The 230,686-nt window shown below is 54.8% G+C and carries 202 protein-coding genes, 5 tRNA genes and 3 pseudogenes (2 of these 210 cut by a window edge); 97 read left to right on the forward strand and 113 right to left on the reverse strand.

Annotation, left to right across the window (positions count from 1 at the left end; translation table 11 throughout):
* Positions 1-675, forward strand: partial view of an SIS domain-containing protein gene (locus ACGS9J_RS12885; RefSeq protein WP_442231294.1) — the 3' portion only. Its footprint begins 468 nt before the window's first position; only the last 675 of its 1,143 coding nucleotides appear in the window; the start codon falls outside the window, past its left edge; it ends in the stop codon at positions 673-675.
* Positions 676-907: 232 nt separating this feature from the next.
* On the forward strand, positions 908-1,138 hold the full coding sequence (locus tag ACGS9J_RS12890) for a hypothetical protein (RefSeq protein ID WP_442231295.1): 231 nt from the start codon (positions 908-910) through the stop codon (positions 1,136-1,138).
* 579 nt (positions 1,139-1,717) lie between these two features.
* On the opposite strand, the gene ACGS9J_RS12895 is transcribed toward ACGS9J_RS12890, so the two are convergent.
* Positions 1,718-1,803, reverse strand: a tRNA-Leu gene (locus ACGS9J_RS12895).
* Positions 1,804-1,813: 10 nt separating this feature from the next.
* A tRNA-Cys gene (locus tag ACGS9J_RS12900) sits at positions 1,814-1,887 on the reverse strand.
* A gap of 492 nt (positions 1,888-2,379) precedes the next feature.
* Here ACGS9J_RS12900 and ACGS9J_RS12905 point away from each other — a divergent pair.
* On the forward strand, positions 2,380-3,159 hold the full coding sequence (locus tag ACGS9J_RS12905) for an alpha/beta fold hydrolase (protein ID WP_442231296.1): 780 nt from the start codon (positions 2,380-2,382) through the stop codon (positions 3,157-3,159).
* Between the two features lie 145 nt (positions 3,160-3,304).
* On the opposite strand, the gene ACGS9J_RS12910 is transcribed toward ACGS9J_RS12905, so the two are convergent.
* The 4 genes from ACGS9J_RS12910 to uvrY all read right to left on the reverse strand — a co-directional run bounded on the left by ACGS9J_RS12910 (position 3,305) and on the right by uvrY (position 6,614).
* Positions 3,305-3,380, reverse strand: a tRNA-Gly gene (locus ACGS9J_RS12910).
* A gap of 145 nt (positions 3,381-3,525) precedes the next feature.
* Entirely contained in the window at positions 3,526-4,074 is a 549-nt protein-coding gene (pgsA, locus tag ACGS9J_RS12915; RefSeq protein ID WP_442231297.1) for a CDP-diacylglycerol--glycerol-3-phosphate 3-phosphatidyltransferase, read from the reverse strand.
* A gap of 58 nt (positions 4,075-4,132) precedes the next feature.
* Positions 4,133-5,965 (reverse strand): excinuclease ABC subunit UvrC, encoded by a 1,833-nt coding sequence (uvrC, locus tag ACGS9J_RS12920; protein WP_442231298.1) that lies wholly within the window; start codon positions 5,963-5,965, stop codon positions 4,133-4,135.
* A complete protein-coding gene (uvrY, locus tag ACGS9J_RS12925; RefSeq protein ID WP_442231484.1) occupies positions 5,958-6,614 on the reverse strand; it encodes a UvrY/SirA/GacA family response regulator transcription factor in 657 nt (218 codons plus the stop codon). Before uvrY ends, uvrC begins: the two co-directional genes overlap by 8 nt.
* A 777-nt stretch (positions 6,615-7,391) precedes the next feature.
* Between uvrY and ACGS9J_RS12930 the strand changes: the two genes are divergently transcribed.
* Both ACGS9J_RS12930 and ACGS9J_RS12935 read left to right on the forward strand, forming a co-directional pair.
* Complete coding sequence (locus ACGS9J_RS12930) at positions 7,392-7,616, forward strand: DUF2594 family protein (protein WP_020826235.1); 225 nt, start codon at positions 7,392-7,394, stop codon at positions 7,614-7,616.
* Between the two features lie 116 nt (positions 7,617-7,732).
* Positions 7,733-8,074, forward strand: coding sequence for a GlpM family protein (locus tag ACGS9J_RS12935; RefSeq protein WP_442231299.1), 342 nt, complete (start codon positions 7,733-7,735; stop codon positions 8,072-8,074).
* Positions 8,075-8,089: 15 nt separating this feature from the next.
* Here the strand turns inward: ACGS9J_RS12935 and ACGS9J_RS12940 are convergent, their stop codons facing one another.
* Complete coding sequence (locus ACGS9J_RS12940; RefSeq protein WP_442231300.1) at positions 8,090-8,521, reverse strand: hypothetical protein; 432 nt, start codon at positions 8,519-8,521, stop codon at positions 8,090-8,092.
* A 231-nt stretch (positions 8,522-8,752) separates the two neighbouring features.
* Positions 8,753-9,067 carry a hypothetical protein gene (locus ACGS9J_RS12945; RefSeq protein WP_442231301.1) on the reverse strand — a complete coding sequence of 105 codons (315 nt, stop codon included), beginning with the start codon at positions 9,065-9,067 and terminating at the stop codon, positions 8,753-8,755.
* Positions 9,068-9,529: 462 nt separating this feature from the next.
* On the opposite strand from ACGS9J_RS12945, the gene ACGS9J_RS12950 reads away from it, so the two are divergent.
* Entirely contained in the window at positions 9,530-9,886 is a 357-nt protein-coding gene (locus ACGS9J_RS12950; protein WP_442231302.1) for a hypothetical protein, read from the forward strand.
* A gap of 49 nt (positions 9,887-9,935) precedes the next feature.
* On the opposite strand, the gene ACGS9J_RS12955 is transcribed toward ACGS9J_RS12950, so the two are convergent.
* From ACGS9J_RS12955 to ACGS9J_RS12965, 3 genes are all read right to left on the reverse strand, one after another.
* Positions 9,936-10,091: a hypothetical protein gene (locus tag ACGS9J_RS12955; RefSeq protein WP_442231303.1), complete on the reverse strand. Its 156-nt coding sequence runs from the start codon at positions 10,089-10,091 to the stop codon at positions 9,936-9,938.
* A 203-nt stretch (positions 10,092-10,294) separates the two neighbouring features.
* Positions 10,295-10,723 (reverse strand): universal stress protein, encoded by a 429-nt coding sequence (locus ACGS9J_RS12960; protein ID WP_442231304.1) that lies wholly within the window; start codon positions 10,721-10,723, stop codon positions 10,295-10,297.
* A gap of 177 nt (positions 10,724-10,900) precedes the next feature.
* On the reverse strand, positions 10,901-11,617 hold the full coding sequence (locus ACGS9J_RS12965) for an autoinducer binding domain-containing protein (RefSeq protein WP_442231305.1): 717 nt from the start codon (positions 11,615-11,617) through the stop codon (positions 10,901-10,903).
* A gap of 345 nt (positions 11,618-11,962) precedes the next feature.
* On the opposite strand from ACGS9J_RS12965, the gene ACGS9J_RS12970 reads away from it, so the two are divergent.
* The 4 genes and pseudogenes from ACGS9J_RS12970 to ACGS9J_RS12985 all read left to right on the forward strand — a co-directional run bounded on the left by ACGS9J_RS12970 (position 11,963) and on the right by ACGS9J_RS12985 (position 13,747).
* The gene (locus ACGS9J_RS12970) at positions 11,963-12,124 is read left to right on the forward strand and encodes a 3-hydroxyacyl-CoA dehydrogenase NAD-binding domain-containing protein (RefSeq protein ID WP_442231306.1); all 162 of its coding nucleotides are present in this window, start codon (positions 11,963-11,965) and stop codon (positions 12,122-12,124) included.
* A pseudogene (locus ACGS9J_RS12975) lies at positions 12,061-12,262 on the forward strand (aminotransferase class I/II-fold pyridoxal phosphate-dependent enzyme); the annotation flags it as partial. The gene ACGS9J_RS12970 and the pseudogene ACGS9J_RS12975, both read left to right, overlap by 64 nt.
* Positions 12,259-13,431, forward strand: coding sequence for an MFS transporter (locus ACGS9J_RS12980; RefSeq protein ID WP_442231307.1), 1,173 nt, complete (start codon positions 12,259-12,261; stop codon positions 13,429-13,431). The pseudogene ACGS9J_RS12975 and the gene ACGS9J_RS12980, both read left to right, overlap by 4 nt.
* The gene (locus tag ACGS9J_RS12985; RefSeq protein WP_442231308.1) at positions 13,424-13,747 is read left to right on the forward strand and encodes an enoyl-CoA hydratase-related protein; all 324 of its coding nucleotides are present in this window, start codon (positions 13,424-13,426) and stop codon (positions 13,745-13,747) included. The genes ACGS9J_RS12980 and ACGS9J_RS12985 overlap by 8 nt, the downstream gene beginning before the upstream one ends.
* Before the next feature lie 105 nt (positions 13,748-13,852).
* On the opposite strand, the gene ACGS9J_RS12990 is transcribed toward ACGS9J_RS12985, so the two are convergent.
* A complete protein-coding gene (locus tag ACGS9J_RS12990; protein WP_442231309.1) occupies positions 13,853-14,152 on the reverse strand; it encodes a putative quinol monooxygenase in 300 nt (99 codons plus the stop codon).
* Between the two features lie 157 nt (positions 14,153-14,309).
* On the opposite strand from ACGS9J_RS12990, the gene ACGS9J_RS12995 reads away from it, so the two are divergent.
* Entirely contained in the window at positions 14,310-14,804 is a 495-nt protein-coding gene (locus ACGS9J_RS12995) for a DedA family protein (protein WP_442231310.1), read from the forward strand.
* A 13-nt stretch (positions 14,805-14,817) separates the two neighbouring features.
* On the opposite strand, the gene tolA is transcribed toward ACGS9J_RS12995, so the two are convergent.
* Positions 14,818-15,261, reverse strand: coding sequence for a cell envelope integrity protein TolA (tolA, locus tag ACGS9J_RS13000; protein ID WP_442231311.1), 444 nt, complete (start codon positions 15,259-15,261; stop codon positions 14,818-14,820).
* 355 nt (positions 15,262-15,616) lie between these two features.
* Positions 15,617-15,692 (reverse strand) — tRNA-Lys (locus ACGS9J_RS13005).
* Between the two features lie 349 nt (positions 15,693-16,041).
* Between ACGS9J_RS13005 and cycA the strand changes: the two genes are divergently transcribed.
* On the forward strand, positions 16,042-17,442 hold the full coding sequence (gene cycA, locus ACGS9J_RS13010; RefSeq protein WP_442231312.1) for a D-serine/D-alanine/glycine transporter: 1,401 nt from the start codon (positions 16,042-16,044) through the stop codon (positions 17,440-17,442).
* Between the two features lie 51 nt (positions 17,443-17,493).
* Here cycA and rutR read toward each other — a convergent pair whose 3' ends face one another.
* Positions 17,494-18,168, reverse strand: coding sequence for an HTH-type transcriptional regulator RutR (gene rutR, locus ACGS9J_RS13015; protein WP_442231313.1), 675 nt, complete (start codon positions 18,166-18,168; stop codon positions 17,494-17,496).
* A 295-nt stretch (positions 18,169-18,463) separates the two neighbouring features.
* Between rutR and rutA the strand changes: the two genes are divergently transcribed.
* From rutA to rutG, 6 genes are all read left to right on the forward strand, one after another.
* A complete protein-coding gene (rutA, locus tag ACGS9J_RS13020) occupies positions 18,464-19,564 on the forward strand; it encodes a pyrimidine utilization protein A (protein ID WP_442231314.1) in 1,101 nt (366 codons plus the stop codon).
* Positions 19,564-20,310: a pyrimidine utilization protein B gene (rutB, locus tag ACGS9J_RS13025; RefSeq protein WP_442231485.1), complete on the forward strand. Its 747-nt coding sequence runs from the start codon at positions 19,564-19,566 to the stop codon at positions 20,308-20,310. The genes rutA and rutB overlap by 1 nt, the downstream gene beginning before the upstream one ends.
* Before the next feature lie 46 nt (positions 20,311-20,356).
* Positions 20,357-20,743 (forward strand): pyrimidine utilization protein C, encoded by a 387-nt coding sequence (rutC, locus tag ACGS9J_RS13030; protein ID WP_442231315.1) that lies wholly within the window; start codon positions 20,357-20,359, stop codon positions 20,741-20,743.
* 24 nt (positions 20,744-20,767) lie between these two features.
* Positions 20,768-21,571, forward strand: a complete 804-nt coding sequence (gene rutD, locus ACGS9J_RS13035) for a pyrimidine utilization protein D (RefSeq protein WP_442231316.1) — start codon at positions 20,768-20,770, stop codon at positions 21,569-21,571.
* Between the two features lie 14 nt (positions 21,572-21,585).
* Entirely contained in the window at positions 21,586-22,113 is a 528-nt protein-coding gene (gene rutF, locus ACGS9J_RS13040) for an NADH-dependent FMN reductase RutF (protein WP_442231317.1), read from the forward strand.
* Positions 22,114-22,183: 70 nt separating this feature from the next.
* Positions 22,184-23,503 (forward strand): pyrimidine utilization transport protein G, encoded by a 1,320-nt coding sequence (rutG, locus tag ACGS9J_RS13045; RefSeq protein WP_442231318.1) that lies wholly within the window; start codon positions 22,184-22,186, stop codon positions 23,501-23,503.
* Between the two features lie 25 nt (positions 23,504-23,528).
* Here the strand turns inward: rutG and ACGS9J_RS13050 are convergent, their stop codons facing one another.
* Positions 23,529-24,446: a DMT family transporter gene (locus ACGS9J_RS13050; RefSeq protein WP_442231319.1), complete on the reverse strand. Its 918-nt coding sequence runs from the start codon at positions 24,444-24,446 to the stop codon at positions 23,529-23,531.
* Positions 24,447-24,513: 67 nt separating this feature from the next.
* On the opposite strand from ACGS9J_RS13050, the gene ACGS9J_RS13055 reads away from it, so the two are divergent.
* The 8 genes from ACGS9J_RS13055 to ACGS9J_RS13090 all read left to right on the forward strand — a co-directional run bounded on the left by ACGS9J_RS13055 (position 24,514) and on the right by ACGS9J_RS13090 (position 32,964).
* Positions 24,514-25,089 carry a helix-turn-helix domain-containing protein gene (locus ACGS9J_RS13055; RefSeq protein WP_442231320.1) on the forward strand — a complete coding sequence of 192 codons (576 nt, stop codon included), beginning with the start codon at positions 24,514-24,516 and terminating at the stop codon, positions 25,087-25,089.
* A gap of 103 nt (positions 25,090-25,192) precedes the next feature.
* Positions 25,193-25,792: an NAD(P)H:quinone oxidoreductase gene (gene wrbA / locus ACGS9J_RS13060; RefSeq protein ID WP_442231321.1), complete on the forward strand. Its 600-nt coding sequence runs from the start codon at positions 25,193-25,195 to the stop codon at positions 25,790-25,792.
* Between the two features lie 249 nt (positions 25,793-26,041).
* Positions 26,042-26,353: a hypothetical protein gene (locus tag ACGS9J_RS13065; protein WP_442231322.1), complete on the forward strand. Its 312-nt coding sequence runs from the start codon at positions 26,042-26,044 to the stop codon at positions 26,351-26,353.
* 137 nt (positions 26,354-26,490) lie between these two features.
* Positions 26,491-27,951 carry a TrkH family potassium uptake protein gene (locus tag ACGS9J_RS13070; protein ID WP_442231323.1) on the forward strand — a complete coding sequence of 487 codons (1,461 nt, stop codon included), beginning with the start codon at positions 26,491-26,493 and terminating at the stop codon, positions 27,949-27,951.
* A gap of 169 nt (positions 27,952-28,120) precedes the next feature.
* Positions 28,121-28,918, forward strand: a complete 798-nt coding sequence (locus ACGS9J_RS13075; protein WP_442231324.1) for a DNA/RNA non-specific endonuclease — start codon at positions 28,121-28,123, stop codon at positions 28,916-28,918.
* Between the two features lie 408 nt (positions 28,919-29,326).
* Positions 29,327-29,887, forward strand: a complete 561-nt coding sequence (locus tag ACGS9J_RS13080) for a sorbitol dehydrogenase family protein (RefSeq protein ID WP_442231325.1) — start codon at positions 29,327-29,329, stop codon at positions 29,885-29,887.
* Positions 29,888-29,902: 15 nt separating this feature from the next.
* Complete coding sequence (locus ACGS9J_RS13085) at positions 29,903-31,558, forward strand: GMC family oxidoreductase (protein WP_442231326.1); 1,656 nt, start codon at positions 29,903-29,905, stop codon at positions 31,556-31,558.
* Positions 31,555-32,964: a c-type cytochrome gene (locus tag ACGS9J_RS13090; protein ID WP_442231327.1), complete on the forward strand. Its 1,410-nt coding sequence runs from the start codon at positions 31,555-31,557 to the stop codon at positions 32,962-32,964. Before ACGS9J_RS13085 ends, ACGS9J_RS13090 begins: the two co-directional genes overlap by 4 nt.
* A 94-nt stretch (positions 32,965-33,058) precedes the next feature.
* Here ACGS9J_RS13090 and ACGS9J_RS13095 read toward each other — a convergent pair whose 3' ends face one another.
* Complete coding sequence (locus tag ACGS9J_RS13095; RefSeq protein ID WP_442231328.1) at positions 33,059-33,274, reverse strand: hypothetical protein; 216 nt, start codon at positions 33,272-33,274, stop codon at positions 33,059-33,061.
* A 479-nt stretch (positions 33,275-33,753) separates the two neighbouring features.
* Between ACGS9J_RS13095 and ACGS9J_RS13100 the strand changes: the two genes are divergently transcribed.
* Positions 33,754-35,748, forward strand: a complete 1,995-nt coding sequence (locus ACGS9J_RS13100; protein WP_442231329.1) for a BCCT family transporter — start codon at positions 33,754-33,756, stop codon at positions 35,746-35,748.
* A gap of 236 nt (positions 35,749-35,984) precedes the next feature.
* Here ACGS9J_RS13100 and ACGS9J_RS13105 read toward each other — a convergent pair whose 3' ends face one another.
* The 23 genes from ACGS9J_RS13105 to tssB all read right to left on the reverse strand — a co-directional run bounded on the left by ACGS9J_RS13105 (position 35,985) and on the right by tssB (position 64,660).
* Positions 35,985-37,382, reverse strand: coding sequence for a VasL domain-containing protein (locus tag ACGS9J_RS13105; RefSeq protein ID WP_442231330.1), 1,398 nt, complete (start codon positions 37,380-37,382; stop codon positions 35,985-35,987).
* Positions 37,383-37,444: 62 nt separating this feature from the next.
* The gene (gene tssE, locus ACGS9J_RS13110) at positions 37,445-37,879 is read right to left on the reverse strand and encodes a type VI secretion system baseplate subunit TssE (RefSeq protein ID WP_442231331.1); all 435 of its coding nucleotides are present in this window, start codon (positions 37,877-37,879) and stop codon (positions 37,445-37,447) included.
* Positions 37,872-38,408: a type VI secretion system lipoprotein TssJ gene (gene tssJ, locus ACGS9J_RS13115; protein ID WP_442231332.1), complete on the reverse strand. Its 537-nt coding sequence runs from the start codon at positions 38,406-38,408 to the stop codon at positions 37,872-37,874. Before tssJ ends, tssE begins: the two co-directional genes overlap by 8 nt.
* Entirely contained in the window at positions 38,389-39,492 is a 1,104-nt protein-coding gene (tssG, locus tag ACGS9J_RS13120) for a type VI secretion system baseplate subunit TssG (protein WP_442231333.1), read from the reverse strand. The genes tssJ and tssG overlap by 20 nt, the downstream gene beginning before the upstream one ends.
* The gene (gene tssF, locus ACGS9J_RS13125) at positions 39,447-41,210 is read right to left on the reverse strand and encodes a type VI secretion system baseplate subunit TssF (RefSeq protein WP_442231334.1); all 1,764 of its coding nucleotides are present in this window, start codon (positions 41,208-41,210) and stop codon (positions 39,447-39,449) included. Before tssF ends, tssG begins: the two co-directional genes overlap by 46 nt.
* A 19-nt stretch (positions 41,211-41,229) precedes the next feature.
* A complete protein-coding gene (tssA, locus tag ACGS9J_RS13130; protein WP_442231335.1) occupies positions 41,230-42,825 on the reverse strand; it encodes a type VI secretion system protein TssA in 1,596 nt (531 codons plus the stop codon).
* Complete coding sequence (locus tag ACGS9J_RS13135; RefSeq protein ID WP_442231336.1) at positions 42,825-46,238, reverse strand: ImcF-related family protein; 3,414 nt, start codon at positions 46,236-46,238, stop codon at positions 42,825-42,827. Before ACGS9J_RS13135 ends, tssA begins: the two co-directional genes overlap by 1 nt.
* Positions 46,225-47,379 (reverse strand): hypothetical protein, encoded by a 1,155-nt coding sequence (locus ACGS9J_RS13140; RefSeq protein ID WP_442231337.1) that lies wholly within the window; start codon positions 47,377-47,379, stop codon positions 46,225-46,227. The genes ACGS9J_RS13135 and ACGS9J_RS13140 overlap by 14 nt, the downstream gene beginning before the upstream one ends.
* 3 nt (positions 47,380-47,382) lie before the next feature.
* Positions 47,383-47,649 (reverse strand): PAAR domain-containing protein, encoded by a 267-nt coding sequence (locus tag ACGS9J_RS13145; RefSeq protein WP_442231338.1) that lies wholly within the window; start codon positions 47,647-47,649, stop codon positions 47,383-47,385.
* A 95-nt stretch (positions 47,650-47,744) separates the two neighbouring features.
* Positions 47,745-48,236: a hypothetical protein gene (locus tag ACGS9J_RS13150; protein ID WP_442231339.1), complete on the reverse strand. Its 492-nt coding sequence runs from the start codon at positions 48,234-48,236 to the stop codon at positions 47,745-47,747.
* A gap of 29 nt (positions 48,237-48,265) precedes the next feature.
* Positions 48,266-48,946 (reverse strand): DUF2931 family protein, encoded by a 681-nt coding sequence (locus ACGS9J_RS13155; protein WP_442231340.1) that lies wholly within the window; start codon positions 48,944-48,946, stop codon positions 48,266-48,268.
* A 26-nt stretch (positions 48,947-48,972) separates the two neighbouring features.
* The gene (locus tag ACGS9J_RS13160) at positions 48,973-49,650 is read right to left on the reverse strand and encodes a DUF2931 family protein (RefSeq protein ID WP_442231341.1); all 678 of its coding nucleotides are present in this window, start codon (positions 49,648-49,650) and stop codon (positions 48,973-48,975) included.
* A gap of 44 nt (positions 49,651-49,694) precedes the next feature.
* Entirely contained in the window at positions 49,695-50,372 is a 678-nt protein-coding gene (locus ACGS9J_RS13165; protein WP_442231342.1) for a DUF2931 family protein, read from the reverse strand.
* Between the two features lie 17 nt (positions 50,373-50,389).
* Positions 50,390-52,072, reverse strand: a complete 1,683-nt coding sequence (locus tag ACGS9J_RS13170; RefSeq protein ID WP_442231343.1) for a T6SS phospholipase effector Tle1-like catalytic domain-containing protein — start codon at positions 52,070-52,072, stop codon at positions 50,390-50,392.
* Positions 52,069-54,582, reverse strand: a complete 2,514-nt coding sequence (locus tag ACGS9J_RS13175; protein WP_442231344.1) for a type VI secretion system Vgr family protein — start codon at positions 54,580-54,582, stop codon at positions 52,069-52,071. Before ACGS9J_RS13175 ends, ACGS9J_RS13170 begins: the two co-directional genes overlap by 4 nt.
* A 294-nt stretch (positions 54,583-54,876) precedes the next feature.
* Positions 54,877-55,509: a hypothetical protein gene (locus ACGS9J_RS13180; protein ID WP_442231345.1), complete on the reverse strand. Its 633-nt coding sequence runs from the start codon at positions 55,507-55,509 to the stop codon at positions 54,877-54,879.
* A gap of 11 nt (positions 55,510-55,520) precedes the next feature.
* Positions 55,521-58,163, reverse strand: a complete 2,643-nt coding sequence (tssH, locus tag ACGS9J_RS13185; RefSeq protein ID WP_442231346.1) for a type VI secretion system ATPase TssH — start codon at positions 58,161-58,163, stop codon at positions 55,521-55,523.
* 185 nt (positions 58,164-58,348) lie between these two features.
* Positions 58,349-58,840 carry a type VI secretion system effector Hcp gene (gene hcp / locus ACGS9J_RS13190; RefSeq protein WP_442231347.1) on the reverse strand — a complete coding sequence of 164 codons (492 nt, stop codon included), beginning with the start codon at positions 58,838-58,840 and terminating at the stop codon, positions 58,349-58,351.
* Positions 58,841-58,855: 15 nt separating this feature from the next.
* Positions 58,856-60,571, reverse strand: coding sequence for an OmpA family protein (locus tag ACGS9J_RS13195; RefSeq protein ID WP_442231348.1), 1,716 nt, complete (start codon positions 60,569-60,571; stop codon positions 58,856-58,858).
* Between the two features lie 3 nt (positions 60,572-60,574).
* The gene (gene tssL / locus ACGS9J_RS13200) at positions 60,575-61,228 is read right to left on the reverse strand and encodes a type VI secretion system protein TssL, short form (protein ID WP_442231349.1); all 654 of its coding nucleotides are present in this window, start codon (positions 61,226-61,228) and stop codon (positions 60,575-60,577) included.
* On the reverse strand, positions 61,225-62,562 hold the full coding sequence (gene tssK, locus ACGS9J_RS13205) for a type VI secretion system baseplate subunit TssK (RefSeq protein WP_442231350.1): 1,338 nt from the start codon (positions 62,560-62,562) through the stop codon (positions 61,225-61,227). Before tssK ends, tssL begins: the two co-directional genes overlap by 4 nt.
* An 18-nt stretch (positions 62,563-62,580) precedes the next feature.
* Complete coding sequence (gene tssC / locus ACGS9J_RS13210; protein WP_442231351.1) at positions 62,581-64,128, reverse strand: type VI secretion system contractile sheath large subunit; 1,548 nt, start codon at positions 64,126-64,128, stop codon at positions 62,581-62,583.
* A 34-nt stretch (positions 64,129-64,162) separates the two neighbouring features.
* A complete protein-coding gene (gene tssB, locus ACGS9J_RS13215) occupies positions 64,163-64,660 on the reverse strand; it encodes a type VI secretion system contractile sheath small subunit (protein WP_442231352.1) in 498 nt (165 codons plus the stop codon).
* Positions 64,661-65,336: 676 nt separating this feature from the next.
* Here tssB and ACGS9J_RS13220 point away from each other — a divergent pair.
* Positions 65,337-65,462: pseudogene (locus ACGS9J_RS13220) on the forward strand (putative lipopolysaccharide heptosyltransferase III); the annotation flags it as partial.
* Between the two features lie 170 nt (positions 65,463-65,632).
* Here ACGS9J_RS13220 and ACGS9J_RS13225 read toward each other — a convergent pair.
* A tRNA-Ser gene (locus ACGS9J_RS13225) sits at positions 65,633-65,720 on the reverse strand.
* 229 nt (positions 65,721-65,949) lie between these two features.
* Here ACGS9J_RS13225 and yccA point away from each other — a divergent pair.
* The gene (gene yccA, locus ACGS9J_RS13230) at positions 65,950-66,609 is read left to right on the forward strand and encodes an FtsH protease modulator YccA (RefSeq protein WP_004942825.1); all 660 of its coding nucleotides are present in this window, start codon (positions 65,950-65,952) and stop codon (positions 66,607-66,609) included.
* A gap of 262 nt (positions 66,610-66,871) precedes the next feature.
* Complete coding sequence (tusE, locus tag ACGS9J_RS13235; protein ID WP_442231353.1) at positions 66,872-67,201, forward strand: sulfurtransferase TusE; 330 nt, start codon at positions 66,872-66,874, stop codon at positions 67,199-67,201.
* Positions 67,202-67,205: 4 nt separating this feature from the next.
* On the opposite strand, the gene yccX is transcribed toward tusE, so the two are convergent.
* Positions 67,206-67,484, reverse strand: a complete 279-nt coding sequence (gene yccX, locus ACGS9J_RS13240; RefSeq protein ID WP_020826183.1) for an acylphosphatase — start codon at positions 67,482-67,484, stop codon at positions 67,206-67,208.
* Between the two features lie 723 nt (positions 67,485-68,207).
* Here yccX and ACGS9J_RS13245 point away from each other — a divergent pair.
* The 4 genes from ACGS9J_RS13245 to hspQ all read left to right on the forward strand — a co-directional run bounded on the left by ACGS9J_RS13245 (position 68,208) and on the right by hspQ (position 71,700).
* Positions 68,208-68,675, forward strand: a complete 468-nt coding sequence (locus ACGS9J_RS13245) for a hypothetical protein (protein ID WP_442231354.1) — start codon at positions 68,208-68,210, stop codon at positions 68,673-68,675.
* 145 nt (positions 68,676-68,820) lie between these two features.
* A complete protein-coding gene (locus tag ACGS9J_RS13250; protein WP_442231355.1) occupies positions 68,821-69,660 on the forward strand; it encodes an alpha/beta fold hydrolase in 840 nt (279 codons plus the stop codon).
* A 476-nt stretch (positions 69,661-70,136) separates the two neighbouring features.
* Positions 70,137-71,321, forward strand: coding sequence for a 23S rRNA (cytosine(1962)-C(5))-methyltransferase RlmI (gene rlmI, locus ACGS9J_RS13255; protein WP_442231356.1), 1,185 nt, complete (start codon positions 70,137-70,139; stop codon positions 71,319-71,321).
* 61 nt (positions 71,322-71,382) lie between these two features.
* Positions 71,383-71,700 (forward strand): heat shock protein HspQ, encoded by a 318-nt coding sequence (hspQ, locus tag ACGS9J_RS13260; protein ID WP_020826181.1) that lies wholly within the window; start codon positions 71,383-71,385, stop codon positions 71,698-71,700.
* A 57-nt stretch (positions 71,701-71,757) separates the two neighbouring features.
* Here hspQ and ACGS9J_RS13265 read toward each other — a convergent pair whose 3' ends face one another.
* Entirely contained in the window at positions 71,758-72,171 is a 414-nt protein-coding gene (locus tag ACGS9J_RS13265; protein WP_442231357.1) for a CoA-binding protein, read from the reverse strand.
* Positions 72,172-72,433: 262 nt separating this feature from the next.
* Between ACGS9J_RS13265 and ACGS9J_RS13270 the strand changes: the two genes are divergently transcribed.
* Positions 72,434-73,105, forward strand: a complete 672-nt coding sequence (locus ACGS9J_RS13270) for a DUF2057 family protein (protein ID WP_442231358.1) — start codon at positions 72,434-72,436, stop codon at positions 73,103-73,105.
* A 121-nt stretch (positions 73,106-73,226) separates the two neighbouring features.
* A complete protein-coding gene (locus ACGS9J_RS13275; RefSeq protein ID WP_442231359.1) occupies positions 73,227-73,685 on the forward strand; it encodes a methylglyoxal synthase in 459 nt (152 codons plus the stop codon).
* A 33-nt stretch (positions 73,686-73,718) separates the two neighbouring features.
* Here the strand turns inward: ACGS9J_RS13275 and helD are convergent, their stop codons facing one another.
* Positions 73,719-75,773, reverse strand: coding sequence for a DNA helicase IV (gene helD, locus ACGS9J_RS13280; protein WP_442231360.1), 2,055 nt, complete (start codon positions 75,771-75,773; stop codon positions 73,719-73,721).
* A 166-nt stretch (positions 75,774-75,939) separates the two neighbouring features.
* Between helD and ACGS9J_RS13285 the strand changes: the two genes are divergently transcribed.
* Positions 75,940-76,392 carry a YccF domain-containing protein gene (locus tag ACGS9J_RS13285; protein ID WP_442231361.1) on the forward strand — a complete coding sequence of 151 codons (453 nt, stop codon included), beginning with the start codon at positions 75,940-75,942 and terminating at the stop codon, positions 76,390-76,392.
* Positions 76,393-76,418: 26 nt separating this feature from the next.
* Complete coding sequence (yccS, locus tag ACGS9J_RS13290; protein WP_442231362.1) at positions 76,419-78,554, forward strand: YccS family putative transporter; 2,136 nt, start codon at positions 76,419-76,421, stop codon at positions 78,552-78,554.
* On the opposite strand, the gene ACGS9J_RS13295 is transcribed toward yccS, so the two are convergent.
* The gene (locus ACGS9J_RS13295; RefSeq protein ID WP_442231363.1) at positions 78,555-79,214 is read right to left on the reverse strand and encodes a TfoX/Sxy family DNA transformation protein; all 660 of its coding nucleotides are present in this window, start codon (positions 79,212-79,214) and stop codon (positions 78,555-78,557) included. It abuts the gene before it with no gap.
* 232 nt (positions 79,215-79,446) lie between these two features.
* On the opposite strand from ACGS9J_RS13295, the gene sulA reads away from it, so the two are divergent.
* Both sulA and ompA read left to right on the forward strand, forming a co-directional pair.
* On the forward strand, positions 79,447-79,953 hold the full coding sequence (gene sulA, locus ACGS9J_RS13300; protein WP_442231364.1) for an SOS-induced cell division inhibitor SulA: 507 nt from the start codon (positions 79,447-79,449) through the stop codon (positions 79,951-79,953).
* Positions 79,954-80,311: 358 nt separating this feature from the next.
* Positions 80,312-81,388, forward strand: coding sequence for a porin OmpA (gene ompA / locus ACGS9J_RS13305; RefSeq protein ID WP_442231486.1), 1,077 nt, complete (start codon positions 80,312-80,314; stop codon positions 81,386-81,388).
* Between the two features lie 109 nt (positions 81,389-81,497).
* On the opposite strand, the gene matP is transcribed toward ompA, so the two are convergent.
* A complete protein-coding gene (gene matP / locus ACGS9J_RS13310; RefSeq protein ID WP_442231365.1) occupies positions 81,498-81,956 on the reverse strand; it encodes a macrodomain Ter protein MatP in 459 nt (152 codons plus the stop codon).
* A 209-nt stretch (positions 81,957-82,165) separates the two neighbouring features.
* Between matP and ACGS9J_RS13315 the strand changes: the two genes are divergently transcribed.
* The 4 genes from ACGS9J_RS13315 (at position 82,166) to fabF (ending at position 86,432) form a co-directional block, all read left to right on the forward strand.
* Complete coding sequence (locus ACGS9J_RS13315; RefSeq protein ID WP_442231366.1) at positions 82,166-83,917, forward strand: AAA family ATPase; 1,752 nt, start codon at positions 82,166-82,168, stop codon at positions 83,915-83,917.
* A 68-nt stretch (positions 83,918-83,985) separates the two neighbouring features.
* Positions 83,986-84,504: a bifunctional 3-hydroxydecanoyl-ACP dehydratase/trans-2-decenoyl-ACP isomerase gene (fabA, locus tag ACGS9J_RS13320; protein ID WP_037419266.1), complete on the forward strand. Its 519-nt coding sequence runs from the start codon at positions 83,986-83,988 to the stop codon at positions 84,502-84,504.
* A 129-nt stretch (positions 84,505-84,633) separates the two neighbouring features.
* Positions 84,634-85,161: a winged helix-turn-helix transcriptional regulator gene (locus ACGS9J_RS13325; RefSeq protein ID WP_442231367.1), complete on the forward strand. Its 528-nt coding sequence runs from the start codon at positions 84,634-84,636 to the stop codon at positions 85,159-85,161.
* Entirely contained in the window at positions 85,158-86,432 is a 1,275-nt protein-coding gene (gene fabF, locus ACGS9J_RS13330; RefSeq protein WP_442231368.1) for a beta-ketoacyl-ACP synthase II, read from the forward strand. The genes ACGS9J_RS13325 and fabF overlap by 4 nt, the downstream gene beginning before the upstream one ends.
* Before the next feature lie 65 nt (positions 86,433-86,497).
* Here fabF and rmf read toward each other — a convergent pair whose 3' ends face one another.
* From rmf to rlmKL, 6 genes are all read right to left on the reverse strand, one after another.
* Positions 86,498-86,668, reverse strand: coding sequence for a ribosome modulation factor (gene rmf / locus ACGS9J_RS13335; protein WP_071827009.1), 171 nt, complete (start codon positions 86,666-86,668; stop codon positions 86,498-86,500).
* A gap of 271 nt (positions 86,669-86,939) precedes the next feature.
* A complete protein-coding gene (gene pqiC / locus ACGS9J_RS13340; protein WP_442231369.1) occupies positions 86,940-87,497 on the reverse strand; it encodes a membrane integrity-associated transporter subunit PqiC in 558 nt (185 codons plus the stop codon).
* Positions 87,494-89,137 (reverse strand): intermembrane transport protein PqiB, encoded by a 1,644-nt coding sequence (pqiB, locus tag ACGS9J_RS13345; protein WP_442231370.1) that lies wholly within the window; start codon positions 89,135-89,137, stop codon positions 87,494-87,496. The genes pqiC and pqiB overlap by 4 nt, the downstream gene beginning before the upstream one ends.
* Complete coding sequence (gene pqiA, locus ACGS9J_RS13350) at positions 89,124-90,440, reverse strand: membrane integrity-associated transporter subunit PqiA (RefSeq protein ID WP_442231371.1); 1,317 nt, start codon at positions 90,438-90,440, stop codon at positions 89,124-89,126. The genes pqiB and pqiA overlap by 14 nt, the downstream gene beginning before the upstream one ends.
* A gap of 74 nt (positions 90,441-90,514) precedes the next feature.
* A complete protein-coding gene (locus ACGS9J_RS13355; RefSeq protein ID WP_442231372.1) occupies positions 90,515-92,419 on the reverse strand; it encodes an ABC transporter ATP-binding protein in 1,905 nt (634 codons plus the stop codon).
* A gap of 5 nt (positions 92,420-92,424) precedes the next feature.
* Complete coding sequence (gene rlmKL, locus ACGS9J_RS13360) at positions 92,425-94,545, reverse strand: bifunctional 23S rRNA (guanine(2069)-N(7))-methyltransferase RlmK/23S rRNA (guanine(2445)-N(2))-methyltransferase RlmL (protein ID WP_442231487.1); 2,121 nt, start codon at positions 94,543-94,545, stop codon at positions 92,425-92,427.
* A 103-nt stretch (positions 94,546-94,648) separates the two neighbouring features.
* Between rlmKL and ACGS9J_RS13365 the strand changes: the two genes are divergently transcribed.
* Positions 94,649-95,752, forward strand: coding sequence for a YcbX family protein (locus tag ACGS9J_RS13365; RefSeq protein ID WP_442231373.1), 1,104 nt, complete (start codon positions 94,649-94,651; stop codon positions 95,750-95,752).
* 6 nt (positions 95,753-95,758) lie between these two features.
* On the opposite strand, the gene ACGS9J_RS13370 is transcribed toward ACGS9J_RS13365, so the two are convergent.
* Both ACGS9J_RS13370 and pyrD read right to left on the reverse strand, forming a co-directional pair.
* Positions 95,759-96,307: a cell division protein ZapC gene (locus ACGS9J_RS13370; protein ID WP_442231374.1), complete on the reverse strand. Its 549-nt coding sequence runs from the start codon at positions 96,305-96,307 to the stop codon at positions 95,759-95,761.
* Positions 96,308-96,482: 175 nt separating this feature from the next.
* Complete coding sequence (pyrD, locus tag ACGS9J_RS13375; RefSeq protein ID WP_442231375.1) at positions 96,483-97,493, reverse strand: quinone-dependent dihydroorotate dehydrogenase; 1,011 nt, start codon at positions 97,491-97,493, stop codon at positions 96,483-96,485.
* A gap of 259 nt (positions 97,494-97,752) precedes the next feature.
* On the opposite strand from pyrD, the gene ssuE reads away from it, so the two are divergent.
* From ssuE to ssuB, 5 genes are read left to right on the forward strand one after another with little or no spacing between them, the layout of a single operon-like run.
* Entirely contained in the window at positions 97,753-98,331 is a 579-nt protein-coding gene (ssuE, locus tag ACGS9J_RS13380) for an NADPH-dependent FMN reductase (protein WP_442231376.1), read from the forward strand.
* 24 nt (positions 98,332-98,355) lie between these two features.
* A complete protein-coding gene (locus tag ACGS9J_RS13385; protein WP_442231377.1) occupies positions 98,356-99,321 on the forward strand; it encodes a sulfonate ABC transporter substrate-binding protein in 966 nt (321 codons plus the stop codon).
* A gap of 16 nt (positions 99,322-99,337) precedes the next feature.
* Positions 99,338-100,486 (forward strand): FMNH2-dependent alkanesulfonate monooxygenase, encoded by a 1,149-nt coding sequence (gene ssuD / locus ACGS9J_RS13390; RefSeq protein WP_442231378.1) that lies wholly within the window; start codon positions 99,338-99,340, stop codon positions 100,484-100,486.
* Between the two features lie 11 nt (positions 100,487-100,497).
* Complete coding sequence (gene ssuC / locus ACGS9J_RS13395; RefSeq protein WP_442231379.1) at positions 100,498-101,292, forward strand: aliphatic sulfonate ABC transporter permease SsuC; 795 nt, start codon at positions 100,498-100,500, stop codon at positions 101,290-101,292.
* The gene (gene ssuB, locus ACGS9J_RS13400) at positions 101,289-102,065 is read left to right on the forward strand and encodes an aliphatic sulfonates ABC transporter ATP-binding protein (RefSeq protein ID WP_442231380.1); all 777 of its coding nucleotides are present in this window, start codon (positions 101,289-101,291) and stop codon (positions 102,063-102,065) included. The genes ssuC and ssuB overlap by 4 nt, the downstream gene beginning before the upstream one ends.
* Before the next feature lie 220 nt (positions 102,066-102,285).
* Here ssuB and pepN read toward each other — a convergent pair whose 3' ends face one another.
* The gene (pepN, locus tag ACGS9J_RS13405) at positions 102,286-104,901 is read right to left on the reverse strand and encodes an aminopeptidase N (RefSeq protein ID WP_442231381.1); all 2,616 of its coding nucleotides are present in this window, start codon (positions 104,899-104,901) and stop codon (positions 102,286-102,288) included.
* A gap of 446 nt (positions 104,902-105,347) precedes the next feature.
* Between pepN and ACGS9J_RS13410 the strand changes: the two genes are divergently transcribed.
* The 5 genes from ACGS9J_RS13410 (at position 105,348) to ACGS9J_RS13430 (ending at position 112,985) form a co-directional block, all read left to right on the forward strand.
* Complete coding sequence (locus ACGS9J_RS13410) at positions 105,348-107,048, forward strand: GGDEF domain-containing protein (protein WP_442231382.1); 1,701 nt, start codon at positions 105,348-105,350, stop codon at positions 107,046-107,048.
* A gap of 255 nt (positions 107,049-107,303) precedes the next feature.
* Complete coding sequence (pncB, locus tag ACGS9J_RS13415; RefSeq protein WP_442231383.1) at positions 107,304-108,509, forward strand: nicotinate phosphoribosyltransferase; 1,206 nt, start codon at positions 107,304-107,306, stop codon at positions 108,507-108,509.
* A gap of 226 nt (positions 108,510-108,735) precedes the next feature.
* Positions 108,736-110,136, forward strand: a complete 1,401-nt coding sequence (asnS, locus tag ACGS9J_RS13420; protein WP_442231384.1) for an asparagine--tRNA ligase — start codon at positions 108,736-108,738, stop codon at positions 110,134-110,136.
* Between the two features lie 306 nt (positions 110,137-110,442).
* Complete coding sequence (gene ompC, locus ACGS9J_RS13425) at positions 110,443-111,549, forward strand: porin OmpC (protein WP_442231488.1); 1,107 nt, start codon at positions 110,443-110,445, stop codon at positions 111,547-111,549.
* A gap of 245 nt (positions 111,550-111,794) precedes the next feature.
* Positions 111,795-112,985 (forward strand): amino acid aminotransferase, encoded by a 1,191-nt coding sequence (locus tag ACGS9J_RS13430; RefSeq protein WP_442231385.1) that lies wholly within the window; start codon positions 111,795-111,797, stop codon positions 112,983-112,985.
* Between the two features lie 219 nt (positions 112,986-113,204).
* On the opposite strand, the gene ACGS9J_RS13435 is transcribed toward ACGS9J_RS13430, so the two are convergent.
* The 7 genes from ACGS9J_RS13435 to cmoM form a co-directional block, all read right to left on the reverse strand.
* The gene (locus ACGS9J_RS13435) at positions 113,205-113,852 is read right to left on the reverse strand and encodes an MBL fold metallo-hydrolase (RefSeq protein WP_442231386.1); all 648 of its coding nucleotides are present in this window, start codon (positions 113,850-113,852) and stop codon (positions 113,205-113,207) included.
* Positions 113,853-113,918: 66 nt separating this feature from the next.
* Positions 113,919-114,467, reverse strand: coding sequence for a DUF882 domain-containing protein (locus tag ACGS9J_RS13440; protein ID WP_442231387.1), 549 nt, complete (start codon positions 114,465-114,467; stop codon positions 113,919-113,921).
* A gap of 181 nt (positions 114,468-114,648) precedes the next feature.
* On the reverse strand, positions 114,649-116,490 hold the full coding sequence (gene ldtD, locus ACGS9J_RS13445; protein WP_442231388.1) for a L,D-transpeptidase: 1,842 nt from the start codon (positions 116,488-116,490) through the stop codon (positions 114,649-114,651).
* A gap of 221 nt (positions 116,491-116,711) precedes the next feature.
* A complete protein-coding gene (gene mukB, locus ACGS9J_RS13450; RefSeq protein WP_442231389.1) occupies positions 116,712-121,160 on the reverse strand; it encodes a chromosome partition protein MukB in 4,449 nt (1,482 codons plus the stop codon).
* Positions 121,157-121,885 (reverse strand): chromosome partition protein MukE, encoded by a 729-nt coding sequence (gene mukE, locus ACGS9J_RS13455; protein WP_044549558.1) that lies wholly within the window; start codon positions 121,883-121,885, stop codon positions 121,157-121,159. Before mukE ends, mukB begins: the two co-directional genes overlap by 4 nt.
* Positions 121,866-123,188, reverse strand: a complete 1,323-nt coding sequence (gene mukF, locus ACGS9J_RS13460) for a chromosome partition protein MukF (RefSeq protein ID WP_442231390.1) — start codon at positions 123,186-123,188, stop codon at positions 121,866-121,868. Before mukF ends, mukE begins: the two co-directional genes overlap by 20 nt.
* Positions 123,185-123,970, reverse strand: a complete 786-nt coding sequence (gene cmoM / locus ACGS9J_RS13465) for a tRNA uridine 5-oxyacetic acid(34) methyltransferase CmoM (protein WP_442231391.1) — start codon at positions 123,968-123,970, stop codon at positions 123,185-123,187. Before cmoM ends, mukF begins: the two co-directional genes overlap by 4 nt.
* A 151-nt stretch (positions 123,971-124,121) precedes the next feature.
* On the opposite strand from cmoM, the gene elyC reads away from it, so the two are divergent.
* A complete protein-coding gene (gene elyC, locus ACGS9J_RS13470) occupies positions 124,122-124,895 on the forward strand; it encodes an envelope biogenesis factor ElyC (protein ID WP_442231489.1) in 774 nt (257 codons plus the stop codon).
* Between the two features lie 6 nt (positions 124,896-124,901).
* Here the strand turns inward: elyC and ACGS9J_RS13475 are convergent, their stop codons facing one another.
* The 6 genes from ACGS9J_RS13475 to cspE form a co-directional block, all read right to left on the reverse strand.
* The gene (locus ACGS9J_RS13475) at positions 124,902-125,798 is read right to left on the reverse strand and encodes a YcbJ family phosphotransferase (protein WP_442231392.1); all 897 of its coding nucleotides are present in this window, start codon (positions 125,796-125,798) and stop codon (positions 124,902-124,904) included.
* Between the two features lie 146 nt (positions 125,799-125,944).
* Positions 125,945-126,694, reverse strand: coding sequence for a 3-deoxy-manno-octulosonate cytidylyltransferase (gene kdsB / locus ACGS9J_RS13480; RefSeq protein WP_442231393.1), 750 nt, complete (start codon positions 126,692-126,694; stop codon positions 125,945-125,947).
* Positions 126,691-126,873 (reverse strand): Trm112 family protein, encoded by a 183-nt coding sequence (locus ACGS9J_RS13485; protein ID WP_006320791.1) that lies wholly within the window; start codon positions 126,871-126,873, stop codon positions 126,691-126,693. The genes kdsB and ACGS9J_RS13485 overlap by 4 nt, the downstream gene beginning before the upstream one ends.
* Positions 126,874-127,161: 288 nt before the next feature.
* Positions 127,162-128,388 carry a winged helix-turn-helix domain-containing protein gene (locus tag ACGS9J_RS13490; RefSeq protein WP_442231394.1) on the reverse strand — a complete coding sequence of 409 codons (1,227 nt, stop codon included), beginning with the start codon at positions 128,386-128,388 and terminating at the stop codon, positions 127,162-127,164.
* 109 nt (positions 128,389-128,497) lie between these two features.
* A complete protein-coding gene (locus tag ACGS9J_RS13495) occupies positions 128,498-128,719 on the reverse strand; it encodes a cold-shock protein (RefSeq protein ID WP_006320799.1) in 222 nt (73 codons plus the stop codon).
* A 222-nt stretch (positions 128,720-128,941) separates the two neighbouring features.
* Positions 128,942-129,151: a transcription antiterminator/RNA stability regulator CspE gene (gene cspE, locus ACGS9J_RS13500; protein WP_020826136.1), complete on the reverse strand. Its 210-nt coding sequence runs from the start codon at positions 129,149-129,151 to the stop codon at positions 128,942-128,944.
* Between the two features lie 525 nt (positions 129,152-129,676).
* On the opposite strand from cspE, the gene hglS reads away from it, so the two are divergent.
* Complete coding sequence (gene hglS, locus ACGS9J_RS13505; protein ID WP_442231395.1) at positions 129,677-131,083, forward strand: 2-oxoadipate dioxygenase/decarboxylase HglS; 1,407 nt, start codon at positions 129,677-129,679, stop codon at positions 131,081-131,083.
* 1 nt (position 131,084) lies between these two features.
* On the opposite strand, the gene lpxK is transcribed toward hglS, so the two are convergent.
* From lpxK to ACGS9J_RS13550, 9 genes and pseudogenes are all read right to left on the reverse strand, one after another.
* Entirely contained in the window at positions 131,085-132,065 is a 981-nt protein-coding gene (gene lpxK, locus ACGS9J_RS13510) for a tetraacyldisaccharide 4'-kinase (protein ID WP_442231396.1), read from the reverse strand.
* Complete coding sequence (gene msbA, locus ACGS9J_RS13515) at positions 132,065-133,813, reverse strand: lipid A ABC transporter ATP-binding protein/permease MsbA (RefSeq protein WP_442231397.1); 1,749 nt, start codon at positions 133,811-133,813, stop codon at positions 132,065-132,067. Before msbA ends, lpxK begins: the two co-directional genes overlap by 1 nt.
* Positions 133,814-133,848: 35 nt before the next feature.
* Positions 133,849-136,062, reverse strand: coding sequence for a ComEC family protein (locus tag ACGS9J_RS13520; RefSeq protein WP_442231490.1), 2,214 nt, complete (start codon positions 136,060-136,062; stop codon positions 133,849-133,851).
* A 339-nt stretch (positions 136,063-136,401) separates the two neighbouring features.
* Positions 136,402-136,686, reverse strand: a complete 285-nt coding sequence (ihfB, locus tag ACGS9J_RS13525; protein WP_004942652.1) for an integration host factor subunit beta — start codon at positions 136,684-136,686, stop codon at positions 136,402-136,404.
* 63 nt (positions 136,687-136,749) lie between these two features.
* Positions 136,750-138,423 (reverse strand): 30S ribosomal protein S1, encoded by a 1,674-nt coding sequence (gene rpsA / locus ACGS9J_RS13530; RefSeq protein ID WP_020826130.1) that lies wholly within the window; start codon positions 138,421-138,423, stop codon positions 136,750-136,752.
* Positions 138,424-138,604: 181 nt separating this feature from the next.
* Positions 138,605-139,294: a (d)CMP kinase gene (cmk, locus tag ACGS9J_RS13535; RefSeq protein ID WP_442231398.1), complete on the reverse strand. Its 690-nt coding sequence runs from the start codon at positions 139,292-139,294 to the stop codon at positions 138,605-138,607.
* 277 nt (positions 139,295-139,571) lie between these two features.
* Complete coding sequence (gene aroA, locus ACGS9J_RS13540) at positions 139,572-140,858, reverse strand: 3-phosphoshikimate 1-carboxyvinyltransferase (protein ID WP_442231399.1); 1,287 nt, start codon at positions 140,856-140,858, stop codon at positions 139,572-139,574.
* Positions 140,859-140,973: 115 nt separating this feature from the next.
* Positions 140,974-142,059, reverse strand: a complete 1,086-nt coding sequence (serC, locus tag ACGS9J_RS13545) for a 3-phosphoserine/phosphohydroxythreonine transaminase (RefSeq protein ID WP_442231400.1) — start codon at positions 142,057-142,059, stop codon at positions 140,974-140,976.
* Positions 142,060-142,341: 282 nt separating this feature from the next.
* Positions 142,342-143,228, reverse strand: a pseudogene (locus tag ACGS9J_RS13550) (asparaginase domain-containing protein).
* 148 nt (positions 143,229-143,376) lie between these two features.
* On the opposite strand from ACGS9J_RS13550, the gene ycaO reads away from it, so the two are divergent.
* The 4 genes from ycaO to pflA all read left to right on the forward strand — a co-directional run bounded on the left by ycaO (position 143,377) and on the right by pflA (position 149,851).
* Positions 143,377-145,140, forward strand: a complete 1,764-nt coding sequence (ycaO, locus tag ACGS9J_RS13555) for a 30S ribosomal protein S12 methylthiotransferase accessory factor YcaO (RefSeq protein WP_442231401.1) — start codon at positions 143,377-143,379, stop codon at positions 145,138-145,140.
* A gap of 468 nt (positions 145,141-145,608) precedes the next feature.
* Positions 145,609-146,469, forward strand: coding sequence for a formate transporter FocA (gene focA, locus ACGS9J_RS13560; protein ID WP_442231402.1), 861 nt, complete (start codon positions 145,609-145,611; stop codon positions 146,467-146,469).
* A gap of 54 nt (positions 146,470-146,523) precedes the next feature.
* On the forward strand, positions 146,524-148,806 hold the full coding sequence (gene pflB / locus ACGS9J_RS13565; protein WP_442231403.1) for a formate C-acetyltransferase: 2,283 nt from the start codon (positions 146,524-146,526) through the stop codon (positions 148,804-148,806).
* Positions 148,807-149,110: 304 nt separating this feature from the next.
* On the forward strand, positions 149,111-149,851 hold the full coding sequence (gene pflA, locus ACGS9J_RS13570) for a pyruvate formate lyase 1-activating protein (protein ID WP_442231404.1): 741 nt from the start codon (positions 149,111-149,113) through the stop codon (positions 149,849-149,851).
* Between the two features lie 52 nt (positions 149,852-149,903).
* Here pflA and ACGS9J_RS13575 read toward each other — a convergent pair whose 3' ends face one another.
* The 10 genes from ACGS9J_RS13575 to lrp form a co-directional block, all read right to left on the reverse strand.
* Positions 149,904-151,049 carry an MFS transporter gene (locus ACGS9J_RS13575; RefSeq protein ID WP_442231405.1) on the reverse strand — a complete coding sequence of 382 codons (1,146 nt, stop codon included), beginning with the start codon at positions 151,047-151,049 and terminating at the stop codon, positions 149,904-149,906.
* A gap of 172 nt (positions 151,050-151,221) precedes the next feature.
* On the reverse strand, positions 151,222-151,839 hold the full coding sequence (gene dmsD / locus ACGS9J_RS13580) for a Tat proofreading chaperone DmsD (RefSeq protein WP_442231406.1): 618 nt from the start codon (positions 151,837-151,839) through the stop codon (positions 151,222-151,224).
* A 50-nt stretch (positions 151,840-151,889) separates the two neighbouring features.
* Positions 151,890-152,750, reverse strand: a complete 861-nt coding sequence (locus ACGS9J_RS13585) for a DmsC/YnfH family molybdoenzyme membrane anchor subunit (protein ID WP_442231407.1) — start codon at positions 152,748-152,750, stop codon at positions 151,890-151,892.
* Position 152,751: 1 nt separating this feature from the next.
* Entirely contained in the window at positions 152,752-153,369 is a 618-nt protein-coding gene (locus ACGS9J_RS13590; protein WP_442231408.1) for a DMSO/selenate family reductase complex B subunit, read from the reverse strand.
* A gap of 10 nt (positions 153,370-153,379) precedes the next feature.
* Positions 153,380-155,833 (reverse strand): selenate/tellurate reductase subunit YnfE, encoded by a 2,454-nt coding sequence (ynfE, locus tag ACGS9J_RS13595; RefSeq protein WP_442231409.1) that lies wholly within the window; start codon positions 155,831-155,833, stop codon positions 153,380-153,382.
* A gap of 269 nt (positions 155,834-156,102) precedes the next feature.
* On the reverse strand, positions 156,103-157,395 hold the full coding sequence (gene serS / locus ACGS9J_RS13600; protein ID WP_442231410.1) for a serine--tRNA ligase: 1,293 nt from the start codon (positions 157,393-157,395) through the stop codon (positions 156,103-156,105).
* Between the two features lie 109 nt (positions 157,396-157,504).
* Positions 157,505-158,848, reverse strand: a complete 1,344-nt coding sequence (locus ACGS9J_RS13605; protein ID WP_442231411.1) for a replication-associated recombination protein A — start codon at positions 158,846-158,848, stop codon at positions 157,505-157,507.
* Positions 158,849-158,855: 7 nt separating this feature from the next.
* Positions 158,856-159,467, reverse strand: a complete 612-nt coding sequence (lolA, locus tag ACGS9J_RS13610) for an outer membrane lipoprotein chaperone LolA (RefSeq protein ID WP_044549499.1) — start codon at positions 159,465-159,467, stop codon at positions 158,856-158,858.
* A gap of 348 nt (positions 159,468-159,815) precedes the next feature.
* A complete protein-coding gene (locus tag ACGS9J_RS13615) occupies positions 159,816-163,394 on the reverse strand; it encodes a DNA translocase FtsK 4TM domain-containing protein (RefSeq protein ID WP_442231412.1) in 3,579 nt (1,192 codons plus the stop codon).
* A gap of 120 nt (positions 163,395-163,514) precedes the next feature.
* The gene (lrp, locus tag ACGS9J_RS13620; protein WP_004928318.1) at positions 163,515-164,009 is read right to left on the reverse strand and encodes a leucine-responsive transcriptional regulator Lrp; all 495 of its coding nucleotides are present in this window, start codon (positions 164,007-164,009) and stop codon (positions 163,515-163,517) included.
* Between the two features lie 669 nt (positions 164,010-164,678).
* Here lrp and trxB point away from each other — a divergent pair.
* The 5 genes from trxB to infA all read left to right on the forward strand — a co-directional run bounded on the left by trxB (position 164,679) and on the right by infA (position 170,577).
* Positions 164,679-165,650: a thioredoxin-disulfide reductase gene (trxB, locus tag ACGS9J_RS13625; RefSeq protein ID WP_442231413.1), complete on the forward strand. Its 972-nt coding sequence runs from the start codon at positions 164,679-164,681 to the stop codon at positions 165,648-165,650.
* Between the two features lie 340 nt (positions 165,651-165,990).
* Positions 165,991-167,757, forward strand: a complete 1,767-nt coding sequence (gene cydD, locus ACGS9J_RS13630) for a heme ABC transporter permease/ATP-binding protein CydD (RefSeq protein WP_442231414.1) — start codon at positions 165,991-165,993, stop codon at positions 167,755-167,757.
* Between the two features lie 2 nt (positions 167,758-167,759).
* Positions 167,760-169,496 (forward strand): heme ABC transporter ATP-binding protein/permease CydC, encoded by a 1,737-nt coding sequence (gene cydC, locus ACGS9J_RS13635; protein ID WP_442231415.1) that lies wholly within the window; start codon positions 167,760-167,762, stop codon positions 169,494-169,496.
* Between the two features lie 30 nt (positions 169,497-169,526).
* Positions 169,527-170,252, forward strand: coding sequence for a leucyl/phenylalanyl-tRNA--protein transferase (aat, locus tag ACGS9J_RS13640; protein WP_442231416.1), 726 nt, complete (start codon positions 169,527-169,529; stop codon positions 170,250-170,252).
* Between the two features lie 106 nt (positions 170,253-170,358).
* Positions 170,359-170,577, forward strand: coding sequence for a translation initiation factor IF-1 (gene infA, locus ACGS9J_RS13645; RefSeq protein WP_002211347.1), 219 nt, complete (start codon positions 170,359-170,361; stop codon positions 170,575-170,577).
* Between the two features lie 202 nt (positions 170,578-170,779).
* Here the strand turns inward: infA and clpA are convergent, their stop codons facing one another.
* Both clpA and clpS read right to left on the reverse strand, forming a co-directional pair.
* Positions 170,780-173,059, reverse strand: a complete 2,280-nt coding sequence (gene clpA, locus ACGS9J_RS13650) for an ATP-dependent Clp protease ATP-binding subunit ClpA (RefSeq protein WP_442231417.1) — start codon at positions 173,057-173,059, stop codon at positions 170,780-170,782.
* 27 nt (positions 173,060-173,086) lie between these two features.
* Positions 173,087-173,407, reverse strand: coding sequence for an ATP-dependent Clp protease adapter ClpS (clpS, locus tag ACGS9J_RS13655; protein ID WP_015671738.1), 321 nt, complete (start codon positions 173,405-173,407; stop codon positions 173,087-173,089).
* Between the two features lie 360 nt (positions 173,408-173,767).
* Between clpS and cspD the strand changes: the two genes are divergently transcribed.
* Positions 173,768-173,989: a cold shock-like protein CspD gene (gene cspD / locus ACGS9J_RS13660; RefSeq protein WP_004942590.1), complete on the forward strand. Its 222-nt coding sequence runs from the start codon at positions 173,768-173,770 to the stop codon at positions 173,987-173,989.
* Positions 173,990-174,066: 77 nt separating this feature from the next.
* On the opposite strand, the gene macB is transcribed toward cspD, so the two are convergent.
* Entirely contained in the window at positions 174,067-176,013 is a 1,947-nt protein-coding gene (gene macB / locus ACGS9J_RS13665) for a macrolide ABC transporter ATP-binding protein/permease MacB (protein WP_442231418.1), read from the reverse strand.
* Positions 176,013-177,128, reverse strand: coding sequence for a macrolide transporter subunit MacA (gene macA / locus ACGS9J_RS13670; RefSeq protein ID WP_442231419.1), 1,116 nt, complete (start codon positions 177,126-177,128; stop codon positions 176,013-176,015). The genes macB and macA overlap by 1 nt, the downstream gene beginning before the upstream one ends.
* Before the next feature lie 192 nt (positions 177,129-177,320).
* On the opposite strand from macA, the gene ACGS9J_RS13675 reads away from it, so the two are divergent.
* Positions 177,321-178,262 carry a VirK/YbjX family protein gene (locus ACGS9J_RS13675; RefSeq protein ID WP_442231420.1) on the forward strand — a complete coding sequence of 314 codons (942 nt, stop codon included), beginning with the start codon at positions 177,321-177,323 and terminating at the stop codon, positions 178,260-178,262.
* Positions 178,263-178,275: 13 nt separating this feature from the next.
* Here the strand turns inward: ACGS9J_RS13675 and ACGS9J_RS13680 are convergent, their stop codons facing one another.
* Positions 178,276-179,940 (reverse strand): ATP-dependent endonuclease, encoded by a 1,665-nt coding sequence (locus ACGS9J_RS13680; RefSeq protein ID WP_442231421.1) that lies wholly within the window; start codon positions 179,938-179,940, stop codon positions 178,276-178,278.
* A 192-nt stretch (positions 179,941-180,132) separates the two neighbouring features.
* Between ACGS9J_RS13680 and ACGS9J_RS13685 the strand changes: the two genes are divergently transcribed.
* From ACGS9J_RS13685 to ltaE, 5 genes are all read left to right on the forward strand, one after another.
* Positions 180,133-181,029 carry a lysine exporter LysO family protein gene (locus ACGS9J_RS13685; protein ID WP_442231422.1) on the forward strand — a complete coding sequence of 299 codons (897 nt, stop codon included), beginning with the start codon at positions 180,133-180,135 and terminating at the stop codon, positions 181,027-181,029.
* A gap of 172 nt (positions 181,030-181,201) precedes the next feature.
* Positions 181,202-182,851: a hydroxylamine reductase gene (gene hcp, locus ACGS9J_RS13690; protein ID WP_442231423.1), complete on the forward strand. Its 1,650-nt coding sequence runs from the start codon at positions 181,202-181,204 to the stop codon at positions 182,849-182,851.
* A 54-nt stretch (positions 182,852-182,905) separates the two neighbouring features.
* Positions 182,906-183,910 carry an NADH oxidoreductase gene (gene hcr / locus ACGS9J_RS13695; protein ID WP_442231424.1) on the forward strand — a complete coding sequence of 335 codons (1,005 nt, stop codon included), beginning with the start codon at positions 182,906-182,908 and terminating at the stop codon, positions 183,908-183,910.
* Positions 183,911-184,094: 184 nt separating this feature from the next.
* The gene (gene poxB, locus ACGS9J_RS13700; RefSeq protein ID WP_442231425.1) at positions 184,095-185,816 is read left to right on the forward strand and encodes a ubiquinone-dependent pyruvate dehydrogenase; all 1,722 of its coding nucleotides are present in this window, start codon (positions 184,095-184,097) and stop codon (positions 185,814-185,816) included.
* Between the two features lie 106 nt (positions 185,817-185,922).
* Positions 185,923-186,939, forward strand: coding sequence for a low-specificity L-threonine aldolase (ltaE, locus tag ACGS9J_RS13705; RefSeq protein WP_442231426.1), 1,017 nt, complete (start codon positions 185,923-185,925; stop codon positions 186,937-186,939).
* Between the two features lie 36 nt (positions 186,940-186,975).
* Here ltaE and ACGS9J_RS13710 read toward each other — a convergent pair whose 3' ends face one another.
* Complete coding sequence (locus ACGS9J_RS13710; RefSeq protein WP_442231427.1) at positions 186,976-187,671, reverse strand: N-acetylmannosamine-6-phosphate 2-epimerase; 696 nt, start codon at positions 187,669-187,671, stop codon at positions 186,976-186,978.
* The gene (locus ACGS9J_RS13715; protein WP_442231428.1) at positions 187,668-189,224 is read right to left on the reverse strand and encodes a PTS transporter subunit EIIC; all 1,557 of its coding nucleotides are present in this window, start codon (positions 189,222-189,224) and stop codon (positions 187,668-187,670) included. The genes ACGS9J_RS13710 and ACGS9J_RS13715 overlap by 4 nt, the downstream gene beginning before the upstream one ends.
* 167 nt (positions 189,225-189,391) lie before the next feature.
* On the opposite strand from ACGS9J_RS13715, the gene ACGS9J_RS13720 reads away from it, so the two are divergent.
* Positions 189,392-190,219 (forward strand): MurR/RpiR family transcriptional regulator, encoded by an 828-nt coding sequence (locus ACGS9J_RS13720; protein ID WP_442231429.1) that lies wholly within the window; start codon positions 189,392-189,394, stop codon positions 190,217-190,219.
* Position 190,220: 1 nt separating this feature from the next.
* On the opposite strand, the gene ACGS9J_RS13725 is transcribed toward ACGS9J_RS13720, so the two are convergent.
* A complete protein-coding gene (locus ACGS9J_RS13725; RefSeq protein WP_442231430.1) occupies positions 190,221-190,568 on the reverse strand; it encodes a DUF1294 domain-containing protein in 348 nt (115 codons plus the stop codon).
* 144 nt (positions 190,569-190,712) lie between these two features.
* Here ACGS9J_RS13725 and ACGS9J_RS13730 point away from each other — a divergent pair, with 144 nt between their 5' ends.
* Both ACGS9J_RS13730 and ACGS9J_RS13735 read left to right on the forward strand, forming a co-directional pair.
* Positions 190,713-192,152, forward strand: a complete 1,440-nt coding sequence (locus tag ACGS9J_RS13730; protein ID WP_442231431.1) for a DUF2867 domain-containing protein — start codon at positions 190,713-190,715, stop codon at positions 192,150-192,152.
* A gap of 157 nt (positions 192,153-192,309) precedes the next feature.
* Complete coding sequence (locus ACGS9J_RS13735) at positions 192,310-193,320, forward strand: NAD-dependent epimerase/dehydratase family protein (RefSeq protein ID WP_442231432.1); 1,011 nt, start codon at positions 192,310-192,312, stop codon at positions 193,318-193,320.
* Here ACGS9J_RS13735 and ACGS9J_RS13740 read toward each other — a convergent pair whose 3' ends face one another.
* Complete coding sequence (locus tag ACGS9J_RS13740; RefSeq protein WP_442231433.1) at positions 193,321-194,157, reverse strand: N-acetylmuramoyl-L-alanine amidase; 837 nt, start codon at positions 194,155-194,157, stop codon at positions 193,321-193,323. It lies immediately after the preceding gene.
* Between the two features lie 276 nt (positions 194,158-194,433).
* Positions 194,434-194,757: a heavy metal-binding domain-containing protein gene (locus tag ACGS9J_RS13745; protein ID WP_442231434.1), complete on the reverse strand. Its 324-nt coding sequence runs from the start codon at positions 194,755-194,757 to the stop codon at positions 194,434-194,436.
* Positions 194,758-194,918: 161 nt separating this feature from the next.
* Here ACGS9J_RS13745 and ACGS9J_RS13750 point away from each other — a divergent pair, with 161 nt between their 5' ends.
* From ACGS9J_RS13750 to ACGS9J_RS13785, 8 genes are all read left to right on the forward strand, one after another.
* Positions 194,919-195,467 (forward strand): lipoprotein, encoded by a 549-nt coding sequence (locus ACGS9J_RS13750; RefSeq protein WP_442231435.1) that lies wholly within the window; start codon positions 194,919-194,921, stop codon positions 195,465-195,467.
* Positions 195,468-195,729: 262 nt separating this feature from the next.
* A complete protein-coding gene (gene artP, locus ACGS9J_RS13755) occupies positions 195,730-196,458 on the forward strand; it encodes an arginine ABC transporter ATP-binding protein ArtP (RefSeq protein ID WP_442231436.1) in 729 nt (242 codons plus the stop codon).
* A 33-nt stretch (positions 196,459-196,491) separates the two neighbouring features.
* On the forward strand, positions 196,492-197,223 hold the full coding sequence (gene artJ / locus ACGS9J_RS13760; RefSeq protein WP_442231437.1) for an arginine ABC transporter substrate-binding protein: 732 nt from the start codon (positions 196,492-196,494) through the stop codon (positions 197,221-197,223).
* Between the two features lie 9 nt (positions 197,224-197,232).
* The gene (artQ, locus tag ACGS9J_RS13765) at positions 197,233-197,949 is read left to right on the forward strand and encodes an arginine ABC transporter permease ArtQ (RefSeq protein ID WP_442231438.1); all 717 of its coding nucleotides are present in this window, start codon (positions 197,233-197,235) and stop codon (positions 197,947-197,949) included.
* Positions 197,949-198,617 (forward strand): arginine ABC transporter permease ArtM, encoded by a 669-nt coding sequence (artM, locus tag ACGS9J_RS13770; RefSeq protein ID WP_442231439.1) that lies wholly within the window; start codon positions 197,949-197,951, stop codon positions 198,615-198,617. Before artQ ends, artM begins: the two co-directional genes overlap by 1 nt.
* Positions 198,618-198,824: 207 nt before the next feature.
* Positions 198,825-199,559 carry an arginine ABC transporter substrate-binding protein gene (gene artJ / locus ACGS9J_RS13775; protein WP_442231440.1) on the forward strand — a complete coding sequence of 245 codons (735 nt, stop codon included), beginning with the start codon at positions 198,825-198,827 and terminating at the stop codon, positions 199,557-199,559.
* Between the two features lie 107 nt (positions 199,560-199,666).
* The gene (locus tag ACGS9J_RS13780) at positions 199,667-199,918 is read left to right on the forward strand and encodes a type II toxin-antitoxin system Phd/YefM family antitoxin (protein WP_442231441.1); all 252 of its coding nucleotides are present in this window, start codon (positions 199,667-199,669) and stop codon (positions 199,916-199,918) included.
* A complete protein-coding gene (locus ACGS9J_RS13785) occupies positions 199,908-200,192 on the forward strand; it encodes a type II toxin-antitoxin system RelE family toxin (RefSeq protein ID WP_442231442.1) in 285 nt (94 codons plus the stop codon). The genes ACGS9J_RS13780 and ACGS9J_RS13785 overlap by 11 nt, the downstream gene beginning before the upstream one ends.
* Here the strand turns inward: ACGS9J_RS13785 and rlmC are convergent.
* From rlmC to ACGS9J_RS13830, 9 genes are all read right to left on the reverse strand, one after another.
* Entirely contained in the window at positions 200,189-201,316 is a 1,128-nt protein-coding gene (gene rlmC, locus ACGS9J_RS13790) for a 23S rRNA (uracil(747)-C(5))-methyltransferase RlmC (protein WP_442231443.1), read from the reverse strand. The two genes, ACGS9J_RS13785 and rlmC, sit on opposite strands and share 4 nt — an antisense overlap.
* A 68-nt stretch (positions 201,317-201,384) precedes the next feature.
* Positions 201,385-201,864 carry a YbjO family protein gene (locus ACGS9J_RS13795; protein WP_442231444.1) on the reverse strand — a complete coding sequence of 160 codons (480 nt, stop codon included), beginning with the start codon at positions 201,862-201,864 and terminating at the stop codon, positions 201,385-201,387.
* A 103-nt stretch (positions 201,865-201,967) separates the two neighbouring features.
* Positions 201,968-202,813, reverse strand: a complete 846-nt coding sequence (gene potI, locus ACGS9J_RS13800; RefSeq protein ID WP_442231445.1) for a putrescine ABC transporter permease PotI — start codon at positions 202,811-202,813, stop codon at positions 201,968-201,970.
* Positions 202,810-203,775 carry a putrescine ABC transporter permease PotH gene (gene potH, locus ACGS9J_RS13805; RefSeq protein ID WP_442231446.1) on the reverse strand — a complete coding sequence of 322 codons (966 nt, stop codon included), beginning with the start codon at positions 203,773-203,775 and terminating at the stop codon, positions 202,810-202,812. Before potH ends, potI begins: the two co-directional genes overlap by 4 nt.
* Positions 203,776-203,800: 25 nt before the next feature.
* Positions 203,801-204,934: a putrescine ABC transporter ATP-binding subunit PotG gene (gene potG / locus ACGS9J_RS13810; protein ID WP_442231447.1), complete on the reverse strand. Its 1,134-nt coding sequence runs from the start codon at positions 204,932-204,934 to the stop codon at positions 203,801-203,803.
* 137 nt (positions 204,935-205,071) lie between these two features.
* On the reverse strand, positions 205,072-206,181 hold the full coding sequence (gene potF, locus ACGS9J_RS13815) for a spermidine/putrescine ABC transporter substrate-binding protein PotF (protein ID WP_442231448.1): 1,110 nt from the start codon (positions 206,179-206,181) through the stop codon (positions 205,072-205,074).
* A gap of 407 nt (positions 206,182-206,588) precedes the next feature.
* On the reverse strand, positions 206,589-207,068 hold the full coding sequence (locus ACGS9J_RS13820; RefSeq protein ID WP_442231449.1) for a YbjN domain-containing protein: 480 nt from the start codon (positions 207,066-207,068) through the stop codon (positions 206,589-206,591).
* Between the two features lie 161 nt (positions 207,069-207,229).
* Positions 207,230-208,132 (reverse strand): 30S ribosomal protein S6--L-glutamate ligase, encoded by a 903-nt coding sequence (rimK, locus tag ACGS9J_RS13825; protein ID WP_442231450.1) that lies wholly within the window; start codon positions 208,130-208,132, stop codon positions 207,230-207,232.
* A gap of 55 nt (positions 208,133-208,187) precedes the next feature.
* Positions 208,188-208,493, reverse strand: coding sequence for a YbjC family protein (locus ACGS9J_RS13830; RefSeq protein WP_442231451.1), 306 nt, complete (start codon positions 208,491-208,493; stop codon positions 208,188-208,190).
* Positions 208,494-208,736: 243 nt separating this feature from the next.
* On the opposite strand from ACGS9J_RS13830, the gene ACGS9J_RS13835 reads away from it, so the two are divergent.
* The gene (locus tag ACGS9J_RS13835; protein ID WP_012006074.1) at positions 208,737-209,000 is read left to right on the forward strand and encodes a GrxA family glutaredoxin; all 264 of its coding nucleotides are present in this window, start codon (positions 208,737-208,739) and stop codon (positions 208,998-209,000) included.
* A 190-nt stretch (positions 209,001-209,190) separates the two neighbouring features.
* On the opposite strand, the gene ACGS9J_RS13840 is transcribed toward ACGS9J_RS13835, so the two are convergent.
* A complete protein-coding gene (locus ACGS9J_RS13840) occupies positions 209,191-209,580 on the reverse strand; it encodes an inner membrane protein YbjM (RefSeq protein ID WP_442231452.1) in 390 nt (129 codons plus the stop codon).
* A gap of 427 nt (positions 209,581-210,007) precedes the next feature.
* Between ACGS9J_RS13840 and ACGS9J_RS13845 the strand changes: the two genes are divergently transcribed.
* Positions 210,008-211,696, forward strand: a complete 1,689-nt coding sequence (locus ACGS9J_RS13845; protein WP_442231453.1) for an aspartate:alanine antiporter — start codon at positions 210,008-210,010, stop codon at positions 211,694-211,696.
* A 47-nt stretch (positions 211,697-211,743) separates the two neighbouring features.
* Here the strand turns inward: ACGS9J_RS13845 and ACGS9J_RS13850 are convergent, their stop codons facing one another.
* The gene (locus tag ACGS9J_RS13850; RefSeq protein WP_442231454.1) at positions 211,744-212,199 is read right to left on the reverse strand and encodes a hypothetical protein; all 456 of its coding nucleotides are present in this window, start codon (positions 212,197-212,199) and stop codon (positions 211,744-211,746) included.
* Positions 212,200-212,538: 339 nt separating this feature from the next.
* Between ACGS9J_RS13850 and ACGS9J_RS13855 the strand changes: the two genes are divergently transcribed.
* The gene (locus tag ACGS9J_RS13855) at positions 212,539-213,378 is read left to right on the forward strand and encodes an SDR family oxidoreductase (protein ID WP_442231455.1); all 840 of its coding nucleotides are present in this window, start codon (positions 212,539-212,541) and stop codon (positions 213,376-213,378) included.
* A complete protein-coding gene (locus ACGS9J_RS13860; protein WP_442231456.1) occupies positions 213,375-214,826 on the forward strand; it encodes a pyridoxal phosphate-dependent decarboxylase family protein in 1,452 nt (483 codons plus the stop codon). The genes ACGS9J_RS13855 and ACGS9J_RS13860 overlap by 4 nt, the downstream gene beginning before the upstream one ends.
* Positions 214,827-215,001: 175 nt before the next feature.
* Here ACGS9J_RS13860 and ACGS9J_RS13865 read toward each other — a convergent pair whose 3' ends face one another.
* Together ACGS9J_RS13865 and eco are read right to left on the reverse strand one after the other, a co-directional pair.
* Entirely contained in the window at positions 215,002-215,970 is a 969-nt protein-coding gene (locus ACGS9J_RS13865) for a threonine ammonia-lyase (RefSeq protein WP_442231457.1), read from the reverse strand.
* 205 nt (positions 215,971-216,175) lie between these two features.
* A complete protein-coding gene (gene eco / locus ACGS9J_RS13870; RefSeq protein ID WP_442231458.1) occupies positions 216,176-216,688 on the reverse strand; it encodes a serine protease inhibitor ecotin in 513 nt (170 codons plus the stop codon).
* Positions 216,689-217,019: 331 nt separating this feature from the next.
* Between eco and ACGS9J_RS13875 the strand changes: the two genes are divergently transcribed.
* Both ACGS9J_RS13875 and ybjG read left to right on the forward strand, forming a co-directional pair.
* Positions 217,020-217,766: a phosphatase PAP2 family protein gene (locus ACGS9J_RS13875; protein ID WP_442231459.1), complete on the forward strand. Its 747-nt coding sequence runs from the start codon at positions 217,020-217,022 to the stop codon at positions 217,764-217,766.
* A gap of 5 nt (positions 217,767-217,771) precedes the next feature.
* The gene (ybjG, locus tag ACGS9J_RS13880; protein ID WP_442231491.1) at positions 217,772-218,377 is read left to right on the forward strand and encodes an undecaprenyl-diphosphate phosphatase; all 606 of its coding nucleotides are present in this window, start codon (positions 217,772-217,774) and stop codon (positions 218,375-218,377) included.
* A gap of 34 nt (positions 218,378-218,411) precedes the next feature.
* On the opposite strand, the gene ACGS9J_RS13885 is transcribed toward ybjG, so the two are convergent.
* Positions 218,412-219,254 carry a hypothetical protein gene (locus ACGS9J_RS13885; RefSeq protein WP_442231460.1) on the reverse strand — a complete coding sequence of 281 codons (843 nt, stop codon included), beginning with the start codon at positions 219,252-219,254 and terminating at the stop codon, positions 218,412-218,414.
* 216 nt (positions 219,255-219,470) lie between these two features.
* Between ACGS9J_RS13885 and deoC the strand changes: the two genes are divergently transcribed.
* The 4 genes from deoC to ACGS9J_RS13905 all read left to right on the forward strand — a co-directional run bounded on the left by deoC (position 219,471) and on the right by ACGS9J_RS13905 (position 224,779).
* The gene (gene deoC, locus ACGS9J_RS13890; protein ID WP_012006065.1) at positions 219,471-220,151 is read left to right on the forward strand and encodes a deoxyribose-phosphate aldolase; all 681 of its coding nucleotides are present in this window, start codon (positions 219,471-219,473) and stop codon (positions 220,149-220,151) included.
* A gap of 141 nt (positions 220,152-220,292) precedes the next feature.
* On the forward strand, positions 220,293-221,057 hold the full coding sequence (deoR, locus tag ACGS9J_RS13895) for a DNA-binding transcriptional repressor DeoR (RefSeq protein ID WP_442231461.1): 765 nt from the start codon (positions 220,293-220,295) through the stop codon (positions 221,055-221,057).
* 968 nt (positions 221,058-222,025) lie between these two features.
* Complete coding sequence (locus ACGS9J_RS13900) at positions 222,026-223,321, forward strand: HAAAP family serine/threonine permease (RefSeq protein ID WP_442231462.1); 1,296 nt, start codon at positions 222,026-222,028, stop codon at positions 223,319-223,321.
* A gap of 90 nt (positions 223,322-223,411) precedes the next feature.
* A complete protein-coding gene (locus ACGS9J_RS13905; RefSeq protein ID WP_442231463.1) occupies positions 223,412-224,779 on the forward strand; it encodes an L-serine ammonia-lyase in 1,368 nt (455 codons plus the stop codon).
* A gap of 183 nt (positions 224,780-224,962) precedes the next feature.
* On the opposite strand, the gene ACGS9J_RS13910 is transcribed toward ACGS9J_RS13905, so the two are convergent.
* A complete protein-coding gene (locus ACGS9J_RS13910; RefSeq protein ID WP_442231464.1) occupies positions 224,963-226,168 on the reverse strand; it encodes a serine hydrolase in 1,206 nt (401 codons plus the stop codon).
* Between the two features lie 464 nt (positions 226,169-226,632).
* On the opposite strand from ACGS9J_RS13910, the gene ACGS9J_RS13915 reads away from it, so the two are divergent.
* Positions 226,633-228,000 carry a pyridoxal-phosphate dependent enzyme gene (locus tag ACGS9J_RS13915; protein WP_442231465.1) on the forward strand — a complete coding sequence of 456 codons (1,368 nt, stop codon included), beginning with the start codon at positions 226,633-226,635 and terminating at the stop codon, positions 227,998-228,000.
* A gap of 13 nt (positions 228,001-228,013) precedes the next feature.
* Complete coding sequence (locus tag ACGS9J_RS13920) at positions 228,014-229,159, forward strand: trans-sulfuration enzyme family protein (protein WP_442231466.1); 1,146 nt, start codon at positions 228,014-228,016, stop codon at positions 229,157-229,159.
* Between the two features lie 71 nt (positions 229,160-229,230).
* Here the strand turns inward: ACGS9J_RS13920 and ACGS9J_RS13925 are convergent, their stop codons facing one another.
* Complete coding sequence (locus tag ACGS9J_RS13925) at positions 229,231-230,250, reverse strand: isopenicillin N synthase family dioxygenase (protein WP_442231492.1); 1,020 nt, start codon at positions 230,248-230,250, stop codon at positions 229,231-229,233.
* 292 nt (positions 230,251-230,542) lie between these two features.
* Between ACGS9J_RS13925 and ACGS9J_RS13930 the strand changes: the two genes are divergently transcribed.
* Positions 230,543-230,686 carry the start of an HAD family hydrolase gene (locus ACGS9J_RS13930; RefSeq protein WP_442231467.1) on the forward strand. Its footprint extends 513 nt past the window's final position, so 144 of the gene's 657 nt are visible here — the first part of the coding sequence; the start codon lies at positions 230,543-230,545; its stop codon lies beyond the right edge, outside the window.

Below are 230,686 nucleotides of genomic sequence, written 5' to 3' on the forward strand. Positions count from 1 at the left end.
TCCTCCGCCACCATCGAGCTACTGGCCAGCCAGGCGGGCGTCAGTCCGGCCACCATCACCCGGTTTGCCAAAACCATTGGCTGTGACGATATTCGCGACCTGCGGATGAAACTGGCTCAGGCCAGCGTGAGCGGTTCGCGCTATCTGACCACCCAAACTGCCCCCAACGGGCCGCCACGGCTGTGGTTGCAGCGCGTCAACGACGTGGAAACCACGCTACATCAACAGTTGCAGCAGGTGGATCAGGCGACGTTAATCGATGCCTGCCAGCAGTTGAGCCAGTCAAAAAGCGTGCATATCTTTGGCGTAAACAGCATGGCACTGTACGCCAATGAGCTGCAGCAACGCCTGGTGGGCCTGGGCTACCCGGCCTTTGTCTGTCAGGACGCGGCGCTGATGCGTATGACCGCCTCCACGCTTGGCACGCAACAGTGTGTGGTACTGCTGTCGATGAGCGGAGAAAATGCTGATTTGCTTAACGCTGCCAAACTGGCCGGTGCCACCGGGGCTTATCGTATCGCCCTGACCCCGGCAGGTACTACGCTGGCTGGACTGGCGGATAAGCTACTGCCGCTCAGCGGCGGCAGTACGGCACGTTTTGGATTGATGCTGACCCTCGACCTGCTGCTGGCGCAGCTACTGCCAGAGAGCCTGGGTGCGCAGACGGAGGATTGAAGCTGCATCACTGTGCCGTTCGGTGACCCCGCTAGCCCAACGGCAGCTACCTGAGGTTTTTCCTAATTAGCCATCTGGATGTCGCTTCCTATTGATGGGAATATTCTTATTACGTTATCGTTAACATCCCACTTAGATATCAGCCTAAGTGAAATTTGCACGACTTTATTTTTTTAATGGCTTCTCTGCCAGCTTCGGCTGGCACTTTAAATTTCACCAGCGGTAAAATTTTATGATCGATTACTCCCTTTACGGTCTCAAAGATAAAGATATCGAGACGTACCGTGAACAAATATACAATCTGGTCGGCAAAGGCGTTATTCAGGTGCTTTCCGCGAACAAACCCATCAGCAAGCAGAGCATTCTCTCCTACCTGATCACTGAGATCGAAAGACAACCCGACGAGCACTGCCAAAAACTGCACAGAGCGGCAATCGAAGTTATTGGGGTCAACGGCCGCTAAGGAGCAATATGCGCAAATCGGATCTGTGCGCGATCATATCCATCGCCGTCGTGGTGGCCGTGATGTGGGTGGCGAACTGTAGTGCGGATAAAGTCCCGCTACTGGGGAGTGGGGGTTAAGGTCTAACGCTTGGAACAGACCGTATCCGGCGATCGACACAACGAGTAAACCACCGGATTTGTTCCAAGTGGGCTGTCAGGCCGGTGAGGAACCGGCACTTTTGGCTAACGGCATTCACCGGTGATTGCGTTTTTCCCCTGCGGGCAAACGTCGGAAGTTTGCGGGATAACACCCAAGATTGATCCCAAAGACCCAGAGCATCCAGATAGCATGACAATCGCTAATAAAAATAACCCCCCTCTCATCCCACACTCCTTATTTTTGCCCTATCTGGTTATAGATCACATCTCACCAACCGTCTTTAAAAAACGGCCATGCTTCCGAAAGTAGGATAACAGCGATAGAAGAAGAATATTAGGATGTGATATGACGAAATGGAATTTTTGGCACAAAAAAACCGCCTTCCGGCGGTCACGACATTACTGCATATTGCTTTGATTATTCTGGAATTTATTTTCCTGGTACCCGGGGCGGGACTTGAACCCGCACAGCCATAAGCCGAGGGATTTTAAATCCCTTGTGTCTACCGATTTCACCACCCGGGCTCGGGAAAATTGGAGGCGCGTTCCGGAGTCGAACCGGACTAGACGGATTTGCAATCCGCTACATAACCGCTTTGTTAACGCGCCTTAATTCTGTTGCCTTTTCAAGGCTAAAGCTCGTGAAACACCAGCTTTATCAAATTCTTATCGGGATAACTTAATCCCTGCTTTCTTTATAACTCTTTGATTCAAGGAGGTTTTTGTTACCACCTCAAATCTATGGACTGAATTATGGACTAGTCGCCCAACCTTGGCAACCCCCTTTTATAGCGAAAAGGGCAATTTAGGTTGCGATCGCTCAATTTGCAATCTAAGAGCCTTATTTCCCCTCTTATTCTGTTCAATAAGCCGACACAGGGCCCTCCACCGTACTGTCGGACAGTTTCACCCGCGAGGACGCCAGGCCCTGGAGATGTTCTCTTCCGCCCCAATTGTTGCAAGAAAGTTAAAACGGTGGTTATATCTAATAAATAGATATAGGCCAGTACCTTAACTCCTCTCGACAAACTCACCAGAAACAAATCATCAAAAACGGGTGATTAAATTTAAAAGTCGACAGGCAACATCAGAAGGCAGTCTATGAACAATACCCCATCACATATCGAATACGATGACATCGGCGAAGGCCCGCACCCTCCAGTGGTCTTCATACACGGAATGATGACCGACCGCAGCGTATTTGCAGAACAAGCAAAAAGGCTGAGCAAGGAACGGAGGGTACTCAATATTGACCTTCGCGGTTTCGGGGAGTCAGGCAACCAAGCGTCTTACGAAATGACGGACTTTGTAAACGACATCAGGCACCTGCTTGAGACGCTGAACATCCAAAAGGCGGTATTGATTGGCTGGTCAATGGGCGGAGCGATCGCGCTAGCCGTGGCCGCGGAATATCCCCAAATCATCTCAAAAGTCATTTTAGTGGGTTCGACCCCATGCCTGGTGCAGCGACCTGACTGGTCAACCGGGATCCCCGCGCATGATGCCGCTCAACTGACCCAATTGCTCGCCTCAGATTGGGCTATCGGCGCCGTCGAGTTTTCCGCGATGGTCGTCAATGATGATGAACGGCAAACGGAACGCGAATTCATTAAGCAGGTCTGTTTAAAATCACGACGCTCGGCAAATTTAAGCACCATTGAAACCATAGGCAAAAAAGACCTGCGCTCAACGTTATTCGCCATCACCCGCCCTGTGGATGTCATTTGTGGAACCCATGACCGCATATGCCCCAAAGAGGCCAGTGAGTACATGGCAAGGGTGACTGGAGGCCGTGTGTGTTTGATTGAGGGCGCGGGGCATGCCCCATTTTTGACACGGGCGGATGAATTTGAAACCGCGGCAAAAACGCTGATCAATTAGCCTGCACTGTTTTGAAGCCGGTCAGGCAAAACATCGACGAATATGGGATACGGTTGAGCGTCTTGAGCGGCGGAAACGAAAAAAGGACCCGAAGGTCCTTTTTTCTATCACTGCAGAACTCGCTGGAGATCTACAGTGCCATGTTTGGAGCGGGAAACGAGACTCGAACTCGCGACCCCGACCTTGGCAAGGTCGTGCTCTACCAACTGAGCTATTCCCGCATTAATCAGAACTTACTGATTTTTTTGCTATCTTTCGGCAAATCACTGCTGCCGTCTGATGCGATGCATTCTACTTACCTGACGTAATGAGTCAATAAAATTGTTGGCTCATCAGGTTCGTTTGCCGATTTTTGCAGCGCTTTGATCAGGGTTCCAGCAAATCTTTCCGGGCAGCGTTCAAATATTGGAACATTGACCAGAAAGTCAGCACCGCCGCGATGTACAGCAAACCGAAAGACACGTACTCGACCATGCGGTCCGGGCGCCACAGCAACCCGACCAGCGACATCATTTGCGCCATGGTTTTAACTTTGCCAATCCAGGATACCGCCACGCTGCTGCGCTTACCGATCTCCGCCATCCACTCACGCAGCGACGAGATGATAATTTCACGGGCAATCATGGTCGCCGCAGGCAGGGTAATCCACCAAGTGTGGTAGTGTTCCGCCACCAGCACCAGCGCTACCGCTACCATCACTTTGTCCGCCACCGGGTCGAGGAACGCCCCGAAACGGGTCGTTTGCTTCCAGCGACGAGCCAGGAAGCCATCAAACCAGTCGGTTATGGCAGCAAACACAAAAATGACGGCGCAAACCATCGGAGCCCAGGTGAACGGCAGATAAAATGCCAGAACAAAGAATGGGATCAGAACTACGCGAAACAGAGTAAGCCAAGTCGGTATATTCAATTGCATAATGCTAGGGTAACTATCTGGCTGGAGTGGGAATTAAGAGTATGTTGCTACATTGCCCTCAGTGTTTCAATGCATTGTAGATCTTTTCTGCCAATGCTTGTGAAATACCCGGCACTTTTGCAATTTCCTCAACGCTGGCGTTCAATAATGGTTGAAGTCCGCCCATATACTTCAACAGCACCTGTCGCCGTTTTGGCCCAACGCCGTCGATCAGTTCCAACGCGCTGGTATTTTTTACTTTTGCCCTTCTCTGCCGATGTCCGGTGATCGCATGGTTATGCGAATCATCGCGGATATGCTGGATCACATGCAGTGCCGGTGAATCCGACGGCAAGGCAATACCCTCACCTTCCGGCACAAAGAACAGCGTCTCCAACCCGGCTTTGCGGTCTGCACCTTTGGCGATGCCGATCAGCAAGGGTTTGTTTTTATCCCAGGTCACGTTCAACGAGTTAAACACGTCAATCGCCATACCCAGTTGCCCTTTGCCGCCATCGATAAAGATAACGTCGGGGATTTTTTTCTCTTCCAGAGCCTTGCCATAGCGGCGTTTCAGCACCTGCGCCATCGCGGCATAATCATCCCCGGGCGTAATACCGGTAATATTATAGCGCCGATATTCCGAACGTAGCGGACCATTCGAGTCAAATACCACGCAGGAAGCCACGGTTTGCTCCCCCATGGTATGGCTGATGTCGAAACATTCCATGCGGTTAATTTCGGCAAGATTGAGCACCTTCGCCAATTCTGCCAGCCGTTGATGGATTGTCGACTGCTGGGAAAGCTTGGTGGTCAGCGCCGTCGCTGCGTTGGTACGCGCCAGTTTAAGGTAACGTGCGCGATCCCCTCGCGGTTTGCTCTGGATCTGGATTTTTCGCCCGGCCAACCCTGAGAGCGACTCGGCCAACAGGTCTTTCTCCGGCAGGATAAAGTCCAACAGGATTTCCGCCGGCAAGGTCCGCATCTGGCTGCCCTGCAAATAGAACTGGCCGACGAAGGTTTGCACCACTTCGCTCATGTCGGTGCCGCCCGGCACTTTCGGGAAGTAACTGCGGCTGCCCAACACTTTGCCCTGGCGGATAAACAGCACGTGCAAACAAGCCATCCCGGCTTCGAAGGCCACGCCAATCACATCCAGATCGTCGCTGCTGCCGGAAACGAACTGACGTTCAGTCACCCGACGTACTGCCTGGATCTGATCGCGTATGCGCGCCGCTTCTTCGAAGTTCAATGTCTTGCTGGCGTTTTCCATCCGTTCTATCAACTGGTGCAACACCTGCTGATCTTTGCCGGACAGGAACAGGCGTACATAGTCCACCTGCTGTTGGTATTCATCCTCACTCACCAACCCGGCGACGCAAGGGCCCAGGCAACGGCCGATCTGGTACTGCAGGCAAGGACGCGAGCGGTTGCGGTACACGCTGTTTTCGCACTGGCGTATCGGGAACAGTTTCTGCAGCAGCGCCAGCGTCTCACGCACGGCATAAGAATTGGGGAATGGGCCGAAATACTCCCCTTTGGCGTGTTTGGCGCCGCGATGCACCGCCAGCCGTGGGTGGCTGTCCGCGCTCAGGAAGATCAACGGATAAGATTTATCGTCTCGCAAAAGAACATTATATCGCGGCTGGTAGAGCTTTATGTAGTTATGTTCCAGTAATAGCGCTTCTGTTTCGGTATGCGTAACAGTTACGTCTATTTGGGCGATATTTTTAACCAGCGTCTCGGTTTTACGACTGCCAACCTGCTGGCGGAAGTAACTGGCGAGGCGTTTTTTCAGATCTTTGGCTTTACCGACATAGATAACCGTGCCAGTAGCGTCGTACATACGGTAGACGCCAGGCTGGCTGGTTACGGTACTTAGAAATGCTTTGGCATCAAAACGGTCACTCACTGCTTAACAACGTCTCCGCATTGAACAATCCGTGTCGGATAGCCAGGTGTGTCAATTCGACATCACCGCTGATATTCAGCTTGCTGAACATGCGGTAACGGTAACTGTTCACCGTTTTAGGACTGAGACTCAGCTGTTCTGAAATCTCATTAACTTTTTTGCCTTTGGTGATCATCAGCATAATCTGCAGCTCGCGCTCAGACAGGCAGCTGAACGGGGTTTCCGTCTGCGGCTCCAACTGGCTCAACGCCATCTGCTGGGCGATATCGGACGCGATATAACGCTGCCCCGCCTGCACAGTACGAATGGCAGTAACCACATCCTGCGGTGCCGCACCTTTACTCAGATAACCCGCAGCACCGGCCTGCATGACCTTCGCAGGCAATGGATTTTCAGTGTGTATAGTCAACATGATGACTTTAACGTCGGGTGCATAGCGCACAATTTTGCGCGTGGCTTCCAGCCCGCCAATACCCGGCATGTTCATATCCATAAGAACGATATCTACAGCATTGCCACGGCACCATTTCACGGCATCCTCGCCGCACTGGGCCTCCCCGACAACTTTTATACCTTTGATATCTTCAAGAATGCGTCGAATCCCTGCGCGCACCAGTTCGTGGTCATCAACAAGAAGAACGCTAATCAAGGAAAAATCTCCAAAAAGAAGGGAGTAACGCAATCAGCCTCTGTTATAGCCAGAGATATTACTTGTTTTTCAGCCAAGAATGAACACAGATTAATACTTACTTCCGATTAACTTTGCGCAATAGGCCTGATTTTTGAATTTTAGTCACTCACCCAGCCCGATAAAGCCGTTGTCTGCAGATAAAAAGCGGACGATGTAAATATTACCCCATGTGAACAGAGCCCATGATACTGCGCCAATCCTGTAGCGCGGGTAAAATCAGTGTAAGCAATCGCAACACAGATAATATTAACACTAATACAACAAGATTGTAATCCATTGAAATGAAACAAAATAGCATTTCAGCCGTTCTCTTCCTCAGCAAAATTCATTGCGAAAAGAAATTATTCGGCCCGGACATCAGGTAAGAGGTCAGGGTTGATCATTTAAATAACCCTAACACGTTAACAATAATCCACAGGGCAAATACTTATTAACGCAAAAAAAATAACTTGGCTATTATTCTCCGTCGTCCTGATGACAAACTACCAGCAGTCGATTCAATAATCACTAGTCAGTATGCACTATAAGGTGGAGGTTGATAAACCCGCCATCGCTGTCAGAGTAGACGCTGCGGCACCGACACAGCGCTATCAATGCAGATGGATATCTGCATGCTATGCTATACTCCGCGCCCAGTTAAATACGCATCTGCATGTCAGGTTGAATCAAACCGATGTGGGTGTGCATCAAAAAGCACATTGTTTCAGGCTACGGCCTCAAAAATCAGGAGAGAAAATGAGCAACGTTGATTTTACTACGTCTGCAAACCCGGAAACGCTGGCGACAGAAGTCGCCTGTCTTAAAGCTACGCTGACGCTGATCCTGAAATCGATCGGTCAGGCCGACGCCGGGAAAGTCATTATCAACATGGAACGCTTTATCGCGCAGATTGAAGATCCGACCCAGGCCGAAATCTTTAAAAACAGCATCCAGCAGATTAAGCACGCCTACCGCCAATAAGCTGTCGCCCTTCCGGCCTGCCGTAATCGCGGGCCCGTTTTCCTTGCCGTCTCCCCTAGTGATTGATCCCTTTGGTTATTTCAGGCAATGTATTTTTATTTACGCCAGAGAGACATATGGGCATCGTGGTAAAAGCGCTGATCGGCGCACTGGTGGTAGTATTAATTGGCCTGCTCGCCAAAAGCCGCAGTTACTATATTGCCGGTCTGGTGCCGCTGTTCCCTACCTTCGCACTGATTGCCCATTACATTGTCGGCAGCGAACGTTCGATAGACGCGTTGAGAACCACGCTGATTTTCGGCATGTGGGCCGTTTTGCCCTATCTGGTGTATCTGATCTCGCTGTATTTCTTTATCAACAGCCTGAGATTGTCCTGGGCGCTGGGCGCCGCGGTGTTGTGCTGGATTGCAGCGGCCTGGCTTTTGATTACCCTGTGGGGATGGTGGCAGGGGCGCTGATGGCCCCCACCTGGATTATGGCCTGCCGGCCTGCAGAACAAACCCACGCTGCATATCCCCGGCAACGCGGAAATAGCGGCTCTCACCGGCACGTAACGTCATCGGTAACCGGCCGTTAGTCTCTCGCCAGATACACAGGCTGTTTTCGATCATATCCTGCCCAATGCTGATTTCGTTATTGCCCACCGGCACCCGGAACTCAGCCTTTTCTTTCGCCGCCAGCGAAGCAGCAAACTCTCCGTTGATATAAACCCCGGTTCGGCAGCTTCCCGCCAGCATTCCACTGTCACGCACCACCACTATCGTGGCGAAAGGGGTCTGCGGCACACTCTGATAAAGCAACAGCCGACTAGGGGGCGGCAATTCGGCCTGCTGCAGCGGAACAGACTGTGTGGCGCAGCCAGACAACAGCACGGTGGTAACGAGTAACGCGGCGTAATGCTTCATCCTGAGCTCCTGAAAAAAACCAGTCTTTATAGTAGCAACAGAATGGCCGGCGCCTGTAGCGCCACAGCATCATCAATAGAAAAATAGGATAACTTCCCGTGGTCGGCAGGAAATCATAAAAACAGAGGGCTTACCTTAGCCGGCCGTGATGCTATTGAGGCAAGGCTGCCGGCTGACATAAGAAGATTCCGTGGTTAGTATATTGAAATGAATAAGATTTTTATGATTCCATTAAAACTTGACCATGCGTTTTTGAATATCGTCGCGAAAGGCGCCGCCCACATAGTTAAAACCATCTTCCGTCACATAAACCCGCGAGTAACCGTTTTCTGATAACGTCGTCACCATGTAACCACCGCTGATCATCTCCGGAGAAGGCGCATTCATAAGCGTGAGGAAACCGCGCCCCCGGCACCATTGATAAAAACGAGTACGCCCGTAGCCAAATGAATCCCCCACATCGGAAAGGTTTCTTAACCCATCATAATGGTTTGATAATGAAGATGAATCATCGTTATCTTTAGGTATTTCAGGTTTATTCGCCAAAATAAAACTCCCTTTAAAGTCTTCATCATCATGACAATCCTACTTCAATCCTGAATCTAAAAAATTTACACATGAATTGCAATCGCATTACCGGCAAATTGAATAATAGTTTTTATTTTTATCATTTAGAAGAAGCAATAAATTTATTCGTCCGGAAACTCTGTATTCTCTGAATACCCTTTCCCGCCAATAATAAAAGCCCATCCTTAGGTAAATATCTTAAACAATAAGTCCAATACATCACCACCAAAAGATTAGCCTGTATATTATATACAGTATGTATTATTTCATTATTCAATGGACTTCGACCGCGGGGGTGCGGCGTCCCCTACCTCAACCCCACCTAAACAATAACTATTATCATTTCCAATTTTAACATCAGTTTATTACACTCATGCCCCACCTCGCCTAGGAAGATTCTTAGCGTGTGAATACAGGACGAAAGGAAGAGTTAGGGATACCATGAAGACGTTTAGCTTTTTGATTATTTTGCCATTAATAACATTGACGGCCTGCACCCAATGGGAGAAACCTGGTGCCGGCAATGCGACCCGCGACGCGGAATTTGCTGAATGCAAAGGACGGGGCTACGAGCGTTTTCCCCCTGATGTGGTGAGAGATTTTGAGTTTAGCTACGAAAACCAATACCAGAGCTGCAAGAAAGACAAAAAAGACTGTCCGGCAGGTTATCGCTACGAAAAGCAGCCCTCGTTCAAAACGGTGCAAAATGATCGAAATGAGGACGCCCGTTCGGCGACCATAGAAGCCTGCATGTATGGCAAAGGCTGGCATGAAAAAACTTATTACTGGCCACAGTAGACGTAATGGAAGCGGCGTGATCGACACGCCGCCTCACTCGCTGCAGGGATCACTCATCATCGCCGTTCGGCATCCCGGTTCTGGGCTTGCGCTTGTCCGCTTCCGGTTTTTTATCTTTTGCGGCCGCCAGCGCCCGGCCAATCAGCCATAACAACAGCGGTATCAGCAGCAGGCAAAGACCCAGCGTAATCAGTGCATTTATCATCCGTTATCCGCCCGATTTTTCCGGTTACTTTGCCTGAGTGTAGCAGGCTTATTCGTCAGTCTCGATACCACCCAGCCTCGCAGGGGTCTCTGCCCATGCCGGTGTTAGCCCCACTACGCACCATTCCTATCGAATCAATCCTGCCGCTAACGCTAAATGAGGCAAGGCCCGCAGCTTTATACTGCGGGCCTGATTTGAAAGGATTACCGGACGACCATCACCGAAATATTGGCATGGCGCACAATGGCCGCCGCATTGGATCCCAGCAGATAGGTTTTCACGCTCGGGCGGCGCGAGCCGATGATGATCAGATCGGCTTCGATTTCTTCCGCCAATTCCAGAACCTGATCGCGCGGTGAACCAAAGCTGACGGTGTAATCCAGCCGCTCCAGCGGAATATCGATTTCTGCCATGATCTGCTTGAGCTTATCCACCGCCTTAACTTCCGCCTTGTTCTCAAATTCCTTGATGCCAAAAGAGTAAGCCGTGACGAATGCCGAGGCATCCGGCAGTGCATGGAAGAAATGCACTTTGGCACCGGATATTTTCGCCAAATACACCACATGCTCCAGCGCATGTTCGGTCAACAGATCTTCTTCAATATCTATCGGCACTAATATGGTCTTGTACATATCACATCCCTTCTATGTCACCGTGGTGCCAACAGGGTACTGCCGGGAAGGATAAGGGTGAACCGGTTTATCGCGCTTTTGTGATCGGCGGTAAATACTTATCAGGATAAGTCCTTATTTAACAAAATATAAACACACCCCGTCTAACGGCTAGCCGAATAATTATTTCAAAGCCGGCTAAATCAGCTGCAAATACACCGCCTTTGCCGTGGCAGCGGTTTTATTGGCCACCGACAGTTTTTTAATCGAGTTACCAATGTGGAAATTCACGGTCCGCTCACTCAGCCCCATTAACAAGGCCGTTTCTTCTGAGGTTTTGCCTTCGCTGCACCAACGTAAAATATCCTTCTCTCGCAGCGTCAGCACATCTTTTATCGCTTCGTCGTTCACCGATATTAATGCTTCGCGCAGCGTTTTATGGGCGATCTGCGCCAGCCACAGGAAGAAGGTTTCGTTGCGCGCCCCGGCCTGCGGTGACTGAGTGGGGATATTCTTGCCGGCAAAAGTGAGGATACCCAACCGGCCGTAGCAATCCTTGATCGACTGCGACCACCCTTCACGGATGCCAAACTGCGCCATGCGCCACCACAGCTCCGGCTTATCCCGATAGAACTGCTCGTCCCAATAAAACTGCAGCGTAGAGTGATGAGCCTGCTCGATCATCGGATCCTGCAGGTACACCCGCAGTTTGCGGTAGTCCTCCAGGTAGTGCATGGGGTAATTGCCCTCTATCAGCATTTTGGGTCTGCTGGCCGGATAGCAGGAAAAGACCGTATAAGAGAAATATTCGAAACCCAGCGCCTGCGCACAAGGCTCCAGCCGACGTAAAAAAATCTCGCGATCAGACAGGCTGCTGAGCAGATCATCCATCAAAGGCTGAAAGTGAACGTCCATAAAACAGGTTCTCCAGAGCACAGCGCCGGGCAATCATTAAGTGAATTTAACTATAGTGGAGGGCCAAGGGCAACAACAGCCGTTTCATATAATAAAAAACACCATGGCTATAACAAAACAGCTATTCCCCGCGATTATTAATAAATAACGTCTTTAAATTGCATCAAAGCCACGAATTACGCGAGTAACATAAAGCCTAATTATTGTAAACCTGTCACTTCTACCGTTAGACAGCCACGCCACCGCCAATTACCCTCGCCATAGGCACCCGGTGCTTTTTAAATCCGAATAAAATATAAGCATTTGCGAATTTTGCAAAGCAGAAGAATACTCACGGGGATTTTTATGGCAGAGAATAATTCGGCAATAAATTCGGTCGCCGTTATTGGTGCCGGAACCATGGGCAGAGGCATTGCCTATCTTCTGGCGCTGAACGGTATACGCACCGGAACAAACACATCAGCAAGCAGTTACTCGATGAGTACAACATTTACGTGCAGCCGATGAATTGCCCCCACGGTACCGGCCGGCAGTGAGCGTTTGCGCGTTACGCCGACCTCTGCCCATACTCATGAGGACGTGCAGTATTTCCTGGCTGCGTTAAGCAAAGTCTGGGCCGCCAATACATTACGGAGAGCAGGATGAAGTTGACGGACTATAACGGCCATTTTCTCACGCTGTGCCTGATGGCGGCCGGCACCTTTGCCATCGGTACCGATGCGTTTATCGTCGCCGGCATACTTAACGAGATTTCCGGCACCTTTGCGGTCAGCCCCGCGCAGGCGGGGCAGTTAATCTCAGTGTTCGCCCTGGCCTATATGGTGTTCGCTCCGCTGACCGCCTGGCTGCTGGGCAACCTCAACCGCAAGCATATTTTGCAACTGGCCCTGACGCTATTTATCGCCGGGAACCTGCTCTGTGCCTATGCCGACAGCTTTTTGCAAATTTCTGCCGGGCGAGTGTTGGCAGCGTTGGGGGCGGCTTGCTATACGCCACAGGCCGCCGCCGCGGCAGTCGGGTTGGTATCGGAGAAACGCCGCGGGCTGGCGATTTCCATCGTTTATGGCGGCATGACGCTGGCTATCGCCCTCGGTATCCCCTTCGGCACCTTTCTGGCCAAACTGATCGGCTGGCGGGAGATCTTCCTGCTGATCGCGCTGTTAGGGGCCATTTCGCTGCTGGGGCTTTCGCTGGTACTGAACGCCATCGCTGCGCCGGGTAAACACACGCTAAAAGAACGCTTGGCTCCGCTGCGGCAAAAAGCGGTGTTGACCACACTGTTGATCACCTTCTTCGCCGTCTGTTCCGAGCACATTGTTTACAGCTATGTGAGCGTGTTGCTGAAAAATACGCAGTGGGGTCCGGAGGCAATTTTGCCCATCGCGCTGCTGGTGTTCGGTATTGGGGCGGTCATCGGCAATTTCGTTTCCGGCCTGTTAACCGATACCTTTGGCAGCAAATTTGTACTGCTGTTTTCGGTGTCGATTCAAACCCTGTCGCTGTTCCTGCTGACCTTTTACGTCACCTCACCCTGGTGGGTACTGGCGATATTTTTGGTTTGGGGCATTACCGGCTGGATGTATCTGGTGCCGATCCAGCACCACTTATTGTCGCTGTCCAAGCGCTTTGGCGCGCTGACCGTTTCACTGAACAGTTCGGTATTGTATGCCGGTATCGCGGCAGGCGGCATGCTCGGCGGCCTGACGCTGTATACCCTGCCTGCCTATTACCTGCCGCTGTTTTCCCTGCCGCTGGGCGCGATCGCCCTGCTGCTGACGCTGTTGTTCTTCCAGGGAGAAGAAGCCAATGACTGACCAGGCACCGCCGGTACTGTATGAGCAACAGGACGGCATTGCCGTGATTACCCTGAACCGACCGGAAAAAAAGAACGCCATTAATCTGGCGATGGCACGCCTGATCCAAGGCTATTTGCAACGGGCTGAACAGGATGAAAACGTTCGGGTGATCGTGCTGACCGGTCAGCCACAGGTGTTCTCCGCCGGAATGGACGTCAAAGCATTCCAACAGGGCGAACTGCCAGTGGTCGAGCCGGAAGGCTTTGGCGGCCTGGTACATGCCCGGCTCGCCAGTTGGGTGGATCAGGTCCGGCTGGCGGCGCAATCCTTTTGAGAACATTCTGAGTGAATGTCAATCATCCGAAGTCTAATTTTTAATCATTATAAGACAGTGTTTGAGAAGCCATTAACCCCGCTCAGCGGGGATTTTTTTGCCCGTTCACCCCTTATTTTCGGAAAAAGGCTGCATAAACAGGAAGGTGCAAGGTTTGCTCTGGTGTTGATTGATCAAAGGCACCAATCGCCTGAAATGCTCAGTTTGGCAATGCGTGTCCAGCGCCGCCCGATCGGGCCACTGCTCGACGAAAATAAAATGCCCCGGATCCTGATGGTCAATAAACAGTTCATAAGAGAGGCAAAGCGCCTCCTGGCGGGTTTTCTCTACCAACTCCTGATACAACGGCATCACCGTTTCAATACTATCGTGTTTGATAAAATCTTCAGCTATTACCTTTAACATTGTTAGCTTCCCTGTTTGTTTTACGGAGTGTTGCGCGATGTTCAGTCGCGGCCCCTCAGCATGGTGAACCTATTCAGTTAACGAACCCTAATTGACCATTTATTGAAGTGACGAATGAGACACTGGCCACCTGACGACAAATTTTTCAAGGTGGCCGATGGAACAACTCACACAAATGATCGCCAAATACAGTCCGGAACCTGAATTCCTGTTGTTGATTATCTTCTTATTTTCGCTGGGAAAATCGGTTATTTTCGTTTCCTCGCTGCTGCCACCCGCTTCGGTAACGCTGATGTTGGGCATTGTCGTCGGTAAACCGGTGCTGGCCGATGGTCATGTCTGGGTGGCAATTACTCTGGGCGCCCTGCTTGGTTCGGTTTTATCCTTTCATTGCGGCGCATGGCTTCAACGCCGAGAAAGCGGAAACTGGCTGCCGGCCCGATACCTGGGTGCAATGCACAAGGCGAAATCTGCGCTACAGAAAAACGGGATCCCGCTGTTGTTTATGTCTCGCTTTCTGGCCGTGATGCGCTATACCGTGCCATTGGTTGCCGGCATGATCGCCCTGCCGCGCAAGCAGGTCTATTGCGCCAGTGCACTGTCTGCCGGGGTGTGGGCCGTGGCGCTGATGTCTGTCGGTCAGCTGTTTTGAATGTCGTTGCTGGTTATTGGGGACGGAATTCCAGTGCGGCATTCTTAACAACAGCGTAAACCGCCGGTGTCGGAGGTTTGGGCAAGCTGGCATTTGCGGTTGCCACTATAGCCGCACGGCAAAGTGCGGGGTCACCATCTTCAGCCTGAACATCTATAAGCATTCCATCCGGAGCCAGCTTAATTCTTAAAGAACACTGCTTACCGGCGTAGACGCTGTCATATTGAAAGTGACTTTGAATAGCCGCTGTGATCTGCGTGATATATCGGTTGATCTCATCCCCAGGAGCTGGCGTGGTTTTACCTTCCAAGCCAGTAAAAAGCGCATCGACTTCATCCCCAGACGGCCCAGGTTGACTTGCAGTGCCGGTCTTCGAGCAGCCTGCCAACAGCAGCGTGGCGATAACGAGCAATAATGCCGGCACCCGAGCGCCAAATCCTAAATTAGCGTCCCTCATGATTCCCTTCCTTTTTAAAAGACAAGTCAAAGAATAATCCGCTAACCGCGATAAATTCAAGTGGGGCCAGGTTGCAGCCAAGGCCTTAATCAACGAGCCATTGAGGATTTTTCGTTTTCGCGGCTTAAGTCCCAGAGGGAGAACAGGTTAACCCCGTCAGAAGTTCCATTATCAATTTTGCAGGGGATCAGCGATTGGGCGTCGAGATAAACGAGGGGGAAACAGGTCCAGCTTGCGCCAGATCACTCAACGGAACATTCGCGCTGAGTTGATGCGATTTTTGCGAAGTGCGTCTCAAATCTGCCGACGCGCAAAAAATCAAAAGAGAAAAATCACCGCTAACCACATGATTTGTTGGTGGGTCGTACAGGGTTCGAACCTGTGACCAACTGATTAAGAGTCAGCGGCTCTACCCACTGAGCTAACGACCCAAAGGAGTAAATTATTCTCCTCTGCCCCCGCGATGTCAAACGCTTACACCCATTAGTTTTTCTCATGCGAAACTTTCAACCCCCTGTTATATCAACAAGATAAGTCAGATTAGGGCTGTTAATCTGCTACGGCGAGGAGTAATCTTCCGCCCCCAAGACGTCCGATTTGCCTCCTCGGTGTAAAGAATAATCGACTTTTATCCCTCGCATAAATGTTGTAAACATGTTGCACAAAGGTGGCGTTATTGCACTACCTTACTAAAGCCGGGCCAACCGGATAATCGTATAAAAAAGAGCCACTTCAGAGCTCGCTATTTCACTCATGACAGGTAAAACAGGACATCATCAGATGGTAGATCACTCTAAAATAGCTACGGACGCTGCGCCTGCGTCAGAAGATCATCTCCGGAGAAACCTAACTAACCGACATATTCAACTGATCGCCATCGGTGGCGCCATCGGTACAGGTTTGTTTATGGGTTCCGGCAAAACCATCAGTCTGGCCGGCCCATCCATCATCTTCGTGTACATGATCATCGGCTTTATGCTGTTCTTCGTGATGCGCGCCATGGGCGAGCTGCTGCTCTCCAACCTGGAATACAAATCTTTCAGTGATTTCGCCGCCGATCTGCTCGGCCCCTGGGCCGGTTTCTTTACCGGCTGGACCTACTGGTTTTGCTGGGTGGTCACAGGCATTGCCGACGTGGTGGCGATCACCGCCTATGCCCAATTCTGGTTCCCCGGACTGTCGCAATGGATCGCCTCGCTATTGTGCGTATTGCTGCTGTTGGGCCTTAACCTGGCGACAGTAAAGATGTTTGGCGAGATGGAGTTCTGGTTTGCGATGATCAAAATCGTCGCCATCGTCGGGTTGATCGTCGCCGGGCTGGTGATGATTGCCATGCACTTCCAGTCGCCTACTGGCACCGTAGCGTCGTTCTCGCACCTGTGGAACGACGGCGGCATGTTCCCGAAAGGCATCAGCGGCTTCTTCGCCGGTTTCCAGATAGCGGTGTTCGCCTTTGTCGGCATCGAACTGGTGGGGACCACTGCGGCTGAAACCAAAGATCCGGAAAAAGTGCTGCCTCGCGCGATCAACTCGATTCCGATCCGCATCATCATGTTCTATGTGTTCGCCCTGATCGTGATTATGTCGGTCACCCCCTGGAGCTCCGTGGTCGCCGACAAGAGCCCGTTCGTTGAGTTGTTCGTGCTGATTGGTCTGCCTGCGGCGGCCAGCGTGATCAACTTTGTGGTGCTGACCTCCGCCGCCTCTTCCGCCAACAGCGGGGTGTTTTCCACCAGCCGCATGTTGTTCGGTCTGGCACAGGAAGGCGATGCGCCCAAGTCGTTCGCCAACTTGTCCAAGCGGGCCGTGCCGGCTAACGGCCTGACCTTTTCCTGTATCTGCCTGCTGGGCGGTGTGGTGCTGATTTACCTGATCCCGAACGTCATGACCGTGTTCACGCTGGTGACCACCGTCTCGGCGATCCTGTTCATGTTCGTCTGGACCATCATCCTGTGTTCGTACCTGGTTTACCGTAAGCAACGCCCGGCGCTGCACCAGAAATCGATTTACAAGATGCCGGCCGGCAAGCTGATGTGCTGGGTATGTATGGCATTCTTCGTGTTTGTGCTGGTGTTGCTGACGCTGCGCGACGACACCCGCCAGGCGCTGATCGTCACGCCGCTGTGGTTTGTGATACTGGGCCTGTCTTACGTGTTCCTGCGTAAGAAGAAAACCGCCTAACGCTGCAGGGGGATAGTCCGCTATCCCCCTGAATTTCCCCTCTCCTGGCGCTTAGCGTGGCCGGATCCCGTCGATAATCACCCGCTGCACATTTTCTACCGTCTGCTGAAAAAACGCCTCGTCGTCTAATGTCTTGCCGGTTACCGCCTCCACCTGCACCCAAAAATCGGCGTAATGCTGGGTGGTTGCCCACAGCATGAAAATCAGATGATGCGGCTCTATCGCCGCGATATGCCCTTCGGCAATCCAACGCTCAATCATGGCGGATTTCTCGTCCACCAGCGTCTTCAATCCCCCCTGCAGCTCTTGCTTTAGCAAAGGGGCGCCCTGGATCATCTCCAGACAAAACAGCCGTGAGGCCTGCGGATGATGACGGGATACCTCAAGCTTCAGCCGTATATATTCGCGGATGGCCTGCAGCGGCTCCTGATCGGCACGCAGCGCTTTCAGTGGTGCCAGCCAAACATCGAGAATGTCTTTCAGCACCGCCACGTACAGCTCTTCTTTGGAAGGAAAGTAGTACAACAGGTTGGTTTTGGAGACGTCGGCACGTTCCGCCACCTGATCCAGGCTGGTGCCATGGATGCCGTACAGCGAGAAAAACTCCAGTGCCGCATCCATGATGGTGCTGCGTTTTGCAGCCACCGCACGCGAGCGGCGCGTGGGCGGTTTAACGGCTTGTGGCTTCACTGCGGCTCCTTGGCGCAACCCGATTCGGGCCAGCATAACAAAGCCGCTGAGGGAAACCCACGCTTTTACCTACCCCTTCCGGGGGATTTTCTGCACCTTTAATGAGCATTCACGCCTGTTTTTTGTGCAGCCAATTTTGACCAAATGGTCTGTTTTGGACCATTCACTCAATAATGCAGCACTCAATTAACAATAACAAATTGATAAATAAAACATTTTAAAACATGGCATCAGGTTTGCTTTGACTCAGACAAGCGCCGCGCAATTTGGACCCCGCAGGAAGCATTCAAGCAGCGCGTGATTGTCCTCTTCACAGACCCGAGGTGTTCAAATGAAAATTGGCGTATTTATTCCGATCGGCAACAACGGCTGGCTGATTTCCAGCAATGCCCCACAGTACAAACCGACGTTTGAACTCAACAAAACCATCGTGCAGAAAGCCGAGCACTACAACTTCGATTTCGCCCTGTCGATGATCAAACTGCGCGGTTTCGGCGGTAAAACCGAGTTCTGGGACCACAATCTGGAGTCCTTCACCCTGATGGCCGGGTTGGCCGCCGTGACTTCACGCATCAAGATCTACGCCACCGCGGCCACCCTGACCATGCCACCGGCCATCGTCGCCCGCATGGCCGCCACCATCGATTCTATTTCCGACGGGCGCTTTGGCCTGAACGTGGTAACCGGCTGGCAGAAGCCGGAATACGAGCAGATGGGCATGTGGCCGGGCGACGAATATTTTGGCCGCCGCTACGACTATCTGGCGGAATACGTCAAGGTGCTGCGCGATCTGTGGGGCACCGGCAAATCCGATTTCAAGGGTGATTTCTTCCAGATGGACGACTGTCGCGTCAGCCCGCAACCGCAGGCGGACATCAAAGTCATTTGCGCCGGACAAAGCGACGCTGGCATGGCTTTCTCGGCCAAATACGCCGACTACAACTTCTGCTTCGGCAAAGGCGTCAACACCCCCACCGCCTTCGCACCGACCGCTGCCCGGCTGAAAACCGCCGCCGACGCCGAGAACCGCAGCGTGGCCTGCTACGTGCTGTTTATGATCATCGCGGATGAAACCGACGAGGCCGCCCGCGCCAAATGGGAAAGCTATAAGGCCGGGGCCGATACCGAAGCCCTGGCCTGGCTGACCGAGCAAAGCGGCAAGGATACAAAATCCGGTGCCGACACCAATGTGCGCCAAATGGCGGACCCGACTTCCGCCGTTAACATCAACATGGGCACGCTGGTCGGCTCTTACGCCAACGTGGCGCGCATGATGGATGAAATCGCGACAGTACCCGGAACCGAAGGCGTGCTGCTGACCTTCGATGACTTCGTGAAAGGCGTTGAAGACTTCGGCGAACGCATCCAACCCCTGATGAAAAGCCGGGCCGACGTTTGTCCGCAAACCGCTGCAAGCCGCGAGGTGGCATGATGAAAATTGTTGAAAACCAACCGGTGGTACGCCGCCAGTCACCGCAAGCCGGCGCTACCCTGATCCTGCCCGCCCGCCCGGAGGCCATTGCCTTTGCCCCGCAGGAAACCGCGTTGATCGTGGTCGATATGCAAAACGCTTACGCCTCGCAGGGAGGTTATCTGGATCTTGCCGGGTTTGACGTTTCGGCCACCGCCCCGGTGATCGCCAACATCAAACGCGCCATCAGCGCCGCGCGCGCCGCCGGTGTCAGGGTGATCTTTTTCCAGAACGGCTGGGACAACCAGTACGTCGAAGCCGGCGGCGAAGGCTCACCCAACTGGCATAAATCCAACGCACTGAAAACCATGCGTAAACGCCCGGAGCTGATGGGCAAACTGCTGGCCAAGGGTGACTGGGACTACGACCTGGTGGATGAACTGCAGCCGCAACCGGGCGATATCGTGATCCCGAAACCGCGCTACAGCGGCTTTTTCAACACCCAGCTCGACAGCCTGCTGCGCTCTTATGGCATTCACCATCTGGTGTTTACCGGCATCGCCACCAACGTTTGCGTGGAGTCCACCCTGCGCGATGGCTTTTTCCTCGAGTATTTCGGCATTGTGCTGGCCGACGCCACCCACCAGGCCGGCCCGGCGTTTGCCCAACAGGCGGCGCTGTACAACATCGAAACCTTTTTTGGCTGGGTGTCAGACGTCGACAGTTTCTGTGATGTTCTCGCCGCTCCGCTTAGCCAGACGGCATGAATTTTGCCTGTTTAAACCAACAGGATCCTTTACCAGGAGCACGACAATGCCAAAAACGATTATTACCCCGCCGGGCACCGGCAAACCGCTGGCCCCCTTTGTTCCCGGCACCTTGGCCGACGGCGTGGTTTACGTCTCGGGTACGCTGGCCTTCGATAAAGACAATAACGTTGTCCACGTCGGTGACGCCGCGGCGCAAACACGCCACGTGCTGGAAACCATCAAAAGCGTGATCGAAACCGCCGGTGGCAGCATGGACGACGTGACCTTTAACTCCATCTTCCTCACCGACTGGCAACATTATGCCGCCGTCAATCAGGTGTATGCCGAGTATTTCCCCGGTGACAAACCGGCACGCTACTGCATTCAGTGCGGGTTGGTGAAGCCGGATGCATTGATTGAAATCGCCACCGTGGCCCATATCGGCCGCTGAGCCATTATTCGCAGAGGATCGAGCATGTACTTTGAGATTTTGGGAAAAGACACGCCGCTGGCACCGACGCTGGTGCTTTCCGCAGGACTGGGCGGCGCGGGAAGTTTCTGGCAACCGCAGATTGACGCACTGACCCCGCATTTTCGGGTAGTGGTTTACGATCACCAGGGCACGGCCCGCAGTAAAGGCGTGGTACCGGACGGCTACAGCATGGCCGATATGGCCGATGAAGTGGCGCAGTTGCTGCATTCACTCAGCGTAGAACGCTGTTATTTCGTCGGTCATGCGCTTGGCGGCATGATTGGCCTACAGCTGGCGCTCACCCAGCCGCAGTTGGTGGAAAAACTGGTGGTGGTCAATGGCTGGCCGGCGCTGGACAGCCAGACCCGGCGTTGCTTCAAAGTCCGGCAGGATCTGCTGCTCAACAGCGGTGTCGAAGCCTATGTGCGCGCCCAACCGCTGTTTCTGTTCCCTGCCGATTGGCTGTCGCAGCACGAAGCCTTGCTGGATGAAGAGTTGCGGCACCAGACCGCGCATTTTCAGGGCACCGAAAACCTGCTGCGTCGCCTGAATGCCTTGATGAACACCGATTTCCGCCCGCACCTGACGGATATCACCACGCCGACCCTGGCGTTGTGTTCTCGCGACGATCTGCTGGTGCCCTATCACTGCTCGCATCAGTTGGCGGAAAGCCTGCCGAACGGCGAACTGGCGCAGATGGCGTACGGCGGCCACGCCATGAGCGTGACCGACACCGAGAACTTTAACCGCATCTTGCTGGACTGGCTGCTGAAAGCGCAGAACGTCAACAGCAGCTTCGCCCCCTAGCCCGGAGACTCCTCATGCAAAGCCAAACAATTTTTGCCGATGCGCCGCTACAGACGCCGTTCGTGGAAAAACAAGACTTCCGCGATGCCATGGCGCGCCTCGGGTCGGCCGTCAATATCATCACCACCGACGGCCCCGCAGGCCGGGCCGGTTTTACCGCCTCTGCGGTGTGCAGCGTCACCGATACGCCCCCCACGCTGTTGGTGTGCCTGAACCGCTCGGCGTCGGTGTATTCGGTGTTCAAGCAGAACCAAACGCTGTGCGTCAATACGCTGGCGTCAGAGCACCAGTCGCTGTCGAATCTGTTCGGCGGCAAAACGCCGATGGACATGCGTTTCTCCGCCGCACACTGGTCTACGCTGGCGACCGGCGCCCCCATTTTGCACGGCGCGGTGGCCTCTTTCGACTGCCAGATCAGCCAGATTGTCAGCGTCGGCACCCACGACATTCTGTTCTGTCAGGCGGTGGCGCTGGTACGCAATGACGACAGCCACGGTCTGGCCTATTTCGACCGGCGTTATCACTCGCTGTTGAAACAATGATCGGCGAGTCGCCGCTGCAAACACACGCACCCGCAACCCTAACCTGCACCCCAACATTTTGGAGATGACGATGGCGAATACCTGGTTTCCCCAATGGCGCATGAAGCAAGGCAATCTGGACGGTGTGATTGTTGCGCCCGATGAACGGCTGCCGGTAGCCCAGACGCTGGTGATGGGTTTGCAACATGCGGTGGCGATGTTTGGCGCTACGGTGCTGATGCCACTGCTGATGGGCTTTGACGCCAACCTGGCCATTCTGATGTCCGGCATCGGCACGCTGCTGTTTTTTCTGGTGGTCGGTGGCCGGGTGCCGAGCTATCTCGGCTCGAGCGCGGCCTTTGTCGGGCTGGTGATCACCCTGACCGGCTACAGCGGCCAGGGCGCCAACCCCAATATTGCTCTGGCACTCGGCGGCATCATCGCCTGCGGTTTGGTGTATCTGTTGATCGGCTTTGTGGTGATGAGCGTCGGTACCCGTTGGATAGAACGCCTGATGCCGCCGGTCGTGACCGGCGCGGTGGTGATGGCGATCGGCCTGAACCTGGCGCCTATCGCCGTGCGCAGCGTTTCAGCTTCCCATTTTGACAGCTGGATGGCGGTGGTGACGATCCTGTGTATTGGCTCGGTGGCGGTGTTCACCCGCGGGCTGATGCAACGCCTGCTGATCCTGGTTGGCTTGATCGCCGCCTATTTGATTTACGTGGTGGCGACCAACGGCTTCGGGCTGGGTAAACCGGTAGATTACAGCGCGCTAAGCCAGGCGGCCTGGTTCGGTCTGCCGCAATTCACCGCCCCGGTGTTTAACCTGCACGCCATGCTGCTGATTGCTCCGGTGGCGATCATTTTGGTGGCGGAGAACCTCGGGCATGTGAAGGCGGTAGCGGGCATGACCGGACGAGATCTTGACCCTTATATCGGCCGCGCCTTCGTCGGTGACGGGCTGGCGACGATGCTCTCCGGCTCGGTAGGCGGGACCGGGGTGACGACCTATGCCGAAAATATTGGCGTGATGGCAGTCACCAAAATTTATTCCACGCTGGTGTTTGTCGCCGCAGCGGCGGTGGCCATTGCGCTGGGCTTTTCACCCAAGTTCGGCGCGCTGATCCACACTATTCCTGGCCCGGTGCTGGGCGGTGCCTCGGTCGTGGTGTTCGGTTTAATTGCCGTCGCCGGCGCGCGCATCTGGGTGCAGAACAAGGTGGATTTGGGGGATAACGGCAACCTGATTATGGTGGCGGTGACGCTGGTACTGGGCGCTGGGGATTTTGCGCTGACGCTTGGCAACTTCACCATGGGCGGTATCGGCACCGCCACCTTCGGTGCAATTATCCTCAATGCGCTGCTGCGCAACCGCAAAGTTTTACCGCTGGCAGACAGCACGCCCCGTTAACCCCGATGGCCCGGTTTGCCGGGCCTTATTCAACCAACGCGGCCGCTTTTTGTTTACGCCGAATACGCAGTTCGCTGACCAGCACGCCCAATACGATCAGCGCACAGCCCAAAAGCGCTACCCCCGGTAAACGCTCACCGGCAATCCGCCCCACCAGCCCGGCCCACACCGGCTCACCGGCATAGATGACCGTGGCGCGCGTCGGCGAAACACTGCGCTGCGCCCAGTTCATCGTCACTTGAATGATGGCGCTGGCCAGCCCCAGGCCCACCGCACTGTATAACAGGTAGTTGCTGTAAGGCGGTACCGACTCGCCGGTCGGTACCATCATCAGGAACGCGGCCAGCGACGCCGTAGCCAATTGCACCACCGTCACCCGCTTGACGTTAACCTTGCCCGCATAGGCACCGATCAAAATGATCTCGGCGGCCATGCCCAACGTGCCAATCAACGTCAGGACTTCGCCAAGGCTGAGCGACATATCCGCACTGCTGGGCGCGGCCAATAACATCAGCCCGCTGAACGCCAATAACACTCCAACCCAGGCCATAACGCCGGGAAAACGCCCGAGCACCAACCACTGCAATAACGGCACCATCGGCACATACATGGCGGTGATAAATGCCGACTGGCTGCTGCTGATGGTTTGCAGCCCCACGGTTTGCAGGCCGTAGCCGAACATAATGGCGATGCCGATAAACACGCCCGCCTTCAGCTCATACCAGGTCAACCCGCGTAAGCTGCGCAGGGAGAACAACATCAACACCAGCGTGGCAGCCGCGAAGCGCAAACCGACGAAAAAGAACGGCCCGCTGACCTGCATGGCAAGATGCACCGCCAGAAAGGTGCCGCCCCAGATCATGGTGATGAAAATCAACACCGCTTCCTGCCGCTTTATCGTGGGAATCAAGGTGGAAATAAAGGATTTTTTTACTGCAGACACCGGCTTGCCCTTCCTGCTGGGTGCAATATAATGCACAGATCCTGCCAGTATGAGGTAAAGCCCTGGGATGAGCAATACAGTGAACAACGGTAAACAAGAAACCCCCAAGGTGCTGCAATACCTGAGCAGCAACCTGCGCGGCTATCGCCAACAGACGGGTTTAAGTCAGGTGGCGTTGGCGGAAAAATCCGGCGTCAGCCGCCGCATGCTGGCCGGTATTGAGGCCGGTGACCGCAACGTCAGTCTGGCCGTGTTGGACAAGCTGGCCGACGCGCTGGATATCGCCTTCACCGATCTGATCCAGGCCCCCGAAGCACGCGGTAACCATCTGGTGGGCGAACTGGCCTGGCAGGGCGTACAACCGGCCAGTCAGGCCCTGTTTGCCGCCAGCGTACCTGCACGCCAGCGGGTTGAGCTTTGGGAATGGACTCTGATGCCTGGCGAACACTACGATTCCGTACCGGATGCCGAAGGCTGGAGCGAAATAATCTACGTGATCACCGGTAGCCTGACGCTGGTGCTGGAACAGCGAACCCTGACGCTGGACGCAGGCCAAACCCAAGTGTTCAACAGCGATCAGCACTATGCTTACGCCAACCGTACCGATCACCCATTACGTTTTATCCGTAACGTTACCTTCTAGCCCGCGTAATCGCCGGGATGAAATAAAGCCACAAGGATAAGTTCCGCATTCACTCCTATGCTTAGAGAGCATCTCTTTCATTCACCACAGTGGAGAACGGAACATGACGAAGATTTTGGTCCTGTATTACTCAATGTACGGACATATTGAAACCCTGGCGAAGGCGGTAGCGGAAGGCGCACGCAAGGTCAGTGGCGTTGAAGTCACCCTGAAACGCGTGCCGGAAACCATTCCGGCAGAGGCCTTCGCCAAAGCCGGCGGCAAGCAAGATCAAACAGCCCCCGTCGCCAGTCCGCAAGAGTTGGCCGATTACGACGGCATTATCTTCGGCACCCCAACCCGCTTTGGCAACATGGCCGGGCAAATGCGCACCTTCTTCGATCAAACCGGCGGGCTCTGGGCTTCAAATGCACTGTACGGCAAAGTGGGCAGCGTCTTTTCGTCCACCGGTACCGGCGGTGGCCAGGAGCACACCATCAGCTCCACCTGGACCACGCTGGCGCACCACGGTTTTATTATTGTGCCTATCGGTTACGGCACGCCCGAACTGTTTGACGTCTCCCAGACCCGCGGTGGCACCCCCTACGGTGCAACCACCATTGCCGGTGGCGACGGCTCACGGCAGCCCAGCGCGGAAGAGCTGGCCATTGCCCGCTTCCAGGGCGAACACGTGGCGAAAATCACCGCCAAACTGAAAAGTTAAGCAATTACCTGCAATTACCTGCAATAACCTGCCTGACGGGGCCGTTGATTCCTGCGGCCCCATCTTGTTGCCAACCCCCGGCAAGGTTAAAATGCCGCTCAGCCTGCCATTCACTACCTGAACGTCACGGTCGAAATTCGTTCTGCCCGCCAATCACCGGCCTTCGCCCTGATGACGGGCGTTCTGTTTTTGCGCATAGCGAAGGGAAATAAGTCAGTGTCTAAAGATTTTGATGAACTAATAAGAGACATGGATCTTATTATTGAAAATGTAGACAGTTTCAAGGCTATGGCCCCGCGCGCACCCGAGCCTCCCACAGCACCGCCTGCGGTTCATCACTACGATTCGTTCTGCGAGAATGTGGCACTGAAAGTGGTGCTGAAGGTTCTGCTCTCGTCGGTGGATAAAATCGTCAAGGTGCAGATTGCCAATAAGGTCGAGCAGGAAATTGCTCAGATAGAACAGCAGGTGGTCCGTGCCGGCGGTGGCCCGGTGTCCCCCGAGGATCTGGCGCAAATGACGCAATACGTGCGTCGCACCGTAAACACCCTGTTGGAATAATCGCCATTGCGATTAAAAAACGTGCCAATCCTTTCAGGCGGTATGAATTTTTACGCTTTTTTTATATCGCCTGCCTTATTCTTTATATACTCAAACAATAAATTGACTCATTGCCGTCAGGCAACCCGGGCGCAAGTATGGTCAAGCATAAACAGATATTGGTCGTTGTTCATCTTTGCAGTTTTTTGGTTTTCCTTTACAGCCTGTCAATGATCCCGCCCCTGCTAGTGGCGCTGCTATATAAAGAAAAAAGCGTTTTCTCCTTCTTCTATACGCTGGTGATTGCCGGTGCCTTCGGCGGATTAGGCTGGTTCAGCACCCGTCAGTCCAAAGTGCAATTGCGCACGCAAGACGGTTTTCTGATTATCGTCATGTTCTGGCTGCTGTTTTCCATGATCAGCGCCCTGCCGTTGTGGATGGACGACACGCTGAATATCAGCCTGACGGACGCGATGTTCGAAGGCGTCTCCGGCATTACCACCACCGGTGCTTCGGTACTCAACGATGTCTCCGGCGTGCCTAAATCCTTCCTCTACTATCGCTCTCAGCTCAATTTTATCGGCGGTCTCGGCGTCATTGTGTTAGCGGTCGCGGTGCTGCCGTTGCTGGGCATCGGGGGGGCCAAGCTTTACCAGTCGGAAATGCCCGGGCCGTTCAAGGAAGAGCGACTGACTCCGCGCCTGGCCGATACCTCGAAAAACCTGTGGCTGATCTATCTGGGTCTGGGGCTGGCCTGTACGGTCGCGTTCCGCATTGCCGGCATGCAGTGGTTCGATGCCCTTTGCCATGGGATTTCGACCGTTTCGCTTGGGGGATTTTCCACCCGCAATGAGAGTCTGGGCTATTACGACAGTTCAGCGGTGGAAATGGTCGGCGGCATTTTTTCCATTCTGGCGGCGGTGAATTTCACCCTGTATTTCGTCGCCGTAGGCCGCCGCAGCCTGAAGCCGCTGTATAAAAACCCGGAGCTGCGCTTTTTCCTGCTGGTACTGTCTATTATCGTGGCTATTGTCTGCCTGGAGCTGTACCGCTCCGGCATGTACGGCGCCAAGGACTCCTTCGTGCACGGTTTTTTCCTGACCAGTTCGATGATGACCGACAACGGTTTGGCCACCGCCGACTATGCCAAAATGCCTTCCCACACCATAATGTTGCTGCTGGCGGCGAGCTTTTTCGGCGGCTGCGTTGGCTCAACCTGCGGCGGCATCAAGGCGCTGCGTTTTCTGATCATGTACAAACAGAGCAGGCATGAGATCAACCAGTTGGTTCACCCCAACGCCGTTTACACCATTAAGGTCGGTAATGCGCCCATTCACGATCGGGTGTTGCGTTCGGTCTGGAGCTTTTTCTTCCTCTACGTTTTTTTCAGCTGCTTCTTCATCTGGTTGCTGAACCTGATGGGGTATGATCTGGTGACCTCCTTCGCGACCGTCGCTGCCTGCATCAATAATATGGGGCTGGGATTTGGCGAAACCGCCGCCGGGTTTGGCACGCTCAACGATGCGGCCAAATGGCTGATGTGCGCGGCGATGTTACTTGGCCGACTTGAGATCTACCCGATGCTGATATTGTGCTCACGCGCCTTCTGGCGTTTTTGATGCCTTTGCTGCACGTCTCCTGACGCCGTTTTTTTACTCCGTTTTGCTGTGCCGATGCTGACACATTCGTAACATGAATGTGTTGCATTGTTGTATTCATTTCATTGCGATAAGTTAAAACAACTGTAAATACATACAGTATTTCTTTTAACTTATTGAGGGTATGAATATGCGTTTTAACAAGATGTTAGCTCTGGCAGCCCTGCTGTTTACCGCTCAGGCTTCCGCCGAGACGCTGGAATCCATCGACAACTGCGCGGTCGGTTGTCCAACCGGCGGCAGCAGCAATGTGTCCATCGTTCGCCACGCCTATACGCTGAACAACAACAGCACCACCAAGTTTGCCAACTGGGTGGCTTATCACATCACCAAGGACACTCCTGCCAGCGGCAAAACGCGCAACTGGAAGGCCGATCCGGCGCTGAACCCGGCAGATACATTGGTACCGGCAGATTACACCGGCGCCAACGCAGCACTGAAAGTTGACCGTGGGCATCAGGCACCGCTGGCCTCGCTGGCGGGGGTGTCCGACTGGGAATCACTGAACTACCTTTCCAATATCACCCCGCAGATGGCTGACCTTAATCAGGGCTCCTGGGCACGGTTGGAAGATCAGGAGCGTAAACTGATTGACCGGGCAGACATCAGCTCGGTCTATACCGTGACCGGCCCACTGTACGAACGCGAAATGGGCAAATTGCCGGGCACCCAAAAAGCGCACACCATTCCCAGCGCTTACTGGAAGGTGATTTTTATCAACAATAGCCCGGAAGTGAACCACTATGCGGCGTTTCTGTTTGACCAAAACACCCCGAAAAACGCCGATTTCTGCCAGTACCGCGTCACGGTGAATGAAATCGAGCAACGCACCGGACTGATCATTTGGGCAGGCCTGCCCGAGGACGTACAGGCTTCGCTGAAAGCCAAACCGGGCGTGCTGCCGGAACTGATGGGTTGCAAAAGCTGATATAATGACCAAAAACCCGTTGCGACGGGTTTTTATTGATTTTAGATAATGCCAGCACCGACGGTTTAACTATAAACATTGCTCACCAATACCGCATTTTATTCCCGCCCCCACCCAGAAAGTAACCTTATTTACCGCGATTGTTTTTCGTGCAATAGCCATCACGACACCGTTCATTCCCACACTAAGTTGCCATCTCTCCTGATTTTCTTATTCTTTCCGTGCTTTTTTGTCATGGCGCTGGGTAAGTTTATTGCCGAAAAGTTATCGACAAGTTAATATCCGCCAAATAATTAGAAACAAAACTATAAACACTGGATCTATCCCATTGTTGATTATTTTTTATCTATCTTTACCCACTCTCTTTTGCCTGCTTCGGCACTAACACCTGTTTTGTGAGAAAAACACATGGAAAATTTGTTATCAGACGATGGTGAGCTATCCACCAAAAATGGAACCGGTTTCAGTCGACGAGAAGTCTTGCTGGGCCTGGCCTCAACCCTGCTGGCGACATCACTGCTCAGCTACCCTTTCCTCAGCCAGGCGGAACAACACACTGCGGCGGCCAATCCGTTGCAGTTTGCTCGTTTCTTCAAAATATCCCAGACCTTGACCGAACATGACGATATCGATCAGGGAATGTCGGCGCGTATTTTTACAGCCTTGCATAATCAGAATGCCCAGTTCACTGGACAAGTTGAGCAACTTGGCGGCCTGTTGCAGACGGGCCAAAGCGCACAGCAATTGCAACAGTTGGCCATCCAGGCCGGATTGCAGGCCGTGGTCACCGCGATTATCACCGCGTGGTATACCGGCACCGTTGGCCACGGCCAAACGGCGGAGCTGATTGCCTATAAAGACGCGTTGATGTATCGCCCTGCCGGCGACGCGCTGATCGTTCCCACTTACTGCGGCAATGGCCCGCTGTGGTGGACTGCCGCCCCTCCTGCGGTCAACGTTTCCCTGTGATCTGAGAGTCTTCTGATGAAAAAACCTGAATTTACCGCCGATGGCAACGCATCGGCCGATATCGTGATCGTAGGCTCCGGCATTGTCGGCGGCATGATGGCCGACCAACTCGTCAGCCAAGGGTATTCCGTACTGGTGTTGGAAGCGGGTCTGCGCATCGAGCGCGCCCAGGCCGTCGAGAATTGGCGCAATATGCCTTTTGATAACCGCGCCGGCTCCGATTACCAGGGGCTGTATCCACAATCCGAGTTCGCCACCGCACCGCTCTATTTCCCTGAAAACAACTATGTCGCCCTGAGCGGCCCCAGCGCCGGCAGTTTCAAGCAGGGTTATCTGCGCACCGTCGGCGGCACCACCTGGCACTGGGCCGCATCCTGCTGGCGTCACCTGCCCAGCGATTTCCAAATGAAGACCCTGTACGGCGTTGGCCGCGACTGGCCGATTTCCTATGATGAACTGGAGCCTTACTATTGCCGGGCCGAAGAGGAAATTGGCGTGGCAGGCCCTAACGATCCGCAGCAACAGTCGCCGGTTGAACGCAGCAAGCCTTATCCGATGGACATGGTGCCCTGGGCTCATGGCGATATTCGTTTTGCCGAAGTGGTTAACCCGCACGGCTACCGTTCGGTCCCGATCCCGCAAGGGCGCAGTACCCATCCGTGGAAAGGCCGTCCGACCTGCTGCGGCAATAACAACTGCCAGCCCATTTGCCCGATAGGCGCCATGTACAACGGCATTCATCATGTTGAACGCGCTGAAATGAAAGGAGCAGTGGTACTGGCCGAAGCGGTGGTCTACAAGATCGATACCGATGAGCAGAACCGGGTAACCGCAGTACATTGGCTCGACAGCAAAAAGCAATCTCACCGGGCCACGGCCAAGGCTTTCGCACTGGCCTGTAACGGCATAGAAACCCCGCGTCTGCTGCTGATGGCGGCCAATGAGCGCAACCCGAACGGCATTGCCAACGCTTCCGACCAGGTCGGCCGCAATATGATGGACCACTCGGGCTTTCACTGCACTTTTCTGGCGAAAGAACCGCTGTGGCTGGGGCGTGGCCCGGCGCAGAGCAGTTGTCTGGTCGGCCCGCGTGACGGTGAGTTCCGCAAGGATTACTCAGCCAATAAAATGATCCTCAACAACATCAACCGGGTGGTGCCTGCGACCCAGCAGGCGTTGGAAAAAGGGTTGGTCGGTAAAGCCCTGGATGCCGAAATACGCCGTCGCGCCGCTTATGGCGTCGATTTATCCATCAGCCTGGAACCGTTACCAGACCCCAATAACCGTCTGACGCTGAGCAAAACCCGCAAGGATGCTCACGGCCTGCCCTGCCCGGACATCCACTACGACGTGGGCGACTATGTGCGTAAAGGCGCGGAGGCAGCGCATAAGCAATTGGAACATATCGGCCAACTGTTCGACGCCGATGAATTCAACATCACCACCAGCCTGAATGCCAATAACCACATTATGGGCGGCACCATCATGGGCGATAACCCCAAAGACTCGGTGGTGGACGGTAACTGTCGCACCCATGACCATGCCAACCTTTGGTTGCCGGGCGGTGGGGCAATTCCTTCCGCCAGCGTGGTGAACAGCACCCTGACCATGGCCGCATTGGGCATCAAGGCCGCCGATGACATTGCGCGGGCGCTGGCGGTGAAAGCATGAAAAAACAAGCGAGATTGGCGCTGTTATCCCTGCTGTTGCTCGGCGGTAGCGCGGCGCAGGCGGCGGACAACGGGGATTTAAGCGGTGCGGCGTTGATAAAAAAAGGCGAGCAAATCGCTATTGCCTCTGACTGCCAGGCCTGCCATACCAAACCGGCGGGCGGTACCCCCTTTGCCGGTGGCTATGGGATCAGCTCTCCGATGGGGGTGATTTACGCAACCAACATCACCCCGTCAAGCTCGGATGGCATAGGCCGTTATAGCGAAGAACAGTTTGCTCGTGCGGTGCGGGACGGTATCCGTGCCGATGGCACTCACCTTTATCCTGCCATGCCTTATACCTCTTATAGCCGATTGAGCGATGAGGATCTCAAGGCGCTGTATGCCTACTTTATGCACGGCGTGAAGCCCGCCGATCAGAAAAATACGCTGACCGAGCTGCCCTTCCCGTTCAACCTGCGTTTTAGCATGGCCGCCTGGAATCTGCTGTTTTTGAAAGAGGGGCGTTTTGCGCCTGATAGCACCAAAAGCGAACAATGGAACCGGGGGGCGTACCTGGTCAATGGGCCAGGGCACTGCGACACTTGCCACACCCCACGTAACCTGCTGATGGCTGAAGACAGCAGTCAGGCGCTGGCCGGTGGTATGGTCGGCAGTTGGTACGCGCCCAATATCACCTCAGACCCGGTCAGCGGCATCGGTGGCTGGAGCGAACAGCAATTGGCGCAGTACTTGAAAACCGGTCGCGTGGTCGGCAAGAATCAGGCCGCGGGCGGCATGGCGGAAGCCATCGAAAACAGCCTGCAGTATTTTTCCGATGAGGATTTGGCGGCTATCGCCGTTTACCTGAAAAGCACCACGCCGCTCAGGGACGCCAACGACAGCCAGGCGGCTGACAGCTACGGCAAGCCGTCAAACGTTGAACCTCAGTTGCGCGGGTTACACCCTGCCAATGCCAACCACACCGTCACCGACGGCGCGGCGCTGTTCAGCGGCAACTGCGCCAGTTGCCACCAACCGGACGGCAGCGGCAGTAAAAACCAGGCTTACCCTGCGCTGTTTAACAATACGGCGACCGGCTCGAGCAACCCGGCCAACCTGATCTCGGCCATACTGTTCGGCGTAGAGCGGAAGGTGGGTGATCAACACGTACTGATGCCGAACTTTGGCCCGCAGTCGTACGTTAATCCGCTGAACGACCAGCAGATTGCCGCCATCAGCAATTATGTGCTGCAACAGTATGGCAACCCTGCGGTTAAGGTCAGCGCCGCTGACGTTGCCGTATTGCGGCTGGGCGGTCCAGTCCCCCTGCTGGCACGGTTGCAGCCGTATATGGCGCCGGCCATCGGCATTGCGGTGCTGGCGTTGATCTTCGTGGCATGGCTGTTGGGGAGAAAACGGCGCTAAGTCGATGACTGCAGGCTGGGGAGCTTTCCCTGGCTTGCAGGCAGAGCGGTAATCCCGCAGGGAGAGTTCAAACGCTCATCCCTGAAGGGAGAGCTTAGTGAGTTTGATTTTCCACACGGGTAATACCGTGCTTTTTCATCACTTCTTCCATGGTCAGGTTGTCATCATCCGGCGTTTCGTCAATCACAACATCTTGCGGACGAACGTAAGGCTTGGTTGCACGCTTGAACATCCACCACCAAACGAACACCAGAAACGCACCGGACTTCAGAAAAATCATGGTCCATAATGCTATTTGATACCAGGTCATCTCTATCTCCATGAAAGAGTTAAGCGCGAGCGATGCGACCTATTTTAACCCTTGGCTTGATCTGATCAACAGTAAACGGCCTGTCTCTCCGGGTTCAGGCCACTGTTATAGGGGTTTCTATCATGATCTGCTCTACCTGCCGCTAAAACTCCTTTGAACGGCAGTGGATGCCCTGCCCACCGTCTGCTCCTGCGGGTGGCTCGAATTTTGGCATCATGGAGACAACTTCGAATTTTCCGAGCTGCTTTTTCCCTGAAAAAAGAGCAAATTACCCACACTTAACCCTCTGTTTTTATATAGCCAAAACGTCTAACAAAATCACTTAAAATAGCCTTTTTAACCATAAAAATGTAAATTACCCCGGTTTTTCTATATACTCACCGAGTTAATTTTCTCGGGCAGCCTGTTTGCCCCCCTTTTTTATGGAGTTGTTTTAACGGATTATCCAATTCCCTAACGGACTAGCAAGAAGGTATTCTATGAGCCAAAACGACACTGAAATTGTGGCACGTCGTAGCCATATCAATCCTCCGGTATTTTTTATCTCTGCCGCATTAATCATCGTCCTGGTAGCATTCGCTGCCCTGTATCCTGAGTTGGCCGACCGTAAGTTCAAGGCGCTGCAACAGGGTATTTTCACTAACGCCAGTTGGTTTTACATTCTGGCGGTCGCCCTGATCCTGCTGAGCGTGACCTATCTGGGCTTGTCGCGTTACGGCAATATCAAACTCGGGCCGGATCACGCCCAGCCGGACTTCAGTTATGTTTCATGGTTCGCCATGCTGTTTTCCGCCGGGATGGGCATTGGCCTGATGTTCTTTGGCGTTGCCGAACCGGTGATGCACTACCTTTCTCCCCCGACCGGGACACCGGAAACAGTGGAAGCGGCTAAACAGGCCATGCGCCTAACCTTCTTCCACTGGGGCCTGCATGCCTGGGCGATTTATGCCATCGTGGCGCTGATCCTGGCGTTCTTCAGCTACCGTCATGGCCTGCCCCTGACGCTGCGTTCCGCGCTGTATCCGATTATTGGCGATCGCATTTACGGGCCGATTGGTCACGCGGTAGATATTTTTGCGGTAATAGGTACCGTATTCGGCGTCGCAACCTCGTTGGGTTACGGCGTGTTGCAGGTTAACGCCGGTCTTAACCACCTGTTCGGCTTGCCGATCAATGCAACGGTGCAGGTAGTGCTGATCGTGGTGATCACCGGGCTGGCGACGCTGTCGGTGGTTTCCGGGCTGGATAAGGGCATCCGTATTCTGTCCGAACTGAACCTCGGCCTGGCGGTGTTGCTGCTGGTCCTGGTGGGCACGCTCGGCCCGACCGTCCTGTTGCTGAAATCCTTTGTTGAAAATACCGGCGGTTATCTGTCCGATATCGTCAGTAAAACCTTTAACCTGTACGCCTACGAGCCAAAGTCCAGCAACTGGCTGGGGGGATGGACGCTGCTGTATTGGGGTTGGTGGTTGTCATGGTCACCGTTCGTCGGCATGTTTATCGCCCGCGTTTCGCGCGGCCGTACCATCCGTGAATTCGTCACCGGCGTGCTGTTCGTTCCCGCGGGCTTTACACTGTTGTGGATGACCGTTTTTGGCAACAGCGCCATTAACTTGATCATGAATGAAGGTGCGCGCGATCTGGCCAATACGGTACAAAACGACGTCGCATTGGCGCTGTTCAATTTCCTGGAACACTTCCCGTTCTCTAATATTCTGTCGTTTATCGCCATGGCGATGGTCGTGGTGTTCTTCGTCACCTCAGCGGACTCCGGGGCGATGGTGGTTGATACGCTGGCTTCCGGCGGTTCCGACCAGACCCCCATATGGCAGCGGATATTCTGGGCTTCCATGATGGGCCTGGTGGCGATTGCGTTGCTGATTGCCGGTGGTTTGAGCGCCCTGCAAACCGTGACCATCGCCAGCGCCCTGCCGTTCTCGATGATCCTGCTGGTATCGATATACGGTCTCTTAAAGGCCTTGCGTATCGATGCCCACAAACGCGACAGTCAGACAACGACCACCATTGCTCCCACCGCCGCGCGCAACCCAATCTCGTGGCAACGGCGTTTACGCAACATTGCCTATTTCCCCAAGCGCTCTCAGGTAAAACGCTTTGTCGGTGAAGTGGTTCAGCCGGCGATGGCGCTGGTGGAAGCGGAATTGGCCAAGCAAAACACCACCTCATCGATTGACGATTCGCAAGACGATCGCATCCGTTTCGAAGTCGATTTAGGGGAGGATTTGAACTTTGTCTATGAAGTGCGCCTGCGCGCTTACATTCAACCGGCCTTTGCGCTGGCAGGGTTGAAAGATGAGGAGCGTGATGAGGAACATAAATACTATCGCGGTGAGGTTCACCTGAAGGAAGGGGGGCAGGATTACGATGTGATGGGCTGGACGCAAGAACAGATCATTCACGATATTCTCGACCAGTACGAGAAACACCTGCACTTCCTGCATTTGGTCCGTTAGTTTTCTTTGTCGATTAAACCGCCCCAACCGGGGCGGTTAGCGCTTAGCCCTGAACCGACTTCGGCCCGGAGTGTCCGCAATTCCATGCGTGGGTATGCTGCCCTACGGCTCCTCTACAACTGAAACGCTTTGATTGTCCCGCACGAACTATGGCTTCGGGACTTTGATGTTATCTAGGCGTTTACTTTCCCTGCGCTTTATCCCCTTCTTCTTTTCCAGAAGCGAATGCGTTGCCGCTATTTTACCGCGATACCTCTTTCTTTTTCCTGCATCAGCATATAGGCCTGCGCACGCAGATGCTGTTCAGCTTGCTGGATCTGCTGCAGTCTGACGGGTGAATTCTGCTGTTGAAGACGAATAATCCGAAGCTGCTCTTCTGCCGGCACCGTCTGGCGAAAACGGGTCATCATCTCGAAAACTGCCGATTTCAATTCGCTTACCGTCATGTATTTACCCCGTTGTTCGTCCAGCGCATTCAGCCTGTCTGCCAGTTGCTGAAGCGTTGTCATCCCCTGATGCCAGCCTTCCAGGTTCTCTGCCGGCAGCGCACTGGCATTAAGTTGTTGTTGCCACTGTTGTGTCAGCGATTTGGCCTGCTCCGGCCACAGGGCCTGAGCCTGTTCTACCAACTGATGACTGTAAACAAGCGCCCAGTCAGGCGGTAATTGCCTCAAGCGGGAAAGTTGCTGCTGTGTTTCTGCCATGAGGCTTTGCAGGGGGTGAGATTGTTGACGCAGCGTCTCCCGCTGCGCGGGGGTGAGAATGACGGGTAACGGAGCCAAAGATGCAGCAAGCTGTGCCTGTAACGGGTCTGGTCGTTGTAATACATGCCAACCCCACACCGTTGCTGCACTTACCACCAGCATGGTACACATCCCGGCGGCGAAGGGTTTCCAGTTTTTTACCGGGGCCGCTATTGCCTTCGACACATCCACATTCGGCTGCGGTTCCGGCTGCGCCACATACACCCATTTCACCGCCTCAACCGCTACGCTTTTATCGGTAACCGGCATATCGGATAGGGTATCCGCTGCGGTTCCCGGGTGATTTATTGCAGAAAGCGGCAACGCGATGCCAGGTTGAATAACAGCGCCAGAATTTGACACGCCGTCACTGTTTTCCAGCCTGACAGCGCTGTTATGCATCAAAGTACGCAGCGTATCGAACTGACTCAGGTGTTTGAGCTCCAGGCGTTGCAACACCGCCCCCAGACTGGTCAGTTGCTGTTCCGCATGATAAAGCTGGCTGAGGTCACTGTAGTTCAGGGGGAGCGTGCGCATCAATTGCTGTATACGCTGGTTCAGGCCGCTGAGGATTTCCATCCGCGCATGTACCGGCTGCGGCCAGAGCGTTCCCCATTGATGGCTCATCAGCGCGTTCAGTATCGCCAGCCCTTCATTCAGGCCGAACAGCCCGGCCAGTTGCGTACGGGCAAGCGTGTACCAGGCCGCCGTCTGCAACTCCACGCCGTTTTGTTCAAACAGTGACAAGCAGAGTTTTTCGGCATAGCGCCAGTTGACATCAGGGCGTGCCGGATGGGAAAGCTTCGCTATTTCATCGCGCAGAGCGGCATAATCCGGCAGCGTACGCGGGTCAGTGCCGGTTTTAAGATAACGTTCAGAAAAAGGCGTCATGGCGGTAACTCAGAGAAAGGGAAAATAAACGCCCCACCAGTCAGCACGCTGACGTTAGGGGATCAAAGGTATTGCTGTTGTTTCATATGCCTGATGAGCACCCGCCCTTCCGGCATAAATTCGGTGCCGTAGCGCACCAGACCGAGGCCTTTCAGTTCTGCGTCAATGGCATAACGCAATTCACCGGGCTGAGTCTGTTCCAGTATCACCACGTCAACTTTTTTAAGGCGCGGTTCGTATTTCAGTAACGCCTCTGAGAGCACCCCCATCAGTTGATGTGCAGTACCCGGCATCCCCTGGAGGATTTTCGCCATATCCGGCAGCCCGTAATCGGGTAAATGGGCCAGCGTCCCGGCGCGGCAATTCAGGATGCGCTGCATATTGTCCAGCACCGACATAATGACCTGATTTGCTTCGCTGACCTGATGGAGATCGAGGCCGCCGGTGAAGTTGCCAAAGAGAGCCTCATACAGCGATGGACGTGGAGTCTCATTCATCTTGCAGTGCCTTCAGCGTCAGCCGGTTGTTCCCCGCCTCAATCACCCTCGCCTTGTCCGGATCGAGGTCGTCCCGGCTCAGTACCACGCGCCAGCTATTGTTTACCTGATCCGGTGACATGAACATCCCGGCCACCGCCACATACTGCGCATTTTTGTCCATTGGCATATCGACCATCACGGCTCCACCCGGCTGCAGGCGAATGTCTTTCTCTGCCACCAGGTCCGCGTTGATGGCCTGACTGTCAGCCTTAAACAGTGACGGGTAATCTGTCGTGTCAAAGGTCTGCCTGTCTTTGAGCTGATAGACCCGTACTACTGTGGACAACGCCACGCCACCGGCATTGCTGTTAACGGCCTCACGGGCACGAATATCCAGATGCAGGGTCTTTATCTGCTTATAAAAAATCGATTTGGTCACTGCGACGGTACCGTCCGTGACGCTCTGGGTCAGCCCACAACCTGCCAGCATCAGCGTGATGCCTGCGGTCAGTGCAACCCGGGGGAATTTACCAGCGGTAGTCGCCATCTTCATCGGTCTCCCTTCGGTGAATAGGTTCCTGAACGCGCTCATAGCGGCCCAGATTGATGATTATTGTTTTCGGGTGTGTTGCCGTGTTCGCCGCATTCAGTGGCCGCATCACAGCGGTACGACCCAGTTGTACCGCACCTGCTTTGGGTTGACTGCACATTGTGGCGTCAGGAAGCAGACTGCGATCTACGCACAACTGCAGCCGCACATCGAGACGTGACCCGAGATACACATGCAGCAGTGCCATTAAATCCGTGTGAAGGTCACCCCCAGGCAACCAGCCTTGTACGTCTGCCGGGTCGGTGGTGGTCAGCCTCATCAGCACCTGACTGTTCACATCGGTGGCATAGTTCCCCATCACCGGACGATGGGTCAGGGTGACAGGTTGGCGCACGCTCATCGTCAATGGCTTTTTCAGCGGGACACGACGCTTGTCGTGGTGCCAGATTTTCGCCTGGGTATTGGGGGCCAGCAGACGCACCAGCGAGGCCATTCCTTCCGCAGTACGGCCCGGGAGTAACATCACCGGCAACAGGGCCAGAAAGCGTGAGGCGGGTGCCGCAATACTGTCCGTGCAACCGTCAATCCCGAGTCCCGCAAGCCCCAACAGGTACTGCGATATATTGTCCTTGCCGCCTGCTTCGAAGCTCGCCGGATACGAATATTTCCGCCAGATGCGATAGTACTGAGCAATCAGCCGGTGGTTGAAGATATCGAGAAAATCAGCGGTCGCCTCGTACCCTTCTCGCCGCTGGGTGATGTCATCGATATAGTGCGTCGGCAGCGGTGACTCCACGCCGTAGAGCCCCATAAAAGTGATGCGTACCGTGGGCGGCAGATGCGGATGCTCAGACGGCTCAACCCCTTTGATTTCGGAAGACGGGAACCCCATCCCCGGATGCGGCCGGAAGCGCACCGGCTCATGTTGCACCTGCCAGGTGCTGCCGGTGACCGGTTTATCCGGCTGACTCTGCTCCAGTAACTGGCAGAAACGGTAAAAGTTGATGTACGGCAGCCGGTCGCCCAGCGATGCCATCAACCTGGCAGACGCGGACTGTGATTCTCTTTCCACCGGATGCATTTTCCTTCTGGCTGAACAATGAGCGTGAGCTGGTTAAACTGGTTCATATCGGCATAGAGACCAAAGAACCGGTTGAGCATTTCGCCAAACAGGTGAACATCACCCTCCCCGGTGAAACCGTTACTGTCGAGAGTAACTTCGATATCCAGCCCCCGCAGCAGATACCCCTGCTCAAAACGCTGGAGCCGGTGATGCGTCACATGCAAAATGGCCTCAAGCCGGCGGCTATTGAGTTCATCTTCCTGCCAGTTATACAGTGCCAGCGTGCCGCGCAGCACTTCGGCGGTACTCATCATATTGAGGAAGCCGGAGCCGAGATGGCTCAGCACCCGCCAGTGAAAACGGTCTTCGGCAGGGGGATAAACCGGCAGCGTGGGCTTACAGAGATTTCTCACCGTTAACGGTGTCTGTACCACCTGCTCACAACGGTCAAGCAGCGTGCTCTGGAGCGCCCGACGTGGTAACTGGCCATTGGTGCCGGTGATTTGCAGCGACACGGCTTCACGTTCAACTAACCGGTCATCCTCCCACTGGTGTCCACCCAGAATCAGCCAGGTGTCATACAGCCCGGTCACGCTGCGCTTCACCCGGGTGTGGTAATAACGTGGCGGTGCCTGGCGGCGCATCATTCCCCCCTTGTGGCGGAAGCTGCTGAACGGCACGTATTCGGCATCACTGGTCCGGTTTGAGCCGGTTACCGAATCCACGGCATAAATCTCGGTGTGCCCGTCCTGCAACCTTTTCGGTCGCAGCAGGTATTCGCTTTCAAGCCCGGTGATGGTGAGCGGGTCAGCTTCCAGCGTGAACAGGTTAATCACCGGCACACAGTGGAGGCGCACTGCGTCATCATTCACCGGCAGGTCTGACGGCCAGGGCGTGGTGAAGACCACTTCAATGTCGAAATATTCCGAGCCAGGCGGGGGCGTGATGCCGTCAAGACCATTGAGGTGGACAAACATGAACTTGTCCCGAAAAGTGAAGTATTCCAGCAGCAACTGGTAACCACTGAAGGCGGTATCGCCTTTTGGCCACAGCCCGTCCTCTTCAGCAAATCCGCCCGGGGAAAAATACCCGTCAAGACGAATACGATCAGTCTGCCCGGGTAAACGCATATACAGCGCCGCCTGCCGTTTGGTCAGCATCATGTGCAACTGACTGCTGACCGGTGCATCTGCGCCGAGGTACAGGCTCAGGTGACTCAGGTCGGCATGGGACCAGTCCGCCTGCGTGCTGCAGGCAAAACGGATCCGCAGCAACGAGCGTCCGTCCCGCTCGGTGGTCATGGTGACACCCGAGACACCGAGGGGATTGAGCATCACATCCTGGGTAGTGCGGTAGCGACAGACGGTATTCTTCGGCCCCAGCGGGCGGGAGTACACTTCAAGCCCTGCGGGCATCACTTCCGCCATTTTCACGGACTGAAGCGCAGGCGTAAACGCCACCACCGAGAGCGACGGAATGGTACGCAGATAATGTGGCCAGAGCATACTGACCAGCCCTTCGGTCAGTTCCGGCAGGTCGTCATCAATTTTTTCGCGCAGCCGTCCCATCGAGAAGGCAAAACCTTCGAACAGACGTTCGACGTACGGATCCGGCGTACCCGCTTTATCCAGGTCCAGCATCGCGGCCCGGTCCGGGTGGGTCTGAGCAAATTCTTTGGCGGCTTCACGCAGGTAGCGCAATTCCGCGTCATAATAACGCAGGGTTAAATCGTCCATTTATTCGTATTCCTGTGTTCTAACCGCAGAGTACGGCAGCGCGAGCAGGATCAACCGCTATCAGCCCGGCCAGCAGTTGGTCCATTACCGGCGTGAGACGGGCCTTGTCAGCCTCGCTGCGCCCGGCTTTTATTCGAAGCAATTTCAGGTGTCGGGCTTGTACCTCAAATAACAGCTCAGGTTCCCAGTCGGTGAGCGTGACTTCACTGGCCCGCTCTCCCAGCTCAGCAAACAGGTGCACCGCCAGTTCATTTTTACCGTACTGCTCAGCAATACGTGCCATCAGCAGTCGCAACAGCCACTTCTGACGGTCAGTAGTGATGTCAGGCCGACGCTGCAACCAACCCAGCGCCGCCTCCGGACCTTCACTGTCGGCCAGTGCCACGGCTTCCGGCTCCAGGGCCAGAATGTCATCGTGACCGGCAGCGGTCTGTGCAGGTGGCGTGTCAGTGCTCCACCCGCCCGTCGCATCCAGCACACTCTGCTGGATCCAGTTCAGCGTCACTTCATCCGCAAACGGTGTGCCGTCACTGAAGGCCAGCGTTTCCAGTCCGGCCAGACGGACCAGCAGTCCTTTCAGGTCAGCAGCAACAATGTCAGCCAGCGTCACCTGACCGGATTTCATCAGCGCCTGGTGGATATACCATTGCAGATCCAGCCACAGATGGTTGGCACCACGGGAAAACGTGCTGTCTGCTGTCTCCAGCATTTCAGCCCAGTTCTGTTGCAGGTACAGGCGTTTGAGTAACGCGCGCTGGTCCGCTCTTGGCGGCTCGATGCGCGTGCGACCCTGTGCATCCGGGGCAGGAATAGAATGCAGCGTATCGTGGCGCAGACTCTTCATCAGGTGATGTGCTGACAGCCAGCCATCGGGCTGTTCACGCAGGTATTCGGAGAAGGTGCGCGCCTGCGCCAGTAAATCCTGGCCGGAGGTAATACGCCCCGATACCGGGGCGTCACTGTAACGTGCCGTGGAGTGAGGTTCGTTGTGGCTGGCGTTCTGCGGCACGACGGCATCCACACCTCCGGCTTTTTGCAGCCGACTCTCCAGTGCACCGTACAACACCCTGAGCTCAGGGCGGGTTTCATCGGGCTCGCTATCCGTTAGCTGAGCTATCAGCAACAGCGCGCCGGTGGTATGTACTGCCTCTTCTCTGACCACTTCCGGGTACAGGGAAAGGGAGTCGGTCATGCGCGCCCCCGCCAGCCATTCCAGCGCCGCCTTGCGACTGCGGTCACGTTGCGGATGCAGCTGTGCACCGAAGCGTTCAAGCAATCCGGCCAGCAGCTCCAGCCCGTCAGCCAGCCCGCACTCACCCTCGCGGTGCAGTTTTGCCCAGCAGTACCAGGTCGCCACGCGGATATCTTTCGCCGCGGTGGTTAAAATCTTTTCCGCAAGCTGGCAAATAAGCTCTGTGTTGGCACCAGAAAGCTTATTAATTTCCTCGCGGATCTGCTGGAAGTCATCGTCATAGTCCGGGTCGTCCCCGACAGAGGAAGACGCTGACAGCGGCAGCAGCCAGTTGTCCCACTGCACCATACGTTCACGGGTTTGCTGTAACAGGGCATCTTGTTCGGCCTGGCAGGCACTGAGCAGGGCATTCAATGATGACATCAGTACATCTCCTCAGTGTCAGTCCCCGTCAGGGCAGCCTGCACCTGAGTCGCATCCACACTGAAAATGGTCTCCGGCAGACGGAAATTACGCAGTTTCAGCAGCGCCAGCGGCCCCTCCTGGGCTTCGGTTCGCAGGGTGTAATTCAGGGGGCGTCCGTCCTGCGCTTTCCAGCTCAGGCTGTAGCTGCTGCCGACGCCCGGGTAAGCCTTGACCGTCGCTTTATCGAGCAGGCGTATCCAGCCCCAGGCACCGGGGATATCCGCATACTGACGGGTCCCCGCCTGCGTGCTTATCCAGCTCAGGTTAGCGCCCGGCGCCTCGGTATCCGCAGGCCACGTAAAGCGCTTCCACGCCGGTAGCTGGTTTACGTAGGTCAATTTCTGGCTGTCGATAATGATGTCGGTCTGCATCACGCCGGCGGCGGTCCCCGGACGTAGCTCGAAATGCATTCCGGCATTGCCTTCGGTGAAGGCCACATCCGAGATATGACTCAGGGTATTGATGGCACGGAGGAAAGCCGGATTAAAGGTCAGCCCCTGAGCGTTAATGCTGTCCGGCACCCAGCGGTTACCTTCGCGGTGCAGCACCCCCTTAAGACGGGCCTGCAGGAACTGCGCGATACGCCCGGAATCGGCATTGAGGTATTTTGCGAGCAGCGGCAGGGAAACGTCGCTGCTGGATTGACTGAATGGATAACGACCGCCAAATGCACTGTTCCACTCCGCAACCACCGCCTGCTGCCACTGGGCATTCAGGCTGTCTGCTGCCGGGGTCAGCACCTGCTGCCAGGCCTGCTCCATCGGGTTCACAAATACCGTCTGGCCAAAGCCGCTCCACTCCTGGCCGAGGCCGGCGGCAATCAGGCTACCGTAGTCGCGGGTTTCGGTAAGGTCCACGGCCTTGCCCTGGAATACCGTCTGGGCAAGGGTCTGAGTCATCGCCTGCGGGTCAGCAGCATTGGTCACCTGCTGCAGGCGCAGGCGCACCTGGGTCACCCGGGTCAGGAACGACTGCAGACTGTGTTCCTGTGCGCCAGTGCGGTTCTTGTCCATCAGCGCCAGCACCGGGCCAAAGGTCGCATCCAGCGGCCCCTGAACGCCCGCACTCTGGTCAATCGCATCCTTGTTGTCACCACCGAGCAAATTTTTCGCCGACTTCACCAGCGAGTCAGAAATCGCCCCGCCCGTCTGTCCGGTGCGTCCCTGCACGTTCAGGGTGTTCATCAGGGCCACCAGAGGTGACTGGCGCACGTCGGCCATCAGGGTCAACTGGTCAATCGAGTCCGACAGCGTGCCGGCACGGTGAAGCCGCAGGCTGTTAAGGAATGCCAGCCAGGCCCCGCCAAAGTCCGCGAAGTAGCGGTCCGTCAGGCGTTTTTGCAGCGCTTCCGGGGAGGTTTCATCTTGTGACGTCACCTGACGCTTGCTGTCAGTCAGTACCCAGTCGAGCTCGTCCCGGCGCGCCATCACCACTTTCTCGATGGCAGGCTGCACCGCCTGCTCCCAGGCCTGGCGGGTGAACATCCCCGGCACCACTTCAGTGGTACTGAACAGACGTGCCGCGTCAGTTTCGCCTGCCATGTCATCCAGACGCATATCGGCATACAGGTGCGCGACCTGAGAGAGCATTTTCTGGTACAGGGTCGACTCGCTGTTACGCACGCCCATCAAGCGAACCAGCAAGGCGCGCGACTGGCTGACCATACTCTCATCCGCACGTAGCTTCCACGCCGGATGGGCCGCCAGTTGTGCGCCATAAAACGACAGCAGTGACGGAGCAACGCCCTGCCAGACACCGTCTTTCACGCCTTCACGTTTTGGCCAGTCATGCAACAGCGCGGTACTGAACCAGCCCGCATCCATATGTTCCGGACGGGCCAGCATCAGGTAGAGTTTGAGCTGGTCATAGCTGGCTTTGGCCACCTGCTCGCGCAGCGGGCTGCCCGGCGGTAACGCATTAAAGGCACTGACCTGCTTTTGCAGATGCTCAGCGGCCGCATCGCGCAGCAGCGGCAGCGCGCTGTCCTGATAACGTGGCCAGAGGGCGGCAAGCAGCGCGTCATTCTGGCTCAGCCCGGCCTGTTCATACCACGGCACGCCGTGCTCAGCGCGATACAGCAGACGGGAAAGGGTTTTCTGTAGTTCAGACAACGCATGCAGACGCTGCTCCAGCGGCTGATTGGCCTGAGCGGCAAACGAGGCCTGAGCACTGGCGCCGTCAATCTGGTTACGGTTAGCGACATACGCCATGCCCATCCAGGCTGCCCACCCCACCATCACCAGTGTGGCAAGGGAGGCCATCACCTTACGCCATGGAATGCCCGGCTTGCGCGGCCGCAGTGCAGCAGGCAGCGTACGAACAGAATCAGGCAGGACATCCCAGCGTTTATCCATGCCCCAGTGATGCTGTACGCCGCGCTCAGCGGCGGCTGAAGGCTGGCTGAACACCACACCGGCCAGCGGCAGCGGGCGGTACGGATTGAGCAGCACCGCCAGCGGTGCGGTCACGCTTTGCGGCTCGCGAATGAGCTGGTCGGCCAGAGTCAGTAAGAAGTTATGCCTCACCTCGACGCAGCTCTGCTGCAGGCCCTGAGACGTCAGTACCGGCGTCAGGGCAGACAATTGTTCTGCCAGCCCCTCTGTACGGCAACCGGCAGGTAACAGACAGCCAGTCGCCTGCACAATCCGGCCTTCCGGTTTACCGGCGCGCGGATGCAGGGACCAGACATACAGCGGAAGCTTCCAGCCCAGCACGTCCATGCGATCGCTGATGGCATGCGCCAGCGTATCCATGGTGCTTTCAGAAGGAACCGGCAGTGGTCGCTCCAGCCCGGGCGCTGAAAGCTGGTCAAAGGCCGAGGTGACCCACACCACGCCATCCACCGGACGACGGCGCAGTTTACGCAGCGCGGTCAGCCAGGCACTGTCAACGGGCGTATTGAGGTCCCCACCCCACAACAGCAATGTGCCGCGGTCTTCCTGCCAGTATTGTGTGGTCAGACCGGGTGTTAACTGTTCCACCTCACCTGGGGTGCCGGTGACAAGCAGAATACGGACTTTACGGGGCCAACTACGGCCATAGAGGTTGCGCATGGCTTCGCGAATTTCAGCGACGGTGACGTTGCGCGGTGGGGTTTGTGCGGCGCGGAATTCATCAGTCGGTAATTCATCCTTGCGCGTTGCCTGGAAGCGGTGCCAGCTTTGCTGAACTGCCAGCCCGATGATTTTCCCATGTCGAAGTAACACCAGGAGGATCATGATCCCGGCAAAACCAAGGCATTTCATTGCAGGGGTATTCAGGCCAATTCTGTTCCCATAATGCCAGATGCCCCAGGCTATCGCTGCGGCCATCACCCCCGTCAGACCGTATCCACCCCAGTTCCCTCGCCACACTGAGCTAGCCGTTTTCATTATTTTTCTTCCCTGTTGTCACGGTAGTAATAAAACTTTGTTCTTCGTCAGCAGAAAGCATCAGGCAGTCAGCCTGTTGTAAACGCACTATGTCACTGCTCACTGCGACCATCACCCAGGGGGAAAATGGCCCGCTGATACCGGAAAAGGTTTCCAACCACTGCACCTGTTCTGCTTTCCAGTATCCGCCGGAGGTTTCACTGGCTTTCAGTAGTTCAAAAAAGTTATCTGCCCAGCGCAGTTGATCTCCAGCGATAAACTGCGCGCTGTTCGCCTGGGTCTGCGTGAAAAAATACAATGCCAGTTCTTCTGATAATCGGGATGTATCAAGGCCCATAGGCCGCAGCAACCGGACATCATGTTTAAACTGATATTTGGTCGCAACATCATCAGATACCAGCAGTAGTACAATAAGCGCATCACTGTATTTCTCCCCACCCTGCAGCTGCTGCACCAGAACCAACTCAGCAGATATTTCAGGTGACTTGAGACGCTCATCGAGTATCAGAAGAGAATGGGATTGCAGAATATTGAGTTTCGAAGCCGGACGCTCTGCCGGGATCAGTCCCTTCCAACAGTTATCAAACAGAGCCTGTAGCGATGAGATATCCCGTGAGGAGTCAGTCAGAAATGTGACATTTAGAGGTAAATCAGCCGGAAGCTGCTGCAGAGCGTCGCTTACGTCGCCAAGCAAGATTGTCAGCCCTTCAGCTTCACCCCAAGGTATACGCCGTGTTTGTTGGCCGCACCGCTCAAGTCCTGGTGGTGGCTGTATAAGCTGTGCTGCTGTTAATGAACCGGGCAAGAATGCCACGCTGTGCAACACTGCCAGATAACGCCCGGCCCAGGCAGACCACTGTTGCTGAGCATATTCTGCTTCGTCAGTTTCAAATTTATAGCGATTAAACGCCAGGTTATACAACCAGCCCCGCAGACAGATAAGGGTGAACCAGATAACCAGCGGTGTGGCTGATAATACCCAGATGCTGAACGTCTGAAATGACCCCAGTAGCTGGTTTGCATGAAGCACAAACAACAAAACGCTCACGATCAGCGCCACTATGGCCACACTTAACCATAAAACTAGTGACGGCTCCTCAGGGCGTTTTGAAATTATTGGTATCTTTCGTTCCCAGCCCATGGCTTATCCTATGGCACAATCCGGTGCGCTGGAGATGACCTGACAACCACATTCACAGCGGCAACCGTCCACCACGACTGCTTTACCGTCAGAGATCCATTCAGCCGAACCTTCAATAATGCTGTTAATACCGTGCCCGTCTTTGGGGCAACTGATTTTGTCGCCTATTAAGGCTACTTTTTTTGCATTAACGATCATGGTTGATGATGCAGAAATAACTTCTCCGCCATGCGTGGTGTTATCACCAAGCAATACAAATCCTTTAGACATAAGAACCTTACAAATAAAAAGTATTTATAATGATAAAATAAGCCCATACAACAAATCGCATGCAAATATTCTATACTGGTAGGAATAACCGTTATTTATAGAGTATCGTTCCATTTCATGACGCTATCAACTTCAGACATATCGTTAAATAACGGCTCATTTTTCACTTTATCAAAAGCTTTGTTGATACTCTCTGGAATTTTGTCAGAGTCTTTCTGTAGGCAATAGAATTTTAATCGATTTGCATTTTCAAAAAAAACATAGTTGCAGCCATATTTGTCCCTATCCTTAGTGTAACTCAGTGTTTCTCTTTCAAAAACAATCGAGCACTGAGGGTTTTCCCTAACCATAGGCTGTAATGAATATTTAAAATCCGTGTACTCAACAATGCCATAGAAGCCATTATTTGTCCCATCAATACGTTTAAGGTAAACGGAAATATTCCTACTATCTTTTAGTGCCAAAGGAGAATCAATACGCTGATATTGCCCCTCCATATTAGCACATATGGATTTATCAGACTCGGCAGTACACCCAGACAGAATAATCACAATGGAGAGAACAACCGCCTTACTATTAATACCCACTCTTTTTCTCCTTTTTATTATGCTGAGCATCACCAACTGCCATAGGGGTAGGTTTTACCTTTAATAAAATCAGGTGTATCACCGTAGTAAACATACCCGTTCGGATGTTTAGTCACACCCTTGCACATCTCCATTTTTTCACCCGATACCGTGGTGATTTTGGCATCAGACTGGGGAACCACTGGATCACCTAAATTATCCAACCAGACACTCACCTTACCTCCGGGAGCCAGACCAATTACCATCGTGTCACGGTAATACGTCTCGTCTGGGCGATAACTGTCGGTATACAACGCCGTCATCTGTTCCCAGGTATCTTTTTTAAATATCACCTGCGTTTCATAACTCTTTTTGTCTATCACTGAGTCCCAGCAGAACCGCAGCATCAGAGGAAGCGCCTTGCCCTTATTGTAGTAAGACTGTGTAACGCCCAGATGGTCATTCCAGCGCCCTACGCTAACCTTGCTCGGTCTTGTGGTATCAACGTACTGGTAGGTGGTCTTATAACCAGCTCCGTCCACCATCAGCGCCTGGGTGGCGAGTGCTGGCAGCGCTTTGGGGTAAATAAAGAGAAATTTCCATTCGTCGTAGGGCAGCTTTTTATAGCCCAATTCCGTCTCGCCCGGAGCAGCAGACAACGATTTTTCTGTGGAACACCCCGTCAGGGCAATCAGCGCAAAGACAATAACGGCCTTGTTATTCCTCTCCATCTTTCTGTTTCCGTTCAGATTAACTATTACCAATCACCGTAGGGATAAACTTTCCCTTCGATGAAAGCTTTTGTCCCCTTGGTATATCCATAACCATTAGGGAAATTTGTTACGCCCTTGCACATATTCATCTTTTCACCCGACACGGTGGTGATTTTGGCATCCGACTGGGCTACCACTGGATCACCTAAATTATCCAGCCACACACTCACTTTCCCGCCGGGTGCCAGACCAATCACCATCGTGTCACGGTAATACGTCTCGTCAGGGCGATAACTGTCGGTGTACCGCATAGTCATTTGTTCCCAAGTACCTTGTTTAAATATCACCTGTGTTTCATAACTCTTTTTATCAATCACCGAGTCCCAGCAGAACCGCAGCATCAGCGGCAGCGCTTTGCCTTTGTTATAATAGGACTGTGTCACCCCCAAATGGTCATTCCAGCGTCCCACGCTGACCTGACTCGGCTCGGTATTATCCACATACTGATAAGTAGTCTTATAACCGGCCCCATCTACCATCAGCGCCTGAGTGGCCAGTGCAGGCAAAGCTTTGGGATAAATAAAGAGAAATTTCCATTCGTCGTAAGGCAGTTTTTTATAGCCCAACTCTGTCTCGCCCGGAACAGCAGACAACGATTTTTCTGCGGTACACCCTGCCACTGACACCAACAGAAGTGCAGTAATGATTTTATTCATAGCCATATTGCCATCCTGTAGCGTTAATTACTGGACGCTGATGCTGGCTGTCACCAGTTGCCGTAGGGGTAGGTTTTACCTTCGATAAAAGCTTTTGTCCCTTTGGTATATCCATAACCATTCGGGAAATTAGTCACCCCCTTGCACATTTCCATTTGCTCACCCGATACCGTGGTGATTTTGGCATCCGACTGGGGGACCACCGGATTGCCGCGGTCTCCCAGCCAGACGCTAACCTTACCCTCAGGAGCCAGACCAATAATCATGGTTGAACGATAGTAGGTTTCGTCCCAGCGATTATCCGTATATGGCGTGGTCATCTGTTCCCAGGTACCTTGTTTAAACAACACCAAGGTTTCATAGCTTTTTTTATCGATGACCGAATCCCAACAGAACCTCAGCATCAGCGGCAGCGCTTTGCCTTTGTTGTAATAGGCCTCTACCCCCCCCAGACGATCATTCCAGCGTCCCACGCTGACCTGACTCGGCCTTGTGGTATCAACATACTGGTAGGTGGTCTTATAACCGGCCCCATCCACCATCAGTGCCTGGGTGGCGAGTGCCGGTAACGCTTTGGGATAAATAAAGAGAAATTTCCATTCGTCGTAGGGCAGCTTTTTATAGCCCCATTCGGTCTCGCCCGGAGCAGCAGGCGGAGATTTTTCTGCGGTACACCCTGCCACTGACACCAACAACAGTGCAGTAAAAATGTATTTAACCCTGGTCATATTGCCATCCTGTAGCGTTAATCAGTGGACGTCGTGACGACGTCATTTTTTACTGCGTTATCATTCAGCCGCTGCTGATCGTCCATATACCATACGGAACGCACCCAGTGGTCATTGGGTTTATTCGGGAAGACAAAGGCCTTATCCTCTTTCGGACCAAAGCGATGGATAAATATCTCTCCCGTTTTCGGGTCCACCCATAAATTACGATCGGATTCGATGTTCCATTTGGCGGAGCAGTGGGTATATTTCCCTATAAGCAGCCGCTCTTCCTCGGTAAAGGCTTGAGGCACCTGCCCCAGTCGCACCGATTTTCCCTGCGCGATAGCTTTATCACAAAGAACTTTTAACTCTGGCGGCAATGAATATTTTTCATCATTTTCTTGAATTTCCTCGAACACTACTCCAGCTTCCTTAGCCGCATCCAGCATCACGCGCAGACAGACGCTGGCCCATTCATTAGGAATTGCCATTCGCTCAAAAAACACTGAGGCGCCCACCTGTTTCTGAATACCCCCTGACCGACGTTGATTGCTATTCATCACACCTACGGAGCGGGTTTTGGTGGTTATTTTTCCATGGGGCAACAAGTATTTCAATGCAGGCAGAGACACCAACAATTCTCTGACTTTCTCCGCCTTACGATACACCCGGGTATCGGTTTCTCTGGTATCGTCGCTGACGATTTCAAATTCGGGGCAGCTCAGAAACAAACTTTCATTTTCCTGCATAGGCGAACCCACGGGGTTATAACCCCCACCGATATCTGAATGTGATCCCGGTAAAGCAAGCTCGGGCCACATGCCATTAATGCTGTTCAGGCTGAAGTTATAACGGTACTCATTCATAGCGGTAATCTGAAAGACTTTCTTCGCTACCGAAGGACGCAATTCCAGCTTCACCCTCGGATTGCTGCGGCCGTTAATGTCGAAGAAATTGCTGATCCCGCCAATGGCCGCCACGGTATCGAAAATACCTAGGAATCGGACTTCGCCGGAAGGTTTGCCGTCGTAATAATCTCCCCTGAGACCTTTCGCAATCGCACTGACTATAGCAGGATCCTGTTCCATAACCCGATTAGCAAAGTGCCGCGCCGCAGCCGCCCCACGGCTAAAGCCAAAGACATCAAACTGAATTTTTGCGATGCAAAAATTAGGGTTTAAATTAAATTCCATAAACTCTAATATCGCACTGGTGATCCCCTTTATCGCCGCGTCGGTTTTCGTCACCACACCTTCAAACACATCCAGAATACTGGTGCCCAGTCCCATACCCAGAGCCGAGTCTGATTCGCCTGCCGCTGTGCCTATCCCGGAAATATAGGTCTGGATCTGTGCCCCGGTCTGGTCATCCGATAGGGTCTGGTCTGCTATATAGAGGGAGTTCAGCCAGTGAATATTTGAGTAATATCCGCGATAGCTGCCATTCGAAATGCTGTCTTTGTCGATGGCTTTAAGAAAGTCCTCGCAGCTTTGCGCATCTTTTTGATTCACACCCTGCTGAGGGGCATTGCATTCATTGAATTGCATTAAGCGAGAGGCTGTGTTTTCTCTGTTATTACCCGTACCGTCGAAAAAAACACCGATGGTTAACGTCACGCCTCGTACTGGTTTTTTCTGCGCAACCACCGTTTTCCATTCATTATGAATACTGGTTTTATGGGTGCCGTCGGTTACGTCATAACCCTGATATTTTGTCATTCCGCCTCTCCGTTGGTTTTTACCTTACCGAATTCAGCTTTTACCGATGACGGGATGGAAGTATTGACTGGTGCCGTTTTGCCTTCCTCGTCAGTAATTCCCTGTAGGACATCGCCCTCAGCTGTTGTTATGCGATAAGGCGTTGACGGCTGCGGAATACCTTTATCATCGGTAAGAATAAAACCACCACCAAACCCTCGCGGCATCTCAACTGGCGCGACATCCAAACTAGCTGCCCCCATCTTTTGCGCGTTAGTGCACTTAAACAGGATATTCCCTGGGCAGCCCAGCTCGATATTTCCGCCGCTCAGTTTGATATAAGCCCCGCCACAGGCGAGAATGAGATCCTGTTCGGCAGAGATCGTCACTTTCCCTTCAGAACTTTGAATATCAAGGTTCTGAAGGGCGCTGACAGATAACGCATCACTCTGTGCCTGGATATCAAGCTTGCCTTTTCCCGCCAACAGCTGCATACCCTGGCCGTTCGCCAGCAGGCTGACTGCGTCATCTGCCGCGACGGTAAACGACTGGCCAGCACTGATGTCGGTATTGTGCCCTGACATGATGCCCACGCTCTCACTTCCTGATGCTACCCGCACTGCCCTGGCGCTCACCATGCCAATCCCCTGCGGGGCATGCAACAGCATTCCCGGTGCAGTGAGGTCACTTAAAGACGCATTCAGTCGTTGCTGGCTGCCTACATCCCCTTGGGTAGCCTTCGCAGAGGTTGCTGCTTTCGCCATGCTGCGTGCCAAAGCTAATGCCTGCTCCAGTTGCCGGATAGCGTCATCCATCTCCAGCATCTGCTCTTGTGCCTGGGGCTGTTCATCTGCACTGATAAACACCCCTTTTCCACCACGGATACTCACCCAGTCATCCGTGCGCAGCTCTGCCCCCTCACCGCGAAGCACTCTTTTTACATCAACATTGTGCCCCAGGTTCAGCTGTGTCTTGCCGCCGTACTCGGTACTGAGCTTGATATGCTCCTCACCGCGTTTGTCTTCCATCCGCAGTTTGTTCAGGCCGGCGGTCCGGATGACATTGCGCGTGCTGTTGGCTTCAGTGACGTGGTCCACATGGCGAGAGTCGTGCAGGGCGTGGGCGATATACGGCCGGTCCGGGTCACCTTCGTGGAACGCAATCGCCACCTCGGTGCCCTGTATCAGTGGGAAGTGGAAGCCGTATTTGTCGCCACCGTAGGGTTTGGCAAAGCGCACCGGCATGCTTTCCATACCCTGACGCTTGTCGTCGCGGTCGGCATCGAATTTCACCCGATACATGCCTGCTGCATCCTGCCAGGCGTAGATATCGTTCTCTTTGGCGCTGGTGATGCGGGCCGTCAGCGTACCGCTGACTACCGGACGTTTTTTCGCGGCAGGTCGCCAGCAGCGGTTCTCGTAGTATGGCATCGCCGCCCACGCCACCTTCAGGGCGTTCTGACGGCTGGCGGTGTAACCGGCGCTGATAATGATGAGCCCGTTTTCGGTTTCGCGGGGCAGCGTCGGCGGGATGGCCGTTTCGGTAATGCCCAGCACCTGGGCCGGGCCGAGGGTGTGATCGGTGCTACTGCCGGTCACCGTGGTCTGCCCGGACAGGAAACGTTCATGCTCCAGGCGTGCCCAAAAATTACCGGTTTCCGCTGTCGGGTTAATCTTGTCGCCACGCTCAAGGTGACGCGGGCGGTGGTGATACACCTCACCGTAGGTGATACCCTCCCCGTCGCCCCGGGTCATATCTGCCGGTACCGACGTCAGGATGTTCTGAGCTTCCCGGTGGTTGTAGTCACTGGCCGTGACCGTTCGCTCCACCACGTTATGCCAGACATGCACGTCCCACACGGAATCCACCGCGTTATCATTCGTCCCTGACGGGCTGTTCAGCGGCAGCGTTTTCCCGAACGTCCAGGCACTCTGCTTGTCCGCAAAGTGCACCACTTCGGTCTGGGTGTCAGGCTGCAGGGTGAAGAAATAAAATATCCCCACTTCAGCCAGCAGGCGTTCGATAAATGCGAGGTCATTTTCCTGATACTGGTTAATCTGTTCGCGCTTTGGGTAGTCGGCCTTAAGGGTGAACTCGTATTCCCAGCCTTTCAGGCCATGCTCCGTGAGCACTTCCGCGACCACCTCCGGTACCGATTTGTTGACGAAGAAGCGATGGGTGCGGAACTGGTTACCAAGCAGGGCGAGGAAAGGTTCAATAATGATTTCATACTTGACCTGATCGCGAGAACCCGAAAGACGTCGAAAATTTGTTACTACTCCGTGTACGACTTTACCCACCACCGGATTAAAGAGCTCGCCCACGTCCATATTCAATGTGACGGATTTACTCAACATCATATCGGCAGTGAGATCCGGATGAGGACTGGTGAAACGGATAGTATAATGGTAGAGGACACTCATCTGTTCCAAACCTTCAAAACTCTCTACATCCAGAGGATAAGGACAAGAAGGAATATTTAGACTGTAGCGATTAAGCGTGGCACCTGTTATTTCAGATATATTATTCATTTTTTAATCTTCTGTCAGGTTGAACAATACGGATATTGCAGGGCAGTTAATTAACAACAGATTATCACCTTCAGTAATAATCATCCCATTTTCTTTGGACATGAGGGAATGCACAGCGATAAATTAAATAACCAATACAGATCATTAAAATACCACCACTTCCCCAGTAAAACCTATTATCATCATTTGAAACAAAAAATGACCATGTAGACAAAAAAATGCCAAACAACGTAAACGAAGCTCCTGTTGCACAGATGATATAAGCTACCATGACCACAAAAACTCTCTTTATATTCATAAGCCACCAAAGAAATGCTCACAGATCTTATTAAACTTACCAGGGTCAACCTCATCTATCTCACAGGCTTTTTCAAATGGTTTAACAGTATCTTCAACAAGAAAATAAAGGAGGTCTAAATCACCCATCTTTTTTAATCTATAATAAATAGCAGCATTTCTTTCCTGTAAATATCTGGCAGTGTAGATCGCTCTTGACGATTCAGAACCAATGGAAAGAAATGAGCCTATGATTACGCCTGAAAAAAGCGCTGTTACAGCACGAGTTGATATAATAGCACCTAAATTAACTCCTGTTAATTGAGAAAATAATGTTTTACCGACAACACTTCCACCTACATTTTTAGCGATTAAAGAAATATTAATGCGGGATGAAAAATCATCCATAAATACCTTAATAATTTTTTCAATCACCCCTCTGTTAAAGGTCGTCCTTTTAACCAATTCAGCCAGCCTGAATTTATCATCCTGGTTATCTCTGCGGTGCTCCGTATCAATAAAATCATACCCCAGATAACCAAGGCTAACCGGAAATGAGATTAATCCTTTCGCCACTGCACCAATAAAACCTGAGCTATCAACATTGATGGCCTCCAGCATATCTCTGGCAATATCTTTTGCACTGTCCATACAAGCTTCCTTTAATTTTCGACGGAGCCCCCAAATTCCAGCACGATCCCGTCCTCCTCACGCCAGCCTAACGTCAGCGATACTGGCTTCTGCTTCGCCGCCATATGGGTCAGCAGTTGCTGGCTCAACACCGGCAGAATTTGCTGGTTGAGCAGGCTGTCGACGTTACGCGCCCCGGTATCCGGCAGCAGGCAGGCGGCGGTGAGGGCGTCATACAGGCTCTCGTCGATATGGGTTTTCAGGCCATAGTGCCGGTGCAGGCGTTGGCTCACCTGGGCCAGCTTCATTTGCACGATGCTGCGCATCGCGGTCTCATTCAGCGGCCGGTAAATCACGGTCTGGAAACGGGCCAGCAACGCCGGCTGGAAGTGGTCGCGCAGGATGGGGCGCAGCAGTTCGTGCAGGTCGCCATCGGTGGCGGCTGGTTGTTCGTCCAGCCGTTGCATGATGGGGTCGCTGCCGAGGTTGGCGGTCATCAGAATGACGGTGTTACGGAAGTCGATTTCACGGCCTTCGCCGTCGCGCATAAAGCCGCGGTCAAACACCTGGTAGAACAGATTCATCACGTCGCGGTGCGCTTTTTCCACTTCGTCGAGCAGCACCACGCTGTACGGGCGCTTGCGCACTGCTTCGGTCAGAATACCGCCCTGACCATAACCCACATAGCCCGGCGGTGAGCCCTTCAACTGGCTGACGGTATGCGGTTCCTGGTACTCCGACAGGTTGATGGTGATAAGGGACTTTTCGCCGCCGTACAGCACATCGGCCAGGGTGAGTGCGGTCTCGGTTTTCCCGGTGCCGCTCGGACCGACCAACAGGAATACGCCCTGCGGACCGTTCTCGGACGTGAGCCCGGTTTTGGCCGCACGCAGACGTTGCGCGATGGCGTTGAGTGCCACGTCCTGGCCCACCACGCGTTTGCCGATTTCATCTTCAAGCATCAGCAGTTCGGTTTGTTCGTCTTTCATCAAGGAGGATAGCGGAACGCCGGTCCAGTCGGCAATCACGTTGGCCACCGTACGCGTATCCACATCCAGCTGAATCAGCGCCTCATCCTGTTGCAGGTTTTCCAGTTGCTGCTGCAAATCCAGATGTTCTGCCGTACGGCTACTATCTTGACGTACCGCCAGGAGTTGCTGCGTCAGCTCGCGCTCTTGTTGGTGCTGCGTTGCCAGCTGACATTGACGTTGGTGCAAGCATTGGCACCGATCGCTGATATCCGCCAAACGCGCCGGATGAGCAGCGGCACTGAGCAGGGTATCCTGCTCTATTGCATGTTGTTCCATGGCCAATGCGGTCAGTTCAGCTTTTATCTGTACCAGCTGTTCAGGCTCGGTATCCAGGCTCATGCGCACGCGGGCGCTGGCGGTGTCGAGCAGGTCAACCGCCTTGTCCGGCAGTTGGCGCCCCGTCAGATAACGACGCGACAGGGTAACCGCCGCTTTCACCGCGTCATCGGTAATGTGTACACCATGGTGTTGTGCATAGCGGGATTTCAGGCCGCGCAGCATCAGGCACGCAGTCTCGTCGTCCGGTTCATCGACTTTCACCATCTGAAAACAACGTTCCAGCGCGGCGTCGCGTTCAAAATACTGTTTGTATTCGCTCCAGGTGGTGGCGGCGATAGTGCGCAGTTCGCCACGCGCCAGCGCCGGTTTCAGCAGGTTGGCCGCATCCGCACCGCCCGCCTGATTACCGGCACCAATGATGGTGTGGGCTTCATCGATAAACAGCAAAATCGGCGTCGGTGAGTGCTGTACCGCCTCAATCACGTTTTTCAGGCGCTGTTCAAACTCGCCTTTCACCCCGGCGCCGGCCTGCAACAAACCCAGGTCTAGCGTGCGCAGGCTGACGGTTTTCAGGCTGTCCGGGACATTGCCTTCCGCGATGCGTAGCGCGAGGCCCTCCACCAGCGCGGTTTTACCGACACCCGGCTCACCGACCAGTATCGGGTTGTTTTTACGGCGACGGGAAAGAATATCCACCATCTGACGGATTTCGGTATCACGGCCAAACACCGGGTCGATGTTGCCGGCTTGCGCTTTGGCGGTGACGTCGAGCGTGAATTTGTCGAGAGCCGCCTGCAGCGCATCGCTCAGGTTTTGTCCGGCAACACCGGTATTACGCGGTTTGTCTTCACCCAGCATTGAAGGTTCACGGCTCAGACTTTCTTCCTGCTGCTGTTCCGGACGCTCATCGGACTGCGCGTCCAGCAGAGGACGCAGGCGCTCCAGCTGGCTCTGCCCCAGCGTCAGCAGCGGCCACAGACCGTCACACCGCGCCAGTTTGGGCTTATTCACCAACGCCATCAGCAGATGCACACTGCGGATATGTTCTTCGCCTGCCAGTGACGCCCGCATCCAGGCTTCCTGCATCAACGCCTGAAGGTGGTCAGACAACTGCGGGCGGTCGCGCACAGAACGCGGCAGATTATCCAGCCAACCCAACAGATCCTGCCACAGCCCGTCCATATCCCATTCGTAGCGACGCGCCAGTACGGTCAGGTCACCTTCGCCCTGCTCCAGCAGTTTCAGCAGCCAGTGTTCCGGCAGGATTTCCGCATGGGCGCGGGTCTGGCACAGGGAGGCGGCGCCTTCCAGGGCACGGGCACAGTATGGGTTCAGACGTCGCAGCAGAATGGCTGGATTTTCCATGAGATCCTCTCTTTATAAGTACCCGGGCACGCTACCGCCCATCGCTGTTTCCCGTTGTTCAGGAGACCAAAGCGCACAAGGTCGGGCTGGCAGGCAGATTGTGGTTTTCTTTGCTGAAGGTCCGCATCCGCAGGCGTTCAGCAAAAAAGAAAAAAGCGGACAGAGGAGACTGTCCGCTCACGGGCTTAGGCGGTGGCGCGTTCGTTCCAGGAATCGGAATGAATGATGTTGCCGTCTTTGTAGGTCCAGGTGATTTTTTCGTAGCGCAACTCAAGCTGCTCGAGGTGGTTGTGTTTCTCGAAGGAAGGATTTTTGATGTCGTGCATTTTCGGCGCGACTTTCACCACCTTCACGTTCTCAAGCTTGGTATTGAAGTACTCCACTTCCTGGCCCGCGTCGTTGATTTTGTACCACTTGAACTCGGCAGATTTCAGGGTCTGCCCGGTGGTTACCGCCTTGTACAGATACGGGCTGGAGGAGTCGATTTCCTTGGTGAACAGGAACGGGGTGTGAATGCGGGTCCCGGTCAGTTTGCCGGTGTTGTTATCGGTCGGGATGTACAGGTTATGTTCCTGCGCCACCACTTCGATGCTGCCTTCACGGTCTTTAACGTCTACAGACCCTTTGATGTCCGCACCGCCGTCGTCTTTCAGCCACAGATAAACAGGAATTGCCATGGTTTACTTCTCCATTTAATTATCAGTAACGTCATCATCCTGCGATGACGCTGATGTTACGTCGGGTACCTGACAGGCATCGGCCTGCGGGACCAGACGAATTTCGACACGCCGGTTAAGCGCACGGCCCTCCGGCGTGTCATTGGTGGCAACAGGGCGGCCTGCGCCATAACCCTGCACCGCAAAACAGCTTTCCGGCACATCGCCGGTGTCGCGCATCCAGTTGCGTACCGATTCGGCACGCTCACGGGACAACGGTTGGTTGATCTGCTGACTCCCGGTGTTATCGGTGTAACCCGCCACCACAATCAGCCAGCCCGGCCTGGCTTTGATGCCCACCAGGGAGTTCACCAGCACTTTGGTCGAGCCCGCCTTCAGATCCGCTTTGCCGGAGTCGAACAGCGACATGCTGTCGAGACGGACGATTTTCGGTCCCTGAATGATTTTCTTGATAACCGGTGGAGGTGGTGGCGGTGGCGCCCAGTCACTGACGGCGGCCTCAACGGACGGAACCAGGCGCAGCCCCTGATACAGACCCAGGCGATAACGCAGTGGCTCCCCGCGACGCTGCCAGTCATCCAGCAATGCCCCATCGGCCCTAAGGCGCTGCTGCGCCCGGAGTTTAGGGGCAACGGGCTGACCGCCAAGGTGGTGATACAGGGCAAGATGATCGCCGACATTACGGATAAGACGCTGGTTATTCACCCAGGACGCCAGCATCGCCAGCGCCAGGAAAATCTCCGCCATCAGGCCGGCATAACGCCAGAACACCATCCGGCGACTGACGCCTCGGCGTCGTGGCAGGGCGGACAGCAGCAGCTCCGGTAACGGTAAGGGATCTTCGGACAGAAGAATGTCCGGGGGCAGTGCCGTGAGGCCGGCGATATGCTGTTGCCAGAGGTTGTCGGTAAGCCCCCTGACGGGCGTCATACAGATCCCATGAGCACAGGGTTTCAGGGCAGACAGTTCCCCCTGACGAGTCTGCAAGAGAGGGGCTACGCAAGCCATCTGCCAGCTCAGCAGACTGTCCAGCCACAATCCCTGACTCAGGCGTGACAGGTGCTCATCGGAGTTGTTGTCCCGGGTCCACTCTGCCAGTGACAGATTGCCCTGGCCGGGCTGACAGACCTGAATGCCTGCGCGATTGCTGACGGTGGTAAACCAGACGGGCTCTGCGTCGTGGCTGGCGGCTGACGGTGACACCCAGGTGACTGTCCAAACGGGCGGAATGCTGCCTGTTACGGGACGGCACTGCACCACACCACGCAGCCAGCCCCTGAGCTGCTGGGCAAAATCATCCTCAGAAGTGTGTTTTTCGGGTTGGATGGCCAGCAATACGGAGATCTGTGACACCAGGGCCGGACGGACCTGACTCAGATGCTGCGCAAGTTTTGGCAAATGCTCTGCATCCCTGACCCATAGATACCAGCCCTGCCGGGTTTCCCGGTGCCTGGAGCCGGGCGAAAAGAGCACCGTATTATCCCCGCAGGCCAGAATGACCGCCCCTTGAAAATCTTCCGGCGGCAGACTGTTATCCCCAAGATCCCTGACCGCTGCGGCCAGCGACCGGATGGCCCGTCGCTGGCGCCACAGCATCATGCCGCACACCAGGATAACCAGCAGACTGAGTGCCACACGGCTGGTGACTGACAGTGGCCAGAAGCCCAGGATGAGCCACAGCGCCAGCACCGCGCTCAGCGCCGTTAACAGACTCCGGTAAGCATCACGCATCACTTACCCCGGCCTGACAATCTGGCTCACCAGTTCGGTGAGCGAAGACGAGAGGAAAAACCAGAGCGCGACCAGAACCGCAGCACCAATAACCCAGGATAACCCGTACCCGCGACGACCACCACGCAGGCGGGACGCTCTGGCCACAACCGGTGCATCCTGCGCCAGAGAAAATGCTGGCACCCGTTCGCCGAGCTTACGTACCACATCTTCCCGACGTTCATCATCCCGGGCACGATACTGCCCCACAAACCCCAGTTGCAGCGTGCGGTACAGACAAGTCAGCACTGCGGTGTCCGTCGCGGTTTCTTTCAGCAGGTTACGGATACGCTCCCAGAGTTCTTCCCCGGCATTCAACGTGCCAAAGAAATGTGCCTGCAGCGGGTCCCGATGCCAGACCAGATACCCGTCATCGGTCGTTCCGCGGTTAAGCACGCTCTCATCGAGCAAGGCGCACAGGGCGTACACCATGTGGTCACGGCTGATATCGCTGTATCCCGCGTCGGTCAGCGCAGTACGTGCATCCTGCACCAGACGGCAGGCCCGGCGGTAAAGTTTTTCCCCTTCCCGGACTTCCTGACCACCACGAAGCTGGCTGGCCATCAGCCAGCCGGGATAGAAAATACGTTCAATCTCGCTGATATCGGATTTTGTCATGTACGCAGCACCGCAAAGAGTTCAAGTTTCACATCACCGAGTGAGCCCGGGGTATAGAAGGTACAGCTCCCCGCCTCCAGCATCGCCCGGGCAGCGTCCGTAGACAGATCCAGCGAGAAATACTGGTTTTCCAGACGCAGCGGAATAGCCGCTGGCACATGGGTGAGCGGTTTGATCACCATGCCACTCAGCGCCACGTTCACCACATCGGAGACCTCGTCAAAACTGCCGGCCTTGCACAGCCGCGGGAACCTTACCTGCAGCTCGTGATTGGGCATGGATGAGCGTACAGACAGGTAGAAATCCGCCCCTTCGCGCAGACGCGAATCATGTAGGGAGCCTTTCCAGATCTGATCGTGATGTTCCAACTGAATGCTGACCACCCGCGACGGCAGGCTGGCTTCGAGAAGTTTGTCCAGCAGGGTCAGTAACGGCGGGAACACCTGTTCAGGGGCATCATGCTGATACGCAGGAATATCACCGGCATCCTGTTCTAGCGAGAATGTCAGCAGGCTGCCGGCAAGGCGTGTCAATTCCCGGTACAGCAGTTCCGGATGGCGGGACGGCGTCTGTAACAGCTCCACCAGGACCGGTTCGGCACTGTTCAAGGCATTGAGCAGCCAGAACAGAGACACGTCTGCCACCGCGAAATCGGCCATACGTTCATTGCTCTCACGACGCATGGCCATCAGGCGACGACGACGGGCCTGCAGACGCACCAGGAGGTCACCCAGTTCAGTGATCAGTAACGGACTGGCAGACAGCGAAAGCATGGGCGGGACGAACGATGGATCACGACTCCACTGCCCCTGGGCATTACGCACCAGGCGGGCCACCGGACAGGTCAGGTATGCCGTATTTTCCTGGCTGGATAAGCGCAGCGTGATGGCATTGCGCAAAATGGCCAACTCCCCGCTTTCATGCCCGGCGAGCTCCTGAACCACCACACGCTCGGCTTTCCAGCGGCGGGGGCGTTCGCTGTCCTGCCCGTTATCCAGGTTGCCGCCACTGGCACTCAACAGCGGCAGCGCGGCGACCACCAGGGCGGCATCACTTCCGGCCGCAGAGGACAGGTCACAGACCGGCGGAAGCGTGTCCGCCAGGTCCGTATCCACTATCGTGCCATCCTGAAACCGCAGTACTATACGGGTAGCGTTCAGTCGGGACAGCACGAGGGCTGCATCATCAAACTCAACGGCCACCACGCCCCAGGGATGAGAAATCCCCATCCGGGCCACCGTGTCAGCAATGTGTGCGCTCCAGCGGGCCTGCTGCTGAAACTGTTGCGGGGCCAGTGCGGCCCCGTCCTCCCAGAGTGGGCGATAAATTTTCATCCCTGATATCCCCTCGCCTTACGCTTTGGCTTTTGGCATCTGGGAAACCAGCGACAGATTGACGTCCATGCCTTCTACCTGGAAATGCGGTACCGCATAGAGTTTCACGCGGAAGAAGCCCGGGTTGTCTTCGATATCTTCCACCGTCACTTTCGCATCGCGCAGCGGGTGGGATGCCTGCAGGTCATCGCCCGGATCGGTCATTTCAGTCACCAGGCTACGCACCCAGGTATTGAGCTCCAGTTCCAGCAGGCGGCGATCCTTGGTGGTGCCGATGTTTTCACGCTGAATAAGCTTCAGGTAATGCGCGATACGCGACAGCAGGAAGATGTACGGCAGACGGGCGTTAATGCGGCTGTTGGCTGTCGCATCGGCGGTATCGTACAGCGCCGGTTTCTGGGTGGAGTTGGCCGAGAAGAAGCAGGAATAATCGCGATTTTTGTAGTACGACAGCGGGATAAAGCCCAGATTGGCGAATTCAAACTCACGGGTTTCCGGGATCATCACCTCACTCGGGATTTTCACCTGATTGCCGGTACCCAGATCATACAGGTGGATCGGCAGGTCTTTCACTGCGCCACCCGCCTGCGGACCACGGATTTGTACGCACCAGCCGTTGTTGATAAAACTGCGCACCATATTGGCCGCAAAAGCAAAGGAGGCGTTGGTCCACAAGTATTTGTCGTGATCCGGGCCTTTCACCTCTTCGACATAATTGAAGCTGCGTACCGGCACGGTGTCCGGACCGTACGGCAGGCGACCCAGCACGCGCGGCATCACCAGGCCGATATAACGGGAATCATCCGTTTCGCGGAAGGATTTCCATTTGATGTACTCGGCACGGTCAAAGTAGTTGCCGATATCTTTAATCGCCGCCACGTCTTCCATGTTGTCTTTGAGGAAGAACTTAGGTCCGGCCGAGCCGATAAACGGCATATGCGCAGCAGCGGAGACTTTGGAGATATTACGCAGCAGCGCCACGTCCTGCGCGGAGGCATCAAATTCATACGCGGAAATCAGTGCACCAATCGGCTCACCGCCCGGGGTATCGTACTCATCGATATAGGTATGTTTATACAGCCCGCTCTGAATGATTTCCGGCGCGTCCTCGAAATCCTGACGCAGATCGTCTTTCGACAGGTCAAGCAGTTCGATTTTGACGTTCTGACGGAAGTCAGTTTTATCCACCAAAGATTTGGCACCGCGCCACAGGGACTCAACACGCTGGAAGGCCTCATGATGCATCACCGCATCCAGTTGGCGGCTAATTTGAAAATCCAGCTCCGCGATATGATGGTCAATCAGGGTCTTGTCCAGTTTCTCGACTTTTGAGCCGGCTTTCGTCAGGCATTCCAGAAACACCTGCATGCCCGCCGTTAAACGCTCATCGGCGGTCGCATCCGACATCGCCTGCGCATCCTGCCAACTATCCAGCGCACTCAGTTCGGTCACCGGGTTCAGGTTGATTTTTTCAAACAGGGAAGCATAGACGCTGCCCGCATCTGCATGTTCCAGCACCAGGCTCTCGCCGCCAGCGGCATTTTCATTTTTTACAGACATCAGCATTTTCTCTCGTTAATCCGTTAAACATCGCGTCCGTTTATGGCTGTTTCGGTGCCAGGGCAGACAGTTCACTGCGCAATTCAGCACTGAGCGCCGGATCGAGCAGAATTTTTTCCAGCTCTTTGCGGAATGCCTGGTTGTCTAAAAGATTGGCTTTCAGGTCGCGGAGGAGATTGCGCATGGCAAGCATGGCTTTAAGCTGAGGTATCTGACGAGCAACCTGCTCCGGCTCAAAGTCTTTCATTTCATTGAAGGAAAGGCTGACGTTTTCTTCGCTACCGTCACCGGCCAGCGTGTTTTCAACGGGAATATTCACAGCAGGAGAAAATTCGGCCATTACGCTGTCAAAATTGTTTTTATGGATGCTGATCTTTTCACGCTCAGATACCGGACGCTGTTCAGCGCCGTTGCTGTAATCCCCCACCACCATCAGTTTGAGGGGTAATTCGACTTTCTTCTGTGCGCCACCGGTATGCAGGCTCAACTGAATGTTAACGCGAGCCTTGGGGATCTCGGACTGATAGGAGTTAGACATGGCGGTCCCTGTTCTATGAGATAATAGAAATAGTCAGTGCCACTAAGAAATTAATAAGAAAGGCTTACCTGCCAAACAAATATCCCTGCTCACGCCATGTGGCGCAAATCAAAACGGGGGTTCAAAAGCGAGCGCAATCCATTCTCCAGCAAGCACGACACAATATTTTAGGCTTTATCCGAAAAAGAATTTTTCCGGAAATAACCTATTGCGTGGAGTGTAGAAATATTAGCGTTACGATTGAAGATCAAGGTTTGTAACTAAATGTTACATGAAGGGGATTTAACAATAATAGATCATCAGCATGATTTGTAAGAACTTTCTTAACTTAACCCTGTAGGCCGCATGGAATAAGGCGGTATGAAAAATGATCGCCGCGCTTATTAGTTGAATTACGCATGATATCTACTGGAGCAAGAAAAATCTGATATTTACTTTATTTTGAAAATTGTGACATCGATGGCATTCGTGCTTTCCTTCGATAACCAGGAAGACGTAAACCATTAATGGCAAGAATGGTTTTATTGATTCCTTTAAATGATATTTATCACTCTCACACGCCCCGCAAAACAAGCTAATATTTGCGGTAAGGTATTATTTACATTGCGAGTCGAAAATGCAGTTGCTCGTCCATCGGAAAGCTCTCTGATTTCCAATTATAAGCCACCGAGACACAGTGCAACGCATTCTGGTCATCAAACTGCGCCACTTCGGTGAGGTATTGCTAACAACGCCAGGGCTGAGCACCCTGCGGACCAATTACCCTCACGCCTTGATTGATGTCCTGGTCTATAAGGGCACCCCGTCGTGTTGTGGTAACGCTGTAGTGAGATAAAGGGCAAAAAGTGACGATTCAGGGGGCTCGACGTAACAGGAAGGTAAAGCACAGCAAATGGCACCAGGGCTTATGGCGTGCTGCAAAATCTATAAAACAAAAAACCCCGCGCTCAGAGAGCACGGGGTCATAATTTATGGCGGAGGAGCAGAGATTCGAACTCTGGAACGGTTTCCCGTCGACGGTTTTCAAGACCGTTGCCTTCAGCCACTCGGCCACCCCTCCGCAACGAGCCGAACTATAAACAGAGCTGATCCGCTTGTAAAGCCCAATACCGTTCAACCGAACGAAAAACCAGCACCCAACGCGTGAGCGTTGAAGAAACCGCCAACTCCGGCTCAAGGTTGCAGCAATGATAACTAAGGGTAAAGATTGGTAAACAAACTTTAATCAAACGCTTGCGCTGCCTATCATCGTCACTAATTTTGTGATGACCTGACTAAGAGAGATCATTATGGACCGTATTGTCGTCTCATCCTCCTCGCGCGACTCATTGCTGAGTACGCATAAGGTTTTGCGTAACACCTATTTTCTGCTTTCGCTGACGCTGGCTTTCTCGGCGCTCACCGCAACCGCCAGTACCATGCTGGGGCTGCCGGCACCGGGCCTGTTGCTGATGCTGGTCGGTTTCTATGGGCTGATGTTCCTGACCCACAAACTGGCGAACAGCCCTGCCGGTATTCTGGCGGCATTCGCACTGACCGGTTTTATGGGCTATGCCCTGGGGCCTATCCTCAGTTCGTTCATTAATACCGGAGCCGGCGACCTGATCATGCTGGCGCTGGGTGGCACCGCGGTGGTGTTCTTCTGCTGTTCAGCCTATGTGCTGACCACCCGTAAGGATATGTCGTTCCTGTCCGGAATGATGATGGCTGGGTTTGTGGTGTTGCTGGTAGCGGTTATCGCCAACCTGTTCCTGCAGATCCCTGCTCTTCATCTGGCGATTAGCGCTCTGTTTATCCTGTTCTCCGCCGGTGCAATCCTGTGGGAAACCAGCAATATTATTCACGGCGGCGAGACTAACTATATCCGCGCCACCGTCAGCCTGTACGTGTCGCTGTACAACATGTTCATCAGCCTGTTGAGCATTCTGGGCTTCGCACGCAGCAACTGATTCAACGTTTGAGAAACACCTAAAGCCCCGCTCCGGCGGGGCTTTAGTTTGATGACAAACACCCGAAAAACGTGGTTTTCGGATGTTTGGGGTAAATCAGGGGACAGAATCCTTTGTTTTTATTAGTACGCAAAACATAACTTTTAAGTCCAGAGGACTTTGCCAGCAATCTGAGGCCCCGCTCCGGCGGGGCTTTATTTTTTGCAGCGGTAAAAGTTTGCTAAACTGGCCGCCGTTCTGAATTACCCGTTACCGAGGCAGTATGTTGGAGTATCAAGGTCAGGTTATTGAAACTGACGCACAGGGTTACCTGAAAAACAGTACCGACTGGCATGAGGCCCTCGCGCCGCTGCTGGCCGCACAGGAAGAGATAACGCTAACCGAGGCGCATTGGGAAGTGGTGCGTTTCGTGCGCGACTTTTACCTGGAATTTAACACCTCGCCGGCGATCCGCATGCTGGTCAAAGCTATGGCGCAAAAGTACGGCGAGGAGAAAGGCAACAGCCGCTATCTCTACCGCCTGTTCCCCAAAGGCCCGGCCAAACAGGCCACTAAAATCGCCGGGTTGCCGAAACCGGTAAAATGCATCTGATACGCTAATAGCGAATGCTGAAGCCTTGATAATCGGCCGTGCCGCGCGGTTCCACCAGCACGCGATCGACACGAGCACTGCGCGGGCCGCCACTTTTCAGCCATTCCACCAGCTTATCCACCTGCGGTTGCTCACCGCAGGCCACGACCTCAACGCTGCCGTCATCAAGATTGCGCGCATAGCCGCTTAATCCCAACGCCGTCGCCTGATGCTGGGTGTTATAACGAAACCCCACCCCTTGCACCACGCCATAGACATACGCAGCAATACAAACTTGTGTCATAGTCGACCCCTTATCGAATTTCGTTTATGGCATTTTCTGTGCGTCCGCACGGCAATGTCACTCTTTTTACCTGGCGGGCAACATTCTTAATTATGACCCTACGCCTGTTTCTCGCCAAAACAAGCAATAAGAAACAATTAACTCATACCAATCAATAAATTAACTGAAATTAGCGTCCATATCCTACGCAATCCGCTCGATCACTGCAGTACCCATCTCGTTAGCAATGAATACTGCACGTTGTTCATCAACTTCCATGCCCAGAACTCCAGAGTATGATTTTTAAACCGACTATCACGCCGACCCAATATTGAACCTCCGTTATGTTAGAGCAATGCCAATTAACAAGGAAAAGTGATGGTAGAGGTAAAAAATTTACATTTAGTTTTTAAAACTAATTAATTAGACATTCTCAGAACTTACCACCACCCAGTATTGCAAACACATTTCATTAAAGTAATTTCACTAATAATTGTGCGTATATAGAATTAATCCTAAAAACCACTCATTCCGCCCACCCCAGAAAAACAAGTTAACCATATGAATTAAAATAAAATATACCACCACGCACGCCTAACAACTCTATCCAGCGAAAAACTGAAACTTAATTTAATCTTGATTATAAGCGTGATCGGCATCTAACTTCATAGGTAAGGGATGAACGGATTTTGCTTGGATGCGTACTTTATCACTTCAAAAAAGCTTAATATTCTAGGAGGCTATATGTCAGATGATATCGTGAAAAATGTAGTTGATGACGTTTCCAATTTCGTTGATTCCACCGTTAACAGCGGCACTGAAGCAATCGGCGGCGTAGTAGATGCAGTAACTTCCGGCGAAGGTGGCCTATGGGGGCTATTGAAAGGTGTCGCGGGTAGCGTCGGAGATTTAGCTGGCGATGTGGCTAAATCTGTACTCAACCTGGTGGGGAACGTAAGCGGTACTGTCGGCGATTTAGCCGGTAACATCACCGATTTTGTTACTGGAGTTCTCGACAAAATCGGTGGAGTCACCGATGTGGTTAGCCATGTTACCGACGGTGTCGGCGGTACAGCGACCGATGCGACCGATGCACTGATAGCTGCGCTGCAGCATACTGGCGGTGACATTCCGACAGCAAGTACTCCAGCAGTGCTCGAGGTGAATGGTGTAGCAACCAACACCGATGTAACTGCACACCATATAGCTTAATAACCGGCTTAATAAAATTGCCATGTTAGTTTATGGCTCAATAAAAACAATTGGATAATAATAAATACATCCGCAATTCACCAGGGATTTTCATTGCTTTACTTTATTGTAGGTATCCTTTAATTCTTATTAAATGGGGTGGTAAATGAAACCAGAAACTGAAATTGTTCCTATAGGTGAATGGAAAATATATGTAGAGCGATATATTTATCCTGGCGCCAATGAAACTGTAATATGTGTTAATGGTGCACTATCAACAACCCTGGCATTCCGTAATTGTGTTAAAAATTTCAAAAATCGTGTTAATGTCATTCTCTTTGATTTACCCTTTATAGGAAAATCACGACATCATAATAGACTAGACCGCCCTTTACCAAAATCAGAGGAAGTTATCATCCTTCAGGATTTGATAAATCGCTATCAGCCTGATTATATACTATCCGTTTCTTGGGGCGGATTAGCTGCATTAATGACTTTATCCACTCGCCCGCCATCAATACGCAAAGCCATTATTGCATCATTCTCAACCCGTATCACTCCTGCCATGCACAGTTACATCAATCGCGCAAGAACCCTGCTGGATGAAGGGAAAAATCACGAAGTTGCTACTTTGCTTAATGACGAAGTTGGAAAATTTTTGCCAACTCTTCTGAAACAGGCTAATCACCAGCACATTAAAAATCTTGACCATGACACTTATCGCCAAGCCAGTTTTCATATCAGTCAAATTTCATCATTGTGTCATGAGGATTATGTTGATATTTTCAGAAAAATTGAAACTCCGATTTTATTTATAAACGGTGGAAAGGACGAGTATACTACTGCAGAAGACATTCGCGACATTAGGAATTATATTAATAATAGTGAGTTCATTACCATACCTGAAGCTGGACATTTCTTGGATATGGAAACTCGCACGGCCTCGCAACGAATCAATGAATTACTGAACAGTTATTTTGTTATAGAGAAAGCGATGGCGTCCTGAGTCTTCCAAATATCGCTAATGCCATCCGAATCAGAAAAAACCGGCCATTGGATCTCGTCGGGTTACCTCATAATGGCGCCCAACCGAACTGATAACTCCGTATATCGGTGGATAACCTTCGGTGGATGGCAAGAGAAACATGTTTACCCTCCAACCTTTATGAGCAGTCATAGTCCTTACTCTCAGCTGATAACGGCCGGCAACATACGTTGCCGTTTTTTTGTAGTTTATATCGCTCTCGGGGAATTAGTATGTGAAAGAAAGCCCCCTTCATTGTCTCTGCAACGGCTTTACCCATAACCTTTGTGGCAACCAGCCACGGGTGTGATTCGTCCTGGCTGTAACCCGGCCACCACTGCCCCGTTATCAGGACTCGCGCGGTAGTGAATAGGATGATATTCAGATATGATTATGAACTTATTTCGACTGATAATGACCTTGGTCATTTAACACATTGATTATAAAGAAGTTTAAAAATGCGCTTATTTCTCGCTAAAGGACGTGAAAAGTCCTTACTCCGTCGCCACCCATGGGTCTTCTCCGGTGCTGTTCAACGTATTGAAGGTAAAGTCCTTTCCGGCGAAACCATCGATATTCACGACGCCCAGGGCAAATGGCTGGCGCGCGGCGCCTACTCGCCGGAATCACAAATCCGTGCCCGTGTCTGGACCTTCCAGCAGGACGAAGAAATTAACATCGAATTCTTCATCCGCCGTTTACAGCAGGCACAAAACTGGCGCGATTGGGTTGCTAAACGTGACGGGTTGGACGGTTACCGCCTGATCGCCGGCGAATCCGACGGTATGCCAGGCATCACCATCGATCGCTTCCAGAATTTCCTGGTGTTGCAATTGCTGTCCGCCGGTGCCGAATATCAACGTGCCGCGCTGATTACTGCCTTGCAACATTGCTACCCGGAATGCGCCATCTATGATCGTTCAGATGTAGCGGTGCGTAAAAAAGAAGGCTTGCCGCTGGCTCAAGGGCCGGTCCTGGGCGATCTGCCCCCTGCTCTGCTGCCAATCACCGAACATGGCATGAAGCTGCTGGTGGATATCCAGCAAGGCCATAAAACCGGTTTTTACCTCGATCAGCGCGACAGCCGCCTGGCTGCCCGTAATTATTCAGCCGGCCGCCGCGTGCTCAACTGCTTCTCTTATACCGGCGCATTCGCGGTATCGGCGTTGATGGGCGGTTGCTCGCAGGTGATCAGCGTAGATACGTCGCAGGCGGCCTTGGATATCGCCAAACAGAACGTTGAGCTGAACCAGTTAGATCTGAGCAAAGCCGAGTTTGTACGCGATGACGTGTTCCAACTGCTGCGCACCTACCGCACGCAGGGCGAGAAGTTCGACCTGATCATCATGGATCCGCCGAAGTTCGTCGAAAATAAAAACCAACTGGCCAGTGCTTGCCGCGGTTACAAAGATATCAATATGTTAGCGCTGCAGTTGCTGAACCCGGGCGGCATTTTGCTGAGCTTCTCCTGTTCCGGTCTGATGCCAACCGACTTATTCCAGAAAATTCTGGCCGATGCCGCTGTAGACGCCGGGCGTGATGTACAATTTATAGAGCAGTATCGTCAGGCTGCCGATCACCCGGTTATCGCGACTTATCCTGAAGGGCTGTATTTGAAAGGGTTTGCGTGTCGGGTGATGTAACTTGAAATACGCTGTTTTGCCCTCATATAGAGAGCAAGGCACTGTTTCTCAGGAGGTCATCATGATTGCCAGCAAATTCGGTATCGGACAACAGGTTCGGCATAAGCTGCTAGGGTACTTGGGGGTGGTGATTGATATCGACCCTGAATACTCGATGGAACAGCCTAAAGCTGATGAAATTGCGGCGAATACCGATCTGCGTTTCGCCCCTTGGTACCACGTGGTGATGGAAGACGAAGAAGGCCAACCGGTGCATACCTATCTGGCGGAAGCGCAGCTGGATGGAGAAGCCCAGGACGCCCACCCTGAACAACCCTCACTGGACGAGTTGGCGGAATCTATCCGTCACCAACTCCAAGCCCCGCGCCTGCGCAACTGATTAGCCAGGCCTGAGAAACTCCCGATAAAGGCCTGGCTTAGCCAGGCTTTTTCTTTTTCAGCGCTCCAGCCCAAGACGTGGGATCTCGATTTTAGGGCAACGATCCATCACCACCGTCAATCCCGCCTCGCTCGCCAAAGCCTCCGCTTGTTCATTAATAACGCCGATTTGCAGCCACAATGCCTTGGCGCCTATGGCGATCGCCTCTTGCGCTACCCCATATGCCGCCTCGGAATTACGGAACACATCGACCATATCCACCGGATGCGGAATGTCTTTCAGCGTGGCATAGGCCTGTTGACCCAGCAGCGTTTGCCCTGACAGCTTTGGGCTGACCGGCGTAACCTGATACCCCTGAGACAGCAGATAAGCCATCACACCATAGCTGGGCCGCGCCGGATTATCGCTGGCACCCACCAGTGCAATGGTTTTCACCCGCTGCAACAGGTCGGCAATCTCATTATCTTGCATATTCCGCTCCCAATGTTCGACGGGGAATTTCCCTGTTCCGAGTGTAAACCATTGGCCTTGAATCGGCTAAACGCCGGAGCACGGAAACTCCCGGCTACTTTCGCGGTCTGATGCTGTCACTGCCGGCATGTGGCGGGATTAATAAATGTCAAAATGAATATAAATGTGTACATTTGTAAATCAAACCGCAATGCTGAAAAACTTTGACACAACCTATGGCGTGTTCAACACTAATAGCGATGCCACTTATAAGGAGATAACCATGAAATTTGGTCTGATGGTTGCGGGGCTGCTCAGCATCAGTATCAGCATGCCTGCCGTAGCTACGACCCTGAAACTCTCCCCGGACATCGACCTGCTGGTGGTCGACGGCAAGAAAATGACAGGAGCGTTGTTAAAAGGTGCCGACAGCCTGGAGCTGGATGGCGGGCAACATCAATTGCTGTTTAAAGTGGTCAAGTCTGTACGCTCAGGCCAGCACGAGCAAACTGCCTATACTTCGCCACCGCTGATAGCCACCTTCAGTACGCAGAATGTCAGCTCCGTCGCCATTGAGCTGCCGCGCATTGAAAATGTCCGGGACGGCCAGAGATTCGATAAAACGCTCAACTATCAGGTGATCGATAAAAACGGCAATGCACTGGCCATGAAACACGACGTGCTGCATGCCGATGGCGCTACGCTTAGCGTCGATTTGGAAAAGGTCATGGCGGACTACAACGGTCAAAACCGCCCGGCCTCGGTGCCGGCTTTCACTCAGGTTCGTGCTGCTACGCCCTCCTCCCCACTCGCAAGTGCGGCGTTAAACTCCCCCACGGTAACGTTGAAGGGGGAAAATGTCTCTGAACAGATGCTGCAATACTGGTTCCAACAGGCGGACAAGGAGACGCAGAAACGCTTTCTCCATTGGGCAAATAAACAGGCCGTGCATTGAGATCGCTGGCGCCTTTTATTTAAAGGCGCGCTTTCTTCGCATTTTCAGGTGTAAACGCTAGGCAGTGAAAAACAGTTTCAGTAATCTGTCGCACATCACCTGATTAGCGAAGGATATCGAGATGGAATTTACCACCCGTACTATCGCCGCGCGCAAACACATTGCGCTGGTGGCACACGATCACCGCAAACAAGCCCTGCTTGCCTGGGTTGAAGCCAATAAATCCGTGCTGGAACAACACCAACTGTACGCCACCGGCACTACCGGCAACCTGATCCAACGTGCCAGCGGTATTCCGGTACAAAGTATGCTGAGCGGCCCGATGGGTGGGGATCAACAGGTTGGCGCGCTGATTGCCGAAGGCAAAATCGATATGCTGATCTTCTTTTGGGATCCACTGAATGCGGTTCCACACGATCCGGATGTAAAAGCGCTGCTGCGCCTGGCGACCGTATGGAACATCCCCGTCGCCACCAACCGCTCCACCGCAGATTTCCTGATCGATTCCTCACTGTTTAAAAACGAAGTAGAAATCGCCATTCCAGACTACCAGCGCTATTTGCAGGATCGCCTGAAGTAAGACTCATGGCCTGGTTTCCGCCAGGCCTTGATTTCAAGGTTTCTTCTGCGCCGGAACACCGAGATCTTGCAGATGTTCGACGAATACCGATGGACGTTCGCGATCCTGCAATAGCCATACCTGATGCTTGGCGCGAGTCAGCGCCACATACAGTAACCGCCGTTCCTCCGCATCCGGGAAGTCTTCCGGCTGTGGCAACAAAACATCTTCCAATATCGACTCGCGCGCGACCGCAGGAAAACCGTCGTTGCCTTCGTGCAAACCGGCAATAATCACGTACTCCGCCTGCTGCCCTTTACTGGCATGAATGGTCATAAACTCGATGGTCAATTTTGGCCAACGGGTCGCCGCTTTCGACAGCGCTTGCGGTTTCAGATGATGGTAACGCGCCAGCACCAGAATTCGCTCCTCCGGTTTGGCGTAACCACTCAGCTTGTCCAACAGATTTTCAAGTTGTTCATGCGGTAACAAAACCACCGACTTCTTGTTGCCCTTGCTCAGGCTGTTCAACGGTTTTTTCAGCTGATGCGGGTTCTGTTGCACAAAGCGGTTCGCAACCTCGCCGATGCGATCATTGAAACGGTAGGTGGTGTCGAGCGCACACTGAGCGCCTTCGCCAAAGTTTTCGGCAAAGGCCGTAGTCAGCGTCAGCTCAGCCCCGCTGAAACGGTAAATGGCCTGCCAGTCGTCGCCCACCGCAAACAGGCAAGTTTGTTTATTTTGTTTACGCAGCGCCCCCAGCAATTGTGCGCGCTGCGGTGAGATGTCCTGAAACTCGTCAACCAGGATATGTTTCCAAGGGCTGACAAAACGGCCTTTATCCAAAATATTGACCGCCTGATGGATCAAGCCGGAGAAGTCCACCGCCCCTTCCTCTTTCAACGCCCCTTTCCAGGCTTTGAGCAAAGGTGCCATCAACCGAATGCGTTTTGAAAACAGGTCGCGGACCTCTTCATCCGCCTGCTCAATCATTTCCGCCTGGCTGCCGCCGTGCATACGCATCAGCCCCAACCAGCGTTCCAGCCGGCCGGCCAGCCGATCGGCCAGGCGTTTGTCCTGCCAGAAATCGCCTTCGGGCACTTCCCATTCCAGCTCTTCAATCAACCATTGACGCCACCCTTTGGCCTGCGCTTTTTTCTCGGCGCACTGCTGCTGCCAATGGGCAATCAGCAAGGCCCGTCGAGCCTTGCTGTCGGTTTCCAGCTTACTGATCGCCGGCACTTTGCGGTTGCCCTGCTGGATAATCTGCAACGCCAGCGCGTGGAAGGTTTTAGCCTGAATAGCAACGCTGCCTAACCGTTCCTGAATGCGCTCATTCATCTCTTCTGCCGCCTGTCGACCAAACGCCAGCAGCAATATTTGCCCAGGTTCTGCCTCTTGACGACGCAGTAGCCAACCCGCGCGCGCCACCAGCACCGAGGTTTTGCCGCTGCCGGCACCGGCCAGCACCAATACCGAGTCTTCGCCATTGACCACCGCGCGACTTTGCGAGTCGTTCAGCGGCGAACTTTCTATGGTCTGGAAGAAATCCTGGTGCGTCTCCAGCATACGCTCGGTCCACTGCTGGTTACGCTGCGCCACGCTGTGCAGCCCGTGCTGCAGCCATTGCCGGCAAAGTTGATAATCTTCCCGACAGTTGTCGAACTCCTCCAGCCGCGCAACCGGCATTGGCAAGGCACCGAAAGACTGGTGAATTTGTTGCTGCAATTTGCCCAGTTCGGATTTCTTAAACCACTTATCCTGCTGCTCAATACGCTGGATATGCTCGACCTGTTGCTGTAAAACGCCGGCGCTGACCTCACTCATCTCCGCGCTCCATTGCTGCCAGGCCTGCTGGAGATAATGATAGAAGCGCTGAGTTTCCTGCCATTCAGTCCCGTGCAAACGCACCACTTTTTCATCCGGCAGCTCAAACTCCAGCTCGCCCCAGACGATGCCACGCTTGCATCTGACCTGAATCAACTGATTGAAAGGAATCAGATATTCATGCTTTTCACCGCTCACCTCGACCCCGGCGTGCAGCAACCGCACGCGGTTATAAGGATGCTGAGCCAGGTGTTTCCCCAGCGATGTCGCTTTAAGTTCCATATCTTCGCGCCATGACTATGTTGAGATTAAATAACGGATATCTGCCAGTTTACCTGCGATAAGCAGTGGCACTCTAGCGCTAAAAAAAGGGTAGAATAGATTTTGCGTTTTGATAGCAAACGCAACCGCATCGCGGTTTGGCCATCATTAGAGCAGAATGACGACTATGCGTACTGTACTGAATATTCTTAATTTTGTGTTGGGCGGCTTTTTCACCACCTTGGGCTGGTTGATCGCCACGGTGTTTAGCGTAGTGCTGATCATCACCCTGCCACTGACCCGCTCCTGCTGGGAGATCACCAAGCTGTCGTTGCTGCCGTTCGGTAACGAAGCGATTCACGTTAATGAACTGTACCCGGAAAAAAGCAATGCATTGCTTTCCGCCAGCGGCTCGCTGCTGAATATTGTCTGGCTGATCCTGTTCGGCTGGTGGCTATGCCTGTCGCATATCGCCGCCGGTATTGTGCAGTGCGTGACGATTATTGGCATTCCGGTGGGCATTGCCAATTTCAAAATCGCCGCCATTGCCCTGTGGCCGGTTGGGCGTCGCGTTGTCTCAGTTGAAATGGCGCAACAGGCCAGGACTGAAAATGCCCGACGTCGGTATCAACAGCGTTAATTTTTTCTCCGCCTGAGGAGTTTTTCGTGCTCTCTTTTGCACCAGCAATACGCCGTTATGCCTACAACAGCAACCTGCTTTATGACCTGCGTATTTTTATAGCGCTGGCCGGCGCAGCCGCCGTTCCCTGGTGGCTCACCATTCCCAAGCTCACCATACCCCTGACTCTGGGGGTGGTGGCTGCGGCGTTGACCGATCTGGATGACCGCCTGACTGGCAGGCTGCGCAATTTGCTGATAACGCTGGTGTGCTTTTTCGTTGCTTCCGCCTCCATTGAACTGCTGTTTCCTTATCCCTGGCTGTTCGCTCTCGGTCTGACCACCTCCACCTGTGGCTTTATTCTGCTGGGCGCCCTGGGGCAACGCTATGCCACCATTGCATTTGGTGCCTTGCTGATCGCGGTTTACACCATGCTCGGCGCCTCAATGTATGACGCCTGGTATCAACAACCGATGCTGCTGATCATTGGTGCTCTGTGGTACAACCTGCTGACGTTGATTGGCCATCTGATTTTCCCTATCCGTCCTTTACAGGAAAATCTGGCGCGTTGTTACGACCAGTTGGCAAACTATCTGGATGCCAAAGCCAATCTGTTTGACCCCGACGCCGAACAGGATGCAGACCTGCCGTGGATGGATGTGGCAATGGCCAACAGCACGCTGGTGACGATCCTTAACCAAACCAAAGCTTCATTGCTGACGCGGTTAAAAGGCGATCGCGGCCAGCGAGGTACCCGCCGCACGCTGCATTATTATTTCGTTGCACAAGACATTCATGAACGAGCCAGTTCCGCTCACGTTCAATACCAGGCACTGAGCCGACAATTTCGCCATAGCGATATCCTGTTCCGCTTCCAGCGCTTGCTCAGCATGCAGGCACGCGCTTGCCAACAGTTGGCCCAATCGATTTTGATGCGGCAGAAATACCAGCACAATATTCGCTTTGAACCGGCCTTTGGCCGCATTGATGAAGCTTTGGCTCGCGTAACCCTTACCCCGGAAAACCGCGAGTTGACCAAGGCGCTTTCGCACCTGTTGAAAAATTTGCGCGCGATTGACGCACAGCTGGCAAATATTGAATCCGAACAGGCATTAGCCAACGGCCAGGTGGAAGAGAACAGCCTGTCGGATGATCGCCTCACCGGCTGGAGCGATATCCGTTTGCGCATCAGTCGTCATCTCACGCCGCAATCGGCTTTATTCCGCCACGCCATTCGCATGTCTGTGGTGCTGTGTATCGGTTATGCCTTTATTCAATTTACCGGGATGCAGCATGGTTATTGGATCCTGTTAACCAGCCTGTTTGTCTGCCAACCCAACTACAACGCCACTCGCCGCAGGCTGGCACTGAGGATTATCGGCACCTTGGCCGGTATCTTTGTCGGCCTGCCGATCCTTTATTTTGTGCCCTCGGTTGAAGGCCAACTGGTGCTGATTGTCATCAGTGGCGTGCTGTTTTTTGCTTTCCGCACCGTGCAGTACGCACACGCCACCATGTTTATCACCTTGCTGGTATTGCTGTGCTTTAACCTGCTGGGCGAAGGTTTTGAAGTGGCCGCACCGCGCGTTTACGACACGCTTTTAGGTTGCGCCATCGCTTGGGCTGCGGTCAGTTTTATCTGGCCTGACTGGAAGTTCCGTCAATTGCCGGCGGTGGTCAGTAAAACGCTGAACGCCAACTGCCGTTATCTGGATGCCATTCTGGTGCAATACCATCAGGGGAAAGACAACGGCCTGCCGTATCGTATCGCCCGTCGGGATGCGCATAACAGTGATGCAGAGCTGGCTTCGGTGATCTCAAATATGTCTGCCGATCCCAAAGCCAATAAAGAGGTTCAGGACGCCGCCTTCCGCCTGCTGTGCTTGAATCACACCTTATTGAGCTATATCTCTGCGCTGGGCGCGCACCGTGAGCGACTGAATAACCCTGCAACGCTGGATCTGCTGAATGACGCCGTTTGCTATGTCGATGGCGCCCTGCATCATGAAGAGCAGGACAACCGGCGCATCACTCAGGCATTGGAAAGCCTGGCTGAACGTATTCAACACGCGGCGCCCGAACCGGAAAGTAAGGATCAATTGGTGTTGCAGCAGATTGGGCTGGTAATTGAACTCTTGCCGGAACTGACGATGCTTAATGCGCAAATAGGTAAGTCGGCGTAATCATTCGGGGCCTTTCATCAGGCCCCGAACTCTGGGGTTATGACCATGGCTAAGCAACATCATGGTCCGTTCGAACCAGTGCGTCAGCTCACTGCGCAATTCCGAAGGCAAAGCCGCGTGATGGTAACCAGCAATAGCCCCACCCAATGAAAGCAGCACCCGCAGCCCTAAATTATGTTGCTGCTGCAACAGCCGAAGATAGCTGCGTTTGGCACCGTTGAGCCGTAAATCATAAGCATTGCGAATACCGACCCGCCAAAGCAAACGCTCCATATTGATGTCGATATTGGGTAACGCTTTTAGCCGACACGGGTTGTCAGTTTTGACCTCGAGTTCGCGGCGCGCCTCACGAATGGCCTGCCAGGCCAATCCCACCAGCTCATCCCTGTCCCGCCACATGGCTTCATCAACCCAGTAATAGCGCATGGTGATGGGTACCCCTCGTTTGGAGTAAACCATGTTGACCATCCCCCGGGCGCGAAAGACCGGTTCCAGGCCCTCCGTAGCACGAAGATAGAACTCACCTTCGGCAATGACGGCGAACATGATGCCGTCGGCCAGTATTCCATAACCCCCGAATTGCGAGCGCGTTGTGATACCGCCCAAGGCATAAAAGCAGGCTTTGGCCTGTGCGATCCTTCCCTTTGAAGTCCCTTTCATTACGTTCTCCTGGTGTAGGTTACCGTTCTATCATTTCCCGCATCAATGAAATAAAAGTAACGTGAACAAGTAATTAGAAAAATACGCACTATCCGCAGCCATGCCAATCACAAAAGTCTGCCGTATAAAAAATGATCGCAATTATGAGAGGTGCCACGAAGATTTGGGTTGATCTTAATGAGAACTGGATGTACTGTATAAACATACAGTGACACTACGGGCGGGATACTTTATGCGTACTCAATCACTTTACAAAACCCATTTCAGCCACACCTCTTTTGCGGTGAACAATGCTGCAGAAAACACAGATGCGGGCAACAAGAATGGCCTTATCAGTGAACTTGTTTACAACGAGCATCAGCCCGCAGTGGCGCAATTGTTGCTACCTTTACTCCAGCAGTTGGGTATGCAATCACGCTGGCTGTTATGGCTGACCCCACAGCAAAAGCTGAGTAAATTATGGCTGCAGCAGTCCGGCCTGCCAGTGGATAAAGTGGTGCAACTGAGCCAAATCAGTCCGCTGAACACGGTTGAAGCGATGGAAAAAGCGTTACTGACGGGAAATTACAGTGTCGTGCTCGGATGGCTGCCCGATCTTACCGAAGAAGATCGTCTAAAATTAAGACGTGCGGCAGAATTAGGTAACGCCTATGGGTTCATTATGCGTCCTCAACGTGACATAAACCCGATTCACGGACAGTGTTCTACCCTAAAAATTCACTCTTCTTTGTATCATTAAGTAAATTTAGGATTTTTCCCATCATTTTCATCGTTCTGCAAGGGAACCTTTATGAGATCAGGGGAAAAGCGAGTGCGGCTGCGGTTCCGCGGCCCAAAACAAACGACAAATTGCTCGTTTTTTTGCCGGTTAATGTTAGTAAATATGTACGATTCCGCGTTTTTTTTTAGAGCTTTATCACATCACACTTGTAACTTTCGCGCCACGTTGTAGACTTTACATCGCCAAGGTTGCTCTATAACGCCAGATAAACTGGCCGAGTAACAAACGAGGGCTCAAACCTTGGCGAAGGAATTTAACCAAGGGCTTAAAACAGCTTTAAAGCTCATTGCCTATTTGGATGATAACGAGGCGCAAAATGAAAAAGACAGCTATCGCATTAGCAGTGGCACTGGCTGGTTTCGCTACCGTAGCGCAAGCCGCCCCAAAAGATAATACCTGGTACACTGGTGCTAAACTGGGCTGGTCCCAGTACCATGACACTGGTTTCTACGGCAACGGTTACCAGAATGGTATCGGCAATGGTCCGACCCATAAAGATCAACTGGGTGCTGGCGCGTTCCTGGGTTACCAGGCGAACCAATACCTGGGCTTCGAGCTGGGCTATGACTGGCTTGGCCGTATGCCTTACAAAGGCAGCGTGAACAACGGTGCTTTCAAAGCACAGGGCGTTCAACTGGCAGCTAAACTGAGCTACCCAATCGTTGACGATCTGGACATCTACACTCGTCTGGGTGGTATGGTATGGCGTGCAGACTCCAAAGCTAACTACGGCAATGGCACTCGTCTGAGCGACCACGACACCGGCGTTTCTCCGCTGGCTGCAGTGGGTGTTGAATACGCACTGACCAAAAACTGGGCTACTCGCCTGGACTACCAATTCGTTAGCAACATCGGTGATGCAGGTACTGTCGGCGCACGTCCAGACAACACCATGCTGAGCCTGGGTGTTTCTTACCGTTTCGGTCAGGATGATGTTGTTGCTCCAGCACCAGCTCCAGCTCCGGCTCCAGTTGTTGAAACCAAGCGTTTCACTCTGAAGTCTGACGTGCTGTTCAACTTCAACAAATCTTCTCTGAAAACAGAAGGCCAACAGGCTCTGGACCAGCTGTACACTCAGCTGAGCTCCATGGATCCTAAAGATGGTTCTGTTGTAGTTCTGGGTTACACCGACGCCGTTGGTTCTGACCAGTACAACCAGAAACTGTCTGAAAAACGCGCACAGAGCGTTGTTGATTACCTGGTATCTAAAGGTATTCCTTCAGACAAAATCTCTGCACGTGGTATGGGCGAAGCTGATTCCGTCACTGGTAACACCTGTGGCTACAAAGCTGGCCGTGCTACCAAAGCGCAGATCGATTGCCTGGCACCAGATCGTCGCGTAGAGATCGAAGTTAAAGGTATCAAAGACGTTGTAACTCAGCCACAAGGCTAAGCTACCACTCTTAGTAAAAAACCCCGCATTGCGGGGTTTTTTTTCATCCTGAATCAGCGGAATCGGCAACTGCGAGCGCCTTTCACAGGGTAGGAACTGACGGGCGGATTTACTCTTCGTCTTTACCGAGAATGGCTTTTAAATCCTGTTTCAGTAACGACATCTGGCTGGCGTACTTCTCTTTACGTTCCGCATCTTCTATCAGCTGCACTACCGTTTCTGACAAGGTTACCCCACGACGACGGGCCAGTCCGGCTAAACGCTGCCAAACTAAAAACTCCAGATCGATAGATTTTTTACGCGTATGCTGATGTTCTGCGTTAAAATGACGTTTACGCCTAGCGCGGATTGTTTGCTTCATCCGGTTATCCAGTTCCGGATTCATGTGGTGGCTAATCCACGTCAGCACTTTTACCGGCTCATTTTCCAACTTCAGCAGCTCGTCAATGGCTTCCTGAGCAACGCTGTTTTCAATGTGACGGGTAATGGCTTCCCCTTCCCGGTGCTTTTTCACCAGGTACTTCCATTTCCAACCGCTCTCCAGATTTTCCAGTTGCTGATATTTCATCGTGAGCTCTTCAGTGACCGCGTAACTTTAATTAAGCATAACAGCTTTGCGCCGAATTTCCCCGGCAATTACCCTGCTTTTAGACTGTTTTTTGCACAGTCATCGCTCGATGTCAAACTCCCTGACACCAACAGCCACTCTGCATGTATCAAGCGGCCGTTATTCTTGTATAATCGCCCTTTCCCTTTTTGACGATTGCATCTAACACTTTGACCAATAACCGACTTGAATGGCAATCACTGTTGCCGGACGTTACGCCTTATCAAGCGATATTTGATACCGCCGCGCAGCTGGCGCCCGTGTCCTTTGCCTCTATCCAGCCTCGGCTGGAAAACGCACTGACGCTGTTTTGCCATCCACAGTCGCCGCCGCGTTTCATGTTATTGAAAGCGCAGGAAACGCGTGAGTATCTGGCACTGATAGCCCATGCCGTGGAGCAACTGCATCCGCAAAACTCGGCATTTAAGGGCAGTCACTATGTGATCCAGGGCAGCCAGGTGAACGTAGAACCTGCCGAACGGGGTGATGAACCCTTTGCCGCCGGTGGCGCCTGCGTGTTTCAGGAGTGGATTGAGCCGGAACAGCTATTTGGCTGCGTCAGGATCCACAATAATGAAATCAGCCTGCAGCCGGGCCTGGTGCATCAAGCCAATGGCGGTGTGTTGATCCTGTCAGCACGTTCCCTGCTGGCGCAGCCGTTGTTGTGGCTGCGGTTGAAGCAAATGATCACCCAGCGCCAGTTCCATTGGGTTTCCCCGGATGAAACTCGACCGCTGCCGATTGCCATTCCACCGATGCCGCTGGAGTTACGTTTGATCGTAGTGGGCGATCGCCACGGCCTGGCCGATTTCCATGATATCGAGCCGGAGCTGAGCGAACTGGCAGTCTACGGCGAATACGAAGAAGATCTGCAACTCACCGAAATCGATGACATGGTGCAGTGGTGCGGCTACGTCAATGCCCTTATCGACGAGAAACAATTGCCGCCACTGGCCGCCGATGCCTGGTACCCGTTAATGGTACAAGCCGTGCGTCACAGCGGCGATCAGGGCAACCTGCCACTTTCTCCGCTGTGGATTGGCCAACAACTTTCTGAAGCGGCGCTGTATGCCGAAGAAGAAAGCATCACAGCCAAAGCATTCGAAGCCGCCTTAAATGCCCGTGAGTGGCGTGAAAGCTACCTCGCCGAACGGATGCAGGACGAAATCGAGCTGGGCCAAATCCTGATTGAAACCGAAGGCGAAGTCGTCGGTCAGATCAACGGCCTGTCGGTGCTGGAATACCCTGGCCATCCGCGTAGTTTTGGCGAACCTTCCCGTATCAGCTGCGTCGTGCATCTTGGCGATGGCGAATTCACAGACGTTGAGCGCAAGGCCGAACTTGGCGGTAATTTGCATGCCAAAGGCATGATGATTATGCAGGCGTTCCTGATTTCCGAACTGGAACTGGACCAGCCCCTACCCTTATCCGCTTCAATCGTGTTTGAACAATCTTACGGTGAAGTGGATGGCGACAGCGCCTCACTGGCTGAGTTGTGCGCGCTCATCAGCGCACTGTCCTCGCAGCCGATCACCCAACAGATCGCGGTAACCGGCTCTGTCGACCAATTCGGTAATGTACAGCCGATTGGCGGCGTCAACGAGAAGATAGAAGGCTTTTTTGAAGTTTGCCAACGTCGGGGTTTGACGGGCAAACAGGGCATCATTTTGCCCGCCACCAACGTGCGCCACCTGTGTCTGCGCCAGGACGTAGTCGATGCGGTGCGCGAGGGGCAATTCCATCTGTGGGCCGTGAACAGTGCCGCAGAGGCCTTGCCATTACTCACCGGTTATCCCTACTCTGATGAACAGCAGCCGAACCTGTTGGCTGCCATTCAGGAACGGATTGCACAGGTGAATCCGCAGGAACGCCGACGCTGGCCGTGGCCACTTCGTTGGCTTAACTGGTTCAACCACGGCTGATCGGACTTGTTCAGCGTACACGTGTAAGCTAATCTGCGCCCTTCATTAAAATAAGGTTTACTGAGAACATGGTAGAAAAACGCGACTCCTATACGAAAGAAGACCTCGAAGCATCCGGCCGTGGCGAGCTGTTTGGCGCCGGCGGCCCGCCGTTGCCGGCAGGTAACATGTTGATGATGGACCGCGTGGTCAAGATGACCGAAGACGGTGGCACCTACAACAAAGGTTATGTGGAAGCGGAACTGGATATCAATCCGGACCTATGGTTCTTTGGTTGCCACTTTATCGGCGATCCAGTGATGCCAGGCTGCCTGGGTCTGGATGCCATGTGGCAGTTGGTAGGTTTCTACCTCGGCTGGCTGGGTGGCGAAGGTAAAGGCCGTGCACTGGGCGTGGGTGAAGTCAAGTTCACCGGCCAGGTATTGCCAACCGCGAAAAAAGTGACCTATCGCATCAACTTCAAACGCGTGATCATCCGTAAACTGATTATGGGTGTGGCTGATGGTGAAGTTCTGGTCGACGGCCAGGTGATCTACACTGCCAGCGATCTGAAAGTGGGCCTGTTCAAGGACACTGCTGCGTTCTAACCGCAGTCACGGCGGCCCTTCCCGGTCGCCGTTTATTTTCCCGCCGTGATTATGTCGTGCCCTTGCAATCCTCGCGCTCATCACGACTAAATAGTAACTACAATTATTGTAGTTACCAGGAGGTATGCCATGCAGAAAACCCGTTTTGACAACATGCCATGTCCAGTAGCTCGCTCACTGGACCGCGTTGGAGAATGGTGGAGCATCCTGATACTCCGCGATGCTTTTCATGGCTTATCCCGGTTTGATGAATTCCAGCAAAGCCTGGGGCTTTCGCCCACCATATTGACCCGTCGCCTGAAATACCTGGTGGAAAGCGGCATTCTGCATAAGCAGAGATATCAAATCCGGCCGGTACGGTACGAATATCTGCTCACCGAACGTGGCAAAGATTTTTTCCCGGTGCTTGCGGCCCTCTTCCATTGGGGAAATACCCATCTGGCCGATGATGGCATTAGCGCGGAACTGGTCGATCGCCGTACCGGGCAGCCAATTCGCGTGCAACTGATCGACAGCATTACCCAGCAGCCCATCGCGCTGCATAATATTACTTTAGCGCCAGGACCGGCAGCGACCGACGGCATGCGCCGGCGTGCGGCCCTGATGCAGCAGAACCTTTCTGCATTCCCCCCCGAATCATCCAAGGAGTCACTATGAACAATCGTCGTATAGTCATTACCGGCATGGGTGCCGTTTCACCACTGGGATGCGGCGTAGAGGCTATCTGGCAGCGTTTGCTGAATGGCCAATCCGGCATTCGTCCGCTCCCGGATGAGATCGTTGCTGACCTGCAGGTAAAAATCGGTGGGCAGGTGCCTTCACTGGAACAGGATCCCGTGGCAGGTTTCGATCCCGACAGTGCTGTGCCGCCAAAAGATCAAAAGAAAATGGACCGCTTTATCCTGCTGGCCATGGCCGCGGCCGATGAAGCCATCCGTCAGGCGGGTTGGACAGCAGATACCGAAGATAAGCAAGAGCGCACCGCAACCGTGATCGCCTCCGGTATCGGTGGCTTCCCGGCAATTGCCCACGCCGTGCGTACCACTGACAGCCGTGGTGCCAAACGCCTGTCGCCATTTACCATTCCCTCCTTCCTGGTCAATCTGGCTGCAGGGCATGTCTCGATTAAGCACCAGTTCAAGGGTCCGATCGGTGCCCCCGTTACCGCTTGCGCAGCAGGCGTTCAGGCCATCGGCGACGCAGTGCGTATGATTCGCAACGATGAGGCCGATATCGCGCTGTGCGGCGGTACAGAAGCGGCAATCGACACCGTTAGCCTCGGAGGCTTTGCCGCTGCGCGTGCCATGTCCACGACACCGCCCGAAGAGGCAGAAAAAGCATCCCGGCCTTTCGACAGCGCCCGCAACGGTTTTGTCATGGGGGAAGGCGCCGGCATGTTGGTCATTGAAACGCTGGAACATGCACTGGCACGCGGTGCCACGCCGCTGGCCGAGATTGTCGGCTATGGTACCAGTGCCGATGCCTACCACATGACCTCCGGCGCCGAAGACGGTGACGGCGCGTATCGCGCAATGAAGATTGCCCTGAAACAGGCAGGGGTCGCTCCGGAGCAAATTCAGCATCTGAACGCCCATGCAACCTCAACGCCTGTCGGCGATTTGGGTGAGATCAATGCCATTAAACACCTGTTCGGTACCCAGGGTAGCCTGGCCGTTACTTCGACCAAATCAGCGACCGGTCATTTACTGGGGGCGGCTGGCGGGCTTGAAACCATCTTTACGGCCCTGGCTCTGCGCGATCAGATCGCTCCGGCCACGCTGAATCTGGATAATCCGGACCCGGCGGCCGAAGGGCTGCATTTGGTGGCGAATAAAGCGCAACCCATGACCATTAACTATGCGCTGTCGAACGGATTTGGCTTTGGCGGAGTGAATGCGAGTATCTTGCTGAAACGCTGGCAGGGATAAGGGGCTTTAAAACAAAAACCTCCGCCTGGAGCGGAGGTTATTCCTTTTCTTTGACAGGGAGCCGCTTAAGCGGTCACAGCCCTGTCTTCCATGGCTTCTCGCCAACCCCCCAGCCACTGAGACCGGGCGTCCACAGATGATTGGTAGGGACAATATTCCCTCGAACGCCCTAAGATACCTGCCTGATAACCTCTTGAATGCGCCCTTTCCAGACGATCGCGTTTCTGTCTCTTCATGCCTCGTTTCCCTCATATTTGGTCTGGTGGAAAGAAAACAATGGCTGCTTTTTGCGCAGCCACGTATAAGCAATAGCGCTAAATGAGGGGAAGATCAATGCGCAAAATTCACGCCAATGTCATATTTGTGAGCTACGCACGCAGAATTTGCTAAGTGGCTGATATGCCAGAAAAGAGGTTAATTCATTGAAATAAAATAAAAATCCCTCCCGACGAAAAGTTTGACTATTTTTCATCGGGAGGGATTAGACCGTTTTAGTCCAAATTATGACTAAAAGCGACCGGCCTGCGAGGCGATGGATTGAGCCTCCTGCTGCCAGCCTTGCGCCAACGTACGAACCAGCGCATCGTAACCGTCCTCGCCCTGTTTCAGTTCCAGGTTGAAGGGCCGTTTGATCAACTGGCCCTGATGATTCAGCACCCATTCGCCACGAATAATGGCCTTGCCATCAAAACGGCCATGGAAACCGCTGACCGTCACGTTTAGCACATCCTGATCGCTGCTCATCGGTTGTGATGAAACCACCCAGCCCGGCAATGCGCTGCTCAGGTTGGTGACCAGGGTTTGCTGTAGTTGTTGATCGAGCGGACTGGCCCACAGGTTGTTCTGGCCGATGACGTACTGCACGTCATTGGTCTGATAAACCACGCCGTTCTGTGCCAGGTAATCCGCCACGGTGACATGTTCCAACCACAGTTGGCGCGAAGCCGTACCACCGCTAACCTGTGTCGGCGCACCCAGCGCCGGCAGTTGATAGTAGGTCTTCTGTGGCGTGCTGCTACAGGCGCTGAGTACCAGCGCCAGGGCTACCGGAATCCATTTCATCATTTATTGGCCTTCTTCGGCTGAGGATCGTTACTGCCCGCGGCTTCAAATACCAGCGCGTTGCTCTTTTCGTTCAGGGTGCGCAGCACCGGCTGCAGCTCACGCAACACCTGATCCAGACGTTGCATATCGCCGACCATCTTGTTGTAGGCCGGAGAACCCGGTTGGAAGCCTTTCATGCTGCGATTCAGTTCCTGCAGCGTTTTTTGCATATCCTGCGGCAACGCCTTCATCTCTTTGCTGGCGATGATGTCGTTCAACGATTGCATGGTCTGCTGCGTCGACTTCATGGTTTTCTGGCTTTCCGCCAGGGTTTTGGTCGCTTCGTTGATCATCGGGTTCAATGGCATCGAATTGATCTTATCCAACGTCTGCATCAGTTTCTGCTGGATCTGCGCCAAACCGCCACTGGTCGTCGGCATCAACGGATAGCCGAACACTTCGCGCGGTCCTTTCCAGGCTTTCTCTTGCGGGTAGAAATCCAGATCGACATACAGCGAACCGGTCAGCAGATTGGCAGACTTCAGAGACGCGCGCATACCGCGTGACTCCGCATCTTTCAGATGGCCTTCAATATCGAAATTGCCGCCCAGCTGCTTCTGGAAACGATCCGGTTCAATGCGGATCAGCACCGGAATGCGGTAATCGTTATCCAGTCGCTGCATCATGCCTTTTTTATAGAATGGCACTTGCCCCACGGTACCCAGGCGGATGCCACGGAACTCGACAGGCGCCCCCGGCTGCAGGCCACGCACCGAATCAGAGAAGAACAACAGGTAATCTTTGTGCACGGTGTACAACGAATCCTGGATGCTGCGCTGGTTATCGAATAACTGGTATGCCGTCTTCTCTTTCACCAGCTCACCGCGGTCCCACCCGTCCGGCACGTCAAAGCTGACCCCACCGCTGAATAACGTCGCCAGGGATCCCATTTCTACCCGCATGCCCTGTGCAGACATGTCGAAGGCCACGCCGCTGTCTTTCCAGAAGCGGACGTTGCTGGTTACCAGTTGATCGTAAGGTGCGGAGATAAACAGCTGATAGCGCATAGCGCGCATTTTCGGATCAAAATAGCTGGTCTCTACCGAGCCGACGCGGTAACCACGGAACAGCACCGGATCGCCGGCATTCAACTGGCCCGATTTTTCACTGTCCAGTACGATGCGCAACCCTTTGGCGTCCGGAGAGGCCAGCGGCGGTGCATCAAGCAGTTGATAGTCGTCTTTTTCTTTGCCTTTGTTGCCCGGTTGCAGCTCGATATAGGCACCGGAGAGCAACGTGCCCAGACCGGAAATGCCTTCACGGCCAATCTGCGGTTTCACCACCCAGAAGGCAGAGTCTTCGCGGAGCAATTTTTCCATGCCGGAGTTAAGCCGTGCCTGCACCACCACCTTGCTCAGGTCATCGCTCAGGGTCACGGTTTCCACTACGCCGACGTCGACGCTACGGCTGGTGATTTTGGTTTTACCCGCTTCCAAACCCTCGGCGGTAGTGGTGACCAATGTCACCTGCGGCCCTTGGTGGCTGAAGTGGTAAAACAGGATCCAGGCGCCGATCAGCGCAGTGACGATGGGGATGATCCACACCGGCGACCAGCGCTTGATCTTTTCAACGTCCGCGACGCTATGATTATTTTCCGTCACCTTGCGGCTCCTTTTTTATTGTTTCGTTTACGCGATCCCAGGTCAAACGGGGATCAAACGTCATGGCAGCAAACATAGTGAGGATCACTACCATGGCGAACAGCAGCGCGCCAGTAGCAGGGTAAATACTCATCAATTGTCCCATCCGTACCAATGCCGAAAGCACGGCTATAACAAACACATCGATCATTGACCAACGGCCAACGAACTCAACCACTTCATAAATCAGATGCATTCTTTCACTGTCGGCCCGGGCTTTATGCTTGCCGTTGGCATCCCAACAGAGCCAGCCAATGGCCAACATTTTCAACGACGGCACCATGATGCTGGCGATGAAGATCACCATCGCCACCGGATAAGATCCTTCACCCCACAGCAGGATCACCCCCGCCATAATAGTAGAAGTGATCTTATTGCCCAGGGCCTCGGTGACCATAATAGGCAACAGATTCGCCGGAATATACAGCATGATCGAGGTGACAAGCAGCGCCAACGTCCATTGCAGGCTGTGGCGACGGCGTACGTAACCCTTGCTGTGGCAACGCGGACATTCGGTCAGCTCCGCCGGCAGGATCGCCGTGCAGCATTGGCAAGAGCGCAAGCCCTGACGCAAGCCGGTACGCCCAACCGTCATTGGACGATCGAGACGCGGTGCCGGTTCTATGTCATTCCACAGCCAGCGGCGATCCACGCACTGGAAGGCGCGTACCTGCAGCAGGCAGAACAGGCAGTAAGGCACAAAGCTGCTGCCGATGCCGATATCGCCATAAGCCATCAGTTTAACGAAGCTGACCAGCACCCCAGCGAGGAAAATCTCCACCATGCACCAGGTTTTAAACTGGAACAGCATCTTGGCCATCCACTCTTTCAGGCCGAGGGGGATGCGCACTCTGGCACACAGCACAATGATCGCCAGCATGCAGAACGCCGGGATCAACTGGACAAAGACCATAAACAGTGTGGCCATGCTGGCGTAGTCTTCCGCCACCATCACCTGCGGGATCTGGATCAGTTTGATTTCGTTACCGAGACCGGCAACGCGCATATTGATAAACGGGAAAATATTCGCCAACAGCAACATGAACAGCGCGCTGAGAGCGTAGCCGATCGGCCGCTTGCGCGGTTCCTCCCAGCGGGAGCTGAGGGTTGTTTTACAACGCGGGCATACCGCTTTCGAACCATATGCCAGCGACGGCAACGCCACCAGCATGTCGCACTGTGGACACAGCATCAGGTTGTCCTGCGGCTGTTTTACGTGCGTGGCATGACTGTGCTGCTCGTGATTCTCGTGGGAACACACCATATTCCTCCTTAACAACGTTGCTCACCAGTACGGCAATACCGCCCGCAGCAGCGCGCGGACGGTATTCTCAACGGTTAGCCGTTTTTCATCGCTTCCAACTCTTCCCAACGGGCGAACGCTTCTTCCAACGCCCCTTCGGCGGTGGCCAGCGCCGTCAGCACCTGTTGAGTTTCGCTGTGAGGACGCGTAAAGAAGTCAGCATCGCTCATTTGCGCCTGCAGTGCTTCAATTTCCGCTTCCAGCTGTTCAAGGCGTTGCGGCAACTGTTCCAGTTCGCGCAACAAGTTATAGCTCAGTTTAGCCGCCGCTTTCTTGGGCTGTTCTGCCTTTTTTTCCGCTGCGGGCTTGTTCTGTTCAGTCGCTACCTGACGGATGGGTTTTGCCGTCGCACGTTGATGGTGTGCATCGTAATAACCGCCAACAAAGGTGCTGATCGCACCGTTGCCTTCAAAGATCCAGCATTCAGTTACTGAGTTATCGACGAATTGACGATCGTGGCTCACCAGCAGCACAGTGCCCTGATAGCCGTCGATCAGCTCTTCGAGCAGCTCCAGCGTTTCGACGTCGAGATCGTTGGTCGGTTCATCGAGAATCAATAAGTTACTTGGCTTCAGGAACAGCTTAGCCAACAACAGGCGGTTACGCTCGCCGCCTGACAATGCTTTCACCGGCGTCATTGCGCGTTTCGGGTGGAACAGGAAGTCCTGCAAATACCCCAGCACGTGACGGGAACGGCCGTTCACCATCACTTCCTGTTTGCCTTCCGCCAGGTTGTCCATCACCGTACGTTCCGGATCCAGTTCGGCGCGGTGCTGATCGAAGTAAGCCACTTCAAGCTTGGTACCGCAGTGTACGCGACCGCTGTCGGCCTTTAACTGACCGAGCATCAGCTTCAACAACGTCGTTTTACCACAACCGTTCGGGCCGACCAGCGCAATCTTGTCGCCGCGCTGCACCTGGGCGGAGAAATTGCGCACCAGCACTTTGTCGCCGATCTGATAGTTAACGTCTTCCATCTCGAACACGATTTTGCCGGAGCGTACCGCTTCTTCGACCTGCATCTTGGCGGTACCCATCACTTCACGGCGCTCCGAACGCTCGTTACGCAACGCCTTCAGCGCACGCACACGGCCTTCGTTACGGGTACGACGTGCCTTGATGCCCTGACGGATCCACACTTCTTCCTGAGCCAGTTTGCGGTCGAATTCAGCGTTTTGCAGTTCTTCCACTCGCAGCGCTTCTTCTTTGCTCAGCAGGTAAAGATCGTAATTACCCGGCCAGGACACCAGCTTGCCGCGATCGAGATCGACAATGCGCGTCGCCATGTTGCGGATAAATGAACGGTCGTGGGAAATGAACACGATGCTGCCCTGGAACTCTTTCAGGAAGCCTTCCAGCCAATCGATGGTGGTAATGTCCAGGTGGTTGGTCGGTTCATCGAGCAACAACACGCGCGGCGAACTCACCAGCGCACGGCCCAACGCCGCTTTACGCAGCCAACCGCCGGAGAGTGAGGAAAGTTCCGCATCCCCGTTCAGGCCCAACTGCAGCAGCACTTCGCTGATGCGGCTGTCGAGTTGCCAAAGCCCCTGGTGATCGAGGATCTCCATAATCTGCGCCATGCGCGTCAGATTTTTTTCGCTTGGATCGGTTTCTACCAGGTGCGAAATCGCATGATAGGCTTTCAGGTGTTCCGCCTGCTCGGCCACGCCTTCGGCCACAAAATCGAACACCGTACCACCGATATTACGCGGTGGATCCTGTTGCAGACGCGCCACAATCAGATCTTGTTCGTAAATCACCCGGCCATCATCCAGCGGAATTTCTTTGCCGAGGATCTTCAACAGCGTGGACTTACCGGCGCCATTGCGCCCAACCAGACAAACGCGTTCATTGTCTTCAATATGAATTTCGGTGTTATCTAAAAGCGGTGCGTCGCTGAAGGACAACCAGGCACCGGACATGCTAATTAACGACATAGTAATTATTTTCCTTCGCCGGCGTGGGTAACCAGCCAGCAGTTATGAATTTGACGGTTACGGGCAAAGTCCTGCGACTGTGTCTGGGCGGTAATTTCTTTCGCTTCCAGACCCAATGCGCTCAGGCCGGCCATATCCATCTGGAAACCGCGCTTGTTGTTCGAGAACATGATGGTCCCGTTACGACGCAGCAACCGTTTCAAATCTTGCATCAGCACCAGGTGATCGCGCTGAACGTCAAATGTGTTCTCCATCCGCTTGGAGTTGGAGAAGGTCGGCGGATCGATAAAGATCACGTCGAACTGTTCGTCGGCATTTTGCAGCCATGACAGGCAATCCGCATGGATCAATCTGTGCTGTTTGCCGGTCAGGCCGTTAACCCGCAGGTTTTTCTCTGCCCATTCCAGATAGGTACGCGACATATCCACCGTAGTGGTGCTGCGCGCGCCACCCAGCCCGGCGTGCACGCTGGCAGTCCCGGTATAGGCGAACAGGTTGAGGAAGTCTTTGCCCTTGCTCATCTCACCCAGCATGCGGCGGGCGATACGGTGATCGAGGAACAGGCCGGTATCGAGATAGTCAGTCAGGTTCACCCACAGCTTGGCGTTAAACTCTTCCACCAGCAGGAACTCGCCCTTCTGCGCCAGTTTTTCGTACTGGTTTTTGCCCTTCTGACGCTCACGGGTTTTCAGGATCAGTTGATTGGACGGCAACTCCAGCACCGCCAGCGTAGCGTTGATCACATCAAACAAACGCTGACGAGCTTTCTGCGCATCGATGGTTTTCGGCGGCGCATACTCCTGCACCACCACCTTGCTGCCATAGCGATCCACCGCCACGTTATACTCCGGCAAGTCGGCATCGTACAGGCGATAACACTCAATGCCCTGCTGTTTGGCCCACTTGTCGAGCTTCTTCAGGTTCTTGCGCAGGCGGTTGGCAAAATCTTCCGCCACCTGAATGCCGCCGGCCCCCTGCGGGTTTTCCGCCAGCTGGTAATTTTTCTGCACGCAGTCCAACGGACCGTTTTTGGCCTTGAACTGGCGCTCGGCGCGCAATTGCAGGCAGCTCAGCAACTCCGGCGATGCGCTGAACAGTGACAACTGCCAGCCGCCGAAAGCGCTCTTCATGATACGGCCCAGCATATTATGCAAGGCAATCAGCGCCGGTTCGCTTTCCAGACGCTCGCCGTAAGGCGGGTTGCACACCACGGTGCCCGTCGGGCCTTCCGGCAGCGGGTTAGTCAGTTTGGCTACGTCGTTGACATTAAAGGTAATCAGTTCGGCAACGCCGGCACGACGGGCATTACCGCGCGCCATTTCAATCACCCGACGATCGATATCAGAGCCGAAGAAACGTGAAGTGGTTTCTTGTAAGCCACGGCGTGCACGTACCTGCGCTTCAGTGATCACTTCGCGCCACAGATCGACGTTATGACCATTCCAGGCGGTAAAGCCCCAGTGCTGGCGGTGCAGACCCGGTGCGCGATCGGAAGCTATCATCGCGGCTTCGATCAACAAAGTGCCCGAACCGCACATAGGATCGAGCATCGGGGTGCCCGGCTGCCAGCCGGAACGCTGCACAATCGCCGCCGCCAGGCTTTCTTTCAACGGTGCCTGACCGGTCAGATCACGGTAGCCGCGCTGATGCAGGCCTTCACCGCTCAGATCGAGCGCTACGCTGGCCATATCGCGCTGCAGGAACACATTGACGCGAATATCCGGTTGTTGCTTCGCCACCGTCGGACGCTGCTCGATCTTGCGGGTAAAGCTGTCGACAATGGCGTCCTTGACCTTCAACGCGCCGTACTGGCTGTTGCGGATCTCTTCGTTAACACCGCTGAAGTGCACGGCGAAGGTTTTATCCACGCCGAAGATGCTGGTCCAGTCGATCGCCTGCACGCCCAGATACAGATCCAGATCGCTGTGCACGCGGAATTCATTCAGCGGCAGCAAAATACGTGAGGCCAGACGGCTCCACAGCAAGCTTTGGTACAGAAGACGATCGTCACCCTGAAAATGTACCCCACCCTGCACTACTTTACAGGCGTGAGCGCCCAGCGCTTCCAGTTCGCTTTTTAACAGTTCTTCCAGTCCACGCGCCGTGCTGGCAAACAGAGAGTTCATATCGTACTTATCACCAAAAAGAAAATTGTTGCGCATTATAGCTAATCCAGACCGCTTGTCATAAAGTTGCTCCCTTCTATTTAATAATCGCACGGGGATAAGGGTGATTACGCTTTCGAAACTTTACGTTCATCCGGTGAAATCGCTTCGTGGCTTGCAGCTTTCTCATGCCCAGGCTTCCAGCAGTGGATTGGCTTTCGACCGTACCTTTATGATCACCGAACCGGATGGCACCTTTATTACCGCGCGCCAATATCCGCAGATGGTGATGTTCACCCCGGCGCTGCTGCCGGATGGCTTGTTCCTGACCGCACCGGACGGAGAAAGCGCCGCTATCCGCTTCAGCGATTTCGCCCCTGAAGCGCAACCGACCGAAGTTTGGGGCAACCATTTCACCGCCCTGATTGCGCCGGAAGCGATTAACAACTGGCTGAGCGGTTATTTCCAGCGTGAAGTGCAGCTGCGCTGGCTCGGTCCAGAACTGACCCGACGAGTCAAAAAACACCCGGAAATCCCTCTCTCTTTTGCCGATGGGTATCCTTATCTGCTGATCAACGAAGCCTCATTCCACGATTTGCAACAGCGTTGCCCCGGCAGTATCAAGCTGGAGCAGTTCCGTCCCAATCTGGTGGTCACCGGTGCCAATGCCTGGGCCGAAGACGGCTGGCAGGTGATCCGCGTCGGGGACGTGATGTTTGATCTGGTGAAACCCTGCAGCCGCTGCGTCCTGACTACCGTCAGCACCGAACGTGGGCGTAAGCACCCGAGCGGCGAACCGCTGAGCACCCTGCAAAAATTCCGCACCGCCGATAACGGCGATATCGATTTTGGCCAGAATATGGTGGCGCGCAACAGCGGCATCATCCGCGTTGGCGATACGGTGGAGGTGTTATCTACCAAGCCGCCGCGCCCATATAGCGCAGGGAAAGTCGTTGAAAGCGTTCAGGCACCGCAGGACAGCGCACATAGCGTCACTATCGAATACGCGGGAAAGGTATTTACCGGCAACAATCAGCAAATATTGCTGGAGCAGTTGGAACAACAAGGGATCCGCGTGCCTTATTCATGCCGGGCGGGAATTTGCGGAAGCTGTCGCATAACCTTGGTCAGTGGCGAAGTGGCGCCGCTGAAGAAAAGCGCAGTAGCCAACAATGGCACCATTCTCTCCTGCAGCTGTATTCCAAAAAGCGATTTGACGCTGGCGTAATGGGCCTTATACCGCCCTGTCGTAAGCCGGGGCCGAGGCCTCATCTTGCGTGCAGGGTTTAAGGCGATCGTGCATCACTTTGATGGCATCCCCCAGCACCATAGTGCGGCCGGCCACTGAAAGCTGGTTCTGCGCCAGCAGGCACAGGCTGGCATTATCGCCGGCTTCTACCACCAGCAGGCGGGCTTCAACCCCGCTTTCCATCACCTTCACCGCCGCCAGTTCGCCGTTTTTCGGCTGCAACGGATAATGTTGCTGCGAGAAATGCCAGCTTTTCGGCATCAGTGGTTTCAGGAAGCGATAGGCCACCAGGGCATTTAATACCAGTTCGGCGCGTTGCTCGTGGCTGAGTTTTATCTGTTTGCACTGCTCTTCATAATTAAAATAAAGCGCCGCGTCATCCACACAGAAAGAGCACTCGTCGAAGGCATCCGGCGTTAACATTTTGGCAGGGAAACGCGAGCGGAAGATCATCCCATTGGCTAAATCCAGCATTAGCCGATCATGTTCGGCGTCAAAATACCAACGCCAATTATCGTCAGGTTTTATCTTCATATCTTATCCTTCTCGCTGCCCATGCCACGCCGTATTTACCCCAAAAGGTGATTTTATCACCACTCAAGTCGCTTAAACATCGGATAATTCCGCGAACGATATTTATGCTAGTGGACAAAATATAGACGAGCCGGGGGAAGAAATAAACCCCCGGCAGAAAATGAAAGGAAAAATATTAGATGTAGTTAACGATATCTTTAATCAGGCGCGGACCTTTGAAGATAAATCCGGAATAAATTTGCACCAGCGAAGCCCCGGCTGCCATTTTTTCCCGCGCGGCCATCAGGGAATCAATTCCGCCCACCCCGATAATCGGCAAACGCCCTTGCAGCTCATGCGACAAACGGCGGATCACTTCGGTGCTGCTCGCCTGCAGCGGACGACCGCTCAGGCCCCCCATCTGCTCACAATAATTCAGCCCCTGGATCAATTTACGATCCAGCGTGGTATTGGTCGCGATCACGCCATCAATATTATGGCGGACCAAACTGTCGGCTATTTGGATCAATTCTTCTTCTGAAAGATCCGGCGCGATCTTTACCGCCACAGGTACATATTTGTGATGGCGCGCGTGCAATTCCTGCTGCTTATTTTTAATCGCGGCCAGAAGATCGTCCAACGCTTCACCGTACTGTAAGGAGCGTAGCCCCGGAGTATTGGGTGACGAAATGTTAATCGCGATATAACCGGCGTACGGATAAACTTTATCCATACAGATCAGATAATCGTCTTTTCCTTGCTCGACCGGGGTATCTTTATTCTTGCCGATATTAATCCCCAGAATACCGCCGAAATGGGATTTCTTAACGTTTTCAACCAGATTATCCACACCCTGGTTATTAAAGCCCATTCGGTTGATCAAGCCTTCCGCTTCGACGATCCGGAACAAACGCGGTTTGTCATTACCCGACTGCGGGCGTGGCGTCACGGTGCCCACTTCGACAAAGCCGAAACCCATGGCGCCAAACGCATCGATGCACTCGCCGTCTTTATCCAGACCGGCGGCCAAACCCAACGGATTTTTAAAAGAGAGCCCCATGCAGCTTACCGGCTTGGTCGGCACTGACTGGCGAATAAGAAATTCTAACGGGGTGCCGGTGACGCGGCGGAGCTGATGAAAAGTCAATTCATGCGCACGCTCGGGATCGAGCTGGAACAACGCTTTTCTGATGAGGGGGTAGTACATGTACTCTCCTGATTTCCCGGTTGCAAACCGGGGGCGTATTATCCGGTATCCCTTGGCCAATTGGAATTGATTAAAAGCAAAAAAAGCGTTTTTAACGCAATCGTTTCCCCCGACAGGGCGCCAAAGCCCCGCCAATCCGCATTTACGCATATCAAAATCAAAAAATGAGATTTAAGTAACCCGCCCCTTTGCTGATAGGTTTAAAACACTTCTCGACGATTTTCTAATTAAACCTAACTTTTAGTTATAAGGAGTGGTAATGCGCGTTATATCACTGTCCGGCAGCCCTCGCATCCCATCACGTTCAGCGGCTCTGCTTTCTTTGAGTAAAAATTGGTTGCAGCAGCAAGGCGTGGAAGTGATCTCCTACACCCTGCATGACTTTGATGCCGAAGATTTGCTGTACGCCAATTTCAACAGTCCGGCGATCAAAGCCTTTACCGAACAACTGGCACAGGCAGATGGTCTGCTGGTCTCTACGCCGGTTTATAAGGCGTCATTCTCCGGTGCGTTGAAAACTCTGCTGGATCTGCTGCCGGAGCGTGCACTGGATCATAAGGTGGTGTTACCGCTGGCCACCGGCGGCTCCATTGGCCATATGTTGGCGGTGGACTATGCCCTGAAGCCAGTGCTGGCGGCGTTGAAAGCGCAAGAAGTGCTGCACGGGGTGTTCGCCGACGACAGCCAGGTGGTGCTGAGCGGTGAAGAGATCACGCTGTCCGAGGGGTTGGCATCCCGGCTGGAAGAAGCGCTGGAAAGCTTTTATCTGGCGCTCGGCCGCCGTAAGCCGCCGCAGGTAAAACTCTCCCCTTCCCTGTTTGCTCGTCAAACCGCCTGATAACCCCCTATATAAGGAAAGAGGATGAGACGACTTTCTTCGCTTGGCCGTTGGCTTGGCACTGGCGCCCTGGCCGGTATCATCTCACTGGCGTGGATCAACACCGCCAGCGCACAGGATCCTGCGCAGTTTCGTATCGGCTATCAAAAAGGATCGGTCAGTCTGGTATTGGCAAAATCCCACCGCCTGTTGGAACAGCGCTTCCCGTCCACCAAAATCAGTTGGATCGAATTCCCGGCCGGCCCACAGATGCTTGAAGCCCTGAACGTCGGCAGTATCGATCTGGGCAGTACCGGCGATATTCCCCCGATCTTTGCCCAGGCCGCCGGTGCGGACCTGCTGTATGTCGGCGTGGAACCACCAAAACCCAAGGCGGAAGTGATCCTGGTACCAGAAAATAGCCCGATCAAAACCGTCGCCGATTTGAAAGGCCGCAAGGTTGCCTTCCAGAAAGGCTCCAGTTCCCACAACCTGCTGCTGCGCTCGCTGCAAAAAGCCGGACTGAAGTTTACCGATATCCAACCCATTTACCTGACCCCGGCCGATGCCCGCGCGGCCTTCCAACAGGGCAATGTCGATGCCTGGACCATTTGGGATCCGTACTATTCTGCGGCCTTGTTGCAGGGCGGCGTACGGGTGCTGGGCGACGGTACCGATTTGAACCAAACCGGTTCCTTCTATCTGGCGGTGCGTCCTTATGCCGAAGCTAACGGGCCGTTCATTCAGCAGGTACTCGATGTACTGACCAAAGCCGATGCCCTGACCCAAAGCGACCGGGCGCAGAGCGTCACGCTGCTGGCCAATGCCATGGGCCTGTCGGAAAAAGTGATCTCGTCCTATTTGGATCACCGCCCGCCGACCGCCATCAAACCCTTGGATCCGCACACCATTGCCGCCCAACAGCAAACTGCCGATTTGTTTTACGCCAACCATCTGGTGCCCGTGAAGGTCGATATCTCGCAACGTATCTGGCACCCGAGCGCACAATAATTTTGGAGAATTGACGATGAGCCTGAACGTATTCTGGTTTTTACCTACCCATGGCGACGGCCATTATCTCGGCAGCACGGAAGGCGCGCGCAGCGTCGATTACGGCTATTTACAACAAATTGCCCAGGCAGCCGACCGGCTGGGATTCGGCGGTGTGTTGATCCCTACCGGCCGCTCCTGTGAAGACTCCTGGCTGGTGGCCGCCTCCTTGATCCCGGTCACTCAGCGGCTGAAATTCCTGGTGGCGCTGCGCCCCGGCATTATTTCACCCACTCTGGCGGCTCGCCAGGCGGCGACGCTGGATCGTCTTTCCAATGGCCGGGCGCTGTTTAACCTGGTTACCGGTGGCGATCCTGAAGAGCTGGCAGCAGAGGGCCTGCATCTGAATCACGAAGAACGTTACGAAGCCTCGGCGGAGTTCACTCACGTCTGGCGCAAGGTGCTGGAAGGGGAAACCGTCGACTTCGATGGCAAGCATATTCAGGTGAAGGGGGCAAAACTGCTGTACCCGCCGGTGCAACAACCGCGTCCGCCTCTGTACTTTGGTGGATCCTCCGCTGCCGCGCAGGATCTGGCCGCCGAACAGGTCGAAATGTACCTTACCTGGGGAGAGCCACCGGCGCAGGTAAAAGAAAAAATTGCCGAAGTGCGTGCCAAAGCCGCGGCCAAAGGTCGCAAAGTGCGCTTCGGTATCCGCCTGCATGTGATCGTACGCGAAACCACGGAAGAAGCCTGGCGTGCAGCAGACCGGCTGATTGCCAATCTGGATGAAAAAACCATCGCCGACGCACAAAAGGCGTTTGCCCGCTTTGATTCTGTCGGGCAACGGCGCATGGCCGCGCTGCACGGCGGTAAAAAAGACAATCTGGAAATCAGCCCTAATCTGTGGGCCGGCGTTGGCCTGGTACGTGGCGGTGCCGGCACTGCATTGGTCGGTGATGGCCCAACGGTGGCGGCACGTATGCAGGAATATGCCGATCTGGGCATCGATACCTTTATTTTGTCCGGTTACCCGCATCTGGAAGAGGCCTATCGCGTCGGCGAACTGCTGTTCCCGCATCTTGATCTGGTGGAAAACGAAACGCCCGCTCAACGCCGACCGGTCAAAGCTCAGGGCGAAGTGGTGGCCAATATTTATATTCCACAACAAGCGTCGCAAAGCTGAGGAGTCGCTCTATGGCAAACGGCACACAACGTATCTTGCACCGGTTGGCGCCCTGGGCATTGCCGGTAGCGCTGGTGGTTATCTGGCAAATTTCCGTCGAGGCCGGCTGGTTGTCGAACCGTATTCTGCCGGCACCGAGCGCGGTCGTGACGGCCTTCTGGACACTGACCAAAAGCGGCGAGTTGTGGCAACACCTGACCATCAGCAGTTGGCGCGCGCTGATCGGTTTTAGCATCGGCGGCAGCATTGGGCTGGCGCTGGGCTTTATTACCGGCCTGTCGCGTTGGGGCGAACGCTTGTTGGACAGTTCGGTGCAAATGATCCGTAACGTGCCGCATCTGGCGCTGATCCCGTTGGTGATCCTGTGGTTTGGCATCGATGAATCCGCCAAGATCTTTCTGGTGGCGTTAGGCACTCTGTTCCCCATTTATTTGAATACCTATCACGGCATCAAAAATATCGACCACGGTTTGCTTGAAATGGCGCGCAGTTACGGCCTGAGTGGTTTCCAGCTCTTTGCCCAAGTGGTTTTGCCGGGCGCTCTGCCATCGATCATGGTCGGCGTGCGTTTCGCGCTGGGCTTTATGTGGCTGACGCTGATCGTGGCCGAAACTATCTCCGCCAACTCGGGGATCGGCTATTTGGCGATGAACGCCCGTGAATTTTTGCAGACCGATGTGGTGGTGGTGGCGATTGTGCTTTATGCCCTGCTCGGCAAGCTGGCGGACGTCAGCGCACAGTTGCTGGAACGTGTCTGGTTGCGCTGGCATCCGGCCTATCAACTGAAACAAGGAGAAGCGCTATGACGACTCCCGCCCGAATTCCCCAAGGTACCCCAGTTACGCTGGAGTCCATTGCCAAGCGATACGGTAACCGCACCGTGCTGGACAATATCCAACTGCGTATCAGCGCGGGTCAGTTTGTCGCCGTGGTCGGCCGCAGCGGCTGCGGAAAAAGCACCCTGCTGCGCCTGATGGCCGGGCTGGAAAATGCCAGCAGCGGCGCGTTGCTTAGCGGAAATGCGCCCCTCGCCAGCGCCAGAGACGATACCCGTTTGATGTTTCAGGACGCTCGGCTGCTGCCATGGAAAAAGGTGATTGATAATGTGGGTCTCGGCTTGCGTGGTAACTGGCGTGCGGATGCCTTGCAAGCGCTGGAGGCCGTCGGGTTGGCCGATCGCGCCAACGAATGGCCGGCGGCATTGTCCGGAGGGCAAAAACAGCGAGTGGCATTGGCGCGTGCACTGATCCACCGCCCACGTCTGTTGCTGCTGGACGAACCTCTGGGTGCGCTTGACGCCTTGACACGGATCGAAATGCAGGGGTTGATTGAAGGTCTGTGGCAGCAGCACGGTTTCACCGTGTTGTTGGTGACACACGACGTCAGTGAGGCCATTGCGCTGGCAGATCGGGTGATCTTGATTGAGGAAGGCCGTATCGGATTGGACCTGACCGTTGATCTGCCGCGGCCACGCCGCAAAGGATCGGTCAAACTGGCAGAGCTGGAGGCCGAAGTGTTGGATCGGGTGCTGTCCCCGCCCCCGCCGTTAAACCAGGCCACACGCCGTGTAGCTAATTAAACAAGGGACGGCATGCCGTCCAGTTGAACAAAGTTCTGAATAAGAATGGGCGCCGTTGTTTAAGTGGGCGTCCCCCTCTCCAGAGGGAGAGGGAGAGGGCCGGGGTGAGGGGCTTTAACATTTCTGCTGCCTGTATCCCCTCACCCTAACCCTCTCCCAACGGAGAGGGAACAATTCACCTTAACTGACAAGCATTACAGAATGCTGTCCCTTCTTAGGTCTACGCGTCGAGCGCTTTGGTGATCTTCTCGAACAGGTCGCCGGACAGATTATCCAGCCCTTTCAACTGTTCCAGCGCTTTGCGCATCAACGCCTGACGCGAAGCATCGTAACGTTTCAGACGAATCAGTGGCTCGATCAGACGAGCGGCAATCTGTGGGTTACGCTGGTTCAAATCGCTGAGGATCTCCGCCAGGAACTGATAACCGCTGCCGTCCGCCGCATGGAACGCTGCCGGGTTGGCAGACGCAAAACCGCCGATCAATGAGCGCGTGCGGTTCGGATTGCTCAAGCTGAATGAACGGTGTTTCAGCAACCCACGAACCTGGGTCAGTACGTCCGCCGCCGGACTGGTCGCTTGCAGCACAAACCACTTGTCCATCACCAGGCCATCCTGGTGCCAGCGCTCGTCAAAGGCCGTCAACAGCGCGTCGCGGCAAGGTAATTGTGCCGCCACTGCCGCCGCCAGCGCCGCCAGCGAATCGGTCATGTTATCCGCCTGGCGATACTGCTCCGTCACCAGCCGATCGGCCAGCGCTGCGTCGCCAAAGGCCAGATAGCCCAGGCAGACGTTGCGCAGCGCGCGTTTCGCGATGTCGGCATGCTCTACCCGGTAACCGTCAGTGTTGTTGGCGTTATAAACCGCCAGCCACTCATCGGCCATTTCTTTCGCCAGACAGCGAACGATCGCTTCACGCACCGCGGCGATCGCTTCAGGATCAATGGTCGCGAACAGCTCGGCAATTTCACTTTCTGAAGGCAACGTAAGGATCTGCGCAGCCAACGCGGGATCCAGCGTCTCATCCAACAGTACGGCGCGGAACGCATCGGCAACGTGCAGCGGCAACGACAACGGCTGTTGCTGCTGATGTTTGGCAACGTTCAGTTTGATATAGGTCGCCAGCAAACTCTGCGCTGCATCCCAGCGGGCAAATTCATTGCGCGCATGCTGCATCAGGAAGGTCAATTGCTGATCGCTGTACGGATAGTCCAGTTTCACCGGTGCGGAGAACTCCCGCAGCAGGGACGGGACCGGTTTGTGCGCCACACCGTCGAACACAAAGGTCTGTTCCGCTTCGGTGACGTTCAGCACGTTATTGACGGCTGACCCGTTTCTCTGCAGGGCAATCACATTGCCTTGCGCGTCGTACAGTTCGATATCCAGCGGAATATGCAGTGGCAGTTTTTCCGGCTGATCGGCGGTCGGTGCGGTTTTTTGGCTGACGTGCAGACGATACTGCTGATGCTCGGCGTCGTATTCGTCGCGAACCGTCAACAACGGCGTACCGGATTGGCTGTACCAGCGGCGGAACAACGACAGATCGACGTTGGACGCATCCTCCATCGCCTGAACGAAATCATCGCAGGTGGCCGCACTGCCGTCGTGACGCTCGAAATACAGCTGGATCCCCTTCTGGAACTGCTCTTCTCCCAGCAGCGTATGCATCATGCGGATCACTTCAGACCCTTTTTCGTACACCGTCAGGGTGTAGAAGTTGTTCATTTCGATCACTTTGTCCGGACGAATGGCGTGCGCCATCGGGCTGGCGTCTTCGGCAAACTGCGCACCGCGCATGACGCGCACGTTATCGATACGGTTGACCGGGCGTGAACCCAAATCTGAACTGAACTCCTGATCGCGGAATACCGTCAGCCCTTCTTTCAGGCTGAGCTGGAACCAGTCGCGGCAGGTCACGCGGTTGCCGGTCCAGTTGTGGAAATATTCGTGGCCGATCACCGCTTCGATATTCAGGTAATCCTTGTCGGTGGCGGTTTCGGCTTTCGCCAGCACGTATTTGGAGTTAAAAATATTTAACCCTTTGTTCTCCATCGCCCCCATGTTGAAGAAGTCGACCGCAACGATCATATAAATGTCGAGATCGTATTCCAGTCCAAAACGGGTTTCGTCCCATTTCATCGAGTTCTTCAGCGAGGTCATCGCCCAATCGGCGCGATCCAGGTTACCGCGGTCAACGAACAACTCCAGCGCCACTTCGCGGCCGGAACGGGTAGTGAAACTGTCGCGCAGCACATCGAAGTCGCCGGCCACCAGCGCAAACAGGTAACAAGGTTTTGGGAAGGGATCTTGCCACTGCACCCAGTGACGCCCATCTTCCAGTTCGCCCTGACCTACGCGGTTGCCGTTTGACAGCAGGAACGGGTAACGCGCCTTGTCGGCCACGATGCGAGTGGTAAACCGCGCCAGCACGTCCGGGCGGTCGAGATAATAAGTAATGTGGCGGAAGCCTTCTGCCTCACATTGGGTACACAGCGCTTCACCGGACAGATACAGCCCTTCCAGCGCGGTGTTTTTCGCCGGGTGGATATCATTGACGATGGTCATGGTAAATTGTGCTGGCAATTGCTCGATAACCAGTTTGTTATCCTGCAACTGATAGGCAGTCCACGGCTGACCGTCGATCTCAATACTCACCAGCGTCAGATCTTCACCGTTCAGCACCAGTGCCGCATCGGCAGCGCCCTGGCGTTTAATCTTGCTGACGGCGGTGACGCGAGTGGTCTCTGCATCCAGCTCAAAATCCAGGTCAATGTCAGTGATGGTGTAATCTGGCGCGCGATAATCGTGGCGATACTTCGCCTGTGGCTGTTGTGTCATAAAAACCCTTTGACGTCTCAGTGAGTTACAGGTGCCAGGCTTTCATCATTGGTGTATTTCGCCATCCCAAAAACGCCGAAATTTTGATGAGCCTGATTGTAAATAAACTGTATCACAGCTACAAAAAAAACCCAGAGATGCCGGGCTGCCGGAGCGGAGAAATCGGAGGTGGATCGTAATCTTGTCGAAGAATTGCCCACGGCGTCAGGCTCCTTCACCTGATGCGGCATGATAACCAGCATTAAATGCTAAAAACCCCTCCGCCTTATCCATTTTTCCAGGCGAGAACATCGGGCGGCAAAAATACGCTCTTGCCAGAGCACACGGGGAGCCCTTCCTTGTATTGTCGCGTTTTTCAGGCAAAAAAGCCCCGCCGGGTATAGTCAAGACAGCCTGGGAGTCACAATGTATAATTAACGGATCGGGCTCAAGGACGCACAGTGCATATGAAAGTAAAATATCTGATCTATTTTTTTACCTTTGCCCTGATGTCCTCATTCGCCCTGTTTATTTCCGACGAGCTGGCGGAGGCCGAAACCGACTATCGCGACAATCAGCTTAACCTGTACAAAATTACCCGTGCCAAAGAGATTTCAGCGGCTTTTCAGGCCACGCTGTTGGCGCACCGATTAAAACGGTTGAGCCTGATCGATCCACAGATTACTGCGCAGCAGTGGCAGGATGCCGACCGCGTCGCACGAGAGAACATCGCCCGCTTTCGGCCACACATCGACAGTGAAATATCGCAGCAACTCGGCGTTCGGCAAAAAGTCGCCGCGCTTTCCATGCTCAGTCTGATGGAGCAATTGCTGAATAATGACAACCTGCAGCTTTCGCACATGACCGATGCCAATGCCAATCTGTTTAATATCAACAGCGCCTACTATATTTCTCAGGCCAGCAAAAGCTATTACCGTTACAGTTACGACAACCGCATGGTCGATGCCGACTCATTTTTATTTCTGGAAGCCATGCGCTTGAATAACCGACTGAACATGTCCGCGACCGAACTGATCGATCAGGTTATTGACGTCAATACCAATCAACTGGCGCGCAAAGACGCTTATCTGAAAGCCGTTCAACTCACCGGGGTATTAAGTGCGTTAAGCAGCCGGCTGATTTTTATGAAGCTGACCTATAACGATGTGCAAACCACCTTCCTGGTAAATGAGATCCTGGGGCAACTTTCCCCCAATAAGATCCGGTTCATTTCCGAAGGGCTGTATACCGCCATCAGTACTCATACCGCCTACCCTCCCGACCCAATTTATCAGTATGTTAAAAATCTAAGCGCTCTCTCACAACGGTTGTATCAGCGCAGTTTTGAAATGGAGATAGCGGCCTCGCAGCATAAGATTTATGACAGCCAAACCGCCATTTACGGCCTGATTTCCCTTGCCGGTCTGATCGCCCTGTTTATTTTCCTGCCAACTCTGGTTTACTGTTCGAATATCAGCCGCTGGCTGACCAAAACGCATAATAATATTTTGCGCTTGTCGCGTGGCAATATGAATATCGATCGCAACGAGGTGTTTTATGGCCAGGAATTAATGGCCATCAGCGATGCGATTAAGCAGCTCAAACAGTATCAGTTGGAAAAGGTGACGCTGGAAAACGAGAAACATCTGCTGATCAAGGAGCTGGAGGCCTCCTCGTATCTGGATCCTTTAACCAACATCTATAACCGCCGCAAATTCTTCCTCGAGTGCGAATCGCTGGCCACCGGCCGTTATCCGCTGGCCTTTTGCCTGATCGACATTGATAATTTCAAGAATATCAATGACAACTACGGTCACCATGTTGGCGACCTGGTGTTGGTGGCCTTCGGCAAGCTGCTGCAAAACACTTTCCGCTCCAGCGACATTTTCTGCCGCTATGGCGGGGAAGAATTTGCCGTGATCCTCGGTAACTGTACGCTGGAAAATGCCCGGGAAGTGATGTCGAAGCTGCGCGAGCGAACTCACCAACTCACCCTGACACTGGCCGATGGGCAAAACGTCCGCTTCACAACCAGTTGCGGTATTGCTCAGGTGCGCGATATCCGGTTGTTACCTGCGGCAATCAAACAGGCCGATGAAGCGCTCTATTTTTGCAAGAATAACGGCAAGGACCGGATCGGCATTCACACCACGGAGGGTTTTATCTGAATTGTTGTTTAAAATAATTAACATTATAATTTTTATGACTAATTAGGCTAAGTCATTCACCTTACAGGCTTATCTGGCTTTTCTGCCGGTATCCTGATGGCAAGCCGACATAAAGGCACGTTTAATCCTCGACCCGCTCCGATGAATTGTGGTGTGATGCAGCTTCAATAACAGGATAATCCGGGTATACTCCCCCCACTTTTTTATGATTATCCGGATTTGGACACGCGCCTGACGAGGATGCAGTAACGCGCTATGACTCAATACGCCTCCCCGATTTTGACATCACTGCTTGATACTGATGCTTACAAGCTTCATATGCAGCAAGCAGTGTTCCATCGCTATCCCGCTATCAGCGTGGCGGCGGAATTCCGCTGCCGTGGTGACGAGCTGCTTGGCGAATATGCCGACGAGATCCGTGCGCAAATTGCACTGATGAGTCAATTGGCGCTCACAGACGCTGAGTTCAACTATCTCTCAGGGCTACCTTTCTTCCGTGAGGATTACCTGAACTGGCTGCGCGAATTCCGCTACGATCCGCAACAGGTTCAGATCGAAAATCATGCGGGCAAGCTGCACATCCGCATTGCCGGTCCCTGGCGTGAAGTGATCATGTGGGAAGTTCCGCTGCTGGCCGTGATCAGCGAAGTGGTACACCGCCACCGCTCGCCAAATGTCACGCCGGACATGGCGGTCGCTCACCTGCGCAGCAAACTGGCGCAGTTTAAAGCCATGAGCGCCGACGTGGATATTTCCCGCTTCAAACTGATGGACTTCGGCACCCGCCGTCGCTTCTCTCAGGCGGTGCAGCAGGCGATCGTCAGCACCCTGAAAGCAGAATTTCCTTATTTGGTCGGCACCAGCAACTACGATCTGGCGCATCAGCTTGATCTCGCGCCAGTCGGTACCCAGGCTCATGAATGGTTCCAGGCGCACCAGCAGATCAGCCCGGTGCTGGCCAACAGCCAACGGGCGGCGTTGCAAGCCTGGTTGGATGAATACCCGGACCAGCTCGGCATTGCGCTGACCGACTGCATCACCATGGACGCCTTCCTGCGTGATTTCGGCCCACAGTTCGCCCAGCGTTATCAGGGCCTGCGCCATGACTCGGGCGATCCGTTTGAATGGGGCGAGAAAGCCATCGCGCATTATCAGAAGCTGGGTATCGACCCAATGAGCAAAACGCTGGTGTTCTCCGACAACCTGGAGTTGGACAAGGCGATGGCGCTCTACCGCCGTTTCCACCAGCGCGTCAATCTGGTGTTCGGTATAGGTACGCGGCTGACCTGCGATATTCCAGGGGTAAAACCGCTGAATATCGTCATCAAGCTGGTCGAATGCAAAGGCAAACCGGTGGCTAAACTCTCCGACAGCCCGGGCAAAACCATCTGTCAGGATCAGGCCTTCGTGAAAGCGTTACGCAAGGCCTTCGATTTGCCGCTGGTGAAGAAAGCAAGCTAAACCACGCTGCCCCGCCAACGCGAAAAAGCCGGCTGAATAATTCACGTCGGCTTTTTTCTTCTTTATAAGACACTTCACGCTGACTCCTTTTCGCCCAGCCTCAAGAAATGTTGCCCCAATCCGGCGATTTCTGCTTGTGCTCTGCACCGCGGCAAGTAACATAGCAACATCCCCATATTCTTGGGTTGTAAGCTATTTCTAAACCAAATTATTAAGAGAGAAATCTATGAGCGTAGTGCCTGTAGTCGACGTACTGCAAGGCCGTGCTGCGGTTGACAGTGAAGTCACCGTGCGCGGTTGGGTGCGTACCCGGAGAGATTCTAAAGCTGGTATCTCCTTCCTGGCCGTCTATGACGGTTCCTGCTTTGATCCGTTACAGGCCGTCGTTAATAATTCTCTGCCGAATTATCAGGATGAAGTGCTGCATCTGACCACCGGCTGCTCAATTGAAGTGACAGGTATTGTGGTCGCCTCCCCTGGCGAAGGGCAAAGTTTCGAACTGCAGGCGACCGCGATTAAAGTGGTTGGCTGGGTTGACGATCCGGACACCTACCCGATGGCGGCCAAACGTCACAGCATCGAATACCTGCGCGAAGTGGCGCACCTGCGTCCGCGCACCAACCTGATCGGTGCCGTTGCTCGCGTACGTCACACGCTGGCGCAGGCTATTCACCGCTTCTATCACGAAAATGGCTTCTTCTGGGTTTCCACCCCGCTGATCACCGCTTCCGATACCGAAGGCGCCGGCGAAATGTTCCGCGTTTCCACGCTGGACCTGGAAAACCTGCCGCGTACCGACAAAGGCGCTGTCGATTTCAGCCAGGACTTTTTCGGCAAAGAAGCGTTCCTGACCGTTTCCGGCCAGTTGAACGGCGAAACCTATGCCTGCGCGCTGTCGAAAATTTACACTTTCGGCCCTACTTTCCGCGCCGAGAACTCCAACACCAGCCGTCACCTGGCCGAGTTTTGGATGATCGAACCGGAAGTGGCATTTGCTGACCTCGAAGATATCGCGGAGTTGGCGGAGAAAATGCTGAAGTATGTGTTCCAGGCCGTATTGAACGAGCGTATGGATGACATGCAGTTCTTCGCCGAGCGCGTAGACAAAGATGCGATTGAGCGCCTCAAGCGTTTTGTTTCTTCTGATTTCGCGCAGGTTGATTACACCGAAGCGGTGGAAATCCTGATCGCCTCCGGCCAGACTTTCGAAAACCCGGTTTCCTGGGGCATCGATTTGTCTTCCGAGCATGAGCGCTATCTGGCCGAGAAACACTTCAAAGCGCCGGTGGTGGTGAAAAACTACCCGAAAGACATCAAAGCTTTCTATATGCGTATGAACGACGACGGCAAAACCGTTGCGGCGATGGATGTACTGGCCCCAGGTATTGGCGAGATCATCGGCGGCGCTCAGCGTGAAGAACGTCTGGACGTGCTGGATCAGCGCCTGGAAGCCATGGGCCTGAATAAAGAAGATTATTGGTGGTATCGTGACCTGCGTCGCTACGGCACCGTTCCTCACGCCGGCTTCGGTTTAGGTTTTGAGCGTTTAATCGCCTATGTCACCGGTGTGCAAAACGTGCGCGATGTGATCCCATTCCCACGTACACCACGTAATGCAACCTTTTAATTAATCAGATAATACATTTTTTAATTAATTTAGTTACAAAACCAAGGCCAGCTTAGCTGGCCTTTCGCATTTTTTAATATTGACCCGCGTCACAAAGTTTCCTGAATATTACTTTTTGTTACAAATGCTTTCATTATGATACCTCATTGCGACATTGGTAGCATTTTCGTTCTAGATTAACCCGCCCGTGAATGGAACACTGCGTGCAGACACAGGACGACACCAATCTATCAACAATAGTTCCAAAAGAATTATTGGCGGCAGTGGCAAAGGTGTCCGAATAACACCAATGAGGGTAATATAATGATGAAGCGCAACATTCTTGCAGTGGTAATCCCGGCTCTGTTAGCAGCTGGTGCAGCAAACGCTGCTGAAATCTACAACAAAGACGGCAACAAACTGGATCTGTACGGTAAAGTTGACGGTCTGCACTACTTCTCAGACGACAAAGGCAATGATGGCGATCAGACCTATGTTCGTTTCGGCTTCAAAGGTGAAACCCAGATTACTGACCAACTGACCGGTTACGGCCAGTGGGAATACAACGTTCAGGCTAACCACGACGAAGCACAAGGCACCGAAGGCACCAAGACTCGTCTGGGCTTCGCAGGTCTGAAATTTGCTGACTACGGTTCATTCGACTACGGCCGTAACTACGGCGTACTGTACGACGTGGAAGGCTGGACAGATATGCTGCCAGAGTTCGGTGGCGATACCTACACCTACACCGACAACTTCATGACTGGCCGTACCAACGGCGTTGCTACTTACCGTAACAACAACTTCTTCGGTCTGGTTGACGGTCTGAACTTCGCTGTTCAGTACCAGGGTAAGAACGAAAACGACGGTCGCGCTCTGAAGAAACAAAATGGCGACGGTTGGGGCTTGTCTTCTACCTATGACATCGGCGAAGGCGTAAGCTTCGGTGCTGCATACGCATCTTCTGACCGTACTGACAAGCAAACCAACAACTCCACTGCTGGCGGCGACAAAGCTGATGCATGGACTGTGGGCGCTAAATACGACGCTAACAACGTCTACCTGGCAGCCATGTACTCTGAAACCCGTAACATGACTCCATACGGTGATTTCGATGCAGGTATCGCTAACAAAACTCAGAACTTCGAAGTGACTGCTCAATACCAGTTCGACTTCGGTCTGCGCCCAGAAGTTTCTTACCTGCAGTCTAAAGGTAAAAACCTGGCTGGCCACACCAACCACGGTTCTAGCTTCAGCGGCGGCGATGCCGACCTGGTTAAATATGTTTCTGTTGGTACCACTTACTACTTCAACAAAAACATGTCCACCTATGTTGATTACAAAATCAACCTGCTGGACGACAACGAGTTCACTAAAGCCACTGGCACCGCTACTGACGATATCGTAGCTGTTGGTCTGGTTTACCAGTTCTAAGTTGTCTCGCTTAACGACGGTTCACCGTCAGCTAAGTTAAAAAACAGGGCTTCGGCCCTGTTTTTGTTTTTGCGCCCTCCGTAAATTTTTATCCTGCCAATGCCCCCTTCTCCCTCATTTTTTATGCTGAATCTGCGCCCTTCACAAGATCGCTGTGTTTTTCTCGCAAACGGTTGGCAAAGCGCATAACTGGCGCTACCCTGATGCTTCTGTCTGCTTAACTCCGAGCCATGGAAGCACCTGACATGTTTGAAAAAATTACTGCTGCACCTGCCGATCCTATCCTGGGTCTGACCGACATTTTCCGTGCCGACGCGCGCCCGAATAAAATCAACCTGGGCATTGGCGTGTACAAAGATGAAACCGGCAAAACACCGGTGCTGACCAGCGTTAAAAAAGCTGAGCAGTATCTGCTGGAAAATGAGACCACCAAAAACTATCTCGGCATTGAGGGCATCCCGGCTTTCGCCAGCTGCACGCAAGAGCTGCTGTTCGGCAAGCAAAGCCCCATTATCGCCGACAAGCGTGCGCGTACCGCGCAAACGCCAGGTGGCACCGGCGCCCTGCGTGTGGCAGCTGACTTCATCGCTAACCAGACCAGCGCCAAGCGCATCTGGATCAGCAACCCAAGCTGGCCAAACCATAAAAACGTGTTCGGCGCCGTTGGCCTGGAAGTACTGGAATATGCTTACTACGATGCCGCTAACCATGCGTTGGACTTCGATGGCCTGCTGAACAGCCTGAAACAGGCTCAGGCCGGTGATGTGGTTCTGTTCCATGGCTGCTGCCACAACCCGACCGGCATCGACCCAACGCCAGAGCAGTGGGCCCAGTTGGCAGAGCTGTCTGTGACTAACGGCTGGTTACCACTGTTCGACTTCGCTTACCAGGGCTTCGCGAAAGGTCTGGAGGAGGATGCTCAGGGCCTGCGTATTTTCGCCGCCAAGCATCAGGAACTGATCGTAGCCAGCTCGTACTCGAAGAACTTCGGCCTTTACAACGAACGCGTCGGCGCCTGTACTGTCGTTGCCGCTGATGCAGAGACTGCCGATCGTGCCTTCAGCCAGGTGAAAGCCGCTATTCGCGCCAACTATTCCAACCCACCGTCACACGGTGCCGCGATTGTTGCGACTATCCTGGGCGATGACGCGCTGCGTGCGCTGTGGGAGCAGGAACTGACCGACATGCGTCAACGCATTCACCGCATGCGTCAGCTGTTCGTGAACACCCTGCAGGAGAAAGGCGCTGAGCAGGACTTCGGCTTTATCATCAATCAGAACGGCATGTTCTCGTTCAGCGGGTTGACCAAAGAACAGGTGCTGCGCCTGCGTGACGAGTTTGGCGTTTACGCTGTTAACTCCGGCCGCGTTAACGTTGCGGGCATGACCCCGGACAACATGGCGCCACTGTGCGAAGCCATCGTTGCCGTACTGTAAAAGCTACGGATTCAAATAAGCAAAAGGGGCGCTCAAGGCGCCCCTTAGTTTGATGACAAACACCCGAAAAATGGGGTTTTCGGATGTTTGGGGTAATGCAGAACATCTAATTCTTTGTTTTTATTAGTGCACAGTTCCTGATGTTAACTACAAGGAACTTTGTCAGCTATCTGAGGGGCGCTCAAGGCGCCCCTTCGTTATTTCTGCCGGGAAATAACCTTACCAGATGGCGGGTTCTTCTCGCAGGAACGGGTTGGTTTCACGTTCTTGACCGAAGGTCGACATCGGTCCATGGCCTGGGATAAACGCCATGTCATCGCCTTGCGGCAACAGCTTGGTGCGGATCGAGTTGATCAACGCCTGGTGATCGCCACGTGGGAAGTCGCTGCGGCCGACGCCACCGTTAAACAGCACGTCCCCCACCAGCGCTAACCGCGCCTGCTCGTTAATAAAAACGATATGGCCTGGCGTGTGGCCAGGGCAATGCAGCACGTTGAGCGTCATCTCGCCCACCTGTACGCTGTCCCCTTCTTCCAGCCATTTCGTCGGCGTCAGAGGGACACATTCTTCCAGTCCAAACATCCGGCTCTGCGCTGGCAGGCCATCCAACCAAAAAGCATCTTCCTTGTCCGGGCCGTAGATCGGCACCTGGTAGTGTTCAGCCAGCTCAGCCGCTGCACCTACGTGATCAAGATGGCCATGCGTCAGCAGGATTTGCGTGACGGTCACGCCCTGTTTTGCAATTTCGGCCTTTAACTTTTCCGCTTCGCCGCCGGGATCGACCAACGCCGCCTGTTGGGTGCTTTCACACCAGATCAGGCTGCAGTTCTGACTAAAGGCGGTAACGGGGATAATTTGGTATTTCATAAGGCTCCAACGACAACAGCGCCACACCCTGACGGGCTGGCGCGACTCACTTAGAGTGCACAGCGATTACCAGGTCCGAACCGGGCCGGTGTCGATGTGTACAAAGTTGCTACGTGGGTAATATCCTACACCACCGGCGCTCATTTTTAACGCCGCTTTGCGGATATTACTCAATTGGATGCCTTCAATATGGAAGTCCATCGCCTGGCCCTTGGTGTGATAGCTGTGCTTGGCCACACCGCGGCTGCGTCCACGCAGTTCATTGTTGGTGTCCAGCGAACGATAACCTGAAACCAGCTGTACCGGTTTGTTGGTGCCCAGCAGACCTTGCAGACGATAGAGATGATCAAACAGTCGAGGATCGATCGACTTGATCTTATTGGCGCGATAATCACGGAAGAGATGATTAAGACGGACTAATTCGTCTTTATTATATCCCTTACCGTCAAAGAATTCGGCTTTCAACGATTCACCCGTATGCAGGTTATTTACAACCAGAATACGCGGGCGCGAAGTAGAAAGACTGGCAAAGGCTTGCCCTGGGAGCAGCGCAATGCCCATAGCGGCGCTACCTAACGCCAGCCATTTACGGCGATGATGATCAATTTTGTCCATGTTTCTGTTAAACCCGGCAAGAATATCAAAATATATGCACAAAACAGCGCACTGCCCGAACCATAACCGCCCACACTGGCTGAGTCAACCCGTGATATCACGCGGTTTGCAGGCACTCAACGAATGAGTGCCTGCACCATGGCCCGATATTCTGACCGTTATTTATTTATAATTACTGCATTTATTGCATTAATTTTTCGGCTTGAGCCAAAATTTGTGCGCCCGATCTCACCGTATCATCATAATTGTAAATATCTGTACGGAATTGTGGCTTACCGTCATCAGAAACCCAGGCGGTTAAATAATACAATTTAACCGGAATATGCTGGCGGATATTTACGTAAGTGGTATTTCCCTGTTTCAGGGTGGAAGAAACGCGGGTATTGTTCCAGCCCGCATCCTGCAACAGCATATTCGCCAAATCCGATGCCTTGTTGACACGCACACAACCCGAGCTCAGGGCGCGAATATCTTTCTGGAACAGATTGTGGTTAGGCGTATCGTGCAGGTAGATGGCGTCCGAACTCGGCATGTTGAATTTAAAACGCCCCAGCGAGTTAGTCGCCCCCGGAGCCTGACGGATCCGATACGGGAAGTTACGGGCCGACACCATGTTCCAATCGATCATCGCCGGGTTAATCACCTCGGCATCGTTACTCCAGCCGGACAGCACGGTATATCCGTGTTTTTGGAAGTAACTGCCGTCACGCATCGCCTTCGGCACGATATCCTCGCGCACCAGCGTGGTCGGTACGTTCCACGGCGGGTTGACCACCACATTGTTCAGAGCACTGTTCATCAACGGCGTCTTGCGGCTGGGCCGCCCAACGATCACCCGTGAGGAAAGCACTTCATTGCCGTTCAGATAGTAGGTCAACGAGTAGTTGGGAATGTTGACCATAATGCCGGTATCGACACGGCCGGGAAGAATGCGTAAGCGTTGAATATTCAGCGCCAACAGCGAGGCACGCATTTGCGGTGTCACGTTAAGCCATTCGCGGGTACGTACGCCGATCACGCCATCCGCACTCAGTCCCTGCCATTTCTGGAAGCGCTTAACGCCCTCTACCAAATCGTTGGTATAGCGATTATCCGTGACAGCCACCGGGTTTTCCGGCTGCTGCGTAAACGGCGATTGTGGTGACGGCGCGAGATCTTTTACCGGAGCAGCTGCCGGGCTGACGACAGCGCCCTGACTTTCGCGATTTTTCTCTTCATCTACCGATAGGCCGCCATCGTCGGGCTCATTACGCGAACCGGTCAATACCGCAGGCGGGTCTTGTGCTTCCACTGGCGCAGCAGAGGTGGTCAACATGCCGTTACGCGCCAGGATCTCACGCAAGGCCGGAATGTCATTACTCAATTGATCGGGGCGCAGGCTCGGCCCATTTGCCATCTGTGGCCACGGGCGGCTGTCAGCCAGCATATCGCGCAGTGCCTGATGCATCTTGGCGTATTGCGGGTGCTGAGGCGCCAGCGAGGTGACATACGCCAGAGTCTTGCCCTGACGCACCGCCAACTGCCACTGGTTAATCACCGTATTGGCCGGCAGACCGAGCTTGTAGGGAATGTTGCTGTACAGCCAACTGTTACCATTGGCGCCAATAGACGAAACGAATTGCAAATAACCTAACATCGCATCAGACAGAACGATATCGCGTGCCACACCAGTAATGGACGGATTAGTCAGTAATCTCACCCATTGGGTAAACTGCGGTTGCACGCCGGAAATCGCCAATTCAGCCAGCTGCTGTTGAAATTGCTGGACCGCTTCGCGATCCTGCCACATCAATTGCATCCGGTTCGCTGCGTACAGAGGAGCTAGCGTTGAAAGATAATGCGGTGTCACACCTTTTGGCAATGCAGCGAGCAATTCCGAACGACTTTGCGCTACTGACATGCCGGATGACGCCACCGGAAAAGCAGGAACGGTTGCCCATACGGGTAACGACGACGCAAGACCACATGCAATTGCGCAACTCAACGCCAAGCGTCGTACCTTGTTTCCATTTCTAAGCAACATCCATTGCCCCCTGTATACTCACAAAAAAATACAACCAAGACAGCCTAGTTTCATTATACGAACAGAAAATCTATTTTGCCCTTTGGCGCTTATAAATAACTGTAATTCATTAAGCTACCCGGTTTTAAGCGGATAAAAAAGCACGACCATCATCCACGCGCACAAAAAAATAGCCACCCCAGGGCGGCTATTTTCAGATTATTAGCGGGCTTTTTTTGCGCTTACGGCGTTTCCGCCGCAGCCACACCCAGTGCCGGCGGCTCGCTGGCGAAACCGCGCAGCCCCACTACGTGCACGTGTTCGTGGTTCTGGAACACCTTACGCACCAGCTTATATGTGGTCCCTTTTTCCGGGCTGATGTTTTCCGGCGCGGCGATGATCAACTGCATTTCCAGACGATCACACAGCTCGAACAACGTCGCGATAGATTTGGCATCCAGTCGCGCCGCTTCATCGAGGAACAACAGACGGCATGGGGAGATATCTTTTCCGCGCAGGCGGCGCGACTCTTCTTCCCAGCTTTGTACCACCATCACCAGAATTGACATCCCGGTACCGATCGCTTCACCGGTAGACAACGCGCCACTTTCGGCACGCAGCCAGCCGTCGGAGCCGCGGAACACTTCCACTTCCAGCTCCAGATAGTTACGGTAATCCAGCAGCTCTTCACCAATGGTCTGCGGCGTGCGCTGCCCCATGTCAATCTGCGGATTCAGGCGCTGATACAGCTTGGCCAGAGCTTCTGAGAAGGTCAGGCGGTTACTGTTGAACAGATCCTGATGTTGTTCTTGTTGCTCGGAAAGCACGTCCAACAGCGTTGCATGCGCTTCACGCACGTTGACGTTCAATCGCACGCTCTTCACCTGGCCGAAGGAAACCGCCTGCAAGCCCTGATTGAGCATGCGAATACGGTTCTGTTCGCGCTGGATGGTTTTGCGGATGATGTTCGCCACGCTCTTGGAGCTGATCGCCAACTTCTGCTCACGCGCGGTCAGTTCTTCGGTCAGACGGCCCAGTTCGATCTCCATCTGTTCGATAGCCTCGACCGGGTCGTCGGTGCGGATAATATCCTGACGAATTCGTTCACGCAGATGCTGATACACCGCGATATAGAACTGGATCTTGCGCTCAGGGCGCTTGGGATCTTCCGACAAACGCAGTACGTCGCGCAGGTGTTCGTTATCCGATACTGCCAGACGCAGCGCACCGAGCGCCTTATCCGACATCGAACGCAGCTCGTCACCGTCCATATAGGCCAGTTCGCGACGGTGCAGACGGCGTTCGACCCCATTGTCTTTCACCATGCGCATGACCGCACACCAGCCCGCCTTGGCGGTAACCACCTGCTCGCGCAGCTGATAATAATCGCGCTCAAGCTTACGCAGCTTCTTCTGCAGGCTGTCCATTTCCGCTTCGCAGAAGGTCAGCTGTTTTTCCAACTGGTTACGACGCGCGCGGTTGTTGCTCAACCCAGCGTGCAATTCATCACGACGTGCCCGTGCGCGAGCTTCAGCATTGGCATCCGCCTGCACACCAATGTCCACCAGCTCCTGACTCAGTTCTTTCAGCATGTCGCGCTTGGCGTCATACGAACTTTTCAACGACGCCAACACCTGGCTGTACTGCGTAAACTGGGTCTGGTACTGACGTAACTGCTCACGGGCACGGGTACGTTCCGCCTCCGCGTGCTCCAGACGTTGGCGCAGTTTGTCGTTCAAATCGTTGTTGGCATTTTGCATGCCGGCAGAATCGGTATAGCCGAAGTGCGCGCGACGCTGCACCACTTCGATCAAGGCAAACGCCTGCTGTTTAGCCTGACGCTGTACGCTCTGCGCCTGAATGTAATCCTGTTGCAACTGTTCATGTTGCTGCGGATCGCTCTGCAATACCGACAGCAGCGGCTCAAGCTTGGTCAGGGAAACACCGTGCTGCTGAATATGGCGCGCAGCATCCTGCGCCTCTTCAAGCTCTTCGCGGATTTCTTCCACGCGATCCTGCAGGGTTTCATCGTTTAACAATGAAACCAGCGGCATCAAGCGATTCAGTGCAGAGATGCCCTCTTTCGCCTGATCGTATTGCTGACGCTGCTGTTGGTTCTGCGCTTCATGGTTGTTCAGAGCGCGCTCGACTTCCCCGCGACGGGTCGTGAGACTACGGATCTCCGCTTCCGGATCGGCGTCGAACGCCACCGCCAGATGGGAGCCGATGAAACGGCTGAAGGCCTGATGCGAACGTTGGGTCTTTTGCACGTCGAATGACAGCGTAGCGTAACGCTCAGCCAATGTTTCTCGCTCGGCGTGCAGCACTTCCAGACGGTTCTCACGCGCCGCGCGACCAAACAACGGCACTTCCGGATAACGGGAGTAACGCCATTGGCGATCGGCGGTTTTCACCAGTACCGCTCTGTCTTGTTCTTCGACGGCGAATACGCTGTCATCGAACGACTGCGGATCCCCTTCGATCAGATAGAGATCTTCCGGGCAGTCTTCCAGACCTTCCAGCATCTCGCGCACCAGCGACAGATCCGGCACCACGATCGCGTGGCGCGATGGACCATACAATGCGGAGAAGTACGGCGCATCGTCGATGGTGACATCGTCGTAAATTTCGGACAGCAGCACACCGCCAAAACGTTCGGCCAGCGTAACCAGACGTTGATCTTCGGCACCGCCTGGCTGGCTGAGACGTTCGATCTGTGCTTCAACGGCACGTTTGCCGGCAGCCACTTCGTCGCGCTCAACGGTGGTTTCACGTTCGCGCTCCAGCAGTTGCTGCATGTATTCGGTGACCTGCTGGCTGCTTTCCAGCGGCTCACCACTTTGCTCGCTGAGTTGGCTCAGGGCATCCTGTGCCGCCAACCAGACTGGGGCACGGGTGGTGAGTTCGCGAATGCGCTGCTGAATTTGCTCCAGTTCCTGGCGCATTTCCATCCGACGCTCGCCAGCCTCGCTGACGCTTTGCGACAGCGATTCCAGACGCTCTTCCAGCTCTTGTTGCAGGGCGTCGAGTTCGTCCGGCTGATACTGCTGGCCATGACGTTTACAGAATTCCTGCAACAGACGCTCGGCATCCTGCTGAGAGCGCAGACGCTGTTCCAGCTCGCTCAGGCGCATGCGCAATGGCTGCACACGTTCTGCCAGGTGCTGCTGCGATGGCCAGTCGCGCAGCAATTCGCGCGCGCACTGCCAGGCTTCGCTACGGCTGACCTGGCCGGCGATTTTACCCACCAGCTGATAGGCTTGTTCAAACTGACCGTGTGCGGCATCGGCCACGCTCAGTTTCTGTTCGAGCATCAGCAGAGCTTCTGTCGCTTCCTGCTCGCGCGCCTGGAAAGTATCCAGCCACTGTTCGGCATTTTCGGCGGTCAGCTCCGGCAGTTGGCACAGTGCACGGGCACGTTCCAACGCCTGCAAGGCCTGCTGATATTGAATGGCACGGGTCTGCTGCACGTCCAGCGCTTGCTGGTAGTCGGCGAGCTGGCTTTTAAGCTCATCCACTTCCAGTTCCGCTGCCTCGGCGCGCGCTTCGTTTTCTGCCTGCTGTTCGCTGGCCTCCGCCACCACTTCGTTCTGTTCTTCCAGACGGTAGGTCAGCTCTTCCAGATCGCCTTCATAACGCTCGATCTTTTCCTGCTGACGCATCGCCGTCTGCACCAGATTGAGATGATCGCTGGCGGCCTGATAATCGGTTTCCAGATCGGATTCTGCGCCACTCTGCTCTGCCAGTTCACGCGCCATTTCCACATGGCGATACTGCTCGGCGGCCAACTGTTTGCGGCTGCCCAGCAGATCGCTGCGCAGCGCCAGCGCGCCGTCCAGATGAATACGCCGCTCATTGGCATGGCGCATATAGTCCGCCGCCACGTAGGAGGTGGCTTCCGAAATCAGATGCTTGAACAGATCACGGTCGCTTTGAGTGACGCGGATCGCTTCCAGCGTCATGCGGTTTTCACGCAGCGCCGCTTCCATGTCCTGGAATGCCTTGCGCACACCGCTGTTTTCCGGCAACAGGTAGTCGCGCAGCGAGCGGGTGATGGCGCTGGAAATACCGCCATACAACGAAGCTTCGATCAGGCGGTAGAACTTGCTGCGATCGGACGATGAACGCAAGCGTTTCGGGATCACGCCCAGATCGAACATCAATGAGTGATAGTCGGTAATGGAGTTGAACTGCTTGAACTGCACCCCTTCCATCTCTTCAACACGCTCTTTCAACTCCTGCAGTGTCAGCACGCGCGCCTGGCGCTCGCCCACCGTTTGAGTCAAAAGCTCCGTCGGCTGCACGGCCGTCGGCAGGCCTTGAATGGTGAAGGGTTTGATGTCCACTTTACGATCACGGCCGGCCACCTGCTGCAGACGTACGCCAACCACGACACGCTGATGACGCGAGTTGATCACGTCGAGGGTGGAATAACAAACCCCGGCACGCAGCTTACCGTGCAGCCCCTTGTCGCGTGAGCCACTGGTGGCGCCGGCTTCGGTGGTGTTACGAAAGTGCAACAGCGTCAAATCGGGGATCAGCGCAGTGACGAAGGCCGCCATGGTGGTGGATTTCCCTGCCCCGTTACCGCCGGACAGCGTGGTCACCAGCTCATCGAGATCAAAGGTGCGGGCGAAAAAACCGTTCCAGTTGACCAGCGTCAGCGAGCGAAATTTACCGCGTTCAATCATTCCTGTTCATCCTCTGCACTGTCCGGTGTGTTATCAAGCTGCGAATCTTCAGCATCGCTTTCATCATTCAGCGACAGGCTGTTTTCAACCGGCATGGCTTCGCCGTCACGGATCATGCGTAACTGCGCTTCACGCGGATCGTCGCCGCTGCGCACGTCGGCGCCAAAACGGAACACCGCTTCGGTGATACGGAACTTGCTGCTGTCATTGCCCATGAAATAGATCATGCCCAAACGACGCAGGCGATTCAGTGAAGTGCGTACTTTTTCATGCAGCTTCTGGCGATCGAGATCCGAGCCGGTGGAACGCTGATTAACGAACTTCAGCAATTTGGTCTCGTCCGCCAGGCTCAGCAACTCGTCGTAAAGCTCCTGATGGCTGAAAATACCCTCATGCGCCAGCCGCTCTGGGCTGAGATAGAGATAGCACAGAATTTTCCCCACCATCATGTCCAGTTCGGACAACACCGAACGCGGGATCAGGGTGGTGGAACGCGGACGCAGATAGAAGAATCCTTCCGGCGCGCGGATCAGCTCTACACTGTAGCGGGCGTAAAATTCTTCCAGTTCATCCTGGAAATCCATTAAGAAGGCGTGGTTGTCCAGCTCATCGATTCCGATGTGACGACCCGCACGCAGATGGCTGTCCAGCGCCGGGAACAGCGCGTTAGACAATGCCTTGGCCAGTTTGACTGGCATTACTTGTTCAATATTTGTCGATGACATGGGCCTGGACCTTGGCTCCGTAATCATTGATTGCCTGCCATTGTGGCGGCAACCCTGAAAAATCTGCTTCAGCCACACCAAGGCGCACTGCCTGGTCGACCACTAAACGTGCGACGTCGAAATGACGAACACGCGGATATTGCGCCAGATAATCGCGCATTACCGCCCCTAAATTGAGCGGCAGCTGTTGTTCCTGATAAATCTTCAACGCCTGCTCGATCATCGCCGCCAGTTGCTCGCGGATTTCGCTGAACTCTTCGAACTCCAGATCCGGCGGCAATTCCCCGGTCACTTCCTCGCTGCGCAACGCCAGCTCTTCGTCACGCATATCCAGCAGACGGTCGGCGTTGGCATGGGTCAGTGTCCATGGGTTGTCGAAATAGTTCTGCACCGACTGACGCAAACGCTGGGCGAATACCCGGTTCTTGTCCATGTCGATCGCGGTACGGATAAATTTGTGCACGTGACGGTCGTAGCCAATCCACAGGTCGATCGCCTGCTGACCCCAACTGATAATGCGATCGAGCTTGCTTTGCAGATCAAACACCAGCTTATCGACAAAGCCCAGCTCTGCACCGCCCAGCGTAGCATCCTGAATGCGCAACAGATTAGCCTGCAGCTTGTCGCCCGCCGCTTCCAGAGTATCCTGCAGTTCGCGCAGGGTGCCCGAGGTTTCGGACAGCAGCATCTCACAGCTGGAAATCGCCGCGCGCCAGTCCTGGTTCAACAGCGCGGCGATGTCATCTTTCACGCCCTGCTGCTGTTCATCCATCACCCGTTGGGTCATGTCGATGCTGTCGAAGATTTCCGCCACCGAATACTTCAGCGGCGCAAACACGTTGCGATGCCAGTGGAAATCATCACCGCCCTCTTCGGCGGCGTCGGCGGCGCGTTTCAGTTCCTGCGCCACAATCGACAGCTGCATCGACAGACGCAGCGTGGAGAATTCGCGCTGACGAATATAGTAATCGGTAATGCCGATCCCCAGCGGCGTCAAACGGTAAATCGCGTTACCGTCCGCCAGTTCGCTGGTAAAACGGTTTAACAGGCGCTGGCGCACCATGTCGTTAATCGCATTGTTGGCGCGGACCGCCACCGTTTCATGCGTCTGTTCAAAACCCTTGCTGACATGGCGAAATGCATCAACCAGCTCACCTTCGCTCATCTCGCCGTCCAGTCGCTCGCCGTTCAATGTGGCGATAGCGAGCAAAAACGCGAGACGCTCCGTAGGGAGCGAAATAGAGAAATCATTTTTCCGTGCCCAGGCGACCAGTTCGGGTACTGTCTGGGAAAATTCACTCATAGTTCGTCCTTCAGGTTTGGTTTATGCGCCATGACGTGAATATAGCGCCCCAAACTCACGTACGGCTCCTGCCGGCAATAGTGCTGTTCAAGCGCCAGTAACTCTTCAAATTTTTGCGTCTGTAACTGCCTGCTTTGCAGGTAATCGTGGAACACCCGCACACCGGTTTTCCCGCTGATGCGCATGCCCAATTGTTCCAGCCAGCCATATACCTGCGGCGGGCTATGCGGATATTGCGGTGACAACGAACGCTTTCTGCGTCTTCTGACTTCTGGGTCCACCAGTTGGAAATTACCCAACACCACGTTACGCATCAAGAGGCCATTGGCATTAAAGAACATCAATGACAGTGCGCCACCTGGCAGCAGGCAGTCGAACAACGCCCGCAGTGCCGCTTCAGGTTCGGCAATCCATTCAAGCACAGCATGAAACAATACCAGATCAACCGGCTGTTCCAAATGTTGGCCAATATCCTGTGCTGAACTTTGTATGAATTGCATGTTCTGGCTCACACCTTTCTGCTCAGCCAGCAACGCGGCGCGTTGGATCATCTCACCAGAAAGATCGCACAACAACACCTGATGTCCTAATTCTGCCAATTGGCAGGCCATATGGCCTTCGCCGCCGCCGGCATCCAGAATGCGCAGCGGCCGCTGCGGCAATTGGGCCAACAGCGTGGTCAGATCCTGCCAGACTACGGCCTGACGGATTTTCCCTTTGGTGGTGCCGTAAATATTACGCGCAAACTTTTCAGCAATATCGTCAAAATTGCGATCCTGCATGGACAACGGCTCCGCTGATCTTATCCTGCTGGGGGCAAAGCGCCAGCCCATTCAAACCTGCTATTTTGGCACAGACTGACTTAGAATGAATCTTCTTGCGGCCTTAATGTGCCCGGATGTCGTTTTTTCGCCCAAAAGGACCTGATTTTTGATGCTGTTCAACCTGAAAAAGTTCATTGGCGCCATTTTAATGCCGTTACCTGCGCTGCTGTTGTTGATGGGGCTGGCGCTGTTGCTGCTGTGGTTCACTCGTTGGCAAAAAAGCGGCAGGGTCATTTTGACGCTGAGCTGGCTGTTTTTACTGCTTTTCAGCCTGCAGCCGGTGGCCGACAGACTGTTACGACCAATAGAATCCGAGTATGCCACCTACCGTGGCAATGACCCGGTGAATTATATCGTGGTGCTGGGGGGCGGTTATACCTTTAATCCCGATTGGGCACCCAGTTCCAACCTGATCGGCAACAGTTTGCCACGGGTCACGGAAGGCGTACGGTTATATCTGGCACACCCCGGGGCGAAAATGGTGTTCACCGGTGCCGGCGGCCCCAATACCCTGAGTAACGCGGCGACCGCGGCGCAGGTAGCGGAAAGCCTGGGAGTGCCACGCAGTGACATGGTGCTAGTGGATCGCCCAATGGATACCGAGCAAGAAGCATTACAGGTGTCGAAACTGGTCGGGCAGCAGCCGTTTATTTTGGTGACTTCGGCTAACCATTTGCCAAGGGCGATGCGCTTCTTTGAAGCCAAGGGACTGCACCCGATCCCGGCGCCAGCCAATCAGTTGGCCATCAGTTCGCGCTTGAATATTTGGGATCGCGTGGTGCCGTCGGCGATGTTCCTCGGCCACAGCGAACGCGCCTGGTATGAAACGCTCGGCAGCCTGTGGCAATGGCTGAAAGGGGCCGATGAAGTTTCTGTCGACTAAGCAACGTTAACCGGCAAGCCAGGGCAGCAACTGTTTGGAAGCATAGTCAAACGGTTGCCGCTCCAGCTTGCCGGTATGAATCAGCCGCCCTACCGCTTCCCACACCACATACAGCCAACGCCGAACCAGGAAAGACTCCGCCACCGGCGCCCGTTGCAAATAACAGAACAGCAACTGACTGGGCATTCCCGCTTCGCACAGCCTGAACAGCTCATATTCGCGCGGCGCCCACAGCATCATTCCAGGGTTCAACATTGCCAGAAGCTGGTCGCTTTTCGGGTCTTTTAACATACTGCGCAGAGATAAATTGCCGTGCACCAATACGCAGGGATCGTCGAATCCGACAAAAAAATGGGTCAACGCTTCACGCGTGCGATACAGCAAGCGACGGTCGGCCATCGTTAACTGCGGCGAGTTGAGGTTGCTGACCGTTGACCACAGCACCTCGACCCGCTGTTGATACCAGCAAAACCAATCGTTCTCCTGAGTACTGTCGACCGTTCCGACGCAGCCGTGGCTATCAATGCGGTGCCAGGCCAGCACGCCATCGACAATCTGCTCCATTAATGTATTCCAACGGTTTGGCGTGCGCGTAGGAGCTTCTGCAGAGACCCCCCGTAAACGCTCGATCAACAAGATCTCTTTATAGGGCGACTGTTGGGTATAGACCACGCCATAGACCGTCGGCAGGCGAATATCCCCCTCACGCGCCAGCATCGACAGCTTATAAGCCTCCTGCTGGGCAATCCCTTGACAGACAAAGCTTTTCGCCATCAGCGGAATGGCATGCCCCTGTTGGTCGTACAGTGAATACATGTGCGCATAAGGCTGTTCGCTGACGCGTTCCAGTCGGCTGATAGATTCACCCAACACAATACTCAGTTCGGCGCGTAACTGCTCCATAAGGAAATGGCCTCAAGAGGTAGAAAGAGACGCAGATATCATCGAACGATGAGCAGATAAATTCTTCAACGCAGATCAACAAAATGAGGATATAAGAAGGGAAATCATGTCGCCGGCGCGCTGCGTGACACACCGGCGTTCAATGCTCAGCCTTTGATGCTGTCTCGCACACGTTGCAAATCTTCCGGCGTATCAACCCCGACGCTCGGCATGGCCTTGGCAACTGCCACGTGGATTTTTTCGCCGTACCACAACACCCGTAATTGCTCCAGCAGCTCAATCTGCTCCAGCTGACTTGGTGCCCAGGTGACATAACGGCGTATAAAGCCGGCACGATAGGCGTAAATGCCAATGTGGCGCAACAGGCTGTCGCCAATGCTTTCTTTGGATTCGGCGAAACGTTCACGATCCCACGGAATGGTGGCACGTGAGAAATAGAGCGCATAACCCTGCGCATCCATCACCACCTTGACCGCATTGGGATTAAAAGCTTCTTCTGCGCTGTCGATCGGCACCGCCAGGGTGGCCATGCCGGCCTGACTGCCCGCCAGATTTTCAGCGACCTGCCGCACAATCACCGGGGGGATCAGGGGTTCATCACCCTGGACGTTAACGATGATTTCATCATCATTAAAGCCATAATGCTCGATCACTTCAGCCAAACGCTCGGTGCCCGAATTATGATCGGCACGGGTCATGCAAACTTCGCCACCGGCAGCTTTGACCGCTTCGGCCACCGCAGGGTGGTCGGTCGCCACGATAACGCGGCTGGCGCCCGATTCGCGCGCACGTTCCATGACGTGCACCACCATCGGCTTACCGTGAATATCGGCCAGCGGTTTGCCCGGCAAACGGGTTGATGCGTAACGTGCTGGAATAATAGCGATAAAACTCATGCGTGTTTCTCATCCAATGACAGCGCCCGCGCTTCATTTTCCAACAGAACGGGAATGCCATCACGCAGCGGATAGGCCAGGCCATCCACTTTGCACACCAGTTCCTGGTTTTCTTTATTGAAATAGAGCTTACCGTTGCAGACCGGACAGGCAACGATTTCGAGTAAACGGTGGTCCATGCTTCCTCCAGGGTGGAGATCTTACGTAGGGAAAGTGGGTGAGGATAGCATAACGCTATGCGCCAGGTTAATCACCGCCTGTCTTGCCATTGCGTTTTAATCTGCTGCAGGGATTGAACTGGCTTCGTCACAGGCGTAGAATTTTGTGATTCAGATCACAAAAAGACATTTATCATGATCAAACGCATTCATAAGATCATCGCCCTGTTTGCCAACTTCAGCAACTGAGGCTCCCCTTGTAACGAGCGGCGCTGGAATTCGTTTTACCCACGCCGACAACGCCGTTCGTTATTCCACCGCCCAACTCTCGCCCCATTCGCTAGCCAAGGGTGCCGGGATATCCCCCAAAATAACCTGATTCGCACCGTGCCATTTTGCACTGCGGGTGATTGCCTGCCGAATATCCTGCGCGCGCTGTTTGCCAAAGCGAACCTTGGCCTGCGGATGGAAACTGATAATTTCAAAGATCCCCTGTCGACGATGCATTTTTGCATCAATGCGACCGATCAGTTCACCCCGTTGCAGTACCGGCAGCGTGAAATACCCGTACTGCCGCTTTTCTTTCGGCGTGTAACATTCCAGCCGGTAATCAAAATCGAACAATTCCAGGGCGCGACGACGATCCCAAACCACCGGGTCGAACGGAGAAAGCAAAGTGGTGACGCTGGATTTTAGCGATCCCTGCTCCGCCAGCTGCAGCTCTTTCGCCAGCGAGTGGTGTACGTAAAATTCCCCGTCCAACCCGTCGATCAGCACCGGCAGCACCTCACCCTGCTGGAGCAAGCTGGCCAGCAGCCCCTTCGGCGCCACTCGCTTCAGTCGGTAGTAATCCGCCAGCCATTCAGCCTTGAAGATCCCGAGGAAGCGACAGGTACGACTCAGCATCTCGTGCCGAGCGTGATCGGCAGATAACGTGTGTCGGCTATCGTCCCATTGCGGCATTAGCCTTTCCGTCAGATCGTAAACGCGATGGAAATTGCGCCTTTCGGCCACCATCAGTTTGCCGGCAGTGAACAGGATTTCGAGATGACGCTTTTCCGGTTTCCAATCCCACCAACCGCTACTTCCCTTTTTCTCGGCGCTAAAATCCGCCGAACGTACCGGGCCACTGGCTTCAATGTGTTCCAGCAGTGCGTCGATTGCCGTTCGATGCTCCCGCATCCACTCTTCTGAATACTTCCAGCCCATGCCCTGCGGCTGCAGCATACGGTGGCGCAGCAGACCAAAATCTTCAATGGGCAAAAAGCAGGCTTCATGCGCCCAATACTCGAACAGCTGACGGCCAGCCAGTGCCTGTTCCAGCCATTCAGGCTGATAGTCTCCCAGGCGGCTGAACAGCACCAAATAGGGACTGCGCGCAACCACGCTGATGGTGTCGATTTGCAGGAGTCCCATACGCTGGATGGCGGCAACCACATCTTCGGGTTTGGCTTTGCGTTTTATCGGGGTTAACAGCCCCTGTGCGGCAAGGTGGAGCGCACGGGCGGCGGTAAGAGAAATAACTGGGGTGCTCATCCTGATATCCGAATTGATTGAACAATCGCTTGATAATAGTGGATATCGGGGAGTTTATCTTCGCCAGTGCTTGGGGTGGCGGCACCGGCACTGGCGAGGAAGGGGTGGGTCAGAACGCGATAACGTCTGCCGCTGACAGCCCGTGAGAGCTGCGATAGATCGAGAACTCAACGTTCTGACCTTCGTTCAATGATTTATTTTTAGTATTGGCGATAGAACGACGGCTTACATAAATTTCGTCGCTACCGTCTACCGGTGAAATAAAACCATAGCCTGCGGCCTGATCAAACCATTTCACACGGCCCATTTGTAACACAGTATTTTTAAACATAACTTATATCCTTTTACTTGAGCATCCTTAACAACGTCATTTTTATTATTGTTGGACGCTACCAGCCCATCCTAAAGTTTTTCGTAACAAACCTCTCGTGAGCAAAAAATAAAAAAACCCGCACTATGGCGGGCTTGTTGAACTTAATATCTTCCGCAATAAATCAGCATTAATGCATCATTATGGTTGTATTAAGCTCTGTTTACGTTATTCCCTGTTTTCTTACAGAGCAACAACGTTGGCGGCAGCCGGCCCGCGCGGGCTGTCCTGGATGGTATACTCAACACGCTGGCCTTCAGCCAGAGTTTTGAAACCGTCGGTCGCGATTGCAGAGAAATGTACGAATACATCTTTTCCACCGTCGTTCTGTTCAATAAAACCAAAACCTTTGCTTTCGTTGAACCACTTCACCTGACCCGTCTTCTTAGACATTACACATTTACCTTTTAAATATATATACAAAACCTGCCATAAGGCAATTTAGGCCGTTTTTAGAACATTACTTATGGGAGGTACTTAGAAGGTTCGTCTTTGAAGCGGAATCGGATGATAACGTTTTTGGAGGAACTGCTTAACTCTATACTCGAACATAAATAGGTCTGTATCACAGGCCGGATTGCATTTACTCATAAATCTATCTTTTGCACAAGAGGTTTATTGTCCTGTTTTTATCATTCTTTCGGATTTGTTTTTATGTCTATGATTGTGCATGGATTAATTTATCTTTTTTTATGTAAATACTTGGCGTTATTGCCTTCCAGACGGCCATTGTTGCCGCTATATCCTGTTCAAATGAGAGCTGACGCATAAAAATCTAATATGCTTGCGCAAGCTATAACAAAACCCAATCGACATGGCTAAACTTGAGGTGAAAACAAGGCGGATGGCCTTTCAGCCAGCACTTTTACCGTCAAAAAAACAATTTTTCAGATTATACTGAATCAAGGAGCTATGCGCATGACCGCCCAGCAATTCGTCTCACCGAATGAAATCCGCGCCAGATTCTCCCAGGCTATGTCAGAGATGTACCAGAAAGAGGTCCCTCTGTACGGCGATTTGCTGGAGCTGGTGGCGGAAACTAACCGACAGGTTCTGCGCGAAGATGCCGCATTGGCTCATCAATTACAAATTACCGGCGAAATCGAGCGGCTGGCCATGGAGCGTCATGGGGCCATTCGGGTGGGCACCGCGGAAGAATTGGCAACCCTGCGGCGGCTGTTTAACGTTATGGGCATGTCGCCGGTCGGTTATTACGATCTGGCCGTAGCGGGCGTTCCGGTACACTCCACCGCGTTTCGTGCGGTGCATGAGGACGCGCTGCAAATCAGTCCCTTTCGAGTATTCACCTCATTATTACGGCTAGAGTTGATTGATAACCCAGAACTGCGCCAACTGGCGCAACAACTGTTGGCTCGCCGTCGAATCTTTACCGAACGCGCGTTGGAACTGATCGTCTTACAAGAGGCTCAAGGCGGGCTGGACCATAGCCAGGCCAATGAATTTGTCGAGCAGGCGTTGGAAACCTTCCGTTGGCACAGCCGCGCGACAGTCAGCGCAGCCGAATATCAGCAGTTGCACGACCAACACCGTTTGATCGCTGACGTAGTGGCGTTCAAGGGCCCGCACATCAATCACCTGACTCCGCGCACGCTCAATATCGACCTGGTTCAACAGGCAATGCCTGACAGAGGCATCACACCCAAAGCGGTGATTGAAGGCCCGCCGCCGCGCCGCCGCCCTATCCTCCTGCGCCAAACCAGTTTTAAAGCACTGGAGGAAAATGTCGATTTCGTTGAGCATGACGGCAGCGCAGTCCACGGGCACCACACGGCCCGCTTCGGCGAAATAGAACAGCGCGGTGTAGCGCTGACAACGAAAGGCCGCGCACTGTATGATCGCCTGCTAAAGGCCACCAACGATGCGTTGCAGGCCCCTCCCAGCGAGAAAAACGCCGATCGTTACAACCAACTGCTGGCGCAAAACTTCCAGGCGTTTCCGGATGACTACGCGACACTGCGTGAGCAGCAGTTGGCCTGGTTCCGCTATTTCCCGACCGAATGCGGGCTGGCGGCCAAGGATTCGCTGGATCAGCACAGCACGCTGGAACAGTTGATCGCACAGGAATATATCCGCTTCCAGCCACTGGTGTATGAGGATTTCTTGCCGGTCAGCGCCGCAGGTATTTTCCAATCCAATCTCGGTGACACCGGGCACACGCAATACAATGCGTCGTCAAGCAAAGCGGCGTTCGAACAGGCGTTGGGGGCGGAAGTGATCGATGAATTATCGCTGTATCAGCAAACACAGCAGCGCTCGATAGACGCCTGCGCGCAAGCTCTGGGGCTACACGCGCTGGCGATTTGAATTATTGCTTCAGCAGGGCTTCAATACTTTGCAGCAGTTGCTCAGCCGGCTCGAGGGGAAGAACCGCATCAACCGGTAAATACCACCAGTTGGGCTGGGCAAAAGCACGACACTTGACCGCATCTTTTTCCGTCATCAACAGCGTTTGCTCCGGAGTCACCAACGCCGCCAATGGATCATGCTGGTATTCCTGATGATCGGCAAACGCCACTTCTCTTTCAACGGCCACACCCAGCTTTTCCAGCGTGGCGAAGAAACGCGGCGGATGACCAATACCGGCCATTGCCACCACATGCGGTAACTCAGCCACCGGTCGACGCTCACCACTGGCCACATTCACTGCATCGCGCGCCTGTAATCGCATGGCGATTTCACCCGGTTGGGCCACGCCACCGTTGGTAATCAGTGCATCAACGCTGCTCAAACGCGAAGCTCGTTCACGCATCGGGCCCGCAGGCAGCCACCATCCATTACCAAAGCGGCGTACGCCATCAATCACGACCAGTTCAAAATCGCGCTGCAGCGCATAATGCTGCAGACCGTCATCGGTAATCACGACATCAAGTTGATGTTGCTTCAACAACGCCTGTACCGCTTCAGCGCGGTTTGGCGAAATGGCTACCGGCGCAGCGGTACGCTGATAAATCAGTACCGGCTCATCCCCTGCCTGCTGGGTAGTGGTGCTCGCATTGAGTAACAGCGGATAAGCCTCTGCTTTACCGCCGTAACCGCGAGAAACGACGCCGACCCGGTATCCGCGCTGCTGCAACTGTTCCACCAGCCAGATCACCATCGGGGTTTTGCCATTGCCACCGGCAGTGAGGTTTCCCACCACCACGACCGGTACCGGTGCACGCCAGCTTTTACGCAGGCCGCAACGGTAGCTGAGCCGAATCAGGCCGCTGACCAGACCATACAGCCAGGACAGCGGTAACAGCAGCAAATAAACCAGCGAACTGCCTGACCAGATACGCTCAATCATTATTGGCCAAACTGCATGCGATGCAGTTGGGCATAAGCGCCCTGCTTTTCGATCAATACAGCATGCTCGCCACGTTCAACGATACGACCATCCTCAACTACCAGGATTTCATCGGCCTTCTCAATCGTCGACAGGCGGTGTGCAATCACCAGTGAAGTGCGGTTTTTCTGCAATTCATCCAGCGCGGCCTGAATAGCACGCTCCGATTCGGTATCCAGTGCCGAGGTGGCTTCATCGAGGATCAGGATCGGGCAATCACGCAATAAGGCACGGGCGATGGCGATACGCTGGCGCTGGCCACCGGACAGCATTACGCCATTCTCGCCAATCACCGTATCCAGTCCATTTTCCATTTTCTCAATGAAATCCATGGCGTAGGCCATACGCGCGGCCTTCTCTATCTCTTCGCGGCTATAGCGTTCTTCACGCGCGTAAGCGATGTTATTGGCGATAGTGTCATTGAACAAATGCACATTTTGCGAAACCAGGGCCACTTGGTCGCGCAACGATGCCAACGTGTACTCGCGCAGATCGTGACCGTCCATCAGGATCTCGCCTTCCTGAACGTCATAAAAACGGGTCAGCAGATTGGCGATGGTCGATTTGCCCGAGCCAGAACGGCCTACCAGCGCCACCGTTTTACCTTCTGAAATGCTCAGATTGATATCACGCAGGGCCGGAGTTTCTTTGCCTGGATAGTAGAAAGTGACATTACGGAATTCGATATCGCCTTTCGCACGTGCAACTTCACGGGTACCGGTATCTTTTTCCTGCTCCATATCCAGAATCGAGAACAAGGTCTGGCACGCGGCCATCCCACGCTGGAATTGAGCATTGACGTTAGTCAGTGACTTCAGCGGGCGCATCAGGGCGATCATCGAAGAGAACACCACGGTGATGGTACCGGCAGTCAGGGTAGCCATCACGCTCGGGAAGCTGGCGGCATACAACACAAAGGCCAGCGCCAACGAAGCGATAAGCTGAATGATGGGGTCCGAGATCGAAGAAGCAGAAACCAGCTTCATACCCTGTTGGCGCATGCGGTTGCTGACGGAGTTGAAGCGATCGGTCTCAACCTGTTGGCCGCCAAAAATCAGGACTTCCTTGTGGCCTTTCAGCATCTGCTCGGCGCTGGTTGTCACCTGCCCCATGGTGTTCTGCATGTTTTTACTGATATTACGAAAGCGCTTGGAAACGATGCGGATCGCAATAGAGACAATCGGGGCCAATACGATCAGGATCACCGAAAGTTGCCAGCTGTAATAGAACATCATGGTGAACAGCGCGATGATCGACGCCCCTTCACGCACCACGGTCACCAACGCACTGGAGGAGGATGAGGCTACCTGCTCGGAGTCATAGGTGATTCGAGAGAGTAATGTGCCGGTAGATTGCTGGTCGAAGAAGGACACCGGCATTCTCATCATATGGCCAAACAAGCGGCGGCGCATGTGCATTACCACCATGCCGGAGACCCACGAAATGCAATAGCTGGAAACAAAGCCGGTCGCCCCGCGCACTACCATCAGGCCAATCACGGCCAATGGCATCCACAGCAGGATACTGCTTTCCGTTTTCCCAAAACCGTCATCCAATAATGGTTTAAGCAAAGACAACATAAAAGCGTCGCTGGCCGCGTTCATTACCAACGCAATGGCGGCCACGATCAGCCCGGTCTTAAAAGGTGTGATCATCGGCCAGAGGCGACGGAAAGTCTGCCAGGTGGAGAGATCTTTATCATTCATCATGCAAATACCAGCATCGGAAGAAATAGCGGCCCATTTTACTCATTATCACCCTCTACGCCAAACCGCTGATGGTACCAACGGGGCATTAATTGTTCACGAAAGCCTTTAATTTGCCAATCGTTGTCGAAAAAAAGTACCGATAACTGACCGGAACGCGAAGTATCGTGCCATATGATGCCATTTTCCAGATATCTGGCGACGACTTTAACCGCAGGTAATCGCCATTTATTGTAACGCGATGCCGATGCGATTGCCGCATCCGGCGCTACCGCACGTAAAAATGGCGGTGTGGATGAGGTTTTACTGCCATGATGAGGAACTTGTAATATTGTAGCGCGCAACAAATGACGCTGATGCCGCACCAACTGCGCCTCTGATCTTTTTTCGGCATCACCGGTCAGCAACACACTGTATTTCCCATCATCAATACGGATGACGCACGAATCGTCGTTTCCCGCTGTCTTTACCGCCTTCGGTGGCCACAACACCTGAAACTGCAGCGATTGCCATTGCCAACGCTCCCCCGCCACGCAGGGTAAATGGCCAGCGCCCAGACGCGGACTCCGCACCCTGGCCTGCGGGAAGGCTTGTTGCATCTCCTCAAGGCCACCAATATGATCCAAATGATCGTGGCTGATAATGATTTGCTCTACCGACAGCCCGCGCCAGTTAAGAAAGGGCATAATATTGCGGACCGCAGCACTGCCCGTCCCCCAGCGTGGTCCGGTATCATACAATATTGCACGGCCATCCTTTTCGACCACCATGGCCAGGCCATGACCAATATCGAGCATATCTATGCGCCAGCGGTATGACGGCGCTTTTTCCCGCCACAGCACGCAACACACCGCCAGCGTGACCAACACTGAGGCATGGCGCAACCACCAATGAAAGCGCCAGAAAATCACCATCAGCCAACCTGCAATGCTGATAACCAGCGAGGCCGCGCCAAGATCGATCCAACCATTTTGCAGATACTGTAATGGCGTGAAAACCCATGCCAGCGTGAGATCCGCCAGCCACCACAACCCTGCACTCAATGGGGGGAAAATCCCCAGCACCACGGCAAGAAGGATCAGCGGTACCGTCACCAGCGAAACCAAAGGGACAGCCCAAAGATTGGCCGGTATGGAGGTCATCGTCAGGCCAAGAAACAGTCCTGCTTGCAGAGGCACCAATAACAGCGTGATACCAAACTGAATATGCAGCCAGCGCAGCGGTGCCCAATGCCATCCCGAACGAAAGCGGGGACTTAAGGGGACCCATTCAAACCAAAAAATCAGGCATAAAACGGCCGTTGCCGATAACCAAAAACTGTCCGAGAGCGCCGCCAGCGGATCGCAAACCAGTATTAAACCGATACACCACAGCCAAATTTGCCATGAGGAACAATGAATGCCGCGTAAGCGCAACAGCATCCAGAGTGTCAGCGCCAGGCCGGTTCTCACCGCCGGCGGATGTGCGCCAGCCAACCAGATATAGCCTAATGCCCCGAGCCAACTGACAACCAAAGGAAAGCGGTAACCAATCAGGTTGGCAGGCAAAAAAAATTGTATCGCACGCAGTAAAGACCAAATCAAAATGGCCACCATCGCCACGTGTAACCCTGAAATGGCCATCAGGTGAGCAATGCCGGTTTTCAACATCAGCGAGCGCAGTGTCGGTTCTAATGCGCCTCTTTCACCAAATGCCAAAGCCAATAAAACGGCCTGATAACGAACAACGCCAATGTTGCTCTCGGCATGCGCGATAATACGCTGTCGCCAGTTACAGGCGGGATCCAGAAGTGTGGCGCTCTTTACCTGCGCCGTTAATGGTTGACGCTGTGACATCGCCCAACGTTGGCTGTCAAAGCCCCCTTCATTTAAATTGCCATGCATCGGCCGCAAGCGCAGCTGCATGCGCCAGCGTTGCCCAGCGCACAAGGAGTGTTCTTTGGGCTGCCAGAGTGTGGAAAAGGCGATAGAGGGTACCAACCACCTGCCATTAATCTGTTCGATGCGCATCACCGTCTGTTTGCGTGCCGTAGCAGCCAACGTAATGCTGTTAACCTGAACCACGGCATGCACTACCGGGCCCAGGCTCAGACGGTTGATTTGATCTACCAGGGTTCCGGCCGTGAATACCGCCCATAGAAAACCCAAAGCGCCCCACGCCATAAATCGACAGAAGCGGCCCCTGCGCCACAGGTAGCAACAAACGGGCAGGATGCCCCAGAGCGCCATTCGCACGTCGGGCAAGTGCGGCATGATAAGCAGCGGCAGAATACCGCAGATACTCGCGCTTACAGCCAAATCCAGCGAAGTCTTGATAGGGGTTCTCCCGGTATAGGACAGCTATCCAAGCCACCAACATCACGGGATTGTTCACATAGGGACCAGGTTCCACCAGCCACAATCAAAGGCTGCGCGAGCGGCGCCGCACAATAACGACAGCCGTTACCAGCGCTGACAAAATGTTGCGGCGTAGCAAGCAGGAAAATACAGAAACAACCTTGTCAGCCTCAACGTTCAGGCCAAAAAAAACGGCGCCCGAAGGGCGCCGTTTTATATTTCAGTACAAGCAACAACTCTATGGGGAGTCAGTGACTAACCATAGATATTGGCGCGGTCACGCAGCTCTTTGCCTGGTTTGAAGTGAGGAACGTACTTGCCGTCCAGCTCAACCTTATCACCAGTTTTCGGGTTGCGACCCACACGCGGAGCACGGTAGTGAAGAGAAAAACTGCCGAATCCGCGGATCTCAATGCGTTCACCATCGGCTAACGTAGCAGCCATATGTTCTAGCATCTCTTTCACTGCATCCTCAACGGCTTTCGCCGGTACATGAGATTGCTGGCCAGCAAGTCTTTCAATAAGTTCAGACTTGGTCATAGTTCCTCCAAGCTTTGCAGCTAAACTACCGTATCGGGGCGGTTAAAAAACCGCCCCCCGTCATTACTCGCCTTTAGCCGCTTTGAAAGCTTCAGCCATAGCGTTAGAGAAGTTGCTCTCTTCCTGTTTGTTGTTAACAGTAGCGATTGCGTCTTTCTCGTCAGCTTCGTCCTTAGCACGTACGGACAGGCTTACTACGCGGTTCTTACGGTCAACGCCGGTGAATTTAGCTTCAACGTCGTCACCCACATTCAGAACCAGAGTTGCATCTTCAATGCGGTCGCGAGAGGCTTCAGATGCACGCAGGTAACCTTCTACGCCGCCTGCTAATTCAACTGTAGCACCTTTGGCGTCAACTGCAGTGACTTTACCAGTAACAATAGTACCTTTCTTGTTCATAGACAGGTAGTTATTGAACGGGTCTTCAGCCAGTTGCTTCACGCCCAGGGAGATACGCTCGCGCTCTGCGTCAACTTGCAGAACAACCGCTGCGATTTCGTCGCCTTTCTTGTATTCACGAACTGCTTCTTCGCCTGCAACGTTCCAGGAGATGTCAGACAGGTGAACCAGGCCGTCGATGCCGCCGTCCAGGCCGATGAAGATACCGAAGTCAGTGATAGACTTGATTTTACCTTCAACGCGGTCGCCCTTGTTGTGGGTTTCTGCAAACTGCTGCCATGGGTTGTTTTTGCACTGCTTCAGACCCAGGGAGATACGACGACGTTCTTCATCGATGTCCAGAACCATAACTTCCACTACATCGCCCACGTTAACAACTTTGGACGGATGGATGTTTTTGTTGGTCCAATCCATTTCAGAAACGTGTACCAGGCCTTCAACGCCTTCTTCGATTTCTACGAAGCAGCCGTAATCAGTCAGGTTGGTTACACGACCAGTCAGCTTGGTGCCTTCTGGGTAACGTTTCGCGATAGCGACCCATGGATCTTCGCCCAGTTGCTTCAGGCCCAGGGAAACACGAGTACGCTCGCGGTCGAACTTCAGCACTTTAACAGTGATTTCGTCGCCAACGTTGACGATTTCGCTCGGATGCTTAACGCGTTTCCAAGCCATATCAGTGATGTGCAGCAGGCCGTCTACGCCGCCCAGATCAACGAATGCACCGTAGTCAGTGAGGTTCTTAACGATACCTTTAACTTCCATGCCTTCCTGCAGGTTTTCCAGCAGTTGATCACGTTCTGCGCTGTTCTCTGATTCGATAACCGCACGGCGAGAAACTACAACGTTGTTGCGTTTCTGGTCCAGCTTGATGACTTTGAACTCAAGCTCTTTGCCTTCCAGGTGCAGAGTGTCACGTACTGGACGCACGTCAACCAGGGAACCTGGCAGGAACGCGCGAATACCGTTCAGCTCTACAGTGAAGCCACCCTTAACTTTGCCGTTGATAACACCGACGACAGTTTCAGCTTCTTCGTAAGCTTTTTCCAGCGTGATCCAAGCTTCGTGACGCTTAGCTTTCTCACGGGACAGCAGAGTTTCACCGAAGCCATCTTCAACAGCGTCCAGCGCAACATCAACTTCGTCGCCTACCTGGATTTCCAGCTCGCCCTGTGCGTTTTTGAATTGCTCAGCCGGGATGGCAGACTCAGATTTCAGACCGGCGTCAACCAGTACTACGTCTTTGTCGATAGCAACTACAACGCCACGAACGATGGAACCCGGACGGGTTTCGATTGTTTTCAGGGATTCTTCAAAGAGTTGAGCGAAAGATTCAGTCATGTTTAATCTTCAGGGTTCTATAGTTTAACGTCCATTTAGCATCCCGCCGAATGGGGTTGTTTCACATACCCCGCCATTGGCTCCATGCCGACAGGGTTTAGGTTACAGGGGTAAAATTTTACCCGATATAGTTCGATACTGCCATGACAAATATGACAAAAAGCCAATAACGCCGCCGCGCTTACTGCTGCGGCAACGCTAAAACTTTTTGTGCATAAGTCAGCGCACGCTGGATGACTTCGTCGATCGACATGCTGGTTGAATCCAGCACGAGGGCGTCGGAAGCCGGCACCAGTGGCGCGATAGGCCGATTACGGTCACGGTCGTCCCGTTCCTTTATCTCGGCTAAAAGACGTTCAAAGTTAACATTAAAGCCCTTTTCCTGCAACTGTAGCATGCGGCGGTGTGCACGCTCTTCCGAACTGGCGTCCAGGAAAATTTTTACCGGTGCATCGGGGAACACCACCGTGCCCATATCGCGCCCATCGGCAATCAGGCCTGGAGCCTCGCGGAATGCACGCTGGCGACGCAACAGGGCTTCACGCACGCGCGGAAAAGCCGCTGCCTGTGAAGCGGTATTGCCGACAGTTTCAGTGCGGATCTCGTTGCTGACATCCTCACCTTCCAAAATCACCTGCAGTTTGCCACCCTCGGCAACAAAGCGAACATCGAGATGTGCGGCCAGGGGAACCAGCGCCTCCTCAGACGTGATATCGACCTGATGATGCAGCGCCGCCAGTGCCAGTACGCGATAGATCGCGCCGGAGTCCAGCAAACGCCAACCAAGGGATTCGGCCAGCGCTTTACACAACGTACCTTTGCCTGCGCCACTTGGTCCATCAACGGTTATCACCGGGGCTGTAGCCGTCATTTCTCTCTCCTTCAGGTAGAAAACCTCACAGGGACATAACCTGCCGTCAGCACAATGCGAAAGCATAATTAAAAGCGTCCCTGCCGCCCGCCCAATCGGGGCAGTCACGGTGGCGCATTATACGCTGCCAAACGGCTAACTGTTACCTTGGAACTGTCTGGTTGTTGAAAATAAGCGTATGTCCGCGCAAAAGTATAGAGGACGCCCCCAGGCTACGGGGGTTAAAAACGATAAAGGCCCAATTAAGGGCCTTAAAAAAAAGTATCTGACTGCCGAACTATGCCAATTGACTGATGCGCGCCAACTGTTCGAAGTAGTCCGGGAAGGTCTTCGCGGTACATTTCGGATCGAGAATGGTCACCGGCGTATCCGATAATGCCACCAGCGAGAAACACATCGCCATACGGTGGTCATTATAGGTGCCGATATCGGCAAATTTCAGCTTGGCCGGTGGCACTACGTGAATGTAGTCTTCCCCTTCATCAACCTCGGCCCCCACTTTACGCAGTTCCGTTGCCATTGCTGCCAAACGGTCGGTCTCTTTTACCCGCCAGTTATAGATATTGCGGATAGTCGTCGGGCCTTCGGCAAACAAGGCCGCGGTCGCAATCGTCATCGCCGCGTCCGGGATATGGTTCATGTCCATGTCGATGCCGCGCAGTTCACCGCGGCTGCATTCAATATAGTCATCGCCCCAGGTAATGCGCGCTCCCATTTTTTCCAGCACGTCGGCAAACTTGGTGTCGCCCTGCACGCTTTTTTTACCAATGCCGGTAACGCGTACGGTGCCGCCTTTAATCGCCGCCGCCGCCAGGAAATAAGAAGCTGAAGAGGCGTCGCCTTCCACCAGATAATCGCCCGGTGAACGGTAAGTTTGACCGCCACTGATATGGAATACGCGGTAGTTGTCGTGGCTGACTTCAACGCCGAAGCTACGCATCAGGTGCAACGTGATATCAATGTACGGTTTGGAAACCAGCTCGCCTTTGATATGGATATGGGTGTCCTGTTCAGCCAGCGGCGCCGTCATCAACAAGGCGGTCAGGAACTGGCTGGATACGCTGCCGTCCACGGTCACATCACCGCCATGGAAACCACCGCGCAGGCGCAATGGTGGATAATCGGTCTGCTCCAGATAATCAATCTGCGCGCCGCCCTGACGCAGAGCGTCCACCAAATGGCCGATCGGGCGCTCTTTCATACGCGGTTCACCGGTCAGCACCACATCGTTGCTGCCCAGGCACAGTGCCGCCGCCAAAGGGCGCATCGCGGTACCGGCATTGCCGAGGAATAACTCAAGCGGTTGGTTGGCCACCAACGGGCCGGCAACGCCTTCAACTTTGCAGGTGGTGCGATCGTCTGACAGTTGGTAACTCACCCCCAACGCCTGTAGCGCATTCAGCATGTGGCGCACGTCGTCGCTGTCCAGCAGGTTGGTCAGCGTCGTCGTTCCCTCCGCCAGCGCAGCCAGCAGCAGAGCACGGTTGGATACGCTCTTGGAGCCGGGTAAGTTGACGGTGCCATTGACCAAGGCGACCGGTTGTAACGTCAGGGAATCCACCATGTGAACAAAAATCTCCAAAATCTGATAAACGAAACGGCCCCGGGGATAATGCCGGAGCCGCTTTAACTCAAAAGGACAACAGCGAAGGCGGCCCGCTCAAGGCAGGCAACCTGGCTTAACCGTGACGACGTTCGAAGTCGATCATAAAGTCGGTCAAGGTCTGCACGCCGGCCAACGGCATTGCATTGTAAATAGAAGCGCGCATGCCGCCAACCACTCGGTGACCTTTTAACGCCTGCAGGCCAATGGCCTCCGCTTCGCTGAGGAACACCTTGTCCAGCGCCGGGTCCGCCAGTTGGAACGGCACGTTCATCCAGGAACGGTTGGCATGCGCCACTCGGCTGCGGTAGAAATCAGAGCTATCGATGGTCGCATACAGCAATTCGGCCTTGGCCTGATTGCGTTTGTGCATCTCCACCAGGCCGCCCTGCTCTTTCAGCCATTTGAATACCAGGCCGGACAGGTACCAGGCAAAAGTCGGCGGCGTGTTGAACATGGAATCGTTCTCGGCCAGCACGGTGTAATCGAGGATGGACGGGACTTCGCGGCGCGCTTTACCCAGCAGATCTTCGCGGACAATCACCAGGGTCAGGCCGGCCGGGCCGATGTTTTTCTGTGCGCCGGCGTAAATCACGCCGAAACGGCTAACGTCCAGCGGACCCGACAAAATGGTGGAGGAGTAATCACCGACCACCACCTTATCGCCAAAATCCGGCAGCTCATCGATGGCCACGCCGTCGATGGTTTCATTCGGACAATAGTGCACATAGGCTGCATCGTCGTTTAACTGCCACTCTTTCATCGGTTTGATGCCGAGCAGGCCGTCAACGTTGGTTTTCACGTCAATGGTGTTTGGCGTGCAGTATTTTTTCGCTTCGGTGATGGCGCTGTGCGCCCAGTAACCGCCGTCGATATAATCCGCGGTGGTTTGGTCACCCAGCAGGTTCAGCGGCAACGCAGCAAACTGCGCGCGGGCGCCACCGTGGCAGAACAGCACTTTATAGTTGGAGGGGATCTTCAGCAGATCGCGCAGATCCTGTTCGGACTGCTGAGCAACTTCGATAAACTCTTTACTGCGATGGCTGATTTCCATCACCGAGGTACCGAGACCGTGCCAGTTGCACAATTCCTGTTCCGCACGACGCAACACTTCAACCGGCAACATTGCCGGGCCAGAGCTAAAATTATAAACCTGAGTCATTTCCCCTCACCACATTCACTATTCGCCAATGATACTGGCCTACCGAAATACGCCCGAACTACCCCATCGGTTTTATCACTCACGCCCCCCGCCTGCAATGCTTATTCGAACGAGGTCGGGAAAGCCTTTATCACTGCAATAACAGGCTCTGCCAAATCACCGGTACTTTCTGCAATAAAACGCTGTGACAACGGCCAATTCAGTGGGTTAACGCGGTTTTTTATGCTGTATTCAGCCGACATGGCTAGGGGGCGCGACGGCCCCCGAATGGAGAAAAGACACTCAGTATTGATTGAACATCTGCTGGATTTGTTTGGCATCTTTGGTCTGGGTCAATGCCAGTTGCAGCAGGATCCGTGCTTTTTGCGGGTTCAGCGTGCCGGCGGCAACAAAGCCGAATTTGGCGTCATCCACTTCGGCATCTTCGGTGGTGGAGCCGGTGGGCACTCTGGAAGATCGCACCACGGCGACGCCGTTATGCGCAGCCGTCGCCAGGGTATCGAACACCGTTTTATACAAGTTACCGTTACCGACCCCGGCACTGACGATGCCCTGATAACCTTCGGCGATCAGAGCTTTCGCCGGCGCATCGGAGGCATTGGCATAATTGTAGATAATGCCCACCTTCGGCAACGCTGTCAGGCTGGACACGTCAAACGGGGTATCGGTGGTGTGTTTGCGCTGCGGCGAACGTTGGTAATCAACCTTGCCATATACAGATTGAACGGACCATCGGCGCTCATTGCCGTTGCCGGACGCATCGCCCCGACAATCACCACCGGCTTGTCGCATTTGACGGTGAGATCCAGAAAATAGGCGGTCTCTTCCAGCGTGTCGGTGCCGTGGGTGACGACAAAGCCGTCAGTTTTGGCGCAGTCGGCGTTGATTTTCTTCGCCAGCTTCAGCCATACCTCATCGTTCATGTCCTGCGAACCGATGTTCACCACCTGCTCGCCCTGAACGTTGGCGAGATTTTTCAGCTCAGGTACAGCACTCACCAGAGCGTCAACGCCCAGCTTACCTGCCGTGTAGTTGGACTTCGTCGCCGATTCGCCACCGCCGGCAATGGTGCCACCGGTCGCCAACAAGGTAATGGTGGGCAATGCCAGCGCAGAACCGCTTGCGCCCGCCAACAGTAGCGCCACAGCGCTGAGTTTCACTGATTTCATTGAGTTTCTCCATGATAGATAACCCGCTGAATTATGGCCCTTATCCCCAAAAAAACTGTGACTTTGCCACCGCTTTAGGAATACATGGAGCTTGGGCGTAAAACCCCGTATCATTGCGCGTTTTTAGTACGCTCAAAAAGTGAAGACAATGACGCAAACTTTTATCCCTGGCAAAGACGCCGCGCTGGAAGACTCTATCGCCCGTTTCCAACAGAAATTAAGCGACCTGGGTTTTAATATCGAAGAAGCCTCCTGGCTGAACCCGGTACCCCATGTATGGTCAGTTCACATCCGTGACCGCGATTGCCCGCTGTGCTTCACCAACGGCAAAGGTGCCAGCAAAAAAGCTGCTTTGGCCTCCGCTTTGGGCGAATACTTCGAACGCCTCTCCACCAACTATTTCTTTGCCGACTTCTATCTGGGCAAACAGATTGCCGAAGGTGACTTCGTGCATTACCCGAATGAGAAGTGGTTCCCGATCCCTGCCGACGACTCGCTGCCGGCCGGTATTCTCGACGAACGCCTGCATGCTTTCTACAATCCGGATCAGGAAGTCAACGCGAGCGATCTGATCGATTTGCAGTCCGGTAATGGCGACCGTGGCATTTGCGCCCTGCCGTTCTCCCGTCAGTCAGACCAGCAGACTGTTTATATCCCGATGAACATTATCGGCAACCTGTATGTGTCCAACGGCATGTCCGCTGGTAATACCGCCAATGAAGCGCGCGTACAAGGCCTGTCCGAAGTGTTTGAGCGTTATGTGAAAAACCGCATTATCGCCGAGTCCATCAGCCTGCCGGAGATCCCGGCCGAGGTGCTGAACCGCTATCCTGGCGTGGTGGAAGCCATCGCCAAGCTTGAAGAAGAAGGTTTCCCGATCCTGTCCTACGACGCGTCGCTGGGCGGCAACTATCCGGTGATCTGCGTGGTGCTGTTCAACCCGGCTAACGGCACCTGTTTCGCCTCGTTCGGCGCGCACCCTGATTTCGGCGTGGCGCTTGAACGTACCGTCACTGAACTGCTGCAGGGCCGTAGTCTGAAAGATCTGGACGTGTTCACCGCCCCCACCTTCGACGACGAAGAAGTGGCGGAGCACACTAACCTGGAAACCCACTTTATCGATTCCAGCGGTTTGATCTCCTGGGATATGTTCAAGCAGGATGCGGATTACCCGTTTGTCGACTGGAGCTTCAGCGGCAGTACGCAGGAAGAGTTCGCCACCCTGATGAGCATCTTCGACAAAGAAGGCGCTGAAGTGTACATCGCCGACTATGAGCATCTGGATGTGTACGCCTGCCGTATCATCGTACCGGGCATGTCCGATATCTACCCGGCGGAAGACCTGCTGCTGGCCAACAACAGCATGGGAGCACACCTGCGTGATACGCTGCTGGCGTTGCCGGGCAGTGAGTGGGAGCCGCAAGAGTATCTGGCGCTGATCGAACGCCTGGACGACGAAGGCCTCGACGACTTCACCCGCGTGCGCGAACTGCTGGGGATTGCCTCCGGCAAAGACAACGCTTGGTATACCCTGCGCGTAGGCGAGCTGAAGTCGATGCTGGCACTGGCGGGCGGCGATATGGACCAGGCGCTGATCTGGGCAGAGTGGACTCAGGACTTCAACGCTTCCGTGTTGAACCCGGCGCGCAGCAACTACTACCGTTGCCTGCAAACCCTGTTGCTGCTGGCGCAGGAACCTGAACGCGATCCGGCTCAGTACTACACCGCCTTCGTGAAGATGTACGGTCAGGAAGCCGTAGATGCCGCCTCTGCGGCCATCAGCGGCGAAGAGCGCTTTAACGGCCTGTTCGCGGTCGATAGCGATCTGAAAGCGTTACCGGCGCATCAGGCGCTGTTAGCGGCCTACGAAAAACTGCAGAACGCCAAGCGTCGCCATTGGGCGCAGGCATAATCTCAGTCTCTGTGCGCCGGCGGGTCTCTGCCGGCGCTACACCTTTGCCTTTACTCTCACTCCATAAAAATCTCAAAATGCTATTTTGACGGTTAAATCACCGGTTTTTCCTTTTATTTTTTTCGCCTAATTACGCACTTAACAGCAAACAAGATAAATAAAGCGGCAATTGTTACCGGCCGGTAAAATAATAATTAACTGATAATTAAACCCTGGCCATCTGAAAGTGACAAAATGCGCTAAAATTTAACCTGAACGGGGTCGACACTGCGATAAATTCAAAATTATTTGCAAACATTAAAAAATAGTTTTTCATTAAAAATCAATGTGATAATCAAATAAACCTTGCGTTTTATCTGGTTTTTTGCCGTTTTAGTTCCCCCCCTTATGATCCAAATCAATTTTTACCCTATACTGCTTTGCTAGTATCTCATTGCGTTGTTTTAACCCTTAAAAGCGAGAGTTAGTGTGAAAGCTGACAACCCCTTCGATCTGATATTACCTGCAGCAACGGCGAAAATCGCTGAAGATGCAGGTGTGTATAAAGCCACCAAGCATCCGCTGAAAACGTTTTATTTGGCGATCACTGCCGGCGTCTTTATTTCAATCGCATTCGTATTTTATATCACTGCGACTACCGGCACTGCCGGTGTGCCTTTCGGCCTGGCAAAACTGGTCGGCGGCATCTGCTTCTCTCTGGGGTTAATGCTGGTGGTGGTTTCAGGCGCCGACCTGTTCACTTCCACCGTGCTGATTGTCATCGCGAAAGCCAGCGGCCGCATCAGCTGGTGCCAACTGGGCGCCAACTGGCTGAATGTCTATATCGGCAACCTGATCGGCGCACTGTTCTTTGTGGCACTTATCTGGTTCTCTGGCGAACATATGGTGGCCAACGGCCAATGGGGCCTTAACGTCCTGCAAACCGCGGACCATAAGCTGCACCACACCTTTGTTGAGGCGGTCTGCCTCGGCATTCTGGCTAACCTGATGGTCTGCCTGGCCGTGTGGATGAGCTACTCTGGCCGCAGCCTGATGGACAAAATGTTCGCCATGATCCTGCCGGTCGGCATGTTCGTCGCCAGCGGTTTTGAACACAGCATCGCCAACATGTTTATGATCCCTATGGGTATCGTGGTTAAAAACTTCGCCACGCCAGAATTCTGGCAAGCCGTAGGGGCAGCACCCGAGCAATTTGCTCATCTGACCGTAAGCAACTTTATCATCGACAATCTGATCCCAGTCACCATTGGCAACATCATTGGCGGCGGCTTGCTGGTTGGGTTGACTTACTGGGTAATTTATCTGCGCGGTGGTGAACAACAGCACTAAGCTGTTAGTTATCGCGCGCCGAGTTAGAACTCCACAATTAAAGGTAGGTGTATAATGACCGAACTTAACGAGAAGTTAGCCAAAGCTTGGGAAGGTTTCAGCAAAGGTGACTGGCAGAAAGAAGTCAACGTTCGTGACTTCATCCAGAAAAACTACACTCCTTACGAGGGTGATGAATCCTTCCTGGCCGGCGCAACTCAGGCCACCTCCACCCTGTGGGAAAAGGTTATGGAAGGGATCAAACTGGAAAACCGCACTCATGCGCCAGTTGATTTCGACACCAACGTTGCCGCCACTATCACTTCCCACGACGCTGGCTACATCGCCAAAGAACTGGAAACCATCGTAGGTTTGCAGACTGACGCACCTCTGAAACGCGCGCTGATCCCATTCGGCGGCATCAAAATGGTAGAAGGTTCTTGTAAGGTCTACGGCCGCGAACTGGATCCACAGCTGAAGAAAGTGTTTACCGAATACCGTAAAACCCACAACCAGGGCGTATTCGACGTTTACACCAAAGACATCCTGAACTGCCGTAAATCCGGCGTGCTGACCGGCCTGCCAGATGCTTACGGCCGTGGCCGCATCATCGGTGACTACCGTCGCGTAGCATTGTACGGCATCGATTTCCTGATGGCCGACAAACTGAACCAGTTCAAGTCACTGCAGAGCAAGCTGGAAAACGGCGAAGATCTGGAAATGACCATCCAGCTGCGTGAAGAAATTGCTGAACAGCACCGCGCTCTGGGCCAGATTAAAGAAATGGCTGCCAAATACGGCTGCGACATCTCTGGTCCGGCATCCACCGCGCAAGAAGCTGTGCAGTGGACCTACTTCGGCTACCTGGCCGCGGTGAAATCCCAGAACGGCGCGGCAATGTCCTTCGGCCGTGTGTCCACCTTCCTTGACGTGTTCATTCAACGCGATATCGAAGCGGGCAAACTGAACGAAGAGCAGGCGCAGGAACTGATTGACCATCTGGTAATGAAACTGCGTATGGTGCGCTTCCTGCGTACCCCTGAGTATGATGAACTGTTCTCCGGTGACCCAATCTGGGCGACTGAATCCCTGGCAGGTATGGGCGTTGACGGCCGTACTCTGGTCACCAAAAACAGCTTCCGCTTCCTGAACACCCTGTACACCATGGGGCCGTCTCCGGAACCGAACATGACCATCCTGTGGTCTGAAAAACTGCCTCTGAACTTCAAAAAATACGCTGCGAAAGTGTCTATCGACACCTCCTCCGTACAGTATGAAAACGATGATTTGATGCGCCCTGACTTCAACAACGATGACTATGCCATCGCCTGTTGCGTCAGCCCGATGATTGTCGGTAAGCAAATGCAGTTCTTCGGTGCCCGTGCCAACCTGGCGAAAACCATGTTGTACGCCATCAACGGCGGCGTTGATGAAAAACTGAAAATGCAGGTTGGCCCGAAAGAAGCGCCAATGATGGACACCGTGCTGGACTATGACAAAGTCATGGAACGCATGGACCACTTTATGGATTGGCTGGCCAAACAGTATGTGACCGCGCTGAACATCATTCACTACATGCACGACAAGTACAGCTATGAAGCTGCACTGATGGCGCTGCATGACCGTGACGTTTATCGCACCATGGCCTGCGGCATCGCCGGTCTGTCGGTTGCGGCTGACTCCCTGTCTGCCATCAAGTACGCCAAAGTGTCCACCATCCGTGACGAAGACGGCCTGGCCGTAGACTTCAAAATCGAAGGTGAATACCCGCAGTTCGGTAACAACGATGCTCGCGTTGATGACATCGCCTGTGACCTGGTAGAACGTTTCATGAAGAAAATTCAGAAACTGCGTACCTACCGTAATGCGGTACCGACTCAGTCCGTCCTGACCATCACTTCCAACGTGGTTTACGGCAAGAAAACCGGTAACACCCCAGATGGTCGCCGCGCCGGCGCGCCATTCGGTCCAGGTGCTAACCCAATGCACGGTCGCGACCAGAAAGGGGCTGTAGCTTCCCTGACCTCCGTAGCCAAACTGCCGTTTGCTTACGCGAAGGACGGGATCTCCTACACCTTCTCCATCGTGCCAAACGCGCTGGGTAAAGACGACGATGTGCGTAAAGCCAACCTGGCGGGCCTGATGGACGGTTACTTCCACCACGAAGCGTCCATCGAAGGTGGTCAGCACCTGAACGTCAACGTGATGAACCGTGAAATGCTACTGGACGCGATGGAAAATCCTGAGAAATATCCTCAGTTGACCATCCGCGTATCCGGTTATGCCGTTCGCTTCAACTCATTGACCAAAGAACAACAGCAAGACGTTATTACTCGTACTTTCACTCAGTCGATGTAATTGCCCCATCCGGGCGGGGTTTCCCGCCCGGTTATCAAGCTGAAACCCGGGGCCGGATCTTTCCGGCCTTTTTAGCAAATGCGCTACCCTGACTCACCACGAGTCTGTTTTGCCAGATAGCTATACTGAATGGAATTAGTGGATATCCGGCAAAACAGTTATCCGGCGTAATAACCGGCCAACAGGTATCGTTCCACCCCAGTCGTCGGGCCTGGCCCGGTTGCTGCATCGCTGATCCCTGGCTGGCGGTTATGAGCCTACTTTTAGACTGCGTTTGACAGTCAATATTGGAGAAAACCCCGCAATGTCAGTGAAAGGTCGCATCCACTCCTTCGAATCCTGTGGCACCGTAGACGGTCCAGGGATCCGCTTTATCGTTTTCTTCCAGGGCTGCCTGATGCGCTGCCTGTATTGCCACAACCGCGACACCTGGGATACCCACGGCGGAAAAGAAGTGACCGTAGAAGAGCTGATGAAAGACACCGTCTCTTACCGTCACTTTATGAATGCTTCCGGCGGTGGCGTAACGGCCTCCGGCGGTGAGGCCATTTTGCAGGCCGAGTTTGTCCGCGATTGGTTCCGTGCCTGCCACGAAGAAGGGATCAATACCTGTCTGGACACCAATGGCTTCGTGCGCCGTTATGATCCGGTGATAGACGAACTGCTGGATGCCACCGATCTGGTGATGCTGGATCTCAAACAGATGAACGACGACATTCACCAGAATCTGGTCGGCGTCTCCAACCATCGCACGCTGGACTTTGCCCGCTACCTGGCAAAACGCAATCAACGTACCTGGATCCGTTATGTGGTGGTGCCGGGCTGGTCAGATGACGACAAGTCAACGCACCTGTTGGGCGAGTTCACCAAGGACATGACCAACATCGAGAAAATCGAACTGCTGCCCTACCACGAACTGGGCAAGCATAAATGGGTGGCGATGGGAGAAGAGTACAAACTGGACGGCGTTCATCCACCGAAAGCGGAAACCATGGATCGCGTGAAAGGTATTCTGGAAAGCTACGGTCACAAAGTGATGTACTGACCCCGTTGGCAACCACAAAAAACCCGGCACACAATGGCCGGGTTTTTGATGTTCAGGCCGCAGCCAAAGGGGTGTGGTGGCGATCCGGCCTTTTCAGCAGCATCATCAGATATACCAACGCAACGGCGGCAATCATCACAAACAGCAGGCGATCGGAATAATTTTGCATCAACAGCGCCGTCATCGACGGGCCGAGCAGGCTGCCGATGGTGTAACTCATCAACAGCGCCTGGTTCATCGCCACCAGCTCATGCGGCAGCGCCTTCTCACAGGCCCAGGACATCGCGACCGGATACAAGGTGAACCCGGCACACCCAAGAATGAACAACGCCGGCGCCATCGCATAGTTACCGAGCATCGCGACACTGGCAAGGATCACCACAAACACCTGAATGCGCAGCACCAGTAAACGGCCATAGCGGTCTGCCATGCGCCCGACCGGCCACTGCCCGACGATGCCCGAACTGACCAACAATGCCATCCAGTACCCCACATTGGCATCACTCATGCCCTGATGGGACAGATACAGCGGCATCAAACCATACAGCGAACCAAGCACAATACCGGAAATGATACAGCCATTAATGCCCAGCCGCGCGCTGCGACGCTTCAACATCGGCCATACCGCTGCCTGTTGCGGTTCATCGTGCTGGCTGTTAACCCGGGCAAACAGCATCGGTAACATGGCGCTGATCACAATGGCCGTCACCCACGGCACCACATTCAACAGTTCGGTCGACACCATGCTCAACAGCAGTTGGCCGACCACCGTGCCGAGGTAATAAACCATCATATAGGCCGCCAACAGTTGGCCACGGTTGGAAAGATTACCGCTGCGCAGCAAAGCGCTCTCAACAATCACCCAAATCCAGGCGCAGCCGATACCGGCAAAGAAACGCCAGCCCATCCAACTCCAGAAATCGAGAGACAATGCCATACCGGCGGTGGCCACGGCGAACACCACGCAGGCGAGATGATAGCTGCGGGTAAAGCCAATGCGCTGGATCAGTTTGCCCGCAATCAGCGTGCCGATCAGGTTGCCGGTAAAGTAAGAGGAACTTACCATTCCCACCTGCCAGGTTGACAACTGAGCATGGGTTAACCAAAGAGGGACTAACGTATTCAATACGGCAATAGAAACCGTGAGCAACAACAGGCCACAGAGCAGCAGGAGCACTGGGCGGGAGTATGCGGACATAGTGAGATTGAAACCGAACGCGCAATGAGAGTGCGCGCATCATGCCACTGGCGATAAAAAAGTCAATCAGCTCTTATATGTGCACCGCACAATTTGTATTCCACGGGCGGTTCAATGGCAAAATGGCCGTCAGCGCCCACGACATGGCGCACCTGACGGCCGTTCATTTTTATCAGAAATAGAGTTCTAAAGGCTCAACTTCGGCAGTGCATTCCGCGCGCCAGGCGCTCAGGGTGATTTGCGCCAATTGCGCCAGGCCCTGATAGAACGGGTGTTGCGCATTCGCTTGCAGCAGTTCCAGATAGCGCGGTGCCCAAGGCAGCAAATGTTTGGTCAGCAACTCTTCAACCAATCCACCCTGCCGTTCTTCAGCTAACCATGCCACCATCATCAACAAGGTGCCGATATGATCTTCCGGCTCATTGCGATCGTGTTGCGCGTCAATACCATTCGAACGTAACCACCGGCGCAGACGCAGGGTGGAATTACCAAACAGCACGTTCTCTTTGTCCAGATACACTGAACCCCATAACGGAGCCGGTAAGGTATCAGGACCGACAAACAGGCGCTGGTAAGCTTCCGCCAGGGATTCATCCTGTTGATCTTCAATCCCGGTGGCGATCAATGCTGCCGCAGTCTGCAACTGCTCGGCGTCGCCATATGGCCACTCTTTGACCCACTCAGATTCAGACAAGGTTGCCAACAGCTGTTGACCGTCTTCACTTTCTGGCGGCGCATACAACAACACACCCAGCACCCGCCCCGTTAAAGCGATATTTTCAAGCGTCATAAATCAAGGATCCTATTAAGGGCGCAGCGAACTGCGCCTCACTACAAATATTAACCGGCTACCGCCATGCCGACGGTCATGTGCAGGCCGTAGAATACGCCCCGCCCAACCAACTCACCCGCGATAACCAGAATCAAACCTAAAGCCATTCCCATCACGCTCGCGTTGCCACGGCGCAACAGCGGACAAATCCAGCAGCCTAAACCCAGCACCACCAACACCAAACGCCCCACCATTAATTGGCCATACTGCGGGATCAGCGCTGATGCCTGCTGCACCGAACTGCTGATGCTGGCCAATTCATAGCCTTGCATCATCGCCATCCCCAAACTGACCAACAGAGCGACCACGCTCAGGGTAGCCAGTGAATGCCGGGTTGAAACGTCCAACCCCGCCGCACGAAGCAACAGAACGCCTAACAATGGCCCCCCGACCAGTACCGTCAGGAAAAAGCTCAGCGTAGTGTAACCGTTATGCCAGGTCGGTACCGTATCGATTTGATACACCCGTGTCATAGCGTAAACAAAGACAATGCCCAGCGCCATGGTCACCCACAGCCCCAGTTTGCCCAATGCCGGTGGCATTTTGCCCAATACCGTCAACAGCCAACAACCACCGCCGACCGCGAAGAACAATGCGCCAGCGACTATTTCGTTACTCAACGCCGAGGCGCCGACACGGTTCAACGAGTTAAACGCCCGCCACGGCGAACCAAGGTGCAGCGTGGAAGCGACGAAAGCGATGCCCATCAGCAACCACAAGAAGAACATAGAGCGATGAACCGCCCGGCCCTGCTGTTCGTTCAGGCTACCGCCGATCACCGCAAGCCCCATGACGATAATCGCACCCACCACGCATTGTCCCAATACGGTAAACAACATCAGCGGCCATTCATGCCATCCCATGCCCATATCAAACCTCCTTTGGATTGGCCAGATAGCCAGTGGTGTCGCCGCTTGGGCGGCTGTTGGCATTGGGTTTCAACACCATGCACGGTCGGGTAAAATGCGCCGCCGGCAGGGGTGCCACCTGCGCCAGGGTGCCATGTTGCTGCCGCAGGTGTTCAATCGGGCCAAAATCCAGAGCCCGCAGCGGACAAGATTCCACGCAGATCGGTTTATTGCCCTCGGCCACCCGCTCATAACAACCGTCGCACTTGGTCATGTGGCCTTTGGCCACATTGTACTGCGGCGCACCGTATGGGCAGGCCATATGGCAGTAGCGGCAGCCGATACACACCTCTTCATTCACCACCACAAAGCCATCTTCACGCTTGTGCATCGCGCCGGTCGGGCACACTTTGGTACAGGCAGGATCTTCACAGTGGTTGCAGGCAATCGACAAATAATAGGCAAACACGTTTTGTTGCCAGCCATCGCCATCCTGGAACCAATCCCCTCCGGCGTATTCATAGATACGGCGGAAACTGACGTCCGGCGTCAGGTTTTTATAGTCTTTGCAGGCCAGTTCGCAGGTTTTGCAGCCAGTGCAACGACTTGAATCGATAAAGAATCCATATTGCTGTGTCATTGGCTACCCCTTATACCTTTTCGATTTGAATCAGATTGGTATGCTGCGGATTGCCCTTGGCCAACGGCGAAGGCCGCTGAGTGGTCAGGGTATTCATGCAGGCACCATGATCGACACGATCGCCGCGCATATCGGCCTGATGCCAGGCTCCCTGCCCCATAGCGACAACGCCAGGCATGATCCGCGGCGTCACTTTGGCTTCGACACGCACTTCGCCACGCCCATTGAATACCCGCACCTGGTCGCCGCCGACAATGCCGCGCGACTGGGCATCAAGTGGGTTGATCCACACCTCCTGACGACAAGCCGCCTGCAAGACATCGATGTTTCCGTAGGAAGAGTGGGTGCGAGCCTTGTAATGGAAGCCAAACATTTGCAACGGATAGGTTTTGCGCTGAGGATCGTCCCAGCCTTCGAAGGTGGAGGCATAAATCGGCAACGGACTGATGGTTTCGTCTTTTTCCAACTGCCAGTTGCCGGCGATCTCGGCCAGCCTGGAGGAGTAGATTTCGATCTTGCCGGAAGGGGTTTTTAATGGATGGGCTTCGGGATCCTGGCGGAATTTTTTGTACGCCACGAAATGACCATTAGGATCCTTGCGTTTATAGATCCCCCTACTGCGCAGCTCTTCATAACCCGGCAGCAGCGGATCCCTGTCCTGCATTTTGGCATACAGATGTTGCAACCATTGCGCCTGGGTGCGCCCTTCGGTGAACTTCTGATGCACCTCCGGCCCCAACCGACGCGCCACTTCGCTCAGCACTTCATAAATACCCTTCCGTTCAAATTTGGCGGTGGTCGCGGGCTGAATAAAGATCAGATAGCCCATATTCCCGGCATAGTCGTTGGGAATAATGTCCTCCTGCTCGACGGTCATTAAATCGGGCAGCAGGATGTCGGCATATTTGGCCGACGAGGTCATAAAGTTCTCAAGTACCACGATCATTTCGCACTGGGATTCATCCTGCAAAATATCGTGGGTTTTGTTGATGTCGGAATGCTGGTTGGTAATGGTGTTGCCGGCATAGTTCCAGATGAACTTGATCGGCACATTCAGTTTGTCTTGCCCGCGAACCCCATCGCGTCTGGCGGTCATCTCGGGGCCGCGCACTATGGCATCAGTCCAGCTAAAACAGGAGATTTGCGCTTTGACCGGGTTTGCCAATACCGGCATCCGCTCGATGGTAATGGTATAGGTCGATTCGCGCGCCCCGCTGTTGCCGCCATTAATGCCGACATTGCCGGTCAGGATGGGCAGCATCGCGATAGCGCGCGAGGTCAGTTCGCCATTAGCCTGCCGTTGCGGCCCCCATCCCTGGCAGATGTAAGCCGGTTTCGCGGTACCGATTTCCCGCGCCAGTTTGATAATGCGATCGGCCGGAATGCCGGTAATTTTTGCCGCCCATTGCGGCGTTTTTTCAACGCCATCTTCACCCTGCCCAAGAATATAGGCTTTATAGTGCCCATTGGCTGGCACGTCGTCGGGTAATGTTTTCTCATCGTAGCCAACGCAGTACCGATCCAAAAACGGCTGATCGACCAATTCTTCACTGATCAACACATGCGCCAATCCGGCCACTAATGCCGCGTCCGTGCCAGGACGAATAGGGATCCATTCATCCTCACGCCCGGCGGCCGTATCGGTGTAACGCGGATCGATAACGATCATGCGCGCATTAGACCGCTCGCGCGCCTGCTCCAGATAATAGGTAATGCCGCCACCGCTCATCCGCGTTTCCGCCGGATTGTTGCCGAACATCACCACCAGCTTGCTGTTTTCAATGTCAGACGTGCTGTTGCCTTCATTGCTGCCATAGGTATAAGGCATGGCACAGGCTATTTGCGCGGTGCTGTAGGTTCCGTACTGGCTGAGGTAACCGCCATAGCAATTCATCAGACGAGCGACCAGCGACGCATTCGGTGAGGAGCGGGTAATATTGCCGCCGACGATGCCCGAGGTGTAATTGATGTAAACCGCTTCGTTGCCGTATTGCTCGACGATACGTTTCAGATTGTCGGCAATGGCATCAAAAGCTTCTTCCCAACTGATACGTTTGAACTTGCCTTCACCCCGTTTGCCAACGCGTTTCATCGGATAATTCAAGCGATCGGGATGGTTCATGCGGCGACGAATGGAACGGCCGCGCAAACAGGCTCGAACCTGATGGTCACCATATTCATCCAGACCGGTATTATCGGTTTCGACCCAATACACTTCGTTATCACGCACATGCAAGCGCAAGGCACAGCGGCTGCCACAGTTAACCGAACAGGCGCCCCAGACCACTTTATCTTGCGTGGTTTTTTGCATACTTTCGCTGATTGAATCCGCCAATGCTCGGCGGCTAAACGGCAATGCTATGCCTCCCACGGCCATTGCCAGCCCGACGATACCGCCGGACTTCACCAATGTGCGACGGCTGACGCCTTCAGACACTTGGCTGTTTGCTTTATTTTCCGACATAACTCACTCCACGTTTTACCCTGGTATTGATAAACGTCATGCCTTGATTCAAGGCGGCGAGCAGAGGAGACAGATCCGATGTCTGTTGATGAGCTTGAGTAAAAGCCCTCCTCTATCAAGGGATATTACTCACAAGTGGGTAGTGAACTTTGTCTGCTATCAATAAAGCGGGGAAAGTAGATGAAAGAAAAAACCGTTTCGAACAAAGGGATAATAATTTTCTTATAAAAAAAGCGCCCGTAGGCGCTTTTCGTGAAGCAGGTAATGATTTAGCCGATATATTCCAGGCCACCCATATACGGGCGCAATACTTCCGGCACCTGAATACGGCCATCAGCCTGTTGGTAGTTTTCCAATACCGCCACCAGCGTACGACCAACTGCCAGGCCAGAACCGTTCAGCGTATGCACCAGGCGCGGCTTCTTCTCGGTTTTGCTACGGCAACGAGCCTGCATGCGGCGCGCTTGGTAATCCCACATGTTGGAACAAGATGAGATCTCACGGTAAGTGTTCTGCGCCGGCAGCCACACTTCCAGATCGTAGGTCTTGCATGAGCCTGCACCCATGTCACCGGTACACAGCAACATTTTACGGTACGGCAGGTTCAGCAACTGCAGCACTTTCTCTGCATGACCGGTCAGCTCTTCCAGCGTAGCCATCGAGTCTTCCGGACGGACAATCTGCACCATCTCGACCTTGTCGAACTGGTGCATGCGGATCAAACCGCGGGTGTCACGGCCATAAGAACCGGCTTCGGCACGGAAACATGGCGTATGCGCCGTCATCTTCAGCGGCAGCGATTCCTCTTCGAGGATCTCGTCGCGCACCAGGTTGGTCAACGGCACTTCTGCGGTTGGGATCAGCGCATAGTTGCTGCTGTCCGATTCTTCTTCCAGCGGCTTGGTGTGGAACAGATCTTCACCAAACTTCGGCAATTGACCGGTACCGTACAGCGTTGCGTGGTTAACCAGGTAAGGAACGTAAGTTTCCTGGTAGCCGTGCTGTTCGGTATGCAGATCCAGCATGAACTGGGATAACGCACGGTGCATGCGGGCGATTTGCCCCTTCATCACCACAAAGCGTGAACCCGTCAGTTTTACCGCGGCGGCAAAGTCCAGACCACCGGCCATTTCGCCCAGATCAACGTGATCGCGCACCTGGAAATCATACTGGCGCGGCTCGCCCCAGCGGCTGACTTCCTGATTATCGCCGTCGTCTTTGCCATCCGGTACCGCATCGTCCGGCAGGTTCGGGATCGCCAACGCATAATCACGGATCTCAGCCTGCAGCTGATCCAGTGCGGCCTTGGCAATATCCAGCTTGTCACCCAGTTCGTTTACTTCGCGACGCAGCGGCTCAATGTCTTCCCCGCGCGCTTTAGCCGCGCCGATGGATTTCGATCGGGAGTTACGTTCTGCCTGCAGCATTTCAGTTTCTACCTGCAGAACTTTGCGACGCTCTTCTTGAGAACGCAGCAGATCCAGATCGAGTTTAAAGCCTCGGCGAGCCAGTTTGACGGCGACTGCGTCTAGCTCATTACGCAGCAGATTGGGATCGAGCATGCTAATCCTGTGCTTATTGTTATTGAAAGAAAATTTGTTGTTTTATTCGGCTGATTAAAAGCCGCATAAAGGAAGAGTGATACCCGCTAACCTTACCGCAACGGCAACGCTAGCGGTAGCGTTTTGTCTGGCTATTTTGATCCTGCTCAGCCAGCCATGCCAGCTTTTCGCCGATTTTACCTTCCAGCCCACGAGAAGTTGGATGATAGTAACGCGTCTTGGCCATTTCGCGCGGGAAATAGTCCTCGCCGGCGGCATAGGCATTGGGTTCATCGTGAGCGTAACGGTACTCCGCCCCCAGCCCCATTTCCTTCATCAGCTTGGTTGGTGCATTGCGCAGGTGTTCCGGAACATCGTAATCGGCCATCTCTTTGGCATCGCGTATGGCCGCTTTGAAAGCGGTATAAACCGCGTTGCTTTTTGGCGCACAGGCCAAATAGACAATCGCCTGTGCGATAGCACGCTCGCCTTCTGCCGGCCCGACGCGGGTGAAACAGTCCCAGGCGGCGATCGCCACCTGCATACCGCGCGGATCGGCATTACCGACATCTTCCGAAGCGATAGCCAGCAGCCGACGTGCTACATACAGCGGATCGCCCCCGGCGGTAATAATGCGGGCATACCAGTAAAGCGCAGCGTCCGGCGCGGAGCCTCGCACCGATTTATGCAATGCCGAGATCAGATCGTAAAAGCGGTCGCCTTTATTGTCGAAGCGCGCGCTGCGTTCACCGGAAACTTCTTTCAGTAATTCCGGCGTCAACACGCGAATGCCTTTGGCGTCAGTCTCCGCCATGTCCGCCATCATCTCCAGGCTGTTCAGCGCCCGGCGCGCGTCACCGCCCACCAGTTCCGACAGCATGCGACGGGTCTCTTCCGGCAGCTCGATATTCTGGCCGCCAAACCCCCGGCTGTTGTCCTGCATCGCCTGATCCAGCACCTGGCTGATATCTTCGGCGGTCAGCGCTTTCAGCAGATACACGCGGGCGCGAGACAACAGCGCCGAGTTAAGCTCAAAGGACGGGTTTTCGGTGGTCGCGCCGATGAAAGTAATGGTGCCGTCTTCAATGTGCGGCAGGAAGGCATCCTGCTGGCTTTTGTTGAAGCGGTGTACCTCATCGACAAACAGAATGGTGCGACGACCGGCGTCACGGTTTTGACGTGCACGCTCGATCGCCTCGCGAATTTCTTTGATACCTGACGTGACAGCGGAAATCCGTTCGACGTCCGCCTGGCCATAGCGGCCGATCAGTTCCGCCAACGTCGTTTTCCCAGTGCCCGGAGGCCCCCACAGAATCATCGAATGCAGTTGCCCCGCCTCAATGGCGCGCGGCAAAGGCTTGCCGGCAGCCAGCAGATGCTGTTGACCGATGTACTGCGCCAGCGTGGTTGGCCGCATTCGCGCGGCCAACGGCTGAAATTCATTCTGGGAAAAATCGAGCGACATATTACTCACGCGGACCTCACTGGCGCTGGTCGTCCAGCGTCACCCCCTTCGGCGGGGTAAATTTGAATTTGCTGGCATCGGCAGCGACATTCTGCTGACTTTTCAGCGCGTAAGAGCTGCGCTGGCCATCCTGCTCAACCGCAGCAAAACTGCGGATAGTGCCGCTGTTGGTCACGGTAATGGCGAACTGTTTCAGGTTACCGCTGCTGGATTTTGGCGTCAGCTCAAAATCGTCGCCTTTCTGTTTAACGTTGTATTGTTTCCAGTCATTGGCGTTATTGCGGGTGATCAGCATAAAGGGCGTATTACCGGTCGCATTTTTCAACCAGGTCGCGGTCACTTGCTCAACAAAAGGATTGTAGAACCACAGGGTTTGGCCATCGGACACCAACACACTCTCGTCCGGCGAGGTCATGTGCCAATTAAACAGGTTCGGGCGTTTCACCCAGAGTTCACCTTCACCCTGCTGTACCGCAGCGCCATCACTGCTGGTCACGGTCTGGGAGAAGCTGGCGTGGAAACTGTTCACTTTCGCCAGGCGACTTTGCAGATCCTGCGCGGCGTCGGCCAGCACAGAGGTGGAAGCGAATCCCGAAAGCAGACAACAGGCAACTAACAGTTTTTTCATTATTCCAGATACCTTATGAAATGCGTTAACCGCAAGGCGGTGCCGTGCGGGTCAAATTAACCCTTAACAACCTTTACTCTACCCGAAGCTATCTGCAGGCAGATAGGCCAATGTTCCGAGAAGCCGGTGGGTTTACGCTTCTTTGCACAAGGGCCGCTAAGCGGCCCTTAAGTCTGGTGACAAACACCCGAAAAACGTGGTTTTCGGATGTTTGGGGTAAATCAAAAGATATAATCCTTTGTTTTTATTAACCCTCAGCTCGAGACTTTTAACTGCAAAGGACTTTGTCAACAATCTGAAGGGCCGCTAAGCGGCCCTTTATATTAAATAACAATGATTAAAGCTTCATCAGTCATGCCGTGGCGGTGCCAGCACCTCGCGGTTGCCATTGTGCCCCTGCTCACTGACGATGCCCTGCGCTTCCATCTGTTCGATGATACGCGCGGCGCGGTTATAGCCGATACGGAACTGACGCTGAACGCCGGAGATAGAGGCGCGGCGCTTATCCACCACAAACTCCACCGCCTGGTCAAACAGCGGATCCAGTTCTTCGTCACCGTCCAGACCACCGCCTGCACCACCCTCACCGTCGTCACCGCCGTTGAGGATACCCTCTTTATATTGAGGCCGTTCACGCGCTTTCCAATCCTTAACCACCGCATGCACTTCCTGATCGCGCACAAATGCGCCATGTACACGGACCGGAATGGAAGAGTTAGGGGCCAGATACAACATGTCGCCCATCCCCAGCAGCGATTCGGCACCACCCTGGTCGAGGATAGTGCGCGAGTCAATCTTGCTGGACACGGTAAAGGCGATACGGGTCGGGATGTTGGCCTTGATCAGACCGGTGATCACATCCACCGAAGGACGCTGAGTTGCCAGCACCAGGTGGATACCCGCTGCACGCGCTTTCTGCGCCAGACGAGCGATCAACTCCTCAACCTTTTTGCCGACCGTCATGATCAGGTCAGCGAACTCGTCGACCATCACCACGATGTAAGGCTCTTTCTCCAGTACCGGCGGCGTAATGTCCATGCTGTCGGTCGGTTTCCAGAATGGATCCGGGATTGGACGCCCCATAGCCTCAGCCTGATCGACTCGTTCGTTGTAACCGGCCAGGTTACGCACGCCGAGCGCAGACATCAGCTTGTAGCGGCGCTCCATCTCGGCGACGCACCAACGCAGGGCATTGGCGGCGTCTTTCATGTCGGTAACCACGTCGGTCAGCAGGTGTGGAATACCTTCATAAACCGACAGCTCCAGCATTTTCGGGTCAATCATGATAAAGCGCACTTCTTTCGGCGTGGCCTTATACAGAATGCTCAGGATCATGGCATTGACCCCAACCGATTTACCGGAACCGGTGGTCCCCGCCACTAACAAGTGCGGCATTTTCGCCAAATCGGCCACCACCGGCTCGCCGGAGATGTCTTTACCCAAAACGATCGCCAGCGGCGACGGGTTATCGCGGAACGCCGGGCAATCCAGCACTTCTCGCAGATAGACCGTCTGGCGTTTGACGTTAGGCAACTCCAATCCGACGTAAGGCTTGCCGGGGATCACCTCAACCACACGCACCGCCGAAGTTGACAGTGAACGCGCCAGGTCACGCGACAGGTTGGAAATACGTGCCGCCTTGACGCCCGGCGCCAGATCCAGTTCGAAACGGGTAATGACCGGGCCTGGCAAAATGTCTACCACGTCGGCTTTCACCCGATAATCGGCCAGGCTGGCTTCCACCAAACGCGCCTTCTGTTCCAACGCGAAGGAATCTACCGGCTCGACCTCTTTCGGCGCTTCGGTCAGCAGATCAAGCGTCGGCAGCGGCGTGGTCGGTTTTTGCAGCGGCATATCGTTGCGCATCAGGAACGGGTGGATCAGGCTGTCCATCGCCGGCTGCGGTGGAGCGGCTGGCGTCGGTTGCGCCACAGGCTGTTGATAGGCCGGTGGTTGCTGTTGCACTTCCGTTGGCTGCTGCGGTTGCTGATTCGCGGGCTGATAAGACTGCACCGGCGGCGTCTGAGGTTGCGTTTGCGGCGGATAAGCCGGCGCGGCTGGCTCAAACTGACCGAACGGTACATCATCGTCACGCTCACTTTGCTGCTCGATGCGTTCTTCCAGCTGTGGCGACAGGGTGAACAGCGGCTCAACCGGGCCATCGTCAACCAAATCATCCATCGGCGAGAAGCCGAACGCATTGCGCGTATCTACCGGCGTGGTTGGCTGCACCGATGGCGCGGCCTCTTGCTGACCATAACGCTGGTTTTGCTGTTCGGCAAATGCCTGACGCAATGCGGCTTCCTGCAGAGCAGCCTCATCATCCTGGCTATCCTGCGCGTACTCTTCGCCGTAACGCTGGTTTTGCTGCTCGGCAAACGCCTGACGCAACGCGGCTTCCTGCAAGGCTTCATCATCTTGATCTGACGGAAGCCCCCCGGCATTCGGCAATGGCTCGTCGTCCCCACGGCTACGCTGTTCCTGTTCGGCCATGCGCTGCGAAGGCAGCTTGATGCCGTAAGAAGCCAGCTCACGTCGGGTAGGAATACGCACCGGGTTCGGGCGCGGTAATTCAGGGCCAAGGCCTTGTTTTACCTGCGAGTTAGCGTCACTGGTGGCGGTAAAGGCCGGCATGAAGGTATTGGCGGCAACAGCACCGGCAACCGCCGTGGCTGCAGCTTGCGCCTGAGGCTGCACGTTGCCGAACGATGGCACGGCAGGCTCGGCGGCACTGAAACCGGCCGGAGCACTGACATCAGCGCTATCGCGTTGGGCAGCCGAGAAATCAAACGGAGAACGATCGTGCGACGGCGATGCAGCCGGCGTGTCCCAATTCCCCATGCGCGGTTCGTCATCGTCCTGGTAAGGATCGGCCGGGCGCGTTACCTTCGGCGTCGGCGTCTCTTCAGGAATTTCGAACGAATACAGCGGCGGCGCAGTGTTTTCCGCTGCCGCGCTCATCGGATGCTGGTTCACCGAGGCCGGCGCCGCCGGGGCTACCGTCACCGACGGAGCCTGTGCCACGACCGGAGCCGCAGTGACAGCTTCGTGGGCTGCCGCCGGGGCGACAGGAGCGACATCGGCATCATCGCCGTCATTCGCCCGCAGTCCACTGAGCAGCGGATCTTCAGCATCTTCCGCCGCCATCTTGGCGGTTTCCGTAACCGAAGGGGCAGAGAACAAGACATCGTCTTGCGCCGCATTGGCCGCAGCTGCAGTCGAGGCCGCAGCAAGTGCAGCCCCTTTCTCTGTCGATTCCGGCTGCTCTTCGACGTAACGGTCGTCATCGTCATGATAACGGTCATCACGGCGTGAGCGGTTGGTCATAAAGGTGGCCGTACCCAGCACCACGCCGCCGATCCTCTCGGCAATCACCAGCCAGGACCAGCCGGTAAACAGCGTCAGCCCCGCAGCCCAAACGCACAGCAGCGCCAAGGTTGCGCCAATGCCGTTGAACCACGGCAGCATGGCGTTACTCAGCAAGCTGCCGATCACGCCGCCGGAAGCGAAGTAATAGAGATCGTCGACGTTCAGTGCCGCCAGGCCACACGAGGTGAGTACCAGCGCCAATGTGCCGATCAGGCGCAACGAAAGCGCAAAATAGTCGATGTATTCGCCACTGCCGCGCTGACGATAAGCCGCCCAGCACAACACCAGCATGATCGGCGGTATCGCATAAGCGAGTACCCCGAAGGTGAAGAACAGCGTGTCGGCCATCCAGGCCCCGACGCCACCGCCCAGATTATGAATCGGCTCATGCCACGCGGTCTGCGACCAGCTTGGATCAGAGGGATTGAAACTGACCAAGGCAGCCATGAGGTAAATGGCAAAAATGGCTACCACAATCAACACAGCTTCGAGCAAACGGCGGCCGCTGCTGAGTTTTCTCAAGGTAACTTCTTTATCTTCTGTATATTCCTGGCTCAAGAAAGGCTCTCCAGGTTCCTGTTAGCTGACATAGCAACAGCGCCGAGAAGCTTCCCCGGCGCCGAAACTGTATGGATAAACAGGAGTGTAACCAATTTAATCAGGTTTTGCACCTGCACCCTACCGTGTTTTGATAACCAGACGGTTGCTCTGTTTCACTTCTTCCATCACTACGTACGTACGGGTGTCGTTAACCCCCGGCAGACGCAGCAAGGTTTCGCCGAGCAACTTACGGTAAGCCGACATATCCGGCACGCGGGTTTTCAACAAATAGTCGAAATCACCGGACACCAGATGACACTCCTGAATTTCTTCAAGCTTCTGAACTGCTGAGTTGAATTGCTCAAACACATCCGGTGCACCGCGGTTCAACGTGATTTCCACGAAGACCAACAGGGACGCATCCAGATAATGCGGGTTGAGCAAAGCGGTATAGCCATGAATAAAACCCTGGCGCTCGAGGCGGCGCACGCGTTCTAAACATGGGGTTGGGGATAACCCCACGCGCTTCGAAAGCTCAACGTTCGAAATACGCCCATCCTTCTGCAGCTCGTTCAGGATATTGCGGTCGATACGGTCGAGATCTTTACCCGGGCGTTTCTTATTGTCTGCCATTATTATTGTCTCTCTTATTTTCTTCCCTGCACTTGCCACACCCTAGCCAACGTCAATGTGTAAGGGTTCGTTCCAAGCGAAGACCCAATGCCTGTCATATGCTTCACTACCATCATTCACCGCCGTGCAGCCTGTCTGTCAAACCCTGCACAGGGTATTTCATGACGTTATCGCAAGAAGAAATCTGCCACTCGCTTGCGCGATGCCCCTCACCTGCCGCACGCGGATCCAGCAACGGCGCAAAATTCTGCGCCAACGCCGCAAATACGTACGATTTACTGCCGGTGGGAGGATAATTTCTTCTTCCTATGATGTTTTCGCAAATGCGCAGCGGATTGTCAAAGTAAAAGAAGCAAAATCAGAAGAACGTACCGTCATGAAAAGTTAGCACCCCGTTTTTAGTTATGAATCGCTGGCTTAAAAACCCGGCGGACAAGGCGCTTAAACCCGCTTAATGTGCTGTTTCCGGTCAATGGAATAGCCAACCGCCCCACGCGGCTTCCATAAGTTAAATTGCTGCGTTTTGCGCTCGCTTTAGCCGCAAAACAATAATTAATAGGCAATGACTATCAAACAAATCGTTAACAACATCCCCTGGCGCTTTTTTTAATGTCGCATTTTCCCTACAATCGAACCCATTGTCCGCCATTGTGGGAAAAGAGGTTATTCATGGGCACGGCTAAACACAGCAAATTATTGATTCTGGGCTCCGGCCCGGCTGGCTACACCGCCGCAGTTTACGCAGCGCGCGCCAACCTGAGCCCGGTGCTGATTACCGGTATGGAACAAGGGGGTCAGCTGACCACCACCACCGAAGTGGAAAACTGGCCGGGTGATGCCGAAGACCTGACCGGTCCGGCGCTGATGGAACGCATGCGCGAGCATGCAGAAAAATTCCAGACCGAGATTGTGTTTGACCACATCAACAGCGTTGATCTGCAGACCCGTCCGTTCCGTCTGTTCGGTGACAATGGCGAATACACCTGTGATGCACTGATCATCGCCACCGGCGCATCAGCCCGTTACCTGGGCCTGCCTACCGAAGAAGCTTTCAAAGGCAAAGGCGTATCCGCCTGTGCCACCTGTGACGGTTTCTTCTACCGCAACCAGAAAGTCGCGGTCGTCGGCGGCGGCAACACCGCCGTGGAAGAAGCGCTGTATCTGTCCAACATCGCGGCCGAAGTTCACCTGATTCACCGCCGTGACAGCTTCCGTTCAGAGAAGATCCTGATCAACCGACTGATGGAAAAAGTGAAAAACGGCAATATCGTGCTGCACACCGACCATACCCTGGACGAAGTGCTGGGCGATGAAATGGGCGTTACCGGCGTGTGTATCCGCAGTACCAAAGCGGAAAACGAAACGCAGGAACTGGCGCTGGCCGGTGTGTTTATCGCCATCGGACACAGCCCGAACACCAGCATTTTCGGCGGTCAGTTGGAACTGGAAAACGGCTATATCAAAGTGCAGTCCGGTATTCACGGTAATGCCACCCAAACCACCATTCCTGGCGTATTCGCCGCCGGCGACGTGATGGACCACATCTACCGCCAGGCGATCACCTCCGCCGGTACCGGGTGTATGGCAGCGCTGGACGCTGAGCGTTATCTGGACGGCATCGCCGACGCAGAAGTGCTGTAACGGCACAGACTCCCCCCTGAAAAGCGGCTGCCTCAGCCGCTTTTTTTATCCCTAAAAGAAGATCCTCGATGCAGAATCTTCTCCACTGACGTCTGTTGGTTGCCGTAGCGGACCACGGCAAAATCACCCTGGCGGCGGAAGCAGCCGGTCAGCCGGTGCCATAATCCCGCTGTTGCGGTCTGTTATACCGATATTTGACCGCTTTATTATTTTCAGTCTGCCGGGTGAAGAGGTAACATTGGCCTTCACTTGTTCGCTTCAGGTTGAGGCAAACACTTTTTTTAACAGCACGTTAACCTTGTCTGTAACAACAGGCGCCGGCGACGCAGACTCATATCTGATGAAAAAAACCAGACAGCAACAGTTAACCCGTTGGCTCAAGACTCAGAGCACCCTGGCGCAGCGTTGGTTGCGCCTTTCCATGTTATTGGGGCTGATAAGCGGCATTTTGATTGTCGCGCAGGCATGGCTATTGGCCGCCCTGCTCCACGCCCTGATTATCGAACAGGCCCCACGTGAACAGTTGATCCCGTCGTTTATCTGGTTGGCCGCCACTTTCGCGCTGCGGGCGGTGCTGAGCTGGCTGCGTGAGCGCGTTGGTTTTATCTGCGGACAAGTGATCCGCCAGCGCATGCGCCAGCAAGTGCTGGATAAACTGCAGCAGCTCGGCCCCGCCTGGATCCAGGGCAAACCGGCCGGCAGTTGGGCGAGCATCATCGTCGAACAAATCGAAGACATGCAGGATTACTACGCGCGCTACCTGCCGCAGATGTACCTGGCGGTATTTATCCCGCTGCTGATCCTGATCACCGTATTCCCGATTAACTGGGCCGCAGGCCTGATTCTGTTGACCACCGCGCCCCTGATCCCGATGTTTATGGCACTGGTCGGCATGGGGGCCGCAGACGCTAACCGACGCAACTTTGTGGCGCTGGCACGGCTGAGCGGTAACTTCCTCGACCGCCTGCGGGGGTTAGACACGCTGCGCCTGTTCAACCGGGCACAAGCGGAAACCGCGCAGATTGCCAAATCGTCCGAAGACTTCCGTAGCCGAACCATGGAAGTGCTGCGTCTGGCATTCCTGTCTTCGGCAGTGTTGGAGTTCTTTGCCTCCATTTCTATCGCCGTGGTGGCGGTCTATTTTGGCTTCTCTTTCCTTGGCGAACTTAATTTCGGCAGCTACGGCACCGGCGTCACGCTGTTCGCCGGTTTCCTGGTGCTGATCCTGTCGCCGGAATTCTTCCAGCCGTTGCGCGATTTGGGCACCTTCTACCATGCCAAGGCGCAGGCCGTGGGAGCGGCGGAAACGCTGGAAACCTTCCTCAGTGCCGAAGGCGAACAAATGGGCAACGGCACGCAAACTCTGGATGCCGATGCACCGTTGGAACTGCAAGCGCAGGATCTGGAGATCCTGTCGCCGGATGGCGTACTGCTGGCCGGGCCACTCAGTTTCACCCTGCCTGCTCACCAACGCATTGCTTTGGTCGGGCTGAGCGGTGCCGGTAAAAGTTCGCTGCTGAATCTGCTGCTCGGTTTCCTGCCCTATCGCGGTTCGCTGAAGGTCAACGGCACCGAACTGCGCGAACTGGCAGCCGAAGGTTGGCGCCAGCAACTCGGCTGGGTAGGGCAAAACCCGCACCTGCCGGCGCAAACGCTGCGCGCCAATATACTGCTGAGCAACCCGCAGGCCAGCGAGGCCCAATTGCAGCAAGCCGTGGAACAAGCCTATGTCGGCGAGATTTTGCCGTATCTGCCGCAGGGGCTGGATACCGAAGTCGGCGATAACGCCGCGCGTCTGTCTGTCGGGCAGGCGCAACGAGTGGCGGTCGCCCGGGCGCTGATCAGTCCGCGCCGTTTGCTGCTGTTGGATGAACCGGCCGCCAGTCTCGACGCCCACAGTGAACGGCAAGTCATGCAGGCGCTGAATGCGGCTTCGCATCAACAAACTACCCTGCTGGTGACCCACCAGTTGGAAGATACCGAAGATTACGATCAGATTTGGGTAATGGAAGGCGGACACATCGTCCAGCAAGGCGACTACGCCACGCTGAGCGCTCAACCGGGCCTGTTTGCCAACCTGATCGCACACCGCCGCGGGGATCTATAATCATGCGCGTTTTGCTGCCGTTCCTGGCGCTGTACCGTCGTCACAGCCTGCTGATCTGTCTGGGCATCATTCTGGCCATCATCACGCTGCTGGCCAGCATCGGCCTGCTGGCGCTGTCTGGCTGGTTCCTCGCCGCGTCGGCCCTGGCCGGGCTGGCAGGCCTGTTTACCTTCAACTACATGTTGCCGGCGGCCGGCGTACGTGGTGCCGCCATTTTCCGCACCGCCGGGCGCTACGCCGAACGCGTGGTCAGCCACGATGCCACTTTCCGCGTGCTGTCCCATCTGCGGGTGTTTACCTTTAAAAAAATCCTGCCGCTGTCGCCGGGCGGTATTGCCCGCTTCCGTCAGGCCGATTTGCTTAACCGGCTGGTGGCGGACGTCGATACGCTGGATCACCTGTATCTGCGGGTGATTTCACCGCTGGTCAGCGCCGCCGTGGTGATTGTCGTGGTGACTTACGGCCTGAGCTGGCTGGACGTTTCCCTGGCCCTGACGCTGGGCGGTATTCTGCTGCTGCTGTTGCTGCTGGTGCCACCGGTATTTTATCGGGCCGGCAAGCCGATTGGCGGCCAACTGACCGCCCTGCGCGGCCAGTACCGCACCGATCTGACCGCCTGGCTGCAGGGCCAGGCCGAACTGGTGGTATTCGGTGCAGTGGATCACTTCCGCGCCACTTTGGATGCCACCGAACGCCACTGGCAGCGCCGCCAGTGGCAACAGGCTTCGTTAGGGGGAATGGCGCAAGCGCTGATGATCCTGGCCAGCGGCCTGACGGTCACCTTGTTACTGTGGCTCACCGCAGCCGGCATCGGCGGCGATAGCCAACCGGGCGCGCTGATTGCGCTGTTCGTGTTCGCCGCGCTGGCCTCGTTTGAAGCCTTGATGCCGGTGGCCGGTGCTTTCCAGCACCTGGGACAGGTGATCGCCTCCGCCACACGGGTGAAGCAGGTCATCGACCGACAGCCGGAAGTCACCTTCCCAGCCACCGGCCCAGCCGCCGAAAACGGCGCCATGCTGAGCCTGCAGCAGCTCACCTTCACCTATCCCGACCAACCGCAGCCGGTATTGCAGGACGTCACTCTGGAGATTGCCACCGGTGAGCACATTGCACTGCTCGGGCGCACCGGCTGCGGTAAATCGACCCTGTTGCAGTTGCTCACCCGCGCCTGGAATGCCGACAGCGGGCAAGTCCTGCTCAACGGCCATCCTCTGGCGGCTTACGATGAAACCACGCTGCGCCGGATGACCACCGTCGTCAGCCAGCGGGTGCATATTTTCAGCGATACCTTGCGCGAAAACATGCGTATCGCCGCGCCAACCGCGACCGATGAACAGTTACGCGAAGTGCTCCAGCAAGTCGGGTTGGACAAGCTGTTGGAAAACGAAGGGCTGAACGCCTGGCTGGGCGACGGCGGCCGCCAGCTTTCTGGTGGTGAGCAGCGCCGTCTCGGCATCGCCCGCGCGCTGTTGCATCAGGCGCCGCTGCTGCTGCTCGATGAGCCGACCGAAGGCCTGGACGCCGAAACCGAACAGCAGATCCTGGCGCTGCTGCGCCGACATTGCCAGGGGAAAACGCTGATCCTGGTCACCCACCGGTTGTATGGACTGGAGCACCTTGATCGTATTTGCGTGATGGACGGCGGCCGAATTGTCGAGCAAGGTGACCATCTCACCCTGATGCGCCAACAGGGGCGTTATGCCCACTTCCGCCAACGTATCAGCGGTATACCGCTGTAAAATGGCCTGTAGAGGACGCTGAGACCTTATATGCGCATTGTTAAGCTGTCATCGCAGTCATTGGCGTTCCCCTCTCCTGAGGGCGCGCTGCGCGATCCTAACGGCCTGCTGGCTATTGGCGGCGATCTGACAGCACCGCGTTTGCTGGCCGCCTACGAACGTGGCATCTTTCCCTGGTTTTCGCCGGGCGAAGCCATTTTATGGTGGTCTCCCGATCCGCGTGCGGTGCTGCTCCCGGCCGAACGTCATGTCAGTCGCAGTCTGAAACGCTTTCTGCGCAGCAACCCCTTTCGCGTCACGCTGAACCACGATTTCGCCGCGGTGATCGCCGCCTGTGCCGATCGGCCGCAGGAAGGCACCTGGATTGGGCCGGAGGTTCAACGCGCTTACCTGCATCTGCACCGCCTTGGTTTCGCTCATTCAGTCGAGGTATGGCAGGATGAAAAGCTGGTGGGCGGCATGTACGGCGTAGCTCAGGGCGCGTTGTTCTGCGGCGAATCGATGTTTAGCCGCACCACCAATGCCTCCAAGTGCGCCCTGATGACTTTTTGCCGCCATTTTGCCGCTTATGGCGGAGAATTGATTGACTGTCAGGTGCTTAACGCTCACACTGCCACGCTGGGAGCGAAAGAGATCCCCCGAAGACAATTTTTGCAGCAGCTCAGTCAGCTTCAGCGCAAGCCATTAGCGCCAGAGTGCTGGGTACCGCAAGTGTTACCCCCACAGCAGGTTGAACCACCCTCCCCAACAAACTAATTTTGCGGAAACGGTGCAATGTTCACCGACACTTCTTTACATAATGTGGGTTTTTCGGCATTATCTTGCCGGTTAAAAACTAAGGTAGTTAGACCTAGAGGATTCGATGGCCAAAGAAGACAATATTGAAATGCAGGGCACCGTTCTTGATACGCTGCCGAACACCATGTTCCGCGTTGAATTGGAAAACGGGCACGTGGTAACCGCACATATCTCCGGTAAAATGCGTAAAAACTACATCCGCATCCTGACGGGCGACAAAGTCACTGTAGAGCTGACCCCGTACGACCTGAGCAAAGGCCGCATTGTCTTCCGTAGCCGTTAATCGGCTCACTCGTCGCCAGCCGATGGCGGCACCGAGGATGTAATGCCTCCGGAGCCCTTTCCGTTTACCCCCGTAGCAACGTTCAACATCGTGTTGCGAGAGCGCAGGTAAACTGAGAGGGCTCAATCATTTCTATTGCGGTGAAATTCACCCATAAAAAAAGCGATGCCGAAGCATCGCTTTTTCTTTATCTGACCTGGCCTTAGTGCACCGCACCTTCATCCGCTTTGCGCATCGACGCGCTGAGGAAGTGGTAAGTCAGTTTCTGATTGTCCTTATCCAGCTCGACTTTCACCGAGCCGCCGTCCACCAGCGAGCCGAACAGCAATTCGTTGGCCAGCGGTTTCTTCAGGTTTTCCTGCATCACACGCGCCATCGGACGAGCGCCCATGGCACGGTCGTAGCCTTTCACCGACAGCCAGTCGCGCGCTTCGTCGCTCACTTCCAGCGACACGCCCTTCGCATCCAGCTGTGCCTGCAGTTCGACGATAAACTTATCGACAACCTGCTGGATCACCTCGGTCGACAGATGGTTGAACCAAAGAATGTTGTCCAGACGGTTACGGAATTCCGGCGTGAACACTTTCTTGATCTCTTCCATCGCGTCGGTGCTGTTGTCCTGCTGAACCAGACCGATCGATTTACGTTCGGTTTCACGCACCCCGGCGTTGGTGGTCATCACCAGGATCACATTGCGGAAGTCCGCCTTGCGACCGTTGTTATCGGTCAGGGTACCGTTGTCCATGACCTGCAACAGCAGGTTGAACACGTCCGGGTGCGCCTTCTCGATTTCATCCAGCAGCACTACCGAATGCGGATGCTTGAGCACCGCATCGGTCAACAGGCCACCCTGATCGTAACCAACATAACCCGGAGGCGCGCCAATCAGACGGCTGACGGTATGACGTTCCATATACTCGGACATATCAAAACGCAGCAGTTGAATATCCATCGCCTTCGCCAACTGAACCGTCACCTCGGTTTTCCCGACGCCGGTTGGCCCGGCAAACAGGAAGGAGCCGACAGGTTTACGCTCGTGGCCCAGACCGGCACGGCTCATTTTGATCGCTTCAGTCAGTGCCTCAATCGCCTGATCCTGGCCGAATACCAGCATTTTCAGACGGTCACCCAGGCTTCTCAGCACATCGCGATCGCTCGCCGACACGGTTTTTTCCGGGATGCGTGCGATACGTGCCACCACCGACTCAATGTCGGCAACGTTGACCGTTTTCTTGCGCTTGCTGATCGGCATTAATCGGCTGCGGGCGCCTGCCTCGTCGATGACGTCGATAGCCTTGTCCGGCAAATGACGGTCATTGATGTATTTCACCGACAGCTCAACCGCCGCACGCACCGCTTTTGCGGTATAACGCACATCGTGGTGCGCTTCGTACTTGGTTTTCAGGCCGTTGATGATCTGAATGGTCTCTTCCGGCGTCGGCTCGGTAATGTCGATTTTTTGGAAACGACGGGCCAGCGCACGGTCTTTTTCAAAGATGTTGCTGAATTCCTGATAAGTGGTCGAGCCGATAACCCGAATTTTGCCGCTGGAAAGCAGCGGTTTAATCAGGTTGGCAGCATCCACCTGCCCACCGGAAGCCGCACCGGCGCCGATGATGGTGTGGATCTCATCGATAAACAGGATGCTGTTCTTATCCTGCTCCAGCTGTTTCAGCAGCGCTTTGAAACGTTTTTCGAAGTCGCCACGGTATTTGGTGCCGGCCAGCAATGAACCGATATCCAGTGAATACAGCGTGCAGTCCGCCATCACTTCCGGGACGTCGCCCTGCACAATACGCCAGGCCAGGCCTTCGGCAATCGCCGTTTTGCCCACGCCGGATTCGCCCACCAGCAGCGGGTTGTTCTTGCGACGACGGCACAGCACCTGAATAGCGCGCTCCAGCTCAGGGTCACGGCCAATCAAAGGATCGATGCCGCCCACCCGCGCCAGTTGGTTGAGGTTGGTGGTGAAGTTTTCCATACGGTCTTCCCCTCCGGACTGCTCTTCATTCACCGGGTTTTCCGCATTCGGCGCTTGGCCCGGCTCGTCTTTACGTGTGCCATGTGAAATGAAGTTCACTACGTCGAGACGGCTGACGTCGTGTTTGCGCAGCAGGTAAGCCGCCTGCGACTCCTGCTCGCTGAAAATCGCCACCAGCACGTTGGCGCCGCTGACTTCGCTGCGGCCGGAAGATTGCACATGGAATACCGCACGCTGCAGCACGCGCTGGAAGCTGAGCGTCGGCTGAGTGTCGCGCTCTTCTTCGCTGGCAGGCAGTGTCGGCGTGGTTTGTTCGATGAAGGCTTCCAGCTCCTGACGCAGTGCAGCCAGGTCCACCGTACATGCCTCAAGCGCTTCTCGCGCGGCAGGGTTGCTGAGTAACGCCAGCAACAGGTGCTCCACGGTCATAAACTCGTGTCTGTGCTCACGCGCTCTGGCGAAAGCCATGTTGAGACTGAGTTCCAGTTCTTGATTGAGCATAAGCACCTCCCCAATAGTTGCCTAAATCTAGGCTTTTTCTAGCGTACAAAGCAACGGATGCTCGTTCTCCCTCGCATAACGGTTCACATGGACGACTTTGGTTTCCGCCACCTCGGCAGTAAACACACCGCAGATCGCCTTGCCTTGATAGTGGACCGTGAGCATCAGTTGCGTTGCGCGTTCAATATCATAAGAAAAGAACTTTTGCAGAACGTCAATCACAAATTCCATCGGTGTGTAATCGTCGTTGTTAAGTATAACTTTATACATAGACGGCGGTTTTACCGCATCGATTTGTTTTTCTTCGGCCAAGTGTTCAAAGTTTAGCCAATCGTTGCTATTGCCCATCGCTGCTCATCTTCTCTGCTCTGTCCTTTAATATGGGGACAGGTTCCGGTTATTCAAAGTGGGGTATCATTACTATTTTATCATCTTCGCCATCATCCCGCCGCACTGGAACGTGCGCAAAAAATCTCTGACAAATTGTTACCAAACAATGTCAAGATCGTTACCTGCTTCAAACTTTGATGAACTGCTCCCTGCCGACAAAAGCCGATCCCTTGACGTGATGATCATTTGCTCTAGAGTGTAAATTCGTGAGCTGGTGGTGTTTTAACCACTTTTAGCCTCATCTGCTGCCTGCTTCTGGCGGGTGCGAATTCAGTTATTCATCTCACCTAAAAATAGCGTTGCGAGGGATGTAAAAGCATGGAGACGGGTACTGTTAAATGGTTCAACAACGCCAAAGGGTTTGGGTTTATCTGTCCTGAAGGCGGCGGCGAAGACATATTCGCCCACTATTCTACGATTAAGATGGATGGGTACCGGACGCTGAAAGCTGGCCAGCAGGTCAGTTTTGATGTGCACCAAGGGCCAAAAGGGAACCATGCGAGTCTTATTGTGCCACTGGAAAGCGAGGCTCTGGCCTAACGCGCTTGCGCAGAGTCAGTCTGAAATACCCCACTAAAATGCCAGCCGCCGCGCGACTGGCATTTTTTATTAGCTTATTATTCGCGTGCCAGCGCGTCAATCGGGTTAAGCCGCGCCGCGCTGCGTGCCGGCAGATAGCCGAACACCACGCCGATGGCGGTGGAACACACAAACGCACTCAGCAGCGCCGCCGGTGGGAAGCTTATCTGCCACCCCGGCAACACCACTTGCACCAGCAGGCCGATGGCGAAGGACAGCGTAATGCCCAAGGCACCGCCGACCAGGCACACCAGCACCGCTTCTATCAGAAACTGCTGCAAGACGTCGCCAGAGCGAGCGCCCACCGCCATACGTATACCGATTTCTCGCGTGCGTTCCGTCACCGACACCAACATGATGTTCATCACGCCGATCCCGCCAACCACCAATGAAATCACTGCCACCAGCGTCAAAAACAGCTGCAGCGTACGCGTGGTTTTCTCTGCGGTCTGCACCAGACTGTCCATGTTATAGGTGAAGACGTCTTTCTTGCCGTGGCGCAGCGTCAGCAAGCGCGTCAACTGCTGCTCCGCCTCCTGGCTATTGTAACCTTCACGAATACGCACGGTGATTGAATCAAAGTAAGCGTTCCCCATCAGCCGATTGGCCATGGTGCTGTAGGGCACCCAGACGTTCAGCGTCTTGCTGCTGCCGAACATCGACTGCTTTTCTTTCGCCACCCCCACCACCGTGGCCGGCATATTGCCCACCAGGATCACCTGCCCCACCACATCTTTCTGGTGCGGGAACAACCGGCGTTGGGTATTGGCGTCGATCACCACCGTTTGCGACTGCGATTGCACCTGCAGTTGATCAATGCCGACGCCCTGAGTGAAGGTCATGCCGTACACGCGGAAAAACTGTTCGCTGACCCCGGTCACGTTAGCGGCAACGTCGACGTTACCCAACCGCAGCCGCATGCTGCTGGCGATACTGGGCGACAGCGCGCTGACGTAAGGTTGTTCTCGCAACGCCGCAAGATCGTCGTACTTCAGCGCCTGGCGGAAGGTAGGATCGTCGTCACCGAAGTCCTTGCCGGGGTAGATGTCCACCGTATTGGTGCCGATGGATTTGATATCGGCCAGCACCATCTGTTTGGCGGCGTCACCGATCACCAGGATCGAAACCACCGAGGCGATCCCGATGATAATGCCGAGCATGGTCAGCGCGGTACGCATCTTACTCGCGGCCATCGCCCGCCAGGCCATCACCAGCGCTTCGCGGAAACGGCCAATGGTTTGCTGCCAGGACGGTGCCGGAGCCACCATTTCCAGCGGTTTGGCGTTCGGGTTGATCCGCCCGTCCGGGCGTGAATCGGCAATGATCTCGCCGTCACGGATTTCAATGATCCGTTCGGCCTGCTGGGCTACCGCCGGATCGTGAGTGACGATAATCACCGTATGCCCCTGCTCGCGCAGTTGCTTGAGGATGGTCATCACCTCTTCACCGGAATGACTGTCGAGGGCGCCGGTCGGTTCATCCGCCAGGATCACCTGACCGCCGTTCATCAGTGCGCGGGCGATACTGACGCGCTGCTGTTGGCCACCGGAAAGTTGGCTCGGCCGGTAGCCGACACGCTCGTTAAGGCCAAGACGCTGCAACAGCGCAACCGCCCGCTCACGGCGTGCCGCCTTCCCCAACCCGGCATACACCGCCGGCACTTCGACGTTATGCGCCGCGCTCAAATGCGGCAATAAATGATAACGCTGGAAAATAAAGCCAAAATGTTCACGCCGAAGCCGGGCCAACGCATCACTATCCAGCGTCGCCACGTCCTGCCCGGCCACCCGATACACGCCGGAACTGGGCTTATCCAGACAGCCGAGAATATTCATCAGCGTCGATTTACCGGAGCCGGAGGCCCCCATAATGGCCACCATTTCACCGGCCTCGATGCTCAGGCTCACGTTCTTCAGCACCGCCACCGTCTGGTCGCCCGATTGATAACTGCGGCTGATGCCGCTCAGTTCCAACAACGCCGCCATCAGGTGGACTCCGCGCCGCCGCGGCTGACGATCACTTCATCGCCAATGTTCAGCCCGCTGAGAATTTGCACGTCGATATTATTACGCAGGCCAATAGTCACCTCGCGCTTTTCCTCTTTACCCTGTTTCAGGACAGAAACCTGGTAACGGTTATCCGCGATTTGGTCGCCCAGCGCCGCCAGAGGGATCACCTGCACCTGGCTGACACCCGCCAGTTGAATATGCACCTGCGCCGTCATTTGCAGACGCAGTAACCCCTCGGGATTCGGCACTTCAAAGCGCGCGTAATAGAAGATGGCGTTATTGACCTTTTCCGGCGTCGGTTGGATGTCTTTCAGCACGCCGTCAAAGCGCCGATTAGGATCGCCCAGCACGGTAAACCAGGCTTTTTGGCCCGGTTTCAGGCTGATGACGTCCGCTTCCGACACCTGGGCCTTCACCAACATGGTGCTGAGATCCGCCAGCGTCAAAATGTTCGGCGCCTGCTGCGCGGCGATCACCGTTTGCCCCTGCAGCGTGGTGATTTGCACCACGTCGCCGTCCATCGGCGCTTCAATACGGGTAAACGCCAGGTTGATTTTTGCGGTGTCCAGGCTGGCCTGATTTTTGGCGATTTGCGCATTGATGGTTCCCACCTGCGCCTTCTTCACCGCCAACTGCGTGGCCGCCTGATCCAGATCCTGGCGCGAGACCGCCTGCAGCTTGGCCAACGCCTGATTACGTTGCAGCGTTACCGCCGCCAGCTGTTGTTCCGCCTGGGCCTGTTGTAACTGGGCATGCAGTTCGCGCAGCGTCGCTTCACCCTCGCGGATGCTGTTTTGTGCCTGCTGTGGATCAATCACGCCGAGCAACTGACCTTTTTTCACCCGGTCGCCGATCTCGACATACAGGCTTTCCAACTGCCCACTGACCTGCGCACCAACGTCAACCTTGCGCACCGCGTCAAGCTGACCGGTCGCCAGTACGTTTTGCTGCAGATCGCCCTTGGCGACCTTCACCGTTTTAAACTGGGTTGGCGTCGGGTGGCCGAAGTGCCAGATCGCCAGCACAGCGATTGCCGCCGCTACGATCAGCGCCATAATCCAGCGTCGCTTGTGTCCTTTAAACCACGTCAAAATAGGTTCCTGCCTGTTGCAATTCATACTGCCAATAGCGGCAGCGGGGGTAAATTATCACGCACCGTGCGGAATAACTAAACCTTAGCTCAACACAATGTGGAGACACGCTTGGTTACAGTTGGGCATTGACCTCTCGTTTAGTGAAGCCTTGATGAAATAGCGCCATTCAACACAGCCAAGGATTTCATCATGTCACAGCTCAGCTATCCACTCGTATCTGCACGCCCGCTTAACGGCTGGCAACTGATGACGGCGCTGATCAATGGCGAAAAGACGCCGAGTAACGTCTGGAAAAAAACGTCATTCCGTTTGAAGTTTATCGGTCGTTCGTTATTTTGCTGGCGTACCACCAGCGGCTTGCTAAGCACGCTGGCGTCCAATCCCCTGCTGGATGAGATCCTGAGCGCGCAGCCCAATCTGCCGTGCAAACTGCATCGCCCGTATCTGGCGGCGAACATGAGCAAAATCGAGTGCTTGTTCGCCCTGCGCGATCACTACGATCTCAGCACGCAACGCATGCCGATGAAAATGCTGCTTGGGCACCTGAAAAAGCCCTTTGTGCTCGCCTGCGCCAACGGCAAGAGCGGGGCCCCGGTTTCGCTGGAACTGGCGGCCATCGACAACCTGAACAAGGAAGGCGAAGCCACCCTGCTGCTGCGTAACGCCAACGGCATTATGCTGGCGGAAATCACCTTTTCGCTGATGCACTATCAGCAAAAGCCGACGCTGTTCATTGGGGGATTACAGGGAGCCAATCATCAGGTGCCGCACGCTGAAATCCAGCAGGCCACCAAAGAGTGCCACGGGTTGTTCCCGAAACGGCTGGCGCTGGAAGGGATTTGCACTCTGGCGCGTCATTTGGGCATTAAGCAAATCGTGGCGGTCAGCAACGCCACCCATATCTATCAGAACTGGCGCTACCACAGTAAAAAGAAAGACCAACTGCATGCCGATTACGACCAGTTCTGGGCCTCAATGGGGGGCAAAATGCTTGAAAGCGGTTATTTCCTGCTGCCGGAGCACATCACCCGTAAACCGATCGACGACATCGCCAGCAAGAAACGAGCCGAATACCGCCGTCGTTATCAGTTACTGGACGAGTTGGAACAGGGAATGGCAGAGCATTTTTGACCCTGGCCTGATCCTAATCGGCGCGGCCACGCGCCAGCCAGGTCACACGTGAAAACATTTTCTTCAACAGTGGCGGCACCGAGTCCGTGCCCCACTGCCCTGCCTGCATCGCCACTTCGATCGCCAAATCGGGTTTCGAGGAGTGATGTACCGCTTTCAGGATCACTTTACGCACCGGCATCTGCGCATTCTTCGGCACCGATGCCACCCGGTAGTAAACCGGGCTGAATCCCTCGCGGAACATGAAATGCTCCATATCCGGTGCCGGCAATGCGGTCAGCCGATCGCGCTCGTTATCCTCGTGGTTATCCAACATGCTGCGTACGGTATTGGCGTACTTTTTCCCCGCTTCATCACCGTCCACCAGGGCGTGCCACTCAATGCCCATGCGTCGGGCGAACTTCAGCAACGGTTTCAACCCGCACTGGGCAAACTCGATCACCCGTACGCCCTCTGCCTCAAAGTGATAGCCGCACTGGCGTGCCAATTCGCTCAGTAGCCAGACTTCGGTCTCGCCTTCCACCAATAACCAGCAGCGGGCAAACAGTGAGGAAGGTCGGTTGAAACGAATATGAAAAGCAATACGGCGCCCATCCTCCGGGCCCAGCCCACGCGGCCCCAGCCGATAGGTGGCGACACGCCCCGACTCACGCACCAAGCGACACACGTGTTCTACCGGCACCAGCGACACCAGTTCGCTGGAGTTGGTGGTGGTAATGCGCTGCAGCGGCAGTTGGTTGAGCAGCCCCCAGGCCACCGACAGCATAATCGGATGCAGACGGGTTTCCGGATCCTCCACCAGCAGCAGTGGCCGGGCGTGCGGATCCAGCTTGATGCTGCCCTTGGCCTGCAGCAGCGTAGAAAACATCCCCAGCAAGATCAGACGCATGCTACGGCTGTTAGGTTCCGCCACCATGCGGTTGATGCTGTCCAGCGAGCGCCACGCCTGCTGATCCTGATCTTGATCCAGCCGCTGTCGGCGCGGTCGCGACACCTGCGAGCCCTGTTCGGCGAAGTAGTGCTCCAGCAGTTGCTGCATCGCCGCCAGCCCCTGTCGCAGCTCGGCGTTAGTCAACTTTTGCGGGTTGCGTACCAGTTCTCGCGTCAATTGATCCAGCTGTTGGGCCAGGGCTTTGTTGTCGGCCGGGTTTTGATCGTTTAACGTGCTGGGCCGCAAGCGGCGGATAAAACGCGCGTCTCGCAAGCGCAACACCGGATGGATACGGATAATCGCATGCGCCAGTTGCTCAATATGATGCAACTGCATCGCGTTACCGTCGGCATCCAGAAAACCACGCCAGGTACAAACCGTACCGTCATCGGCCAGTTCGCCTTCACAGCGGTAGTAAATGCGGTTGAGGTTATCCTCGCCCTTGATCCACAGCGGCGAAAGATGGCGATAACGGGGCAGATGAGCGTGGCCGATGTCTTTTTCACAGAAGGTAAATACCACCTGCAAATGCCGTTCTTTGGCCTCTTCCTCGCCGGGGGGGAAATGAAAGTCATGCCCTTCAAAACGGTACAGCTTTTGCTCCGGCGCCAGCAGCAGGGTCAACGCGTCCAGCAAGCTGGATTTACCCCAGGCGTTTTCGCCCAGCAGCAGCGTGTTGTCGTCCAGCATCAGCGACAACCGGTTAATGCCGCGAAAACCTGCAATCTCGATACGCTCTAAGAACATCTGTCGCCTCCCGTGCGAGCTGCCACCGTCCTTAATGGGGTGACCTTCTCTGAGCATGGTCAAAAAACCCCTTGCAGGTCAAGAGGACGACGTCAAATCTGCCGCTTTACTCCGGTCGCCGTTTTGGTTAGCGTGTGGGGCCTCGCCGGTCATCCCGGCGCCATCTGCCGAACATAGGACGTAAGCTTCACCATGTATTCAGGACTGCTGATTATTCTGTTACCGCTGATTGCCGGTTACCTCGTTCCCTTGCGTAGCAGAACGTTACTGCAAACCATCAACCGTCTGCTGAGCTGGATGGTTTACGTGATCCTGTTTTTCATGGGCATCAGCCTGGCGTTTCTGGAGGATCTGAGCAGCAATCTGGTACTGATTTTCCAGTATGCCTCGGTGTTCTTCCTGTGCATTCTCGCTGCCAGCCTGCTGATGCTGGCGCTGCTGGAACGTAAAATGCCGTGGCGCAACAGCCATAAACAGGAAAAGCTGCCCTCACGCCTGCATATGGCGCTGGAATCGCTCAAACTGTGCGGCGTGGTGCTCGGCGGGTTCCTGCTCGGCCTGACGCAGTGGCAATGGCTGCAGTTTGCTAATAAAGGCAGCGAATACGCACTGATTTTCCTGTTGCTGCTGGTCGGCATTCAACTGCGCAACAGCGGTATGACGCTGCGCCAAATCGTACTTAACCGGCGCGGCATGATAGTGGCGGTGGTCGTGACGGTTAGCGCACTGGCCGGCGGTGCGCTGGCAGCGCAACTGCTGGGGCTGCCGATCAAAGCCGGGCTGGCGATGGCGTCCGGTTTTGGCTGGTATTCGCTTTCCGGCATTCTGATCACCGACGCCTATGGCCCGGTGCTGGGCAGCGCGGCCTTCTTTAACGATCTGGCGCGCGAACTGGTGGCGATTATGCTGATCCCCACCCTGATACGCCGCAGCCGTTCCTCGGCGCTGGGTCTGTGTGGCGCCACCTCAATGGACTTTACCCTGCCGGTATTGCAGCGCAGCGGCGGGCTGGAAATGGTGCCGCCGGCGATTGTGCACGGTTTCCTGTTAAGCCTGCTGGCCCCGGTGCTGATCGCCCTGTTCTCTTGATCTCTCTCCGGGGGCGCGGCCCCCGGAAAGCGGAATAATTCCCATCCGCACAACAAAATTGCGCTAAATCAAACTTACCCTTGGTTACACCACAAAAGCCTTTTTAAGCCCCGGTTGCCGATCTATGCTCTTAAACAAGCATTTTAAATGCAACTTTAAAAAGGAAGCGATTATGTTCTGTGTGCAATGTGAACAAACCATTCGAACCCCGGCAGGTAACGGCTGCTCTTACGCTCAGGGGATGTGCGGCAAAACGGCGGAAACCTCTGACCTGCAAGATCTGCTGGTGGCGGCGCTGCAAGGGCTGTCCGCCTGGGCGCTGCAAGCCCGGGCACTCGGGATCGTCGATCATGATATCGACAGCTTTGCTCCACGCGCCTTCTTCTCGACCCTGACTAACGTCAACTTCGATTCAGACCGCATCATCGGCTACGCGCGGGAAACTATCGCCCTGCGTGAGTCACTGGCCACCCGCTGTCGTCTGCTGGACGCTGGCGTACATGTCGATCATCCTTTAGCCACGCTGCAGTTGGCCGGCGACGATATGCCGACCCTGCTGCAACAGGCAGCGCAGTTCGCCCTGAATACCGATAAAGCCGAGGTCGGCGACGACGTGCACGGCCTGCGCATGCTGTGCCTGTACGGCCTGAAAGGCGCCGCGGCCTATATGGAGCACGCCCACGTGCTGGGGCAATCCGACAACCAAATTTACGCCGACTATCACGCCTTTATGGCCTGGCTCGGCACCCAACCGAGCGATGTGGATACCCTGCTGAACAACGCCATGGGCATCGGCAAGATGAACTTCAACGTGATGGCGATCCTCGATCACGGTGAGACACAGACCTATGGCGATCCGCTGCCCAGCGCGGTAAACGTCCGCCCGGTGGCAGGTAAAGCCATTTTGATCTCCGGTCACGATCTTAAAGATCTGCGCATGCTGCTGGAGCAAACCGAGGGCCAGGGCGTGAACGTTTACACCCACGGTGAAATGTTGCCGGCACACGGCTATCCGGAACTGAAAAAATTCCAGCACCTGGTGGGCAACTATGGCAGCGGCTGGCAGAACCAGCAGACCGAATTCGCCAAATTCCCCGGTCCTGTCGTGATGACCTCCAACTGCATTATCGACCCTAACGTCGGCAACTACGGCGATCGCATCTGGACGCGCAGCATCGTCGGCTGGCCAGGCGTCAACCATTTGGACGGGGACGATTTCACCCAGGTGATCGCCCAGGCGCAAGGTATGAAGGGTTTCCCGTATACCGAAATCGAACATATGATCACCGTCGGCTTTGGTCGCCAGACGCTGCTCAACGCCGCCGATACGGTGATCGACCTGGTGGCGCAAAAGAAACTGCGTCACGTCTTCCTGGTCGGGGGCTGTGATGGCAGCCGCGATGAACGCAGCTATTTCACCGACTTTGCCCGCAGCGTACCGCAAGACTGTCTGATCATGACGTTGGCCTGCGGCAAATATCGCTTCAACAAGCTGGATTTCGGCACCCTGGAAGGGTTGCCGCGCCTGCTGGACGTCGGCCAATGTAACGACGCCTATTCCGCCATCATGCTGGCGGTCAAACTCGCCGATACGCTCGGTTGCACGGTTAACGAACTGCCGCTCAGCCTGGTGCTGTCGTGGTTTGAGCAGAAAGCGATCGTCATTCTGCTGACGCTGCTGTCGTTGGGGGTGAAAAACATTGTCACCGGCCCGACAGCCCCCGGCTTCCTGACCGACAACCTGATGGCGATCCTCAACGACAAATTCGGCATGCGCCCGATCACCACCGTTGAGCAGGATCTGCACGCCCTGCTTGGCTGATCACGTTATTCCTGGGGGCGGCAGATGCCGGCCCCTTTGCTTTTGAGGTGCTCTATGACCCAACCCAGCCCACTTTGCCCTAACCGCATGCAGGTCCATTCGATCCGGCAGGAAACCGCCGACGTCTGGACGTTAAACCTGATCTGCGACGTTTTTTACCCTTACCAACCCGGCCAGTTTGCGCTGGTCAGCATTCGTCACAGCGAAGAAACGCTGCGCGCCTATACGCTGTCTTCTTCGCCCGGCCAGAGTCGTTTTCTCAGCATCAGCGTACGCTGTTTGCCGGACGGCATAGGTTCACGCTGGTTAACGCGCGAGGTCAAACCCGGCAACACCCTGTGGCTGTCCGATGCACAAGGCGAGTTCAGTTGTGAACAACACCCGGCCGACCGTTATCTGATGCTGGCCGCCGGTTGCGGCGTCACGCCGATCATCTCCATGTGTCGCTGGCTGGTGGCCAACCGTCCCGCCTGTGATATTGCCGTGATCTTTAACGTACGCACCCCGGCCGACACCATTTTCGCCGAGCAATGGCGTGAGTTGTCCGCCACGCATCCGCAACTGCGGCTGACGCTGATGGCTGAACAAGATCTCCAGCCGGGTTATCTCCCCGGGCGCATCAGTGCCGAAGTACTGCGCCAGACGGCACCGGATATGACTGAACGCACGGTGATGACCTGCGGCCCGGCGCCTTATATGACTCAGGTGGAACAGCTGTGTCGGCAGCTTGGCGTACCGGCCTCTCGCTTCCATAAAGAACAGTTTCATACCCCGGTGGAGACCGATACCGGGCAAAGCGAAGGATTAACGCTGCGTGCCGCCCGACCGCTGCGTGAATTCCGCGTCCCGGTCGGCAGTACGCTGCTGGCAGCGATGGAGGCGAACGCGCTGCCGGTCAACGCGGCCTGTCGCGCCGGAGTGTGCGGCTCGTGCAAAACGCGCATCCTCGAAGGCGACTACACCACCACCAGCAGCATGACGCTCACCCCGGCAGAAATCGCCCAGGGCTACGTGCTGGCCTGCAGTTGCCAACTCCAGGGCGACGTCACCCTCGCCTGACGCTTGCAGCCCCATCGCCAATGATGGGGCATTTATCGGCAAGCAGGCTTTGCACTCCCCTTCTACACTTTCCCGGTTGCTCGCTTTTATTACGTTCATCTGCTCAATAGCCAATAAGCCGACCCGAAGAATTTCAGTCCGTTGAAAATTAAGGGTATATTTATCATGCATGTTTGGGGGAAGTATGAAGCAAACCGTAGCCACACTGATCGCCAAAACTTTGGAACAGGCCGGTGTGAAACGTATTTGGGGCGTCACCGGCGATTCGCTTAACGGCCTCAGCGACAGCCTGCACCGCATGGGCACCATCGAATGGCTGGGCACCCGCCACGAAGAGGTCGCCGCCTTTGCCGCCGGAGCAGAGGCTCAGCTCACCGGCCAGTTGGCGGTCTGCGCCGGATCTTGTGGGCCCGGCAACCTGCATCTGATTAACGGGTTATTCGATTGTCACCGCAACCACGTGCCGGTGCTGGCGATTGCCGCACATATTCCTTCCAGCGAGATCGGCAGCGGTTATTTTCAGGAAACTCACCCGCAAGAACTGTTCCGCGAATGCAGTCACTACTGCGAACTGGTCTCCAACCCGGAGCAACTGCCACGGGTGCTGGAGATCGCCATGCGCAAGGCTATCCTCAATCGCGGCGTGTCGGTGATCGTGCTACCGGGCGACGTGGCGCTGCGCATGGCGCCGGAAGACGCCAGCATGGTGTGGCACACTCCGGCCCTGCCGCTGGTGCAGCCGCCGATGAGCGAACTGAACAAGCTGGCGGCAACCCTCAACAAAGCGAAGAACATTACGCTGATGTGCGGCAGCGGCTGCGCCGGTTCGCATGACGAAGTGGTCAAGTTGGCCGAACTGCTGCAGGCGCCGGTGGTACACGCGCTGCGCGGCAAAGAGCATATCGAGTGGGATAACCCCTATAGCGTCGGCATGACCGGTCTGATCGGCTTCTCTTCCGGCTACCACGCGATGATGAACGCCGATACCCTGGTGCTGCTCGGCACTCAGTTCCCGTACCGCGCGTTCTACCCGACCAATGCCAATATCATTCAGATTGACATCAACTCCGGCAGCATCGGGGCACACTGCCCGGTCAATATGGCGCTGGTAGGCGATATCAACACCACCCTCACCGCTCTGCTGCCGCAGTTGGAGCCCAAGAGCGACCGCAGCTTCCTCGACAAGGCTCTGGAACACTACCGCAACGCGCGCAAGGATCTGGACGGCCTGGCCACCGCCAATGACGATCAGCCGATTCACCCGCAGTATCTGGCGCAGCAGCTCAGTCAATACGCCAGCGACGACGCCATCTTCACCTGCGACGTCGGCACGCCGACGGTTTGGGCCGCCCGCTATCTGAAAATGAACGGCAAACGCCGTCTGCTCGGGTCGTTCAACCACGGTTCGATGGCCAACGCCATGCCGCAGGCGATTGGCGCGCAGGCAACCGAACCGAACAAACAGGTGATCGCCATGTGCGGCGACGGCGGCTTCACGATGCTGATGGGCGATTTCCTGTCATTGGCGCAGCTAAAACTGCCGGTCAAGATTGTGATATTCAACAACAGCGTACTGGGCTTTGTGGCCATGGAAATGAAGGCCGGTGGCTATCTGACCGACGGTACCGACCTGCACAACCCTGATTTTGCGGCGATAGCCAACGCTGCCGGCATCAAGGGCATTCGGGTAGAGAAGGCGTCAGATCTGGACGGCGCACTGCAGGAAATGCTGGCGCACCCCGGCCCGGCGTTGCTGGATGTCGTCACCGCCAAACAGGAACTGGCGATGCCACCGCAGATCAAATTCGAACAGGCCAAGGGCTTTAGCCTGTATATGCTGCGCGCCATCATCAACGGGCGTGGCGACGAAGTGGTCGAGCTGGCAAAAACCAACTGGCTGCGTTAATAATCGTATCCTCTTCCCTATCAGCTATGGCTATCCCCAATAGATTTCAAGTTGCAGCCAACAACGCGGCGGCTTGAAAGATAAAGGGGATAGATAAAGGAGTTGTATGCTTATTGATTTACGCAGTGATACCGTGACCCGCCCCAGCGCTGCGATGCGCGAAGCCATGGCCCAGGCCGAAGTGGGTGATGATGTTTACGGTGATGACCCGACGGTCAACGCCCTGGAGGCGGAGGCGGTTCGCCTGTCCGGTAAAGAGGCGGCGCTGTTCTTGCCGAGCGGCACCCAGGCCAATCTGGTGGCGCTGCTGAGCCATTGTCAGCGTGGTGACGAGTATATTGTCGGCCAGCAGGCACATAACTATAAATACGAAGCCGGCGGTGCTGCGGTGCTCGGCAGCATTCAGCCGCAGCCGATTGAAGCGAACCCGGACGGCACCCTGCCGCTGGACAAAGTGGCGGCGGCAATCAAACCCGATGATATTCACTTTGCCAAAACCCGTCTGCTGAGCCTGGAAAACACCATCAGTGGCCGCGTGTTGCCACTGGCCTATTTGCAGCAAGCCTGGCAGTTCAGCCGTGAACGTCACCTGGCGCTGCATATCGATGGCGCACGCATCTTCAACGCAGCCGTCGCGCTGAATGTGCCGCTGAAAGAGATCGTGCAGTACTGTGACACCTTCACCATTTGCCTGTCGAAAGGCCTGGGCGCACCGGTGGGTTCGCTGCTGTGCGGCAGTGAAGCCTTTATTGAGCAAGCCATCCGCTGGCGCAAAATGACCGGTGGTGGCCTGCGCCAGGCCGGTATTCTGGCCGCCGCCGGGTTATATGCGCTGGAGCATAATGTCGAACGGCTGCGGGAAGATCACGACAACGCGCAATGGCTGGAACAGCAGCTACAACACATTGGCGTGGAGATCGCCGAAACGGGCGCGCAAACCAACGTGCTGTACCTGCGTCAGTCCCCTGAATTGGCGGCAAAACTGGGTCCCTGGATGCGCGAGCGCGGCGTACTGATCAGCAGCGGACCGCTAACGCGCATTTTGACCCACCTCGACGTCAGCCGTCAGGATTTGCAGCAGGTGGTCGATTTGTGGCAACAATTCCTCAAGCAGCACGCCTGATCCCCTCTTCTCCCTGACGTCGCCGCCGGGGAGAAACTATGGCGCTTCGATCGCCGCCACAAAGCGGCGGGTAATCTGCTGAGGGCGCGTGATTGCGCCGCCGACCACCACCGCATGTGCCCCCAATGCCAGGCAGCGCGCCGCCATCTCCGGCGTCTCAACATTGCCTTCGGCAATCACCGGAACGTCCACTCCCGCCAGCACCTCACGCAAAAAACGAAAGTCGTCTTGCGCCAACTTGCTGCCCAGGGTTTCGGCGGTATAGCCATGCAACGTGGTTCCCACGCAGTCGAAGCCCAGCCGGGCGGCATTGCACGCTTCCTCCAGCGTGGCGATGTCCGCCATCAGCAATAACCCTGGGTATTTGGCACGAACTGCGGTGACCAAGGCCGCCAGTTGCAGAGCACCGGGCCGTCGATGCCCAGTGGCGTCCAGGGCAATCATCGGCGGTGCCAGCGTCATCAGCTCGTCGATTTCCTGCAGGGTCGGCGTGATATACACATCACTGCCCGCATAATCGCGTTTGATGATGCCGATCACCGGTAGCGTCACCGAACGCATGATGGCTTTAACGTCATCGACGCTGTTGGCACGGATCGCCGCCGCCCCCCCTTGCTCTGCGGCCACCGCCATACGCGACATGATATAATCGCTGTGCAAAGGTTCATCGTCCAGGGCCTGGCAAGACACCACCAGCCGCCCTTTAATCTGCTGCAAAATAGAAAGCGTCATAAATCCAACAACTCCTCGACTTCATTTTTAATGATGGTGACGTGCGGGCCGTAAATCACCTGCACGCCCTTGCCGCGAATGATCACCCCACGTGCTCCGCTGGCTTTCAATCCCGCCTCATCCAGTAACCGGCTTTGTTTCACCGTGATGCGCAGACGTGTGGCGCAGCAGTCCAATTCCACAACGTTATCTTTCCCCCCCAACGCCGCCAGTACCTGCTGAGATCGCGCCGTTCCCTCCAGGGCCACCTCTGCAGGCGTGTCTTCGCCACGTCCCGGTGTTTTGAAATTGAAACGAACAATCAGGAAGCGGAAAGTGAAGTAGTACAGAAAGAACCAGGGAACCCCGACCAACGGCACATACATCCAATGGGTTTTGGCTTCCCCCTGCAGAACGCCGAACAGCATGAAATCAATAAAGCCGCCGGAGAATGTCTGGCCGATAGTGATATGCAGAATGTGGGCAAGCATGAATGCCAGACCGTCGAACAGGGCGTGAACCACGTACAACGCCGGAGCGACAAACAGAAACGAGAACTCAATCGGCTCGGTAATCCCGGTGAGAAACGAGGTCAGCGCCGCAGACAGCAGCAACCCGCCGACGCGCCGACGGTTCTCCGGGCGAGCGGTCTGATACATCGCCAGACAGGCACCGACCAGACCGAACATCATGGTGATAAAGCGACCAGACATAAAACGCGCGGTGCCGATGTAAAATTGTTGGGTATGGGGATCGGCGAGTTGAGCGAAGAAAATGCGCTGCGTGCCCTCAACCAGTTGACCGTTGATCACTTCGCTGCCGCCCAGTGCCGTGGTCCAGAACGGCAGATAAAAAATGTGATGCAAGCCAAACGGCCCCAGCATGCGCAGCACAAAACCATAGATAAAGGTGCCCAAATAACCCGTGGCATCCACCAGCCCACCCAGACCAAAAATCACCTGCTGGAAGTGAGGCCAGATCAGGGTCATCAGCACGCCAACGCCCATCGCGGCCAGTGAGCAAACGATAGGAACGAACCGGGAACCACCGAAAAAGCCCAGGAACTGCGGCAGCGAAATTTTGTTGTAGCGGTCGTGTAAATACCCGGTCACCAAGCCAATGATCACCCCGCCGAACACCCCGGTTTCCAGTGTTTGTATGCCCATAATCACCCCCTGGCCCACCGAGCCCGGGTTTTCGGTGGTCAGAGAGCCGTCGATTTTCAGCAGGGCATTGATGGTGGCGTTCATCACCAGATAGGCGATCAGCGCGGCCAACCCGGCAGTCCCCTTATCACCTTTAGCCAGCCCCACCGCCACGCCCACGGCAAACAACACCGCCAGGTTGGCGAACACGATAGAACCGGCGCTGGCCATCACGGTAAACACGCCCTGTAACCAACCGACGTCGAGGAAGGGGTAAGCCTCCAGGGTATTGGGATTGGATAACGCCCCGCCGATCCCCAGCAGCAAACCCGCGGCGGGCAACACGGCGATCGGCAACATAAACGACTTTCCGAACCGCTGGGCTTTTTCAAACCAGCCTGCGGATCTTGATTCCCCTGCTGTTGACATAAATTTTCCTCATTATCATTTTTTATGATGAAAATTTTTACCACAATTAAATGATGATGTTGAAAATTTTATTCATAACGATGATCGGCCTCACAATACGTCGATTTCGCTGGCGGGCGGCGGCGACTTTCCGCCACAATAGAAAGGGAAATAATCAGAAAGGTAACGTGATGAATACTGGAAATTTATTATTGCGGCTGCGGCAGGAACTGGCGAGTTACAGTCCCACGCTGCAAAAACTCGGCAGCTATGTTATCGAGGAGCCATCCAGGGCCGTCTACTTTACCATCACCGAACTGGCTCGCGAGAGCGGTACCAGTGAAGCCAGTGTGACCCGGCTCTGCCGTCATCTGGGGTGCAAGGGTTACACCGAGTTTAAAATGGCGCTGGCGTTGAGCCTGCAACAAAACCAACCTGAGGTGACGACCCGCCAGAGCGCCACGGAGGATCTGGTGGAAGAAAGCGTACAGGCGCTGCGAGATACCGGCACGCTATTGGACCATCAGGCGTTGCAACAGGCGGCGGAAAGCCTGCACCAATGTGCGTCGGTGCAGATTTACGGCGTTGCCGCCAGCGCGATTATCGGGGATTTCCTGCATTACAAGCTGTTGCGCGTGGGTAAACCGGCGCTGCTGTTCAGCGATATGCACCGGGCGGCCATGAATGCAGCCTCGCTGGGCAAGCAAGACTTGCTGATCGCTATCTCCAGTTCAGGATCGACCAAAGACGTCCTGCATGCGGTGACGTTGGCCAAGCAACGCGGCGCGCGGATCATCGCCGTCAGCAACACTCAACGCAGCCCATTGGCCAAGCTGGCGGATATCCTGCTGGTGGCGGCCAAGCCGGAAGGCCCGCTGAACGCAGGCGCCCTGCCGGCCAAGGTCGGCGCGATGTTGTTGGTGGAATTTATGGTCGCCGAGCTGGCCAAGCATGATCCCGCTTACGGCCAGGCGGTACAAACCACGGCGAGCGCGACTCTGCCGTTGTTGCTGTAAATCAGAGGATCCAGCGGCCGTAAACCCAGTACCAGATCGCCAGCGTCGCCGCCACGTTCAGCACCACACTGAAGATAAACCAGTTTTTGAACGGCTGTTTCTGGGTTTTATGGCGAAACAATTGCTGCGCGGCGATAGCCCCTATCCAGCCGCCCACCAGCCCGAACACCAGCAGCGTGCTTTCAGGTACCCGACGCCAGCCCTTGCGCGCGGCCAGTTTATCGGCACCGTACACCAACAGCGTCAGCAGGTTAGCCAACAGCCACCACATCCAAATCGGGTGCAGGAAAAACAAACTGGCGATCAGCGCCAGACCTAACAGGGCATAACAAACAGCATTGAGTTTCATAGCTTCCAGCTTAGTGCAGACAAACGGTGCGTAGTGTGACGCTGCCCGACGGCGGATGCAACGCCCGCATAACCACACAAAAAGTGCATTTAAACCCTGAGTTTGGCATGCTGTCATCGACTTCCACTGCATAAGGCAGCGCTAATGACACCTCAACGCGTACTGGTTCTTGGAGCCAGCGGCTATATTGGCCAGAACCTGATCCCCCACCTGATCGAACAGGGACACAGTATTACCGCTGCCGCACGCCGCCTCGAATGGCTTCAGGAACAGCAGTGGCCGCAGGTTAACTGCCAGTACGTGGACGTCTACCAGCCGGAAACCCTGGCCGCCGCCCTGTGGGAGATCGATGCCGTTTATTACCTGATCCACGGTATGGGCGACGGTGATGATTTCATCGAAAAGGAGCGCCAGGCGGCGGAGAACCTGCGCGATGCGCTGCGCAACTCCAGCGTAAAACAGGTGATTTTTCTCGGTGCACTGCAACCGGAAGGCGAGAGTTCGCCCCATCTGGTGGCACGCAAACTGACCGGTGAGATCCTGCGTCAAAGCGGCGTACCGGTCACCGAGCTGCGCGCCAGTATCATCGTCGGCCCCGGTTCGGCCGCGTTCGAAATCATGCGCGATATGGTCTATAACCTGCCGGTGCTGACGCCACCGCGCTGGGTACGCTCCAAATCCTCTCCGGTCGCACTGGAAAACCTGTTGGTGTATCTGGCCGATCTGCTGGCGCACCCGGCGGACGAAAACCGCATTTTCGACGTCGCCGGCCCGGAGTACATCAGCTACCAAACGATGTTTGAGCGCTTTATCGCCATCAGCGGCAAAAAACGCTGGTTGATCCCGATCCCACTGCCCACCCGCTTTATCTCGGTATGGTTCATCAGCATGATCACCTCGGTGCCCACCTCTATCGCCAACGCGTTGATCCAGGGGTTGAACCACGACTTGCCTGCCGATGGCAAACCGCTACAGGCTCTAATCCCGCAGAGGCTGCAAACCTTCGATCAGGCGGTGACGGCTACCCTGCGGCGCGAGGAAGAAGTAGTCGACTCCGCCGACTGGGGCTACGATCCGGAGGCGCGAGCCCGCTGGCGACCAGGCTATGGCTTCTATCCGAAACAGGCGGGCTGTTCACTGGAAACCCAGGCATCCAGCCAGGCGTTGTGGCATAGGGTGCAGCAACTCGGCGGGAAAGAGGGCTATTTTTACGCCAATATCCTGTGGAAAATCCGTGCCCGCATGGACGATATGATCGGCAATCGCGTGGTTTATGGCCGCCCCCAGCGTGAGACGTTGGCCGTTGGCGACCTGGTCGACGGCTGGAAGGTCATCACCATTAAACCGCTGCGACAGTTGGCCTTGCTGTTCGGCATGAAAGCGCCTGGCCTCGGCCGGCTGGTATTCACCATCAAAGATCATGGCGACCACCGCACCCTGGATGTGCGTGCCTGGTGGCACCCTGCCGGTTTTAGCGGGCTGCTGTATTGGTTCGCCATGATGCCCGCCCATCTGTTCATTTTTCGCGGTATGGCACGCCGTATCGCCAGGCTGGCCGAAGAGAACCCGCGCAATATGTCCTGACCATCGTTTATTTGTCGATCAACCGCACAGTTTACTGCTGCGGTTAGGCCCTTTCCGATTGCATAGAGCACGAAATAACGGAAGAATGGCATCTTATTTGCTGGAACGCCGCTGAAGGCCGTCAGCATTCTGATTTTTGGTGAGAATAGAGTTCGTTATGAAGGTATTGGTCACCGGTGCAACCAGTGGGTTAGGCCGTAACGCCGTTGAATATCTCCGCCGCCAGGGCATAAAAGTGCGCGCCACCGGCCGCAACCAGGCCATGGGCAGTCTGCTGGAAAAAATGGGCGCGGAATTCATTCATGCCGATCTTACCAACCTGATCTCATCGCAGGCCAAAGCCATGCTGGCCGATGTGGACGTGCTGTGGCACTGCTCCAGCTTTACCTCCCCGTGGGGAACCGAAGAAGCCTTCGAACTGGCCAACGTGCGTGCGACCCGTCGCCTGGGCGAATGGTCGGCGGCCTACGGCGTTTCGCAGTTTATCCATATCTCTTCGCCGGCGATTTACTTCGATTATCATCACCATCGCAACATTACCGAAGACTTCCGCCCCGCGCGTTATGCCAACGAATTTGCGCGCAGCAAAGCCGCCGGTGAGCAAGTGATCCAGCAGTTGGCGATGTCCAACCCGCAAACCCACTTCACCATATTGCGCCCGCAGGGGTTATTCGGCCCGCATGACAAAGTGATGCTGCCGCGCCTGTTGCAGATGATCAAACGCTACGGCAACCTGCTGCTGCCCCGTGGCGGCGCGGCTCTGGTGGACATGACCTATCTGGAAAATGCGGTGCATGCCATGTGGCTGGCGACTCAGAAAGAAAATACGCCGTCCGGTCGCGCTTATAACATCACCAACCAGCAGCCGCGTCAGTTGCACAGCGTGGTGCAGCAGTTAATTGACGAAATGGGAATGAAATGCCGGATCCGCTCTGTGCCCTATCCAATGCTCGACATGATGGCGCGCGGCATGGAGAAACTCGGCAGCAAAAGCGAAAAAGAGCCGGTCTTGACCCACTATGGCGTCGCCAAACTCAATTTTGATCTGACGCTGGACACCACCCGCGCCCAGCAAGAGTTGGACTACCGGCCGATCGTTTCGCTCGATGAAGGCATTTCCCGCACCGCGCGCTGGCTGAAAGAGCACGGTAAACTGCACGGTCTGTAATTAACGCGCGGCACCGTACTTCAACAGCAACGCGTCGACAATCGCCTCACTCTCGGCATCCGGCTCACCGCGATAATCGCTGGGCCGGAAATGCATCTGAAACGCCGCCAGCACATTTTTCTGCTGCCTGACATCCCACTGTGTTTCAACGCCATAACCGTAACGCGCCAGCTTTTCCATCAACGGCGCCAACGGCACCGCCGCCTGCTTGTCGCGCCCGGCCAGAAACTTTTGCACCTGCTGTTCATCCGGCCAGGCGCCAATGCCCGCCTGCGCCAACTGCTGCCAGGGGAATAACGGACCGGGATCCTGCTTGCGCTGCGGTGCAATGTCGCTGTGCCCCACCACATCCGTCGGCTGAATGCCGTAACGTTGAATGATATCGCGGCTCAGAGGGATCAGCAGGGCGATTTGCTGAGGCGTATACGGCTGCCAGTGGGTAAACAATAAGGTGCGGTTGAACCCGCGATTGACAATTTCGATCCCGATCGAAGTGTCATTCAGGTTGGTTCTGCCACGCCAGGTGCTGGCACCGGCATGCCAGGCACGCAGCGATTCCGGCACCAGTTGGAACGCCACCGGTTTGCCCTGCGCCAACGGCGGGTGCGCCGGCAACAGATAGTGCGCGCTGACGTGTTCATCCGTCAGGGTTTTTAACGAGGAATGGAAATCTTCCGCAGTGTAATGCATCACCAGAAAACGAATGCGTTGGTCCGCCCCCTGCGCCTGATGCAGAGTTTCCAACTGGTAGTCGCCCCGGTCGATGGTGGTGCCTTGCGGCGCGTTTTGACAACCGGTGAGCAATGCTGCGGCAAATATCCCTGGCCAAATTTTCACGAATCCCTCCTGCCGTTGAGCGGCTCAAATTTGTCACTCAGATTGATCAACCTGTATCCAATAATCAAGTTAATCAATAATGGGTGGGATAAACAGATGCCCCGACGGTCGCCGGGGGCAAAAAAGGGGTTAAGAGACTGCTGACAAACATATAATGTTTGGCGGCAGGCGCTAAAGATTTTAAAAATAAATCAGGAAAATCAATTTATTGATTTTCGGCTGATGACTCAACGGGGGAAAAACCACGCTTTTATCCCCCTTTGTCAATAATTTGGGTTAACGACTGATTTTCACTGCGGTACCGCTGACGGTCACCATTAACATGCTGCTGTCCTTACCTACGGTTTCGTAATCAATATCAATGCCGACCACCGCATTGGCGCCCAATTCTTTCGCCTGCTCTTCCAGCTCCTGAAAGGCGATCAGACGTGCTTTACGCAACTCTTTCTCATAAGCGCCGGAACGGCCGCCCACGATGTCACGCACGCCGGCAAAGAAATCGCGGAAAATATTGGCCCCCAGAATGGCTTCGCCGGTAACAACACCGCAGTACTCGGTAATGGTAAACCCTTCCAGGGTCGGGGTAGTTGAAAGCTGCATGGTAACTCCTTGCTTGATTGATTCATCGCACATATCTGACCATTGATTTGGCATTATGTTCTGTAATGAAATGGCACGCAGTACGAATGCAAGGCCCGAAATCGCATTTATACTGTAGGCTAATGGTCTTCATGGTAGAGACTTTCACATAAGGTAATGAGATGAAAACAAAAACGATTGCGGCTGTTTTTCCCTTAGCGCTGTTACTGAGTGCCTGCACCACCGTCGAACCGGCATTCAAGGATATCGGCACCCGTACCGGCGGTTGTGTGGAAGGCGGCCCGGATACGGTCGCACAGAAATTTTACGATCTGCGCCTGCAACAAGGAACTGGCACCGCCCTGCCGGACAGCAACCGTCTGGCGCAACTGCAGCCTTACCTGAGTAAGGTGCTGTATCAGGACCTGGTCACCGCCAGCCAGAACCCAGGCAAACATCAGGTAACCGGCGATCTGTTCACCGGCAACGCTCAGGGGCCGACCAGCGTCAGCGTCGCCAGCGCCTCTACCATTCCGAACACCGATGCCAAAAACATTCCGTTGCGCGTTCAGCTCAGCTACCAGAAGGACGGTGGCAGCGCGGTCAACTGGCAGGATGAAGTGCTGATGGTGCGTGAAGGCACCTGTTGGGTGGTGGATGATATCCGCTATCTGAACCAGCCACAGCACGCCGCCAGCGGTACCTTGCGCCAGGTATTGGAAAACCAGTAAATCGACTTAACCCCCGGCGTCCCGTCGACGCCGGGGGTTAAATAAATGCTTTGACTCCGCTCAATCTTTGTTCAACTTAAGAAATTTCGCTACATACCTCACAGCGTGCACGACAAATCCCCCCTTCAAACCTGACTCGCGGTATCTTGTGCTATTCTTTTACTCTCTTGCCGCGCAGTAATAAATTTTAACGCACAAAGATTGCATAAGTATTCTGTGGAAGTTAACATTCGCGGCATCAATATCTATTCAATTCTGGCGCATGAGCATTCAACTTAACGGTATCAACTGCTACTACGGCGCACATCAGGCGCTGTTTGACATCACGCTGGATTGCCCAGCAGGGGAAACTTTAGTGCTGCTGGGTCCAAGCGGCGCGGGGAAAAGTTCATTGCTGCGGGTGTTGAACCTGCTGGAAATGCCACGTTCAGGCCAGTTGCAGATTGCCGGCAATCAATTCGACTTCAAACAGGCGCCGGGCGAAAAAGCCATTCGCGAGCTGCGTCAGAACGTCGGCATGGTCTTCCAGCAATACAATCTCTGGCCTCACCTCACCGTCGTGCAAAACCTGATCGAAGCGCCGTGTCGCGTACTGGGTCTGACCAAGGTACAGGCGATGGAGCGTGCCGACAAACTGTTGAAGCGTCTGCGCCTGACCGACTTTGCCGACCGTTTCCCGCTGCACCTTTCCGGTGGTCAGCAACAGCGTGTGGCCATTGCCCGTGCGCTGATGATGGAGCCACAGGTGTTGCTGTTCGATGAACCGACCGCCGCATTGGATCCTGAAATCACCGCCCAAATCGTCAGCATCATTCGCGAGTTGGCCGGCACCGGGATCACCCAGGTTATCGTCACCCACGAAGTGGAAGTGGCGCGCAAAACCGCCAGCCGCGTGGTGTACATGGAAAACGGCCACGTGGTGGAACAAGGCGATGCCAGCCACTTCGCGCAGCCACAGACCACCGAGTTTGCCAATTACTTATCACACTAACAATTTTACTTGCTGTAATTTGGGGAGTTTGCGATGAAAAAACTAATAATCGCCGCCGTTCTGGCTGGCATCAGCGTTTCCGCCTCAGCAGCCGAAACCATCCGTTTCGCTACCGAAGCTTCTTATCCTCCATTTGAATTTATTGACGCCGGCAACAAGATCCAGGGTTTTGACGTCGACCTGGCCAATGCACTGTGTAAAGAGATGCAGGCCGAGTGCAGCTTCACCAACCAGGCCTTCGACAGCCTGATCCCAAGCCTGAAATTCAAACGCTTCGACGCGGTGATGGCCGGTATGGACATCACGCCTGAGCGTGAAAAACAGGTGCTGTTTACCAAGCCGTATTACGACAACTCCGCGCTGTTTGTCGCCCAGAAAGGTAAAGTGGCTGACGTGGCGGCGCTGAAAGGCAAAAAAGTGGGCGTACAGAACGGTACGACGCATCAGAAATACCTGACCGACAAGCACCCGGAAATCACCACCGTGCCTTACGACAGCTATCAGAACGCCATTTTGGATCTGAAAAATGGCCGTGTTGACGCGGTATTCGGTGACACTGCGGTCGTCAACGAATGGCTGAAACAGAATACGGCACTGGCTGCAGTCGGCGATAAAGTGACCGACAAAGACTACTTCGGTACCGGCCTGGGCATCGCCGTTCGCCAGAAAAATACCGATCTGCAGGGCAAATTCAACGCCGCCCTGGACAAGATCAAACAGGATGGGACTTACGAAACCATCTACAAAAAATGGTTCCAGCAGTAATCAATCCCAATGAATGAAATTCAACCTTTAGCGAGCGCCGCCGGGATGACCGTCGGCCTTGCCGTTTGTGCCCTTATCCTCGGGTTGATCCTGGCGATGCTGTTTGCCGTCTGGGAGTCATCGCGCTGGAAAGTGGTCAGCTGGCTCGGCACCGCCTGGGTCACCCTGCTGCGCGGCCTGCCGGAAATTCTGGTGGTGCTGTTCATCTATTTCGGTTCGTCGCAGCTGCTGTTGATGCTGTCCGACGGCTTCACCCTGAACTTTGGCCTGTTCCAACTGCCTGTCCAACTGGCGATTGATAATTTCGAAGTCAGCCCATTCCTGTGCGGCGTGATTGCGCTCGCCCTGCTCTATTCCGCCTATGCGTCGCAAACGCTGCGCGGCGCGCTGAAAGCCGTGCCGCAGGGCCAATGGGAATCCGGCCAGGCGCTGGGAATGAGCACCACAGCGATTTTCTTTCGTCTGATCATGCCGCAGATGTGGCGCCATGCCCTGCCTGGGCTCGGCAACCAGTGGCTGGTCTTGCTGAAGGATACCGCGCTGGTGTCGCTGATCAGCGTTAACGATCTGATGCTGCAGACCAAAAGTATCGCCACTCGCACCCAGGAGCCTTTTACCTGGTACGTGATCGCGGCGGCAATTTATCTGGTGGTCACCCTGTTCAGTCAGTACATCATCAAACGCATTGAACTGCGCACCACGCGTTTTGAGCGGGGACCCGCCTGATGTTCGAGTTCTTGCCGGAAATTATCAAAGGGCTGCACACCAGCCTGACGCTGACCATCACCGCACTGATCGTGGCGCTGGTGCTGTCATTGGTGCTGACGGTGATCCTGACGCTGAAAACGCCGATCCTGACGCCGTTGGTGAAAATCTATATCACCCTGTTCACCGGCACGCCGCTGTTGGTGCAGATCTTCCTGATCTACTACGGTCCCGGTCAGTTCCCGGCGATCCGCGAATATCCGTGGCTGTGGGATCTGCTGTCGCAGCCGTGGCTGTGCGCGATGATCGCATTGGCGCTGAACAGCGCGGCCTACACCACGCAGCTGTTTTACGGTGCGGTGCGGGCGATCCCGGCCGGCCAGTGGCAATCTTGCGAAGCGCTCGGCATGTCGCGTGCGCAGTCGTTACGTATCCTGCTGCCCTTCGCCTTCAAGCGTGCGCTGTCGTCCTACTCCAACGAAGTGGTGCTGGTATTCAAAAGTACCTCACTGGCCTACACCATCACCCTGATGGAAGTCATGGGATACAGCCAGCTGATGTATGGCCGTACCTACGATGTGATGGTGTTCGGTGCCGCCGGCCTGGTGTATCTGTGCGTCAACGGCCTGCTGACGCTGTTGATGCGGGTGGTCGAACGTCGGGCGCTGGCATTCGAACGCCGTAACTGAGCACGCTGACCTGCGGTCTCGGAGCCCTGCCATCGTGCAGGGCTTTTTTATTTCCATCGCAATTTTTAATCATTTATATTGCATATTAATGCATTAAATGTCAGGGTAAATACCGATAAACAGCCGCCAAGACCTTTGGGTTATTGTCAGTAAAATCAAGCGGCGAAGAGATAAAAACACGCAGACTTGCAGACAGGAGCTTTACGCATGAAAAAACTATTACTTGCCGCTACGGTATTGGCGGGCATCGCCTTCAACGCCAGCGCAGCCGAGACTATTCGCTTCGCCTCTTCCGCCACTTACCCGCCGTTCGAATCGCTGGACGCCAGCAACAAGATCGTCGGGTTTGATATCGATCTGGCCACTGCGCTGTGCAAGCAAATGAAAGCCGAATGCACCTTTACCAACCAGGCATTCGACAGCCTGATCGCCGCACTGAAATTCAAAAAATACGACGCAGTGATCTCCGGTATGGACATCACGCCAGAGCGCAGCAAGCAAGTCTCCTTCACCCAACCTTACTATGCCAACTCGGCGATTGTGATCGCGCAGAAAGGCAAATTCAGTTCGCTGGCGGATCTGAAAGGTAAGAAGATCGGTATGGAGAACGGCACCACTCACCAAAAATACATGCAGGACAAACACCCGGAGATCAATACCGTCTCTTACGACAGTTATCAGAACGCCATTCTCGAACTGAAAAATGGCCGTATTGACGGCGTATTCGGTGATACCGCGGTAGTCAATGAGTGGTTGAAGAGCAACCCGCAGTTAGCGCCGGTCGGTGAACACGTCACCGATGCGCAATACTTCGGCACCGGTTTGGGCATTGCCGTTCGTCCGGACAATCAGGCGCTGTTGGCCAAGCTGAACGCGGCGCTGGACGCCATCAAGGCTGACGGCACCTACAAAACCATCAACGACAAGTGGTTCCCGCAGTAAGATCTTTTCAGGGCGTGGAATAATGAACCGCGCCCTGTTCTCAAACATTGCTCCCTTTCTTATCCAGTGCTAAATTTGATACTAAATTTAATATCAAAGGCAACGCTATGAACGTCCAACCCATCCTCGCGGATTCAGCCGTCAGCATCAGCGACTTTAAAAAATCGCCGAATACGGCGCTCAAAGAAGCCAACGGAAAACCCGTCGCCGTACTGACCAATGGGAAAATTTCAGGCTATTACGTTTCTCCTGAAACCTGGGAGGCTATTGCAGAATACCTGGAGGATATCGAACTCGCAGAAATAGTCCGCTCACGGATGAGTGGCAAACGTATTAAGGTCAATCTGGATGACTTATAGCCTTGAATTCGAAGAACATGCACTGAAAGAATTTAAAAAGCTGGCTCCGGTGGTCCGGGAACAGTTCAAGAAAAAGCTGATGGCCGTATTGGAAAACCCAGAGGTTCCGGCCAATAAGCTATCCGGCCTGCCAGATTGCTACAAAATCAAGCTCAAGGCCTCCGGCTATCGTCTGGTCTATCGCGTCATCGGCGAAGAGATTGTGGTGCTGGTACTCTCGGTAGGCAAACGTGAGCGTTCAGAGGCCTATACGGCGGCCAAAAAACGCCTTTAATCGCGTACCAGCAGCGTCAGTACTTCATAGTGGGCCGTATGGGGGAACATATCGAATAGCTGCACGCGCTCGATGCGGTAATCCGGCAACATCTCAATGTCTTTCGCCATGCTCTCGGCATTGCAGCTCGAATACAGAATATAGCCGGGTGCCATCTGATTCAGATAGTCGCACAGCGCCTTGCCGATGCCGCGTCGCGGTGGATTGACCAACACCAGTTGCGGCACGCTGCCTTCGGCGGTGGCGAATTGCGTAGAGTCCAACGCCTGAAAATCAACCTGTTGCAGACCCAGCGTTTGCGCTGACTGTCGTGCGCAGGCAATCGCCTCGGCGCTGATCTCAATGCCGGTCAGACGGGTTTCCGGCAGTGCGCAATGCAGGCCAAACCCCCCTACGCCGCAGAACAGATCCCACAGGCTTTCGATGCCCAACGCCCGTACCCAATCACGGGCAGTGGCATACAGGTTGGCAGCCACCTGCGGGTTGGTCTGGAAGAAGCTTTGCGGGCGGATATACAACGGCACCTGATTAAATTGCTCTTCCAGCGCCTGCTGTTCGGTCAGCGGGATCTCCAGCTCCCCTTCCATAATCGCCATATGCACCGGCTGAATATTGGCAGAGATCACCCTGAGCTGCGGCAATTGCTGTTGCAGCCACGGCAGCGCAGCCCGCAACTGTGCCAGCTTGCTCTCTGAACGCAGTACAAAGCGCAGCATCACACCGCCGCTATGGGTGCTTTCAGTCAACAGCAGGTATTTTAGCTCACCGCGCTTGCGCGCCACGTTATAGGGCGTCAGACCGGCGCGGGCGATAAAACTTTTCAACACCGCGAACATGGGCGCAAAACTGGCGGGATACAGCGGACAAGCACTCAGATCAACCGGCGTACCGTCGCGATACAGCATGCCCAGCAACGGACGTTCAACGCTGCCGCTGACCACCATTTTGGCCTTATTGCGAAATGCGCTCTGCTCGCCGGCGATCGGCTCCAGCCACTGCGCGACGTCGCGGTCGGCCAACAGCCTTTGCAGATGATGCTGTTTGTCTGTCAGTTGTTGCGGGTAAGGTTTTTCCAGCCACTGACAGGAACGGCAGGTGCCCGCCGTATACAAAGCGCAATGCATGAGGATAACTCTGAGTTCGGGATGAATAATTAAGGGCGCAGAGTTTATCACTCTACGCCCTTAAAATCTCAATTGTGCGCAGCGAAATAGCGGCGGCTGGTCGTGGGCACAAACAGTAATGTCAGGATCACAACATCGGGAATTTTTTGCAGGATCAGTACATGCAGGATTTGGCCACTGGTTTCACCCTCGACGGTAAACACCTCGGGCAAAAAGCTGCCGATAGTCGCCAACAACAGATAGCCGACCACCAGGCACTGGCAAGCCACATAGACCCAACGCCCCCAATTGCGGCCGCGTATTACCGCAAAACCGCAGCTGATTTGCAGGCACAACAGCATCAGGCCGGCCAAAAATATCAGGGTGGAATCCCAGGCCTGTGCGCTGGTGCTGACAAACTCCTGCGCACCGTCGACGCCCAGTTCACCCAACAGCAACAGCACGCTGATGCATTTGATGGCCACCATCGCCGTCCCGGCCACCATCACCGGCACTGGCGCATCTGAAGTCGTTCTCATTCCCTGCCTGCTGTTCAGCATGTCTGACATGTCCATGTTCCGCAACAAAACGCCGCCTAATCAAGCAGCATATATAAAGTCAGGTAATCAATTGCAATACCAATAATTGCAAAAATAGCAGGTTTAATCAGACTCAGCTACGGGCGGCCTTTTGTAATTCGCGCGATCGCTGTTTTTCCGAGCGCGCCATAAACCACCAGGCGATCAGTCCGATAATACCGACCACCAGCAGGATCAAACTCGCCAGAGCGTTGATTTCCGGATTAACCCCCATCCGCACGCTGGAGAACACCAGCATCGGCAAGGTGGTGGCGCCCGGCCCGGCGACGAAGCTGGCTATCACCAGGTCATCCAACGACAGCGTGAACGCCAGCATCCAGCCGGCAACCAGCGCCGGAGCAATCATTGGCAGCGTGATCACAAAGAACACTTTCAGCGGTGTCGCACCCAAATCCATGGCGGCTTCTTCGATCGAGCGATCCAACTCACGCAGACGCGAACTGATCACCACCGAAACGTAGGCGGTGCAGAAGGTGACGTGCGCCAGCCATATGGTGAACATGCCGCGCTCCGACGGCCAGCCAAACGTATGCCCCATTGCCACAAACAGCAGCAGCAACGACAGGCCCGTGATCACGTCCGGCATGACCAGCGGCGCGGTCAGCATAAAGGCAAACCCGGTTGACCCGCGAAAACGGCCAAAACGCACCATCACCACCGCGGCAATGGCACCAAGCACCACGGCAGCGGTCGCTGAGGCAGCGGCGATGGTCAAACTGAGCCCGACGGCGCTGATCATCGCCGAATCATGGAATAACGCGGTATACCAACGTGTCGACCAACCGGCCCATACCGTCACCAGTTTGGAACTGTTGAACGAATAAATCACCAGCATCAGCATCGGTGCATACAGAAAGGTAAAACCGAGCACCAGGATGGCGATACGCCACGGTGAGCGCACTACCGGTAAGTTGTTCATCCCTGCCCCCCCATTTCCTTGTTCTGGTGCTTGTGGAACCAGAGAATAGGCACAATCAACAGCAGCAACATGACGGTAGCAACCGCCGACGCCACCGGCCAGTCGCGGTTATTAAAGAACTCCTGCCACAGTACCCGGCCAATCATGATACTGTCCGGCCCGCCCAACAGTTCCGGGATCACGAATTCGCCGACCGCCGGGATAAACACCAGCATCGAGCCGGCAATGATGCCGCCGCGGGTCAGCGGCACGATCACGCTGAAGAAGGTTTTCAGCGGCTTGGCCCCCAGATCCAGCGAGGCTTCCACCAGCGAATAATCCAGCCGCGTCAGCGCGGTATATATCGGCAGCACCATAAATGGCAGGTAGGAATACACCACGCCGATATAAACCGCCAGATTGGTATGCAAGATCACCAACGGCTGATCGATCACCCCCAACCACAGCAAGAAATTGTTGAGGATGCCGTTATTTTTCAAGATGCCCATCCAGGCATAAACACGGATCAGGAATGAGGTCCACGACGGCAAGATCACCAACAGCAGTAAAATATTGCGGGTTGACGCCTTGCTGTGCGCCACCGCCCAGGCCAGCGGGTAACCAATAATCAGGCAGCACAGCGTCGACACCGCCGCCACCTGCAGCGATTGCAGATAGGCATCCAGATACAGTGGATCGTCGGTCAGTTGCAGGTAGTTGGCAAAGTTGAGCGCGATGTCCAGTTTGCCCTCTGCCCAGCTCATCAGGTCAGTGTATGGCGGGACCGCCAGCGCCAGCTCCGCCAGGCTGATCTTGAACACAATCAGGAACGGCAGCAGAAACAGCAACGTCAGCCACAGCAGCGGTACTGCAATCACCAGTTTGCGGCCGTGGGCCATCTGCAGGCGCTGGAAAAAGGCTTTCAGCGGGCCGGGCCCGTTGGCCGGCGGTTCCGGCGGCGTGCGTTCAGTAAGCATTGTCATAATGATTATTCCTCACCTTCACCACTCACACCGTTAACACGACACAGCTGTCGGCTTCCCAGCACAACCGCACTTCGTCGCCCCAGGTCGGCATCCCTTTGCGGAAACGGTGGCCGTTTTGCAATTGGGCGCTGAGCATCTGGCCACTGAGCAATTTCACGTGGTAGATCGACAAATCACCGAGGTAGGCGATATGCACCACTTCCCCCACGGCAAAGTTGCAGCCATCTTCCGGCACTTCTTCGCACAGCATGATTTTTTCCGGTCGCAGCGCAACCTGGATTGGCACGCCGTCCACCACCGAGGCGTCAGAATCGACCTTGATCGCGTGGCGCAAACCGGGGCTTTGCAGGATCAGGGCATCGTCCTGGCGTTCCTGCAGCACGCAGTCAAATACGTTGACCGAGCCGATAAACTCGGCGCTGAAGCGGCTGTTCGGGTGCTCGTAGATCTCTTCCGGCTCGCCAATCTGCACAAATTTGCCGCGGTTCATGATGGCGATACGGCCCGCCATGGTCATCGCCTCTTCCTGATCGTGGGTGACCATCACACAGGTCACGCCGACGCGCTCAAGAATATCCGTCACTTCCAACTGCATTCGGTCACGCAGCTTTTTATCCAGCGCCCCCATCGGCTCATCCAGCAGCAGTAATTTCGGCCGTTTCGCCAGGCTGCGCGCCAGAGCGACACGTTGGCGTTGCCCACCGGAAAGCTGGTGCGGCTTTCGTTTGGCGAACTCCTGCATATGTACCAGCGACAGCATTTCCGCCACCCGATCGGCAATTTCCGCGCGCGGCATTTTGTCCTGCTTCAGGCCGAAGGCGATGTTTTGCTCCACCGTCATGTGTGGGAACAGCGCGTAGGACTGGAACATCATGTTGATCGGCCGCTGGTAGGGTGGCACGTGCGACATGTCCTGCCCATCGAGCACAATTTGCCCTTCCGTCGGCTGTTCAAAGCCGGCCAGCATGCGCAACAACGTCGACTTGCCGCAGCCGGAAGGGCCCAGCAAAGCAAATATTTCGCCTTTATAGATGGTCAGACTAACGTCTTCGACCGCGTTTTGGCCGTCAAAGGTTTTGGTGAGGTTACGGATTTCCAGCAGAGGGGTGAAGACCTTCTGCGACTTGGCTTGAGGACGAGGGATAGCGTCGTTCAATCGGGGTGCTCTCCGGTGCAAACAGTACAAAAAACCACGGCGATTGCCATGGCCCAAAATGGCAATGCAGGCGGGGAGCCCCGCCTGCTGGTCAAAACAACACTGAAAGCCGGGCCCGGCATGCCGAGCCCTGAGTACTAGCGTCCGCTTTTAACTTTAGTCCAGGCGCGGGTAATCACACGATCCAGCTTCGGCGACTGTACGTTCAGCGTAAACAGCTTGGCACGCAGATCGGCCGGCGGGTACACGTTAGGGTTTTCGCGCACTTCGGCATTCACCAGCGGCGTTGAATCCTTCACTGCGTTGGCGTAGTACACATAGTTGCTGATACCCGCCATCACGTCAGGCTTCATCAGGAAGTTCAGGAACTGGTATGCGGCGTCCTTGTTTTTGGCATCCGCCGGCATGGCGAACATGTCAAAGTAAGTCAGCGCCCCTTCTTTCGGGATTGCGTAGGCCACGTTCACGCCGTTCTTCGCTTCTTTGGCACGGTTGGCCGCCTGCATCACGTCGCCAGACCAGCCGATTGCGACGCAGATATCACCGTTTGCCAGATCGTTGATGTATTGGGAGGAGTGGAAGTAACGGATGTTCGGCCGCAGCTTGAGCAACAGATCGTTGGCTGCACCGGTGTAATCCGCAGCGCTAGTGCTGTTGGGATCTTTACCCAAATAATGCAGCACGGTCGCGTAAACCTCACTGGGCGCATCCAGGAAGGAAACACCGCAGCTTTTCAGCTTCTCGAGATTTTCCGGTTTGAGGATCAGATCCCAACTGTCCACCGGCGCGTCTTTGCCCAGTACGGCCTTCACCTTGTCGACGTTGTAGCCGATGCCGGTGGTCACCATCAGATAAGGGATGCCGTACTTGTTGTCCTTGTCGTTGTGTGCCACCAATTGCAGCATTTCGGGATCAAGGTTTTTGTAGTTTGGCATCTTGCTCTTGTCGAGCGGCTCGAAAATACCGGCCTTTGACTGGCGCTCAAGGAAGTTGGATGAAGGCACTACCAGATCATAACCGGTGCTGCCCGCCATCAGTTTGCCTTCCAACACTTCGTTGGAATCAAAGACGTCGTACACCACTTTAATCCCGGTTTCTTTCTGGAATTTGGCTAAGGTGTCCGGCGCAATATAGTCGGACCAGTTATAGACGTGCAGCGTTTTTTCCTCCGCTGACGCCGTGACGTTTGCTACCATCAGCAGGCCGGCAACAGCACCCGATAACCACTTTTTACGTTGGGTGACCATCCGTAACTTCCTCCAAAACAGGGGTGAATCATAGAATTGAACTTGTATCGCGAAATGATACAAAACCTTTCCTGATTGAGCGCAATCGTTGCAACCGTGGATTGAATGGCTATGCAGTTGATTGCATGCACCTTTTTCAACTGCCAGCCCGCATGGTCACCTGGGGAATCGCAAGCCCTTAGCAGAATCAGCAGCATAACCGCTGTTGCCAAAGCGCACCAGCCTCCGGGAATAAAAACGGCTTTTATCGATTTTTTATGCAGTTTCTCTCTATGTGATACGCCATTAAGGGCATAAACGACGAGAAATATCTGGCAACAGAGGGTAAAACGCAGAATATATTATCGCGGAAGGGAATAACGGCAGCATGCCGCCAGAGAGGCGGCACGCATAATGTACAGCGGGGATCAGTGCAACATTGGCAGGCGTTCAGCCGCAGCTGGGTTCTCTTCTTCGTCACCCATAAACAGCAGATCGTTCGCCCGTGCTTCGAGGATCACCATGGAGATCTGCTCTTCGCCCTGCTGCATGAAGTGCGTGAACTGCTCCAGCGTGACGCCCACGGCGATGCTCAGCGACTGGCAGACAATCAGCTTCGGCAGGTTGTCGTCCTGAATATCGACAAACGCCTTGATGGTCAGCGAACTGGCGTTGATCTGGCTGAGATCGGCGACCAACGGGATCAGCGCGGTCGGCTTCACCTCGGCCAGCGCAGAGAACAGAATAACGTCGTCTACCAGATCGAGTTTGGCGTCAAACACGCCGTCGAAGTTTTGCATGTGCGGCAGGTGCAGCGCCTGACAGGAATCGCACTCAAAGAATGAAATGCCCGATTGATCCAGCCAGCGTCGTAACAACGCCAAATCAGGGACAATGAGTGAATCCATAATACCAGCCTCACAATATTCAAAACGCGAAAAGGCGCATAGCTTACGGAATATTGCCCCGCGACGCCACGATCAATGCGGCTTAATTCGCTATTTGAGCAAATATGGCCGGGAAAAAACCGTAAAAACCGCCATTGCAACGCGGATTGGGGTCGGCGACATCAGCCGCCCGACTTCAAACGAAAACCCGGTCTGGCACGCGGCTCGATATACTCGATCATCATGCCGGCGATATCCAGGCCGGTGGTACTCTCCACCCCTTCCAGTCCCGGTGACGCGTTAACCTCCATCACCAGCGGACCGCGGGCCGCACGCAGAATATCCACCCCGGCGACGTCCAGCCCCAGCGTGGTTGCGGCCTTGACCGCAATGGCTCGCTCTTTGGCGGTAATACTCACCTTGCGGGCGGTGCCGCCACGGTGCAGGTTAGAACGGAACTCTCCGGGTTTGGCCTGGCGCTCAATGGCGGCGACGACCCGCCCACCGACCACCAGGCAGCGCACGTCACTGCCCTGCGCCTCGCGAATATACTCCTGCACCAGGATATGGGCATTAAGCCCGCGAAAAGCGTCAATCACGCTTTCTGCCGCCTGGCGGGTTTCCGCCAGCACTACGCCGATCCCCTGCGTGCCTTCCACCAGTTTGACCACCAAGGGAGCACCGCCGACCAGCTCAATCAAATCACCGGTGTCGTCCGGTGAATGGGCGAAGCCGGTGATCGGCAGATCAATCCCCTGCCGTGCCAGCAACTGCAGCGAACGCAGCTTGTCGCGCGCACGGGTGATCGCCACCGACTCATTCAGCGGATAGCTGCCCAGCAGCTCGAACTGCCGCAGTACGGCGGTGCCATAAAAGGTGATGCCGGAGCCGATGCGCGGGATCACCGCATCGTATCGCTCCAACTGACGGCCGCGATAGTGAATGGTCGGCGCGGCCGGATTGATGTTCATATAGCAGGAAAGCGGATCGATAATATCTACGCTGTGGCCGCGCTGCTCTGCCGCCTCCACCAAACGTTTACATGAGTACAGCGTTCCATCGCGCGAAAGAATGGCAATTTTCACTCGTCACCCCAAAAAGCAATCACCTGCCAGGCAGGCATGCATCGGCAGCCGTCACTCAGGCGCGCGGCTCACTGTCGTTTTTATCGTTCTGCGAATCAGGCTTGTGCCGATCGTTTTGCGGCGGTTGGCCACCACGCATCAGCGGGCCAAACCCCTGCACCACGCGCCAAACCAGAAACGCCGCTGCCGGTACCATCAGCGCCACACCGAGGAAAATCATCCCCACCGCCGCCTGCTGCGAAGCCAGCCAGCCCGGCAATTGAACGTGGCCATGAATGCTCAGATAAGCCAGCACCAACGACAGCATGCCCAGGCCTTCCAAAACCAGCACCGAACGAGGTAAGTCACCGAATGAACGCATATTTTTCTTCTCCAGAAGCTCTGCCTTCAGTGTAGTGAATTCCCCTCGACGGCGACAGCCCCGGCGGCTTAATCGGTTACATGAATCAAATTAACAGGTAATTCCTGCTTTTTTTTCGCTGACCCAACGGGCATAGTAGGCGCCATCAATGCGGGTAATGTTCAGGCTTGAGTCTTTTTTTGACTGACAGAATGTCATTGCAGTTGCGATTAAATAATTGAATATCAATCTAAGGAGTGTTGCATGTTTGCAGTTATCTTCGGGCGCCCTGGCTGTCCTTATTGTGTCCGTGCGAAAGAGTTGGCGGAAAAACTGACTGAAGAACGTGACGATTTCAACTTCCGTTATGTTGATATCCACGCTGAAGGCATCACCAAAGCCGATCTGGAAAAAACCGTTGGCAAGCCAGTAGAAACCGTACCGCAGATCTTCCTCGATGAGAAACACATCGGCGGCTGCACCGATTTCGAAGCTTATGCCAAAGAAAACCTGAACCTGTTCCAGTAAGTTTCAGGCAAGCACGACAAAAAGGCGCTTAGAGCGCCTTAGTTTGATGACAAACACCCGAAAAACGTGGTTTTCGGATGTTTGGGGTAAAGCAGAAGATCTAATCCTTTGTTTTTAGTAGTGCTCAGATCCTGATGTTAATTACAAGGGACTTTGTCAGCAGTCTGAAAGGCGCTTAGAGCGCCTTTTTTTATTGCCGTTCGCGACGATGGCATTGCTGATATGCCTGCAACAAACCGCCGACAAACAGCGCCAGCAGTGCGCCGAACATGCACCAGAACACCGCGCTGGTGGCATAAGCCAGTTCCTGCCAGAACGAATAAGATGGCGTTAACCAAAAATGGCGGATGATCAGACACAGCGGCAGTGCATATAGCGCCCCCAGCAACGGGCAAAGAATGCGTTTTTTACTCGACAGATAGCTGGCGACCATGCCGGGGATCACAAACAGCAGCAGGCCGGTTTCTCCCCGATGCTCATGATCCGTGCTACCGAACATCCCGCTCTGCTGGCCGAGATACACCAGGCTGAACAGCAGGAAACAGCTAAAAATCCCCCACCAATACCGTTCACTCGCCATACGTTCTCTCCCCTCTAACCTATTACCACACCATAGAAATCAGCCGTGTCACAAAGCCGGTGACGCCTTGCCGTGGAACGGCAACGCTGAACTGAACTTTTTCCTTGGCTAAAAGAGAGCTACCCCTGTGGATTTCAAGTTGCGCGCAGTCGGCCCCGGAAGGGAATGTCCCCGGGATGGGGCACATGACTGAGCGCAGGCAACAACGTTGCGGCTTGAAATACAACGGGTATAAATGCGTTCGGTGGCGCACGAACTCAGCTTTATGCTGGCTGTCACGCGCCATAGCGACTAGAATAAACGCCGCCGATCGATGGTTCGAATCGCCTTCCGCTGGTTAGTTATTTATGACGTCGCTTTTTGACTGAATTTATATCTTATAGTTATCTATATCAAGCACTTACTGGTAAACAATAAGTTATCCTCCGTGAACATAAACGTCGCTAGTTTGTTAAACGGTAACTACATCCTGTTACTGTTCGTGGTACTCGCACTGGGGCTGTGCCTCGGTAAAGTCCGTCTGGGCTCCGTTCAACTCGGTAATTCCATTGGCGTTTTGGTGGTTTCGCTGCTGCTCGGCCAACAACATTTCGCCATTAACACCGAAGCGCTGAATCTCGGCTTTATGCTGTTTATTTTCTGCGTTGGCGTGGAAGCCGGGCCGAACTTTTTCTCGATATTTTTCCGCGACGGTAAAAACTACCTCATGCTGGCGCTGGTGATGGTCGGTTCCGCGATGGTCATCGCCGTCGGTCTCGGCAAACTTTTCCATTGGGATATTGGCCTGACCGCCGGCATGCTCGCCGGATCCATGACCTCGACCCCGGTACTGGTGGGCGCTGGCGATACGCTACGCAATACCATTACCAACGGCCCGGCGCTGCTGGCGGCGCAGGATCATCTGAGCCTCGGTTATGCCCTGACCTACCTGATTGGTCTGGTGAGTCTGATTTTCGGCGCACGTTACCTGCCCAAGCTACAACACCAGGACCTTTCCACCTCCGCCCAGCAGATTGCCCGTGAGCGCGGCCTGGACACCGACAGCCAACGCAAGGTTTACCTGCCGGTCATTCGCGCCTACCGCGTCGGCCCGGAGCTGGTGGCCTGGGCCGATGGCAAAAACCTGCGTGAACTGGGCATCTATCGCCAAACCGGCTGCTATATCGAACGTATCCGTCGCAACGGTATTTTGGCGAACCCGGACGGCGACGCGGTGTTACAGGTGGGCGATGAAATTTCGCTGGTGGGCTACCCAGATGCCCATGCGCGGCTGGATCCCAGCTTCCGCAACGGCAAAGAAGTTTTCGACCGCGATCTGCTGGACATGCGTATCGTCACCGAAGAGATCGTCGTCAAAAACAGCAATGCGGTGAACAAGCGCCTGAGCCAGTTGAAGCTGACCGATCACGGCTGCTTCCTCAACCGGGTGATCCGCAGCCAGATTGAAATGCCTATCGATGACAGCATCGTGCTCAATAAAGGTGATGTGTTGCAGGTCAGCGGCGATGCTCGCCGAGTGAAAAGCGTGGCGGAAAAGATTGGCTTTATCTCGATCCACAGCCAGGTCACCGACCTGTTGGCATTCTGCGCCTTCTTTATCATCGGGCTGTTGATTGGTCAGATCACCATCCAGTTCAGCAACTTCTCGTTCGGTATCGGCAACGCCGCCGGCCTGTTGATGTCCGGCATCATGCTCGGCTTCCTGCGCGCCAACCACCCGACCTTTGGCTACATCCCGCAGGGCGCACTGAACATGGTGAAAGAGTTCGGCCTGATGGTGTTTATGGCCGGTGTTGGCCTGAGCGCCGGCGCCGGTATTGGCCACAGCCTGGGTGCCGTCGGCGGCCAGATGCTGATCGCCGGGTTAATCGTCAGCCTGGTACCGGTAGTGATCTGCTTCCTGTTCGGTGCCTACGTGCTGCGCATGAACCGCGCTCTGCTGTTCGGTGCCATTATGGGCGCCCGTACCTGTGCGCCGGCGATGGAGATTATCAGCGACACCGCACGCAGCAATATCCCGGCGTTGGGCTATGCCGGGACCTACGCCATCGCTAACGTATTGTTAACCTTGGCAGGCTCGCTAATCGTGGTGTTGTGGCCGGGGATCCTCGGCTAAACGATAAGCAACGAAGATGAATCAGTGGCAAAAATATTTTGAAATTTTTATCCCCGGTGAGAACTTTCCTTGCCGGGGGTAGTCTGAATTAATGCCACTGCTTTTCTTTGATGTCCCCATTTTGTGGAGCCCGTTAGTCCCGCCTTTTTAGGTTCAAGACTATCGGGTTTTTTGTTGCCCGCAGAACCCTGCCTTAAGAAATTCCAAGCTACAAACCGCGAAATGTCATTGAGACTCTGCAGTCGGTGGTCTATCGCCAATAACTTTGCCGCAATTCTATTTTCCTGTTCGACTGCAATACACTGACAATGACAAAATGATGTTTCATAGTGGGAGAAAACACCTGGACACCAAATATTTTCATTCTTGCCTTCGTCATTTATTAACAGTCTCCCTTCATAAAATCGAAAAAAAATAAAAGTAAATAACAGCCAATAATTGTCAGTTTCAAAGGCACCATGGAAACATACTTCCCGCGTATATAAAATGAAAAAACGAGCCAAACCACAGATTTATCCTTACGCAAACAAAACAAAAAAACCATAAAAAACAATGAAAAGAAAAGAAAAAAACCATTCACAAAAGGGTTGACCACCTTGTCACCTCAGAAGGAGCCTTGCATAATCCGATAACCATTTCATACTTAATATCAGATTTTATTTATTAAAAAGTGGAGGGTGAACAAACATGATATTTAAATGTAAATTATAAAAACATTAAAAAGTAACATGCCTTTTAGTCATTAGTTATGACTGCTTAATTCCAGAGCTTCATAATGTTAATTACATACAGAATTTCCGGGGTCTGGAGTCGCATATTTAATTTACTAAGGAATTGACGTCATGGGCACAACATCTGCAGAAACGAAAATGAGCCGAACCGTACTGATCACTGGTGGTTCCAGCGGTATCGGCGCTGCGGCCGTGCGTACCTTCGCACTCAGGGGGGATCGCGTATGGTTTACCTATCATCAGGGAGAGCAGCGAGCGCTTGAACTTATCGATTCACTTGCACCGAATGTCGCCATTGCTCCCCGGGCCGTACCTTTCGATCAAAGCCGCTGGGAGAGCCTTCAACAATTGATGGGGCTGCTTCCCCCCCAAATAGATATTTTGATTAATAATGCCGCATTAGGCACCAAAACCGTGGAGCTCGCGGGCATTGAAGAACGACATCGTCAAGACGAGCTATTCACGCAAGTTAACTGTCTGGGACCACTGTGGCTGACCAAAGAGCTTTTACCCGGCATGTTGCAGCGCGGATACGGGAAAATCCTCATGCTCTCCAGCGTAGATGGCGGTATCGCCGCTTTTCCCGGCTTCCGGGACACTGACGGCATGAGCAAAGCCGCAATTGCATTTCTGACTCGTCAATGGGCAGCGGAACTGAGCCACGCTCCCGTCGAAGTGTTTTGCGTTTGCCCTGGGGCCGTTGACACGCCGATGTTCCGCCAAAGTACGCTGGATTCGCTTTCACCCGCCTCGGCAAATGAGCTGATTGCCCGCCTTCCACGTGGCCGCCTTATCCGTCCCGATGAGGTTGCAGAGGTGCTTTGGTGGCTGACTACACCGGCTGCAGTCATCATGCACGGTGCCGTCATCGACGCGTCGATGGGACTTGGCGTTCATCCTGGCTGTGTCACAGTGCAACCCACTCTTCAACCTAAAGAGGGCGTCGCATGATGCGTGAACATCACCACGGCTGGTATGCGGGCGAGCTCTCTGCTGCCATACACACGGCGGTTACAGTCCTGGACGATTATGTTCAGGATAGCCAGAATGGCAACGTGCCCGTATTGCGGCAAACGCCCCCAGCGACTCTGATTCAGGAGTTGCGAATGCGTGAATGGATGCAATCAGGCGGAATGACGAATAACGCACTGGCTACATTCATGACGGAATATCTCGCCCAGGGAACGCGCCTGCACCACCCTGGCTATATGGCCCACCAATGTGCAGTTCCCGATATCGGAGCGGCCGTCGCCGACCTCGTACATGGTGTCAGCAACAACGCCATGTCGTTGTTCGAAATGGGGGCTTCCGGCGTCGCTGCCGAGATGGCGGTAACCGAATGGATGTTGGGAAAAGTCGGCTGGACCCCCGATGACGCCGGCGCGGTTCTTGTGCATGGCGGTTCGCTGGCGAACCTCACCGCCCTGCTCGTGGCCCGCCACCATAGTTTCCCCGAAGCGTGGCAAGAGGGAATGCAGCCAGATACGGTGATCCTCGCTCCGGCTAATGCCCACGTTTCCATCGCACGGTCAGCCTCGATCCTTGGTCTGGGCAGCCGTGCGGTATGCGTACTGCCTTGCGACCGTTTTGGTCGTGTACTGGGTGCACAAGTCAGCGAAAGCATCGAAGCACATCAGCGCGCCGGGCGCACGGTTATGGCGGTTATCGCCAACGCCTGCGCAGCACCGACCGGCCTGTATGACCCCCTGCGTGAAATCGCTGACGCCTGCCGCGCGGCCGGCGTTTGGCTGCATGTCGATGCGGCTCACGGGGGATCGGCCCTACTGGTTCCTGAACTGCGCCATCTTCTGGACGGTATCGAGCTGGCTGACTCCATAACCTGGGATGCCCATAAAATGTTGCGGACATCGACGCTTGCCGCCGCCGTACTGATTCGCCGCCGCACCGATTTAAGCCAGGCATTCCAGCAAAATGCCGATTACCTGTTCTTTGACGATGATCGCCCCGGGCCAGATCTAATGCACTACACCGTTGAGGGATCCAAAGCCGAACTCGGCCTCAAGGTCTTCCTCAACCTGGCGTACAGAGGCGAAACCGGTCTGGCCGAATATATTCGCAGCCGCCACCTGGCAGCGCGTCGGCTCTGGCAAATACTCAGCGAACGGGATGAGTTCGAAGTACTCGGCGAACCGGAAAGCAACCTGGTTTGTTTTCGTTACGCCGATACGCCGGGAGCCGACAGCGACCGATTGCATATTGCTGTACGCAACATACTGATGAAGGAAGGGAAATTCCACCTGGCCTCATCCGTGGTCGATAACCGTCGTTGGTGGCGTACCACAATTATGGCACCGGCAACCGACGAAACGACGTTTACCCGACTTTTGGATACGCTTGTCAATACCTATCGGAAAATGGCTTCAGAGTACAAAACCTAAATGTTGCGCGCAATGCCATCCCCGCCTCGCCAGCCCGCTTCATGTGTCGCTTTTCATGCAGGCGCATGATCCGGCGCAATCCGCACCAGTGCTGGCGCTGCGGGGGTAAAATGCCTGCGGATCATCATGCAAATTAATGAAATCAACCACCAGCATGCTGCTCCGCAGGCCTGACTCAAAGATTTTGCGAGTAGCTCACCCATTTTGACCTGTCTTGGTGGGATATATTTCCGCCGCACACCACCATCCCGACGACAGCATCAGCGGGAAGCGTGGGCGCAATGGCCATAACAGCGGGAATGAGCGTTCCGGAAGCCAATTCGACCCACTGCTTAGCTTCTTCGCCAAAGGCGATCATCCCTTCAACGGCAGCCTTATCCGAAACAACAACTATATCTTCTGCATAGGCTTGAGCATGGGCAAGCATCATTTCATCAATGATTGGCACCCCGAGGGTGGATATAATGGAAGTGATCTCAACCTCAATCGGTTTACCGGCGCGAAGCGCCTGATGCATCGAACTTGCCCCTGAGGTTTCTACCCCCCAAATTCTGATCTCCGGCTTGATGGCCTTCAGCGCCGTAGCCACACCGGCCAGCATGCCGCCGCCGCCCACAGCAATGAAAACGTCGGTTAACTCGGGGCAGTCGGCAATAAACTCCAGTGCCAGGGTTCCATGACCTTCGGCTATCAGCGAATCACTACAGTCATCGATGACCACATAGCCTTCGGCGGCTAAAGCTTTGGCCCGCTCAAACGCCGCGCGGACATCGGTTTCGATGATGACCGCGCTGCCCAATTCGCGAACCCTGTCGATGGCAGTTGCAGGGGCACTTGGCGGCATAATAATAGTGACGTCAGCGCCAAAAATTTTCGCCGCCTCGGCTATCGCAATACCAAAATTACCGCCACTCACAGCAACAAACCGGTTATCTTTGCAATCGTCAGCCAGCTTCAAAAACTTGTTAAGTACCCCCCGCGCTTTGAAAGAACCGCCAAGCTGAGTGTTTTCAAGTTTCAGGAAAACAGGCCTCTGGATCTTTTCGGCCAGCGTCGTGCCAGGAATGGCCGGCGTGCGGATCACCTTCCCTGCCAAACGCCCCGCTGCTTCGATGATGGCGTTAAATTCAATTAATTTTGTCATGTTGGCCCAGTTAGGTAGATTGCGTTGCTGTGTATCGACACCAAACTACATACTTTTACTGCCGTTTTCTATTGCTACACCCCACTGTGCGACAAACAAAAAAAGCCCGTTTTGGGGGCTATGGCCAACGGCGCAATGCACTCCCCCAAACGGGCTTTTTATTCGGTAATGACTTAGCCGTGCTAATGGTCAGCACGCCTCGGTATTATTTCTGTTCGGCCTTACTCACGGTGTCTTCGGCTTTCCACACGCGGTATTTCACTTCCACGTCTTTCGGCACGTAAACCACTATTGGCAAGCGGCTGTTGTAGCGCTGCATGGACGCATCGCCCAGATTGGCAGCGATAAATTTCTGCTGTTTGCTATTGTCCGGGCAAGCCATCATGGTGGAAGCCGGTTCGGACAGTTTTTCCAGTACCAGGTAGTCATAGCCCCAGCCGGAAAGGGTTTTGCTTTCCAGCGTGCCGCCGATCATGTGGCGGTTGCAGTCCACTTCCAGCGTTTTACCGATCAGCAATTCAACCTTGAAGTTCTCTTCGTGTTCCTGCTTCGGCAGGTAAATCACCTGGCGGTTCATGCCCTTTTCCGCTTTAGGGTAAGGCGCGACCTTTTCCAGCGGCTGTTTGCTGATATCGGTGTCTTCAGCAGAGGTGGCAGCAATGGCGCTGGCGGAAACGGCCATCAGCAGGCCGGAAAATACGACGGATGCCTTGTTCATGTTTTATCCCTACAATGAGTAAATGCTTCGGGCATAAACTAATACACTCCCGACAAGCCCGCCAGTAGTTTAATCTTCTTTACAATTAGCAATGAGCAGTGTCAATAACCCACCACTGACGACTAATCAGGATTAATCATCAACGGGAAGCGTTCTTGGCGATATAAGCCTTCACCGGTATCGCGCCCTGCACCACAATCGGCCCGGCGGCAACGCCCTGGCTGAAAACCGATCATCCGCCTATCCCTTTCTCGCTGGCGGTTTGTCATGGCATTAAGGTTTTCTTAAGACAGAATTATTACAGTGGAGGCCTTCATCACTGTCATTGAGCATGAGCCCACGCGTGGATGCAAAACCTTCATTAAATCAATCCTCAACAGCCCCCCAAATTAAGACTAACGCCCTTTACTCCCTGTCGGCATCCTTTTACCGTTGGCAAGTTTTTGGATTGATAGTCAGTGGGTTGCTGTTCCTTTGGCTGTCACGTAATGAACAGCTGGACTGGGCAATCAGCAATTATTGGTTCGATGCCGCCAGCGGGCATTTTCCCTGGCAGAACAATCACTGGCTTGACCTGATTAACCACCGCTTGTTGAAAATCGGCGTAATTACCGGTGCGGTGTTGGCGCTGTTTTGGGGCATATATCGCCGTAATCCCCGCATGATCGTCGCCATGCTGTTGATCGGCATTGGGCCATTGGTGGTCGGGATCCTGAAAGCCACCAGCGCGCATTCTTGCCCGTGGGATTTGATCGAGTACGGCGGCAAGGCGATGTCCTATCCCTTGTTAGGGGCAATACCGGCAGAGCCTGGGCCGGGGCGTTGCTTCCCTGGCGGTCATGCCTCCAGCGGTTTTGCCGTGATGGCGCTGTTTTTCCTGTTTTACCCGCAACGCCCGCGCCTGGCTTACTGGTGTTGGTTCGGCGGCATTGTGCTCGGCATGCTGATGGGCTTTGGTCAGGTCATGCGTGGTGCACATTTTCTTACCCATAACCTGTGGGCCGGTTGGTGGGTTTGGCTCAGCCAACTGGCTGTTTATTGGATGGTGAGCGGTTATATCCGCCGCAAAACGAGGTAAATATGATAGAGCAGTTGAATTATCTTCTTTTCGCCTGGATCAACGCGACCCCGGCGTCCCCCGAAGGATTAATCGATGTCGCTACCTTTTTGGCCCGCGATCTGATTGCTATCGTGCCGATGTTGATTATCGGGCTATGGCTGTGGGGGCCGCAGAACCAGCTGGTATCGCAACGTGAAGTGGTGGCCAAGACGACAATTGCTCTGCTGTTTGCCATGCTTTCTGCTGCCACTATCGGCATGCTGTTACCGCATGAGCGGCCGTTCGTCGCCGGTGTGGGTTATACCTTCCTGGCACATGCGCCGGACAGTTCGTTCCCCAGCGATCACGGTACCGCCATCTTCACCTTCGCACTGGCCTTCCTGTTCTGGCACCGTGTCTGGTCAGGTATTTTATTGTTGATCGTGGCGGCCGGTATCGCCTGGTCACGCGTTTATCTCGGCGTGCACTGGCCGCTGGATATGGTGGGCGGCTTCCTGCTCGGCCTGGTCGGGTGCCTGTTTGCCCAACTGGTGTGGAACCTGTTTGGCGATATCATCGCCACCAGGCTGACGCGCCTGTACCGTTTCCTGTTCGCCTTCCCCATCCGCAAAGGTTGGGTAAAAGAGTAATCTTTCTGCTGACAGGGGCGTTTTCGCCCCTGTTTCACACCCCTCCGGTTGTCACGCAAAACTCACGCGTTTTCCCCGCTTCTATCACCATCGCCGACAATTCATTGCCCATCTGCAGGCTGCTGGTGGCCGGTTGAATGAACCGGAACAAACGTTGATTTCCCTGCTGTGCAATAGGGCGCAGGCCATAGTTGAATTGCGCGGTAGAAAAGCGCGTAACGTATCTTCTCCCCTTTGACGCCAGCATAAAGAACTCGGCCTGATCAACATACAGCGACAAATCGTCCGAACACAGTACTCCCCGAGCGGCAAGGCTTCCCGGTGGCGTCAATGCCGGTGCCGGTAGATTCTGTCGGAAAATTGCCGCAGGGATGCAGCCATAATTAAGCTGGCAGACATAATTGAGCGGCAATGGGGCATCGGCAAGATTGGTGATTTGCATATCAATGGAGAACTGTGCGCTGTCCGCCGTCAAACGCACCGCCGGGCGCAGCCGGCAATGCCGCTGGGCAAGCTCTCCACTGCCGTGCAGTGTCAGCGTATCTCCCTCGATCTGCAGCCCTACGCACTGCATGTCCAATAACGGCTCGTCCTGATGCGGCCAGGGTGAATGAAAAGCGACACCGTTTTCCGGCTTGCAACTGGCCGTTCTGACGCTGCGGCGGCCCGACTTCAGTGAATAACCATCAAAATCGGCATCCCAAATCGTCAGACCACGGTAGGGCAATATGCGCAGAGAACCACGGCTGTTCGCCAGTGTCAGCATCGGTCCCGCGAGTGCACAATGAAAGGCGGTAACCACAAAATCCGCATTGCGGAAAATTTCATCCGGTTGCGCCCCGAACTGCTGTGGCGCCAGATTTATTATCATATCCATACTTTTCCCCTGGGTGACCTCGCGGGCAACCCCGCATTCAACACCAAAATGTTACTTAAATAACATTTCACGGGTTCCTATGTTATACATCAAACAGCCTGAAAACGATGATCTGTGCTTCATTTTTGAAATGAAGCTATCCTAACCATTACGGCGATGTTATTATTATAACATTACTCACATCCTGCTTTGATCAAACCTCAACAAGGAATCGAAATGACAACTGAAAACATTGATTACGCCCGCTATGTCGACCATACCCTGCTGGCGATGGACGCTACCGAAGAACAAATCGCCAAACTCTGTGAAGAAGCGCAGCAGCACAACTTCTACGCCGTTTGCGTTAACTCCGGCTACGTGCCACTGGCTGCGCACCTGCTGCAGGAAAGCGAAGTGAAAATCTGTTCGGTGATCGGTTTCCCACTGGGGGCGGGCCTGACCGTAACCAAAGCCTTCGAAGCCAAAGCGGCAATTGCGGCCGGCGCGCAGGAAATTGACATGGTGATCAACGTGGGTTGGCTGAAAAGCGGCCTGCTGGATGAAGTCAAAGCCGACATCGCCGCCGTGCGCGAGGTTTGCGCGGCGATCCCGTTGAAGGTAATATTGGAAACCTGCCTGCTCAGCGATGCGCAGATCGTTCAGGTTTGTGAAATGTGTCGCGAACTCGATGTGGCCTTCGTTAAAACCTCTACCGGCTTCAGCACCGGCGGTGCTCGTGAAGAGCACGTCAAACTGATGCGTGCGACGGTAGGCAGTGAGATGGGTGTTAAAGCATCCGGCGCCGTGCGCGATCGCGCAACCGCCGAGAAGATGATCAAAGCAGGCGCTACTCGTATCGGCACCAGCTCTGGCGTAGCAATCGTTTCCGGTGATCAGGCTGCCGCCGGCAGCTACTGATAAGCTGAGGCGTCTCAGTACCGGACGCGCGCCGTGATAATCTGATGCGGGGTAATATGTCCAGCCGACGGCTGGCCCACTATTACCCCGCATTTGTATGTTCGGCCCTGGAGAATGGCTCTTAACCCTGTGGGAAGACAGATGGAAACTCGGCGCGAAGAACGAATCAATCGGTTGGTACAGGCGTTAAAGCGCTCTGACAAGATCCACTTAAAAGAAGCCGCCGTGCTGTTGGGCGTTTCAGAGATGACCATCCGCCGCGATCTCAGCGCGGAACCGGCCGCCGTGGTGCTGCTGGGCGGTTACGTGGTGGCCGATCCCCGCAGCAATGGCGTAACCCACTATTTCGTTTCCGACCAAAAAGCCAAACAGGTTACGGAAAAGCGCCGCATTGGCTTGCTGGCCGCTGCGCTGATCAACGAAAACGACACCGTATTTTTCGACTGCGGCACCACTACCCCGGCGATCATCGATGCCATTGCCGACGACCTGGTGTTTACCGCGGTGTGCCACTCGCTAAATACCTTCCTGGCGCTGCAGGACAAACCTAACTGCAAAGTGATCCTGTGCGGCGGCGAATTCAAGCCGAACAACTACATTTTCACCGCTGTCGGCCGGCACAACGAGCTGGATCACATCTGCCCGAATATCGCCTTTATCTCCGCCGCCGGTCTGAGCCTGCAGCATGGCGCCACCTGCTTTAACTTTGATGAGTTGGAGATGAAGCACCGGGCGATCGCCATGTCGCAACAAAAAATCCTGGTGGCCGATCACAGTAAATTCGGCAAAACCAAACCCGCCTGCATTGGCCCGCTGACTCAGTTCGATCGGGTGATCACCGATCGTCAGCCCGAGCCGCAGTTTGCGGAGTTTTTCAGTGAAAACGCGATCGCCATTCGTTTTTAAACCGCGTTTTACCGTCGGCTCCGGCCGACGGTGCCCTCTCCAGGCCCCTTTCCCCCTGCAAAAATCGAACAAATAACCTGCAATCGATTCGCCGATTTCTTTATCCCTGGCCAATATCAGGTTAATAAATTGCAACAGTTCATCTTGCTTATTCCTTGAGCACGGATAAATCCGAAGCAATAATACCTTCACACCCCCTATTGTCGGGGGGTTATAAGATAAATCGCAGTAACATTTTCAGGATAAATATCAACAATTGCGTAACCATGGCGCTTTAAATACAACCCATTTGGGTTATTTATATGATGAATGATTAAGCATTTTTATCCACTATTCAGTTAAGTAATTTACCTTCGTTATTAGCGGGACATTTATAATAAACACATTAAAAACAATAAAATAAAACAAAATTCACTTAAAACGGCAATGTGATCTGCGTCACTAAAACCGCTTATTCCGGGTTTTTAGCTAGATCCAAACCCACGCTTAAAATATATTGCTCGGCTTGCTGATAACGGCAGCGTTTTATCTGGTTAAAGATTGTTCACGCCAGATAAATCCTGAAACATCCATGAAAGCGTTTTCAGCATGAAATCTTACACAACTGCGCAACATATGCATGAAAACCTAATAAAAAAGCAGTTAACCGCACATATTGCGCATTTGAGAGCATGATCACGGTTGTTTCTACTGTAAATCGTTATCTTGCCGCCAACGAAAATCGGCAGGCCATGACCTTCCGGCAGCAGTACCGATGTGAGGCCCTTCGGGAGCTAAATATCATTTGATTAATTATCCGCCACAATGGCCAACGGTAATTAGCCTAATAAACAACCAGGGGGACGCCAATTATCCCCGCAAGCAACACCTGATGCTTACCGATGCCGCCATCTGCTATTGCGTCATTCGGTTTTAACCTTAAGTTTTGCCTTTAATTTTAAATTAACGTGTTCACTTCGGAGATATTTATGGACACTACACAGACCGGCACCATTGCCTCTGCGGCTTCTGGCTCTACCAGTACCTGGCGTAAAACCGACACCATGTGGATGTTGGGCCTGTACGGCACCGCGATCGGCGCGGGCGTTTTGTTCCTGCCGATCAACGCCGGTATCGGTGGTTTGATTCCCCTGATTATCATGGCCATCATTGCTTTCCCGATGACCTTCTTCGCCCACCGTGGCCTGTGCCGTTTCGTGCTCTCCGGTAAAAATGCCGGTGAAGACATTACCGAAGTGGTTGAAGAGCACTTTGGCATCGGCGCCGGTAAGCTGATCACCCTGCTCTACTTCTTCGCTATTTATCCGATCCTGCTGGTTTACAGCGTGGCGATCACCAACACCGTCGACAGCTTCATTACTCACCAATTGGGAATGACTTCGCCACCGCGCGCCATTCTGTCGCTGATCCTGATCGTTGGCCTGATGACTATCGTCCGTTTCGGTGAGCAGGCTATCGTGAAGACCATGAGCATTCTGGTGTTCCCGTTTGTCGCCGTGCTGATGCTGCTGGCCCTGTACCTGATCCCGAACTGGACCACCGCCATCTTCGACAACGTTTCGCTGTCGGGTGCCGGTACCGGTATGGGCCATGGCCTGATTATCACCCTGTGGCTGGCGATCCCGGTCATGGTGTTCTCCTTCAACCATTCGCCGATCATCTCCGCCTTTGCGGTAGCCAAACGTGAAGAGTACGGCCAGGAAGAAGCCGAGAAGAAATGCTCTCGCATTCTGGGTTTCGCCCACATCATGATGGTGTTGACCGTCATGTTCTTCGTGTTCAGCTGCGTACTGAGCCTGTCACCGGAAAACCTGGCAGAAGCCAAGGCGCAGAACATCTCCATTCTGTCCTACCTGGCCAACCACTTTAACAACCCGATGATCGCTTACATCGCACCGGTTATCGCCTTTATCGCCATCACCAAATCTTTCCTCGGTCACTACCTGGGCGCACGTGAAGGCTTTAACGGTCTGATCGCCAAATCGATGAAGAGCCGCGGTAAAACCATCAGCACCAACAAGCTGAACCGCATCACCGCCATCTTCATGCTGGTGACCACCTGGATTGTTGCGACCCTGAACCCAAGCATCCTCGGCATGATCGAGAACCTGGGTGGTCCAATCATCGCCATGCTGCTGTTCCTGATGCCGATGTACGCTATCCGCAAAGTGCCTGCCATGCGCAAGTACAGCGGCCACATCAGCAACGTGTTCGTGGTCGTGATGGGCCTGATCGCCATCTCAGCAATCCTGTACAGCCTCTAATCCAGCCCGGCCGGCGCCCTGTGCGCCGGCTTCTCTGCACGGCCCCCTTTCCTGCATTAACGCCTAACACCTGAAGAAGGAGGCGAGACCATGGTCAGCGTTTTCGATATTTTTAAAATTGGTATTGGTCCATCCAGCTCCCACACCGTCGGTCCGATGAAGGCCGGCAAGTTGTTCACCGATGAGTTGATCGCCAGCCAGCAGTTGATGGATACCACTCGCGTGGTGGTGGACGTTTACGGTTCGCTGTCTCTGACCGGCAAAGGGCACCACACCGATATCGCCATCATCATGGGTCTGGCGGGTAACCTGCCGCACGACGTGGATATCGACGGTATCGCCGGTTTTATCCGCGACGTTGAACAACGCGGCCGCCTGCTGTTGGCCAACGGCCATCATGAAGTGGATTTCCCGCTGCAAACCAGCATGAACTTCCACAGCAATAACCTGCCGCTGCATGAAAACGGCATGCGCATTAGCGCCTTCGCCGACGAACGTCTGCTGCACAGCAAAACCTATTACTCTACCGGCGGCGGTTTTATCGTCGATGAAGAACACTTCGGCCTGTCGGAGGCGAATCCGGTTCAGGTGCCCTTCCCGTTCAGCTCGGCGCGGGACTTGCAGCAGCACTGCAAAGATGCCGGTCTTTCGCTGTCCGGGCTGGTGATGCAAAACGAGCTGGCGTTGCACAGCAAGGCCGAGATCGACGCGCACTTCGCTGATGTCTGGCAGGTGATGCGCGCCGGTATTGAACGCGGTATGAACACCGAAGGCCTGCTGCCCGGCCCAATGAAGGTTCAGCGCCGCGCCGTCGCCCTGCGCCGTATTCTGGTGACCGGCGACAAGAACAATATCGATCCGATGAACGTGGTTGATTGGATCAATATGTTCGCCTTCGCCGTGAACGAAGAAAACGCAGCCGGTGGCCGCGTAGTGACCGCTCCGACCAACGGTGCCTGCGGCATCATCCCGGCGGTACTGGCCTATTACGACCAGTTTATTCGCCCGGTGAACCCTAATTCCTATAGCCGTTACTTTCTGACCTCCGGCGTGATTGGCGCACTGTATAAGATGAACGCGTCTATTTCCGGCGCCGAAGTCGGCTGTCAGGGGGAAGTGGGTGTCGCCTGTTCCATGGCAGCAGCAGGGTTGGCGGAATTGATGGGCGGCAGCCCGGCACAGGTTTGCATTGCGGCGGAGATCGCCATGGAGCACCACCTGGGGCTGACCTGCGATCCGCTGGCCGGCCAGGTTCAGGTGCCCTGTATCGAACGTAACGCGATTTCGGCGGTGAAAGCGGTCAATGCCGCGCGTATGGCACTGCGCCGTACCAGCGAGCCGCGGGTGTGCCTGGATAAGGTGATCGAAACCATGTATGAGACGGGCAAAGACATGAACGCCAAATACCGCGAGACGTCGCAAGGCGGATTAGCAATCAAGGTGGTGGCCTGTAACTGAATACCCTTCATACTTGAAGCTGCATCTGTGTTGCCTGCGTGCGCTCCCCCCAGTCACTTACCTGAGTAAGCTCCTGGGGACTCACGCTCTGGCCGCCTTGATGCAACTCCAATTATTTTGGCTATAACAAAACAAGAAGGGCACAGTTAGTATGCCCTTCTCATTTTATGTATTAACGGGAAGTTAGCCGAACACGCTGCCGAACCACTGGGTCAGCTTCATCATCACCATGTCCCAGATGCGGCTAAAGAAGTTCCCCTCTTTCACCTCTTGCATCGCCACCAGCGGATATTGCTCAATGGTTTTGCCGTCAAGCTGGAAATCGATGGTGCCAACCACCTGATTTTTTGCCAATGGCGCTTCCAGCGTCGGTTGGTTCAGCTTGTAACTGGCCTTCAGATTTTTCATCTGCCCTTTCGGGATGGTGACGGCGGCGTCTTTCGCTACGCCCAGCGGCACTTCGCCAACGTCGCCAAACCACACTTTCTGGGTAACAAACGGCTTGTCGGTTTTGATTGGCGTGGCGGTTTCGTAGAAGCGGAAGCCCCAGGTCAGCAGCTTTTCACTTTCGCTAAAGCGGATACGATCGCTCGGCGCGCCCAGCACCACCGAAATCAAACGCATCGGACCGTCGGTAGCAGAGGCCACCAGGTTATGACCGGCACCGCCGGTATAACCGGTTTTGATGCCGTCAACTTTCAGGTTGGAGCTCCACAGCAGGCGGTTGCGGTTAACCTGACGGATCTTGTTGAAGGTGAACTCTTTTTCTTTATGCAGCGCGTACTCATCCGGTACATCGCGGATCAGCGCCTGGCTCAGCAGCGCCATATCACGCGCGGTGCTGTACTGCCCTTCTGCATCCAGACCGTGTACCGTCAGGAAGTGGGTATTTTGCAGGCCCAGCGATTTGGCGTAGTTGTTCATCAGGCCGACAAACGAATCCTGGCTGCCCGCAACGTAATCGGCCAGCGCGATGCTGGCATCGTTACCCGACTGAATGACGATGCCCTTGTTCAGCTCCATCACCGGCACCTGGTCGCCCGGTTTGATAAACATCAGCGAAGAGCCGCGCAGTGCCGGGTTCCCGGTCGCCCAGGCGTCTTTACCTACGGTAACCATATCCTCCGGCTTGATCTTGCCAGCCTTGATCGCCTGGCCGATCACGTAGCTGGACATGATCTTGGTCAGACTGGCGGGATCGAGCCGGGTATCGGCATTGCCCTCCGTCAGGATTTTGCCGCTGTTGTAATCCATCAGCACAAAAGCTTTGGCATCGACCTGCGGGGCAGCCGGCGCTTCGGCCGCCTGTACCACCGGCGCGGCCAGCAACAGTATGCTGATGCTAAAGGTTAATTTTTTCAGGGTGGTGGATAAGTTTTTTTTCATCATGACGTCGCCAGAGTGTCCATTCAAATTATTGAAATAGCGTTAACTTTCAAACATATTCACGTTTTCAGCCAACCAGCGAGAGTGGCCCGGCACGCGCTTGCCAACCGCAAACTCCCTGCGGCCCCATGACGGGTGAGCGACGCACCGAAAATGCCCTTGCTGTGAGTTTATTAGATTCATCTTATTTTTGCAGGGTTTAGCGCGAATTTTCAGCATTTTTACATAACTGTACGCTGTTACGCGCAAATTGAATGAAAAGCCAACTGCACGCCGTTTTTTTATACTCCCCATGGCTGCACGGCTGAACATCCGCACCGCTGAACATCCATGCTGCTATACGTCCAAATTGGATTAATATATTCCAAAAAGGCATATTGAACGGTTATTTGTTCTTTTTAATAGGCTAATTGACAGCGCTATCATCCAGATAACGGCTTTTAAACCGAATTATTCTGGAGATCCTCATGGCCATACCGCATTCCGTCATCGACATGATCGGCAACACCCCGATGCTGGAACTGACCCAGTTCGATACCGGCCCCTGCCGGCTGTTCGTCAAACTGGAGAATCAAAATCCCGGCGGTTCAATCAAGGACCGCGTGGCGCTGTCGATGATCGAGCAGGCGGAACGTGACGGCAGCCTGCAGCCCGGCGGCACCATCATTGAAGCCACCGCCGGCAACACCGGTCTGGGTCTGGCGCTGGTGGCGGCCCTGAAAGGATATAAGCTGTTGCTGGTGGTACCGGACAAAATGAGCCGGGAAAAGATTTTCCATCTGCGCGCACTGGGCGTGGAAGTGGTACTGACCCGCTCCGACGTGGGCAAGGGGCACCCGGCTTACTATCAGGATTATGCCAAACGGCTGGCCGACGAAATTCCCGGGGCGTTTTATATCGATCAGTTTAACAACCCGGCCAACCCGGCGGCCCATGCCCGTACCACCGCGCCGGAACTGTGGCGGCAGATGGATAATCAGGTCGATGCCATCGTGGTCGGCGTCGGTTCCGGCGGCACGCTCGGCGGTCTGAGTCACTATTTCGCCGACGTCTCGCCGCAAACCGAGTTCGTGCTGGCGGATCCGGCCGGTTCGATCCTGGCGGACTATCTCGATAACGGCCAGATCGGCGAGGCCGGCAGTTGGCTGGTGGAAGGCATTGGCGAGGATTTTGTCCCGCCGCTGAGCGACTTTAACCAGGTGCGCCATGCCTACCGGATCGGCGATGCCGAAGCCTTCACCACCGCACGCGATCTGCTGCGCAAAGAAGGCGTGCTGGCCGGTTCGTCCACCGGCACCCTGTTGGCTGCCGCGCTGCGTTATTGCCAGGCGCAGACCGAACCGAAACGCGTCGTCACCTTCGTCTGCGACAGCGGCAATAAATACCTGTCTAAAATGTATAACGATCACTGGATGCTGGAACAGGGCCTGTTGAGCAAGCCACAGCATCAGGATTTACGCGATTTGATCGCCTACCGCCATGACGAAGGGGCCGCCGTTTCGGTCGCTCCGGAAGACACACTGGCTATCGTTCATGCCCGCATGCGGCTGTATGACATCTCGCAGCTGCCGGTGCTGGAAGGCGATCGGGTCGTCGGCCTGATCGACGAGTGGGATCTGCTCAATGCGGTGCAGTCGGACGCCGACCACTTCAGCCTGCCGGCCACCCGCGCCATGACCCATTCGGTCAAGACCTTGCAAAAAGAAGCCAGCTATCAGGATTTGCTCGCCACCTTCAACCAGGGTCACGTGGCCGTCGTGCTCGACGGCGAGCGCTTCCTCGGTTTGATTACCCGCACAGACGTGCTTAACGCCTGGCGCCAGAAATTACGTTAATAAGGATGATTGTATGGCCAAGTTTGATACGTTGACCGTTCATGCCGGCTACACGCCGGACGCTACCGGTGCAGTAATGCCGGCCATTTATGCCACCTCCACCTACGCCCAACCGGCACCGGGGGAGCATACCGGTTATGAATATTCGCGCAGCGCCAACCCGACGCGTACCGCATTGGAGAGCGCCATCGCCGAACTGGAAGGCGGTAGCCGCGGTTACGCCTTTGCCTCTGGTCTGGCGGCCTGTTCGACGGTGCTGGAGTTGCTCGATCAGGGCAGCCACCTGGTGGCGGTTGACGATCTTTACGGCGGTACTTATCGCCTGCTGGAAAAGGTACGCAGCCGCACCGCCGGCTTGCGAGTCACCTATGTTTCCCCGGCGGATCTTGCCGCGCTGGAACAGGCCATCGAACCGGATACCAAAATGATCTGGGTAGAAACGCCGACCAACCCGCTGTTGAAGCTGGCGGATCTGAGCGCTATCGCCACCATCGCTAAAAAACACGGTTTGATCAGCGTAGCGGACAACACCTTTGCCTCGCCTTATATCCAGCGCCCGCTGGATCTCGGCTTTGATGTGGTGGTGCATTCCGCCACCAAATACCTCAACGGCCATTCGGACGTGGTAGCCGGGGTCGCGGCGGTGGGGAATAACCCTGAGCTGGCCGAACAGCTCGGGTTCCTGCAAAACGCAGTGGGCGGTATTCTCGATCCGTTCAGCAGCTTCCTGACGCTGCGCGGCATCCGCACATTGGCACTGCGTATGGAGCGGCACAGCAATAGCGCCTTACGTATCGCCCAGTGGCTGGAAAGCCAACCTCAGGTAGAAGAAGTCTACTACCCTGGCCTGCCGAGCCACCCGCAGCACGCATTGGCGACCAAGCAGATGAGTAGCTTTGGCGGCATGATTTCCGTACGGTTGAAAGGCGACGACGCCTTTGCGCGCCGGGTGATCAAGCGTTCACAGCTGTTTACCCTGGCTGAAAGTCTGGGCGGCGTGGAAAGCCTGATCAGCCAGCCGTTCAGCATGACTCATGCTTCTATCCCGCTGGAACAGCGGATGAAAACCGGTATCACACCGCAATTGCTGCGCCTATCGGTGGGGATTGAGGATGCAGAAGATTTGATCGCCGATCTGCAGCAGGCGCTGGCAGAGTAATTCAAAACAGTCGGGTCGAACATGTTCGACCCGACTCACCCCGTCAGGCGCGGTATGCGACGCCCCTCCCCTTAAGCAACGACATCCTGGTAATAACGCTGCGCCACGTCCGGATGGGAGCGGATGCGTCCTTTCAGGTAGTTAAAGCCCACATCGCGCAACAGCGGATTATGCGGATCGCTGGCCGGGCCGTGCGCCTCGGCTGCCAAAGGCTCAGGGAGCTGATACAACGGCACCACCGCATCCAGCCGCGCCCCGAGGAAGAAGGCAATCGACAGCCGATCGCTCCCTGCAGGTGGCGTCTCCACCCGGTGCACCGTGGCGCGCAAATAGCCATTGGTCGCCAGCTCCAGCAATTCGCCAATGTTGACCACGAAGGTATCCTCAAGCGGTTCGGCGTCCACCCACCGTCCTTCGTCGACTTCAACCTGCAGGCCTTTCTGCCGATCCTGCAGCAGGAAGCTGAGAAAACCGGAGTCTTTATGGGCGCCAACCCCTTGCCCGCTGGCGGTCGCTTCACGCCCTGGGTAACGGATCAGCTTGATATGTTCGTTGGGTTTGTCGCCATAGAGCGGGTCAAACGCCTGTTCCGGCAGCGAAAGCGCCAGGGCAAAGGCGCGTAGCAGGCGCAGCGACATGGCGGTCATCGCCTGTTGCCATTGCAACAATAGCGGCTTCAGCTCGGGCAGTGCCTCCGGCCATTGATTCGGCCCTTGCAAACGTGCCCAGCGTGGGGTTTCTTCAGCCAGTTGCAGCGCCACGCGCTCTGCGCCGATATCAAACTGTTCGCGCCAGTCCGGCTGGCCGCGGGTCAATTCTGCCGCCGCACGGTTATAGCCGCGAAAATGCGGCGAATGCACCATCTGCACCGCCAGTTTGTCGTCTTCCGGCAGGGCGAAAAACTGCCTCGCACGCTGTTGCAACTGCGCATTCAGCGCACTATCAACGCCGTGGCCGCGCAAATAGAAGAAGCCGATGTCACGCGCCGCAATACGCAGCCCGTCAAGAAAAGCCTGTCGCTGCCCGGCATCGCCATCAAGCTGCGAAAGATCCAGCAGCGGCAGCCTCTTCAGCGTCAGTGGTGGTGTCATCATCCTGTTCCTCTTCATCCCCAACAAAAATCGGGCCGGTATAAAGGCGAATTATCAGCATCTTCAACTCCTGAGGGCCTGTGCATTGCCCTATAGTTACCACCCTGGCAAACACCCGAGCCAATATTGTTGCGTTCTAAGTTATGCAAACCTTCAACAAAATGTCGCAAAACTGTCATCCATGTTTCTTATGCTCTGCGCAATTTCGTCATCGCCACTGGCTGGCGGCTGACGCTATCCGCTATTCTGTATACAGCCCCATTCCCCCTCCTTGCCTGCCGGAGAATTACTGATGGATTTAGCCTTATTCGACCTGGATGAAACCCTGATTGATGAAGACAGCGCCAGCCTATGGATGCGTTGGCTGGTCACCGAAGGGTTTGCCCCGGCGGAACTGGAACAGCAGGAACAGCAACTGATGCAGCACTATTATCAG

The sequence above is a fragment of the Serratia quinivorans genome, assembly GCF_052113645.1.
Lineage (GTDB): Bacteria > Pseudomonadota > Gammaproteobacteria > Enterobacterales > Enterobacteriaceae > Serratia > Serratia quinivorans_B.

Excerpts from the sequence above, each read along its gene's own strand:
- ACGS9J_RS12890 (WP_442231295.1), top strand. The coding sequence starts at position 908 with ATGATCGATTACTCCCTTTACGGTCTCAAAGATAAAGATATCGAGACG.
- ACGS9J_RS12905 (WP_442231296.1), top strand. The coding sequence starts at position 2,380 with ATGAACAATACCCCATCACATATCGAATACGATGACATCGGCGAAGGC.
- pgsA (WP_442231297.1), bottom strand. The coding sequence starts at position 4,074 with ATGCAATTGAATATACCGACTTGGCTTACTCTGTTTCGCGTAGTTCTG.
- ACGS9J_RS12930 (WP_020826235.1), top strand. The coding sequence starts at position 7,392 with ATGAGCAACGTTGATTTTACTACGTCTGCAAACCCGGAAACGCTGGCG.
- ACGS9J_RS12935 (WP_442231299.1), top strand. The coding sequence starts at position 7,733 with ATGGGCATCGTGGTAAAAGCGCTGATCGGCGCACTGGTGGTAGTATTA.
- ACGS9J_RS12940 (WP_442231300.1), bottom strand. The coding sequence starts at position 8,521 with ATGAAGCATTACGCCGCGTTACTCGTTACCACCGTGCTGTTGTCTGGC.
- ACGS9J_RS12950 (WP_442231302.1), top strand. The coding sequence starts at position 9,530 with ATGAAGACGTTTAGCTTTTTGATTATTTTGCCATTAATAACATTGACG.
- ACGS9J_RS12955 (WP_442231303.1), bottom strand. The coding sequence starts at position 10,091 with ATGATAAATGCACTGATTACGCTGGGTCTTTGCCTGCTGCTGATACCG.
- ACGS9J_RS12960 (WP_442231304.1), bottom strand. The coding sequence starts at position 10,723 with ATGTACAAGACCATATTAGTGCCGATAGATATTGAAGAAGATCTGTTG.
- ACGS9J_RS12965 (WP_442231305.1), bottom strand. The coding sequence starts at position 11,617 with ATGGACGTTCACTTTCAGCCTTTGATGGATGATCTGCTCAGCAGCCTG.
- ACGS9J_RS12970 (WP_442231306.1), top strand. The coding sequence starts at position 11,963 with ATGGCAGAGAATAATTCGGCAATAAATTCGGTCGCCGTTATTGGTGCC.
- ACGS9J_RS12980 (WP_442231307.1), top strand. The coding sequence starts at position 12,259 with ATGAAGTTGACGGACTATAACGGCCATTTTCTCACGCTGTGCCTGATG.
- ACGS9J_RS12985 (WP_442231308.1), top strand. The coding sequence starts at position 13,424 with ATGACTGACCAGGCACCGCCGGTACTGTATGAGCAACAGGACGGCATT.
- ACGS9J_RS12990 (WP_442231309.1), bottom strand. The coding sequence starts at position 14,152 with ATGTTAAAGGTAATAGCTGAAGATTTTATCAAACACGATAGTATTGAA.
- ACGS9J_RS12995 (WP_442231310.1), top strand. The coding sequence starts at position 14,310 with ATGGAACAACTCACACAAATGATCGCCAAATACAGTCCGGAACCTGAA.
- tolA (WP_442231311.1), bottom strand. The coding sequence starts at position 15,261 with ATGAGGGACGCTAATTTAGGATTTGGCGCTCGGGTGCCGGCATTATTG.
- cycA (WP_442231312.1), top strand. The coding sequence starts at position 16,042 with ATGGTAGATCACTCTAAAATAGCTACGGACGCTGCGCCTGCGTCAGAA.
- rutR (WP_442231313.1), bottom strand. The coding sequence starts at position 18,168 with ATGCTGGCCCGAATCGGGTTGCGCCAAGGAGCCGCAGTGAAGCCACAA.
- rutA (WP_442231314.1), top strand. The coding sequence starts at position 18,464 with ATGAAAATTGGCGTATTTATTCCGATCGGCAACAACGGCTGGCTGATT.
- rutB (WP_442231485.1), top strand. The coding sequence starts at position 19,564 with ATGAAAATTGTTGAAAACCAACCGGTGGTACGCCGCCAGTCACCGCAA.
- rutC (WP_442231315.1), top strand. The coding sequence starts at position 20,357 with ATGCCAAAAACGATTATTACCCCGCCGGGCACCGGCAAACCGCTGGCC.
- rutD (WP_442231316.1), top strand. The coding sequence starts at position 20,768 with ATGTACTTTGAGATTTTGGGAAAAGACACGCCGCTGGCACCGACGCTG.
- rutF (WP_442231317.1), top strand. The coding sequence starts at position 21,586 with ATGCAAAGCCAAACAATTTTTGCCGATGCGCCGCTACAGACGCCGTTC.
- rutG (WP_442231318.1), top strand. The coding sequence starts at position 22,184 with ATGGCGAATACCTGGTTTCCCCAATGGCGCATGAAGCAAGGCAATCTG.
- ACGS9J_RS13055 (WP_442231320.1), top strand. The coding sequence starts at position 24,514 with ATGAGCAATACAGTGAACAACGGTAAACAAGAAACCCCCAAGGTGCTG.
- wrbA (WP_442231321.1), top strand. The coding sequence starts at position 25,193 with ATGACGAAGATTTTGGTCCTGTATTACTCAATGTACGGACATATTGAA.
- ACGS9J_RS13065 (WP_442231322.1), top strand. The coding sequence starts at position 26,042 with ATGGATCTTATTATTGAAAATGTAGACAGTTTCAAGGCTATGGCCCCG.
- ACGS9J_RS13070 (WP_442231323.1), top strand. The coding sequence starts at position 26,491 with ATGGTCAAGCATAAACAGATATTGGTCGTTGTTCATCTTTGCAGTTTT.
- ACGS9J_RS13075 (WP_442231324.1), top strand. The coding sequence starts at position 28,121 with ATGCGTTTTAACAAGATGTTAGCTCTGGCAGCCCTGCTGTTTACCGCT.
- ACGS9J_RS13080 (WP_442231325.1), top strand. The coding sequence starts at position 29,327 with ATGGAAAATTTGTTATCAGACGATGGTGAGCTATCCACCAAAAATGGA.
- ACGS9J_RS13085 (WP_442231326.1), top strand. The coding sequence starts at position 29,903 with ATGAAAAAACCTGAATTTACCGCCGATGGCAACGCATCGGCCGATATC.
- ACGS9J_RS13090 (WP_442231327.1), top strand. The coding sequence starts at position 31,555 with ATGAAAAAACAAGCGAGATTGGCGCTGTTATCCCTGCTGTTGCTCGGC.
- ACGS9J_RS13095 (WP_442231328.1), bottom strand. The coding sequence starts at position 33,274 with ATGACCTGGTATCAAATAGCATTATGGACCATGATTTTTCTGAAGTCC.
- ACGS9J_RS13100 (WP_442231329.1), top strand. The coding sequence starts at position 33,754 with ATGAGCCAAAACGACACTGAAATTGTGGCACGTCGTAGCCATATCAAT.
- ACGS9J_RS13105 (WP_442231330.1), bottom strand. The coding sequence starts at position 37,382 with ATGACGCCTTTTTCTGAACGTTATCTTAAAACCGGCACTGACCCGCGT.
- tssE (WP_442231331.1), bottom strand. The coding sequence starts at position 37,879 with ATGAATGAGACTCCACGTCCATCGCTGTATGAGGCTCTCTTTGGCAAC.
- tssJ (WP_442231332.1), bottom strand. The coding sequence starts at position 38,408 with ATGGCGACTACCGCTGGTAAATTCCCCCGGGTTGCACTGACCGCAGGC.
- tssG (WP_442231333.1), bottom strand. The coding sequence starts at position 39,492 with ATGCATCCGGTGGAAAGAGAATCACAGTCCGCGTCTGCCAGGTTGATG.
- tssF (WP_442231334.1), bottom strand. The coding sequence starts at position 41,210 with ATGGACGATTTAACCCTGCGTTATTATGACGCGGAATTGCGCTACCTG.
- tssA (WP_442231335.1), bottom strand. The coding sequence starts at position 42,825 with ATGTCATCATTGAATGCCCTGCTCAGTGCCTGCCAGGCCGAACAAGAT.
- ACGS9J_RS13135 (WP_442231336.1), bottom strand. The coding sequence starts at position 46,238 with ATGAAAACGGCTAGCTCAGTGTGGCGAGGGAACTGGGGTGGATACGGT.
- ACGS9J_RS13140 (WP_442231337.1), bottom strand. The coding sequence starts at position 47,379 with ATGGGCTGGGAACGAAAGATACCAATAATTTCAAAACGCCCTGAGGAG.
- ACGS9J_RS13145 (WP_442231338.1), bottom strand. The coding sequence starts at position 47,649 with ATGTCTAAAGGATTTGTATTGCTTGGTGATAACACCACGCATGGCGGA.
- ACGS9J_RS13155 (WP_442231340.1), bottom strand. The coding sequence starts at position 48,946 with ATGGAGAGGAATAACAAGGCCGTTATTGTCTTTGCGCTGATTGCCCTG.
- ACGS9J_RS13160 (WP_442231341.1), bottom strand. The coding sequence starts at position 49,650 with ATGGCTATGAATAAAATCATTACTGCACTTCTGTTGGTGTCAGTGGCA.
- ACGS9J_RS13165 (WP_442231342.1), bottom strand. The coding sequence starts at position 50,372 with ATGACCAGGGTTAAATACATTTTTACTGCACTGTTGTTGGTGTCAGTG.
- ACGS9J_RS13170 (WP_442231343.1), bottom strand. The coding sequence starts at position 52,072 with ATGACAAAATATCAGGGTTATGACGTAACCGACGGCACCCATAAAACC.
- ACGS9J_RS13175 (WP_442231344.1), bottom strand. The coding sequence starts at position 54,582 with ATGAATAATATATCTGAAATAACAGGTGCCACGCTTAATCGCTACAGT.
- ACGS9J_RS13180 (WP_442231345.1), bottom strand. The coding sequence starts at position 55,509 with ATGGACAGTGCAAAAGATATTGCCAGAGATATGCTGGAGGCCATCAAT.
- tssH (WP_442231346.1), bottom strand. The coding sequence starts at position 58,163 with ATGGAAAATCCAGCCATTCTGCTGCGACGTCTGAACCCATACTGTGCC.
- hcp (WP_442231347.1), bottom strand. The coding sequence starts at position 58,840 with ATGGCAATTCCTGTTTATCTGTGGCTGAAAGACGACGGCGGTGCGGAC.
- ACGS9J_RS13195 (WP_442231348.1), bottom strand. The coding sequence starts at position 60,571 with ATGCGTGATGCTTACCGGAGTCTGTTAACGGCGCTGAGCGCGGTGCTG.
- tssL (WP_442231349.1), bottom strand. The coding sequence starts at position 61,228 with ATGACAAAATCCGATATCAGCGAGATTGAACGTATTTTCTATCCCGGC.
- tssK (WP_442231350.1), bottom strand. The coding sequence starts at position 62,562 with ATGAAAATTTATCGCCCACTCTGGGAGGACGGGGCCGCACTGGCCCCG.
- tssC (WP_442231351.1), bottom strand. The coding sequence starts at position 64,128 with ATGCTGATGTCTGTAAAAAATGAAAATGCCGCTGGCGGCGAGAGCCTG.
- tssB (WP_442231352.1), bottom strand. The coding sequence starts at position 64,660 with ATGTCTAACTCCTATCAGTCCGAGATCCCCAAGGCTCGCGTTAACATT.
- yccA (WP_004942825.1), top strand. The coding sequence starts at position 65,950 with ATGGACCGTATTGTCGTCTCATCCTCCTCGCGCGACTCATTGCTGAGT.
- tusE (WP_442231353.1), top strand. The coding sequence starts at position 66,872 with ATGTTGGAGTATCAAGGTCAGGTTATTGAAACTGACGCACAGGGTTAC.
- yccX (WP_020826183.1), bottom strand. The coding sequence starts at position 67,484 with ATGACACAAGTTTGTATTGCTGCGTATGTCTATGGCGTGGTGCAAGGG.
- ACGS9J_RS13245 (WP_442231354.1), top strand. The coding sequence starts at position 68,208 with ATGTCAGATGATATCGTGAAAAATGTAGTTGATGACGTTTCCAATTTC.
- ACGS9J_RS13250 (WP_442231355.1), top strand. The coding sequence starts at position 68,821 with ATGAAACCAGAAACTGAAATTGTTCCTATAGGTGAATGGAAAATATAT.
- rlmI (WP_442231356.1), top strand. The coding sequence starts at position 70,137 with ATGCGCTTATTTCTCGCTAAAGGACGTGAAAAGTCCTTACTCCGTCGC.
- hspQ (WP_020826181.1), top strand. The coding sequence starts at position 71,383 with ATGATTGCCAGCAAATTCGGTATCGGACAACAGGTTCGGCATAAGCTG.
- ACGS9J_RS13265 (WP_442231357.1), bottom strand. The coding sequence starts at position 72,171 with ATGCAAGATAATGAGATTGCCGACCTGTTGCAGCGGGTGAAAACCATT.
- ACGS9J_RS13270 (WP_442231358.1), top strand. The coding sequence starts at position 72,434 with ATGAAATTTGGTCTGATGGTTGCGGGGCTGCTCAGCATCAGTATCAGC.
- ACGS9J_RS13275 (WP_442231359.1), top strand. The coding sequence starts at position 73,227 with ATGGAATTTACCACCCGTACTATCGCCGCGCGCAAACACATTGCGCTG.
- helD (WP_442231360.1), bottom strand. The coding sequence starts at position 75,773 with ATGGAACTTAAAGCGACATCGCTGGGGAAACACCTGGCTCAGCATCCT.
- ACGS9J_RS13285 (WP_442231361.1), top strand. The coding sequence starts at position 75,940 with ATGCGTACTGTACTGAATATTCTTAATTTTGTGTTGGGCGGCTTTTTC.
- ACGS9J_RS13295 (WP_442231363.1), bottom strand. The coding sequence starts at position 79,214 with ATGAAAGGGACTTCAAAGGGAAGGATCGCACAGGCCAAAGCCTGCTTT.
- sulA (WP_442231364.1), top strand. The coding sequence starts at position 79,447 with ATGCGTACTCAATCACTTTACAAAACCCATTTCAGCCACACCTCTTTT.
- ompA (WP_442231486.1), top strand. The coding sequence starts at position 80,312 with ATGAAAAAGACAGCTATCGCATTAGCAGTGGCACTGGCTGGTTTCGCT.
- matP (WP_442231365.1), bottom strand. The coding sequence starts at position 81,956 with ATGAAATATCAGCAACTGGAAAATCTGGAGAGCGGTTGGAAATGGAAG.
- fabA (WP_037419266.1), top strand. The coding sequence starts at position 83,986 with ATGGTAGAAAAACGCGACTCCTATACGAAAGAAGACCTCGAAGCATCC.
- ACGS9J_RS13325 (WP_442231367.1), top strand. The coding sequence starts at position 84,634 with ATGCAGAAAACCCGTTTTGACAACATGCCATGTCCAGTAGCTCGCTCA.
- fabF (WP_442231368.1), top strand. The coding sequence starts at position 85,158 with ATGAACAATCGTCGTATAGTCATTACCGGCATGGGTGCCGTTTCACCA.
- rmf (WP_071827009.1), bottom strand. The coding sequence starts at position 86,668 with ATGAAGAGACAGAAACGCGATCGTCTGGAAAGGGCGCATTCAAGAGGT.
- pqiC (WP_442231369.1), bottom strand. The coding sequence starts at position 87,497 with ATGATGAAATGGATTCCGGTAGCCCTGGCGCTGGTACTCAGCGCCTGT.
- pqiA (WP_442231371.1), bottom strand. The coding sequence starts at position 90,440 with ATGGTGTGTTCCCACGAGAATCACGAGCAGCACAGTCATGCCACGCAC.
- ACGS9J_RS13355 (WP_442231372.1), bottom strand. The coding sequence starts at position 92,419 with ATGTCGTTAATTAGCATGTCCGGTGCCTGGTTGTCCTTCAGCGACGCA.
- rlmKL (WP_442231487.1), bottom strand. The coding sequence starts at position 94,545 with ATGAACTCTCTGTTTGCCAGCACGGCGCGTGGACTGGAAGAACTGTTA.
- ACGS9J_RS13370 (WP_442231374.1), bottom strand. The coding sequence starts at position 96,307 with ATGAAGATAAAACCTGACGATAATTGGCGTTGGTATTTTGACGCCGAA.
- pyrD (WP_442231375.1), bottom strand. The coding sequence starts at position 97,493 with ATGTACTACCCCCTCATCAGAAAAGCGTTGTTCCAGCTCGATCCCGAG.
- ssuE (WP_442231376.1), top strand. The coding sequence starts at position 97,753 with ATGCGCGTTATATCACTGTCCGGCAGCCCTCGCATCCCATCACGTTCA.
- ACGS9J_RS13385 (WP_442231377.1), top strand. The coding sequence starts at position 98,356 with ATGAGACGACTTTCTTCGCTTGGCCGTTGGCTTGGCACTGGCGCCCTG.
- ssuD (WP_442231378.1), top strand. The coding sequence starts at position 99,338 with ATGAGCCTGAACGTATTCTGGTTTTTACCTACCCATGGCGACGGCCAT.
- ssuC (WP_442231379.1), top strand. The coding sequence starts at position 100,498 with ATGGCAAACGGCACACAACGTATCTTGCACCGGTTGGCGCCCTGGGCA.
- ssuB (WP_442231380.1), top strand. The coding sequence starts at position 101,289 with ATGACGACTCCCGCCCGAATTCCCCAAGGTACCCCAGTTACGCTGGAG.
- pepN (WP_442231381.1), bottom strand. The coding sequence starts at position 104,901 with ATGACACAACAGCCACAGGCGAAGTATCGCCACGATTATCGCGCGCCA.
- ACGS9J_RS13410 (WP_442231382.1), top strand. The coding sequence starts at position 105,348 with ATGAAAGTAAAATATCTGATCTATTTTTTTACCTTTGCCCTGATGTCC.
- pncB (WP_442231383.1), top strand. The coding sequence starts at position 107,304 with ATGACTCAATACGCCTCCCCGATTTTGACATCACTGCTTGATACTGAT.
- asnS (WP_442231384.1), top strand. The coding sequence starts at position 108,736 with ATGAGCGTAGTGCCTGTAGTCGACGTACTGCAAGGCCGTGCTGCGGTT.
- ompC (WP_442231488.1), top strand. The coding sequence starts at position 110,443 with ATGAAGCGCAACATTCTTGCAGTGGTAATCCCGGCTCTGTTAGCAGCT.
- ACGS9J_RS13430 (WP_442231385.1), top strand. The coding sequence starts at position 111,795 with ATGTTTGAAAAAATTACTGCTGCACCTGCCGATCCTATCCTGGGTCTG.
- ACGS9J_RS13435 (WP_442231386.1), bottom strand. The coding sequence starts at position 113,852 with ATGAAATACCAAATTATCCCCGTTACCGCCTTTAGTCAGAACTGCAGC.
- ACGS9J_RS13440 (WP_442231387.1), bottom strand. The coding sequence starts at position 114,467 with ATGGACAAAATTGATCATCATCGCCGTAAATGGCTGGCGTTAGGTAGC.
- ldtD (WP_442231388.1), bottom strand. The coding sequence starts at position 116,490 with ATGTTGCTTAGAAATGGAAACAAGGTACGACGCTTGGCGTTGAGTTGC.
- mukB (WP_442231389.1), bottom strand. The coding sequence starts at position 121,160 with ATGATTGAACGCGGTAAATTTCGCTCGCTGACGCTGGTCAACTGGAAC.
- mukE (WP_044549558.1), bottom strand. The coding sequence starts at position 121,885 with ATGTCATCGACAAATATTGAACAAGTAATGCCAGTCAAACTGGCCAAG.
- mukF (WP_442231390.1), bottom strand. The coding sequence starts at position 123,188 with ATGAGTGAATTTTCCCAGACAGTACCCGAACTGGTCGCCTGGGCACGG.
- cmoM (WP_442231391.1), bottom strand. The coding sequence starts at position 123,970 with ATGCAGGATCGCAATTTTGACGATATTGCTGAAAAGTTTGCGCGTAAT.
- elyC (WP_442231489.1), top strand. The coding sequence starts at position 124,122 with ATGCTGTTCAACCTGAAAAAGTTCATTGGCGCCATTTTAATGCCGTTA.
- ACGS9J_RS13475 (WP_442231392.1), bottom strand. The coding sequence starts at position 125,798 with ATGGAGCAGTTACGCGCCGAACTGAGTATTGTGTTGGGTGAATCTATC.
- kdsB (WP_442231393.1), bottom strand. The coding sequence starts at position 126,694 with ATGAGTTTTATCGCTATTATTCCAGCACGTTACGCATCAACCCGTTTG.
- ACGS9J_RS13485 (WP_006320791.1), bottom strand. The coding sequence starts at position 126,873 with ATGGACCACCGTTTACTCGAAATCGTTGCCTGTCCGGTCTGCAACGGT.
- ACGS9J_RS13490 (WP_442231394.1), bottom strand. The coding sequence starts at position 128,388 with ATGAGCACCCCAGTTATTTCTCTTACCGCCGCCCGTGCGCTCCACCTT.
- ACGS9J_RS13495 (WP_006320799.1), bottom strand. The coding sequence starts at position 128,719 with ATGTTTAAAAATACTGTGTTACAAATGGGCCGTGTGAAATGGTTTGAT.
- cspE (WP_020826136.1), bottom strand. The coding sequence starts at position 129,151 with ATGTCTAAGAAGACGGGTCAGGTGAAGTGGTTCAACGAAAGCAAAGGT.
- hglS (WP_442231395.1), top strand. The coding sequence starts at position 129,677 with ATGACCGCCCAGCAATTCGTCTCACCGAATGAAATCCGCGCCAGATTC.
- lpxK (WP_442231396.1), bottom strand. The coding sequence starts at position 132,065 with ATGATTGAGCGTATCTGGTCAGGCAGTTCGCTGGTTTATTTGCTGCTG.
- msbA (WP_442231397.1), bottom strand. The coding sequence starts at position 133,813 with ATGATGAATGATAAAGATCTCTCCACCTGGCAGACTTTCCGTCGCCTC.
- ACGS9J_RS13520 (WP_442231490.1), bottom strand. The coding sequence starts at position 136,062 with ATGCCGCACTTGCCCGACGTGCGAATGGCGCTCTGGGGCATCCTGCCC.
- ihfB (WP_004942652.1), bottom strand. The coding sequence starts at position 136,686 with ATGACCAAGTCTGAACTTATTGAAAGACTTGCTGGCCAGCAATCTCAT.
- rpsA (WP_020826130.1), bottom strand. The coding sequence starts at position 138,423 with ATGACTGAATCTTTCGCTCAACTCTTTGAAGAATCCCTGAAAACAATC.
- cmk (WP_442231398.1), bottom strand. The coding sequence starts at position 139,294 with ATGACGGCTACAGCCCCGGTGATAACCGTTGATGGACCAAGTGGCGCA.
- aroA (WP_442231399.1), bottom strand. The coding sequence starts at position 140,858 with ATGGTGGATTCCCTGACGTTACAACCGGTCGCCTTGGTCAATGGCACC.
- serC (WP_442231400.1), bottom strand. The coding sequence starts at position 142,059 with ATGACTCAGGTTTATAATTTTAGCTCTGGCCCGGCAATGTTGCCGGTT.
- ycaO (WP_442231401.1), top strand. The coding sequence starts at position 143,377 with ATGACGCAAACTTTTATCCCTGGCAAAGACGCCGCGCTGGAAGACTCT.
- pflB (WP_442231403.1), top strand. The coding sequence starts at position 146,524 with ATGACCGAACTTAACGAGAAGTTAGCCAAAGCTTGGGAAGGTTTCAGC.
- pflA (WP_442231404.1), top strand. The coding sequence starts at position 149,111 with ATGTCAGTGAAAGGTCGCATCCACTCCTTCGAATCCTGTGGCACCGTA.
- ACGS9J_RS13575 (WP_442231405.1), bottom strand. The coding sequence starts at position 151,049 with ATGTCCGCATACTCCCGCCCAGTGCTCCTGCTGCTCTGTGGCCTGTTG.
- dmsD (WP_442231406.1), bottom strand. The coding sequence starts at position 151,839 with ATGACGCTTGAAAATATCGCTTTAACGGGGCGGGTGCTGGGTGTGTTG.
- ACGS9J_RS13585 (WP_442231407.1), bottom strand. The coding sequence starts at position 152,750 with ATGGGCATGGGATGGCATGAATGGCCGCTGATGTTGTTTACCGTATTG.
- ACGS9J_RS13590 (WP_442231408.1), bottom strand. The coding sequence starts at position 153,369 with ATGACACAGCAATATGGATTCTTTATCGATTCAAGTCGTTGCACTGGC.
- ynfE (WP_442231409.1), bottom strand. The coding sequence starts at position 155,833 with ATGTCGGAAAATAAAGCAAACAGCCAAGTGTCTGAAGGCGTCAGCCGT.
- serS (WP_442231410.1), bottom strand. The coding sequence starts at position 157,395 with ATGCTCGATCCCAATCTGCTGCGTAATGAGCTAGACGCAGTCGCCGTC.
- lolA (WP_044549499.1), bottom strand. The coding sequence starts at position 159,467 with ATGAAAAAACTGTTAGTTGCCTGTTGTCTGCTTTCGGGATTCGCTTCC.
- lrp (WP_004928318.1), bottom strand. The coding sequence starts at position 164,009 with ATGGCAGACAATAAGAAACGCCCGGGTAAAGATCTCGACCGTATCGAC.
- trxB (WP_442231413.1), top strand. The coding sequence starts at position 164,679 with ATGGGCACGGCTAAACACAGCAAATTATTGATTCTGGGCTCCGGCCCG.
- cydD (WP_442231414.1), top strand. The coding sequence starts at position 165,991 with ATGAAAAAAACCAGACAGCAACAGTTAACCCGTTGGCTCAAGACTCAG.
- cydC (WP_442231415.1), top strand. The coding sequence starts at position 167,760 with ATGCGCGTTTTGCTGCCGTTCCTGGCGCTGTACCGTCGTCACAGCCTG.
- aat (WP_442231416.1), top strand. The coding sequence starts at position 169,527 with ATGCGCATTGTTAAGCTGTCATCGCAGTCATTGGCGTTCCCCTCTCCT.
- infA (WP_002211347.1), top strand. The coding sequence starts at position 170,359 with ATGGCCAAAGAAGACAATATTGAAATGCAGGGCACCGTTCTTGATACG.
- clpA (WP_442231417.1), bottom strand. The coding sequence starts at position 173,059 with ATGCTCAATCAAGAACTGGAACTCAGTCTCAACATGGCTTTCGCCAGA.
- clpS (WP_015671738.1), bottom strand. The coding sequence starts at position 173,407 with ATGGGCAATAGCAACGATTGGCTAAACTTTGAACACTTGGCCGAAGAA.
- cspD (WP_004942590.1), top strand. The coding sequence starts at position 173,768 with ATGGAGACGGGTACTGTTAAATGGTTCAACAACGCCAAAGGGTTTGGG.
- macB (WP_442231418.1), bottom strand. The coding sequence starts at position 176,013 with ATGGCGGCGTTGTTGGAACTGAGCGGCATCAGCCGCAGTTATCAATCG.
- ACGS9J_RS13675 (WP_442231420.1), top strand. The coding sequence starts at position 177,321 with ATGTCACAGCTCAGCTATCCACTCGTATCTGCACGCCCGCTTAACGGC.
- ACGS9J_RS13680 (WP_442231421.1), bottom strand. The coding sequence starts at position 179,940 with ATGTTCTTAGAGCGTATCGAGATTGCAGGTTTTCGCGGCATTAACCGG.
- ACGS9J_RS13685 (WP_442231422.1), top strand. The coding sequence starts at position 180,133 with ATGTATTCAGGACTGCTGATTATTCTGTTACCGCTGATTGCCGGTTAC.
- hcp (WP_442231423.1), top strand. The coding sequence starts at position 181,202 with ATGTTCTGTGTGCAATGTGAACAAACCATTCGAACCCCGGCAGGTAAC.
- hcr (WP_442231424.1), top strand. The coding sequence starts at position 182,906 with ATGACCCAACCCAGCCCACTTTGCCCTAACCGCATGCAGGTCCATTCG.
- poxB (WP_442231425.1), top strand. The coding sequence starts at position 184,095 with ATGAAGCAAACCGTAGCCACACTGATCGCCAAAACTTTGGAACAGGCC.
- ltaE (WP_442231426.1), top strand. The coding sequence starts at position 185,923 with ATGCTTATTGATTTACGCAGTGATACCGTGACCCGCCCCAGCGCTGCG.
- ACGS9J_RS13710 (WP_442231427.1), bottom strand. The coding sequence starts at position 187,671 with ATGACGCTTTCTATTTTGCAGCAGATTAAAGGGCGGCTGGTGGTGTCT.
- ACGS9J_RS13715 (WP_442231428.1), bottom strand. The coding sequence starts at position 189,224 with ATGTCAACAGCAGGGGAATCAAGATCCGCAGGCTGGTTTGAAAAAGCC.
- ACGS9J_RS13725 (WP_442231430.1), bottom strand. The coding sequence starts at position 190,568 with ATGAAACTCAATGCTGTTTGTTATGCCCTGTTAGGTCTGGCGCTGATC.
- ACGS9J_RS13730 (WP_442231431.1), top strand. The coding sequence starts at position 190,713 with ATGACACCTCAACGCGTACTGGTTCTTGGAGCCAGCGGCTATATTGGC.
- ACGS9J_RS13735 (WP_442231432.1), top strand. The coding sequence starts at position 192,310 with ATGAAGGTATTGGTCACCGGTGCAACCAGTGGGTTAGGCCGTAACGCC.
- ACGS9J_RS13745 (WP_442231434.1), bottom strand. The coding sequence starts at position 194,757 with ATGCAGCTTTCAACTACCCCGACCCTGGAAGGGTTTACCATTACCGAG.
- ACGS9J_RS13750 (WP_442231435.1), top strand. The coding sequence starts at position 194,919 with ATGAAAACAAAAACGATTGCGGCTGTTTTTCCCTTAGCGCTGTTACTG.
- artP (WP_442231436.1), top strand. The coding sequence starts at position 195,730 with ATGAGCATTCAACTTAACGGTATCAACTGCTACTACGGCGCACATCAG.
- artJ (WP_442231437.1), top strand. The coding sequence starts at position 196,492 with ATGAAAAAACTAATAATCGCCGCCGTTCTGGCTGGCATCAGCGTTTCC.
- artQ (WP_442231438.1), top strand. The coding sequence starts at position 197,233 with ATGAATGAAATTCAACCTTTAGCGAGCGCCGCCGGGATGACCGTCGGC.
- artM (WP_442231439.1), top strand. The coding sequence starts at position 197,949 with ATGTTCGAGTTCTTGCCGGAAATTATCAAAGGGCTGCACACCAGCCTG.
- artJ (WP_442231440.1), top strand. The coding sequence starts at position 198,825 with ATGAAAAAACTATTACTTGCCGCTACGGTATTGGCGGGCATCGCCTTC.
- ACGS9J_RS13780 (WP_442231441.1), top strand. The coding sequence starts at position 199,667 with ATGAACGTCCAACCCATCCTCGCGGATTCAGCCGTCAGCATCAGCGAC.
- ACGS9J_RS13785 (WP_442231442.1), top strand. The coding sequence starts at position 199,908 with ATGACTTATAGCCTTGAATTCGAAGAACATGCACTGAAAGAATTTAAA.
- rlmC (WP_442231443.1), bottom strand. The coding sequence starts at position 201,316 with ATGCATTGCGCTTTGTATACGGCGGGCACCTGCCGTTCCTGTCAGTGG.
- ACGS9J_RS13795 (WP_442231444.1), bottom strand. The coding sequence starts at position 201,864 with ATGTCAGACATGCTGAACAGCAGGCAGGGAATGAGAACGACTTCAGAT.
- potI (WP_442231445.1), bottom strand. The coding sequence starts at position 202,813 with ATGAACAACTTACCGGTAGTGCGCTCACCGTGGCGTATCGCCATCCTG.
- potH (WP_442231446.1), bottom strand. The coding sequence starts at position 203,775 with ATGACAATGCTTACTGAACGCACGCCGCCGGAACCGCCGGCCAACGGG.
- potF (WP_442231448.1), bottom strand. The coding sequence starts at position 206,181 with ATGGTCACCCAACGTAAAAAGTGGTTATCGGGTGCTGTTGCCGGCCTG.
- ACGS9J_RS13820 (WP_442231449.1), bottom strand. The coding sequence starts at position 207,068 with ATGGATTCACTCATTGTCCCTGATTTGGCGTTGTTACGACGCTGGCTG.
- ACGS9J_RS13830 (WP_442231451.1), bottom strand. The coding sequence starts at position 208,493 with ATGCGTTCATTCGGTGACTTACCTCGTTCGGTGCTGGTTTTGGAAGGC.
- ACGS9J_RS13835 (WP_012006074.1), top strand. The coding sequence starts at position 208,737 with ATGTTTGCAGTTATCTTCGGGCGCCCTGGCTGTCCTTATTGTGTCCGT.
- ACGS9J_RS13840 (WP_442231452.1), bottom strand. The coding sequence starts at position 209,580 with ATGGCGAGTGAACGGTATTGGTGGGGGATTTTTAGCTGTTTCCTGCTG.
- ACGS9J_RS13855 (WP_442231455.1), top strand. The coding sequence starts at position 212,539 with ATGGGCACAACATCTGCAGAAACGAAAATGAGCCGAACCGTACTGATC.
- ACGS9J_RS13860 (WP_442231456.1), top strand. The coding sequence starts at position 213,375 with ATGATGCGTGAACATCACCACGGCTGGTATGCGGGCGAGCTCTCTGCT.
- ACGS9J_RS13865 (WP_442231457.1), bottom strand. The coding sequence starts at position 215,970 with ATGACAAAATTAATTGAATTTAACGCCATCATCGAAGCAGCGGGGCGT.
- eco (WP_442231458.1), bottom strand. The coding sequence starts at position 216,688 with ATGAACAAGGCATCCGTCGTATTTTCCGGCCTGCTGATGGCCGTTTCC.
- ACGS9J_RS13875 (WP_442231459.1), top strand. The coding sequence starts at position 217,020 with ATGAGCCCACGCGTGGATGCAAAACCTTCATTAAATCAATCCTCAACA.
- ACGS9J_RS13885 (WP_442231460.1), bottom strand. The coding sequence starts at position 219,254 with ATGGATATGATAATAAATCTGGCGCCACAGCAGTTCGGGGCGCAACCG.
- deoC (WP_012006065.1), top strand. The coding sequence starts at position 219,471 with ATGACAACTGAAAACATTGATTACGCCCGCTATGTCGACCATACCCTG.
- deoR (WP_442231461.1), top strand. The coding sequence starts at position 220,293 with ATGGAAACTCGGCGCGAAGAACGAATCAATCGGTTGGTACAGGCGTTA.
- ACGS9J_RS13900 (WP_442231462.1), top strand. The coding sequence starts at position 222,026 with ATGGACACTACACAGACCGGCACCATTGCCTCTGCGGCTTCTGGCTCT.
- ACGS9J_RS13905 (WP_442231463.1), top strand. The coding sequence starts at position 223,412 with ATGGTCAGCGTTTTCGATATTTTTAAAATTGGTATTGGTCCATCCAGC.
- ACGS9J_RS13910 (WP_442231464.1), bottom strand. The coding sequence starts at position 226,168 with ATGATGAAAAAAAACTTATCCACCACCCTGAAAAAATTAACCTTTAGC.
- ACGS9J_RS13915 (WP_442231465.1), top strand. The coding sequence starts at position 226,633 with ATGGCCATACCGCATTCCGTCATCGACATGATCGGCAACACCCCGATG.
- ACGS9J_RS13920 (WP_442231466.1), top strand. The coding sequence starts at position 228,014 with ATGGCCAAGTTTGATACGTTGACCGTTCATGCCGGCTACACGCCGGAC.
- ACGS9J_RS13925 (WP_442231492.1), bottom strand. The coding sequence starts at position 230,250 with ATGACACCACCACTGACGCTGAAGAGGCTGCCGCTGCTGGATCTTTCG.